Here is a 227337-nt window from a genome sequence, read left to right on the forward strand (position 1 = left end):
GACGACCACGTCGGCAAGGTCTCGCTGATCGGCGCGGGCATGCGCTCGCACCCCGGGGTGGCGGCCGGCTTCTTCGCCGCCCTCGGCGCGGCCGGGGTCAACATCGAGATGATCTCCACCTCCGAGATCCGGGTCTCCGTGGTCTGCCGGGACACCGACCTCGACGCCGCCGTCCGCGCCATCCACGACGCGTTCGAGCTGGGCGGCGACACCGAAGCCGTGGTCTACGCGGGGACGGGTAGGTAGCGCCGATGACGGCGCTGCCCACCCTCGCCGTGGTCGGAGCGACAGGTGCCGTCGGCACGGTGATGTGTGAGCTGCTTACCGGCCGACGCAACGTCTGGGGCGAGATCCGGCTGCTCGCCTCCGAGCGCTCCGTCGGCCGCCGGGTGCGCTGCCGGGGCGAGGAACTCGTCGTCCAGGCGCTGACCCCCGAGGCGTTCGACGGGGTCCAGGTGGCCATGTTCGACGTGCCCGACGAGGTCTCCGCCGAGTGGGCGCCGATCGCCGTCGCCCGCGGCGCGATCGCTGTCGACAACTCCGGCGCGTTCCGGATGGACCGCGACGTCCCGCTGGTCGTTCCGGAGATCAACCCCGAGCAGGTCCGCAACCGGCCCCGGGGCATCATCGCCAACGCCAACTGCACCACCCTCGCGATGATCGTCGCCGTCGCGCCGCTGCACCGCGAGTACGGCCTCCGAGAGCTGGTGCTCGCCTCCTACCAGGCGGTCTCCGGAGCCGGTCAGTCCGGCGTCGACATCCTGCACGACCAACTCACCAAGGTCGCCGGCGACCGGGCGCTCGGCTCGCGCACCGGCGACGTACGCCAGGCGGTCGGCGACGACCTGGGCCCGTTCCCGGCACCCATGGCGCTCAACGTGGTCCCGTGGGCCGGCTCCCCGGCGGACAGCGGCTGGTCTTCGGAAGAGATGAAGATCCGCAACGAGTCGCGGAAGATCCTCGGCCTCCCCGACCTCAAGGTCTCCGCCACCTGCGTCCGGGTGCCGGTGGTCACCGCCCACTCGGTAGCGGTGCACGCGGTCTTCGCCACCGAGGTCGACGCCGAGGGTGCTCGCGAGGCACTGCGCAACGCACCGGGGGTGATCCTGGTCGACGACCCCGCGGCCGGCGAGTTCCCGATGCCGATCGACGCCGTCGGCACCGACCCGTCCTGGGTCGGCCGGATCCGCCGTGCCCTGGACGACCCCCGCGCCCTCGACTTCTTCGTCACCGGCGACAACCTCCGCAAGGGTGCTGCCCTCAACACGGCCCAGATCGCCGAACTCCTGGCCAAAGAACTCCGCACCCCCTAACCCCCGCTGCCTCCCCGCGCCGGTCCAGCGCGGCGTCTCCCTGCGCCGGTCCTGCGCCGCCCGCCCCTGCGCCGCCCCTGCGCGCGGCGCGGTTGCCCCCTACCGCGGCCCTGCCCCCTGACCCGCGTCGATCATGGACTTGTGGTGGGGGGCGTTCACCCCTTCCGGGGCTAAAGCGCCCACCCCAAGTCCATGATCGATCTGGCCTTGAGGCTCGGGGCGCCCTCCGCTGCGGCGATCTTGCAGTTTCTGTGGCGGCATAAAGGATTAGAGCGACAAAACGACAACCGGAAGTGCAAGATCGCCCGGGGCGTGGGGCGTGGGGCGTGGGGCGTGGGGCGTGGGGCGTGGGGCGTGGGGCGTGGGGTGTGGGGTGTGGGGTGTGGGGCGTGGGTTAGGCGGCGGAGAGGAGGACGCCGTCTCGGCCTTGGCGTTTGACCGCGTAGAGGGCCTGATCGGCTCGCTTCAAGGTGCGGTCGGGGGTTTCGCCGGGGCGGGGTAGTGCGACGCCCACGCTGATCGTGCGGCCGATGCGGCGGGCCGCCTCGGTGAGCCGTTCGGCGATCCGGACCGCCTCCTCCGGGCGGCTCACCTCGATCACCGCGACGAACTCGTCGCCGCCGATCCGGTACAACTCGTCGCCGTGCCGCAGCGCCCCCTCCAGCGCCCGGGCCAACCCGACCAGCACCCGGTCACCGGCCTGGTGGCCGTACGTGTCGTTCACGGTCTTGAAGCCGTCCACGTCGATCGCCAGCAGGGCCGTACGGCCGGGGGTGGCCGCAGCGATCCGCTGCCCGAACGGGCCGGTGTGCTGCAACCCGGTCAGCGGGTCGCTGCTTGCCTGCTCCCGCAGCCGGGACAGCGTGCGCAGCCGGTCCACGCTCGTCCAGGCCTGCCCGGCGAGCAACTCCATCAGGCTGACCGTGGTCGGGTCCGGGCGCAGTGCGCGTTCGTCGGCGACCAGCAGCACCCCACCGGCGTCCGTGGGCCCGACCGGCACGGCGACCAGTGTGCGTACCCCCGCCCGGGTCAGCGGGCGGTAGTCCTCGGTCGGCGGATGCCCGGCCTCGCCCAGCGTGTACCCGGCGCCGTACCGGTGCGCCCGCTCGACCATCCGGTCAAGGGCGGCAGGACCCGCCGCGGCCAGCTCGGCGCGGATCCGGGTCTCCAGGTCGCTCGGCGTCGCCGGGGACGGGCCGAGCTGGCCGCCGATCAGCAGCAGTGCGGTGGAGAGCGTGGAGACCTCCCGGGCGGCGCGGGCCGCCGCCCCCATCACCTCTCCCTCGGTCGGGGCGGAGGAGAGCGCGGACGCGTGCCGGAGCAGCTTCTCGCTGCGGCTCTCCACCGGTGGGCCACCGAGGGCGGCGATCCGCGCACCGAGCCCGTCGGCCAGCCGCTGCGCGGTCTCCCGCCACGGCTCCAGGTCCGTCGGCTCGCTCCACTGAAGGTCGAGTACGCCGATCGCCCGGCCCGTCGGGTCCAGCACCGGTACGCACAGTTCGGCGGTCACGTCCGGGCGTACCGGCAGGTAGTCCGGGTCGACCGTGACGTCCGGGACGACGGCAGGAGCGCCGGTCGCGTACACCCGGCCGACGATGCCGGTCCGTGCCGGGACCGTGGCGAAGACCTGCCAGGCCCCGGTCGCCGCGACGCAGCGCAGGCGGTCGTGGGCCGCGAGGAGTACGGAGATGGTCGCCGGGGTGTGGCGGGACAGTGCGGTGACCGTCCACCGACACGCCTCGGGTGTGCTCGACGCCATCGGCAGGCGGACGGTGACGTCACGGATGACTCGCTGATGATCCACTCGCACGTCGTTCCAGGTAGGGGAGGGGTCCGGCTGACGCCGAACCGCTCGATCAAGCGTACTCACGGTGGCGGGTCAGCGACCTTCGTACACACGTGCTATCCACAGGCTGTGGACGCGGCCTGTGGACGCCTGCCCCCGGGATGGCGCGCCCGGCGATAGCCTGAAGCACCCCGGCGTCGAGGAGGCGAGCCCGTGCTCATCGCCCAGCTCAGTGACCCGCACCTGACCACCGGCCTGCTCGCCGCGGAACCCGCCGCCGGGTTGCACCGGGCGCTCGGTCGGGTGCTGGCGTTGCGGCCCCGCCCGGACTGTGTGGTGATCACCGGCGACCTGGCCGACCACGGGAAGCCCGAGGAGTACGCGGCGCTGCGCGAGGTGATCGGCGCTTTCCCGCTGCCGGTGCACCTGGCCACCGGTAACCATGACGACCGGGAGTCGCTGCTCGACGCGTTCGGGGGCACGCCGTGGCTCGGCGGCGGCTTCTCGGCCTACTACCACGTCGACCACGAAGCGGTGTCGGTCGTGGTGCTCGACTCGCTCGTCCCCGGCAGTGACGGCGGCCAACTCGGCGAGGAGCAGCTCGGCTGGCTCGACGGGGTGCTGGCCGGGCGGCCCGAGGTGCCCGCCGTGCTCTTCCTGCACCACCCACCGGTCGCGGTCGGCATCCCGGCGGCGGACACCATCCGGCTCGCCGACGGTGATGGCCTCGCCGAGGTCATCGGCCGGCACCGGCACGTCGTCCGGGTCGCCGCCGGCCACCTGCACCGCCCGGTCACCACGGCGTACGCGGGCACGGTCCTCACCGTGGCCCCCAGCACCTGGAAGCAGAGCACGCTCACCATGAGCGCCGACGAGCAGATCGGTTGGGTCCACGAGCCCACCGCCTTCCTGCTGCACTCGGTCGAGTCTGGCGGCTGCGTGACCCACACCGTGCAGGTCAGCCACTCCACCGGGCAGACCTGCGGCTTCTGAAGGGCTACGTCGTGCTGGCCTGGTACGTCTCGTACGGCTCGAACATGCACGCCGCCCGGCTGGCCTGGTACATCGGTGGCGGCTGCCCGCCCGGCGGAAAGCGGACGTACCCGGGCTGCCGCGACCGGCGCCCACCCAGCCGGTCGACGCCCGTGTCGCTGCCCGGCGGCATCTACTTCGCCGGCGAGTCCGGTGCCTGGACCGGCGGCATGGCCTTCTACGACCCGCACCTGCCGGGCGAGGCCGCGGCCCGCGCCTACCTGGTCACCCTGGAGCAGTTCACCGACATCGCGGCCCAGGAGATGTACCGCCCGCTGGGCGACACGACCGAGCTGATCCCCGCGACCGGCGCGGCCATCGACGCCGCCGTCGCCAACGGACGGGCCACGCTCGGCCCGGGGCGGTACGAGACGCTGATCTGCCCGGGTAGCCGCGACGGTGTTCCGATGCTCACCTTCACCGCCCCCGAGGGGGCGTCAGCCGTGCCGTGCCGACCTCCGGCGCCGATCTACCTCGGCATGATCGCCCGAGGGCTGCGCGAGTCGCACGGCTGGCCGGCCGAGCGGATCGCCACCTACCTGGCGGCCCGGCCGGGCGTGGCGGGCACCTGGCCAGCGGACGCCGTCACCGCAGTGGTCGACAAGGCGCTGGCCGAGGGCTGACCCGCCGGCTCGCGCCTCCGCGGCCGCTGGTCAACCGAGCAGGAACTCGCGCAGCGCGGGGGCCAGCGTCGTCGGGGGCACGTCGTGGTAACCGCCGTCGAGGCTCACGGACCGGCCGCCCGGCACGGCCTCGGCCGCCGCCCGACTGGCGTCCCGCAACCACTGTGGACTGCCGGTGCTGTCCACTGCGAGGGTCGGCGCGGTGATGGTCGCCAGCCGGTCGGCGGGGAGTCGCCCGCCGGCCGTGACGATCGCGTCGTACACCAGGGTGTGCGCGATCGCCGTCAGCCCACCCCACATCGGTTGCGACCGCATCCCGCTGATCTGCTCGGCCGGCAGCCCCACCGAGGCGCTGAGGAAGATCTCCACCGCGCCGTCCCGGTCGTCGTTGGCGATCAGCTCGATGAGCTGCGGTGTGATGTCCTTGCCGACGCCCACGTGCGGACCGACCCGGAACGGTGGCTCGAACATGACCAACCTGGTCACCGGTAGACCCTGTGCGGTGGCGAGGGCGGCCAGGACGGCCCCGGAGGAGATGCCGTAGACGGCGGCGGAACCACCCGCCGCCGCGAGCAGGGCGGCCAGGTCGTCGATCTCGCGGCCGACCTCGTACGGCGCGGTGTCACCGCTGTAGCCCCGACCGCGACGGTCATAGTTGAAGACGGTGAAATCCGGTGCCAGCGCGGCACCCAGGTCGCGGGTCGCGCCGCGATCGCTGAACGCGCCCCCGACGAGGACGACCGCCGGCCCGGCACCGGACCGCTCGAACGCGATGGGCGTGCCGTCGACCGATCGCACCTGCTCCGCCACGGGTGTCGTTCCGCTCACGATGCCGTCCCCATTCCTCGTAGGCTGCCCTGTCCTTTCTAGACCCTGGGTCCGACGTTGTCCGGCAGACCGCGTTGAACGATGATCGATAACGGCCTCGGCGTACGCGCTGCTCCGATGCGCTGCCCGGGTCGACCGGTGGGCGTCCGGATGAGAGGCTGTCGGGGCGGGGGCCATGCTCAACCACCGTCATCCGCGACCCTTTCGACGGCGTCCGTCGGCGGCCCCGGTCGACCCAGAGGCCAGGCACCGTACGCGCCGATTCTCACGAGGAGATCCATGTTCATACCCGGGATGCGTCGGGCCGCTGTCGGCCTGACCGCGCTCGCGGTGGCCGCTTTCGGCGCGGTCGCCACCAGCCCTGAGCAAGCCGACGCGCGGCCGAAGCCGGTCGACGTCACCCTGCTCGCCCTCAACGACTTCCACGGCAACCTCGAACCGCCGAGCGGATCCAGCGGCACCATCGCCGGGCAGACCGCCGGTGGCGTCGAGTTCCTGGCCACCCACCTTGCCGAGCTGCGCGCCGCAGCCAAGAAGAAGAACACCATCACCGTCGCCGCCGGCGACCTGATCGGCGCGTCCCCGCTGCTCTCGGCCGCGTTCCACGACGAGCCGACCATCGAGGCGCTGAGCATGGCCGGGCTGGACTACGCCAGCGTCGGCAACCACGAGTTCGACGAGGGAGCCGCCGAGCTCCTGCGGATCCAGAACGGCGGCTGCCACCCGGTGGACGGCTGCATCGACGGCACCCCCTACCGGGGAGCCGGCTTCCAGTACCTGTCCGCGAACGCCTTCAAGACCGCCACCGGCAAGCCGCTGATGGCGCCGTACGCGATCCACAAGGTGCAGGGCGTCAAGGTCGGCTTCATCGGCATGACCCTGGAAGGCACCCCGCAGATCGTCAGCCAGCAGGGCGTCGCCGGCCTCAGCTTCGCCGACGAGGCGGACACCGCCAACCGGTACGCGCGCGAGCTGCGCCGCAAGGGCGTACAGGCGATCGTCGTCCTGCTGCACGAGGGTGGCACCCAGGCCGCGACCGGCGGGATCAACGACTGCGTCGGCATGACCGGCCCCATCGTGGACATCACCAACCGGATGGACCCGTCGATCGACGTGGTGGTCAGCGGGCACACCCACCAGGCGTACAACTGCGACATCAACGGCAAGCTGGTCACCAGTGCCAGCTCGTTCGGTCGCCTGGTCACCGACATCGACCTGAAGATCGATCGCCGGAGCGGAGACGTGATCTCCGCCGCCGCGAACAACGTCGTGGTCACCCGCGACGTCGCCAAGGACCCGAGGCAGACCGCGCTGATCAACCGGTACAAGACAGTGCTCGGCCCGGTCGCCGGACGCCAGGTCGGCGTGACCAGCCAGGCGATCACCCGGAGCCAGGAAACCCTCTTCGGTACGAGCCTGGGCGAATCGCCACTGGGCAACCTGATCGCCGACGCGCAGCTCGCCGCCACCGACGACGAACAGAACGCCGTCGCCGCCTTCATGAACCCGGGTGGGGTCCGAGCCGACCTCGACGCCGGCCCGGTCACCTACGAGGAGGCGTTCACGGTGCAGCCGTTCGCCAACAACCTGGTGACACTGGACCTCACCGGCACGCAGCTCTACTGCGTACTGGAGCAGCAGTTCGTCACCGGTCGGACCCTGTACCCGTCGGCCACAGTGGGCTACGTGGTCGACCCGAACGGCACCACCGGTACGGTCGCCGACCCGTGCGCCGGCACCCGCGTGGTCCGGGGCAGCCTCACCCTCGGCGGCACCACCGTCGACACCGCCGCCACCTACCGGGTGACGGTGAACAACTTCCTGGCCGGCGGAGGCGACGGCTTCAGCGCCCTCACCGGCGGCACGAACCTGGTCACCGGCCAGATCGACCTGGACGCCTTCGTCGACTACCTGACCGCCCAGTCGCCGGTCTCCGCACCGACGCTGGACCGGATCCGCACCACCGCCGAGGTCCCCGCCGCCTGACGGCCGACTTTCGCGACATCGGGCCCCGGAGCACCAGCTCCGGGGCCCGACCCGTCCCAGCCCTCGCGGGGTCGCGCTTGTGCCTGTCCTTGGTCGTGCTTGCCCGCGCCGCGCTGCCCGCCCTGGCTGCCCGCGCACGCCCCCTTAGGCAAGATCGCGCTCGAACATGGATGTAGTGGCATCGGTGCGGCGGGATACCACTACATCCAGGATTGAGCGCGATCTTGGTCTGCGACAAGGTCATTGGCGGGTTCAATCAGGCGGATCCGCGCAACTTCTCCGATGTTGCTGTCTCCCGCGCGCCCGAGGCACCAACTTCCGGGAAGTTGTGCGGATCTTGGTGCAAGGTGCGGTGCACGGCGGGGCGGGGCGGAGGGTGCGTTGAGGGTCAGGCGGAGGCGGGCGTGGGGGTGGGGGATGCCGGGGTGGTCGTCGCGAGACCGTCCTGCTCCGCGGTGAGCAGCCGGCGCAGGGAGAGCGCGACCAGCGAGGCGACCAGGCAGCCGCCGACCACCGTCGCCACCCAGACCATGCCGTTGGCGGCGCCGATGAGTGGGCCGGCGGTCACTGGGCCGATCACACCGCTGATTCCGAAGATCATCGAACTCATGGCGTTATACCGGCCGCGCAGCTCGTCGGTGGCCAGCGCGTTGGTCAGTGCGGGCATCACCGGGGACAGCATCGTCTCGCCGAAGCCGAAGATCGCCGAGCAGAGCACCACGCACAGGGCGGCCAGCACAGCGTTCTCGGCACTGACCAGGCCGGCCACGCCGAGGACCAACCAGGCGGCGGCGAACACCGCACCCACCACTGCCAACGCCCGGGTGCGGCTGCGCCCCTCGATCCGGCGGATGACCACCAGCTGCGCGAGCACGATCATCACCGTGTTGGCCGCGAGTGCCCAGGCCACGACCCGGGGGTTCACCTCCGCCACGCGCACCGCGTACGCGGCGAAGCCCACCTCCACCTGCGCGTAGCCGCAGGTGGTGAGGATCAGCCCGAAGATCACCAGCCGTCGGAACGGGCGGTCGCGGAGCACCGTCAGGTAGCCGCCGGGCGACGGTTCGTCGACGCCTCGACGTTTGCCGAGTCGGTGGCCCACCCCGGGCAGGGTGAGCAGGATCAGCGCCGGCATCAGGTACGTCACCGCGTCCAGCAGGTAGATCGCCTGGAAGGTGCCGGGCCGGGCGGTGTCGACGATCGCGCCGGAGGTCATGCCCCCGATGCCGATGCCGAGGTTGAGCAGGGCGAAGTTCAACCCGAAGACGCGTTGCCGTTCATCGTCGTCGGTCAGCGACGCGAGGATGGTGTTCTGCCCGGACCAGATCGCCGAGCTGCCGATGGCGACCACCGTCATCACCAGCAGGGCCGAGCCGGTCGAGTGGACCAGGGCCAACGAGCCGGTGCCAACCGCCTCGATCAGCAGGCAGGGCACCACCACCCGGCGGGCGCCGATCCGGTCGATCAGCGTCCCGCCCAACGGCGACAGCGCCAGGGTGACCACGCCGTACCAGCCGATGACGAGCCCGGCGCGGGTGTCGGTGAGCCCGCGTACGTCGGTCAGGTAGATGAACAGGAACGGCAGGGTCAGACCCCGCCCGATCGCCGACAGCAGTGTGCCGAGAAGGATCCGGCGAGCTTCCGAACGGCGGGGCAGGGCACGACGCAGCATGCCGGCATTCTGTTCGGTGGGTCTGACGCCGCGCGAACCGTTTTGGCCACGACTCGCGGTCACCGGGACCATTCGGTGACCAATCCCACGTTGATCCACTCGCTGTGATCGCGGTCGGTCGGTGTCCGTCGGGTCTGCGATGCTGGCGCGATGACCGGCACCTGGCGACATCTGCCCGCTACCGCCCGCGCCATCGCGTTGACCGCGACGACGGCCGTCGCCGCCGCCCAGGCACGCGACGGTCAGGCGTACGACGAAGCGGTCGGCGGTCTCGCCGCGGACGAGCGTTCCGGCCTGGTGCTCGGCGCCGTGGTCCGGTTGCTGCTGGAGGAGAGCCATCCGGACGGGTTGACCGGCGACGACATCCGCCAGGTGTTGACCCGCTGCGTGCAGGAGTCGACGCGGTGGCGAACGGATGTCGACCCGCACGTGGTGCTCGTCCTGCTGGCCGGCGCGTTGGGCGTCTACGATCCCGACGGCGACGAGTCACCGCCGGACGCGTCGGCGCTGGCCCGACACGCCCCGCTGCTGGTGGCCGACCTGTTGACGGCGACCAGCGTGCCGTTGGACGACTACCTGGCCGCCGCGTTCGCAGAGATCGAGCGCACCGAACGGCAGGACTAGGCGCACCGCACGGCAGGACTGAGCGCACCGATGGAGGCTGTTGGCGAGGTGTCCGGTAGGCGTCACTGTGCCGGCGGTCGACTCGGACGCGGTCACTCCTGGTTCCAGGTGTCGGTCTCGATTATCCGCCGGGCGCCCTGCTTGGACACCGGACCGCTGGCAATCGTCCCGCCGGACGCGTCGAGCGCCTCCACGACAAGACCCGCGGTGGGGCGGGGCACCTGCATGGCCGTCCCGGAGCCGCTGACGGCGCTCCTCGCCACCTCCTGCCCGTCGCGCAGGACGCGCACCGTGGTGGCGGCTGCCGGCGTCACCACGAGCAGGAACTGCTGACCCTCGCCACCGCCGTCGTCATCGTCGATGGACACGGCCAGCACGCTGTCGGGATCGGTCGGGTCGGCCCTAGCGGTGAAGGAGGTGCCAGTGCTGAGCACGCCGTCGGCCCGTGGCTGATCGCTGGCGATCGACACCTCGCCGACCCAGTCGCCGCCCACATCGGGCGCAGCCAGGACCGTCACCTGGCCGTCCTGCACCGACGGCTCTCCGGCGGCCGGCGACGTGTCGGCTGGACCGGTAGGGAGGCCAGCAACGTGCCCGCCCCACACCACGCTCGGAAGGGCGGTCAGTCGGTAACCCTCTGACTGGGCCCACTGGTACGTCAACTCCCGGGCGCGTTGCTGCTCGACACTGCCGCGTACGCGGGACATCGCCGTTGCGAGCTGAGCGTCGGTGATCGGCTTGGAGGCCAACGAACCCGGTCCGGGCGTCATCCGACGGGTCACCGCGCCGCAGTCGACCCGCCACCACTCGGGCCGGTGGGTCTTCGCCGTACGGACCAGGTAGGACCCGGTCGGCTCCAGGGCCCATCGGAAGGTGTCGCCGTCGGGCAACGGTGAGCTGAGGAAGACACATCCGGCCGGGGCGATCGCCACGTGTGCCGCCTCCGGACCGTCCACGGCCAGGCTCTCGTAGGGTTCCAGGGCGTCGCTGACCGACCGGATGGCGGCGGTGCCGGCCAGTTCCCGGGCGCTGGCACCTTTGTCGGCGACCAGCCACACAGCGGCGCTCGGCCAGCCGGTGACCGGATCGGGTTGGTTGCGGACGAAGGCGGCGAGCGCGATCCGGTGGTCGTCCACGTCGTCGGCGAACAGGACCTTCACCCCGCTCACCGGCACCTTCAAGCGGGAGAATTCGCCCCGGCGTTGGGCGGCCAACAACTGTTCAGAGAGCTGACGGACGTAGCTGTCGTCCCCGGCGACGGCACCGCGGGGCGGCGAATGGAGGAGTCGGTCCGACCAGGCCAGGACGGGTGCGATGGACTCGGACGGGTCCGCCGGTGGTGGCTGCGTGGTCCGGCCCGGGCTGGCGATGGCGAAGGCCGTGCTCCCCAGGGAGACCACGAGGGCCAGAACCAGCCCGCCGAGGCGTCGCTGCCGGCTCCGTCGGAATCGCGCTCTCGCTCGGCCGTACGGGTCCGGCTGCGGGGTCAGCGTCGTGCTCAACTCGGCCAGGGCCTGGCTCAGCTCATCGTCGACAGTCATGGTGCCACCCCCGTCATCTTCGTCGTCCCGGTCGGTGCTGGATCCGCTGCCAGCGTCAGACGCAGGCGAGCCAAGCCTCGTGATGCGCGACTCTTGACCGACCCGACGGAGCAGCCGAGAGTGGCCGCGACCTCCGCCTCCGGCAGGTCGACCACGTACCGAAGCACGATCACCGCACGGGTACGAGGTGTCAGCTCCCGCATCGCCTCGTAGAGAGCGCGCCGTTCGGCAACCGTCTCGGTCATGTCCCGGGTGGGCCGCTCGGGGAAGAAGGCCGTCACCACCTCGTGCATCCGGTGGCGGCGCCAGACGCTGATGTGCTGGTTGATCATGACTCGCCGCAGGTAGGCCATTGGATCGTCGACCCGCCGCCACCGACGCATCACCTTCACCAGCGCAGCCTGCACCAGGTCCTCGGCGTCCTGGGCCGAGCCGGTGAGGTGGTACGCCACGCGCAAGAGATCCACGTAGCGCGTCTCGACGAACTCTCGAAAATGCTCGTCGTCAACTGCCATGAGCCCCCGCCTTGATTGGTTACCTCTCACGACCCCGGCGAGGGTCGAAAGGTTGAAGGCGAGAGCCCGGTTACCGGTCGCTACGGGTTGGTGCTCCCGGTCGTCGAAACCCAGACCAGGAGGGGTGCCCCTGCCGTGCCGTCAGGCTGGATCCACGGCGCAGGCGTCTGAGGGGTGGGTCATACGCGGACGCTAGCCAAGCGGCCGGAGCGCGGGAATCGGTCGAGAGGGCCTGCCGGGGCAGATGAAAAGGCCAGGTGAGAGAAGATCTCACCTGGCCTTTTGCCTCTGGTCGGGGTGGCCGGATTCGAACCGACGACCTCTTCGTCCCGAACGAAGCGCGCTACCAAGCTGCGCCACACCCCGAGGCGTGCCGACAAATAGTAGCCCACCCGCCCCGATGGTCAAACTCGGTACCCCCGCCGTCCCCACCCTGCCCGGAGAGGCCAAGATCCGCACAACTTCAGGGATGTTGCTGCCTTACGACGCGCCGAGGCAGCAACATCCCTGATGGTGCACGAATCATGAAGCGGGAAAGCGGCGAAGCGGGCAACCGGCGAAGCAGCCGGCAGCGCGTCGCAGCGGTCAGCGGGGGATGAGGGTCAGGATGCTGGCCTCCGGGGGGCAGGCGAAGCGGATCGGGGCGGTCGGGTGGGTGCCGAGGCCGGCGGAGACGTGCAGCCAGGAGTCCGAGCCCGGCCACCGGTGCAGGCCGCGCGCCATCGAGCGGGGCAGGCCGCAGTTGGTCACGAGCGCCCCGTAGCCCGGTACGCAGACCTGACCACCGTGGGTGTGCCCGGCCAGCAGGAGCCCGAAGCCGTCCGCCGCCATCTGGTCGAGCACCCGTGGCTCGGGTGAGTGCGTCACCGCGATGGAGAGGTCCGCCGAGGACGACACCGCGCCGGCAACGGAGGGGTAGTCGTCCCGGTCGATGTGTGGGTCGTCGACGCCGACCAGGTCGAGCTGTCGACCGCCGGCCTTCAGCATGGTCCGGGCGTTGTTGAGGTCCGCCCAGCCGGTGCCGGTGAAGACCTGACGCAACTCCTCGTAGGGCAGCTCGACGCCCTCGGTGTACTCCCGGTCGGGCAGGAAGTAGGTGAAGGGGTTCTTCAGCACCGGCCCGGTGTAGTCGTTGGAGCCGAACACGAACGCGCCCGGGTAGTCCAGCAGTGGTTGCAGCGCCCGCAGCACCCCGGGCACCGCGCCAGGGTGCGCCATGTTGTCGCCGGTGACCACCACCAGGTCGGGGTCGAGGGCGGCCAGCGATGCCACCCAGCGCTGCTTGCGCGCCTGGTCGGGCATCATGTGCAGGTCCGACAGGTGCAGCACGCGCAGCGGCTCCGCGTCGGCCGGGAGCACCGGCACGTCGTACCGCCGCAGGGTGAACATGTTGCGCTCGACGAGCGACGCGTACGCGAGGGTGGCCGCGCCGATCGTGGCGGTTCCGGCGGCGAGCCGGAATAGTGTGCGCTTTCGCATGGCGTTCAGGGTAGTTTGACCGTCCATGAGCACGCTGAAGGACCGCCTCACTGCCGACATGCGTACCGCGCTCAAGGCGCGCGACGAGCTGACCACCTCCACGCTGCGGATGGCCCTGGCCGCCGTCGGCACCGCCGAGGTCGCCGGCAAGGCCAAGCGCGAGCTCACCGATGACGAGGTGCTCGCAGTGCTGACCAAGGAAGCCAAGAAGCGTCGGGAGGCGGCCACCGCCTTCGCCGACGCCGGGCGCGCCGAGCAGGCCGCGAAGGAGAGCGCCGAGGGTGAGGTGCTGGACCGCTACCTGCCCAGGCAGCTCTCGGACGCCGAGCTGACCGAGCTGGTGTCGGGGGCGCTCGCCGCGGGCGGCTTCACCGGCAAGTCCCAGATGGGCCCGGCGATGAAGGCGGCCCAGGCCGCGGTGGCCGGCCAGGCCGAGGGTGGTCGGGTGGCCGCCGAGGTACGCCGACAGCTCGGTCTCTGACTTCCGGCAGGGTCAGCGGGGCGGCACGACGTTTCGCAGCCGCCCGCCGAGCCGGACAGACGAAACGGGCGGGCACCCCTGAGGGTGCCCGCCCGTTGTGTCCTACCCGTCGGTTCAGCCGCCGGGGCGACCACCGGGTCGGCCCCCGGGCGGGCCGCCTGGCTGACCGCCCGGATTGCCGTCGGTGTTGCCCGGCGTGCCGCCACCGCTGCTGACCTCGATGGTGACCACGCCACCCTTGATCGTGCGTCCGTCGGGGCTGGTGCCGGCCGCTTCGCCCGCCTTGCAGGAGGACGGCACCTTGGCGCTGGAGACGACCGGTTCGAAGCCGGCGCCCTTGAGCCGGGACTTCGCGGTGTCCACTGACACGCACTTGACGTCGGGGATGCTGCGCTGGTCACCCTGGGAGATCTTCTGACCCGGCGCGTCGAAGTCAACCTTCGGCTTGCCCTTCATCGCGTCCCGCAGCGTCTCCCAGACCGGCGGGTTGATGCCGTCCTTCTCCGCGTGCTTCATCTGCACGTTGGTCTGCGGCCAGTCCGGGTCGGCCATGATGCCGGCGACCGCGTACTGCTTGGTCATCGCGACCAGCGCGGCGGTCTTCTCCGAGTCGGTGGTGCCGGACTTGCCGGCCACCGGGTAACCGACGTCGCCGCGCACGTTTCCGGCGGTCGCCCCCGCGCACCGGGAGGACGACGACTTGTCACCGACCGGGCACCGGGCCGCGTCCACGGCGGCGCGGGCCACCTCGGTGCTGAACCGCTTCTCGCAGCGCGGGTTGGCGATGTCCAGCTTGTTGCCCTCCGGGTCGCGGATCTCCTGCACCGGGATCGGTTCGCAGTACTTGCCGTCCGCGGCCAGGGTGGCGTAGGCGTTGGCCAGGTCCAGCGGGGTGGTCTGCGAGACGCCCAGGGTGAACGCGCCCCACTGGTGCGCGCCCTTCTCCAGAGTCAGATCTTCCTCGGACCGGAAGTTGATGCCCAGCCGCTTGGCGGCCTTGACCACGTTCTCGGCGCCAACCTGCTGTTGGAGCGGCACGAAGTAGGTGTTCACCGACCGGCCGAACGCGGTCCACATGTTGTGTGGGCCGGCCATGCTCTCGGTCGAGTTGGTGGGGCAGTAGAAACTGGTCCCCGGGCAGGCTGCCGGACCGGGGCGGATGATGTATTCCGACTTGAACTGCTTCGGCGCGTTCATCGAGTAGCTGAGTGGGATGCCCTTTTCCAGCGCCGCGACGATGGTGAACATCTTGAACGTCGACCCGGCCTGGTAGCCGGTGATGCCGTCACCACCGGTGAGCAGCGGGTTGACAGTCGCCGGGTAGTTGCCCCGAATCTTCTTCTTGCTCTTCGCGGGATCGCTGGAGATCTTGTTCTTCGGGTTCTTCGGGTCGTCGAGTTTGAACTGCCGGTTGACCGCGAGCGCCCGCACCCGGCCGGTGCCCGGCTCGACGACCGCGACCATCGCGGCTTCCTTGCTGTTCTCGCTCTTGGCCTTACGGACCGCCTTGTCCGCGGCGCGCTGCGCCTGGACGTCGATCGAGGTCACGACGGTGTAGCCGCCGCTCTTGAGCCGGCGCTCCCGGTCGTACCTGGTCGAGCCGAACGTCTCCTGATCCATCCACCAGCGGTAGAAGTAGTCGCAGAAGAAGCCCCAGCTGTTGACGTTGGCGGCGACGCAGCCGTTCGGGGTGCGCTTGTCCTTCACCACCAGCTTGGTCGCCTTGGCGACGTCCGCCTCCTGCTGGGTGATGGCCTTGATGTCGACCATGTTCTGGATGACGTAGTCGCGGCGATCCAGCGCGAGCGGGTAGCCGAGTTCGGTGGTCGGGTCGTTCGTCGTGGGCGCCTTGACCATGCCGGCCAGCAACGCCGCTTCCTCGATCTTCAGCTTGCTCGGCGGCTTACCGAAGTAGACCTGGCTGGCGGCGTAGATGCCGTACGCGCCGTTGCCGAACGAGGCGAGGTTGAGATAGCGGGTGAGGATCTCGTCCTTGGAGAATTCCTTGTCGACCTGGAGGGCCAACCGCATCTCGCGCAGCTTGCGGGCGCTGGTGTCCTCGGTCGCCGCGACGACGTCCGCCGGGTGGGTGGCCGAGTACGCGATGGCCAGCCGGACGTACTGCATGGTCAGCGTCGATGCGCCCTGTCGGCCGGAGCCTTCGCTCTGGTTGTTGACGAACGCACGGGCGACACCGTTGATGTCGACGCCGTTGTGCTTGTAGAAGTCATGGTCCTCGGCCGCGATGATGGCCTTCTGCATGAACGGTGAGATGTCGGCGAGCTTGACGTCCCGTCGGTTCTCGTCGTACATCGTCGCGAGCGGTGTCTTGCCGTCCGCTGCCATCAGGTAGCTGATCTGTGGCGCGCGGGCCACCGTCAGCTCCGTGGGTAGGGCACCGAACGTCTCGGCGCCGGCCTTCGCGGCCAGGCCGGACATCGCTACCGCGGGGAAGGCCGCCGCAGCGACCACCACGCCGGCCAGCAGGCCACACACGAGTAGCGATGCGGCGTTGGTCAGCACATTGTGGTCACGTTTCCGCATCCAGGTCACCTCGACAGGGTACGCGAGTAGGGAACGAGGGGCGCTGGGGCGTTCTTTCCCCATTTCCTGCGCGCGCTGCCCTCGTTGTGCTAAACGCACGACCCCCGCTACTTGGTTGCGTGTGACCTGGCGTGAGTCTCCTCCGATTCACTGGGGCGGCGCAGCGTTATCGCTGACCTCGGCGGGGTAACCGGCGGTCGAAGGCCCGGGAAGCCGGGACTGTCCGAAATGATGGATTTCGTCGACAACGTTGCGTAATCAGTCGACTACGGAGCATGATGGGGGCGGCGACAGCGCCAGATGTCGTCCGCGCCGCCTTGGGGAAGGCAGGCCGGGCGATCGGGGGGAATTGCCGGCTGACGTGCATCGACGAGGTCGGTAGGTACTGCAAGGGGGGACGTGTACACATGGGCATGATCACTGACTGGCCGTCACTGGCGGCATGTCAGAACGGGGACCCGGACGCGTTGTTCGTACAGGGCGCCGAACAGAACGTGGCGAAGCGGATCTGCCGGAGCTGCCCTGTTCGGTACGAGTGCCTGGCCGACGCGCTGGACAACCGGATCGAGTTCGGTGTGTGGGGCGGCATGACCGAACGCGAACGGCGGGCGCTGCTGCGTCGTCACCCCCAGGTGACGAGCTGGCGCAAGATGTTCGAGGCCGCGATGAAGAAGAACAGCAAGGACAAGGCCGGCAAGGACAAGATTCTCGTCAGCGCGACCAACTGACGCCGGTCACGACCGGCTGATCGCCGCGCCGATCGTCCGTAGCCCGTCGACGTCGTGCACGTCGGCGGGCTGCGCCGTGACCGAAACCGCCGGCACGGCCGGGAAGGCCTCCGTGAAGCGCGCGGCGACCTGCTGCTCGCGTACCGCCTGGCGAGCCAACGCCGCGTGCGCCCGCAACACGTCGGCGGTGGCCTCATGCCCACCCATCTGCGTCAGCCGCTCGGCGGCGACCTGGCTCTGCTCGGCGTCCAGCGCCGGGACCGCCGGGCGGTGCACCCGGTTGAGCACCAGGCCGGCCAGCGGCATCCGCTCGTCGCGCAGCCGGCCCGCGAAGTAGGCAGCCTCCCGGACCGCGTCCGGCTCCGGCGTCGCGACCAGCAGAAAGGCCGTCTCCCCAGCCTGGAGGATGCGGTACGTCTGCTCGGCGCGCTGCCGGAAACCACCGAACATCGAATCGAGTGCCGCCACGAAGCCGGACAGGTCGGTGAGCAGCTGCGCGCCGAGCACCTTCTGCACCACCTTCGAGAACATCCCGAACGAGGCCGTGACCAGGCTGAACATGCTCCGCCCGCCGCTGCGCGCCGGAGCCAGCAGCAGTCGCAGCATCCGGCCGTCGAGGAAACGGGAGAGCCGAGCCGGCGCATCCAGGAAGTCCAGTGCCGAGCGGGACGGTGGAGTGTCCACCACGATCAGGTCCCACTCGCCCCGGGCGTGCAACTGACCCAGCTTCTCCATCGCCATGTATTCCTGCGTGCCGGCGAAGGTCGAGCTCATCGCCTGGTAGAACGGGTTCGCGAAGATCTCCGCGGCCTTCGTCGGGTCGGTGTGCTGCAACACCACGTCGTCGAAGGTGCGCTTCATGTCCAGCATCATGGCGTGCAACTCGCCGCCGGTGCTCTCGACGTCGATCCCCTTGACCTGGCGAGGGGTGTTGTCCAGCTCGGTCAGGCCCAGCGACTGGGCCAGCCGGCGGGCCGGGTCGATGGTGAGCACCACAGTGCGTCGGCCGTGGTGCTCGGCGGCCCGCAGCGCCAGCGCCGCGGCCGTGGTCGTCTTTCCCACTCCGCCGGCACCACAGCACACGACGATCCGCACGCCTGGGTCGGCGAGGATCTGGTCGACGTCCAGCTGCGGCGCCGCGTCTTCGGAAGGCACCAATCGAGCGTATCGGGCCGGTGGGTCCGCGCGCCCGTGCTGCGCTCAGGTGTGAGTCATTCGGCGCGGACGAGGGCCTGGGCCAGCGTCGCGAGCCCAGCCCGATCCACCCCGTCGGGCAGCAACGGCAGCTCGATCATCGGCAGCCCCAACTCCACCAGGTCGGCGCGGAGCGAATCTTCCAGTTCGCGCCGGATGAGCTGGTCGCGCGCCTCATCGTGCAACCCGGCCACGGTGTCCCGATCGGCCGGCAGCCCGGCGGCGACCAGCCCGCGCTTCAACTCGGCGGCGGTGACCGCCGCTCCGGCGGGCAGCGGCGGTCGGACTCCGTTGACGAGCACCTTCCCGACGCCGAAGCCGAGGGCGGTCAGGTCGGCGATCGCGTCGACCGTCTCCTGGATCGGCATCTCCTCCAGCAGCGTGACCACGTGCACCGCTGTCATCGGGGACCGCAGCAACGCGGCGACCCCCTCGCTCTGGGTCTTGATCGGGCCCACCTTGGCCAGCCGGGCCGTCTCCGCCGTCACGTTGAGGAACCGGCCGATCCGCCCGGTCGGCGGGGCGTCCAGCACCACCGCGTCGTACGCGCGCCGCTGCCCGTTCGTGCGGGTGGTGGCCTCCTTCACCTTGCCGGTGAGGAGGACGTCCCGCAGGCCGGGCGCGATGGTGGTGGCGAAGTCGATGGCGCCGAGCTTGCGCAGTGCCCGGCCCGCCGCGCCCAGTTTGTAGAACATGTCCAGGTACTCGAGCAACGCCTCCTCGGCGTCCACGGCGAGCGCGCGCACCTCACCGCCGTCCGGCGCGTCGGCGAGGTGGCGTTCCTCGTAGGGCAGCGGCTCGATGCCGAACAGTTGGGCGATGCCCTGCCGCCCCTCGACCTCGACCAGCAGGGTGCGCCGGCCGCCGGCGGCGAGCGCCATGGCCAGCGCCGCCGCCACGCTGGTCTTACCGGTGCCGCCCTTGCCGGTCACCACGTGGAGACGGGCGGGCCACCCGGTACCGGCCGGGTCGATCGGACGCTCAGCTGCACACACCCGTCGAGCCTATCCAGGCTGGGCGGTCAGGCGACCTCGCAGACCCACCAACCCGTCTTCTGCACCACAGTGAAGCGCAACTCCTGGTCGGCCACCTTCTCGTCGGCGGTGGTCATGGTGAGCCGGGTGGAGACGGTGGCCCGTTCCCCGGTCTGGTTGTCCACCTTCGGAGTGGTCCACCGGAAGCGCGGGTTCTGGTAGGTGGAGGCGTACTTCTCCACCTCGGCCACCTTCGCGGCGATCTTGTCGTCGTCGCGGGAAGCGGCGCAGACGTGACCGGCCGCCTTGGTCGCGTCGCGATCCTTGTAGACCGCGGTGAGGAACTCGTCGACGGCGACCGCCGGCTCCTTGGCGCCCTCGCCGGTCTCGGCGTCGCGCAGGGTCAGGAAGGCCACCACGCCACCCCCGACGCAGAGCACCATGATCACGACCAGGGCAATCGCCGCGATCAGCAGACCGCGCTTCTTCTTCGGCGCGGGCGTGCCCTGGTAGGGCGGATAGGCCGGCGGGGCCGGGGGGATCGACGAGGAGTTCGGGGCACCCGGCTGCGTCGGTGCGGCCGCCGAGGAGGGGCCGACAGGCCCTTCCGGCTGCCCGGCGCCGCCCAGTTGCCCGGGGAAGGCCGGCTGGCTGGGGCCGCTGGGCTGCCCGGGGAAGGCCGGTGAGGTGGGGGCGGCGGGGAGTGCCGGCTGGGCGGGGGAGGCGGGGAGAGCGAGCTGCCCGGGCGGCGGAGCGGGGGTCGGCTGGCTGGGGATGGTCGGCGCGCCGGGCTGACCGGCGGGATCCGGGTGGGCCGGCGGGTGAGCGGGTGTGCCGGCCTGGTCGCCGCTGGGCGGGTGGGTCATGTCGTTCCCCCAGGGGTGCGGCGCCCGCCGCCACCCCTGGCGCCGAGCGTGATCGAGCGGGCGGCCGGGCGCTGCGCGACCGTCCGACCGGAAGGGTAGCGGTCGATGACCGGATCGGTGTCGCCGCTGCCTGTCGAAGCGGGCCGGCGATCCGGTGAGCGGTACCCGCGCCGGTTTCGGTGTCGGGCCTCCGACCTGCGGTGTGTCGCATATGTGACTGTTGATGACCTCTTGTGCGCGTCCTGTTGGCGGGACCGCGGCCACAGACCTACCTTCGTCCCCGTGCGGGGGGCCGGAACGGACGAATGGGTCCGGGCCGGAAGCATGGTCCGAGAGGTACGACCGGAGGCAGTGCATGCGCGACGCGGACAACATCCCTCGCACCCAGTTCCCGACGAACGAGCGGCCTCGCCGGCTCGGGTCCGTGGTCGAGGCCGGCGGGCAGGTCACCAACCAGCCGATCAACGAACGGTCGTACCGCCGGATGCCGGAGCAGGCGGAGACGGCCCGGGTGCCGAGCCAGCCCGCCGAGCGGACCCGCGAGGACGACGAGCCGGGCTTCGTCATCCACCTGCCGATCCGGGTGCCGAATTTGGCGGCGGCGACAGTGCTGGCCGGCCGGGTCGCGGTGTCCCTTGGCTTCCTGCCCGAGTTGGACGCCGGCGAGACCACCGTCTCCAACGCCGACGATCAGAACAACCGGCACCGGGTCTTCTGTGACCTGCTGCTGCCCGACCGGTCCCGCTGCCCCCAGGGGTACGAGCACGAAGGGTGCTGCGGGGAGCTGCCGGCCGCGCCGGAGCAGCGTCCCGTACCTCGTCCGGCCAGCGGACCGTAGGCTGTCCCTCGAACAATTCCGCACCGAGAGGGAGCCCTTCAGCGATGCAGAAGTGGGAATACTCCACGGTCCCGCTGCTGGTCCACGCGACCAAGCAGATCCTCGACAACTGGGGCGAGGACGGGTGGGAGCTCGTCGCCGTGGTCCCCGGCCCGAATCCGGACCAGCTGGTCGCCTACCTGAAGCGGCCCAAGGCGTGAGCAACGGTCCGCACGCGAAGCTCGCCGAGCTGGGTCTCGAACTGCCCGAGGTCGTGCCGCCGGTAGCCAGTTACGTCCCGGCCGTGCAGTCCGGGCAGCACGTGTACGTTTCCGGCCAGTTGCCGATGGCCGAGGGCAAGTTGCTGGCGACCGGCAAGGTCGGCGCCGGGATCTCCGCCGAGCAGGCGAAGGATCTGGCCCAGCGGTGCGGGCTCAACGCGCTGGCCGCTGTCGACTCGCTGGTCGGCCTGGAGAACGTGGTCAAGGTGGTCAAGGTGACCGGGTTCGTGGCCTCCGCGCCCGGCTTCACCGGTCAGCCCGCCGTGATCAACGGTGCCTCGGATCTGTTCGGCACCGTCTTCGGGGAGGCCGGCCGGCACGCGCGCAGCGCGGTGGGCGTGGCCGAGTTGCCCCTGGACGCCCCGGTGGAGATCGAGCTGATCGTCGAGGTCGCCTGACGCGTCCCCATCGCCCCCCGATCTTGCACTTTCTGCCCGGACGAAAGCCCTGAACGGGGATGAATCAGGGGCCGCAAGTGCAAGATCGTGGGGTGTGGCGAGCGGGGTCGTACGATCGCAGCCATGAGCGGGCACGTGACGGGGGCGGTGGCGGCGCTTGCCGACGAGTTGCCCCGCTGGGTTTCACTGCTGCGTGCGCCGAACCCGGGGCCGATGACCCTCGACGGCACCAACACCTGGGTGCTGCGCGCCCCGGCGGCCGAGTCCGGCATCGTGGTCGACCCGGGGCCGGCGGACGAGGGGCACCTGAGCCGGATCGCCGAGCACGGCCCGGTCGGGCTGATCCTGATCACCCACGGCCACCCCGACCACACCGAGGGCGCGGCCCGGCTGAGTGAGCTGCTCGGCGGCGTGCACGTGCTCGCCGCCGACCCGGCGCACACCATCGGTGGTGAGCCGCTGACCGAGCCGGGCGAGCACTTCGGTGGCTTCGGTCTGCACGTCAGGCTGCTGCAGACGCCAGGGCACACCGCCGACTCGGTCTGCTTCCTGGTCGAGCACGGCGACGAGCGGGTGGTGCTCACCGGTGACACCATCCTCGGCCGGGGCACCACCGTGGTCGCCCATCCCGACGGTCACCTCGGTGACTATCTGAGCAGTCTGGAGCTGCTGTCCGCGTACCGGGGAATCCCGGCGCTGCCGGGACACGGCCCGGCGCTGGCCGACTGCGCCGCCGCCGCCGACTTCTACCTCGCGCACCGCCGGGCCCGGCTCGACCAGGTCCGGGCGGCGGTCGCCGCCGGCGCCCGCACCCCCGCCGACGTGGTGGCGACGGTCTACGCGGACGTGGACCGCTCACTCTGGTGGGCGGCCGAATGGTCGGTCCGGGCCCAGTTGGAGTATCTGGGCGTCGACACCGGGGAATCCGCGCCCGGGGTCAGTGGGTTGGAGCACATGTGACCTGCCCCGTGTGTGGAACCGTTGCCGTTCCCGGCGCACGGTTCTGCCACAACTGTGGCGCCGCGTTGCCGGCCGCCGCCACGTTGCCGGCGGCCGAGCGCCGGGTGGTGACAGTGCTCTTCGGCGACCTCTCCGAGTTCACCTCCTGGTCGGAGGATCTCGACCCGGAACGCGTCGGCGCCGTCACCGACCGGGTGCTCGCCGCCCTCGCCGGTGCCGTGAAGACGTTCGGCGGGCACGTCGACAAGCTGACCGGTGACGGCATCATGGCGGTCTTCGGTGCCCCGGTGGCGCACGAGGACGACGCCGAACGCGCCGTCCGGGCCGCTCTGAGCATGCAACGGGCCGTCCGCCGGGTGCTCGACGACGAGCGGGGCGGCGGCGCTCCGCTCGGGCTGCGGGTCGGGTTGAACACCGGCGACGTCATCGCGGGCATCCAGGCCGCCATCGAGTACACGGTCATCGGCGACACTGTGAACACAGCGGCCCGGCTCGCCGACGCCGCCGCCGTCGGGGCCGTCTACGCCGGTGGACGGACCGCTGCGGCCACCCGGCACGTGTCGTCCTGGCGGGCGCTGCGTCCGCTGCGGCTCAAGGGCAAGCGTGAGCCGGTCGAGGCGTACGAGCTGCTGGGTCTGCTGGACGCGCCGGGCACCCGCTCGGGGCTCGGAGACGAGGCGCCGTACGTCGGCCGGGAGACGGAGATCGGCCGGGTCGCCGGCCGGCTCGCCGAGGTGATCGACCAGGGCGACCCGCGGGTGCTGTTGATGACCGCCGAGGCAGGCATCGGCAAGTCCCGGTTCGCCGCCGAGGTGGAACGCCTCGCCGCCGGTTACGACGTCGGTGCCGGTCGGTACGCGGCGCACACCGGGGCCCGGGTGCTCTCGGTGCGCTGTGCCGCGTTCGGGGAGCGGCGACGGCTCGCGCCCCTGGCCGATCTGGTGCGGGCCGCCGTCGGTCTGCCCAGCGACGCGTCCACCGCGTTGACCCGCCCGGCGGTCGAGGAGCGGCTACGCCGGCTCGGGCAGCGGCTCGCCCGCTCCGGCGCGGAGACACCACCGATCGCCACGGAGCAGCTGCTGGCCCTGCTCGGCTACGCCGAACTCCCGGCGCACACCGGCGGCGACAGCGGCGAGTGGGGCGGCTCGGGCACTCCGGCCGCAGACGCCGAGGTGGTGCCGAACGCGGTCGCCGACCTGCTCAGTGGGCTCGCCTCGGAGGCGCCGCTGGTGATCGTGGTGGACGACCTGCACGATGCCACCGCCGAGACGATCAGTGCCCTTGGGTTGACCCTGTCCAAGCTCACCGGCCCGGTGCTGGTGCTGCTGCTCGGCCGCCCCGAGTTGGTGCGTACCGCTGGGGCGCTGACCCGGGTCGCGGACGCCGAGGTGCACTCGCTGCCGCCGCTGCGCGGTGCCGACGCGGCCCGGCTGCTCACGACTTACCTCGGCGGCGGCAAGCTGCCGCAGGCCGACACCGACCGGTTGCTCGCCACCGCGCAGGGCAATCCGTTCTACCTGGCTGAGCTGGTCACCCTGCTTATCGAACGGGGCGCGCTGACCACGGAATCTGTCCGGGCCGCCGCTGACCGGCCAGGCTCCGGCGATCGGGACCAGAGCGGGGCGAACGGCTGGCGGTTGGTGCCGGGGTCGCTGGGCAGCCGGCTGCTCTCCCGGGACCTCGCCGCCGTGCTCGCGGCCCGGATCGACGCGTTGCCGCCGGACGCCCGGTCGGTGCTGCGCGACGCGGCGGTCACCGGTGACACGGTGCCGACCGGCGCGCTGGAGGCGATGCGGGAGCTGCGCGGTGGCCGCGACGGCAGACCGTCGGCCGTGGTCGCCGTCGAGCTCGACCGGGCGGTCGAGGAGTTGCTGCAACGCCGCATGCTGCACCGTTCTCGTACCGGCTACTCGTTCGCGACGCCCCTCATGCGGGAGGCCGCGTACGCCGGGGTGAGCAAGGCCGAGTTGGCCGAGCGGCACGCCGCGCTGGCCCGGTGGGCGGCACCGGCGGACGAGGCCACCGTCAGCACTGTCGGCGGGTTCACCGACGAGGCCCGGGACGACTTCGTGGCGATGCACGTCGAGCGGGCCGCCACGCTCGCCGACGCGGTGAAGCTGCGCCCGGACGCGCCGGCCCGTGCGGTGGTTCCGCTCGGCGTGGCCGCGCTCGGACGCGCCGCCCGCCGGTCGATCTCCGCCGGTGAGCCGGCCATGGCCGTCGAGTACGCCGAGCGCGCCACCGAACTGGCCCGCGACGGGGTGCCGGCAGCCGACCGGGTGGTGCACGCGCGGGCGTTGCTCCAGGTCGGCCGGGTCTCCGACGCGTTGGCGTACGCCGAGAAGATCGCCGCGAACGCGGGGGACGAGGTCACCCGGGTCAGTGCTCTCCTGCTGGCGGGGCAGGCCCAGGAGACCCTCGGCGATCAGGGCCGGGCGGTGACCGCCTGGCAGGAGGCGTTGCAGGTGGCCACCGAGGGTCGACTGCCCACGCAGCGTGCCACGGCGATGCGCCGGCTCGGCATGGCCGACTTCGTGGCGGGGCGGCTGAGTCAGGCGAGCAGCCGGTTGGCGGCCGCGTACCAGGTCAGCCTCGGTGCGCAGGACCGACGCGGGCAGGCGTGGTCCCTGCAGAACCTGGCCTGGGTGACCACCACCCGGGGTGACTTCGCCGGGACCGACGCGGTGCTCGGCCGGGCCGCCCGACTCTTCGCCGAGCTGAAGGACCCGTACGGGCGGGCCTGGCTGCGCGGCACCACGGCGTTCGCCCGGCTGCTCGCCGGCCGGCTGCGCGAGGCGTGTCGGATGGCGCAGGTGTTCCTGCCGTTCGGCGAGCGGGTCGGTGAGGCGTGGGCCGTGGGCACGTTGCGGGCGGTGGCGGCGTTCGCCACTGCCGAGCTGGGGGACCTGGCCGAGGCGGACCGGGAGGCCCGGCGGGCGTACCGGGAGTTCGCCGCCGCGTCCGACGACTGGGGGCGCGGGTTCGCCCTGGTGGTCCGGGCGGTGGTGGCGCGCGGCCTGGGCGAGCCGGAGCACGCTGCGGACCTGCTCACCGACGCCCTGGCGTACGCGGAGCGCACCTCGCATCCGCTGCTCACCGGAATGGCCGGCACGCTGCGCGGCTTCGTCGCGTTGGACATGGGCGACTGCGAGACGGCCGAGCGGGTGGCCCGCGCGGTGCTGATCGCCGTGGAGCCGCACAACCCGCAGGCCCCGGCGCAGGTGGCACCCCGGGTGTTGCTGGCAGCGGCCCGTCTCGCCGCCGGCGACCCGGCGACAGCGGTCGGGCTGCTCGCCCCGGTGGCCACTGCCGCCGCGAACGCACCCTCGCTGCTGTTCTCCCGCCGTCAGACGATGGCTCAGTACGCTGCGGCGCTGCTCGCTCACGGTCAGCGGGAGCAGGCGTTGGACTGGGCTCGTCGGGCGGTCACCGCGCCGGCCGAGGACGTGCGTAGCCAGGTGATCGCGGCGAGTGTGCTGGCCGAGGCGTTGGCTGCCTGCGGTCATCCGGCGGAGGCGCTGTCCTGCGCGCAGGAGGCCGTTCGCCTGGCGTACGCCACCGAGCAGCGCAGCGAACGAGCCGCAGCCGACGCCCTGCAAGCCCGCCTGTCCGCCCTGGTCTGACCCCCCGCCCACCGCTGTTGATCAAGAGGTTTCGGTCAGATTCCGGCCCGCCGGTGACCGAAAGCTCTTGATCAACGCGACCCCGGGGGGTGCCGGGTTCTGCCGGTTCTGGGGATGTGGTGGTCGGGGGGAGCGGCTAGCGTGTCACCACCGCGTACGGGTCCACAGTGGTGACCCTCGCCGTGCCTGGGGAGGCCCTTCATGAAGCTGCCGCGATCCATCGCGGGCTGGACCATCGCGGTCTTCGGCGTGTTGGCGCTGGTGATGGGCGCGGTCGGGCTGCTCTGGCCGGAGGCGCAACTGCGCATGCTCGGGTTCGAGGTGCCGGCGACGCGGGCCGTCGGTGATCACACCGGGACGTTCCTGCTGGCGTCCTCGATGGCGGCCTTCAACATGGGCGTCTACTACCTGCTCGCCACGGTGACCGAGTGGCGGGCGTTCTACCGGTTCACTGTGGTCTTCCGGCTGGTCACGTTCACCGTGTTCACCATCGCGGTGCTGGCCGACATAGCTCCCGACCGGTTCTTCGGGGTGGCGGCATGGGAAGGGCTGGGCGCCGTGGCCACCGCCGTCGGTCTGCGTCTGGACGCCCGGCGGGGAACCCCGGCCGGCGGTGTCGGATCGTCCGAGGGTGCCGGGACGACTGCGGTCGCCGAGGAGGGTACCGGTCCCGCCGGTGCGGCTCCGGCGGACGCGGTGCGCTGAGCCATCGGTCGGGTTGGGTATTTTCGAGCGGTGACCGACACCCCGACCGGCGGCGTGCCAGTGCCGATCGTGCCCGGCCTGACTGATTTGCGGGTCTTTGCCCGGGGCGGGTACGCGACCGTCTACCGGGCCACCCAGATCTCCGTGGGTCGCGAGGTCGCCGTCAAAGTGGAGAACCGGACGCTGGACAGCGAGCGCGATCAGGCCCGCTTCCTGCGCGAGGCGCGGGCGGCCGGTCGGATGTCGTCCCACCCGCACGTGGTGGACCTCTTCGACGTGGGGGTCACAGTCGATCAGCACCCCTACCTGATCATGGAGCTCTGCGACGGCTCGTACGCCGAACGGATGCGCACCTCACCGCTCGGCCCGGTGGAGGCCCGCGACCTCGGCATCAAGATCGCGGACGCGTTGGCCCACTCGCACGCCGCCGGGGTGCTGCACCGGGACGTGAAACCGGCGAACATCCTCCACTCGCACTTCAACTCGGCGGTGCTCGCCGACTTCGGGCTCGCCGTCCTCGCCGAGCACCGCGACGCCTCGGTCACCCTGGAGGTGCTCACCCCGGCGTACGCGCCGCCGGAGATGTTCAGCCACAGCCCGCCGTCTCCGGCCGTCGACGTGTACGCGCTCTGCGCCACCCTCTACGCGGTGATGCACGGCCGGCCGCCGCGCTGGCAGTCCGAGCGCAACCCGAGCCTGGTCACCGTGCTGGAGATGTTCAACCAGCCGCTCCCCTCGCTGCCCGGGGTGCCGGACGAGCTGATCGACGTGCTGCGCGTCGGCATGGCCAACGATCCGGGCGAGCGTCCCTCCGCCCTGGAGTTGCACGACCTCCTCAACAACCTCCCACTCGGCTCGCCTGCGGCACCCGTCAGCGGCGCTCCGGTCAGCGGTGCCGCGACGCTCTCCGGCCCGTACGCGGCCAGCCAGCCGGTGCCCCGATCGTCGATCGAGGACACTCAGCGAGCGGACCCCACCGGTCGGCGTTGGCGGCGCTGGCTCTTCGGTGGTGCCGGGGTGCTCGCGCTCGCCGCCTCCGCGACCGCCGGTGCCTGGATCGCCGACCGGGCACCGCCACCCACCCCGTACCCGTCGGCCACCCAGATCGCCGCACCGGCGACCGGGCCGCTGCCAGGCTGCTCCACCGGCACCGGTGCACCCACCGCCCTGCCCGAGGGTGCCCGGTGTCTGCCCGAGCTGGAGTGCTTCGGCCCGATGCGGATCCGCGGCAGCCGCGCCGAGGCGGCTCGGCTGTCCTGCGCCGGCCGACACACCTGGGAGACGTACGCCGAGGGCATCCTGCCGGTGTCGCTGGTTGGCGCCGACTACGACGAGGTGACCGCCGCCGAGCCGGTGCGGCAGGTGTGCAGCGCCAAGACGTTCCGGTTGACCACCGGGATCGGCGAGGCGACCGGCTGGCACCTGGAGGTGCTACCGCCGATCGACGGCAGCATCGACCGGACCTACCGGTGTCTGGCGGGGCGCGGCGTGGACGCGCTCACCGCGCCCACGCTCACCGGCCGCTGAACCCGTCCGACCCGCGTCGGCGGTCACGCACCGCACGCAACGCGTCCCTGGGGTCGAGGGCATCGAGGGTGTCCGCGTCGATCCCGTACGGCATCAGCTCGGGAGGCCCGATGGCTGCCGACCGGTCCGCCGGCTCCGGGTCGTCGACCTGACGGGCGGCCGAGACCGCGACCCCGGCGACCATGGTCATTAGCACGCAGAGCAGCGCGAGAACCACGCCGAGGAGGTCCTGTCGGCGCCACACGACCAGCATGACCAGCGGCGCAAGGGCTCCCAGCGCCGCGAGCACCGCCACCGTGCGCGCATCGGGTCTGGACAATCGGCTCACGTGTCCAGCATGTCGCGACCTGGCCGGCTGTCAACCGCAGAGCCGACCGCCGCGCAGATCGACGTCGATCCGCGCCGTCCACTAGACAGCGTCCACCGCGCGCACACGGATTGGACAAGAACCGCTACTCTCGGTGTTCCGCAGGCCCTTCCGGTAGCGAGGTCGCCCATGAACTCAGGCAGTTCGCAGTCCCGGCTCCGCTCGATCGCGTCGACGCTGGCGGTCGCTCTCACTCTCGTGCTCGCCGCCGCGGCCGGTTGCGACAGCCGGAAGGAGCCGGACCTGCCCTCCGTACAGGAAAAGATGCGCGAGACGCACATCTACGGTCAGTCGAAACTGCGGATCGGTGTCGCCACCAACGAGCCGCTGATGGGTGAGTTGCGAAACGGCCAGCACGTCGGGTTCGACGTCGAGATCGCCCGGTACATCGCGGCCTCCCTCGGCTACGAGGGGGACCAGCGGCTGGAGTTCGTCTCGGTCGCGACCGAGGACCGCATCCCGTCGCTGCAAGGTGGCACCGTCGACCTGGTGGTGTCCAGCTTCTCCATGACGGAGGACCGTAAGCAGCTGGTCAGCTTCGCCGGGCCGTACTTCGTCACCACGCAGGAGGTGATGGTGCCGATTCGACTCAAGGACAGGATCCGCACCATCGAGGATCTGCGCGACCCGGCGTACAAGGTCTGCACCAGCGGCGGCTCCACCACGGAGGCCGAGTTGGAGAAGCACCAGGTCAAGACATTCGTGGTCAAGGACGTCGGCGACTGCGTCGACGGTATCCGGAAGGGGCGGTACGACGCAGTCAGCTCCGACGAGTCGATCCTCGCCGGTTTCCTGGCCAGCTTCCCGAAGGAGTTCGAGCTCGTGGACATGCCGTTCGGCACCAGCGAGTTGCTGGGCATCGGCGTGCCGATCGGTGATCCCGCACTGCGCGACCTGGTCGCGTTCTTCCTGCAGAAGAGCTACGTACAGGGCCGCGATGGAGATGCCAGCCCCTGGCAGACCGCGTACAACCGGACCCTGGGCCCCTGGCTGAAGGCCGAGAAGCGCCAGCCGCAGCCGCTGGAGGTGCCGAAGCTGGTCGACTTCGACGACAAGGCCCCCGCGAAGTGAGCGCGGCGCCGACCGCCACCGGCGGCGACGGACCGGTCCCGCCGCCCCGCACGTCAGTGCCCGGCGGCGACGCGTCAGCGATCGACGGTACGGCCGCAGCGCCGCCGGCCGTCGATCGTCCGGTCGGCGCGGAAGGTGACGTTGCCTGGCCGGCCGCGGTGCCGGTCGCCGAACCGGCCGAGCCGGTCGTCGCCGCGGTTGAGCCGGGGCGGGTCCGCTGGGATCCGGCGGAGCGGCGTGCCCGCGCCAGCCAGTCGTTCTGGACGGCGGTGGTGGGCGTGCCGGCGATCTTCTCGGTGCTCCGCCTCGGCGTGGAGGCCGGCGGGGAGCTCCAGACCACGCTGCTGCTGGTGGCCAACGTCGGGCCGGTGAACCTGCTCGCCGGTTTCCTGACCACGGCGGCGCGACTGCTCTCCACCGGGCTGGTCGCCGTCTTCGCGCTCGGCGCGGTACTGGCCGTCAGCGCGGACCGGCTTCCGCCGGGCACCCGTCGCCGCCCGCTCTTCGCCCGCTGGGCCGACATCACTCCGGCCTGGGTGGTGCTGGCCAGCTTCCTGCTCGCGCTGATCACCTGGCCGTTGCTCTATCTGCCGTTGCTGCTGCCGGCGTTCGTGGCCGCGTTCCAACTGAGCCCGGCGCGGCTGCACGAGCGGGTCGCGCCTCGGTTGCTGCTGATCGGCGCGCTGCTCGCCGGGTACGGCTGGCTGATGCTGCCCACGATGCGCGACGCGATGCGGCAGGGCGACGAGTGGCTGGTGCTGGCGCTCATCGTGGTGCCCCCGCTGCTCGCGCTCTTCGTCGCGGGGCCGCTGCCGGGCCTGGTGATCCGGCCGCTGGCGTCGGTGACCGAGGTGGCGGTGCTCGCCACCCTGGTCTGGGCTGCGGTGCCGGTGATCACCACGCCGGTGTTGCCGCTGACCGTCACCACGGTGGGCGCGGAGAGTGGGCCCACCGAGGACGTTCGCGGGCACGTGGTCACCACCGACGACGTCAACATGGTGATCCTTCAGGAACGGGGCGGTGTCCGGTACGTTCCGGTCGGTCTGGTCCGCGCCCAGGTGCTCTGCCCGAGCGAGGAGGAGCTGCCCCGCCACCAACTGCGCATTCACGACTTCCACGTCGAGGATTCGCTGTTGGAGGGCATGGGTCGTCGGGTCCGCCCAGTCCACCGCATAGACGCCGCCTGCCGCACCCCAGCCTGACCCCAGCCCCGCCCTGCCCCTCCCCGGCGCAGCGATCTTGCACTTACTGTCCCGACATAGCGGGCATTCCGCGCGTAGCGGCAACCGAAAGTGCAAGATCGGCGCGAGCGGGGCGCAGCCACGGCAGCTCAGCGCCGTCAGTACGACTTGTCCTGGCCCAGGACGTGTTGGGCCACGAAGTTGAGGATCATCTCGCGGCTGACCGGGGCGATCCGGCCGGCCCGGACCGCGCCGAGCAGAGTCGCCACCCCGTACTCGGTGGTCATTCCGGCCCCGCCGAGCACCTGTACGGCGGTGTCCACGGCGAGCGCGGCGGCCTCCCCGGCCGCGTACTTGGCCATGTTGCCGGCCACCCCGGCCTCCAGGTCGCGGCCGGCGTCGTACAGGGTGGCCGCCTTCTGGATCATGAGGCGGGCCAGCTCCACCTGCACAGCCGCGTGGGCCAGCGGATGCGACACCCCCTGGTGGGAGCCGATGCTCCGGCCACCCCAGACCTTGCGGGTGGCGGTGTACTCACTGGCCCGCTCGATGGCGTACCGACCGGTGCCGGCACCCATCGCGGCCACCGTGATCCGCTCCGGGTTGAGCCCGGCGAAGAGCGCCGGCAGCCCGGCGTCCAACGACTCACCGAGCAGCGCGTCGGCGGGCACCCGCACGTCGTCCAGGTAGAGCAGGAACTGGTTCTCCGGAGACACGATCTCCATGTCCAACGTGGACCGCGTCAGCCCGGCCGCGTCGGTCGGCACCAGGAACAGCGCCGGCTTCAACTTGCCGGTGGAGGAATCCTCGGTGCGGGCCACCACCAGCACGTGACCGGCCTCGTCGACTCCGGAGATGTAGCACTTGCGGCCGTTGAGCAGCCAACCGTCGCCGTCACGGCGAGCCACAGTGCCGAGCCGGTGGAAATTGGAACCGGCCTCCGGCTCGGTGATCGCGAAAACGATCTTCTGGGAGCCGTCGGCGAGGCCCGGCAGGTGCCGCTTGCGCTGCTCCTCGGTGCCGTGCCGAGTGAGCACCGTCGCCGCGATGGCGGGGGAGACCACCAGCAGCAGCAGCGGGCAACCCGCAGCCGCCAACTCCTCGCAGACGATGGCCAGCTCGGTGATGCCGCCGCCTCCGCCGCCGTACTCGGTGGGGATGTTGACCCCCAGGTAGCCGAGCCGTCCGGCCTCCGCCCAGAGTTCGGTGGTGTGTTCGCCGGCCCTCGCCTTCTCGACGAAGTAGGAGTGGCCGTACCGGCGGCCGAGCGCCCGCACGGCGTCGCGCAACTGGTCCTGCTCGGGGGTGAGGTCGAAGGTCATCGGGGGTCCTTTTCGTCGACAACGGCCAACACGGCGCCCGTCTGCACCTGACCGCCGGTTGGCACCGGCAACTCGGCGACAACGCCGTCGATCGGGGCGAGCACGGGATGTTCCAGCTTCATCGCTTCCAGCGTGAGCAGCGGATCGCCGGCCGAGACCCGCTGGCCGACCTCGACGTGCACCCGGGTCACCACGCCGGGCAGCGGCGCGAGCAGCGACCCGGCGGCCACCGCCGTGGTGGGCAGCGGGAGACGCGGCAACTCGGCCAGGCTCGCCGCCCCGTCCGGGCCGTCCACGAAGACAGCCGCCCCCACCCGGTGTACGCGGTACGCGCGGCGGACCCCGTCGACGTCGAGCACCGCCCGGTCCGCTGTGGCCTCGACCAGCGCCACCGTCGGTCGCTCGGCCGACTCCTGCGCCGCCGACGTGCTGGACCAGTCGGCGAGCCGGCCGACCCGGTCCAGCCGGTAGCGGATCTCGATCTCGTCGCCGTCCGGCCCGACGAAGCGGGTGGTCTGGGGAACGGCGGGCACGTTGCGCCAGCCGGAGGGGAGCCCGGAGAGCACCGGTGCGGTCGCCCGGCGCTGGGCGGCCGTGGCCAGCGCCGCGGCGAGGGCGGTGACCGGCAGCCGGTCGGCGGGCAGCAGCGGAGTGAAGACCTCCGGGTGCCGGTCCAGGAAACCCGTGTCGATCTCCACGGCGGCGAACGCGGGGCTGCGCAGCACCCGGACCAGCAGATCCCGGTTGGTGGTCACCCCGTGCAGCTCGGCCCGGGCCAACGCGCTGGCGAGCAGCCGGGTCGCCTCCGCGCGGGTACGACCCCAGGCGACCAACTTCGCGAGCATCGAGTCGTAGTGCACCCCGACCGCCGAGCCGGCCAGCACACCCGAGTCGAGCCGCAGGCCTGGCCCGGCCAGCCCACCGAACTCGGTCGCCACATCGCCGACGCTGAACCGGTGCAGGGTCCCGGTGGCCGGTCGCCAACCCGCCGCCGCGTCCTCGGCGCAGAGGCGCACCTCGATCGCGTGCCCGGTGCTCGCCGGCAGGGCCGCCGGCAACGGCTCACCCTCGGCGACGAGGAGTTGCAGACCCACCAGGTCCAGCCCGGTGCACAACTCGGTGACCGGGTGCTCGACCTGAAGGCGGGTGTTCATCTCCAGGAAGAAGAACTCACCGCCCGGGGCGAGCAGGAACTCCACAGTGCCCGCGCCCAGGTAGTCGACAGCGCGCCCGGCGGCCACCGCCGCCTCGTGCACCGCCGTCCGCACCCGGTCCGGCACAACCGCCGGCGCCTCCTCGACGATCTTCTGGTGCCGCCGCTGGATCGAGCACTCCCGGTCGCCGAGGGCCACCACCCGCCCGTGGGCGTCACCGAAGATCTGCACCTCGACGTGCCGGCCGCGCTCGACGTACCGCTCGATGAAGACAGTGCCGTCGCCGAACGCGGCAGCCGCCTCGCGGCGCGCGGAGGCCACGGCCTCGGCCAGTTCGTCAGCGGTCCGGACGATCCGCATGCCCCGGCCACCACCGCCGGCGGACGCCTTCACCAACACCGGGAAGTCGGTGATCCCGTCGGTATCGGTCCAGCTCGGCAGCATCGGCACGCCCGCCTCGGCGAGCAGCGCCTTCGCGGCCAGTTTGTCGCCCATCGCGGCGATCACCTTGGCCGGTGGGCCGACCCAGGTCAGACCGGCGTCGGTCACCGCCCCCGCGAACTCGGCGTTCTCGGCGAGGAACCCGTAGCCGGGGTGGACGGCGTCCGCGCCGCTGCGCCGGGCCGCGTCCAGGATCAGATCGACCCGCAGGTACGTCTCGGCCGGCGAATTCCCCGGCAGGCGTACGGCCTGGTCGGCCTCGGCCACGAACGGCGCGTCGGCGTCCGCGTCCGAGTGCACGGCAACGGTCTGCACGCCCACTGCGCGGCAGGTGGCGAAGACCCGACGGGCGATCTCGCCCCGGTTGGCCACGAGCAGTCTGTTGATCATAAGTGGCCCCTCTACATCCGGAAGACGCCGAAACCGTCGGCGCCCTTCACCGGTCCGTTGTGGATCGCCGAGAGGCAGAGCCCGAGGACGGTCCGGGTGTCCCGGGGGTCGATCACCCCGTCGTCGTAGAGCCGGCCGGAGAGGAAGAGCGCGCCGGACTGCGACTCGATCTGCTGCTCGACCATCAAACGCATCGCCGCGTCGGAATCCTCGTCGTAGTCGCGCCCCCGGGCGGCAGCCGCCTGCCGGGCCACGATCGACAGCACCCCCGCGAGCTGCGCCGGGCCCATCACCGCCGACTTCGCGTTCGGCCAGGTGAACAGGAACCTCGGCTCGTACGCGCGGCCGCACATGCCGTAGTTGCCGGCGCCGTAGGAGGCGCCCATGTTCACCGTCAGGTGCGGCACCGTCGAGTTCGACACCGCGTTGACCATCAACGCGCCGTGCTTGATGATGCCGCGCTGCTCGTACTCGGTGCCGACCATGTAGCCGGTGGTGTTCTGCAAGAAGATCAACGGGGTGTCCGAGGCGTTCGCGAGCTGGATGAACTGGGCCGCCTTCTGAGCCTCCGCGCTGAACAGCACCCCCCGGGCGTTCGCCAGCACCCCCACCGGATATCCGTGCAGCTCGCCCCAACCGGTGACCAGCGCGTCCCCGTACGCCGGCTTGAACTCGTCGAAGTCGCTGCCGTCAAGTACCCGGGCCAGCACCTCGCGGGGGTCGAACGGCACCTTCAGGTCGGCGCTGGTGATGCCGAGCAGCTCCTCCGGGTCGTACTTCGGCGGCTGTGGCACCGCCGTCCGCGGCGACGGGCCCCGCTTGCGCCAGTTCAACCGGCGGACGCACTGCCGGGCCAGCCGGATGCCGTCCCGCTCGTCGACGGCCAGGTAGTCGGCGAGCCCGGACATGCTGGCGTGCATCGCCGCGCCACCCAGCGACTCGTCGTCGGTGACCTCGCCGGTCGCCATCTTCACCAGCGGCGGACCGGCCAGGTAGACCTGTGACCGGTCCCGAATCATGATCACGTGGTCGGACATCCCCGGCACGTACGCGCCACCGGCCGTGGCGTTGCCGAAAACCACGCTGACAGTGGGGATGCCGGCCGCCGAGAGCCGGGTGAGGTCACGGAACACCCGACCGCCGGGAATGAAGATCTCCGCCTGGGTGGGTAGGTCCGCCCCGGCCGACTCCACCAGATTGACCATGGGCAGCCGGTTGGCCAGGGCGATCTCGCCGGCCCGCCGGGTCTTCGCCAGTGACCACGGGTTGACAGCGCCGCCGCGTACCGTCGGGTCGTTGGCGACGATCAGGCACTCCACGCCCTCGACCACACCGATGCCGGTGACCACGCTGGCCCCGACCGGGAAGTCCGAGCCGTACGCGGCTACCGGCGACAACTCCAGGAACGGGCTGTCGGCGTCCACCAGCAGCTCGATCCGCTCCCGGGGGAGCAGTTTGCCGCGGGCGTGGTGCCGGCTCACGTACTTCTCGCCACCACCCGCCCGCGCCTGGTCCAGCGCGGTGTCCAACTCGGTCAACCGCTCCAGCAACGCGGCCCGGTTCGCCAGGTACGAGGGCGCGGACGGGTCGACCGTGCTGTCCAGTGTGGTCATAGGTCCATGCCTTTCGCGATGATCTCGTTCATGATCTCGGTGCTGCCGCCGCCGATGCCGAGGATCCGCGCGTCGCGGTAGTGCCGCTCCACCTCGGCGTCGCGCAGGTAGCCGAACCCGCCGTGCAGCTGCAACGCCTGGTCGACGACGTGGTCGCAGGCGGCCACCGCCACGTTCTTCGCCATCGCCACCTCGGTCACCACCGGCTCGCCGGCCGCTACCCGACCCGCGACCCAGTGCACGTACGACCGGGCGGCCTCGGCCCGGGTGTGCATCTCGGCCAACCGGTGCCGGATCAGCTGCCGGCTGGCCAGCGGACGCCCGAAGGTCTCCCGGTCCCGGCACCAGCGCACCGCCAACTCGACGCAGCGCTGCGCTGTCGCGTACGCCTGGGTCGCCAGCGACAGCCGTTCCGCGGCGAAATGCTGCATGATCGCCAGGAAGCCGGTGTTCTCCGCGCCGATCCGGTTGGCGACCGGCACCCGCACGTCGGCGAAGGACAGCTCGGCGGTGTCCGAGCAGTGCCAGCCCAGCTTCTCCAACCGGCGTCCCACTGTGAACCCGGGCGACCCCTTGTCGATGACCAGCAGGGTGAGTTCACCGCTGCCGGGGAAGTCGGTACACACCGCGGTGGTCACGAAGTCGGCCCGGTGCCCGCTGGTGATGTACGTCTTCGACCCGTTCACCACGTAGTGGTCGCCGTCGCGGCGGGCGGTGGTGCGGATCCCGGCCACGTCCGAACCGCCGTCCGGCTCGGTGATGGCCAGCGCGCCGATCATCGTGCCGGACAGAGTGGGCCGCACGTACCGCTCGATCAGGCTGTCATCGGCCGGTGACGCGGTCCCGCCGAGCCGGCCGCCCAGCGAGCCACCGGTGCGGGCACCGGCCGCCGCGACCATGTGCGGCAACGCGATCCCGTGCGTGAACAGGGCCGCCACCAGCCCCGACGAGCCGCCGGAGCGGATCAGCTCCTCGGTCACGATGATCGAGTCGAGCAGGTCCCCGCCGCTGCCACCCACCGACTCCGGAAAGCCGATGCCGAGCAGGCCGAGCTTCGCCGCGGTCGCGTGCAGCGCCCGAGGCACCTCACCGGCCCGCTCCCAGTCGTCCAGGTGCGGCAACACCTCCCGGGTCACGAACGCCCGGGTCAGCTCGCGCAGTTGCCGGCGCTCCGGGGTGTCCACGATGCTCATCGGGATGCCCCCGTCGGAAGGTCGGCCGGCAGGTCGACGACCCGGGCGCGCAGCAGCTCGCCGAGCGCCTTGGCCTGCGGGTCGAACCGGGTGGACGCGGCCACCCCGGCACCGAGCAGGCCCTCGATCACGAAGTTGACAGCCCGCAGGTTCGACAGCTCGTAGCGCCGCACCGACAACGGGGCGGTCTCCGGCACCAGCTCGGCCAGCCGGTCGACCGTCAACCAGGTCCGCAGCCACGTGTACCCGGCGTCAGTACGTGCCCAGACACCGAGGTTGGCGTCCCCGGCCTTGTCCCCGGAGCGTGCGCCGACCACATCGCCGAGCGCCCCGCGTCGGGTCGGGCCGTCGATGGCCGCCTCGCCACCCGGGGCCGATTCGTCCGGCGAGGTGGGGGAAGTGCGGGTTGGTGGGGCGATCGGCACCCGCTCGCCACCGGGCAGCACAGCGACGTGCGCCACCGCGTCCTGCGGCACCGCGTCGGCGGTGAAGACGCCGTACGGTGCCGCGTCACCGGGCAGTGTGGTCAGCGTGCAGCCCGGGTACGAGGCCAGGGCCAACTCCACAGCGGCGGCCGAGAACGCCCGCCCGGCCCGCGCCTTGTCACCGTCGCGCAGGTGTACGTGCAGCAGGGCGCTGGCCGCCTCGGTGTCGACGGCGTCCGGGTGGTCGGTCCGAGCGAGGGTGAACTCCAGCCCGTCCTTGCCCACCGCCTCCTCGACCTGCCCCCGGACCAGTGCGGCCTTCTCCTCGATCCGCAGACCGCACAGGACGAACGTCATCGAGTTGCGGAAGCCGCCGAGGTTGTTGACGCCCACCTTCAGCGTGGGCGGGGGCGGGGTGCCCCGCACCCCGGAGACCCGGACCCGGTCCGCCCCGTCGGGGTGCAGCGTCACTGTGTCCAGTCGGGTGACCACGTCCGGCCCGAGGTACGACGGCCCGCCGATCTCGTAGAGCAGTTGGGCGGTGACAGTTTCCACAGTGACCGCGCCGCCGGTGCCCGGATGCTTGGTGAGCACCGACGAGCCGTCGGGGTGCACCTCGGCGATCGGGAACCCGGGCCGGTGGCCGCCGTCGGGCAGCTCGGTGAAGAAGCTGAAGTTGCCGCCGGTGACCTGCGCGCCGCACTCGACGAGGTGCCCGGCGACGGTGGCCCCGGCCAGCTCGTCGAGGTCGTCGCGGCCCCACCCGTACCGGGCGATGGCCGGGCCGACCACCAGCGACGCGTCGGTGACCCGGCCGGTGACCACCACGTCCGCGCCCGCGTCGAGACAGGCGGCGATCCCGAACGCGCCGAGGTAGGCGTTCGCGCTCAACGCGTCCGGTCGCTGGATCGTGTCGCCCTCGACGTACCCGACCTGGGTCGGTAGCCCGAGCCGGTCGGCGAGCTTCCCGATGGCGGCGGCCAGGCCGGCCGGGTTCAGCCCGCCGGCGTTCGTCACGATCCGCACCCCTCGGTCGAGGGCGGTGCCGAGGCAGGTCTCCAGTTGCCGCAGGAACGTCTTCGCGTAGCCCAGGTCGGGGTCGCGCATCCGGTCCCGGGCCAGGATCAGCATGGTCAACTCGGCGAGGTAGTCGCCGGTCAGCACGTCCAGCTCACCGCCGTCGAGCATCTCCCGCCAGGCGGTGAACCGGTCGCCGTAGAAGCCGGAGGCGTTGCCGATGCGGATCATGCCCGTACCCCGATCCCGCCGACCGGCTGCCGGCCGTCACCCGGCGGCCCGGCGAAGGCCTGCGCCACGTCGAGCCACTCGTCGGCGACCGGCCCGGTGGCGACCAGAGCAAGGTCCGCGCGGTGCCGGCGTTGGGTGACCAGCAGGCAGAAGTCCCGAGCCGGTCCGGTGACCCGGTCGGCGGCGTCCGCCGGACCCCAGCTCCAGGTGTCGCCGCCGGGCCCGACCAGCTCGACCCGGACCGGCGCCGCGGGTGCCTCCCGGCCGTGCGCGGCGAAACCGTGCCCGAGGGTACGCACGCCCAGGTGCGCCACGTGCCGGAGTCGGTCGCTGTCGGGGCGGACCACGCCGAGGGCGTCGGCCACGTCCGCGCCGTGCGCCCAGGTCTCCATGATCCGGGCGGTGGCCATCGAGGTGGCCGACATCCGGGTGCCGTACCAGGGCAGTTTGCCGCCGGCCGGAACGGCGGCCAGTGCGTCGACGAGCGCGGTCCGCCCGGCCCGCCAACGGGCCAGCAACTCGGCCGGCGGGGCGAGGAATTCCTCGGCGCCGAGGTCGACGAGTCGGGTCACGTCCGGCGCGGTGGTGACCGTCGCGTAGAACGCCTCGGGATCGGTCGCGGCCAACAGCGCGACGTGGTCGGTCCAGGCGAGGTGGGCGATCTGATGCCCGATGCTCCAGCCCGGCGCGGGGGTCGGCCTCGCCCAGTCGACCACGGGCAGTGGCGCCACCAGGGCGTCCAGCTGGGCGGACTCGTCGGCCAGGTCGGTGAGCAGGTCGCTGAGGTCGACCATGGTGCCTCCGGTCGGTGGTGGCCGGTGCGGCCGGCGGTCAGGGCGTGAGCAGGGTGGCGAGCTGGCGCTTCCAGGTGGTCAGCAGGGCGGCCCGGCGGGCGGAGTCGTCGCTGAGCAGGTTGGCCACCCCGAGCCCACGGAGCAGGTCGAGCGTGGCCTGCACCGCTTCGCGGACACCGGGTCGACGCTCGTCGACACCGAGGAGGGCGACGGTGAGCCGGTGCATCTCCCGCCCGACCGTCGCCTCCAGCGGCACCAGGGCGTCCCGCAGCTCCCGATCGGTGCGGGCGGCGACCCAGAGCTCAAGCGCGGCCACGAACAGCGGCCCGGTGAACGCCACGGCGAGCAGGTCGACGACCCGGTCCAACCGCTGCGGGCCGGCCGGCAGCGCCTCGGCCTCGGTGCGCAACTCGTCGGCCCGGCGCTCGGCCAGATGGGCCACGGCGGCCGTCACCAGCGCCGCCTTCGTCGGGTAGTGGTGCAGCTGTGCCCCACGCGAGACACCGGCCCGCGCCGCGACGACTGTGGTCGTGGTGCCGGACCAGCCGTGCTCGATGAGGCAGTCGACGGTCGCCTCCAGCAGTCGGGCCTGGGTGGCGCGGCTGCGTTCCTGCTGGGGGACACGCGTCGATGCGGTGGGCACGGGAACAGCCTGCTGCCTACGAAACAAACAGTCAAGACTGACTTTTTTGTGACCCTGCCGGGGTGGATGCGCGCCCTCGCCTGAACCCGCTGCATTCGCGGCACCGTGGCACGCGCTGAAGGCTCGCTATGGAGCTGATGCCGTTAACGAATCACCCGTCGACCTGATCAGTCGATCGGGTCCTGCTGATGTCGCAAACGATTCAGCTCCAAAGGGACCCTGACCCACGGTCCCCGGCTGCCACCCCCCGGCTGCCACCCTCGGCTGCCATCCGGGGTTGCCGGCTCAGCGGCCGTCGCGGGGGCCGAAGACGGTCAGCGCGTCCGCGTCGCTGTGCTGGGAGCGCAGATACTCGTCGGCCCAGGCGGCAGCGTCGGGGAAAGCCGACTCGGCCACCACCCGCGCGCAGGCCGCGTCCACGTCGAAGACGGTGCGGCGTAGCTGGACGCCCGGCCCGAGCAGCGCCCACCACGCGCCCGCGCCCCCGTACGGCATGCCGATGCTGCCCGGATTGACCACCAGGCGCCGATCGACCAGCCGGGTGAAGGGCATGTGCGTGTGGCCGCAGACCACCGTGGCAACCTCGGCGGGAAGACCGTCGAACACCTCCGCCCAGCGCGCCATGCGGGAGTCGACGAGCACGACCTCCTCGTCGTCGCGCGGCGTCGCGTGGCAGAACAGCGTCCGCCCAAGGCCGTCGATGTCCAGCGTCGCCGTCGTCGGCAGTTCGGCGAGCCGGGCCACCTGGTCGTCGCGAAGCTGCCCGGCGGCCCAGTTCGACACCTCGATCGACGCCGGGCGACCGGCCCGGGCCTCGACCAGTTCGCGCTCGCAGTTGCCGCCGACCCAGCACACCCGGTCACCCAGGCCGGCGAGCACGTCCAGCACCTCGACCGGTTGCGGGCCGGCGGCGATGTCACCGGTGAGCACGATCAGATCGGCGGCGGCCACGTCCGGCTCGGCCAGGACGGCCTCCAGCGCCGGCAGGACGCCGTGGATGTCGGAGAGCACCGCAACACGATTCACCATGGCCCCACCCTCACCGCTGACATCCATCGAGGCCAGCGATTCTGCGCCAGGCAGACGCAGACGTCCCCGCCTGCGGCCGGTGACGGCAGGCGGGGACGCGTTGTACTGCTCAGACGCGGGCGCGGCGGGCCAGGCGCTCCGGGTCCAGGATGATGATGCTCTTGCCGTCCAACCGCAGCCAGCCGCGCGAGGCGAAGTCGGCCAGCGCCTTGTTGACGGTCTCCCGGGAGGCGCCGACGAGCTGGGCGATTTCCTCCTGGGTGAGGTCGTGGGTCACCCGCAGAACGCCGCCGTCGCGGGTGCCGAAGCGGCCCGCCATCTGGAGCAGGTTCTTGGCGACCCGACCCGGCACGTCCGTGAAGATCAGGTCGGCGAGCGAGTCGTTGGTCCGACGCAGCCGCCGGGCGAGCACCCGCAGCAGCTGCTCGGCGATCTCTGGGCGGTTGTTGAGCCACGGCCGCAGCGCCTGCTTACGCAGCCGCACCAGCCGGGTGTCGGTCACCGCGGTGGCGGTCGCCGTACGCGGACCCGGGTCGAAGAGCGACAGCTCACCGACCATGTCCGACGGCCCCATCACCGCGATGAGGTTCTGCCGGCCGTCCGCTGCGCGGCGACCAACCTTGATCTTCCCGGACAGCAGGATGTAGAGGCTGTCACCGGGCTCGCCCTCATTGAAGACGATCTCGCCCTTGCGGACCTCGATCGTCTCCATCTCCTTGGCAAGCGCCTCGGCAGCTTCCGGGTCAACACCCTGGAAGATCCCGCTGCGGGCCAGTACCTCGTCCATTGCGCACCTCCGGTTGCGCGTGCCGTCCGTCGGCCGGGGCCGCCGTCCGCTGATCCCCTCGCGCGCCGCCAAGTCTAGGCGCACGTGAGCACGAATCAGAGGTCGCCCCTGGAATCTTGATCGGTGGGCGTAACCTGCCCGACGTGCTGAGCGAGCCGACTCTGACCAGCCGCGCCGAGGACGGGCGGCACGTACCGCTGCTCGTCTGGCGTGCGGACGTGCCCCTGCGGGCGGCCAGCAGTGCCCCGCTGGGCGGTGGCATCGGGGTCCGGCGGTGGGTGTTGAACGCGACGGTCCCGATGTCGTACGACCGGGAGGACCCCGCGGCGCACCTGGCCTCGCTTGCCGCCGAGCTGGCCCTCGACGGGCCCGGGATCGGCCTGCTGACCGGCGTCGATGTGGCCGAGGTGGTGGCGCGTAGCGACGCCGGGGTGCGGGCCTGGGCGACGGTCGGGCTCGGCACACCGGTGCCCGCTGCCGCGCCGACGCCGGCCGCGCTCGGCCCACGCGTCGGCACTGTCAACATCGTGGTGTACGTGCCGGCGCGACTCGCCGACTCCGCGCTGGTCAACGCGGTGTCCACCGCGACCGAGGCGAAGACCCAGGCGATCGCCGAGCTGGGGTTGCCGGGGACCGGCACGCCCACCGACGCGGTCACGGTGCTCTGCCCGGTGGACGGGCCGGAGTCCGCGTACGGCGGGCCGCGCTCCACCTGGGGCGCCCCGCTCGCCCGAGCGGTGCACGCGGCGGTGCTCGCCGGTGGTTCCCGGCCGGTCGTGCCGTGGTCCGACCAGCTCAGGGGCGCAAAGTCCAACCGATCGGCTGTCGTTGGCGCGTTTAACGACCGGTAGGGTCGCGGGCGATGTATGCTCCCGCCCCCCTCGCGTCCCGCCCGCGCCGCCGCGTCGCCCTCGGCCTCGCCGCGCTGCTGGCCGCCCTCCTCGTGGCCGGCTGTGCCGACCCCGGTGGTGAGGCACCCGTCTGGCAGCCCGGCGCTGGAGGTGGTGGCACCGGCGCGCCGGTCTCCACGACCGGCCCGAAGGCCACCGGGCCCGCGTCGTCCGGTCAGGGTGGCGCGATCTCGCTCTCCGCCACCGGCGACATCATCATGGGCAACGCGCCCAGTCGGCTGCCCGCCGCCGGCGGCAAGGGCTTCTTCAACTCGGTCACCGACGCGCTGAAGGCCGACCTGGTGATGGGCAACCTGGAGGAGCCGCTGACTGTCGACACGGGCACCGGCAAGTGCGGGGCGAACTCCACCCGCTGCTTCCAGTTCCGCGCTCCGCCGGAGTACGCCGCCCACCTGCGTGACGCCGGCTTCGACGTGCTCAACCAGGCCAACAACCATGGCTACGACTACGGGCCCAAGGGCTACGAGAACACCCAGAAGGCGCTGAAGAAGTACGACCTGGAGCACACCGGCGCGCCGAACGAGATCACCGTGGTGGAGGTCAAGGGCGTCAAGGTCGCCGTCGCCGGCTTCTCGTCGTACGTCTGGTCCAACAGCCTCGTTGACATCGACAAGGCCAAGGCGGTGGTCGCCAAGGCCGCCACCATGGCCGACCTGGTCGTGGTGCAGGTGCACATGGGTGGTGAGGGTGTCGACAAGACCCGGGTGAAGCCGGGCACCGAGATGTTCCTGGGCGAGAACCGGGGCGACCCGGTGAAGTTCTCGCACGCGATGATCGACGCTGGTGCCGACCTGATCGTCGGGCACGGCCCGCACGTGTTGCGCGGGATGGAGTTCTACAAGGGGCGCCTGATCGCGTACAGCCTGGGCAACTTCGCCGGCGGCGGCAACTCGCTGAGCAACGACGGTCGCCTCGGCTGGGGCGGGGTGCTGAAGGTGTCGCTCAAGCCGGACGGCAGCTGGGCCGGCGGCTCGTTCACCTCCACGTACATGAACTCCGCCGGCAAGCCGACCATGGACCCGGACGACCGGGGCCTGGGCCTGGTCACCGAGTTGAGTCGCGCCGACTTCCCGAAGGGCGGCGCTCGCCTCGACGGGCAGGGGAAGATCACGGCGCCGACCGCCGGCTGACCCGACGGGGAACGTCCGGGGTGCGACGTAGGCTGACCGTCGTGACCAGTAGCCCTCCCGGTGCCAGCGAGACCGATCTCGGGCGCAAACGCCGTGCTCGCAAGATCGGCCGGGCGCTGGCCGAGACGCATCCCGACGCGCATTGTGAGCTGGACCACTCCAATGCCCTGGAGTTGGCCGTCGCCACGATCCTGTCCGCCCAGTGCACGGACAAGAAGGTCAACGAGGTCACCCCGAAGCTCTTCGCCCGCTACCCGAGCGCTGCCGCGTACGCCGGCGCCGACCGGGGCGAGATGGAGGAGTTGATCCGGCCCACCGGCTTCTACCGCAACAAGACCGACTCACTGCTCAAGCTCGGTCAGGCCCTTCTCGACCGGTACGACGGCAGGGTCCCGGGGCGGCTCGTCGACCTGGTGACGCTCCCGGGCATCGGCCGCAAGACCGCCAACGTGATCCTGGGCAACGCCTTCGACGTCCCGGGCATCACCGTCGACACGCACTTCCAGCGGCTGGTCCACCGGTGGCGGCTGACCACCGAGACCGACCCGGTCAAGATCGAGCACGCGATCGGCGCGCTGTACGACAAGCGCGACTGGACCATGCTCTCGCACCGGATCATCTTCCACGGAAGACGGGTCTGCCACGCCCGCAAGCCGGCCTGCGGCGCCTGCACGCTCGCGAAGCTCTGCCCTTCGTACGGCACCGGCCCGACCGAACCGGCCGCTGCCGCCAAACTGCTCAAGGGCCCTCGGGCGCGCGACCTCGCCGTGGCTGCCGGGGTCGACCCGGACCTGGTGCCCGCGCAGGCGGTCGCTGCGGAGGTGCCGTGAACCGCCGCCTCGCCCTCGCCGTCCTGCCGCTGCTGCTGGCGATCACCGGTTGCACCAGCGGCACTGCCGACGAGCCAGCCCCCCGCCCGGCCGCCGCTGAGCGACCATCGCCGTTCCGGGACTGTTCGACGCTGAGCACTGCGCCCACGGCACCGTCGCCCGGCTCCGGCACCGCGGCCCCGGTAACGGCGATTCCGCCGTCGCCCGGCTCGGGTGCGACGGCCTCCGGTACGCCTGGCACGACGGCCCCCGCCGTTGGCGGGTCGGCGCTGCCGGAGCTGACGCTCTCCTGCTTCACCGGCGGTGCCCCCGTCGTGCTGCGGGAGGTGGCCGGGCCGGCGGTGATCAACGTGTGGGCCTCCTGGTGCCCGCCGTGCCGCAAGGAGCTGCCCGCCTTCCAACGCCTCAGCGAGCGCGCCACCGGTCAGCTCCAGGTAATCGGGGTCAACAGTCGGGACAGCCGGGGCGGCGCCCAGTCCATCGGTGAGGACTTCGGCGTCCGGTTCCCGATCCTGGTGGATCAGGGCGAGGCGCTACAGCGCGAGCTGAAGCGCAACGCCATTCCACTGACCCTCTTCGTCGACGGCGACGGTCAGGTCCGGCACATCGACGCCAGCGGCGCTCTCGACGACACCAAGCTCGCCGAGCTGGTCCGCCAGCACCTCGGCCTGGCGGTGCCGGCGTGACCCGTCGGCCACCCGGATGGATCGATCCGTTGCTGACCCGGCTGGGCACCGCCCGCGCCGAGGACTTCACCCGGCTGACCACGCCGACCGAGGGCGGTCGGGAGAGCGCCGTGCTGGTGCTGCTCGGCGAGCAGCCCGGCGCGGGTCCCGACGTGCTGGTCCTGCAACGCGCCGCCACCCTGCGCAACCACGCCGGCCAGCCCGCCTTTCCCGGGGGTGCGGCCGACCCGGAGGACGCCGACGTCCGCGCCACCGCCCTGCGCGAGGCGAACGAGGAGGTCGGCCTCGACCCGACCAGCGTGACAGTGCTGGCCGAGCTGCCGAAACTGTGGATCCCGGTCAGCGAGTTCGTGGTCACGCCGGTGCTGGCCTGGTGGCACGACCCGCACCCGGTGCACCCACGGGAGCCGGCCGAGGTGGCACACGTCGCCCGCCTGCCCGTCAGCGAGCTGGTCGACCCGGCCAACCGACTGCGGGTCCGGCACCCGAGCGGCTGGATCGGGCCGGCGTTCTCGGCGCGCGGGATGCTCGTCTGGGGCTTCACCGCCGGGGTGCTCGCCACCCTGCTCGAGATGGGCGGCTGGGCCCGCCCGTGGTCGCTCGACCGGGTGGTGGAGCTTCCGCCGACCCGGGCGACACCGGCCCCGTCCGCCGGCACCGACGAGGCTGACGAGAACGCCCTGCGCTGACCGCGCGGTCACCATCCGCAAGCGATGGTCATCCGGCGGGCACACTGCCCGTACGCTTGACCCGTGTCCGTCGTGGATCTCGTCCTGCTGCTGCTCATGCTCGTGTTCGCGATCAGCGGATACCGCCAGGGTTTCGTCATCGGCGTCACGTCGTTGTCCGGCTTCTTCCTGGGTCTGCTGCTGGGTCTCCAGCTCGGGCCGCTGTTCGCCAGACAGTTCGTGGACGCCGGCACCCGTGTGCTGATCTCGCTGGTGGCCATCTTCGGGCTGGCAGTGGTCGGGCAGGCACTCGCCGGTTGGCTCGGCTCGCACCTGCGCAAGACGATCACCAGCGACGTGGGCAAACGGGCCGACGACGTCGGTGGGGCGCTCGTCTCGCTGTTCGCGGTGCTCCTGCTCGCCTGGCTGGTCGCCGTGCCGCTCGGCTCGTCCTCGGTGCCCTGGCTCGCCGCCTCGGTCCGCAACAGCGCGTTGATCACGGTGGTCAACCAGGTCCTACCGGAGCAGGCCCACCAGCTGTCCACGGCGCTGGAGGACACCGTCGACACCGACGGGTTCCCGGACGTCTTCGGTGACCTCGCGCCCACCCGGGCCCGGCAGGTCGACCCACCGGACCCGGCACTGGCCGGCTCGCAGGTGGTGGTCAGCGGTCGGCAGTCGGTCGTAAAGGTGCTCGGCTCCGCGCCCAGCTGCTCACGCCGGATCGAGGGTTCCGGCTTCGTGTACGCGGACGACCGGGTGATGACCAACGCGCACGTGGTGGCCGGCACCCGTTCGGTCGCCGTGGAGCTGGGCGGCGAGCGGTACGACGGCAAGGTTGTGGTCTACGACCCGAGCCGGGATCTGGCGGTGCTGCTCGTGCCTGGGCTGCCCGGGCCGTCCCTGCGGTTCGCCGCCGGCAACGCGGGCAGTGGCTCCGATGCGATAGTGCTCGGCTTCCCGCTCGACGGCCCGTACAACGCGCAGTCGGCGCGGGTCCGGGACGTCGACCGGATCAAGGGCCCGGACATCTACTCGTCCAACGAGGTGACCCGGGAGATCTACACGATCCGGGCGCTGGTCCGCAGCGGCAACTCGGGGGGCCCGCTGCTCTCCGCCAACGGCCTGGTGCTCGGTGTGATCTTCGCGGCGGCGTCCGACGACCCGAACACCGGCTTCGCCGTGACGGCGGCCGAGGCCCGCCCGGTGGCGTTGGCCGGTGCCGAACGCAACAGGCAGGTCGGCACCGGCGAGTGCACCTGAGCGTCGCCGCGAGGTCGGCTCAGCCTTGAGCCGGGGCGGGACGCCTGACGGCCGGTAGCTTCGCCCGGCCCCACCGCAGCCCCCGGTCCAGCACGGCACGGGCCATGATCGCGACGCACGTGCCGCCGTTGACGAAGGACGCCACCACGTCGCTCGGGTGGTGCATGCCCCGGTACATCCGGGTCAGCGCCACGCCCAGCGGCACCATCAGCAGCAGCGTCCACCAGGCGACCTTCGCGCCGGTGCTCCGTGCCCGCAGCGCCAGCAGCACGGCGATGCCGACGTAGAGCGCCACCGCCGCCGAGGTGTGCCCGGACGGGAAGCTCGACGTGGGTGGCGAGACGTCCATGTGCTCCACCGCCGGCCGCCGTCGGTCGATCGCCAGCGTGGTCAGAAGGAACACCAGTGCCTGGGCGGTCACCGCCGCGCACAGGAACAGCGGCTCGCGCCAGCGCTTCAGCCAGAGCCGTAGCGCCAACGCCACCAGCACTGTGACCACGACGATCATCTGGGTGCTGGCCAGCGTGCTGAACACCAGCGAGACGTTGTTCCAGCCGCCGGTGCGGTCGGCGGCCAACTCTCGGTTCACCGCGTCCTCGACGGTGAACGGCCAGGTACGGGCGAACACCCGGGTGACCAGCACCCCGAGCAGCACCATGAGCCCCAGCAGGAGGGACACCGGCAGCAGCACCCGCCGGAGGATCTGGACCACGGTCTCGGACATGGGTCGCCCAGTACCCGGCCGAGCTCGTCGTCACTCCTCAGGCCGCTCCCGGGTGCCGCTCGACCTCGGGAGCAACGCCATCGCGGGTCGGCCGGACCGGCCGAAGACCGGTGTGTGCCCGCCAACTGGTGAACGCGGCGGTGGTGGCAGCGACCACCGCCACACCGAGCAACCATCCACCCACCACGTCGCTGGTGAAGTGCACGCCCAGCGTCACCCTGCTCAGCCCGGTCACCACTGTGAGCAGGACCGCCGCCACCCAGAGCGCGGCCCGCTCCACCCCGCGCCGGGCGTAGGGCAGGAGCACCAGCAGCAGCACCCCGGCGACCAGGGTGGCGTTCAGCGCGTGCCCGGAGGGGAACGAGTAGCCGGCGGCCCGGGCCACCGGGTCCAGCAACTCCGGCCGGTCCCGGCCGACCAGCAACTTGAGCAGCGGACCGACCAACCCGCCGACGACCATCGTGGTGGCCGCCCAGAGGGCCAGCCGGCGGGCTCCCCGGCGCAGCAACCAGACCACCAGGAGCAGGACCACGGCGCGCAGTGGCATCGGTGCGAACACCTCGGTCCAGCCTCGCATCAGCGCGACCCAGGCCGGATGATCCTGGGCGTAGCCGTGCAGCGCGTCGGTGACCGCCGCGTCCAGCCGGTGCAGCGGCGCCCAGGTACCGAGCACCAGCAGGGTGAGCAGCGCGAACGGCACCAGCACCAGGAACGCCGCTGTCGCGGCGAGAGTGAGCCGCAGACCCAGCGCATGGTCCGGGTCGAATCGGCGGCGCCGCCAGGACGGCTGGCCGGTGGGAGCGAGGGTGGGCGGCCGGTGCGTACTCATGGGTCCGTTCTACCCGGCCGGGCAGCCGCTCAGGCCTGCCGGCCGGTCGCGATCAACGGGGCCGCTGACGCAACCGGCGCACCATCAGGGCCGCACCGCCGACCAGAGCGACGAGGAGCACGACAACGACCCACATCTGCTCCGGCGCTGACGTGTCCTGACCGCCCGCCGCCCGAGCCGTCCACCGGCTCTGCTGACCGGATGCGGCGAGACCGAGTGGATCGGCGCCCGCGCCGGCCACCGGATCGTCATCGACCGAGCCGGGCGCCGGACCGAAACCGGTCACGCCCGGCGACGTCTGGTCGTCCAACGGGTTGGCGGTCACCGGCGGCACCTGAGCGGTCAACGCGGCGACCGGGTCGACCACCCCGTACCCGAAGCGGTCGTCCCGCCCGGTCGGGCCCAGGTCCCGGGCGGTGGCCAACAACCGGTTGACCACCTCACCGGCGGGCATCTGCGGATAGCGGGACCGGACCAGCGCGGCGGTCGCCGCCACCAGTGGCGCGGCGAAGCTGGTGCCCTGCACCCGCCAGTACCCGCCTGGAGGCTTGGCGCCGACCAGGCCGCTGGCGGGAGCGGTGAGCACGGTCGCCCGGCCGGTGATCGAGCCGGACCACAGGTTGTCGCTGCTGCGTTCGAGACCGGACACCGCGATCACACCCGGCTCCCGAGCCGGGTACCAGACCTTGGTGCTGGTGGAGGTGGCCAGGTTGCCGGTGCAGGCGACCACGACCACGTCCCGGACGAACGCGTAGTCCAGAGCGGCGGCCAGGGCCGGGCTGTCACCGCTGCCGCCCAGCGACAGGTTGATCACACGCGCGCCGTTGTCGACCGCCCAGCGGACCCCCTGGGCGACGATCAGCGCGTCGTCGTAACGGTTCTCCTCGTCCAGCACGCGGACCGGCAGGATCCGGGCGTCCGGTGCGAGGCCGACCACGCCCCGCTTGTCGTCGTTGCGCCCGGCGATCAGGCCGGCGACGGTGGTGCCGTGACCCACCGGATCCGGGCCCGGGGCACCACCGGGGCCGACCAGGTCCTTGCCAGGAAGCACCTGACCAACCAGGTCGGGGTGGTTGCCGTCCACTCCGGAGTCGACCACCGCCACTGTCACGCCCCGGCCGGTCGAGCTGCGCCACGCCGTTTCGGCCTGCAACTCGTCGAGCTGCCACTGCTCGTCGCGGACCTGGTCGGTGCGGGCGACGGCGTCACCGGGGGCGAACGCCATCGGCGCGCCGGCGAGCTGTCCACCGTTCGTGGGCGCGGCGACCGGCACGACTGCCGCGGTCGGAGCCACGACGGCAAGCGCCGCGGCCACGCCGAGCAGCGCCCTGCTGGTCGCTCGTCGGGCCGCCGACGGACCGCTGTGCCGCACCCCAGTCACATACCCAGCCATTCATCCCGACGGAACCATGACGATCGGAGATTACCGGTTTCCCCACCCGTCACGGGAAGAACCGGCGAGTCAGGTCATTGCGGCGGCAGTTGTGCCAGCTGAACAAGGCGTACGCCCTCCCGTCGGGTGACCAGCCGACCACGCCCCGGCGGCAGCGGTCCGGGTCGCACCGACCCGACGAGTGCGCCCTCCTCGGGGCTGCCCGCCATCACCAGGCCGGCCGTGGACAGCTCCCGCAGGCGCTGCACGATCGGCTCGTACTGGGCCCGGCTCGCCCCACCGGACCGGCGGGCCAGCACCAGGTGCAGCCCGATGTCCCGGGCGTGCGGCAGATGCTCCTCCAGTGCGCGTAACGGGTTCGCCGGCCCCGCCGCCACCAGGTCGTAGTCGTCCACCAGCACGAACAGCTCCGGCCCGGACCACCAGGACCGGTCCCGCAACTGCTGCGGGGTGACCTCCGGCCCGGGAGCCCGCCGCTCCAGGTACCCGGCGGCCGACTCGACCAGGTCGGCGGTGTGAGCCGCCGCGGTGCCGTACCCGATCAGGTGTGGCGTCTCGATGGCACCGAGCAGGCTGCGCCGGTAGTCGACGAGGATCACCCGGGCCTGCTCGGGAGTGAACCGGGTGATGATCGACGTGGCCAGCGCGCGCAGGAACGACGACTTGCCGCACTCCGAATCCCCGAAGACCACGAAGTGCGGCTCGGTGGCGAAGTCGATCGACACCGGGCGCAGGTCCGCCTCCGCGATCCCGATCGGCAACCGCAGCCCGGTCGTCGAGGTGAGGTCCAGATCGGCGTACGGCAGCACCGGCGGGAGCAGCCGCACCCGGGGCGCCCGAGCACCCGCCCACCCGTCGGCGGCCCTCTTGACCAGGTCGGCGGTGTCTCCGCCGGCGGTACCGAGCTGCGGCAGCGCGGTGAGGAAGTGCAGGCCCTCAGCGGTCACCCCTCGGCCGGAGCGCTCCGGCACGTTGGCGGCCGCACGCCGGGCCACCAACGAGTCGGCCGGGTCACCGAGGCGCAGCTCCAGCCGGGAGCCGAACAGGTCCCGGATCGCCGGGCGGAAATCCAGCCAGCGCAGCCCGGTGGCGACCACGTGCAGCCCGTACGACAGGCCCCGGGTGGCCAGGTCGGTGACGAGTGGCTCCAGGTCGTCGTACTCGCCGCGGATGGTGGTCCACCCGTCGATCACCAGGAACACGTCGCCGTACGGGTCGGTGCCCGGCTGGCCCACCGTCCCCGCTGCCGCTCGACGCTGCCGGTACGCGGCCATCGACTCCACGCCCAGCTCGGCGAAGCGGCGTTCCCGGTCGACCAGCAGGGTGGTCATCTCGCCGACGGTGCGTCGTACGGCGGTCGGGTCGGCGCGGCCGGTCACCCCGCCGACGTGCGGAAGGTCGCGCAGCGCGGCCAACCCGCCGCCGCCGAAGTCGAGACAGTAGACCTGCACCTCGGCCGGTGTGTGGGTGAGCGCCAGCGCGCAGATCAGCGTGCGCAGGGCGGTGGACTTGCCGCTCTGCGGCGCGCCGACCACCGCGACGTGGCCGGCAGCGCCGTCCAGCGCCAGCCAGAGCAGGTCCCGGCGCTGCTCCAATGGTTTGTCCACCACCGCCATCGGCACACCGAGTGCCCCGTGCAGCTCAGGGTTGCCCACTGTCAGCCCGCGTTTCGGGTGCACCTCCACCGGACCGAGCAGCTCATCCAGGGCGGGCGGCTGGCCGAGCGGCGGAAGCCAGACCTGGTGCGCCGGCGGGCCCTGCCCGACGAGCCGGTCCACCAGCAGGTCGAGCAGCGTCCTGGTGCCCTCCTCCTCCGCCACGACGGGCAGGGCCGGGGTCGCCGGCTCGGGTACCGGTACGACGTGGGTGGTGAAGGTGAGCAGCCGCGCGCCTCCCTCGGTGGCGACGCCGCCCGGCGCGGCCCGACGGCGGACGGCACCGGAGACGTACGCGGCCTTGAAGCGGGCCAGCGGGTCGGTGCCGGCACGCAGGTAGCCGTGGCCCGGTGAGCGGGGCAGCTCGTGCGCGTCCGCCACGCCGAGCACCGTCCGGGACTCCAGCGCCGAGAAGGTGCGCAACCCGATCCGGTAGGAGAGGTGGGTGTCCAACCCACGGAGCCGGCCCTCCTCCAGGCGCTGGCTGGCGAGCAGCAGGTGCACGCCGAGCGACCGACCCAGCCGGCCGATCTGCACGAAGAGGTCGATGAAGTCGGGCTTGGCGGAGAGCAGCTCCGAGAATTCGTCGCAGATCAGCAGCAACGACGGCAGCGGGGCGAGGGGACTGCCGGCCGCCCGGGCCCGCTCGTAGTCGCGCACGCTGGCGAAGTTGCCGGCCCTCCGCAGCAGCTCCTGGCGGCGGACCAACTCCCCGTTGATCGCGTCCACCATGCGATCGACAAGGGGCAACGCGTCGGCCAGGTTGGTGATCACGGCCGCGGTGTGCGGCAGCCGGTCGAACGAGGTGAAGGTGGCGCCACCCTTGAAGTCGACGAGCACGAAGTTGAGCTGCTCGGAGCTGTGCGTGGCGGCGAGCCCCAGCACCAGCGTGCGGAGCAGCTCGGACTTGCCGGAGCCGGTCGCCCCGATGAGCAGGCCGTGCGGGCCCATGCCGTCCTGGGCGGACTCCTTGAGGTCCAGCTCGATGGCGCCGCCGTCCGCGCCCACACCGATCGGCACCCGCAACCGGTCCCGTGCCGAGCGCGGCAACCAGCCCTGTTCCGCGCTGAAGCTCTCCGGGTCACCGAGGCCGAGCAGCTCGGGGAGGCCCAGGTCGGCCTGGAGTGGGGAGTCCGGCCCGCGGGCCGCGCCGGCGAGCCGTAGCGGTGCCAACCGTCGGGCGACCGCCTCGGCGTCGGCCAGGTCCAACTGGTCGGCGGTGCCCACCTCGGCGTGCCCGTCGGACGACCGCGAGTGCAGCCGCCGGCCGTGCAACTCCAGCAGCAGCGCGTACCGGTCCAGCAGTCGGGGCGGCGGGGTGTCCAGGTCCAGCACTGTGACCGCGTCGATGCCGCCGTCGCCGGTCAGGTCACTGGCACCGGTCAGGTCGCCGCCGTCGAGGACCACCACCACGTGCTGGCCGTCGGTGGCCGGGCCGGCCGGGCTGAACCGGGACCGGGTGGCCAGCACGTCGGCCAGCAGCGACTCCAATTCGGCGGCCGAGCTGGTGACCAGGCGTACCGGGCCGAGCGCGTCGGCGCGGCCGGGATGGTGGGCGTGCGGAAGCCACTTCACCCACTCCCAGCAGGCGCGGCGCTCCGGCCCGGCACAGACCGCGACGAGCAGCTCGTCGGGGGCGTGGAAGACGGCCAACTGGGTCAGCACGGCCCGGACCAGCGCCTGCGCCGCCGGGTCGCCGGTGGGTGGCCCGCCGGTGGTCGGGGTGGTCGCGGCCCGGCCACGGGCGGCGGAACGCACGTGCACCCGGGCGAAGCTGCGCAGCGACAGCGCCACCGGCAGGTCCGGCACCACTGAGTACGCGTCCAGGAAGCGGCGCAGCGCGCCGGCGGTCATCGGCTCGAGCTCCTCCAGCGGTCGGGTGACCGGTGGGACCAGTGGGGTGGCCAGGGTCTGCGGCCCGACGGCGACCCGCACCACGGCGAAATCGGGGTCGGCGGGGCGTCGTTCCCAGACCCGGTGGCTGTCCACCGTCGACCAGAGCCGGCCCGGATCCGGGTGCCGGTAGTAGAGCCCGGCCCGTTGCTGGCCCGCGGTGCGCCGTACCCGCCGCCGCAGTGTGGCCAGGTGGCGCAGGTACTCCCTGCGGGCGGCCATCATCTCGGACTTCTTCGGGGTGCCGGAGGCGCTGCCCCAGGACGTCACCAGCATCGCCAACGAGGAGAGCCCGAACATGCCGCCCACCACGTACGAGTAGGCGCCGCCGCCCCGGCCGAACATCATCGCCATCGCCACAGTGCCGCCGAGCATGGGCAGCAGCATGAGCAGTTGCTGCCACCGCCCGCCGGTCACCACGGGGATCTCCGGTGGCGCGTCGACCGACAGCTCACCGGCGGGGATCTCCGGCGCTGGTCGGCGCGGTGGGCGCTTGATGACGACGGTGGACACTCGGCCTCCTGACAGCGCTGGGTAACCCGAGCCTGGCTCATGGTAGGTAAAGTCCTGTCGTCCGCGCAGCCTCCGATCCCAGTCGATATGGAGACCAGTCGATGACTACCGGGCTGGCACGCGTCACCATCAGCGCGCCGCAACGACGGGTGGACGTCGCCCTGCCGGAGCAGGTGCCCCTGGCTGAGCTGCTGCCCGACGTGCTCCGGCACGCCGGTGTCGGGCTCGCCGACGACGGCGAGCAGCACGGCGGTTGGGTCCTCCGCCGCACCGACGGGGCGCTGCTGGTGACCGCACAGGCGCTGCTGCCGCAGGGGGTCCGCGACGGTGAGGTGCTGCACCTCGTGCCGGCCCGCGCGCACTGGCCCGAGTTGGAGTACGACGACGTCATCGAGGCCATCGCCGACGGTGCTCGCCGCCGCGGCGGCGCCTGGTCGCCGACCGCCACCCGGGCAGCCGGTCTGGCGGGTGCCGCCGTACCGCTCGCGGTCGGACTGCTCGCGCTGGTCGCCGGCGGTCCGACGCACCGGGCCGGCTGGCTGGCGGCCGCCGCGGTGGCGCTGGTGCTCACTGTGGCCGGCACGGTGGCCTCCCGCGCCAACGGCGACGGCACCGCCGGGGCGACGCTCGGCGGCTACGCGCTGCCCTACGCGTTCACGGCCGGTGCCCTGGCCGTCGGCTCCGGTGATCCGGTCGGGCCGATCGGGCCGGCCCGCTGGGTGGGCGCTCCCGAACTGTTGGCCGGCTCGGTCGCGCTGCTGCTGGTGGCGTTGATCGGTCTCCTCGGAGTGGCCAGTCGGCTGCGGGTCTTCGTGGCCGGCGTCACTGTCGGCCTGATCGGCGCGGGGGCCGCGCTCGGTGGGCTGCTGACGACCACTGCCGGTACGGCGGCGGTGCTGCTCAGCGCACTGGTCTTCGCCGTCGGCGTCATCCCGCTGCTGGCCATCCGGCTGGGCAAGCTGCCGCTGCCGCCGATCACCCTGCCGGCCGCCGCCCCCGCTGAGGAGCCGGAGCGGGTCCGGGATCTGCCGGACCGGGGCCGGGTGCTCGCGGCGGTGATCCGCACCGAGGAGATGCTCACCGGGATGCTGATCGGCCACGCGTTGCTGGTGGTGGCCACAGCGGTCGTCCTCGTGGTCGCCGGTGGCACGGCGGGCCGGGTGCTGGTGGCGGTCACCTCGGCTGTGCTGCTGCTGCGGTCGCGGCTGTTCGTGGCGCTGCGACACCGGGTGCCGACGGTGCTCGCCGGGCTGGCCGGCTACGCGGCGCTCGGTGCCGTGCTGGTCGGTCGGGCCGACGAGACAGGGCGACTGGTGCTGGTTCTGGGCGGGGCGGCGCTGGCCCTGGTGGCGGTCGCCAGCGGCACCGGGTACGCCCGCCGGCCGGTCTCGCCGTACCTCGGGAGGGTCGCGGACCTCACCGACACGGCCCTGGTGGTCGCCGTGGTGCCGATCGCCTGCGCGGTGCTCGACCTGTACGACAGGGCCCGAGGGTTGCTCGGTTGAGCGACCCTCGGGCCCTGTGCGTCAGCGGTCGTCAGTGCATGGATTCGCCGCGCGCCTCGGCGTCGCGGGCCCGCTTGTAGGAGGCGTGGATCTCGGCCTCGGCCTCGGTGCGGCCGACCCAGGTCGCGCCCTCCACCGACTTGCCGGGCTCCAGGTCCTTGTAAACCTCGAAGAAGTGCTGGATCTCCAGGCGGTCGAACTCGCCCAGGTGGTGGATGTCGCGCAGGTGCTCCTGGCGAGGGTCCTCGTAGGGCACGCAGAGGACCTTGTCGTCCCCGCCCTTCTCGTCGGTCATCCGGAACATGCCGATGGTGCGGCAGCGGATCAGACAGCCCGGGAAGGTCGGCTCGGGGACCAGCACGAGGGCGTCCAGCGGGTCGCCGTCCTCGCCCAGGGTGCCCTCGATGAACCCGTAGTCGGCCGGGTACTGGGTGGAGGTGAAGAGGGTGCGGTCCAACCGGATCCGGCCGGTCTTGTGGTCCACCTCGTACTTGTTCCGGTGACCTTTGGGGATCTCAACCGTCACGTCGAAATCCATCTGCACGCTCCCTCGTCTGCCCACGCTGGCTAACGGAACCACTGGCGGCCCTCCGGACAGGTGAATGCCCACCCGCCGACTCCGGCCGCCGCATAGTCTTCGGACCGAAGTAGTGTCACCCAAGCCGATTTTCGCTGGGGGAGGAGGGGGTCGTGGGGAGGGAAGATTCACACTACCGCCCGGATGGGGGCTCCGCGCACGGTACCGGACGATCCGGCTCCGGCAGTGCCAAGGGGCGGGTCCCGGTGCCGGAGGCGCACCTCCCACGGGCTCCCGAAGTAACGACCCCGGCACCGGAGACGGTGCCCGAGCGGCCCCCGCCGCTGCCCTGGCGCCCACCGGTGGGGCCGGCATCGCCCGCCCCGAACGCGGGTCGGTTCCCGGTAGCCGGTGGTGACCAACCGGTGAGCGGCCCGCCACGCGGCAGTGCCACGGTCCCGGTGAGCCCTGCGCCGGTCAGCCCGTCGTTCGGTCCCGGGCCGACCGCCCCCGACCCGGGTGAGGTCCCCCCGGTGGGGCCGCCGATCTCCGCGTTGCCGGCACCCGCCGACGCCGCGCCAGCGTCGGCGCCCGGACCCGCCGCGCCGCGCCGCCGGAGGCGGCTGCCGGTGGTGCTGGCCGCCGTGCTCCTGCTGGTGCTCGCCAGCGTCGGAGTCGTGATCACCCGTCCCGGCCCGGTCGCCGGGTGGCTGGGCGACGACGCCGGGTCCGGGCCGAACGCGGTCGGAGTGACTCCGGAACCCGCCCCGTCGGACGTGCTGGGCGGCCCGGATTCGAACGCCCCGGTGCCCACCCCGGACGGGGTTCGGGCAGTGCTCGATCCACTGGTCGGCGTCGCCGCCCTGGGTGACCGGGTGAACGTCTCGGTCGCCGACGTGATCACCGGTCAGACGTTGTTCGCCAAGGGGGCGGACGACGGCACAGTGCCCGCCTCGGTGACGAAGCTGGCGACCGCGGTGACGGTGCTGGCGGCCCGGGGGCCGGGCTATCGGATTCCCACCCGTGCCGTGGCCGGCGCGAAGGCCGGCGAGGTGGTGATCATCGGGGGTGGTGACCCGACCCTCGCGATCAACAAGAAGGGCTACTACCCGGGAGCGGCGCGCCTCGACGATCTGGCTGCCCAGGTGCGTACCGCGCTCGGCGGCACGCCCCCGACCAGTGTCACGGTCGACGGTTCGGTCTACTCCGGTCCGGTCTACGGCCCCGGCTGGGACGACGACATCCCCACCGGCGGTTCGGGGGGCGCGGTGACCGCGCTGATGACCGACGGTGCGCGTACCGATCCGGGCGTCGAGCACGGGTCCGCCCCGCGGTTCGCCGAGCCGGACCTGGCCGCCGGCAAGGCGTTCGCCCGGTTGCTCGGGGTGCCGACCGACTCCGTGAAGCGGGGCGCGGCCCCGCCCCAGGCGGCGGCCGGTGCCAGCCCGGCACCGGGCACCGAACTGGGCGTGGTGCAGTCCCCGCCGCTGATCAGGCTGGTCGACGTCATGATCAGCGAGAGTGACAACCTGGTGGCCGAGGCGCTCGCCCGGCAGGTCGCGTTGGCCCGCGGTCAACCCGCCTCGTTCGACGGCGGCGCCGCCGCCATGGACGCCGAGGTGGCGGAGCTGGGCCTGCCTGCCGATGAGATCAGCGTCTCCGACGGCAGCGGCCTGTCCCGGCTCAACCGGATCAGCCCGTCGCTGCTGACCGATCTGATCCGCCTGGCCGCCAGTCCGGACCATCCGGACCTGGCCGGCGTCTTCGGTGGTCTGCCGGTGGGCGGTTGGTCCGGGACCCTGAACGAGCGCTACCGCACCGCCGCCGGCACCGCCGCGGGCGCGGGCAGCGTCCGGGCCAAGACCGGCACCCTGACCGGCGTGCACTCCGTCGCGGGCCTGGTCACCACCGCCGACGGTCGGCTGTTGACCTTCGCGGTGCTCACCGACAAGGTGCCGGGGGACCGGGACACCGCCCAGCCGGCACTGGACCGGATCGCCGCCGCGCTGGCGGGCTGCGGCTGCGGCTGACCGTCGCCGGTTCAAGGGCAACGCGGTCGCCATCGGCGTCGATCGAGGGCGCGAGCCCGGGCCGGGGTGTCGCGGCGCGGGTACGGTGGGTTCATGGCGCAGTTCGTGGACTGGGATCTGGCCGCCGCCACCGCGGGGGCGTTGAGCAAGTCTGGCCCCCGCGTGTCGTACGCGGAAGCCACCGACGTGGTCGGCGACCTGCGTCGGCTGACCGACGAGGCGGCCGGGCACGTGGCCGACTACACGGGGTTGCGGGCGCAGGTGTCGCATCCGCCGGTCCGGGTGGTCGACCGCCGCGACTGGGCCGCGACCAACATCGCCGGGCTCCGCGAGGTGATCACACCGCTGGTGAGTCGGCTCTCCGGCGACAAGCAACCGGGCGCGTTGACCGAGGCGATCGGTTCCCGGCTCACCGGGGTGCAGGCCGGGACGGTGCTGGCCTACCTCTCCGGCCGGGTGCTCGGCCAGTACGAGGTCTTCTCGGCCGACCCGGGCCAGCTGCTGCTGGTCGCGCCGAACATCGTCGAGGTGGAGCGCAAGCTCGGCGCCGACCCTCGGGACTTCCGGCTCTGGGTGTGTCTGCACGAGGTCACCCACCGCACCCAGTTCACGGCCGTGCCGTGGATGCGGGCCTACTTCCTCAGCGAGGTGCAGGCGTTCGTCGACGCCTCGTCCAGCGGAAGCGAGCACCTGGTCGAGCGGCTGCGGCGCGGGGTGGCCACACTGTCCGACGCGGTCCGTGATCCGGAGAGCCGCACCAGCGTGCTGGACATCGTGCAGACCCCGGCGCAGCGGGCCGTACTGGACCGGCTCACCGCGTTGATGACCCTGCTGGAGGGGCACGCCGAGTTCGTGATGGACGGCGTCGGCCCGCAGGTGATCCCGAGCGTGGAGCGGATCCGGGCGTCGTTCAACCGACGCCGGGAGGCGGGCAACCCGCTGGAGAAGGCGATCCGCCGGCTGCTCGGCGTGGACGTCAAGATGCGCCAGTACGCCGAGGGGCGCAAGTTCGTGCACGGGGTGGTGGAACGCGTCGGCATGGACGGCTTCAACTCGATCTTCAACTCGCCGCTGACCCTGCCTCGGCTGTCGGAGTTGGGTGACCCGGACGCCTGGGTCGCCCGGGTGCACGGCCCGGCCGGCACCATCCCGGCCGCTGGCTGACCACCCGCCGGTGGCCGCGCTCGCTCCGCCGGTGGCCGCGATCCGGGTGGCGGTCCGCCGCGCCCTCACCGGTCTGCCGTCCGGCGGGCCGGTGCTGGTCGCCTGCTCCGGTGGTGCCGACTCGCTCGCGCTCGCGGCGGCCACCGCCTTCGTGGCGCCACGGCTGGGCCGCGCCGCGGGGCTCGTCACCGTCGACCACGGTTTGCAGGATGGCTCCGCGGAGCGCGCCGAGGCGGTCGCCACCTGGGGGCGAGGGGTCGGGTTCGTGTCGACGACTGTGGTCCGGGTGGAGGTGGCCGGGCGTCCCGGCGGGCCGGAGGCGGCCGCCCGCGAGGCCCGCTACCAGGCGCTGACCGAGGCGGCCCGGCAACAGAACGCCGTCGCGGTGCTCACCGGGCACACCCGCGACGACCAGGCGGAGACGGTGCTGCTCGCGCTCGCCCGGGGCGCCGGCCCACGCGGGCTGGCCGGAATGCCCGCCCGCCGCGACCTGGGCGGGGTGCCACTGCTGCGTCCGCTGCTGGAGATCGGTCGGGACCAGACCCGCGCCGCCTGCGCCGTCCTCGGGCTGAGCCCGTGGCAGGACCCGCACAACAGCGACCCGTCGTACGCCCGGTCGAGGGTGCGGGGCGACCTGCTGCCGGCGCTGGTGCGGGCGCTCGGGCCAGGTGTGGTGGACAACCTGGCGCGTACCGCCCGGCTGGTGGCCGCCGACAACGCCGCGCTCGACGAGCTGGCGGGGACGGCTCTGGCGGCGGCCCGGTGCCCCGACGGAGGGCTGTCCGTACCGGCGCTGCTCGGCCTGGTTCCCGCCGTACGCGGCCGGGTGCTGCACTCCTGGGCCCGCGAGTTGGGCGCGCTGCCCGGTGCCCTGTCGCACCGGCACGTGGCCGCTCTGGACGCCCTGGTGACCGATTGGCGCGGTCAGGGCCCGACCGACCTGCCCGGCGGTGTACGCGTGCTCCGCCGCGACGGCCGGCTGGCATCGGTGCGCCCCGCCTGACCTGACCGGCCGGTCTCAGCCGCTGTGTGCCCGGTCCCGGAAGGTGGTCCGGTAACTGTGTGGGGTGGCACCGACCCGGCGACTGAAGTGGTGGCGCAACGCGGCCGCGTCGCCGAAGCCGGACTGGTCGGCGACCGCCTCCACGCTCAACGGGGTCTCCTCCAGCAGCCGCCGGGCGAGCAGCACCCGCTGGTTGGTGAGCCAGTCGTGCGGGGTGGTGCCGGTCTCGGCGCGGAACCGGCGGGCGAACGTGCGGGGCGCCATGCCGGCGCGGGCGGCCAACTCCTCCACGGTGATCGTCCGGTCCAGGTGGCCCATCAGCCACTCCAGCACCGGTTCGAGGGTGGGTGCCTCGGGTGCCTTCGGGATGGGCGCCTCGACGTACTGGGATTGACCGCCGTCGCGGTGCGGCGGGACCACCATCCGCCGGGCCAGCCGGGTCGCGGTGGCCGAGCCGTGCTCCTGGCGGATCAGGTGCAGGCACGCGTCGATGCCGGCCGCCGTGCCTGCGCTGGTGAGCAACCGACCGTCCTGGACGTAGAGCGAGTTGCACCGCACCCGGGCGCGCGGGTGCCGGCGTTGCAGCTCGTCCACGTACCGCCAGTGGGTAGTGCACTCGCGGTCGTCGAGCAGCCCGGCCTCGCCGAGCAGGAAGGCTCCGGAGCAGACGCTGAACAGGTGCGCTCCGCGGGCGTCGGCCCGGCGGAGCGCGTCGAGCACCGGGCCGGGGACCGTGGTGCCCTGGCTGTGCGCGGGGATGGCCACCAGGTCGGCCTCGTCGACCGGGCCGAGGTCGGCGTGCGGGGTGAGGTGGAAGCCGGACGAGGTACGCACTGGAGCGCCGTCCGGGCTGCACACCTGAAAGCGGTAGGCGGGGAAACCGTCGGCTGTCCGGTCGGTGCCGAACACCTCGGCGAGCACGCCGAGCTCGAAGGGAGCGACCTGGTCGAGGGCGAGGACGGCAACGGACCGCAGCATGTGACGAGGGTAACCCGACAGGTGGCAGTAAATCGATGACCACTGGCATTCCTGCCACTGTCCGATCGCTTCGCGAGGTCGCAGACTTGTCTCAGTCCGGTGCGCACCGGCGGCGAAACCGACAGCAATCATGCGAAAGCGAGCGCCGCCATGGAGTTCCTGTTCATCCTCCTGTTCCTCGTCCTCCTCGCCGCCGCCTCGGCGGCCGGCCTCACCGTCGACAGCCACGATTCGGCCGACTGGAAGCCGAGCGACGATGGCCGCCGCTGGCGGTCACGCACCAACTGATGTGATTAGCGTTGTTTGCGCAGAAAATCCTCGGCGGGACCGCGCCAAAAGGTGCGGCCCCGCCGACGGAGGCCATCCGACGTACGGCAGGCTAGGAGTCATGGCTGACGGCTCCTGGTACGACGCCGACATCGACCACGTGATCATCTCCGAGGCGCAGATCCGCGAGAAGACGGCGGAGCTGGCCAAGCAGGTCTCCGCCGACTACTCCCACGTGGGCGACGGGCTGCTGCTGGTGTGCGTACTCAAGGGCGCGGTGATGTTCATGGCGGACTTCGCCCGGGCGCTGGGCCGCAACGGCCCGCCGGCGGAGCTCGACTTCATGGCCATCTCGTCCTACGGCCAGGGCACCACCTCCTCCGGGGTGGTCCGCATCCTCAAGGATCTGGACCGGGACATCGCCGGTCGGCACGTGATCGTCGTCGAGGACATCGTCGACTCCGGGCTCACGCTCTCCTGGCTGCTGCGCTACCTCGAGTCGCGCTCGGCGGCGAGCGTCGAGGTGGTCGCCCTGTTCCGCAAGCCGGACGCGGTGAAGGTGCCGGTTCCGGTGAAGTACGTCGGCTTCGACATCCCCACCGAGTTCGTGGTCGGGTACGGCCTCGACTTCGCTGAGCGCTACCGGGAGCTGCCGTACGTCGGGGTGCTCAAGCCCGAGGTCTACGCCCGCTCCTGACGCCGGGCCGTCCCGTCGCGACGGCCCGCCGGTCGACATGAGCCCGACTTCTATCGGCATCCATCAAGCCGACGTTCAGCGCGCTCTCAGCTGATGCGGTTACCGTGTAGCACGGTGGCCCGGAGGTTCCTCCGCGCTCGACCCACTCGATCGCGTGACCGGGCGCTCGGGTGGCCGAGCCGGACTCCCCGCCACGCCGGCTTCCACCCGGACTCGCCGTACGTTGGCTGCGGGGCTGGTGGGCCTGCCCACGGTGCGTGTCGTCGATGTCGAAGGCGCGTGAAGTGCGGAGGCTCGCAGGTTCGCTACTGGCGTACACGGTCTTTTGATGGTGCACGACTGCGGGGCTCGCAAGCTCACTCCTCGCGTACACGGTGTACCGTCGAATGACCGCGGCGCGGTAGTTTTCGCGCCTCGGGGTCGAGTCGGCCCGCACGGCGGCTCCGGCCGCCGCTCAACGCGGCGACACCATCAGACGGTCAGGACGTCGATCAGGAGGATGCGGGCGCCCCGGCGCTCGACAACAGTATGGAACGTACGCGTTTCTTCCGCCGACCGGTGGTCTGGATCATCCTGGTCATCCTCGGCGCCGTTGTGCTCAGTCAGCTGTTCACCAGTGGTCCCAGCTACCACCGCGTGGACACTTCCGTTGCGCTCGATCAACTGCACACCGCCAAGATCAACAAGGTGGTCTTCCAGGACAAGGAGCAGACGCTCCAGCTGGACCTGGCCCAGAAGACCAAGTTCGGCAAGACCGAGACCAACAAGATCGAGGCCCAGTTCCCGTACCAGGCTGGCGACCAGATCTGGAACGAGGTGCTGGACGCCAAGGCGAACAACCGGGTCACCGGCCCGGCCGACGCCAAGGTCTCCTCGGACAGCATCTGGGTGAGCCTGCTGGTCAACCTGCTGCCGATCGCGCTGCTCGTGCTCCTGCTGCTGTTCTTCATGTCGCAGATGCAGGGCGGCGGTTCCCGGGTGCTCAACTTCGGCAAGTCCAAGGCGAAGATGATCACCAAGGACACTCCGAAGACGACCTTCGCGGACGTCGCGGGTTCCGAGGAAGCCGTCGAAGAGCTGTACGAGATCAAGGACTTCCTGCAGAACCCGGCCAAGTACCAGGCCCTGGGCGCCAAGATCCCGAAGGGCGTGCTGCTGTTCGGCCCGCCCGGCACCGGCAAGACGCTGCTGGCCCGCGCGGTCGCCGGCGAGGCCGGGGTGCCCTTCTACTCCATCTCCGGCTCCGACTTCGTGGAGATGTTCGTCGGCGTCGGCGCCAGCCGGGTCCGTGACCTCTTCGAGCAGGCCAAGACGAACGCCCCGGCGATCGTCTTCGTGGACGAGATCGACGCCGTCGGCCGGCACCGTGGCGCCGGCATGGGCGGCGGCCACGACGAGCGGGAGCAGACGCTCAACCAGCTACTCGTCGAGATGGACGGCTTCGACACCAAGGGCGGCGTCATCCTGATCGCGGCCACCAACCGGCCGGACATCCTCGACCCGGCGCTGCTGCGCCCGGGCCGGTTCGACCGGCAGATCCCGGTGGACGCCCCCGACATGGAGGGCCGCAAGGCCATCCTGCGGGTGCACGCCAAGGGCAAGCCGTTCGCGCCCGACGTCGACCTCGACGCGGTGGCCCGTCGCACGCCGGGCTTCAGCGGCGCCGACCTGGCCAACGTGATCAACGAGTCGGCCCTGCTCACCGCCCGTAAGGAGCAGCGGGCGATCTCCAACGACTCGCTCGAAGAGTCGATCGACCGGGTGGTCGCCGGTCCGCAGCGGCGGACCCGGGTGATGAGCGACAACGAAAAGAAGATCACCGCGTACCACGAGGGTGGCCACGCGTTGGTCGCCTGGGCGCTGCCGCACGCCGCGCCGGTGCACAAGGTGACGATCCTGTCCCGTGGCCGCTCGCTGGGCCACACCCTGGTGCTCCCCACCGAAGACAAGTACACGCAGACCCGCGCCGAAATGATCGACACCCTGGCGTACGCGCTGGGCGGTCGCGCTGCCGAGGAACTGGTCTTCCACGAGCCGACCACCGGTGCCGGCAACGACATCGAGAAGGCCACCCAACTGGCCCGCGCGATGATCACGCAGTACGGCATGAGCTCCAAGCTCGGCGCGATCAAGTACGGCACCAGCGGGGACGAGCCGTTCCTCGGCCGCAACATGGGCCACGAGCGGGACTACTCGGACTCGGTGGCCGCCGAGATCGACGGCGAGATGCGGGCACTGGTCGAGCTGGCGCACGACGAAGCCTGGGAGATCCTGGTGGAATACCGGGACGTCCTGGACAACATCGTGCTCGAGCTGATGGAGAAGGAAACCCTCTCCACGGCCGACATGGCGCGGATCTGCTCCCGGGTGGTCAAGCGCCCGCCGCTGGCGCCGTACAACGGCTTCGGCAAGCGTCAGCCCTCCACCGAGCCGCCCGTGCTCACCCCTGCGGAGAAGGACAAGCTCAAGGCGCAGGCCCAGGCCGACGGCGCGCAGGCGTCGGTCGGGGGCGTGGCGCCGTCCAACAACTCGGACGGCACGCACTGAGCAACGACCCGACGGCCAGCTCCCCACACCGGGAGCTGGCCGTCTCCGCGACCGAACCCGACGGCGACGACGAGCTCGACTACGTGGCCGCGCGGCTGATCAGCGGCAAACTGACCGGCCGGCCCGTCGAGGACGCTGTCGACCTCGGCCGGATCGAGAAGGCCGTCCGCGAGATCCTGATCGCCGTCGGTGAGGACCCGGACCGCGACGGGCTCCAGCAGACCCCGGCCCGGGTCGCCCGTGCGTACGCCGAACTCTTCGCCGGCCTGCGGGTCGACCCGGCCCAGGTGCTCAGCACCACCTTCGAGGCCAACCACGAAGAGCTGGTCATCGTCCGGGACATCGACGTGATGAGCCTCTGTGAGCACCACCTGCTGCCCTTCCGGGGCAGCGCGCACATCGGCTACATCCCGGGCCCCGACGGGCGGATCACCGGCCTGTCCAAGTTGGCCCGACTCGTCGAGGTCTTCGCCCGTCGTCCGCAGGTGCAGGAACGGCTCACCTCACAGGTCGCCGACCTGCTGATGAGCAAACTCGCGCCCCGCGGCGTCGTCGTCGTGCTCGAATGCGAGCACATGTGCATGGCGATGCGCGGCATCCAGAAGTCCGGTGCCAAGACCATCACGTCGGCCGTACGCGGCATCCTGCAGTCGGACTCCAAGTCGCGGGCCGAGGCGATGGCGTTGATCATCCCCCGCTGAGATCCCGTCGCACCACGGCCGGCCGACACCCCAACCGGGACGGCCGGCCGTCGCGTCTCCGCACCAGCCCGGTCGTGCCCCGGCCGAGTGGGTCCCGTCCGTCAGCCAGCGAGCAGGGCCAGCAGCAGGCCGGCCGTGGCCAGCACCGCCGGCACCAGGCACACCATTGCACCGAAACGCACCGTACGGTCCAGCCGCTCGGTGGGGCTGACCCGGAACAACCTGCCAATGCCGATCCAACCGGCGACGAACGCGACCGCCGGCATCGGCAGCCCGCAGATCAACGCCGCCACGCTGGCCGGTCCCACCCCCGTCGCCGCCAGAACCACGACCTGGATCAGCGGCACCAACAGCGCGAACGGCCCGTACACCAGGAGGTTGCGCGCCCTCGCGGGCCAGGACCCCGGCCGGAACCGGCGGCGCGCGGCCAGCGCCCCGTCCGCCGCCTCGGCCCAGCCACGCGCGGTCCGCAGCGCCGCCAACACGGCCGCCGGGCCGCCCGCCATCGACCGGGCCGCCTCGGTCAGCTCCGGCGGTGACGGCACCAGGGAGATCGCCGGTACGCCCAACTCGCGCAACCGTTCCTGCTGACTCGCCAGCCCGGTACGGAGCACCGTCAACTCCTCCCGGGCGGCCTCCGCCGACCGGGCCTGCTCACCGGCGGCGGCAGCCGCACCCCGGCGTACCCCGTCCAGCTGGCGAGCGGCCGCAAGATACTCCGTCCAGGCATTCCCGGGCTCGACCGCCCGCGGCGCGGCGTCCCCGGTCGCCGCAGCTGCCCGCTGCCGCCCCGGCCCGGTCACCGTCGCGATCGAATCCACCTCGACACCCTCCACGTGCGCCACCAGATCAGCCGGCCACGTCGGCGAACGGCACCAGGACCGTGCCCCGCTCGTCCGGGCCATCCCAGAGCACCGCCCGGTCGGGGCGCACCTGCCACTCGACCGGACGCCCGAAGACCGCCGTGAGCTGCGCGACCGGCACGTCCAGCACGGCCACCGCCGCCAGCTTGTCGACCTCACCCGCCGGCTCGAACAACGCGGCGAACGGCGGCACCGCACGCCACCAGCCCAGCAGATGCCGCCCCGCCGGCGGCCCGTCCCGTAGGAGCGACCGCAGCCGGTCCAGCGGCAGCTCCCGGGGACCCGGCCGGTCCAGCCCGAAGACCACCAGATACGTCGGCAGGTCGTGGGCCGCGTCCGCGAGCAGCGTCGGCAGATCCACCAACTCGGCCGCATGTCGGGCCGCCAGATCGGCCGTCAACGCCTCCGCCAGGACCCGGGCCCCGGGATCCGGTGCCGCCACCAGGAAGCGGGCACTGCCCGGCGCGTGGTGAGCCGACGTGCTCCGCGCCGCCGTCGCCAACATCCCGCCCGCTGCGGTGCCCGACCCCAACACCGCGAGGTTGCGCCCAGCCGCCGGCCCCAACGGCACGGCGACCGTCGAGCGCGCCACGTCCACCGCCCGGCCCAACAGGGCGGCCGGCCCGTGAGCCTGTCCCGCCAGGGCCGCCCGGTGGCGCGGATCATTGCCCAGCAGCGGGCGGGCGTAACCCGCGAAAACCACCGGCGGCACCGACCCCGCCGGACGGGCCTCCCACAACTCGTGCCGCAGCTTCTCCACGACCTCCGGATGATCCTGCGGGTCCGGGTGACGGATCAACCGCTCGTGACCCCGGATCGCGCCCCGTGGGCCGCCGAGCCCGCCGGCCGTGTTCACCACCGCGCTGCCCACCGGCAGACCGGCCGCCGAGTCGTTTGTCGGCTCCAACACCGGACTGCCACCCGGCAGCGCCACCCGCACCGGGAACTGCCCGAGCACCGAATCCCGATGACCAGCATCCGCGCGCGCACTCAGCCCCAACTCGCCAGCACCCGCCAGGACCAGATGCACGCCGTACGCCCGACCCGCCCGGGCCAGCCCGTCCAACTGGGCGGCCACCTCGGCGGCCAGCCGGTCCCGCTCGGCGAAGAGCAGCGGCACATTGTCCACCACACAGACGATCCGGGGCAGCGACTGGTGCTGACGCAGCTCCGCGAAGCGTTGCCCCCCGGCCCGCGCACCCGCCTCCGTGCGGCGCTGGACCTCGGCCGTCAACTCGTCCAGCAGATCCCGGACGTACTCCCGGTCGGCGGCCATCGCCGCCGCGCGCACCTGCGGAACCCACGACCGGTCCCGCTCGGTCTGCAGGAATTCCACGAAGGACTCGCCGTCGCCGAGATCCGCCAGGTAGAACGCCACGTCGTCCGGGCCGTACCGGGCGGCCAGGCCGAGCAACGCGGTGGTCAGGAACGCCGCCCGGCCCGCCGCAGACCGGCCGCTCACCAGCCAGTGCGGGGTCAACTCGGTGAAGCCCAACGGCACCGACCGGCCCCCGGCATCGCCGACGGTCGTGGTCAGCCCGTCGGCCGAGTCCGATTCCCACAGTCGCTCGCCCGTCGGCGGCAGCAGAGCACCCAACGCCAAGCGGGAACCCGCCTCCACCTGCTCGGCGAGTCGCCGACAAACCGCGTCGACAAGCTCGGCCGGCGGGTCCGACTCGACGAAGACCGGCGAGTTCACACCGCCCGGCGGATCAGCGCCCGGCCCGGCGAACGACGCCCCCGGCGGATCGCCGAGCAGCGCGTACGCATTCCGCAACGCCAGCGCAGTGGTGTGCGGCAGCGGTGCCCGGGCCGAGTACGGGCCGGCGGGCGGCCAACCCGCCACCACCAGGTGCAACCCAGCGGCCGGCCCCTGCTCGGCCAACGTCTCGATGCGCGCCAGCTCGGCCGGGCCTGTCGACTCCGGAAGCGCGGCCACCACCAGCAACAGCGTCCGATCGTGGCGGCGGCGCCCACTCGCCCCCGGCGTCACCCACTGCTCGGCCTCGGTCAGCACCGCGCGCAGACCCACCACGTCCACCGCCGGTGGCGGCAACAGGCCAGCATCAGCGAGTGCCCCGAACGGCGTCAGCACAGCCCCGGTTGCATCCACAGCGCGAATCAGCAGGGCACCCGCCGGGGCCGCACCCAACAACCGCAGAAGTACGGCCCGGAGCAACCCCGCAACCCGCGGCTCCCGTGCGTCAGCGTCCACGCTGAGGTGACCGGTGCCGACAAGTGGCACCAACGCGGGGAAGCGAGCGTCGTCCAACGGCGCCGCAGTACCGACCCGAACGAACGGCGGCGGACCATCACCGGCCGGCGAGTCCACGGTGAGTGAGTCCAGTGCAGCGCCCGACCAGCCCGGTGCCAGCACGGCCGCAGCCGTCCGCAACCGCTCGGCCACCTCGTACTGGCGGCGCTGATCGGCAGGAGCCGGCCGCGTCTCGTCCAGGATCCCGGCAGCTGCGGTCGCGACGGCCGACGCCCGACGGTGCAGGGCTGCGGCGCGGTTCGTGCGAGCCTTCGGACCGGCCACCGCGTCCACCCCCTCTACCCGAGGTTGGCAACCCCTCCCCGAGCAGAGACGGTATCCCAGCCGACGGCCCTCCTCCGGGAGGTGCCTCGGCGCTGCGCCGGTGTTGTCGTGGATCTCACCGGTGGGGAGGGGTCCGTCACGATCCGCTGGATCTGAGGCATTGGCTCCGGAGCGTCCAGCCGATAACTTCAGGAGGTGGAATCAGTGCAGCCCCCCGCCGGTTCCCAGGTCTCCCGCGTACCGGCCCAGCGGACACCGTCCGAGCAGCTGCCGCCCGCCCCGGCAACGCCGGCGCCGCAGCCGCCACGCCGCCGAACGCGGACGGTGCTCACGGTTGTCGCTGGCGTGCTCGCCCTGCTCTGCCTCGGAGGCATCGCCACCGCCGTGGTCTGGTACAACCGCGCCTCGACACCCGACCGCAGCACCCCCGACGTGGTCGTGGACAACTATCTGCGCGCGTTCCTCGTCGATCGCAATGACGTCAGAGCAGACCTCTTCACCTGCGAAAGCGAGTCACAGCTGGAGGCGTTACGCGCTCTGCGGACCGATCTAGTCGAGCGGGAGCAACGTTTCGGCACCACGATAACGGTCAGTTGGGGGCCCTTGACTGTGCAGACACAGGGCGAGGCAGCTGCTGTCGAGGTTACGTTGATCATCTCGGCTCGAATGGACGGAATAAGCCAGAGCGATCGTCAGTCCTGGCGGTTCGATACTCGGTCAAGCGATGGTTGGCACGTGTGTGGCGGCACGCGGGCTAGCTGACGTCACTCAATCCATAAAAGATGAACCGGCACCTCCAGGGTGATGGGTGACTGGCCTCGCCAGGCCCAGCGGTACCACTCCACCTCGGGTGTGACTCGCACGCAGATGTCCCCTTCGGCGCCGGAGTAGGTCTCGGTGACCGCTCGAAGGTCACGGTGCTCCCGGCCGCCCTCGACGTGCACCACCCGCCGACCGGTGACCGCGTCCGCTTCGAAGACCGGTGTGGGGGTCCGGTGTGCCGGGCCGTCCAGCGAGACCAGCCGGATGCCTGTGTCCCGGGCGTCGTCCACTGCCGGACGGCTGCCGACCGTCTCCACCCAGACCCGCTCCACCGGCACCAGAGGCGCGAACACCTCGACCTGGTCGGCTTCGGCCCGGTACCACTCGTGCTCGGGGATCACCGGCACGTAGGTCCGGGCGCTCTGCACGACCCGGTCGTCCGCGCGCAGATCCCCGCGCCAACCCATCCCGGGCAGCCCGACCAGCACCCGTCGGCCGCGTAGCTCGACCCGCTCAGTCGCGGGGACGATGGTCAGCGGTCTCGGCGGCTGCGGTGCCCAGTCCGGATGGTCGGCGAAGGGATCAGGTAACGGCCCGGTCATGCAGGTGCTGGCCTCACTCAGCGGCGCGCAGCGGGGCACCCCGCTCGCGCATGAACGGGACCGGATTCACCGCGCCAGACGCGTTACGGTCGTTGCGCAGGTGCACCTCGAAGTGCAGGTGCGGGCCGGAGGAGTTGCCACTGCTGCCGACCTTGCCGATCACCTGACCGGCCGTCACTATCTGGTCCTTCTTGACGAAGGGCTGAACCACCATGTGGCAGTACCGGGTGATGTAGCCGCCGGCGTGCAGCAGGTCGACGAACCAGCCGCAGCCCCCCTTGCCGGGAAATCCGTCCACGTTGCAGTCTTCTCGGCCGCGGTCGTCCTCGTCGCAGGTGGAGACCAGCACCCGACCAGTCGCTGCGGCGCGGATCTCGGTGCCCTTGGCCGCGCCGATGTCGACTCCGTTGTGGCGGGGTCGGCTGGCGGTGCGGAAACCGGAGCCGACTCCGCCGGGGATCGGCGCGGTCCAGCCGGAGGCGGCGATCTGACCGCGTTCGGCCGCGTTGCACACCGCCTTGCCGTTGATCTCGACGGTGCGGGCCGCCCCGCCGGCCAGTGCGTCCACGATCCGGCTGGCTACCTCTTCGTGCTTGGCGTACGCGTCCGGGTAAGCGCTGACCTGGACCCGCTGCGCGACCACGGTCAGCGGTCGTTGTTGCCAGCTCCCCACCTTCACGAGCTTCTCGTAGAACTTGCGCGCCGCGTAGGCGGGGTTCAACCGCTCGGCGACACTGCCCCACCCCGGCCGTTGCTGGAACAGGCCCAGCGAGTCGTGGTCCGCGCCAACGCCCTCGTGTGACAGGGCCAGTGATTCGGGTACGCCGCTGTTGGCGAGGTTGCGCAGGGCGGACTCCTGCATCGCGGTGGCGAGAGCGACCACCCAGCCTCGCGAGGGCACGCCCATGTCCTGGCCGACCTTGATGATGATCGCGGCATTGCGGACCTGTGTGTCGCCGTACTGGGCGAATCGCGGCAGCTTGCCCGCGATGTTCACCGCTCGGACCGGCCCGCACTCCATGCCTGCCATGGTGTCGCCGTTCTCGGCGTCGTCGCCTCCGAGCCCGGTGAGGAAGAACGCCGCGGTGCCGCCGGTGCAGCAGAGCAGAAGCAGCATCCCGGTGAGCACCGCGGCGACCACACCGAGCCGGAGGGGGCCGCGGCGGGTTTTGGCGCTACCAACGTCGCTCATGGCCGCTCCCAGTCCAGAACGTCGACCAGCCAACCATCATCGGAGGTGACCAACTCCAACCGGAGCCCGCCGGCATCAAGGGGTAACAGCAACTCGACGAACGTCTCGGTCCGCTCTCGCATGGTCGGAGGACCGGTGACCTTCTCGGCCGGCACGCTCTCGGGCTCGGCGCCGGCCAACTTCTCCCTCAGCGCCGGCGTGGAAAGTGGCCGCAGACCAGCCTGCCACTCTTCGGTGGTCATCCCGGGACTGCCCAGCCATGCCTTGGCGAAGCGGTCGGCGGTCTGTTCGGGCGTGCGGGCGCCGGGCGACGTCACGGGTCGCGGCGGAGCCGCGCTGTTGAGCAGGCCGTCGTCGCCGGCCGTCGGGTCCACCGTGATGATCGGCCCATCCGGACGGCTACTCAACCCATCGGTTGAAGCACCCGGGCTGGAGATCAGCCTGGCCGCCCCGAGTACACCGACGACCACCACCCCGATCACGAGCGCTACGCCCAGCCGGGACCGCAGCGCCCGGGTGAAGAGGAATTCCAGCGCCCGTCGCATCGCCGTCACCTCGCCTCTGAGCGCACCCGAGGTCCGGTGCGATCCGGTACACGCTCGGTGGAGCCTGGGCGGTAGACCACGAACGACGGGTTCTCAGCCGGAACATCCGGCTCGGTCCAGGTCGCCGGCTGTCGGCGTCGGGGCTGCGGGGCGGTTGGGCGGCTCCGACCTCTGCCCTCCTCCGCCGGCGCCTCGTCGGGCCGCTCTCGGCCGTCGGGGCGCGCCGTGTCTGCGCGCCGGCCCTCGGCCGCGGCTGTCGGCACCGGAGCCGGGTCCTCTCGCCGCGCCTCCGGGCGTAGCCGGGTCTGTTCCGCGTTGGGTGACCGTCGACGTCCGCCCACCGGCTCGGCGGTGCCGCCCGGCTCGGCCACGTCCAGCCGAGCGGCGGTCCGCATGTCGCGGAAGAACCGGCGGTGCCAGGATCCGGCCGAACTGACCGCTTCGCTGCTGTCCTTGCCGCCGAGTTGCGTGATCCGCCGGTACGGTCGCAGCAGCAGCCACCCGACCACCCCGCAGAGCCAGACCAGCACCACCTGGAGCCAACCCGCCAGAGCAGGGGTACTCATGATCAAATCGACCGCGAAAAGGTAGATCGCGGCGCCAGTGCCGAAAATGGCGATGTTGAACACGGCGGCAACGACGGCATTGGCCAATCGGCGTAGCCCAGCGCTGGCGGGTCGCAGCAGACCGATCGTGCCGAGAATCGGGGCAGCGATCACCGCCCAGCGGAAGATCAGAAAGCCCAGCAGGACCAGCACTGACGCGGTCAGGTCGAACATCGCGAACAGCACGGCGGCGAGCACGGCGATGAAACCAGAGCCGATCCGGTCCATGTCGCGGGTGCCCGTCAGAAACTCGTACGCCTCCGGGTCCTCGGTCTTGATCTGCTCCGCGACCGTCATCCACTGCTGCTGCTTGGCCTCGATCGTCGCTGGCCGGGTGGCCGGGTTGGCCCGTAGCTTCTCGGCCTCCTCCCAGGAGAATGCCTTGGCGTCGTAGAGGGCAGGACCATACTTGCGGGCGGTCTCGCTATCCGCCGAGCCGAGCACTCCGCGCAGCCAATTGCGATAGAGCATTGCCTCGGTTGCAGTGTCGCTGGCACGAACAGCAGGCGGTCTTTTGTCCACACAAGCGTCTGGGTTGGGAACGACGCAACGATCCGCAGGGGTGTCCCGAGCTGCGGGGCCCACGGCATCGTGAACGACGCCGAGCGAGGTGATCAGGGTGCCGTCGGCGATGTTCGCCGACTTGACCGGCCAGGCCGCCAGCGCGGTGACCGCCACCATTACCAGTAGCGCCCACCCTGCCGTCGTCATTGCATTGCTCATGTCCGACTGGCGGGAGCGCCAGAGCAGGTAGAGACCCACCACGCAGAGAGTGATGATCCCGAAGACGCTGAAGACCTTCTGGTAGACCGCCTTGGTGGCCTTCTCTACCAGCGGGTCGGCCCAGTTCCACATCGAGCGGGGATCCCAGGCCCGTTCACGCAGGGCGTTTGAGGCACCCACGACGGCCGTGGCGATCATGAGCTCGCCGTTGGCGACCGTGGTGGTGAACTTGTAGTCCGGATGCAGGATGGTGGAGGCGCACCCACCGTCGACGTCGTACGTGTTGTAGCTGTAACCCCCGTAGCCGTAGTCGCTGTAGATGCCCTTCGGCCCGGGCAGCTTGGACGAATCCGGGCGAGACGCGAACCAGCCAGCCAGCCCCGAATCCGGAGCGGAAGGCACGGGTGGCTTCCGGCAATCGATTTCGGCCTTGCTGACCTGCTTCAGCTTTGCCACGCAGGTGCGGAAGTCGGCTTGCCATTCGGCGGTCGTGCAGAGGTCGGCGCGGGCCTGGGCGGTGGGCGGTGCGGCGGCTGCGGCCTCCGCACCGATCAGCGGCCAGGTGAGGGTGGCCCCGGCCAGTACGCCAAGGGCGAGCAGGAACGACGCGGTCCTTGCCCAGGCCCTAGCCATGTCACGCCTCCAGATCCGGCAGGGGGATGCTCGGCAGGACTCCGGCCGCCGCGGCGATCGCGGCTGGCGTCGTGTCGAGGTGGTCCAACAGCCCTTCGACGTATGAGACGTCGACTCGGACCTTCTGCACTCGTCCGTCGACGTCGCGCATCACGAACTCGCGGAAGCCGAGCCGGCTGGACGAGCTGGTGTCGGCGGCGGAGAGCGAGGCGAGGGTGGCCTCGTACCCGTCGTTGACCGGCACCCGCAGCAGTCGTAGCGCTTCGGAGGCGATCTCGGCGTCCTCGGCGATGCGGCCGACGAAGACGGTGGAGACGAGGTTCTGCACGTCGAGGCCGAGGATGTCGCGGGGGTTCTGGGAGGCGACCAGTGCGGCCAGGTTCCACTTGCGGGAGTCGCGGGCGAGTCGGACCAGGAAGGAGCGCCCGGACCGCCAGCCTTCCATGAAGTGCGCCTCGTCGAGGCCGACGAGTTTGCGGGACGACATTGAGCCGCCGTAGCAGCGCCGGACGGCGAGCCGGTGCGCGGTGTGCAGCATCGGCAGGGCCAGTGCTTCCTCGGCTGACCAGTACTCGCGTTCGATCTTGAGGTCGGGCAACCGTAGCCCGGCCATGGTGATCACGGTGAGTGCCGCATCGGCACCGAGCAGCCCTTCCGGCGGTCGGCCGAAGAAGAGCATGGCCAGTGGCATCTCGGCGGTGTCCAGCAGGAGGTTGGCCAGTTCCTTGCCAGCGTCGTCGTCGAGCCGTCCGAGGCAGCTCACCACGTCGTCCAGGGTGGAGGTCTCCTCGGCGGGGACCTGGCGGACCGCGTGCCGGAAGAGGGTGGCGGTCGACGCCTCCCTGGCCACCTGCGGCGGAACGAGCATCATGCAGATGTCCTGCACCAGCATCCGCCGCTCGGCCCGGGCGTTGGAGACGGCGATCTCGAACTCGCGGTCGCCGGCGGCCCCGCTGCCGAACTCGGAGCGCAGCGGCGTCGGGATCAGCGAGTAGGGCGCCAGGGTGCCGTGTTCCGAGCCGGTCAGGTTCAACACCCGGGAGTACGGCCGCAGCTCGGGCATCGCGCAGAGGCGGGCCAGCGGGCCGGACGGGTCGAGCAGGGTCACCTGGACACCTCGGCGGGCGGCCAGGTAGCCCAGGGCGCCGAGCAGGGTGGACTTGCCACCGCCCGGTTCGGCGACGAAGACCGCGAGCCCGGAGCGTTCCCGGACCTCCATGGGGAAGTGCAGGTCGAGGAAGACCGGGCGGCGGCAGGTGCCGGCGGTACGGCCGATCAGGTCGCCTCGCCGGTCGCCCACGTTGGACGCGGCCTGGGGGAGCGCGGCGGCGAGCAACGGCACCGGCATGCGCCGCACGTAGCCGGTGTTGGCGATCGGCTCGCCGGGGATGAACTCGCGGGCCAGCCAGTCCTGGTTCTTCGGGTGCTGCAGTGAGATGCGCAGCTCCCGGGAGTAGAGCTGGATGAGCCGGCGGGCCCGCTCCAGGCATTCCTCCCTGGTCCGGCCGCCGACCGCGATCCGGTGCCAGCCGTGCGCACGGGCCGAGTCGACCGGGAGACCGGTGGTCATCTCGTCGCCGATCACCAGGGCGCGCTTGGCCAGTCGTTCCAGCTCCGGGGGCGCGTCGATGCCGTGTTCGGCATAGTCCAGCTGTTGCGAGCGGATCATCCGCAGCCGGTGTTCCAGGTTACGGAAGGAGTCGCCGGAGCCGAGGATGTCGACACGGGTGGAGATCTCCATCGGCCAGGGCAGCCGCTCGTGGAAGTGCAGCCAGGGCTCGTGTCGTTCGGGGATCTCCAGCGGCTCCATCCGGCCGACGGCGAGTACGGCCACGTGCCGCTCCTCGCCGGTCATCCGGTTGACCAGCTTGACCGTCGAGCCGTACGGGGTGCGGTAGCGCTCGACCTGCTCGGTCATGGCGAGCAGGTCGCCGCGCTCCCAGCGCCCGTCGGTCACGGGGGAGAGGGTGCTCGGCGGCGACATGCACAGCGCCACCGAGCGGTAGAGCAGCCATTCCAGCTCCTGGGCGGTGACCCGTCGGCCGCGCATGCCGAATGCCCCGAGCACCTCGTCGAACTGTTCGACGGTGCGGCCGAGCTTGCGGCGCTCGCCATCGGCGGTGCCTCGCCCGAAGGTGCGCAGCAGCCGCTCGGTGAGCGAGTCGCCGAGGGAACGCCGGGCGAAGGTGACACCGAGGTAGGTCTGGCCCTCGGCGTGGTTGACCGCCATCAGGTGGCGTTGGGCGGCGACCAGGTGGTCGGCCCAGCCGGTGGTGCCGGGAACGTCGGGCAGGGGTGCCGCCGTGTGCGTGTCGATGGTGCGAGCCCACTCGTCGGCGGGGAACGGCCGGGTGGTGCGGCGCAGGTGCAGTCGGAAGCCGGCCAGGCCGGCGTACTGCTCGGAGATCGCCGACAGCAGCGCCTCGCGTTCGGCGTCCGGCCGGAACGCCCAGCGGACCTCGGGCAGCCAGTACCAGGCGGTGACGGTGTTAGGTGTGAAGGTGAGGTGGCCGGCGATCTCGGTGATGGCCAGTTCGACCGACGGATCCCGATCCCCGAATTTGATCTTCGGAGCGCGAACCCGGGTCGGCTTGATCGGTCGGTCCGGTCGGCTCGCCGTGCGCTGTCGGGGTGCGGCGACCTCCTTACCGGGGGCCGCGGTGCCGGTGCTCCTGGGTCGGTCCGGGTCGGTGGCCCGACGCGGCGTGCGCTCGAGAGCTGGCCGATTCGCAGATGTGATCATCCCCGGCTGCTCCGGCGGAGCCGTGGACCGGCTGGCGGCCGTCGGCTGGGGCTGCGCCTGAGCCGCCGGCGCCGCTGGGGGGCGGCCACTCGGCGCGGTGCTGGCGGGTCGGCGGGCGGGGCCGGCGGTCGCGGACGGACCGCCGGCGGACGGACCGGGCTCATCAGACGGACGCCCCATCGGCCGTCGATCCCCGGCCTGATGCGGCACCCGCGACTCGCTGGCCGGGTGGCCGCCCCCGTGTCGTGGGTCGACGGGTAGGCCACCGTTGTCGGCGGGGGTCCACGGTGGCTCGAGCTCGGGAACCGCGCGCGCGGGTGCCGGGCCGGCGGTTGGTGGCGGCTGATGCGGGATCGCCGGCTGCTCGCGGGTGCTCGGGCCGGCCGTGACGGCTCGCGCCGCGCCGGGTCGCCCTCCGCCGCCGAAGAGGTCCAGGAAGGGGGAGTCGATGTCGGCGTTCTCGCCGGCCGACACGGCGGTGGGCTCGGCCGGTGGCGTCCGGCGGGGGACCGGGCGGGGTGCCTGGAACACGCCGACGGCACCGTGGCCGGGTGACGTCACCAGTGCGGGGTCGAGGGCAACCTCGTCCTCGTCCTCGATGTAGTCGAACGAGTGCGCACGGTGACCGACCGGTGCGCCAGGGCGGCCGGCCGGGGAGCCCGGCGTGGAGGAGCGGCTCATGCGATCGCCTCGGCGGCTGTCGGCAGACCCATGCCCGCGTCCTGCGACGGGCCGTTCGACATACGTCCGGTCATGCCAGTTCCTCCCGAATCCTGATCCGGCTGCCGACCAGGCGCGGATCGCGCTGCTCGACCGCCGGCTCCCGGGTGCGTCGCCAGTCGGTCAGCGCGGTGCGGATGACCACCCGCGCCGGCCGATCGGGGTCGACGTGCCGGAAGATGAACGACGTGGTCACGATGGCGAGCGCGATCTCCCAGGCGGGGAAGAGCTCGACCGTCAACGTGAACAGCCAGTGGATGAACATGTAGAGGGGGACCAGCAACATGAAGAGCCCGTACTGGGCGTAGGGCAGGTGGACCGGAAGGGTGTAACCGGGCGGCCCGAGGTAGACCAGGCGGGCCCGGTAGATGTCGTCGTCGGTGCGCAGCCGCATGTGGTGAACGCGCCTATTCGAAGATCAGGTCGATCAGGTAATCGCCGACGAAGAAGAGTGTTGCCGCGCCCGCGATGAAGGCGAGCCCGACGATGGCGATCGCGGAGCTGGTCAGCACCTTGGAGATCTCGCCTCGGCTGGCACGGCCGATGAAGATGACGCCCAGGACGGCGAGCAGGATCGGCGCGATCTTGCTGGCGAAGAAGGTGACGACACCGTTGGTGTCGATCCCCTTCGGTGCCGGCTCCGCGAGTGGAGTCGACGCCAGGGTGGAGAGCGCGTGGGCGACGCCGGACGACGCCGTCTCCATGAGCTCGTAGGCGATCACTGGAACCTCCCCATAGCGCGGCCGGCGATGCCGCGGCGGTGCAATAGGCAAGCCTGGCGGGAAAAGTGCTCCACAGGGCATGGCGTTCTTGACCCTGTGTTCGTTACTCACCACGGAGGGTGGCGAGGTTTGGGCGGATTTTCCCCGCTTCGGCCCTCCCTCCAAGCTTCGCCATCTCGATGCTGGCCAATTCCAAAGCGTACGGGCCGCCCCGGATTGCGACAAGCCGCGAAGGGCCTGCCCGATACTGCCCGGATGGCCGATCGTACACCTGTTCTAATCGGCACGTCAGGGGTAGTGGTGTGGGGCCCACCCGGGTCGCTGGGCGCCGCCGCCGCGACCGGTACCGTCTAGTCGTGACCGATCTGGTGCGGGCTTCGGGCCCGGTGGTGATGGGCGTCCTCAACGTCACACCGGACTCCTTCTCCGACGGCGGACGGTACGCCGACCTGGACGCCGCCGTCGGACACGGCGTCCGTCTACGGGACGCCGGAGCGCACCTGGTCGACATCGGTGGCGAGTCGACCCGTCCGGGTGCCGCGCGGATCGACGCCGAGACCGAGGTCGAGCGGGTGTTGCCGGTCATTCGCGAGCTGACCGCCGCCGGTGTGGCGGTCAGCGTCGACACCAGCCGCGCGCGGGTCGCGGAGGCCGCCCTGGCCGCCGGCGCGGCGGTGGTCAACGACGTCTCCGGTGGCCTGGCCGACCCGGACATGGCCCGGGTGGTCCGCGACGCGCACTGCCCCTGGGTGCTGATGCACTGGCGAGGGCACTCCCGTGCCATGCGCGACCTGGCCACCTACACGGACGTGGTGGCCGACGTCCGGGCCGAGCTGTCCCAACGGATCGACACGGCGCTGGCCGCCGGGGTGGCCGCCGACCGGCTCATCGTCGACCCCGGGCTCGGCTTCGCCAAGACGGCCGCGCACAACTGGGAGCTCAGCGCCCGCCTGCCGGAGTTGCTGGATCTCGGCTACCCGCTGCTCTTCGGGGCGAGCCGCAAGTCGTACCTCGGTGGGTTGCTCGCCGCCGCGGACGGCACGCCGCGACCGACCGCCCAGCGGGAGGCGGCCACCGTGGCCACCAGTGTCCTGGCGGTCGCCGCGGGCGCCTGGGGCGTACGCGTGCACGACGTGCGGGCCACCGCCGACGCGCTCGCCGTCTGGGCGGCGACCGGCAGCCCTCGCCTGGCCGTGCCGTCGCACGACAGGAAGTTGACCCAACACGATCACGAGCATGGGGTACGGCGATGACGACGGACCGGATCCAGCTGACCGGCCTGCGGGCGCGCGGCCGGCACGGGGTGTACGACTTCGAACGCGTTCAGGGGCAGGACTTCGTGGTCGACGCCGTCCTGGAGCTGGACCTAGGCCCAGCCGCAGCCAGTGACGACGTTGCCGCCACGGTGCACTACGGCGAGCTGGCCGAACGCCTGGTCGCGGTGGTGACCGGCGAGCCGGTCAGCCTGATCGAGACCCTGGCGGACCGGCTCCTCGCGGTCTGCCTGGCCGACGTTCGGGTCGACGCCGCGACGATCACAGTGCACAAGCCCGAGGCACCGGTGCCGCACACCTTCACCGACGTGGCCGTCACCATGACCCGGGCGCGTAACCGGTGACCCGGGCGGTTCTCTCGCTCGGCAGCAACCTGGGCGACCGCCTGGAGCACCTGCGCACGGCCGTCGCCACCCTCGGCGACGCGGTGCTCGTGCTCTCCGGGGTGTACGAGACTCCACCGTGGGGCGACACCGATCAGCCCGCGTACCTCAACGCGGTGGTGCTCGTGCAGGACGAGAGCGCAACCCCGCGCGACTGGCTGGAACGGGCCCGCGACGCGGAGCGCGCGGCCGGCCGGGTCCGTGACCCGCAGCGGCGGTTCGGGCCGCGCACCCTCGACGTGGACGTGATCGCGGTCTGGGGTGACGACGACGAGCCGGTGCGCAGCGACGACCCGGAGTTGACCCTGCCGCACCCCCGGGCGCACCTGCGCGCCTTCGTGCTGCGTCCGTGGATCGACATCCAGCCGTACGGACGGCTGCCCGGTCACGGCTGGCTGACCGACCTGCTGACCACCGGCCCTGCGGCGGACGGGGCGTTGGAACTGCGTCCCCGGCCGGAGTTGGCGTTAGAGTCGACGGCATGACCGAGCGGAACCGGCCGGCATGACGCAGGCGAAGCCCCCACCCCGCGGGTCGGGCCCGGACGGGTCGCGGATGGGCCCCACCCGGATCTCGACCCTGGTCGTGGCCGGTCTGGCTGCGGCGGCGGTGGCCTGGCTGCTGATCAGCACCCTCTACTACAGCGGGATTCCCCGGCTGCCCTGGTTGCCGGTGGTGACGCTGGCCGGGCTCGCCGTGCTGGAGGCGTACGCCGCGATCAACACCCGGGGCCGGATCGAGCGCAAACCGGGTCGGGAGCCGGTCAATCCGCTGTTGGTCGCCCGCTTCGTGGTGCTGGCCAAGGCGTCGGCGCTGGCCGCCGCGATCTTCGCGGGCTTCTACGCGGGGCTCACCGGCTGGCTCTTCGTGGAGACCACCCGCGCCGCCCTGGACGATCGACCGGCCGCCGGCGGAGGCATGCTCGCCTCGCTGGCACTGGTCGGCGCCGCGCTCTGGTTGGAGCGCTCCTGCCGGGTGCCGGAACGCCCGGACGACGAGCACGAGCAGGACCCGCGGGAGAGCCGCCCCGGCCAGCGCTGAGCAGGGGGTTACGCCCGGCTGCGGTCGCGGGTACGGTGCCTGCGATCGGGGAGCAAGGGCCGCCCAGGGTCCGTCCGTGCGCCGGACTGGGGGCGGTCGGCCACTGGGGAGGCGGCGTCATGGGTTACGAAGAAGCGGGCCGGGACCGGTCGGCCGAACCCTCTTCCGGGGTGCCGGCCGCCGTTCTGGACAACGTCTTCGACGATCCCACCCACGGTGAGCCTGGCCGGGATCGGATCGGCGTACACCTGGGGTGGGAGCTGCTGCTGCTGGCCGGGCTGGCCGCCGTGAGCTGGCTGCTCTGGCGGGAGGATCCGGCCGCTGTGCGCGACGAGAACCTGCGCACGCTCCTGATCAACGCGGTCGGGCTGGGGTTGCTCGCACTGGCCGCAGGGTTGAGCCTGCGGACTGCCGCGCCGAACCTGGCCGTCGGCCCGATCGCGGTAGCCGCCGCCCTGCACTACGCCGAGCAGGGTGACAGGGGTCTGCCGGCTTCGCTCGGCCCGGCCGTGGCGGTCGCCGCGGTGGGCGGGCTGGCGCTGGCGCTGGCCGTGGTGGTGCTGCACGTGCCCGGCTGGGCGGCCAGCCTGGCCGGCGCCGCCGCCGTGGTGGTGTACATCGAACGCCGATCGGCGCCCGTGCTGGTGCAGGGCGACTACGACCCCAGCGGCAGCGCCGGTTACCTGTTCGCCGGGTTCGCGGCGGTGGCCGTCCTGGGTGGGCTGTTCGGCGCGATCCGGGCGATCCGTCGGCTCGTCGGCCGATACCGACCGATCGCCGATCCGGCCCGTCGGCGGGGCGCGGTGGCCGCCGTGGTGACCGCCGCCGCGCTTGTCGTCTCCACCGTGCTGGCCGCTCTGGCCGGCATGCTGCTCGCCGCCAACGACCCCGGGCCGGTGGCGCCCACCTCGGGGCTGGACTGGACGGTGCTGGCCGTCGGCGTGGCCCTGCTCGCCGGCACCAGCGCGTACGGCCGCCGGGGCGGTGTGTTCGGCACGCTGTTGGCGGTCGGCCTGGTCACCGTCTTCCAGGTGTACGCGTCGGAGCGCGGCTGGACGCTGAGCAACTGGGTGGTCGGTGGGGCCGCGCTCGGCGTCGGGTTGCTGGCGACTCGGCTGGTCGAGACGCTCGGGCGGCCCCGACCGGGCAGGCCCGAGCGGCCCGAGCCGGTCAGCGACGGCACGATCAGCTCGGGCTGGACCACGCCGCAGCCGCAGTCCGTCGACAACTGGCCGCCCACGCTGCCGACCCAGGCCGCGCCGCAGCCGATCGACCCGTGGCGGGATCCGCGGTGGGAGGACGGCCCGCGACGGTGGGACACCGACGAGCGGTGAGCCGCGTCGCGTCCGCCGAGCCGGAGCTGATCTCGACCGTTAGGCTCGGCGACATGACCGACTCACCTGCCGCCACCCCGGGCGGAACCTCGTTCGAGGAGCTTGACGCGCTGTCCACCGAGGAGTTGCGGGAGCGGGCGTTCGCCCGGGCCCGGGACCATCGGGACGTGGGCTTCTTCTGGTCGGTGCTGCGCCACCTGCCGAACGCGGACGAGGCAACGGTGCTGGATGGCGCCCCGAACTCGATCGGCCCGACGATCGACGAGGCCAACGCGCTGTGGCGGGAGCTTACCGGTCACGGCTACGAGGAGTCGGCGCCGCTGCTGCGGGCCGCCTTCATCGACTACCTGATGAAGCACTGAGCCGCTCGGGGCAGCCCAGGTCCGCCCGAGCCACCGGTTCGGGGCCTGGGCGGATCGCGTCGCTGGTCCACCGTTCCGGCCCGGTCAGCCGCTACGGCACGGCCGCCGGCACCGGCGCGCTCGCCGTGTTGCTGCTGGTCGGCATCTGCGGCAGTCCGGCGTACACCGGTTGGGCCGTCACCCTGACCGACCCGGATTCGGCCGGGGCCTTCTACGCGCGCCTGCTCGCCTGGCCGGCCTGGCGGCTCGACGCGGACGGGCAGGCCGGCGGGTTGTTCGCCGCCGACCTGCGAGCCGTGCTGCTGGTGGTCCTCGCCGTGGCGCTGCTCTACCTGTTGCCCGCCGCCCAGGTCGCCCGGGTGCCCGGCCCGGTCAGCCAGTTCTTCTCCGGCTGGGCCGCGTACGTGCTGGCTGGCGGGTTGGCCGCGGTGCTGGCGGCGCTGCTCGGCCCGGAACCGTCACTGCTCGGCGCGCTGCAGGACGCCAGCACCGGTGCCGGTTACGGCTTCCTCACCGGGTGGATCATCGGCATCGCCAGCCTCGGCGGTCGCGCCTGACCAGGCCGAGGCGAGGTCGGGCACGGCTGTCGTCCGGACCCGGCCGGGGCGGGTCAGCTGGTCGGGCGGCCGAGGTCGAGGAGGCGCTGCCGGCTGAGCGCGCCCACCGGCCGGCCGGCGTCGGTCACGAGGAGCCGGTCCCGGCCCGAGGTGAGCAGGACCGCCAACGCGTCGTACGCCGAGCCGTCCACGGCGACGGTGGGCAGGTCCGGTGCGGCGTCCTCGGGCACCGGCTCCAGCGTCTCCCGGTCGAGCGGGGTGACCGCCAACCGGCGGATGCCCCGGTCGGCGCCGACGAACTCGCGTACGAACGCGGTGGCGGGTGCGCCGAGCAGCGCGGCAGGGGTGTCGTACTGCTCCAGGTGCCCGCCCTCGGAGAGGACGGCGATCCGGTCACCGAGTCGGACGGCCTCGTCGAGGTCGTGGGTGACCAGCACGATCGTCTTGCGCACCTCGGCCTGGAGGCGCAGGAACTCCTCCTGGAGGCGGGCCCGGACGATCGGGTCGACGGCCGAGAACGGTTCATCCATCAACAGCACCACCGGGTCGGCGGCGAGCGCCCGGGCCACCCCGACCCGCTGCCGCTGGCCACCCGACAGCTCGTGCGGGTAGCGACCGCCGAACTCGGCCGGGTCCAGCCCGACGAGGTCGAGCAGCTCGTCGACCCGGGCCCGGGTCTGGCCCTTGGGCCAGCGGAGCAGGCCCGGCACGGTGGCCACGTTGGCCCGCACGGTCTGGTGTGGAAAGAGACCGACGTTCTGGATCACGTATCCGATTCGACGGCGCAGTCGCACCGGGTCGACGTTCGTGACGTCCTCGTCGCCGAGCGTGATGCGACCGGCGGTCGGTTCGATCAGGCGATTGATCATCCGCAGCACCGTCGACTTGCCGCAGCCGGACGGGCCGATCAGCACCACCAGCTCGCCGGCCCGGACCTCCAGGCTGAGGTCCCGGACCGCTTCGGTGCCGTTCGGGTAGCGCTTCTGGATGCCCTCCAGGGAGATCGACGCCGCGCGAGGGGATTGGGCCACGTCGGCAGCCTCCGGGGTAACGTCCACGTATGTCCTTCCGCCTGAGCTACCGGGCCGACCCGGGTAACCCCTGGTTCTCCTGGCAGTACGTGCGGGACAACTCTGACACGATCCTCGCCGCGGTGCGCGAACACGCCTCCCTCACCGGGCGAGCGGTGTTGATCGCGGTGTTGATCGCCCTGCCGTTGTCCGTGTTGGCGTACTGGGTCCGTCCGCTCGCCGGTCCGATCCTCGCTGTCAGCGGGGTGGTCTACACCATCCCGTCGTTGGCGCTCTTCGCGTTCATCGCCCCCTACCTGGGCACCGGTGCGACCACGGTGCTGGTCGGGCTGGTCCTCTACGCGCTGCTGCTGATCGTGCGCAACGTGGTGGCCGGTCTCAACCAGGTGCCCCCGGAGGTTCGCGAGGCCGCCGAGGGCATGGGTTACGGCCGCTGGAGGAGGCTGTTCCGGATCGACCTCCCGCTGGCGTTGCCGGGCATCGTGACCGGCGTACGGCTGGCGACCGTCTCGACGGTGGCGTTGGTCACAGTCGGGGTGCTGGTCGGGCACGGCGGCCTCGGGCAGCTCATCTTCGCGGGCTTCCAGAACAACCTCTACAAGGCCGAGATCATGACGGCCGCGCTGCTCTGCGTGGCGCTCGCGGTCGTGCTCGACCTGTTGCTCATCCTGGTCGCCCGACTGGTGACCCCCTGGTCCACCCGGAGGGCACGGTGACCGTCGCGGAGAACCCGATCGGGCAGGCCGTCACCTGGATCAACGACCCACTGAACTGGACCAACCCCGGCGGCATGCTGGACCGGCTCGGCGAGCACCTGACGATCTCCGCCCTGGCCGTGGCGCTCGGCTGCCTGGTGGCCTGGCCGCTCGGGCTCTGGTTGGGGCACCTCGGGCGAGGTGGCGGCCTCGTGGTGCTGATCTCCAACGCCACCCTGGCCATCCCCACCCTGGCGCTGCTGACCATCCTCCCGGTGGTCTTCGCCAGCGGCTTCGGGAAGACACCGGTCGTGGTGGCGCTCGCCGTCTTCGCCGTGCCCCCGCTGCTGGCCAACGCGTACACCGGGGTGCGGCAGGTGGACCCGGAGGCCCGCGACGCGGCCCGGGGAATGGGCCTGTCCAGCACGCAGCTGTTGCGCCGGGTGGAGTTGCCGCTCGCGGTGCCCTATCTGGCGGCCGGCTTCCGCACCGCGGCGGTCCAGGTGATCGCGACCGCCGCGCTGGCCTCCTTCGTCAACGGCGGCGGCCTGGGCCAGATCATCCGGACCGGCTTCGGCATCGGAATCGCGGCCGGCGGCGGGCAGATCGTCGCCGGTGGTGTGCTGGTGGCCGGGCTCGCGCTGCTGGCCGAGGTGGTCCTCGGCGGCGTCGAACGGCTTGTCACCCCCAAGCCGCTGCGGCGTGGGCGGCAGCGCCTCGGGCGGCCCCGGGCCGCCGACGCGACCGGGAGCGCCTGACCCGTCCGGGTGAGCCCGCGTCGAGCTGGCGACCCGCAGCCGTCAAATCGGTGACGATGGGGTGACGAAGTCCATCCCAAGTTGTCGGTCGGTTCCGGAGCATGTTGGGTGGACATTCGCGGGCGGCCGACAGTCAGGATCGCCCGTCGGACACGCGGCCGGCCCGGGACGGGCCGCGCCGGGACACGGAAGGCGGGCTCATGCGCGCACGTACACGCCTGGCGATCGGGGCGGTCAGCGCCGTCGCCGGGGCAGCACTGCTCACCGGCTGCGGTGACGCCGGCTCGTCCGGCACCGACGCACCCCAGACGAGCGCCTCCGGCGCCGGGTGCGCCCCGGTCGCCGGCCAGCAGCTCATCGCTCTGCAGGACGACAAGAAGCTCCAGAACTCCGACAACGTCATCCCGGCGGTCAACAGCAAGGCGGCCAACCCGCAGCTGATCGCCGCACTGGACAAGGTCTCCGCAGCACTCGACACCCCGAAGCTGATCCAGCTCAACAAGGCCGTCAACGAGGACCGCAAGACCCCCAAGGTGGCGGCCGAGGAGTTCGCCAGCGCGAACAACCTCACCGCGGGCATCGCCAAGGGCCCGGGTGGCGACATCACTGTGGGCGCCGGCAACTTCGCCGAGAGTCAGATTCTGGGTGAGCTGTACCGGATCGCGCTCAACGCCGCCGGCTACCAGGTCAAGGTGCAGCAGATCGGCAACCGGGAGCTCTACGCGCCGGCTCTGGAGAAGGGCGAGATCCAGGTCGTCCCGGAGTACGCGGCGACGATGGCCGAGTTCCTCAACACCAAGGCCAACGGCCAGAACGCCCAGCCGATCTCCTCGCCGGACATCAACACGACGGTGACCGCGCTGAAGACCGAGGGCGACAAGGCCGGCCTCACCTTCGGCACCCCGGCCGCCGCACAGGACCAGAATGCCTTCGCGGTGACCCAGGCCTTCGCCGACAAGTACGGCGTGCGGACCCTCTCCGAGTTGGCGGCGAAGTGCTCCGGCAGCGCGACAGTGCTGGGTGGCCCGCCGGAGTGCGAGCAGCGTCCGTTCTGCAAGCCGGGCCTGGAGAAGACCTACGGGCTGTCGGTCGGCAAGTTCTCCTCCCTGGACCAGGGCGGGCCGCTGACCAAGAGCGGGCTCCGCGACGGTTCGATCAGCGTGGGTCTGATCTTCTCGTCGGATGGCGCCTTCGCCACCAGCTGAGCCCTTTTCGCACGTGCTGAGGACGCCCCCGCCCCGACCGGGCGGGGGCGTCCGCGCGTCCGGGGACCCCGTTCCCTCCGCTGGATATCGTGGGTAGGCTGCACATCCATGCCAGCCCCGGCCACCTCTGACGCCCGGCGTCAACCAACGCTGCTGACCATGCTCTTCTGGGCGGGCGTCGCTCTCGCGCCGGTGGCGGCGCTGATCCTGCTGGTGGCCGACGGCAATGGCCCGTTGCGTTTCGCTGCGGTGCTCGCCATCCTCGCGGTGGTGCTGATCGGCCTCTCCATCGCCTTGCGGCCCGACAACGAGGGCGCCTCGGCGCGGACCGACGAGTTGCTGGACGAGATCGAGGAGCTGCGTCGGGAGTTGCGCGGCGAGATCGTGGCCGCCGCCCAGCGTGGTAACCAGGCACTCGACCAGGCGCAACGGGCCCATGAGGGGATCGCTGCGGTGCGCCGCCGTCTCGACGCCAGTGGTGCCGCCCCCGCCGGTGCCGCCCCCGCCGTCGAGCCCGCGGGCGTCGCACGGGCCCGGGTGGCTGCCGTCGAGCCGCCGGTGGACGACACGCCGGTGGCCCGTAACCGGGCCGACGCGCCGGCCGGCCGCGCCCGGGTTTCCGGCCCCGACGACGCGCCCCGGTGGGGGCGCCCCGGGCACCCGGACGACGACGAGCCGGCGTACGCCCGGGAGGCCCCCGAGCAGCCCGCCGCCGGCATGTACGGCGGGGAACGACCGGCCGCCACCGCGTACGGCTCAGCTCGCCCCCGGGAGCACGACCGCCCCGAGGCGGCACACCGGCCGGGTGGAGTGGTCCGGCACACCGAGACCGTGCACGTCACCACCCGACACACTGTGGTGGACGGCGGCCCGGCCGAGCCGGCCGGGCGCTACGGCGGCGGGTACGCCGGTCAGTGGACCCCACCCGCTCAGGAGTGGACCCGGGGCCGCGACGCCGATCAGCCCTCACGCCCTGCCGGCCGGGCGAGGAGCGAGCCGGAGCAGCACCCCCGAGCCGGGTACGGCGACGAGGCGGGCTGGACGGGCCGCCGCGACGAACCGGAGTGGACGGATCGGCGCGACGCGTACGCCCATTCCGACGAGCCAGCCCCGCCGGCCCGGTCACACCGCAGCCCGGAGAGGCCGGCGGCGGAATCCTGGGACAGCCCGGACGATCGGGGCTGGTCGGAGCAGCGCGACCGGGCGGGCGCCCCGGCGCCGCAGGCCGGGCCGCCGTTGCGGGCCGACGACACCGGCGAGTACTGGTCTCAGCTGCGGGCCGGTGACCGGTGGGCTGCCGTCCGCGACGACGAGAACGGTCGGGAGCTGCGCGTCGGCGAACGTCGGGCCGAGGTGCACGCCGACGCCACCGGCACCGAATACCGGGTGGCCGACCGCTGGGCCGCCGTCCGTCACGAGGAGCCGCGCCGTCACGAGGACGCCGGCCGCTACGAGGACGCCGGCCGCTACGAGGACGCCGGCCGCTACGAGGACGCCGGCCGCTACGAGGACGCCGGCCGCTACGAAGACGCCGGCCGGTATGAGGAACCGCGCCGCCACGACGGTGGTCGGCGGGCCGAGCCGGAAAGGCCCGCGCTGCCGGTGGGCGGTGTGCCGATGCCGGACGAGTGGCGCCCACCGCGCCAACGCGGCCACCAGGGGGAACCCGCGCCCGAACGGACCGGCCGGCGGCGGGTCGACGAGCGTTACGGCTACCCACCGCAGGACGACGTGCCGCGTGCCGGGGGCGCGCCACCAACCGACCGCTGGCGGTGACCGGTCAGGCGGCTCCGGTCACTTGTCGATGTCGCCGACCACGAAGAACATCGAGCCGAGGATCGCGATCAGGTCGGGGACCAGGCAGCCGGGGAGCAGGGTGGCCAACGCCTGCACGTTCGCGTACGAGGCGGTGCGCAGCTTCAACCGCCACGGCGTCTTCTCACCCCGCGACACCAGGTAGTAGCCGTTGATGCCGAGCGGGTTCTCCGTCCAGGCGTACGTGTGCCCCTCCGGCGCCTTGAGCACCTTCGGCAGCCGGGTGTTGATCGGCCCGGTCAGCCGGTCCACCCGGTCGAGGCACTGCTCGGCGAGGTCCAGTGACGCGTACACCTGGTCGAGCAGTACCTCGAAGCGGGCGTGGCAGTCCCCGGCGGTCTTGGTGACCACCGGCACGTCCAGCTCGTCGTAGGCCAGGTAGGGGTCGTCGCGGCGCAGGTCCAGGTCCAGCCCGGACGCGCGGGCCACCGGCCCGGACGCGCCGAACGCGGCGGCGTCCGCGGCGGACAGCACGCCCACGCCGACGGTGCGGGCCAGGAAGATCTCGTTACGCCGGATCAGGTGGTCCAGGTCGGGCAACCGGCGGCGTACCTCGCCGATCGCCGCGCGGGCCCGCCCGGTCCACCCGTACGGGACCTCTTCCTTGAGGCCACCCACCCGGTTGAACATGTAGTGGATCCGGCCACCGGAGACCTCCTCCATCACCGCCTGGATGGTCTCGCGTTCCCGGAAGGCGTAGAAGATCGGCGTGATCGCCCCGATCTCCAACGGGTACGAGCCGAGGAACATCAGGTGGTTCAGCACCCGGTTCAGCTCCGCCAGGGCCATCCGCAGCCAGGTGGCCCGCTCCGGCACCTCCATGCCCATCAGGCGTTCCACAGCGAGCACCACGCCCAGCTCGTTGGAGAACGCCGAGAGCCAGTCGTGCCGGTTGGCCAGCACGATGATCTGCCGGTAGTCACGCACCTCGAAGAGCTTCTCCGCGCCCCGGTGCATGTAACCGACGATCGGTTCACAGGCGACCACCCGCTCGCCGTCGAGCACCAGCTTCAACCGCAGCACACCGTGGGTGGAGGGGTGCTGCGGACCGATGTTCAGCACCATGTCGGTGCCGAGTTGCTGATCACCGGTGCCGGGGATCAGCCCGGCCCCGGTGCCGACGGTCAGTTCACGGAGGTCCCCGGCGTCGGTGGTCATGCCCGTCATCGTGCCACGGCCGACCCGAGCGGGATGCCGACCGGCTGGCGCAACCACCAGTGCCCACCGAGCCCGGCCGGGTCGGTCAGCTCGGCCACCGTCGACGCGGCGGCCAGCGCCCGCACGTAGCCGACCGGGTCGGTGCCGGCCAGGCTGAGCGGTGGTCGCCCGCCGTCGGCCCCGAGCGCCAGCAGCGCCTCCCGCTGCAGGGCCAGGGAGTACGCGCACCGGGCGACCGCCGCACCAGCGGAGGCGACCGAGTCCATGGCCACGTGCGCTGTGACGTCACTCGACCCGTCAGGCACCGGAGGCACCTGCCGCCCACCCCGGTACCCGGTCAACGTCCCGTCGACCGGCCTCTCGTCGCGTAGGTGCCCGTAGTCAACGGCAACCGCCAGCCCTCGGCTGATCTGTCGCACCGCGTTGGCCCAGGCTTCGTCCCGTGGTCTGCCGATCTCTGCGCGGTGGTCGCTGTGGGGGGTTTCGGGGCAGCTCGGCCGGCTCCGGGCGGTCAGGCTTGATCCCTGCGCCGGCCGGGCTGCCCCGAAACCCAACTCGCTGTCGCTTGTCGCGCCCGTCCAGGTCACCCCCGGATTCGGGGCGCCGTCCGTACTCGGCGAGGTCGCGGAGCTGGGCCACCAGGTGGTCAACCAGTCGAGATCAGCCGGGCTGACCAGCTCACCAATCGATTCGGCACCACTCTCCGGGTCGACCAGCACGTATCGCCAGCCATCTTCGGAATGCACTGCCACGTCGAGGGGGACGTTGTCCAGCCACTCGGTGGCGAGCAGCACCCCCGTGATCCCGGCGGGGATCTCAGACACCCAGTTGATTTCTTCGGGCAGGTTTTCGGGGCGGTTCGCGTACTCGACGGCTGTGAAGCGGACGCGTTCGGCGAGCGACGGAGGGACGGCGGCCAACGACGGCCCGCCGGGTGCCGGACGGGCGGAGGCCATGGAGGTCAGGGTTTCCGGGGAGCCCGACCACGCAGGGATCAAGCCTGACCGCCCGGAGTGGGCGGGCTCCCCGGAAACCCCCACCGCGAGCCCGGTGGGACTGTGAGCGAGCCCGGTGGGACTGTGAGCGAGCCCGGTGGGATCGTGAGCAAGCCCGGCGAGCGCCCGTAGCAGCTCGCCCCGACCCGCCCCCACGTCGACCACGTCGAGCCGCGCCGGGTGCCCGAGGGCCGCGTCGACCTGGGTGAGCAGGCGCAGCAGCGCGGTGGCGAAGGCCGGGGAGGCATGCACGCTGGTGCGGAAGTGATCGGCCGGGCCGGTGCCGGCGACGAAGAAGCCGCCCGGCCCGTAGAGGGCTCGGCTCATCGCGTCTCGCCAGGCGATCGACATCAGTTCACTCCGAATGCAGCGGGCGCGGCGCACGGTGATCAGGTGATGAAAAGTAGGTCAGAATAGCTCCGGTTACCTACTTTTCAGCACTTGATCATGGGTGCAGGGGGAACGCGCTGGTCTGGGGCGGTCGGGGACGGTGGCGAAGGGCACTTGCGGGGGTGGTGAAGGTTTTCACACATGCTTGTCCGGGTTCGGTGGGCCGGGCGCATACTTGCGATCGACCGGTACCCCTTCTCGAGGACTGGATCATCGACATGAGCGCACCGATGCGCCCGCGTTCGGCCGCCCCGCAGGGGCCCGCCGTTCTCGGTGCCTCCGCCACTCCCCCCACTTCCCGTCTGCTCACCGTCGGTGTCATTGGCGCCGGTCGGGTCGGCGCCGTGCTGGGCGCCGCGCTCGCCGCCGCCGGTCACCGGGTGGTCGCCGTCTCCGGCAGTTCCGGAGCCAGTCGCGCCCGCCTCGCCCTGCTGTTGCCCGAGGTGCCCCGTCGCCCGGTCACCGCCGTGGCCCACGCCGCCGCCGACCTGCTGCTGATCGCGGTGCCGGACGACAGGCTGGCCGGTGTGGTGACCGACCTCGCGGAGCGGGGCGCGCTGCACCCGGGCCAGATCGTCGCGCACACCTCGGGGGCTCACGGCCTGGCCGTGCTCGGGCCGGCCGTCGCGGCCGGCGCCCGGCCACTCGCCCTGCACCCCGCGATGACCTTCACCGGTACGCCGGACGACCTGACCCGGCTGGACGGCATCTCGTACGGGGTGACCGCCCCGGCGGAGCTGCGCCCGCTGGCTGCCCGACTGGTCACCGACCTCGGTGGCGTGCCCGAGTGGGTGGCCGAGTCGGACCGGCCGCTCTACCACGCCGCGCTGGCGCACGGCGCGAACCACCTGGTGACCCTTGTCAACGAGGCGGCCGACCGGTTGCGGGACGCCGGGGTGTCCCGGCCGGAGAAGGTGCTGGCCCCGCTGCTGCGGGCCGCCCTGGAGAACGCGCTGCGGCTCGGTGACGACGCGTTGACCGGTCCGGTCTCCCGTGGCGACGCGGGCACCGTGCAGCGGCACCTGGCCCGGTTGGCGGCCACCGCACCGGAATCCGTCCCCGCGTACCTGGCGTTGGCCCGTCGTACCGCCGACCGGGCTATCGCCGCCGGCCGGTTGCGGCCGGTGGACGCGCAGTCGCTGCTCGGCGTGCTGGCCGACAGCGGTCGGGAGGTGGCCGCGTGAGCGCGAGGAGTGAGCCGATCCTGCGAGCCCCGCAGTCGCGAACCGAGGTGTCGCTGTGACCCGGGTGGCGCACACGCGCGCCGAGTTGGCCGACGCCCGGGCCGGGCTGAAGGGCACTGTCGGGGTGGTGATGACCATGGGTGCGCTGCACTCCGGCCACGAGACGTTGCTGCGCGCGGCCCGGGAACAGGCTGACCACGTGCTGGTTACGGTCTTCGTGAACCCGTTGCAGTTCGGGCCGAACGAGGACTTCGACCGTTACCCGCGCACCCTTGAGGCCGATCTGGAGGTGTGCCGGCGGGCGGGCGCGGATCTGGTCTTCGCCCCGTCGGTGGCGGACATGTACCCGGACGGTCAGCCCCGCGTACGCCTCGATCCGGGCCAGCTCGGCGGCGAGCTGGAGGGGGCGAGCCGCCCCGGCTTCTTTCACGGGGTACTCACGGTGGTGCTGAAGCTGCTCCAGCTCACCCGGCCGGACCTGGCGTTCTTCGGCGAGAAGGACTACCAGCAGCTCACTCTGGTCCGGCGGATGGCCCGCGACCTGGACGTGCCGGTCGAGGTGGTCGGCGTACCGACCGTTCGGGAGCCGGATGGGTTGGCCCTTTCCAGCCGCAACCGTTACCTGAGTGAGCCGGAGCGGGCCGCCGCGCTGAGTCTGTCCGCCGCGCTTCGGGCCGGCGCGCAGGCCGCCGACGACGGCCTGGACGCGGCTGCGGTGCTGACCGCCGCGCACGCCGCGTTCGGCGCCGGTACGCCCGGTGCCCGCCTCGACTACCTGGTGCTCACCGATCCCGAGTTGGAACCGGGGCCGGTGGCTGGGCCGGCTCGGCTGGTGATCGCCGCCTGGGTCGGCGCCACCCGGTTGATCGACAACGCGGCGATCCATCTCGCCCCGCGCCCCTGACCCGGCCGTACCACCCGCCACCGAATACCCGCGAAAGGCCACTCCGATGTTGCGGACCATGCTCAAGTCGAAGATCCACCGAGCCACGGTGACCCAGGCCGACCTGCACTACGTCGGTTCGGTGACCGTGGACGAGGATCTGCTCGACGCCGCCGACCTGCTCCCCGGCGAGCAGGTGGCGATCGTAGACATCACCAACGGCGCCCGGCTGGAGACGTACGTGATCCCGGGTGAGCGGGGCAGCGGCGTGATCGGCATCAACGGCGCCGCCGCGCACCTGGTGCACCCCGGCGACCTGGTGATCCTGATCTCGTACGGGCAGATGGACGACGCCGAGGCCCGGATGTACCGGCCACGGGTCGTGCACGTCGACGCCGACAACCGGGTGATCGAGTTGGGTACCGATCCGGCTGCGGCGGCGCCTGGCACGGCCGGTGCCCCGGTGCCCAGCCCGTTGGCCGTGTCCGGAGTCTGATCCCCCGTACCGTGATTCCGGTCTGTTACCGGAAGGTCATTTCCGGTTACCCTGGGCACGCTGGCGGAAGCCGGTCGGTGGCTGGGGGAGGCCGCGATGAGCCGTGCCATGACGACCCTGTTCGCCGCTGCCGTGACGGCAGTGCTGCTGGTGGGCTGCGCCGGGTCCGGCGGCCTGGACGGTGATCTGACCGACGACTGGGCGGCGTTGCCGGTGCCGTCGGCGTTCACTCCGGCCGCCGGTGTGTGTCACACCGCCGACTTCACCGATCTGGTCAGCCTGGCCAGTTATGAGCCGGTGGACTGCGCCGGGCCGCACCGTTTGGAGACGGTGCACGTCGGGGCTTTCCCGGCCGAGCGGGCGGCCGCTCCGGCGGGTGGTTCGGCCGAGCTGCGGGGTGCGTTCGCCGAGTGTGACACCCGGGCGACCCGCTACGTGGGTGACGAATGGCGGTCCGGCCGGCTGCGGCTGTCAGTGGCGCTGCCCAACGGGCCGGGGTGGGCGGCGGGTTCCCGGTGGTTCCGCTGCGACCTCACCGAGCTGACCACCGTCGAGGCGGCGGCGACCGTGGTGGTCCGGTCGGGCAGTCTGCGGGACGCGTTGAAGGGGCCCACCGGGCTGCGCCTCGGTTGTCAGCAGACCCGCGGTGGGGCCGGCCGGGGTGTGCAGACGCTGACCCCGGTGGAGTGCGGTAAACAGCACGACGCCGAGTTCGTCGGGGTGTGGCGCGCACCGGACCTGGCGTACCCGACCCGGGACGCCGACTGGCTGCCGCTCTACACGGGTTGTCGTAGTGTCCTGGCCCGGTACGCGGGCGTACCTGACGACGCCACGTTGCGCTTCCGCAGCGGTGTGGTGGTCCGTCCGCCGGGGGTGGGGCGTTGGAAGGTCGGTGATCGGGGCGTCCGCTGCTATCTGTGGCTCAGCGACCGTACGGTGACCGCCTCGCTGAAGGGCGCGGGCCCGGCTGGTCTGCCGGTCCGGACGAAGTGACCACGGCCTGACGGTCGGCGCGGCGCGGCGCGGGACGGACGGGGTCGCCCAAAACACTCGTCCCGCCCCCGCCGCCCCGGGCGAGGATGGTTCGGGTTGACTGGGGGGATGGACCTTCCGACCGTCGACCTGCCTGCCCTGCCCGCGCTGCTGGCCGCGCCCGCGCCCGGGTGGGTGGAGACCACCGACGTGATCGTGGTGGGTTCCGGCGTCGCCGGGTTGACCGCGGCGCTGCACCTGCGGGAGGCCGGCCTGCACGTCACGGTGGTCACCAAGGTCAACATTGACGACGGCTCGACCCGGTGGGCGCAGGGTGGCATCGCCGCCGTGCTCGACCCGGCCGACACCCCGGCGGCGCATGCCCGGGACACCGAGGTCGCCGGGGTCGGGCTGTGCGACCCGGCGGCGGTCCGGGTGCTGGTCGAGGAGGGCCCGACCCGCCTGCGTGAGTTGATCCGGATCGGCGCCGAGTTCGATCGGCACCCGGACGGCTCGCTGATGCTGACCCGCGAGGGCGGGCACCGGGCGGACCGGATCGTGCACGCCGGCGGCGACGCCACCGGCGCGGAGGTGCAGCGGGCCCTGCACGCCGCGGTGCAGCGCGACCCGTGGATCCGGCTGTTCGAGCACGCCCTCGTGCTGGATCTCCTGCGCGCGCCGGGCGACGGTCCGGACGGGCTCGGCCCGGCCTGCGGGATCACCCTGCACGTGCTGGGTGAGGGCAGCGAGGACGGCGTCGGCGCGCTGTTGGCCCGTGCCGTCGTGCTCGCCACCGGTGGCATGGGGCAGATCTTCTCGGCCACCACCAACCCGGCGGTCTCCACCGGGGACGGGGTGGCGCTGGCGCTGCGGGCCGGCGCGGCCGTGACCGACGTGGAGTTCGTCCAGTTCCACCCGACTGCCCTGATCACCCCGTCCGGCGCGGGGGTGCCCGGGGCGGGGCACGCGCAGCAGCCGCTGGTCTCGGAGGCGTTGCGCGGCGAGGGCGCGTACCTGGTGGACGCGGACGGCAAGAGGTTCATGGTGGGCCAGCACGAGTTGGCCGAGCTGGCACCCCGGGACGTGGTGGCCAAGGGCATCCACCGGGTGCTGCTGGCCACCGGCGCGGACCACGTCTTCCTCGACGCACGGCACCTGGGCGGCGATTTCCTGGCCGGTCGGTTCCCCACCATCGTGGCGTCCTGCCTGGCGATCGGCGTGGACCCGGCGACCGATCTGATCCCGGTGGCGCCGGCCGCCCACTACGCCTCCGGCGGGGTTCGGACCGACCTGCGCGGCCGTACCTCCATCCCGGGCCTGTACGCCTGCGGCGAGGTGGCCTGCACGGGTGTGCACGGCGCGAACCGGCTGGCCAGCAACTCGTTGCTGGAGGGTCTGGTCTTCTCCCGGCGGATCGCCGAGGACATCGCGGCCGGCCTGCCCGAGCAGGCCCAGCCGGCGGAGACCGGCGCGTGGCGTGGCGGGACGGGTTGGGTGCTGCCCGCGGAGGTGACGCCGACCCTGCAACGGGCGATGACCCGGGGGGCGGGGGTGCTCCGATCCGCGGCGACGTTGGCCGGGACGGCCGGCACGTTGACCGACCTGGGCGTGGCCCGGGGCCGGCCGCGTACCGCCGACTGGGAGGCGACGAACCTGCTCACCGTGGCGTCGACGCTGGTCGCCGCCGCGTACGCCCGTGGTGAGACCCGGGGCTGCCACTGGCGGGAGGACTTCCCGACGGCCGACGAACGGTGGCTGGGCCATCTGGTCGGTGCGGTCGGGGCGCAGGGCCGGGTGACGCAACAGTGGGAGGGAAACTCGTGATCGGGTCGACGGAGACGGCGTTGCGGGCGGCCGGGTTGGATCCGGCGCACGTACGGCAGGTGATCGAGGGCGCGCTGGTGGAGGATCTGGGCCCGGATTTCCTGGACGTCACAAGCGTGGCCACCATTCCGGCGGATCAGACCGACACCGCCGACCTGGTGGCTCGCGCGGACGGGGTGTTGGCCGGGATGGCGGTGGCCGCTGCCGTGTTCGAGCTGGTGGGCGAGGTGACTGGCTTCGGTCGTACCGTTGAGGTGTCGGTGCTGGCCCGCGACGGCGAGCGGGTGGCCCGCGGCGACGTGCTGGCGACGGTGACCGGCCCGACCCGGCTGCTGCTGACGGCCGAGCGGACGGCGCTCAACCTGCTCTGCCGGATGTCCGGGGTGGCCACCCACACCCGCGCCTGGGCGGACGCGCTGGCCGGCTCGAAGGCGATGGTGCTGGACACCCGCAAGACGACGCCGGGCCTGCGGGCGCTGGAGAAGTACGCGGTGCGGGCCGGCGGCGGCACCAACAAACGGATGGGCCTCTACGACGTGGCCATGATCAAGGACAACCACAAGCTGGCGGCCGGGGGCATCACCGCTGCCTTCCGGCGGGTCCGGGAGGCTTTCCCGGAGGTGCCGGTGCAGGTCGAGGTGACCACAGTCGACGAGGCGGTGGAGGCGGTGGAGGCCGGCGCGGACTTCCTGCTCTGCGACAACATGACGCCGGAGGTGCTGGCCGGGGCGGTGGCCGCGGTGGGTGACCGGGCGGAGTTGGAGGCGACCGGCGGGCTGACCCTGGAGGTGGCCGGCCGGTACGCGGCCACCGGCGTGGACTTCCTCTCGGTGGGCGCGCTGACGCACTCGTCGCCGATCCTGGACATCGCGCTGGACCTGCGCAGCGAGTAGTTGTCTAGGCTGCGTTCGTGCTGCTCTGCATCGACATCGGAAACACCAACACCGTGCTGGCGACCTTCGACGGCGACAAGCTGGTGCACTCCTGGCGGATCAAGACCGATGCCCGCTCGACGGCGGATGAGCTGGGCCTGATGTTCCGGGGTCTGCTCGCCGGGGACAACGTCGAGATCACCGGTGTGGCCGCCTGCTCGACCGTGCCGGCGGCGCTGCGGTCGTTGCGCACCATGCTCAGCCGTTACTACGCGGAGGTGCCGAGCGTCGTCGTCGAGCCGGGCGTGCGGACCGGCGTGCAGTTGGCGATCGACAACCCCAAGGAGGTGGGCTCCGACCGGGTGGTGAACACCCTGGCGGCGTACACCCTCTACGGCGGTCCGTCGATCGTTGTGGACTTCGGCACCACCACCAACTTCGACGTGATCAGCGAGCGTGGTGAGTTCCTCGGCGGCGCGTTCGCCCCGGGCATCGAGATCTCCTTCGACGCGCTGGCCGCCCGGGCCGCGCAACTGCGCAAGGTCGAGGCCACCAAGCCCCGCTCGGTGATCGGCAAGAACACCGTGGAGTGCCTCCAGGCCGGCCTGTACTTCGGCTTCGCCGGGCAGGTGGACCGGATCGTCGAGCGGATGACCGAGGAGTTGGGCGAGGTGCGGGCGGTGATCGCCACCGGCGGCCTCGCCTCTCTGGTGATCAACGAGTGTCGCAGCATCACTCACCACGAGCCGATGATCACCCTGATCGGTCTGCGGATGGTCTACGACCGCAACACCTGACCCCGGCCGCCGTCGGGCCGGCCTCCGTGCGGGCGTCAGCGCCGCCGGGCGCGCAGCACCAGCGTCCGGTACGGCAGTTCGATGGTGTCCCGCCCAGCCAGGGCGGGGTGCGTGTTCAGGAGGTCGGTCAGCTCCCGCTCGACCCGCCGCTGATCGTCGGTGGAGGCGGTGAGCCAGTACGAGCGGGTGCGGACCATGCCGAGCAGCTCGTCCGGGGTGAGCGTGGTGCGGTGCGTGAACTCGCGCTTCTCGACGGCGTCGAACGCGGGGCCGAAGTCGGGGCGCTCGCCGAAGACCCGGCTGGTCGACTTGTCCCCGAAGTGGGCGATGCGACCCAGCTCGGCCACCCAGTCGACGCTGCCGTCCCGGATGTTCCAGATGGGGGCGAAGGTGCCGCCGGGGCGGAGCACCCGGGCGATCTCGGCGTGCGCGGGCCCCCGGTCGAACCAGTGGTACGCCGTCCCCACCAGCACCGCGTCCGCCGTCGCGTCGGGCAGCGGCATGGCCTCGGCGCTGCCCGCCAGCGCCGTCGTGCCCGGGGTGCTGGCGGCGAGCTGCGCCCGCATCCCCGGATCGGGCTCGACCGGTACGACCTCGTGACCCATTGCCAGCACAGCGCGGGTCAGGATGCCGGTGCCCGCCGCGAGATCGACCACCCGGGCTTCGCTCAGCCCGTCGAGTGCCCAGCTGACCGCAGCCCCGGGATAGCGTGGCCGAAACCGGTCGTAATCACTCGCAGCGACACCGAACGACAGGGCGTGAGTGTGATCGACCATGACGGGCAGGTTATCCCGTAACGGCCTCAGGCACGCTTGAGTACGCTCGGCCCTGACCCCCTGTATCTCCGTGACGAGGAAGCGTGCCGTGACCGAGCAGAACCCCGTGCCAGTGGACCCCGCCGACGACCTTCCCGAGCAGATGAAGGTCCGCCGGGAGAAGCGGGACCGGATGCTCGCCGAGGGCGTCGAGCCGTACCCGGTCGGCTTCCCCCGCACGACGACCCTGGCGAAGGTCCGGGCGGCCTACGCCGACCTGCCCACCGACACCGCGACTGGCGACCAGGTCGCTGTCACCGGCCGGGTGATCTTCGTACGCAACACGGGCAAGCTGTGCTTCGCCACCCTCCGGGACGGCGACGGCACCGAGTTGCAGGCGATGCTCTCACTGGACCGGGTCGGGCCGGAGCGGCTGGAGGCGTGGAAGCGCCTCGTCGACCTCGGCGACCACGTCGGCGTCACCGGCGAGGTGATCACCAGCCGTCGGGGTGAGCTGTCGGTGTTGGCCCAGCAATGGGAAATGACCGCCAAGGCGTTGCGACCGTTGCCGGTTGCCCACAAGCCCCTCTCCGAGGAGGCACGCGTCCGGCAGCGTTATGTCGACCTGATTGTCCGGCCGCAGGCACGGGAGATGGTACGCACCCGGGCAGCCGCGGTGCGCAGTCTGCGCGATTCACTGCACGGGCAGGGCTTCATCGAGGTGGAAACGCCGATGTTGCAACTGCTGCATGGCGGCGCGACGGCCCGACCGTTCGTGACCCACAGCAATGCGTTGAACACCGATCTGTATCTGCGAATCGCTCCCGAACTGTTTCTCAAGCGCGCTGTGGTCGGCGGCGTCGACCGCGTCTTCGAGATCAACCGCAACTTCCGTAATGAGGGTGTCGACTCTTCGCACTCGCCGGAGTTCGCGATGCTGGAGACGTACCAGGCGTACGGGGACTACGACACGATCGGCGAGCTGACCCGTAATCTCGTGCAACAGGCGGCCATCGCGGTGAGCGGTTCGACGGTGGTGACCCACGCCGACGGGCGGGAGTTCGACCTGGGTGGTGAGTGGCGGTCGGTGACACTCTTCGGCGTGCTTTCCGAAGCGCTCGGCGAGGAGGTCACGGTCCGCACCGACCGGACCCGTCTGGTGGAGTACGCGGACAAGGTGGGATTGGCGGTCGACCCGAAGTGGGGGCCGGGCAAGCTGGCCGAGGAACTGTTCGAGGAACTGGTCGTTCCCAGCCTTGAGGCACCCACCTTCGTGCGGGACTACCCGGAGGAGACCAGCCCGCTCACCCGAGGCCACCGCAGCGAGCCGGGTCTGGCCGAGAAGTGGGACCTCTACGTGCTCGGTTTCGAGCTGGGCACCGGGTACTCCGAGCTGGTCGACCCGATCGTGCAGCGGGAGCGGCTGGTGGCCCAGGCGCAGCTCGCGGCTCGCGGCGACGACGAGGCGATGCGTCTCGACGAGGACTTTCTTCGGGCGATGGAGTACGGAATGCCGCCGGCCGGCGGTATGGGAATGGGAATCGACCGCCTCTTGATGGCCCTGACCGGCCTCGGAATTCGGGAAACGATCCTCTTCCCGTTGGTCCGCCAGGAGTAGTCCCGTCCGCTCGTACGCCGAGCCGTAACCGGAGCCTATTGACGCGACGAGCAGCGCGGGGGTTATTGTGCTCTCGTTAGCAGGAGCACCCTGCTCGAAAGGAATGTGGGACGTGGCCAAGCAGATCATTCACAAGCTGGTCGATGACCTGGACGGCGGGGACGCGGACGAGACCGTCAAGTTCGCCCTCGACGGCGTTCAGTACGAGATCGACCTGTCGAGCGCCAACGCCGCGAAATTGCGCGATGCATTTGCGTCGTACGTGGGTGCCGGCACCAAGGTCGGCCGCGGCGGTGTCGTGATCGGTGGGCGGGCTGCCCGCGGTCGGGGTGGCGCGACCGCCGATCGGGAACAGAACAAGGCGATCCGGGAGTGGGCCAAGAAGGCCGGCAAGGACATCTCGGACCGGGGTCGTATCCCGCAGGAGATCGTGGACGAGTTCCACGCGAAGCGCTGATCAGTCAGCAGCTTGGTGGCGAGCCGCCACCGCAGGCGACACCGACGCCGGGCCGGAGGAGTCCTCCGGGCCGGCGTCGCCGTATCCGGGCGGCGTCATCGTGCCCGTTCGGGGGCGGGAAGCATTCCGGGCCGACTGGCGTTGTCCACAACCAGTGGAACAGCTGTCCACAGCCTGTGGATAACCTTCCCCAAGGGTCGGCGCGGCGCTCGTCGCGACCGCCGGTCCGCCCTCCGGGGCCTCCCGGAGCGCTTCGGGACCCCGGATCGGGCTTCCGTCGAGTCAGTCGGATTTCGCTCTGCGCGTAGCGACAGGGCTACCGGAACACCTCCTGAGCGCGGACGGTTGTTCAAAACGACGTGGAACCGACCCAGAGCAGAGACACACGACCTCAGCGGAGTCGGTCAGCGACGATAGAGTAAGGAGGCACGGACGCCCGTCCTGGACGTTCGTGCACCGGCCCCGCCAAGATCTTGACCATCAAGGCGCACGGCACGTGAGGAGCACGAGGGCATGTTCGAGCGGTTCACCGACCGAGCGCGACGGGTTGTCGTCCTGGCCCAAGAAGAGGCCCGGATGCTCAACCACAACTACATCGGTACGGAACACATCCTGCTGGGCCTGATCCACGAAGGTGAAGGCGTCGCGGCAAAGGCCCTGGAGAGCCTCGGCATCTCCCTGGAGGGCGTCCGCCAGCAGGTCGAGGAGATCATCGGCCAGGGCCAGCAGGCGCCGAGCGGGCACATCCCGTTCACGCCGCGGGCCAAGAAGGTGCTTGAGCTGTCGCTGCGCGAGGCGCTGCAGCTCGGCCACAACTACATCGGCACCGAGCACATCCTGCTCGGGCTGATCCGTGAGGGCGAGGGCGTCGCCGCCCAGGTGCTGGTCAAGCTCGGCGCCGACCTCAACCGGGTCCGCCAGCAGGTGATCCAGCTGCTCTCCGGCTACCAGGGCAAGGAGCCTGCCGCGGCGGGCGCCGCGCCGGGTGAGGCCGCGCCGTCGACCAGCCTGGTGCTGGACCAGTTCGGCCGTAACCTGACCCAGGCCGCCCGCGAGGGCAAGCTCGACCCGGTCATCGGGCGCGAGAAGGAAATCGAGCGGGTCATGCAGGTGCTCTCCCGCCGTACCAAGAACAACCCGGTCCTGATCGGTGAGCCCGGCGTCGGTAAGACCGCCGTGGTGGAGGGCCTGTCCCAGAAGATCATCAAGGGCGAGGTGCCCGAGACCCTCAAGGACAAGCAGCTCTACACGCTCGACCTGGGCGCGCTCGTCGCCGGTTCCCGCTACCGCGGTGACTTCGAGGAGCGCCTCAAGAAGGTGCTCAAGGAGATCCGCACCCGCGGCGACATCATCCTGTTCATCGACGAGATCCACACCCTGGTGGGTGCGGGTGCCGCCGAGGGCGCGATCGACGCCGCGAGCATCCTCAAGCCGATGCTGGCCCGTGGTGAGCTGCAGACCATCGGTGCCACCACGCTCGACGAGTACCGCAAGCACCTGGAGAAGGACGCCGCTCTCGAGCGCCGCTTCCAGCCGATCCAGGTGGGTGAGCCGTCGCTGGCCCACACCATCGAGATCCTCAAGGGCCTGCGGGACCGCTACGAGGCTCACCACCGTGTCTCGATCACGGACGCCGCCCTCGTGGCTGCCGCGACTCTGGCCGACAGGTACATCTCCGACCGTTTCCTCCCGGACAAGGCGATCGACCTGATCGACGAGGCCGGTGCCCGGATGCGGATCCGTCGGATGACCGCGCCGCCAGACCTGCGTGACTTCGACGAGCGCATCGCCCAGGTGCGCCGCGACAAGGAGTCCGCGATCGACGCGCAGGACTTCGAGCGCGCCGCCCAGCTGCGCGACAAGGAGAAGCAGCTCCTCGGCCAGAAGGCTCAGCGGGAGAAGGAGTGGAAGGCCGGTGACCTGGACGTCGTCAGCGAGGTCGACGACGAGCAGATCGCCGAGGTTCTCGGCAACTGGACCGGCATCCCGGTCTACAAGCTGACCGAGGAGGAGACCTCGCGCCTGCTGCGCATGGAGGACGAGCTGCACAAGCGCGTCATCGGCCAGGAGGACGCGGTCAAGGCGGTCTCGAAGGCGATCCGGCGTACCCGGGCCGGCCTGAAGGACCCGAAGCGCCCGTCGGGCTCGTTCATCTTCGCCGGCCCGTCCGGTGTCGGTAAGACCGAGCTGTCCAAGGCGCTCGCCGAGTTCCTCTTCGGCAGCGAGGACGCCCTCATCCAGCTGGACATGTCCGAGTTCCACGACCGTTACACGGTCTCCCGGCTCGTGGGTGCCCCTCCCGGCTACGTCGGCTACGACGAGGGCGGGCAGCTGACCGAGAAGGTGCGGCGTCGGCCGTTCTCGGTGGTCCTCTTCGACGAGATCGAGAAGGCCCACCCGGACGTGTTCAACACGCTCCTGCAGATCCTCGAAGACGGTCGGCTCACCGACGGTCAGGGTCGGATCGTGGACTTCAAGAACACGGTCATCATCCTGACCACCAACCTGGGCACCCGTGACGTAGCCAAGGCGGTGTCGCTGGGCTTCCAGCAGTCGGAGGACTCCGAGTCCACCTACGACCGGATGAAGCAGAAGGTCAACGACGAGCTCAAGCAGCACTTCCGGCCTGAGTTCCTCAACCGGATCGACGACACCATCGTCTTCCACCAGCTGCGCCAGAGCGAGATCCTCTCGATCGTGGACATCATGATCCAACGGATCGAGGGCCAGCTGCGGAACAAGGACATGGGTCTGGAGCTGACCGACAACGCCAAGAAGTACCTGGCCGCGAAGGGCTTCGACCCGGTGCTCGGTGCCCGTCCGCTTCGTCGCACGATCCAGCGCGACATCGAGGACAACCTCTCCGAGCGGATCCTGTTCAACGAGCTGATCCCGGGTCAGATCATCGTGGTGGACTGCGAGGGCGACCCGGACGACATCGACAAGTCCAAGCTCGTTTTCCGGGGCTCGGAGAAGCCGATCGAAGTTCCGGACGCCGTCCCGGCCGACCTCGGTGGCACTGCCGCTGGCACCGCCGCCGCGGGCGTGGACGAGTAACACAACCGGCAAGGGGCGGGGCCCCGGTGGCGCAAGCCACCGGGGCCCCGCCTTTTCGCGCTCCCTCACCCCGCCCCGCCGCCGTCCCGCTCCCCGTGAAGGGCTCGGCTCCCAAGGTCGCGCAGCAACCTGGATGTAGTGGCATCCGGCGCGCCCAGCACCGAGTGCGGGCGGCCGTGTGGCCCGTCAGTTGGCGCGCAGGATGCGCCCGTGGACGGTCAGGTGGTGAGGTCTGCTGTTGGCAGGGACGGGCCGTCACCGGCCAGGCGGAAGGAGTCGGTGCCGGCGGGTTCGACCAGCCCATCCTGCACCAGCCCGGCTAGGGCGCGGGCGCGTTGCACGTCGTCGGTCCAGACCTGGTCCAACCGCTGGTGTGGGACCGGTCCGGTGCTGTCCCGGAGCACTCCGAGCAACAGACCGCGAACCTGTCGGTCGGTGCCCGCGTACCGCTGGGGTCGACGGGTCGGCCCGGCCGGCGCCTCCTGGCCGGACGCCCGCCAGGCGCAGACCGACTCGACGGGGCAGGCGGTGCAGCGCGGTGACCGGGCAGTGCAGATCACCGCGCCCAGCTCCATGAACGCGGCGCTGGCCAGTGCCGCTGCGGCCGGTTCGGTCGGAAGCAACTCTTCGGTGGCGACCAGGTCCGCTGGCCGGGTGACGGGCCCGGCGTCCGGTTCGCCGGCCACCGCCCGGCACACCACCCGTCGTACGTTGGTGTCGACGACCGGGTGCCGCTGCCCGTACGCGAAGGCCGCCACCGCCCGAGCGGTGTACGTGCCGACGCCGGGCAGAGCGAGCAGTTGCTCCAGCCGGTCCGGCACCTGGCCGCCGTGCCGGTCGACGATCGCGACAGCGCATTCGCGTAGCCGGACCGCCCGGCGGGGGTAGCCGAGGCGTCCCCACATCCGGATCGCCTCGGCCGGGGTGTCCGCCGCCAACGCGGCCGGGTCGGGCCAGCGGGCCAGCCAGGCCTGCCAGGCCGGCACCACCCGGACCACCGGTGTCTGCTGGAGCATGACCTCGCTGACCAGGATGGCCCACGGGGTGACGCCGGGCTCGCGCCACGGCAGGTCACGGGCGTGCTGCTGGAACCATCGGCTGACCAGTGTGGCGAAGTCGGGTTGAGTCATGGCGTCGTCGATGATGTCACGCCCGGCGTTCCCGTTGGGTGGGCGGTTCGGGCGGGGTGCCACGTCCTCGTTCGGCGGGCGGGGGAGAATGCGCGGATGAACGAGCTCGCGATCACCGTCATCGGTCGGGACCGGCCGGGCATCGTGGCCGACGTCGCGGAGGTGCTGGCCCGACTGGGCGCGAACCTCACCGACAGCACGATGACGCGGCTGCGGGGGCATTTCGCGATGACCCTCATCTGCACCGGCCCGGCCGCCGCCGAGGTCGAGGCCGCACTGGCGTCGCTGACCGCCGAGGGCCAGCTGCTGGCGACGGTACGCGCGGTCACCCCGGACGGCGATGTTCCTCCGGTGGGTGAGCCGTACGTGATGGCGGTGCACGGTTCGGACCGGATGGGGATCGTCGCGGCGATGACGAGGGTGCTGGTGGACGCCGGGGGGAATGTCACCGACCTGAGTACCCGGCTGACCGGTGCGCTCTACGTGGTCCTGGCGGAGGTCGAGTTGCCGGCCGGTGTGGCGGAGACTCTGCTCGACCGGCTGCACCGGACGGCTGCCGAGCTGGGCGTGGAGGTCACCCTCCGCCCGGCGGACCCGGACCTGTTGTGACCGGCGAGGAGCGTGGGCCGGCGGTCGGCCTGGGGGACTGGACTCCGGAGTCACTGGACGTGCCGGGTGAGGTGCGGGCGGTGGTGTCCGCCCCGCATCCGGTGCTGAGTCGGGCCGCGGACGAGGTCGACCCCACGGCAAAGGAGACGGTCCAACTCGCGGCCGACCTGATAGCCACGATGAAGGTTTCGCCGGGCTGCGTGGGGCTGGCCGCGCCGCAGGTCGGGGTGGGCGCTCGGGTCTTTGCCGTCGACGTGACCGGGCACCCCAAGGCGGTGACGGTGCACGGCACCTTCGTGTTGTGCAACGCGCGTGTGGTCGAGGCGACGCGGTGGAAGCCGGGCCGGGAGGGCTGCATGTCGGTGCCGGACCTGACGGGCGATGTGAAGCGGGCCAGCCGGCTGGTGGTGGAGGGTGATCTGCCGGGCAGCGGCGAGCCGGTCCGGCTGGTGACCGACGGCTTCGAGGCTCGGGCGTTGCAGCACGAGATCGACCACTGTGCGGGGCTGCTCTTCCTGGACCGGGTGGCCGGTGCGCACGCGGTCTATCAGCGCAAGGTCTACCTGTGACCGGGTGGCAGACCGTCCTCAGTGGAGGGTTGCCCGGGCGCCTCGGAGTGGCTCCGGCGCGTCGCGCCGCACTGCCGGGTACGGCGCGGCTACGGTGGAGGGCATCATGCGTCTGACGGTCGGCCCCCTGGCACCCGCCGTGTACTGGCGGCGTCGCGCCGTCGTACTCGGAGCGGGGTTCCTGTTCCTGATTGTCCTGCTCTACTCCTGTACCGGTTCGGGTCGTTCCGGCGACAAGGATCCGAAGGCGGGAGGGGCGCCGTCGGCGACGTCCGCCGCGACGTCAGGCCCCGCCGGGCCGGTGCTGACACCGCAGACCGGCGCTCCGTCGTCGGCCGCGTCCGCTGATTCGGGTGCGACGAGTCCGAGCCCGGCGATCACCAGCAACACACCTCCGCTGGGCGCGGCAGCCGGTTCGGAGGACGACGGCACCTGCACCGACGGCGAGATCAGCGTGGTCTCGTCGGCGAGCCCGACCTCGGTGCAGCGGGGCGCGGTGGTCGAGCTGCAACTGAGGATCAAGAACACGTCGGACCGGACGTGCAGTCGCAACGTCGGCGCCGACCTCCAGGAGATCTTCATCAAGTCCGGGGCCGAGAAGGTCTGGTCGTCGGACACCTGCGGCAAGGTCGAGGGCTCGGACGTGCAGTCCTTCACGCCGAATTTCGAGCGCTCCTACCAGGTGCCCTGGAACGGGCGGGACACCAGCCGTTGTGACGGCGCGCTGGCCGGAGGACCGTTCCCGCCGGTCGGGTCGTATCAGGTGTTCGCCCGGGTCGGCACGAAGCTCAGCGACCCGGTGAAGCTCACCGTCACCGGCTGAGCCGGGTCAGACGTAACGTTCCAGGATGGATGCCTCGGCGAGCCGGGACAGCCCTTCACGGACGCCGCGGGCCCGGGCGTCGCCGACCCCCTCGACGGCTTGCAGGTCTTCCACTGTCGCGCCGAGCAGACGCTGGAGGCTGCCGAAGTGCAGCACCAGGCGATCGACCACTGCCACCGGCAGTCGGGGCACCTTGGCCAGCAGCCGGAAGCCGCGCGGGCTGACCGCGGCGTCGAGCGCGTCGGACGCGGCCGGGTAGCCGATGGCCTTGGCCACCGACACCAGGTCGATCAGCTCGGTGGCACCGAGCAGGTCCAGCTCGACGAGAGCCTCGTCCAGGGTGCGCGACTTGCGGCCGACGGGGAGGTAGTCCCGGATGACCAGCGTCCGGTCGGCGTCAACGCCGGCCATCAGCTCGTCGAGTTGGAGGGCGAGCAGGCGGCCGTCGGTGCCCAGCTCCACCACGTAGCCGGCGATCTCGTCGGCGATCCGGCGAACCATCTCCAGCCGCTGCACCACTGCCACCGCGTCGCGCACGGTGACCAGATCCTCGATCTCCAGGGCGGAGAGCGTGCCGGAGACCTCGTCCAGCCGGAGCTTGTAGCGCTCCAGGGTGGCGAGCGCCTGGTTGGCGCGGGAGAGGATGGCCGCCGAGTCGTCGAGCACGTGCCGTTGGCCGTTGACGTAGAGGCTGATGATCCGCATGGACTGGCTGACCGAGATGACCGGGTAGCCGGTCTGGCGGGCCACCCGCTCGGCGGTGCGGTGCCGGGTGCCGGACTCTTCGGTCGGGATGGACGGGTCGGGCATCAGGTGCACCGCCGCCCGGACGATCCTCGTGCCGTCGCTGGAGAGCACGACAGCGCCGTCCATCTTGCACAGCTCGCGCACGCGGGTCGCGGAGAACTCCACGTCCAGCGGGAAGCCGCCGGTGCAGAGGCCCTCGACCACCTTGTCGTAGCCCAGCACGATGAGCGCGCCCGTGCGACCCCGCAGGATGCGCTCCAAACCGTCGCGCAGCGCGGTGCCCGGGGCCATCAGGGCGAGATTGGCCCGTAGCGGATCTCCGGCGCTCCCGGCGGCCCCCGCAGTCACGCTCACGCTGATCGGGCGGGCGGGCGAGCCCACGGCGCCGGTGCGGGCCTGGGGCGGCGCGCCGGCTGGCTTGGTGGTATCGCGGTCGATCGGCACGGGCACAGTCTACGGACTGCCGTGCGGTGGGTGCTGTCGTGGTTACTGTGATGTGTCACGATGCCGCCCTTTCCAACGTTTCCCGCTTGCGACGTGCTGTCCGGTTTCGCCGCCCTCGTCGGCACGGTGGGTCACTCGGCGGACGCGCGAGCCGCATGGTGCAGCGCCGAACGGACGTCGGTGACCTCGGTCACCCGCATCTGCTCGGGGCCGGCACCGGTGCTGGTCGGGCCGCAGCCGGGCGGCACCAGGGCCACCTTGAACCCCAGCCGGGCGGCCTCGGCCAGCCGGCGCGGCACCGCCCCGACCCGGCGCACCTCGCCGGTCAGCCCCACCTCACCGATCGCCACCAGGTGCGGCGCGATCGCCAGGTTGAGCCCGCCGGAGGCGACCGCCAGAGCCACCGCCAGGTCGGCGGCCGGCTCCACCACCCGGATCCCGCCCACAGTGGCGGCGAAGACCTCCCGGTCGTGCAGGGTCAGCCGTTCGGTGCGCCGTTGCAGCACCGCGAGCACCATCGCCAGTCGCGCCGAGTCGAGACCGGAGACGGTGCGCCGGGGAGAGCCCGCCACGGTCGCGCCGATCAACGCCTGCACCTCGGTGACCAGGGCGCGCCGCCCCTCCATGGCCACCGTCACGCAGGTGCCCGGGACCGGTTCGGCGTAGCGGGTCAGGAACAGCCCGGACGGGTCGGCCAGGCTGCTGATGCCGCCCTCGTGCATCTCGAAGCAGCCGACCTCGTCGGCCGCGCCGAACCTGTTCTTCACGCCGCGCACCAGGCGCAGCGACGAGTGCTTGTCGCCCTCGAAGTGCAGCACCACATCGACCAGGTGCTCCAGCACCCGAGGCCCGGCCACCTGGCCGTCCTTGGTGACGTGCCCGACCAGCACGGTGGCGATGCCCCGCTCCTTGGCGACCGAGACCAGCGCGGCGGTGACCGCGCGGACCTGGGTCACCCCACCGGGCACACCCTCGGTGCCGGTGGTCGAGATGGTCTGCACCGAGTCGAGCACCAACAGGCCCGGCTTGACCGCGTCGAGGTGACCGAGCACCGAGCCGAGGTCGCTCTCGGCGGCGAGGTAGAGCCGCTCGTGCAGGGTGCCCATCCGCTCGGCGCGCAGGCGCACCTGACTGACCGACTCTTCGCCGCTGACCACCAGCGAGGGGCTGCCGGCGCCGACCGCCCACTGCTGTGCCACATCGAGAAGGAGGGTCGACTTGCCCACCCCGGGCTCGCCGGCGAGCAGCACCACGGCACCCGGGACCAGGCCGCCGCCGAGCACCCGGTCGAGCTCGCTCACCCCGGTGGGCACCGCGCGGGCCGGAGCGGCGCTGATGGTGGCGATCGGTCGGGCCGGCTCGGACGGCATCCGGGAGCTGACCACCCGACCGGAGACCGTCGGGCCGGTCACCGTGTGCTCGACCACGGCCCCCCACTCGCCGCACTCCGGGCAGCGTCCCACCCACTTGGGCGGCTGGTGCCCGCAGGCGTCGCACTGGTAGGCCGGGCGCGGCTCGCGGGCGGCGGACCGACCACGGGCGGCACCGGCCGTGCCGCCACGCGGAGCTGTCGATCGGGAGGTGGTCACATCAGGACGCTAGCCCTCGCGTACGACGAAAACACCCCGGCGTGGTGGTCACCACGCCGGGGCGTTCGTCGATGTGCGGGTCGGGTCACTCGTGGGTCGTGCCGCCCTCGTTGCCCTCGTAGCCGCCCTCGCGCTCGATGATCGGCGACGGAGGGGCCGCCGGGGTGAGCGGCACCGCGACCGGCGCCTGCCCGGTGACCGTGTTGCCGTTGCCGAAGTCGAAGGTCACGACGACGTTCTGGCCGGAGCGCAGCGCCTCGGTGAGGCCGATCAGCCGCAGCTGCGTGGTGGCCTCGGAGTTGAACTGGATGTAGCTCAACGGCGCCAGCTCGATCCGGGCCGGCTGACCCGGGGCGGCGGGGCTGGCCGAACCGGACGCCCGCGCCGACTCCGGGGCGGACGGGGTGGCCGAGGACGATCCGGTCTCGGAGGGCGTCGCCGACGGGCTCGGCGAACCGGACGTCGAGTTCGACGGGCTGGCCGAACCGGACGGCGACGGGCTCATGGAGGCGGACTCCGAGACGGACGGCGACGGGCTCGCCGAGCCGCCGCTGATCACCACCTCGCGGGCGCTCTCCGTGGTGACGGTGACCGTCACGGTTTCCTTGGAGTCGTTGTAGATCACGGCGCCGAGCCCCGCGTCCTGCCCGGCCTTGTAACCCTCAGTGCCCGGGTAGTCCACGAGCAGGCCCCGCACGGAGAAGGAACCGTTGTTGGTCGTGAGGTTGACGCCCTGGACCGACGCCTCCTTCAACGCGGTCTCGGCGATCTGACCGGTGCCGCATCCCGAAGCCAGCAGGCTGGCCGCCGCAATCCCGGACAGCAACAGGGCCGCCCGCCGGGATCCCCTGATCGAGCGCGTCACGTCGGTCCTCCTCGTCACAATCCCCACCCGGGCCGTACGCCGGGCACGGTGGCCATACCCGCGCAGACCGCGCTCCAGGGTAGTTGGGACTGATCGAGGCCCGCACGCGGACCCGGCAATGCCACCTGCCCGGGTGGCGTTCACACCACCCGACCGCTCGCCACCAGCAGAACCACGTCGATGAGGGCCACCAGCATCACCGCCCGGAAGGCCGCCACCGGCCGCCGGCCGGCCCGGATCGCCGAGCGTCCGGCGTACCAGCTCAGTGGCGGCACCACGGCGGCCGTGCCGACCGCCGCCCAGCCGATCGCCGACGGCGGCCCGGGTGGCCCGAGGACCAGTGTCGCGGTCGCCGCGAGGAGGAGACCCGCCGCGGCCACCCGGCTGCCGGCGGCACCGAGCCGGTGGGGCAGGCCGCGCACGCCGGTGCGGGCGTCGTCGGCCAGGTCGGGCAGCACGTTGGCGAAGTGGGCGCCGGCGCCCAGGCAGGCCGCCGCCGTCACCAGCCAGACCGGCGGGGACGGCTGGCCGGGCAGCGCCAGCACCACGAAGGCGGGCAGCGCGCCGAACGACACGGCGTAGGGCAGCACCGAGAACGCGGTCGCTTTGAGCGGCCAGTCGTAGAGCAGGGCGGAGACCAGGGCGAGCGTCAGCCAGAAGGCCGCCACCGGGTTCGTGGTCAGCGCCAGCAGCGGGCAGGCCACCGCGGCCACCGCGGCGGCCCAGGCCGTGACGCGCCGACCGACCGCACCACTGGCGACCGGTTTGTCGGTACGCCCCACAGTGGCGTCCCGCTCGGCGTCCAGCGCGTCGTTGGTCCAGCCGACGGCGAGCTGGCTGGCCAGCACGGCGAGCACCACCGAGACGATTCCGGTCGGCCGGTGGCCCACTCCCCAGGCCAGCAGACCGGCCACCGTGGTCACCGCTGCGGCCGGTTCCGGATGGCTCGCTCTGACCAGCCCTAACACCCTCGACGACATAAGGGAAGTCTGGTCGTTACCGAGCAGTCGTGCCACGCTCGGTTCCATGCGAGACGTGGCTGCGGCCGGGGCGTCCACCGGTCCGAGGGTGCTGCCGCGAAACGATCCGCGTCAGTACGACGATCTGGCCGGTGAGTGGTGGCGGCCGGACGGTGCGTTCGCGATGCTGCACTGGCTGGCTGAGGCCCGTGCCGCGCTGGTGCCGCCGGCCACCCGTCCGGACGCGTTGCTCGTCGACCTGGGTTGCGGCGCCGGCCTGCTCGCGCCGCACCTGGCGGGCAAGGGCTACCGCCACGTCGGGGTGGATCTGACCCGCTCGGCGCTCGTCCAGGCGGCCGAGCACGGGGTGCGGGTGGTCCAGGGTGACGCCACGGCGGTGCCGCTGCCTGACGGCTGCGCCGACGTGGTCTCGGCCGGTGAGTTGCTGGAGCACGTGCCGGCCTGGCCGCGCGCGGTGGCCGAGGCGTGTCGGCTGCTGCGCCCTGGCGGCGTGCTGGTGCTGGACACCCTCAACGACACGGCGCTGGCCCGGCTCGTCGCGGTCCGGATCGCCGAGCGCCTGCCGACGGTGCCCCGCGGCATCCACGATCCACAGTTGTTCGTGGATGCCCAGGCGCTGGTGGCCGAGTGCGCCCGACACGGTGTCGACCTGAGTCTGCGGGGCATCCGTCCGCAGGTCGGCGGCATGCTCGCCTGGCTGCTGCGCCGCGCTCGCGCGAGCCGAACGGCCGGTGCCGTGCCCGTCGGCCGCGCGCCGCGCATCGTGCCGACCCGCTCCACCGCCGTGCTCTACCAGGGCCGGGGGGTCCGCAAAGGATAGTCAGGCCGTGGCGGGGTATGGAACGCCGAGGAGGAACGAGATGACGGTGCACGCGCTTGAGGCAGCACGCCGGTTGGCGCCGCGGTTCGCCGCGCGGGCGGCCGAGCACGACCGGGACGGTTCCTTCCCCGTGGACGACTTCGCCGACCTGCGCGAGGCCGGCCTGTTCGGGCTGATGGTGCCCCGGGCGCTCGGCGGTCTGGGCGCCACTTTCGCCGAGTACGCAGCGGTGGCCACTGAGCTTGCCCGGGGCAACGGTGCGACTGCCCTGGTGTTCAACATGCACGCTTCGGTGACCGGCGCGCTGGGCGCTGTCACCGAGGAGTTGGCCGAGGCGTTGGGCGTACCCGACGAGGCGCTGGCCGCCCGCGACCGGCTGCTCAGCGCGGCGGCGCAGGGCTCCTGGTACGCGGTCGCGATGAGCGAGCGGGGCGCGGGTGCCCGGCTGTCCCAGCTCACCACCGCGTACGAGCCGACCGACGGGGGCTGGCACCTCAAGGGCAGCAAGACCTTCTGCTCCGGGGCCGGGCACGCGGACGGCTACCTGGTGGCGGCGCGCAGTGCGGCCGACCAGTCGGTGGTGTCGCAGTTCCTGGTGCCGGCCGGCGACGGGCTGACCGTGGAGCCGACCTGGGACTCGCTCGGCATGCGCGCCACCTCCTCCCACGACCTGCACCTGGACGTCTCGGTGCCCGCCGACCGGCTGCTCGGCGGGGTGGAGGGGCTTGCGCTGGTGGTCGCGCAGCTGATGCCGCACTGGTTGGTGGCCAGCTACGCGGCCGTCTACGTGGGGGTCGCCCGCGCGGCGATCGACGCGGCTGCCGAGCACCTGAACGCCCGCAACCTGGCCGGTCTGCCGGCGGTGCGGGCCAGGCTGGGTCGGGCGGACGCGGCGACGGCCGCCGCGCAACTGCTGGTTGCCGAGGCGGCCCGCCGGGTGGACGAGGCGCCCGGTGACGAGGAGACCAACCGTTGGGTGTGGCGGGCGAAGCTGCTCGCTGGCACCACGGCCGCCGAGGTGGCGGCGTCGGTGTTGGAGGCGGCGGGCACCTCGGCCACCCGCCGTGGTCATCCGCTGGAGCGGCTCTACCGCGACGCCCGTTGCGGCTCGCTGCACCCGGCCACGTCTGATGTCTGCGCCGACTGGCTCGGCATCGCGGCGCTGGGCGGCGACCCGGATCGTGACGGATCGGCACCACGTTGGTGAGCCCGCGCCACCGGGCTCGCACGAAGAAACGACCAGCCGACGTGGCTGGTGGGACGGCCAGGGGGAGGACAGCATCTGACGAGAGGTGGGGATCGTGTCCGTACCAGTGATCGCGGGGCTCGGGACAGCGCAGCCGCCGTCCGCTTCGCAGGACGAGTTGTGGGAGGGCTTCTTCTCCCGGCACTTCACCGGCACCACCAGGTCGTTGGCCCAGCGGATCTTCGCCAACTCGGGGGTGACCCGGCGGCAGGCCGCGGTCAACCCGCTGTTGGAGGACGTTTCCGACTGGCCGACCGAGCGCCGGATGCGCCGCTACCAGGTGGAGGCGCTGCCGTTGGGCAAGGAGGCGGTGGGTCGCGCGTTGACCGCAGCCGGGCTGAGCGCCAGCGACATCGGGCTGTTCATCGTCTGCTCCTGCACGGGCTATGCCACCCCCGGGCTGGACATCCTGCTCGCCCGGGACCTGGGCATGGCTGCGGAAACCCAGCGGATGGTCATCGGCCACATGGGCTGTTACGCGGCGTTGCCGGGGCTGGGCGCGGCGAGTGACTTCGTCACCGCCCGGGGGCGCCCGGCGCTGCTGCTGTGCGCGGAGCTGACGAGCCTGCACATCCAGCCGTCCAGCGCCAGGGTGGACACCCAGCAGATCGTCTCCCACGCGCTCTTCTCGGATGCGGCGGTCGCCGCCGTGGTCACGCCGGGCGGCCCGGGGTACGCGTTGCGTGAGGTTACCGCCGTCACCGACACCTCGACGGCTGACCACATGACGTGGGACGTCACCGACGCCGGCTTCCGGATGGGGTTGTCGCCGAAGGTGCCGCAGGTGCTGTCGAGGCACGTCCGGGGGCTGGTCGACGATCTGCTGGCCCGGCACGGCCTCACCAGCTCCGAGGTGGACGGTTGGGCCGTGCACCCGGGCGGGCCGAGGATCCTCAACGTCGTCGAACGGGAGTTGGCGCTGCCACCGCAGGGGTTGGCGGCGTCCCGCGCGACGCTCGACGAGCACGGCAACTGCTCGTCGCCGACCGTCCTGCTGATCCTGGACCGGTTGGGTCGGGCGACACCGGCGGCTCGGCGCGTCGTCATGTTGGCCTTCGGCCCCGGCCTCACCCTGTACGCCGCCCTGCTCGATCGACAGGGCTGAACCTCGTCGGGCCGGCCGGTACGCTCAATGGGTGGATGTGACGGCGGACGACCGGCTGCGCTCCGTGGTGCTGTTCGGTGCTGCGGCGGCCGTTCTGGTCGTCGGCGGCTGGTGGTGGCGTGCCGCCGCGCCCGCGTCGACGGCAGGGACGGCTGTCCCGTCGGCGGCGGCGGTGCCATCGGTCGGGCCGAGCGTCAGCACCCCGATGGAACGTCTCCTCGTGGCTGAGGAGCCCGACGAGCGGGTGACGGTGAGGTTGGACCCGAACACCGGCGAGGTCCTCCGGGTGCGCAACGGCTCGCACGTGGTGCTCGACCCGGCGACGGGCTCGATCACCGACATCGAGGGCGATCCCGCGGTGCTCTTTCCCGCGGGTGAGCTGCCCTCGTTCCAAATGACGATCTGGCGGGAGGAGCGGGAGCTCGCTCCTGGCCAGGAAGTGACCCGGCAGGCCAGCGACGACGGCTCCCGCTATCTGCTCCAGTACCGGTGCACCCGGCCGGGCGCGCTGGCGGTTACTACCGACGGAGCCAAGATCAACGGTCCGGTGCGCATCGACTGCGACGGCACTGTCGCCAATGCCGAGGTGCTGCCCGGCGCCGGGCCGTTCCGGCTGTCGCTGTCGGCAGTCGACCGGCCCATCGACATCCAGGCGCAGCTAGTCGCCCTGCCCCCTCGCTAGCACTGCCGCTCAGGCGGCGAGGGCGCTCAGGTCGCTCCGGTAGGAGTCGCTGGTGCCCACCTCGGGCAGCACTCGGGTCACGATGCCGGCCCGGTCGACGAGCAGGGCGGTCGCGGCGCCGGAGCGGGCCGGCTGGCCCAGGAACGAGCGCAGGCCCCCGGCGGGGTCGGCCAGGGCGCGAGCCTGCCGCTCAATGGTGGGCCGGGCTGGCACCGCCCGCCCTCCGGTGACGGTGATTACGGAGACGCCGGCGGGCGCTGCCGCCAGGGCGTCGGTGACCCGGTCCGGGCAGGGGCAGGCGTCCAGCAGGATGATCATGGCGGGTAGCAGGCCGCGCAGTGGCACGGGCTTGTCGTCCGCGCCAACCAGGTCCAGTGCGGGCAGCGCCCGGCCGGCGAGGGTCGCGGGTGGCGAGTAGGGGGCCGGCGTCGGCCGGTCGGCGTCGCGGTTGGCGCGTGGCCAGGTGACCGCCAGTAGGCCGGCCAGCGTGGTGAGGACCGCCACCAACAGGACCGCCAGCGGTAGGCCCAGGGCCCGGTGACCGCCCGGGAGGCCGTCGGCCCGGCGCAGCTCACGGCGGATCTGAGCGGCCTCGGCGGCCAGCGCGGAGGCGTCGTCGGGAACCACCACGCGGCCCCATTCGGGCGGTAGGCCGGGCAGGCCGTCGGCTGGCCCGTGACCCTCTGCGTCCGGCTTGCCCATCGGACCCCCTGGAAGCGTCTCGAGAGCTGAGTGCGGCTCGGTCTCCAGGGTCGCGCACCAGGGGCTCCTCGCGCTACATCTGGGCGCGGTCCTGCTGGCCGGGCTACCATGGGAGGAGCGCATAGCCCTTGATCTCGACGTTCTGTTCACCCGTACCGGGCAGTCATTTGCTCGTTACGGAGCGTGTTCGAACCATCGGTTTGACTGCCTGTCAAGCTGAAGCAAGACCTCTCACAGGGCCCCTGAGCTGCGCCAATGGTCAGGACATCGGAGAGACATCAGTGCCTGACCGTGTTACCCTAGACACAGCGAAAGGGGTTTCGAACCTATGGTTTTCAGTGTCGGCGAGACCGTTGTTTACCCCCACCACGGGGCCGCACTCATCGAGGCAATCGAGACTCGGGTCATCAAGGGCGAGCCTAAGAAATACCTCGTCCTGAGGGTCGCGCAGGGTGACCTGACGGTCCGGGTGCCGGCCGAGAACGCCGAGATCGTGGGTGTGCGCGAGGTGGTCGGCGAAGAAGGCCTCGGTAAGGTCTTCGACGTTCTGCGGGCTCCGCACACCGAGGAGCCGACCAACTGGTCGCGGCGTTACAAGGCCAATCTGGAAAAGCTGGCTTCCGGCAACCCGCTGAAGGTCGCCGAGGTCGTGCGTGACCTGTGGCGCCGGGAGCGGGAGCGGGGCCTGTCTGCGGGCGAGAAGCGGATGCTCGCCAAGGCCCGTGACATTCTCGTCGGCGAGGTCGCGCTGGCCGAGAAGAGCACCAAGGACGAGGCGGAGACGCTGCTCGACAAGGTCCTCACCGAGGCCTAGTCCGCACAGCATCGTCGTACCCACTTCGTAGTGAAGAAACCACCGAGGACCGCGACGTGACCGCGCAGCTCAATCCGCGCGGTGACGTCGCGGTCCTCGTGCCTGCGGCGGGTGCCGGCGTACGGCTCGGCCCCGGCCGACCCAAGGCGCTGCGCCTGCTCGCCGGTGAACCGCTGTTGGTGCACGCCGTGCGTCGACTGGCCGCCGCGCCGTCGGTGCACACCATCGTGGTGGCCGCGCCGGCCGCCGAGATGCAGGCCGTCCGCGAGCTGTTGGTCCGGGTCGCCCCGGTGACAGTGGTGCCCGGTGGTGCCGAACGGCAGGCGTCGGTGGCCGCCGCGCTGGCCGCGGTGCCCCCCGGTCCGACGATCGTCCTGGTGCACGATGCCGCCCGGGCGCTCACGCCGCCTGAGCTGGTCGAATCCGTCGCGGCGGCGGTACGAGGCGGGTGCGACGCGGTGATCCCGGTCCTGCCGGTCGTCGACACGATCAAGGAAGTCGGTGCCGACGGGGTGGTGCTCGGCACCGTCGACCGTTCCGCACTGCGCGCGGTGCAGACCCCGCAGGGTTTCCGTCGGGTCGTGCTCAGCGCCGCCCACGCCGCCGCCGGTGACTCCCTCACGGACGACGCCGGGCTGGTCGAGAAGCAGGGCGTCGCGGTGAGCTGCGTGCCCGGCTCGGAGTACGCGCTGAAAATCACCCGGCCGTTCGACCTGGCTCTGGCCGAGCATCTGCTTGCCGCGGCCGGTTGACGCGTACCCTCTGATCATGATCGTTCCCCGGGTGGCCATCGGCACTGACGTGCACGCGTTCGAGCCGGGCCGGCCGTGCTGGGTGGCCGGGCTGTTCTGGCCCGATCAGGACGGCCTCGCCGGGCACTCCGACGCCGACGTGGCAGCGCACGCCGCCTGCAACGCCCTGCTCTCCGCCGCCGGTCTCGGTGATCTCGGTTCCGCCTTCGGGGTGGGCCAGCCGGAGTGGGCCGGCGCGTCCGGGGTGGCTCTGCTGACCGAGACGGCCCGTCGGGTGCGCGCCGCCGGCCTGGAGATCGGCAACGTGTCCGTGCAGGTCATCGGCAACCGTCCCAAGATCGGCCGGCGCCGCGAGGAGGCGCAGGAGGTGCTCTCCGCCGCGGTCGGCGCCCCGGTCACCGTCTCGGCGGCGACCACCGACGGGCTTGGCTTCGCCGGCCGTGAGGAAGGGTTGACCGGGGTCGCGGTGGCCCTGGTGTACGACGCGTCGGCCGCCTAAGCTCGCCGCGATGTCCAGCGACCCTGCCCCCGACCAGTCCGCCGCCGACGGCTACGTCCAGCGGGCGCAACTCCTCGCCGAACTCGGCCGCTACGACGAGGCGGCCGGGGAACTGGCCTACGGGTTGGCCCTCCAGCCGGATGACGTCGACGCGCTCACCATGCTGGCCCGGGTGCACCTGGCCGCCGGCCGTCCGACCGAGGCGCTCACCGCCGCCGACACGGCCGTGGCTGCCGCACCGGAGGCCCTGCCCCCGCTGGTGGCCAGGGGGATGGCCCTGGCCGACCTGGAGCGCTACAGCGAGTCGGCGGCCACCGCCGACCGGATCCTCACCCTCGGCCCGGCCGACGCGTACGCCCAGCGGAGCGCGGCGGCGATCCTGGCCGGCGCCCGCAACGGTCAGCCGGCGCTGAACGCGGCCTGGCGCGGTGTCGAGTTGGCTCCGCAGGAGCCGCAGGCACACCTGGTGCTCAGCCTGGTCGCCGCCCGCCTGGACCTGTTCGACCTGGCTGAGCGGGCCTACCGGGAGGCGCTGCGGCTCGACCCGCGGATCGGCGAGGCCGGCCACGACGTGGGTGTCATGCGGCTGGAGCAGCGCCGCTGGTCGGAGGCGTTGGAGCACGTCGCCGAGGCGGTGACGGTCAGCCCGAGGCGGATCGACTCGCCACGAACCCTCGCGTACGGGCTGCACCGCCTGGTGCTCTACGGCGCGGGCTGGTCGCTGGTGGCGGCGGTGCTGGTCGCGTTCGCGGCGTCGGCGAACGACGGCTTCTCCCGCGTCCTGGCGGTGCTCGCCGCGCTCACCGGCGGGATCATCGTGTGGCAGCTTGCGGCCCGGCTGCCCGGGCTGACCCGGAGCGTCCTGCCCGCCCTGCTGCACTCGGACCGGGCGATGGCCCTGGCCGTCTACGCCGTGGCCGCCGCGCCGCTGCTGCTGCTGGTGTACGCCATGGTCGGCTCCCCGTGGCCCCTGGTGCTGGCCATCGCCACCACAGCGGTAGCCGAGTTCGCCGTCTTCACCCGAACCGCCATCCGCTAGACGGACCGCGCCCAGGTCCAGGCGTACCCCTCGTCTTCGCAGGAGCTGGCGGCGTCGCAGAGATCCAGCGGGCGGAAGGTGTCGACCATGACGGCCAGCTCGTCGAAGTAGTCCGCGCCGATGGATCGCTCGGCGGCACCCGGCTGGGGGCCGTGGGTGAAACCGGACGGGTGCAACGAGATCGAGCCCTGCTCGATGCCGGAGCCGCGCCGCGCCTCGTAGTTGCCACCGGTGTAGAAGAGCATCTCGTCGGAGTCGACGTTGTGGTGGTTGTACGGCACCGGGATCGACTGCGGGTGATAGTCGACCTTGCGGGGCACGAACGAGCAGATGACGAAGTTGGGCCCCTGGAAGGTCTGGTGCACCGGCGGTGGCTGGTGGATGCGGCCGGTGATCGGCTCGAAGTCGTGGATGGAGAACGCCCACGGGTAGAGATGCCCGTCCCAGCCGACCACGTCGAACGGGTGGTTGGCGTAGACGTAACGGGTCCAGCCGCGCCGGTGCCGGACCAGCACCTCGACCTCCTCGCCGTCGACGAGCAGCGGGGCGTCGGGGCCGCGGACGTCCCGCTCGCAGTACGGCGAGTGCTCCAGGAACTGGCCGCGTACGGAGAGGTAGCGCTTGGGCGGGCCGATGTGCCCGGACGCCTCGACGGCGAGCAGCCGGACGGGTTGGTCGCCGGTGGGCACCAGCCGGTGGATGGTCGAGGTGGGGATGACGACGTAGTCGCCGGCGACCGCGTCCAGCACGCCGAACGGGGACTCGACCCGCAGGGTGCCCGACTCGACGTAGAGGCAGTGGTCGCCGGTGGCGTCGCGGAACAGCGGTGAGGGTCGGTCGGCGAGGACGTAACCGATTCGTACGTCGTCGTTGGCGAGCAGGTACTGCCGGCCGAGGATGGGGTCGGAACCGCCGGTGTCCAGTTTGTGGGTTCGCAGGTGGCGGGGCTTGAGCGGCAGGTTCGGCGCCCGGGTGAAGGCGGGCGGGGTGAACTCGTCGGCGGCCAGGATCGCGGTTGGCGCGTGCCGGTGGTAGAGCAGGGACGAGTCGGAGGAGAACCCCTCCTGGCCCATCAGCTCCTCGGCGTAGAGGCTGCCGTCGGGCTGCCGGAACTGGGTGTGGCGCTTGCGCGGCACCTCGCCGATGCTGCGGTAGTACGGCATCTCGCCTCCCGATATTTCCCGTTCACCGGCCGAAGGCGTCCGACAATCGGACGCTGTTGTCCGTTCCTCGTAGCGTCCCGTACATTCTTGTTCCGTGTCAACGCAGGTGCCAGCACTCCTCCACGGCCTGGTGGACGACGCCGCCGTCTTCCCACCGGGCAGCGCCGCGCTGCACGACGCCCTGGTCGCCCACCGCCAACACCGCGCCGCCTGGTACGCCGCCCTGGTCGGCCCACTGCTGATCCCCGCCTCGGACGTGGCCGCCGGTGAGCTGACCGGTCTCGTCGACCCGGGCGAGGGCCTGGTGGTCGGCGTGATCGGCGACACCGGGATCGGGAACCTGCCGTTCGCGCTGTCGTTCCTCGCCCCCGACGGCGTCGCGGCGCGCCAGGTCGAGGTGGCGGTTGCCAAGCGCGGCGAGGACCCGCTGCCCGGCATCGCCGAGTTGCTGCGGCTGACCGACGCGCTACCGGGCGTGGAAACCGTCTACGCCGAACTGCCGCTGACCTTCGGACTGATGGGCGCACTGGACGTGCTCGTCGCCGCGCGGGCCGACGGGGTGCCGATCGCGGCCAAGTTCCGCACCGGCGGCCTGGCCGCCGAACTCTTCCCCACCCCGACCGAGCTGGCCACCGTGATCTGCGCCTGCCGGGACCGGGGCCTGCCGTTCAAGCTCACCGCCGGGCTGCACCAGGCGATCCGACACCTCGACCCGGAGACCGGGTTCACCCACCACGGCTACGCCAACGTGCTGGCCGCGACCCTGGCCGCCGCCGAGGGTGACGGTGTGCGCACGGTCGCCGAGCTGCTCACAGTTGTCGACCCGCGCCCCTTGGTGGAGCGCACGACGGCACGGCTGGACGGGCCTCGCCCCCTGTGGGTGGGCTTCGGCTCGTGCAGCATCCTGGAACCACTGACCGATCTGATCCGGCTTGGGCTGGTGAACGGGGGCTACGACGCATGACCTGGGTGACCGGCGCCGACGGTTCGCCGTACGGGGTGACGAACCTGCCGTACGGGGTGTTCCGGCAGGACGGGGGTCCTTCGCGGATCGGCGTACGGATCGGATCCTGGGTCCTCGACCTCGCGGCGGCGGAGGCCGCCGAGCTGGTGCTGGCCGCCGGCACGCTGTGCCGGCCCGTGCTCAACGACTTCATGGCCCTGGGTCGACCGCAGTGGACGGCGGTACGACAGCGGATCACCGAGCTGCTGACCGACCAGGCGCACCGGGGCGCGGTGGAGCCGCTGCTGGTGTCCCTCGACGACGTGGAGCTGCTGCTCCCCATCGAGGTGGCCGACTACGTCGACTTCTACTCCTCGGAGCACCACGCGTCGAACGTCGGGCAGATCTTCCGCCCCGGCCAGCCGCCGCTGCTGCCCAACTGGAAGCACCTGCCGATCGGCTACCACGGGCGGGCCGGCACGGTGGTCGTCTCCGGCACGCCGGTGACCCGGCCGACCGGGCAGCGGGCCTCCGCCGAGGGCCCGGTCACCGGCCCATCGGTACGCCTCGACATCGAGGCCGAGGTGGGATTCGTGGTGGGCGTACCGAGCGCGTTGGGCGATCGGGTTTCCGTTGACGACTTCGCCGAACACGTCTTCGGTGTGGTGCTGGTCAACGACTGGTCGGCCCGGGACATCCAGGCCTGGGAGTACCAGCCGCTCGGCCCGTTCCTCGGCAAGTCGTTCGCCACCTCGGTCTCGGCCTGGGTGACGCCGCTGGACGCCCTCGGCAACGCCAACGTGGCGGCCCCCGACCAGGACCCGCCGGTGGTGGACTACCTGCGGGACGTGCCGCACCTGGGCCTGGACCTGCGGCTGTCGGTCGAGTGGAACGGCGACCAGGTCAGCGAGCCTCCGTTCGCCACCATGTACTGGACCCCCGCCCAGCAGTTGGCGCACCTCACCGTCAACGGGGCTTCGCTGCGCACCGGTGACCTGTACGCCTCCGGGACCGTCTCCGGCCCGCAACGGGGACAGGTCGGGTCCTTCCTGGAACTGACCTGGGGCGGGGCCGAACCGGTCACCGTGGGCGGCGAGAGCCGTACCTTCCTCGACGACGGCGACACGGTGACCATCACCGCCACGGCGCCCGGCCCGGACGGCACCACAATCGCCCTCGGCGAGGTGTCCGGCACGGTTCGTCCGGCCCGTTGAAGCCGCCGCCGCGGCACAGCCCAGCAGCGGCTTTCCTCTGCTGAGTCGGATTACTGCGACCCCTCCGGAGTGCTCTGACCATCTGGTCTTCGAGTCGTCTCGTTCACGGGACTCTTGATCGCACAGCGGGTGCGATCAAGAGCCCTCGTTGCGCCGTTGGTCACGCGGATCAAGTGGTCCCACACGGGCCGGGCCCAATGCCCGTCCACAGCGGTGGGGCAATCCCGACGCACACGGAGGTAACGACGATGCACGATCTTGCGGGCGCGGTCTGGCGTACCAGTAGCCGTTCAAACGACCAGGGGCTCTGCGTGGAAGTGGCGGACAACCTGGTCGACGTCCATGGTCTGGTCGGGGTCCGCGACTCCAAGGACCAGACCGGTCCCACACTCGCGGTCAGCCCGCCGGGGTGGACAGCGTTCATCGGCGCGATTCGGGCCGGTCGCTTCGAGCGCTGACCGGCGCTTCGGCGCCGGTCGACGACGACCGGTGCCGAAGCGACCGCCCAATCGGACAACGTGGCCCCCGGGGGGTGGAAATTCCGCTCCGGGGGCCCCGTCCGGCCCTCACTCCGCGTACCGTCGGGGACACGGGAGGGTGGCATGTCGACGGTGGCGATTACCGGGATCATCGAGGCGCACGCTGTCGACGTCTGGCGTCTGCTGACCGACCTGCCTGGCCGCGCGGCCCGGCTGACCGCAGCCGGCCCGATCGAGGTGCTCACCCCGGGTTCGTTCGGGCCGGGCACCTCCTGGCGCGAGGAACGGGTCCAGCCGGGCGGCGCCACGCTGACCGAGGAGTTCCTGGTGGTCGAGGCGCTCGCACCGCAGCGACTGGTGCTCTGCTCCTCCGGCACCGGCGCCGACTACCGCATCACCTGGAGCCTGCGGCCGGTCCGCCGCCGCCGTCGGGGTTGCACAGCGGTCACAGTGACCCACGAGGCGGTGCCGACCGCTCCGTACGGTCGGGTGGTCGCGCTGCTGCTCGGCGGGCTGGCCGCGCGGGCGGTCGAGGCGGCGCTCTGGCGTGATCTCGCCGACCTCGCCGTCGCGGCCGGTGCCGCCGGCTCCGTCGAAGCCGCCTGAGCGCCAGGCGGTCAGCCGTCGCCGTGACCTGAACGGGGTCCGGCCCTCTCCGCTGGGTAGGGTGCCGGGCGGAGGTGCGGCATGAGGTTCCCGAGAGGCCGGCGACGGCTCGCGATCGCGGTCGCGGCGCTGCTCGCGACGGCAGCCGTCGCGGTCATCGTCCACCGGGTCCTCGCACCGGCAGAGGTGAGCACTGTGGCGCGGGCCGACTATCCGGCCCCGGCCCGACCGGCCGCCGGAGTGATCGGTCGGTTGCCGGTCGCCCCGTTGATCGTCGACGGAAGACTGCGGGTGTACGCCGCACACCGCCAGGTCTACGCCGACCGGCCGGTCGACGGCCGCTACCGGACCAGCCCGTACTGGTCGTACCGGCGCTGGCCGGCGGAGCTGACCGGGGTGGTGGCGAGCGGCAGTACCGTGGTCAGCCGTTGGTCCGACGGGCAGCTCGTCGCACTCGACGCCCGGACCGGCGGGGTGCTCTGGCGAGCCGACGGCCCGGAGCCTGTCGAGAGCACGGCGCCGGTACGTCGTACCTGGGCGGCGACCGTCTGGGATGCGCCCGGGCTCCAGCTCACCGACCTTCCCGACGGGCGGATCGTGCTGGTGGTGACCGGGGATGCCCAGGCGCGTGGGGTCGAGCTGAGCGGCGGTCGGGAGTTGTGGCGGGTCGCGCTGCCCGGCAGGTGCCGCAGCGATGTCGGCACCAGCGCCACCGGGCTGCTGATCGGTCTGGACACCTGCGCCGGGGCGGCCACTGTCGAGTTCCGGGACGTGGCCACGGGCGAGGTGCGGGAGCGTTGGCGACCGCCGGGCGGCCCGGACGGGTTTGTGGTGACGCCACTCGGATGTCGTACCGGCGGCTCGGACTGTCTGGGGTTGCGGACCGCCGGACCGGGTGACGAGGGCGGCCGGGGCTGGTTGTTGACTGCCGGGTCGCCGGTCGCCGCTCCCGCGCTGGATCCGGCCGGCGTCGCGCTGGTCGGTGAGCAGTCCGTCGCCGTGCTCGACGGGGTCGTTGTGGGTCGATCGGCGCGTACGGGCACCGAGCTGTGGCGCTCCGCGGGCCTGGACGGGGCGCGGGTGCTGGCGGGGCAGCCTGGCCGGGTGCACCTGTTGACCGAGGCGAACGATCTGGTGACGCTGGATCCGGTGACCGGTAGGCAGTTGTCCCGATTCGCGCTCAATGTTGGGTCGGACGGGACCGGCTGGGCGCCCGGGGCGGTGACTGCCGAGGACGGCTTCGTCGCGATCGAGCGGCTCCGAAGGCCGGTCGACCCCACCGGCGATGACCGGCGCTACTTCTACACCGGCGAGACGGTGATCCTGGCCGCCACCTGATCGTGGCGTCTTCCGGCTCGGAACACCGAACCATTCCATTCCCTTTGTCGTGAAAGGGTACGTTTTTCACGGTTCAGGTTTCCGGTGGAAGGGGTCGGCGCATGGCCAGGACAGCAGCCAACTACCTCGTGGGCGGGGCGCTCGCCGCCACCGCGAGCCTGGCGTTGGCGGTGTCGCCGGTGCTGGCCGCCGGCCCCGCCTCGGCGCAGGGGTTCGGCGTCGTCCGGGCCGAGCCGTCGGCGGACACGGGCGTCACCTTCGAGATCCTGCCGGCGTCGCCGACACCGCCTCCGACTCAGCCGCCGCCCACGTCCACACCGACGGCGCCGCCCCAGCCCACACCGAGTCACGGCGGTGAGTTGCCGGTCACCGGGTCGGGCGGGTCGGCGCTGCTCCTCGCCGTCCTGGGCGCGGCCCTGATCGTCGCCGGTTGGTTCGCCGCCCGCCGCAACAGGCTGAGCTGACGGGCCGGCCGGAGACGGTGGTCGGGCTGGCCCGCCCGCTATCAACGGCCGGCCGGGGTGCGGTCCCTCGGGCGGCTGGTGGGAGGCCGAGGCCGGCGGGACCGGCGGGACCGGCGGGCCAGCATGGCGAGGCCGACGACCAGCAGCAGCCCCACTGCTGTCGCCACCACGGTCCACCCGGAGAACATCCGGGAGACGACATTGCCCCGTTTCCCGACCTGACCAGCGTCGGGGAACGTGACCTGCGCGGCGATGCTCCGCTTCACCAGGCCGCTTTCCAGGTTCACCTCCGCCTTCCAGGGACCGTTGGGCAACGTGTTCGGGAGTCGGGCGATGACGTGCCCGGAGGCGCCCGGCGCCAGCGTGACGCCCTGCCCGACCGGAAACGGGCCGGCCCGACTGCCGGCCGGACCATCGCTCAGGATGACCGCGCCGGTCAGGTCGATGGCACGGCCTCCGGTGTTGCTGACCTGGACGGTCACCGACGGTTCGCCCTCGGGGCTGCGGGCCGGGCGTACCTCGCCGATCGAGAAGTCGGAGGCGGGTTCGCCACCGGGCCCGATGTCGAGGTACATCCGGACTCCGACCCGGTGGACCTGCGTGATCTCGCCGCCGGCCCGGGGGGTTGAGGCGGTGGATGCCCAGACCACCCCGTACCGCTCGCCCTGGGAGGCGGTCGGTGGCACCGTGATTGTCGCTCGGACCCGGGTCTCTCCCCATGGTTCCAGCTCGACTGAGCGCTCGTCGAGGGTGACCCAGGAGGTCAGCTCGTTCTCGGCGCGACCCTCGCCGAAGCGGAACGCCGCATCCTCCAGGGTCGCGGCCGCCGGATACACGTCGACCCGACGGGTCTGGTCGGTGCGATTGACGATCAGCAGTTGCCGCTTGATTGTGGTGCCCGGCGGTAGGTGGTCGACGATGTAGCGCAGCGCCCGGGGGTCGCTGCGGCGTTCGGTCGGGGCTTCCAACAACCGGATCCCGATGGTGCCGTCGTCGGATCCCGCTTCCGGTTCGACCGCGCCGGCCCGGGTCGACAGACCCGGACCGGCGAGGCAGAACAGGGCGAGGGCGACAGCGATGGTCGACCGCCCCCGGCGGCTATGCCACCGAATGTGTCACCGTGCCGGTGTAGACGCCCGCGATGCTGTCCAGCGGGACGTTGACGTCCAGGGTGGGGTTCCAGCTGGCGGTGTTGCCCCCGGTGCCGCCACTGTGGGTGAACGCCGTGAGCGGGGTGACGCTGGACAGCGGCTGGGCGTCGCCGGCGGTGGCCTGCCCCGGCGTGAAGGTGCCCGTGCCGGTCGTGGCCGTTGCCGGGCCGGACCAGTAGTCGATCTCCTCGGGGAGGACCGTCTCGGGCGGTGAGCCGCCGCCGGTCTGGAAGACGCTCGCGGTCACCGAGGCGACCCAGGAGGCGTCGGCGGCACCTCGCGAGTCGGTGACCGTCACGACGCCGAGCTGGCCGGTGATGACGCCACCGGGGGCACCGTCGCCGAGGTCGGCGGTGGCCGGCGCGACGATGTCGAGGGTGCCGGCGAGCACCTCGAAGGTGGTGTCGGTGGTGTCGGTGGGCGCGGCGGCAGCCGGCGCGGCGAGGAAGCCCACCATCGCCGCTGCGGCCGCCCCGGCCAGACAGATCTTGGCAGTACGCACTGTTCGTTACCCCGTTTTCTCGAAGTGAGCCGGCGTGAGTCCTCGGCACGGCCGGCTACTTCGGAAGATAGGGCAGAAACAACGCAAAATTGGACAAACAACGCTTACTTCTCGCAGCTTGACGACCGAGGTGAGGTTCAGCATGCTCGTCCGGCCTGGATTGGAGACGCGAGATGCGCGCTGGTCGTTCCGCCGTATGCCTGGCCATCGGCACGGTCGTCCCTCTGCTGATGGTCAGCGGCTGCACCGGTGACACGGCGAGACGATCGGCGGTGCCGACCAACCCGCCCGCACCCACCGGGCCGAGTCGGCCTGCGCCCACCACGGAGGCGCCGACGGGATGGTTTCCGCCCGGCCGGGTGCTGCTGGCCGGCCCGCTGGCGGAGCAGAAGGAAGCAACCATCGCAGATGTCGTTCCCAGTGGGGCCAGTTTCACCGTGTATTTCGTCTGCACGGGAGGAGGCCGGATCGCACTGAACGTGAAGACCGCGGCTCCGCTGCGATATCCCTGCGACGGGGTGCCCAACCTGTCGCAGGTCTACGTCGACAAGGGCGTCTCGACCGACCTTGCCGTCGGAGTCGAGGGTGAGGCGCAGTGGCGACTGGCGGTGGTCGACGGAGCGCCCTAGGGGCGCTGGTGGGCGGAGCAGCTGCGTGCTGCCCCGCCCGCCGTCGTTCCCTGCCTGTGGGTGGGTGCGCTACCGCCGGCGACGGTCAGGCCAGCGCGGCCTCGGCCGCAGCCAGGAACGCGTCGTTCTCGGCCGGGGTGCCGATGGTCACCCGGACCCCGTCCCCGGCGAACGGCCGCACGATCACCCCGCGCGCCTCGCACGCCTTGCCGAACGCCACGGCCCGCTCGCCCAGCGGCAGCCAGACGAAGTTGGCCTGGCTCGTCGGCACCTCGGGCACGAACTTGCGCAGCGCCTCGGTGACCCGGTCCCGATCGGCGACGACCAGGGCGCAGCGGCGCTCCATCTCCGCCACCTGGGTCAGCGCGGCGAGCGCCCCGGCCTGGGCTGCCGTGCTGCTGGAGAACGGGGTCGCCACCTTGCGGATGGCGGCGGCCACCACCGGCTGGGCGACGAGCCACCCCATCCGCAGCCCGGCGAGCCCCCACGCCTTCGACAGCGTGCGCAGCACCGCCACGTTCGGCCGGTCCAGGTAGTCGAGACCGTCCGGCACCTCCGCGTCGGTGACGAACTCCCGGTACGCCTCGTCGATGACCACCAGCACGTCGTCCGGCACCGCGTCGAGGAACCGGTCCAGTTCGGCGCGGCGCACCGCCGTACCGGTGGGGTTGTTCGGGTTGCAGACGAAGATCACCCGGGTCCGGTCGGTCACCGCCGCCGCCATCGCCGCCAGGTCGTGCCCGTGCCCGGCGTCGTTGGGCACCCGCACGCTGGTCGCGCCGCTGGTCGCCACGATGATCGGGTACGCCTCGAAGGACCGCCACGAGTAGAGCACCTCGTCGCCGGGCAGGCAGGTGGCACGCACCAGGTGCTCGGCCAGCGCCACCGAACCGCAGCCGGTGGCGATCCGGTCGGCGTCCACCCCGTACCGCTGGGCCAGCGCGTCGCGCAGCGCGACCACGCCCATGTCCGGGTAGCGGTGCGAGGTGGTGATGGCCTCGGTGACCGCCTCCACGACGCCGGGCAGCGGGCCGTACGGCACCTCGTTGCTGGCCAGCTTGATGGCCTCCGGCAGGCCCAACTCGCGGGCCAGGTCGGCGGGGCTGCGCCCCGGCACGTAGCTGGGCAGCGCGTCCAGGTCGACGCGGGTCAGCCGCAGCGCCGGCTGGTGACGTCCGGAGTCGGTCATGGGGTGTCTCCCGGGGGCTGGTTATGGTCGTTCGAGGGGGCGGTGTCGGTGTGTTGAGGGACTTCGACGACCACCGTCTGTGCGCGCTTGTCGTGCAGCGCCTGGCGCAGGGGGTGGTCGAAGAGGGGGGAGAGGGCGTCGACCAGTTGCAGCACCAGGCCGAGCCCGGCGCAGTACCAGAGCAGGGTCGGCAGGCCCATCGTGCTCCAGCGGCTCAGCGCCCGGCGGACGCCCAGCGGCTGGTCGGCGGCCATCGGCACCGCCCGGATCCGCATGACCCGCTTGCCGACCGTCTGCCCGCCGGAGGCCATCGTCGGCACCTCGTACGCCAGCCAGAGCGCGGTGGCGATCAGCAGGATCGCCACCAGCAGAGAATTCGCCTGCTCACTGGGGAGTGGCAGGCCGTCGGCGGAGGTGTCGCCGCGCGACGCGCGCCGGAAGACCTCCTGCCAGTACGGCGCCCACTCCTGCGCCCAGCGCCAGACGAACCAGCCGTTGACAACCACGTTCAGTGCGAGGACGAGACCGAAGTCGATCAGCCGGGCGACCAACCTACGGCCGTAGCCGGCCAACCTGAAGCCGTGCGGTCGCGGCTCCGGCGGACGGCCGGGCCAGCCGGGGTGACCGGCCGGGGGCGCCCAGCCGGGAGGGGCACCCGGTGGTGCCCAGCCCGACGGACCGCCCTGCGGGCCCCAGCCGGGAGGGCCGGCCTGCGGTCCCCATCCCGGGCCGTGCCCCGGTTGCGGGCCGTACCCAGGGGGTGGGCCCTGCTGGGGCGACCAGCCCGGCGCGCCGGTCGCCGACTCGGGGGTCGTCGACGCCGCCGGCGCGGCCGGGGTGACCGGCGCGGGCGGCGGCTCGGCCGGCGGCGGACCGTCCGGCGGAGTCGCGTCGACGGGAATGGGCGCACCGAGCCAACCCTCGCCATCCCAGTAACGCCGGGTCTCGGTGTCGGCGGGGTCGACGTACCAACCAGGCTGCACGCTCACGCCGTCGCTCCGCTTCGCTTCGCGACGGCGCGAGGCGCCACGCTACTGAGCCTGCTGGTTCGCTCGCTGCGCTCGCTCACGCCGTCACCGCTCCGCTTCGCTCGCTCACTGGGACACCTTAACGACGGCTGTTCCCTCGAACTCGGCATGGCGGTACTGCGGGGCGTACCCCTGGGGGTTGGGTCCGGGCGGCGGCGCGAAGCCGCCGGCGGTGGGTCGGGGCCCACCGGCCGGCGGCGTCGGGTACGACGGAGGTTGCGTCACGCTCGCAAGTGTTACAGGTTGCCGCGGGCTTCCTGCTCTCGCTCGATCGCCTGGAAGAGCGCCTTGAAGTTGCCCTTGCCGAAGCCCAGCGAGCCGTGCCGCTCGATCAGCTCGAAGAAGACAGTGGGACGGTCCTGCACCGGCTTGGTGAAGATCTGGAGCAGGTAGCCGTCCTCGTCCCGGTCGACCAGGATCTTGCGGGCCTTCAGCTCCTCGATCGGCACCCGCACCTTGCCGATCCGCTCACGCAGCTCGGGGTCGTCGTAGTACGAGTCCGGGGTGTCCAGGAACTCCAGGCCGGCAGCGCGCATCGCGTCGACGCTGGCAAGGATGTCGTTGGTGGCGACGGCGATGTGCTGCGCGCCCGGGCCCTGGTAGAACTCCAGGTACTCGTCGATCTGGGACTTCTTGCGGGCGATCGCCGGCTCGTTCAGCGGGAACTTCACCTTGCGGGTGCCGTTCGCCACGACCTTGCTCATCAGCGCCGAGTAGTCGGTGGCGATGTCGTCGCCGACGAACTCCGCCATGTTGGAGAAGCCCATCACCCGCTTGTAGAACTCGACCCACTCGTCCATCCGGCCCAGCTCCACGTTGCCGACGACGTGGTCGACGGCCTGGAAGAAGCGCTTCGGCTGGATGCCGGCGTCGATCATCGGCTGCCGGTCCACGATCGGACCCCGGGCCACGAAGCCGGGCAGGAACGGGCCGGTGTAGCGGGACCGGTCGACCAGCGTGTGCCGGGTGTCGCCGTACGCGGCGATGGCGGCCATCCGGACGGTGCCGTGCTCGTCGGTCACGTCGTGCGGCTCGACGACGCTGGCGGCGCCCTGCGCGATGGCGTGCGCGTACGCGGCGTCCACGTTCGGGACCTCCAGCGCGATGTCGCTGATCCCGTCGCTGTGCCGGGCCACGTGCTCGGCGCCCTCGGCGTCCGGGCGCACCGCGCCGGTCAGCACGAACCGGGCCGAGCCGCTGGTCAGCACGTACTGGGCGTGGTCCCGGTAGCCCTGCTCGGGGCCGCGGTACGCCACGCAGGTCATGCCGAAGGCGGTGGAGTAGTAGTGGGCGGCCTGCTTGGCGTTGCCGACCAGGAAGTGCACGTGGTCGAGGCCCCGGACCGGGAACGGGTCGTGGCTGATGTCGTGGTCGACAGCGCCGACGAGCCGGTCGACGTCGACGTCCTCGGTCGACTTGGGTCGGTCGATCGCCTGGGTCATGGTGGGCTCCCTCGCGTACCGGCCGGCCTTGTGGGCCGCCGTGGTCGGTTCTTGAGGCGAGGATCGCTGCCCCGGCATCGAGTGGGCAACTGTTGGCAGAAATGCTGGTCAGGTTGCGCATTCGGTATGGTCTTCACTCATGAATGGTGAGCAGAATGTACAGCTCGACGCTCTCGACGTGCGCTTGATCGAACTGCTCGCCGAGGAGCCGCGGATCGGGGTGCTGGAGTGCTCGCGGCGACTCGGGGTGGCCCGGGGCACCGTGCAGGCGAGGCTGGACAAGCTCGTCGAGCGGCAGGTCATCAAGGGCTTCGGCCCCGAGATCGCGCCGGCCGCGATCGGGTTCGGGGTGACCAGCTTCGTCACCCTGGAGATCACTCAGCGGCACGGTCACGACCCGGTCACCGCTCACCTGGCCGCCATCCCCGAGGTGCTGGAGGCGCACACCATCACCGGCTCCAGCGACCTGCTCTGCCGGATCGTGGCCCGGTCGAACACCGACCTGCAACGGGTCATCGACCAGATCGTCTCGTCCGCCGGCATCACCCGCGCCTCGACGATCATCGCGCTGGCCGAGCAGATCCCCTACCGCACGCTTCCGCTGGTGCGCAGCGCTGTTCGGCTGGACGGAAGGGCGCTGTAACACCTCCGGGCGCAGAAAGCGCGGCGACACGGCGGCGCGGGCGTACGGAAGATCCGTGATCGTGGCTACGGTGTGCGGGTGGCGAAGGGGAGCGTGCGCGGCGGGCTGCTGCTTGGCCTCGCCGTGGTCGTCGCGCTCGCCGCGACCGGCGTGTGGAACCCGTTCCCCGGCCTGTGGGACTGGGTGGACCGCAGCGAACCCATCTCCGAGCCCGACGTGGTCTGGCAGCAGCGGGTCGGCGGCACTCCGCGCAGCGTGACCATCGCCGGCGACGCCGTGGTGGTCGAGCAGCGCACCCGGGTCGAGGCTCGCAGCCTGGCCACCGGTGCCCAGCTCTGGGAGCGCAAGGCGGACTGGGCGGCGGTCGCGGGCGGTGACCGGGATCCGGTCGTGGCCGTGGGCAAGCTCCTGGTCAAGGGGTACGAGCTGCTCGACCCGACGACCGGGGTGACCCGGCGGCGTGACGATGACGCGGTGGCCGTCTGGACGTACCGCAACCTGCTCCTCGACGCCAGCTGCACGGACGCCACCGACTGCACCCTGAGCGCCTGGGACCCGCGTGGCACGACGCCGCTCTGGACGGCCTTCCTGCCCGGGGTGCACAGCGGCCTGCTCGCCGACAATCCAGGTCTGCGCGGCACCCGCCGGCTCACCGCCACCCGGATCGACGACGGCGTGGCCGGGGCGGAAGCCGCGCCTCCGCTGCTGGGCTTCCCGGTCGACGGTCGGGTCCACGTGGTCGACACCGCCACCGGCCGGGTGCTGCAGAACGTCGAGCCCGGCCGGGAGGAGCGGCTCTCCGTGGTGGGCGGCCGGCTGTTGCGCATCTCCGCCCGATCCCAGGACGGCACCTGCTACTTCGCCATCTCCGCCCGGGACTCGGCGACCGGGCAGGAGGCCTGGCAGCGGGCCGGCATCAACCTGCGCACCGCCGACTCCGCCGGCTGCGTGCAACGCGAGGACCCGCAGGGTGCGCGGAACGTGCTGATCGGCGTCGCCCCGGACGGCCGCGAAACCGTCATCGACGGGTACGACGGCCGGCTGCTCTGGGTCGGTGAGCCGGGCACCAAGCTGATCGCGGTGGACGACCGTTCGGCGGTGTTCAGGGCCGCCGACAAACGTTCCGTCATCGCCCGTGAGCTGGGCACCGAGAAGGTGCTCTGGAGGCGGCAGGCCAGCGGCAAGGCCGGGGCCGCGCTCACCCCGTACGCGGCGGTGGTGGCCGACGAGAAGCCGTCCCGGCTGGCGGCACTGGACCCGCGCACCGGCCGGGAGCTGGCCGTTCTGCGCACCTCGGCGAACGCCCTCGCCGTCGGGTCACAGGGCATGATCATCGGTGAGGGGCGGGAGATCGGGTACGTCCGCTTCGGCGCGCCCGGAAACTCGCCCGCCCGACCTCCCGACGACGGTGGGAATCCCGGGCCGGGCGGCCCCGGCCCCGGCGGGCCGGACAACGACGACGACTGCGGGCCGAAGCGGGAACTCTGCCCCGACCCGGGTGGCGGCAAGGACGGCTGAGCGGGCCGTCCGCCTCATGATCCGGATGGCGGCCGGGCCCGGCGCGCCCGGTGGATGAGAGCGGCGTCCCAGGACCCGCCCGGCGGGTGGGAGTGATCGACCGGTCTGCCCTAGGCTTGCCGCTCATGAGCAGTGCCGCCGCATTCTCGTACGCCCCTCTGCTGCCGACCGGTCCCGACCAGACGGACTATCGCCTGGTCACCGACGAGGGCGTGGACGTCGTACACGGCCCGGGAGGCCGTCGGTTCCTCACTGTGGAACCGGCAGCGCTCACCGCGCTGACCGCCGAGGCGATGCACGACATCGCGCACTTCCTGCGCCCCGCGCACCTGGCGCAGCTCCGGGCGATCATCGACGACCCGGCCGCTTCGCCGAACGACAGGTTCGTCGCGCTGGACCTGCTGCGCAACGCCAACATCGCCGCCGGCGGTGTGCTGCCCATGTGTCAGGACACCGGCACCGCCATCGTGATGGGCAAACGCGGTCGGCACGTGCTGACCGACGGTGCCGACGCGGAGGCCATCTCCCGGGGCGTCTACCAGGCGTACACCAAGCTCAATCTGCGCTACTCCCAGCTCGCCCCGCTGACCATGTGGGACGAGCGGAACACCGGCAGCAACCTGCCCGCTCAGGTGGACCTGTACGCCGAGGACCCGGACGGGCACCCCGACGCGTACAAGTTCCTGTTCATGGCCAAGGGCGGTGGCTCGGCCAACAAGTCGTACCTCTACCAGGAGACCAAGGCGCTGCTCAATCCGACGCGGATGATGCAGTTCCTGGAGGAGAAGCTGCGGCTGATCGGCACCGCGGCCTGCCCGCCGTACCACCTGGCCATCGTCATCGGCGGCACCTCCGCCGAGTACGCGCTGAAGACCGCGAAGTACGCCAGCGCCAAGTATCTCGACGCGCTGCCGACCGCCGGCTCGATGAGCGCGCACGGCTTCCGCGACCTGGAGCTGGAGGCGGAGGTGCTGGAGCTGACCCGCAACTTCGGCATCGGCGCGCAGTTCGGTGGGCGGTACTTCTGCCACGACGTACGGGTGGTCCGGTTGCCCCGGCACGGTGCGTCCTGCCCGGTGGCGATCGCCGTCTCCTGCTCGGCAGACCGCCAGGCAGTCGCCAAGATCACCCCGTCGGGTGTCTGGCTGGAGCGGCTCGAAACCGACCCGGCGCGGTTCCTGCCCGACGTGACCGACGATGCGCTCGACGCCGAGCTGGTCGTCCGGGTCGACCTGAACCGGCCGATGGACGAGATCCGCGCGGAGCTGTCGAAGTACCCGGTGAAGACGCGCCTCTCGCTCTCCGGGCCACTCGTGGTCGCCCGGGACATCGCCCACGCCAAGATCGCCGAGCGGTTGGACGCCGGGGAGCCGATGCCGCAGTACCTGCGTGACCACGCGGTCTACTACGCCGGCCCGGCGAAGACCCCCGAGGGGTACGCGTCCGGCTCGTTCGGCCCGACCACCGCCGGCCGGATGGACGCCTACGTGGAGAAGTTCCAAGCCGCCGGCGGCTCCCAGGTGATGCTGGCCAAGGGCAACCGGTCGGGTCAGGTGACCCGCTCCTGCCAGCAGCACGGTGGCTTCTACCTCGGCTCGATCGGCGGCCCCGCAGCCCGCCTCGCCCAGGACTGCATCAAGCACGTCGAGGTCCTCGAATACGCGGAGCTGGGCATGGAAGCGGTCTGGAAGATCGAGGTGGAGGACTTCCCCGCCTTCATCGTGGTCGACGACAAGGGCAACGACTTCTTCGCCGAGGTCACCAAGCCGGTGCTCACCGTCGGCCGCCGCTGACCCGACAGGTACGCGAACGGGCGCCGGGCGAACTCGCCCGGCGCCCGTTCTGTCGTCCGTGCTCTGCCGACATCGGTACGCCCGCCCCCTGGGGGTGGGACGGGCGCACCGCCCCCGTCGGATGCCGTCACCGACAACCCACTGTGAGTGTGCTGAGCACCGCTGTTGATCCGCTATCAGATCGCTATCGCCTGACCGTGGCGAACTGTCACACCCGGACTACGCTGCTGGAAGTTGCACAGTGATGCGGGGGAGTAGATGCGGTTCGGGATCCTGGGGCCCCTGCGGGTGGGCGGTGGCGAGTCCACTGTCACCGCGGGACGCGACCGGATCGTGCTCGCCACACTGCTGTTGCGGGCCGGCCGCCTCGTGCCGGTCGACGAGTTGGTGGACGCCGTGTGGGAGGACAATCCCCCAGCCACCGCCCGGGCCCAGTTGCAGACCTGCGTGTCGCGGTTGCGCCGCCGGTTCACCGAGCTGGGGCTGCCCCCGGAAACCATCATCACCGATCCGGTCGGGTACGGCGTCCGGACCGCCCCGGGTGTCCTGGACGCCGAGGTTTTCGGGCGTACGGTCGAGGCGGCCCGCACCGCCGTCGCGGCCGGCCGGCTGGTCAACGCCCGTGCCGAATTCCGTGCCGCCCTGGCGTTGTGGCGGGGGCCGGCGCTCGGCGGAATCCCGAGCCGGAGCGTCCGCCGTCGTGCGCAGGCACTCGACGAGCAGCGCCTCACCGCGCTGGAGGAGTGCGTCGATGTCGAGCTGCGCCTCGGTCAGGCAGCCGAGCTGATCGAGGAACTGGCGGAGAGCGTCGACAGGCATCCGTTGCGGGAGCGCCTGCGCGGTCAACTGATGCTGGCGCTGTCCTCGGTCGGGCGGCAGGCCGACGCGCTCGCGGTCTACCGGGAGGGCCGGCGGTTCTACGCCGACGAGCTGGGCATCGAACCGGGTGCCGGGTTGCAGGAACTGCACCAGCGGGTACTCGCCGGTGACCTGGCCCTGGCCGGTCGGGAAGCGCGACCGGTCGCAGCGGTCCGGTCGCTGCCCCGGGCCATCGGCGACTTCACCGGCCGGCAGCAGACGCTGGCCCGCCTGGCCAAGGAGGTCGAGGCCGGCGCCCGGATCCAGCTCATCGACGGCATGGCGGGCAGCGGCAAGACCACCCTCGCAGTGCATCTGGCCACCGCGCTCGCGGACGAGTATCCGGACGCCCAGCTCTACATAGACCTGCACGGGCACAGCGAGCGCAATCCGTTGACGCCGGCCGCGGCTGTGGCCACGCTGCTGCGGCAACTCGGTGTGCCCGACGAGCGCGTACCGGGGAACCAGGACGACCGGTTGGCGCTCTGGCGCACCGAGCTGGCCGGCCGGCGGGCCCTGCTGGTGTTGGACAACGCGGCAACCGCCGACCAGGTGACACCACTGCTCCCCAACGGCTCGCAGTGCCTGATCCTGATCACCAGCCGTCGCCGGCTGGTCGGGGTGGACGAGGGACGGCCGTCGTCGCTTCCCGTGCTCGACACCGACGAGGGGGTGGAGCTGCTGGGGCGGGTGGTCGGCATGAATCGGGTCGCGGCCGAACCGGACGCCGCCGTCGAGGTGGTCCGCCGTTGTGGTCACCTGCCTCTGGCCATCCGGCTGGCCGGTGCCCGGTTGGCGCACCGGCCCCACTGGAAGATCGCCGATCTGGCCGAGCGGCTGAGCACCCGACCGGATCCGTTGGCCGAGTTCGAGGCGGGTGAACGATCCGTCGGTCGCGCCTTCGCCCTGTCGTACGCCCAGGTGTCGCCGGTGGCGCAGCGCGCGTTCCGGCTGCTGGGTCTGCACCCGGGGGTGCGGTTCGACCACCTGGTCGCCGCCGTACTGGCCGAGCTGCCACTGCCCGAGACCCAGGACCTGCTGGACGAGTTGGTGGACGCGCACCTCCTGGAGGAGACGGAGCCGGGCCGGTACCGGTTGCACGACCTGGTCCGGGAGTACGCGCGGACGCTTGTCGCCGAGCCGGAACGGGCCGGCGAGCGGCGCGCCGCCATCGAGCGTCTGCTCGACCATCACCTGCAGGTCGCCGTGGCGATCGCCCGCAAGAGGGAACTCTCCTCGTCCCACTCGCTGATCATGGTGACGGCGCCGATCCGGGCCGACCTCGTCACGATCGTCGCCGAGCAGAGCCGAGAGTGGCTCGACGAGAACCTCGCCTCGTGGACCGCAGTGGTCCGGTTGGCGGAGACCGAGGGGTTTCTCCGGCACTGCTGGCAACTGGCGAGGGCCTGCTGGCACGCCCAGTTCGAGAGCGGCCGGCTGGACGAGTTGATCGAAACGCACTCGGCGGGGCTGCGCGCCGCCGAGGAGTTGGGCGACGACCGTGCGGTGGCGACCATCCTCAACTATCTCGCCTCGGCCCACTACCGGTTGGGGGACTTCCCCGAGTCGGTTCGGTTGATGGAGAAGTCGCTGGAACTCTTCGGCCGGCTCGGTCTGCGCCTCGAGTACCGCAACAACCTCGGCAACCTGGGCACCTCGTACGCCGCCAACTTCCAGTTCCAACGGGCCCGGGAGTGCTACGACTCCGCCCGGGCACTGGCGACGCGGATGCGCGACATGCCGGGGCTGTCGAACGAACTCAACAACCTGACGATGACCCTGCTGCTCTGGGGGCGGCACGACGAGGCGCTGCGTATTGCCCGACTACACCTGGGAATCGCCCGCGAGGTCGGCGACCTGCGCCGGATCGGCAACGCTCTCGGGCACCTCGGAATGACCCGGCATCGGATGGGTGACGTGGTGCCGGCCGAGCGGTTGCTGCGGGTGGCGCTGCGCGTCAAGCGTGAGGTGGGCGCCCGGTTCGGCGAGGGTGAGGTGTTGAACGAAATCGGGATGATGGAACGGGAGGCTGGCCGACCGGAACGGGCCGCCGACCTGCACCGCGCCGCACTTGTCGCGATGACCGAGGCGGGCGACCGCGTCGCCCAGTGCGCCTCGCGGAACCTGCTGGCCCGAGCCATCCTGGATCAAGGGGACGTGACCAGCGCGCTCGATCTGCATCGTCGGGTGCTCGTCGACGCCACCGGGTTGGGTGCCCGACACGAGCAGGGCCGGGCGTTGGAGGGTATCGCCCGCTGTCTGCTGGCGACCGACCCGACGGTGGCGCGGGCGCACCTGACCCGGGCGCTGGCACTGTTCCGGCAGATCGAGTCGCCGGACCGGCACGAGGTGGAACGGCTGCTGGCCGAATTGGGCTGACGGATCATCTGCGAGTCGGCCACGGGCGCGGCAGGATGGTACGCGTGACGACTCCAGAGGCGACCGGTTACCGCATCGAACGCGACTCGATGGGCGAGGTGGAGGTGCCCGCCGAGGCGCTGTGGCGGGCGCAGACCCAACGTGCGGTGCAGAATTTCCCGATCTCCGGCCGGGGCCTCGAACCGGCCCAGATCAAGGCCCTCGCCCAGATCAAGGGCGCAGCGGCCGAGGTCAACGGTGAGCTGGGCGTGATCGACGCCAACGTGGCCGCCGCGATCGCCGCCGCCGCCGCGCACGTGGCCGACGGTGGTTACGACGACCAGTTCCCGGTGGACGTGTTCCAGACCGGCTCGGGGACCTCGTCGAACATGAACACCAACGAGGTGATCGCGACCCTGGCCACCCGGGAGCTGGGCTCACCGGTGCACCCGAACGACCACGTCAACGCCTCCCAGTCGAGCAACGACGTCTTCCCGTCCTCGATCCACCTGGCGGCCACCCAGTTCATCGTCGAGGATCTGCTGCCGTCGCTGGCCCACCTCGCGTCGGCGTTGGAGGCGAAGGCCGCCGAGTTCGAGACGGTGGTCAAGGCCGGGCGTACCCACCTGATGGACGCCACCCCGGTCACCCTCGGCCAGGAGTTCGGCGGGTACGCCGCCCAGGTCCGCTACGGCATCGAGCGGTTGGAGGGCGCGCTGCCCCGGCTGGCCGAGCTGCCGTTGGGCGGCACCGCCGTCGGAACCGGGATCAACACCCCGCTCGGCTTCGCCGCCGCCGTGATCGACAAGCTGCGCGAGTCGACCGGGTTGCCGCTGAGCGAGGCGCGCAACCACTTCGAGGCGCAGGGCGCGCGAGACGCGCTTGTGGAAACCTCGGGGCAGCTGCGGACCGTGGCGATCGGCCTCTACAAGATCGCCAACGACATCCGCTGGATGGGCTCCGGTCCCCGCGCCGGTCTGCGCGAGCTGCGCATCCCGGACCTCCAGCCCGGCTCGTCGATCATGCCGGGCAAGGTCAACCCGGTGGTCGCCGAGGCGATGCGGCAGGTCTGCGCCCAGGTCGTCGGCAACGACGCGACGGTCGGCTTCGCTGGCTCACAGGGCGACTTCGAGCTGAACGTGATGCTCCCGGTGATGGGCCGCAACCTGCTGGAGTCGATCCGGCTGCTCTCCGCGGTGAGCCGGCTCTTCGCCGACCGGCTGGTGGTCGGCCTGGTCGCGGACGCCGAGGTCTGCCTGGCGTACGCCGAGGGCTCACCGTCGATCGTCACCCCACTCAACCGCTACCTGGGGTACGACGAGGCCGCGTCGATCGCCAAGGAGGCGTTGGCCAAGCAGGCATCGATCCGCGAGGTGGTCATCTCCCGGGGCCACGTCGACTCCGGCAAGCTCACCGAGACCCAACTGGACGAGACGTTGGACCTGCTCCGGATGACCCACCCCTGACCCGTCCTGGCCTGCTCAGTACAGCTGTCGCGGTCTTGCCCAGCCGAGGAAGCGGGTGAAGAGCGCCGCAGGGTCGGGGCCGTCGTGCGGGTTGAGTAGGTACAGGTCGTGAGCCGCCTCGTGCAGCACTGTGCACAGGTAGATGCTCACCCCGATCCGGTCGTGCGCGTACTCCTGCCGCAGAGCAAGTCGAGCGACGGGGCACGGCCAGGGCGCGGCGCAGACCCGGCAGAGCCAGAGTGGGCGCAGCGGCAGGTGCGGCCGGCAGGAGCGTGTGGTGAGCCCGCCCAGGGCGCTCCGGGGCATGGTGGGGTCCTCCTTTGGAGCTGAATCGTTCGTGGCATCACCCCCCGCTCGCGCTGACCGTGTCGCGCTGACCGCGCCGACGGTGCCGCGCTGCGCCGACCGCGCCGACGGTGCCGCGCTGCGCCGACTGCGCTGACCGCTCTGCGCTGCGTTGCTCGTGTCAAGATCGCGCTCGATCCTGGATGTAGTGGCCTTCGCGCGCCAGGAGGCCACTGTTTCCAGGATCGAGCGCGATCTTGGTGGATCGGTCGGCTTCGGTGGGGTCGGGACCGCCCGGCACGGGGGAGCGGGCGGTCCCGCGCGGCGCCGGCAGATCCCGGGGGACGGGGAGCGGTGCCGCACTTCACAGTCTGGTGATCGGGCGACTACGGTCGGAAGGGTTTGGCCGCGTCGTCATAGTCGCCCTGTTCTGGGTGGCACCGCCGCTGGCGGCCGGCTGGAGATGATCGTCGGCGGGGTGGAGGGCGGGCACGGCATGGCCGATGGACAGATGACGGCGGCGGCGTTCCTGATCGCGGAGCTGCGCCGGGCGCGGACTCGGCTCGGCTGGAGTCAGGATGAGCTGGCCAAGGCGGTCAACTACTCGGCGTCGATGGTCAGCGCTGTCGAGCTGGGCCAGCAGGTGCCCACCACCAAGTACCTGGAACTCGTTGACCGGGCCCTCGACACCGGCGGCCTCTTCGGCCGGATGTCCACCGAACTGGTCAGCCTGGACAAGGCTCAGGCCTGGCTGCGCGGTTGGCGTGCGATCCTCGCGGAGGCGCGGGCGCTGCGATGGTTCGACCCGCTGCACGTCCCTGGACTGCTGCAAACCGAAGACTATGCTCGCGCGATCTTCGAATCGGACCGACTGCTCGATGCCGATGAGGTCGAGCGTCGGCTGACGGACCGAATGGACAGCCAGCGGGTCCTCTACGGGGATCGCCCGCCGCATGTGGTCGCGGTGCTTGACGAGTCGGTGCTGAGGCGACGCGTCGGCGGTCGGAAGGTCATGTGCGAGCAGTCTCTGCACCTGGCGCGCTTGGCGACCGAGCATCCGCGGGTTCAGCTCCATGTGGTGCCTCGCTCGGCCGAGGAGTATCCCGGCCTGAACGGGCCATTCATCCTTGCCACCGTGGACGACCATAGCGATCTTGCCTACCTTGGTGGCCAGATCGGCGGCCAGGAACTCGATCGACCTGCGGATCTGTTGCGTCTACAACGGACCTGGGAAGCTACCCTCGGGCAGGCGTTGCCACCGCAGGAGTCGATCGAGTTGCTGAGGGAAGTGGCAGAGTCGTGGAGTTGACCCGAGCCCGGTGGCGTAAGAGCAGCCGGAGTGGTTCCAACGACCAGTGTGTCGAGGTGGCTACGAATCTTGGGGAGGTGGTCGGGGTGCGAGACAGCAAGGACTCGGACGGGCCCGTGCTCGTTGTCGACGCGTACTCCTGGCGGCTCTTCGTGGTCGCGCCCCCGCGCTGACCCGACCGCCTCGCCCGCGACGGCGGTCGGGTTCTCCGCACTACTGGCCCTGGTAAACGGGTCGACGGGGTCGTGAGCGGGACGGATGATCCGGGCCATGGGTGACGATGGCGTGGGTGTGCCGGCGGGGACCGAGCGGCTGCGGTTGCGGCGGCTGACGATTGCCGACGTGGACGTGCTGGTCGAGTTGGACAGCGACCCCGAGGTGATGCGTTTTCTGACCGGCGGCGTCGCGACCCGGCTGGCCACCGTGCGCGACGAGCAGTTGCCGAGGCTGCTGGCCCAGTACGAGAGGTATCCCGGGCTGGGTCGGTGGGCGGCGCATGATCGGCAGTCCGGAGAGTTCCTGGGTTGGTTCGCGTTGGACCCGTCGGCGGACGGCACCGAGGCCGAGTTGGGCTATCGGCTGCGCCGCTCGACGTGGGGGCGGGGGCTGGCCACCGAGGGGTCGCGGGCGCTGGTCCGGTACGCCTTCGACACCGTCGGGGTGCGTCGGGTCTGGGCCGAGACGATGACTGTCAACGAACGCTCCCGGCGGGTGATGGTGAAGGCCGGGTTGCACTACGTGCGGACCTTCCACCTCCAGTGGGATCACCCGATTCCGGGCACCGAGCAGGGCGAGGTGGAGTACGAGGTGCGGGCCGAGGAGTGGGCGACCGTCGGTCAGGAGCGGCCGGCGGCCCGGCGGGCGCGGTAGGCGGTCACTGCGGCGCGGTTGCCGCAGCCGGCCTCGCAGAACCGCCGGGAGCGGTTGCGGGACAGGTCGACGACGACGTTGTCGCAGTCCGGGTATTCGCAGATCCGCAATCGGCTCAGCTCGCCGCTACGGACCAGGTCGGCCATCGCCATGGCGGCCTCGACCGCGATCCGGGTGGCCAGCGGCGCGTCGCGGGGAACGGCGTGCAGGTGGTACGGCTCGTCGTCGTGCTCGATGAGCTGGGGCAGCGCCTTGTGTTCCAGCAGCAGGCCGTTGACCACAGCGACGATCTCGGGTGGTTCGGCGTGCCAGATGCGGCGCAGTTGGGGCCGCAGTTCCCGTACGGCGCGCAGCTCGGCCTCGGTGTGCTCGTGCCGGCCACTGTAGGAGTGGCGGACGAAGAACGCGTCCAGCGCCGCGATGTCGGGCAGCAACTCACCGTCCCGACCTGCGGTGTTGACCAGCGCCGCGGCGGCGATCAGCGAACATTCGGTGTCATGAGCGAATAGCAACTTGACTCCTGTCACGGCTCCCGCCTAGCGTCATCAGCACAAGGATAGTTTGCTCATGACACGGTGCCCATTGCGAGGAGCGCGACATGCACTCTCGACCTGCTGCCGGCGTCGGACTGGCGCTGCTCGCCGCAGTCACCTTCGCCACCTCCGGAACCTTCGCCCGTTCGCTCATCGAGGCCGGCTGGTCAGCCGAGTCCGCGGTGATCGCCCGCGTCGGCGTGGCCGCCCTGGTGCTGGCGATCCCCGCCCTGCTGTCGCTGCGGGGCAAATGGGACGCGCTGCGGAGCAACGCCACCGCCATCGGGCTGTTCGGGCTCCTCGGTGTGGGCCTGGCCCAGGTGTGCTTCTTCAACGCCGTGCGCTACCTGCCGGTCGGTGTCGCGCTGCTGCTGGAATACCTGGGCATCATCCTCGTCGTGGCCTGGATGTGGCTGCGGCACGGGCAGCCGCCACGCCGACTCACCATCGCCGGGTCGGTGGCCGCGCTGGCCGGGCTGGCGTTCGTGCTCGACCTCGCCGGCACCGCCGACTTCCACCCGGTGGGCGTGCTCTGGGGGCTGGGCGCGGCGTTCGGCCTGGCCGGATACTTCGTGCTCGCCGGCAGGGTCGACCCCCGGCTGCCCTCGGTCGCCATGGCCAGCGGCGGAATGGCCGTCGGCGCCGCCATGCTGCTCCTCATCGGGCTGACCGGCCTGCTGCCGCTGCATGCCACCTTCGGCGAGGTCACCTTCGCCGGGCAGCCCACCAGCTGGTTGGTGCCCATCGCCGGGCTGTCGCTGGTTGCCGCCGTCATCGCGTACCTCGCCGGCATCGCCGGCACCCGGATCCTCGGGCCCCGCCTGTCGTCGTTCCTCGGGCTGACCGAGGTGCTCTTCGCGGTGCTGATCGCCTGGCTGTTCCTGAACGAGCTGCCCACCGGCTGGCAGTTGTTCGGCGGTGCGCTGATCGTCGCCGGCGTCGCCTTGGTACGCCTCGACGAACTGCGGGAGTCGCCCTCGACGCCCGCCCCGGTCACGCCCGAGCCCGAGCTGGCGCTTGACGGTCGGTGACCTCGGCGGGCCGCTGGCTGCCGCTGCCGCTGGCTTGCGCTGCCGGTGGCTTGCGCTGCCGCTGGCTTGCGCTGACGGTGAGAGGGTGGGTGTCGTGCTGACCACTGTGGTGTTCGACGCTGACGAAACGCTTCTGGACCTGCGTCCGGCGGTCACGGGCGGGCTGGTGGCGGTCCTCGACGAGATGAGACGACGGACATCGGCGGCGGCCGGGGTGACGCTTGCCGAACTGGAGTCGGACTGGGGCGCGGTCTTCGGCGAGCTGAAGGCCGCCCCGGTGGCGGAGATCCGGCGCGCCGCACTGGCCCGGTCGCTGGCCCGCGCTGCGCTCGTCCACCACCTGGACGAGATAACAGACCTCTTCTTCGCCCAGCGCTTCGCCCTCACCCGCCCGTTTCCGGACGTACCACCGGCGCTGGCCACGCTGCGGGGCCGGTACACGCTGGGCTTCGCCACCAACGGCAACAGCCGAGCCGAACGGTGCGGACTCAGCGGCGAGTTCGCCTTCGAGCTGTACGCGCACGAGAACGGCCTGCCCAAGAAGCCGGCCCCGGAGTTCTACGCCGCGGTGGTCGCGGCGGCCGGGGTGCCAGCCGGACAGATCGTGTACGTCGGCGACTCATGGGAGCACGACGTGGTGGCGCCTCGCCGGGCCGGCCTGCGGTCGGTGTGGCTGAACCGACTCGGCCTGCCTCGCCCGCCCGGCTGCCCACCCGACGCCGAAGTATCCGGCATGGCCGAGCTGCCGGCCGCGCTCGCGAACCTGGGTGTCGACGCGGTAGGCGTGTAGGTCGAGCCGGCGGGCGCAAGTATGTGCGGCCTGTGTCTGTGCGGCCTGTGTCTGTGCGGCCTGCGTCTGTACGGCCTGCCTGTGTGGCCGGGGTGCGGCCCGAACTGGCGTGATTCACGGCCATAACGGGCGTTCATCTGGCGCGATGCGGATCGGTGTTGTGTGATGGCTGGCACGTCCCTCAACGAGAGGATCCGATGTGGTGAGCAAGCGCTTCACCGCCCGTACGGTCGCGACCGCGGCTGTGCTGGCACTTACGGCTACGGGGTTGGGTGTGCCGGCCAACGCCGCGCCGAGCGATTCCCGGACCTTCACCGTCGTCGCCGAGGATGGTGTCGCCACCGACACGGCCGTCGCCGCGATCCGGGCGGCTGGCGGCACTGTGGTGTCCCGGTCCGATGAGGTCGGCATGTTCCAGGTCAGCAGCGACCGGGCCGACTTCGCGGCCAGGGCGACCGCCGCGCCGACGTTGATCGGTGCCGCCGAGCAGAAGGCCATCGGCCGCAAGCCGAAGCTGGACCGGGTCGAGCAGGAGCACCTGCTGGCCGCTGCCGGTGCTCGTGCCGGTGCTGCCGGTGCTGCCAAGAAGGGCGCCAAGCTCGATCCGCTCGACGACAAGCTCTGGGGCCTGGAGATGATCCGGGCCGACAAGGCCCGCAAGATCGAGCCGGGCGACCGTCGGGTGACCGTCGGCGTACTGGACACCGGCGTCGACGCCAGCAACCCGGACATCGCGCCGAACTTCAACTGGTCGCTGTCGCGCAACTTCGCGCCTGACCTGACCGACGTGGACGGCCCCTGCGAGGTGCCGAGCTGCCTCGACCCGGTCGGCACCGACGACGGCGGGCACGGCACCCACGTGGCCGGCACCATCGGCGCCGCGGCCAATGGCTTCGGACTCTCCGGCGTCGCCCCGAACGTCTCGCTGGTCGAGCTCAAGGGGGGCCAGGACTCCGGCTACTTCTTCCTCGACCCGGTCGTCAACGCTCTGGTCTACGCCGGCCGCTCCGGGATCGACGTGGTCAACATGTCGTTCTATGTCGACCCGTGGCTCTACAACTGCACCGCCAACCCGGCCGACTCCCCCGAGGACCAGGCCGAGCAGCGGGCCATCATCAAGGCGATGAAGCGGGCGCTGGTCTTCGCGCACAACAAGGGCGTGACCCTCGTCGGTGCGCTCGGCAACAACAACGAGGACCTGGGTGCACCGCGCACCGATGTCTCGAGCCCCGACTACGGCGCCGACCCGTACCCCCGACCGATCGACAACGAGAGCTGCTGGGACCTCCCCACCGAGGGCCCGCACGTGATCGGCGTGTCGTCGGTCGGCCCGTCCGGCAAGAAGTCGGACTTCTCCAACTACGGCACCGAGCAGATCTCGGTCGCCGCGCCGGGAGGCTGGTTCCGGGACGGCTTCGGCACCGACACCTTCCGTACCGACGCCAACATGATCCTCTCCTCGTACCCGAAGCACGTGCTTCAGGAGGAAGAATCGGTCGACGCCGACGGCAACATCGTCCCCGGCTTCGAGAATTCGGTCTTCAAGCAGTGCAAGGCCAACGGTGAGTGCGGCTACTACACGTACCTCCAGGGCACTTCGATGGCGTCCCCGCACGCTGCCGGTGTCGCCGCGCTGATCGTCAGCCGGTACGGCAAGGCGCAGGGTCGGAATGACTTCGGGATGTCGCCGGACCAGGTCGAGCAGCACCTCTACCGCACGGCCGCCGAGCACGCGTGCCCGGAGCCGCGCCTCCAGCAGTACCGCAACGAGGGCCGGGACGAGACCTACGATGCGTACTGCGCCGGTGGGGTCAACTTCAACGGCTTCTACGGCTACGGGATCGTCGACGCCTACGCGGCGGTGAAGACCCCGCTCAAGCCGAACGCCCGCCCGTAGCGCACATCGCACTGCGGTGGCCCAACCGCCACCGCGCCCCGGGGCCCGGTCGACACGTCGTCGACCGGGCCTCGGGTCGTCCATGCCTGCGATCACGGGCCGTCGCCCGACGAGCGGCGATGATCGACTCGGTTTCCTGGAAGGTGCGGTGTTGGTGCCTGAAGGATGGCGCGGTTTCCAGGAACCCGAGTTGATCCTGGTCATTTGGACGATCCCTGTCGCCAGCCTCGGCTGACCAGCGCGTCGCGTACCTCTCGAAGCACCGCTGGGAACTCACCGTGCAGCCGCCGACTGGTCACGTGCAGAACCAGCCAACCCGCGGTGACAAGCTGATTGAGCCGACGGCGATCGCGGTGCAGTTGCTCCACGCCGGAGTGCCACTTTCCGTCGTACTCCACCGCCACCCGATATTGCGGCCAGGCCAGATCGGGATGCAGAACAAGTCCGGTGGGCAGGCGCACCGGATGTTGAACCGCCGGGCGCGGCAGCCCACCCAACACCAACCGGACGCGCAGCTGGGATTCCGGCGGAGACTCGGCTCCACCGTCGGCCAGGTCAAACACCCAGCGCGCTCGTCGGCCACCGGGGCGGTCAGCGTTGCGGGCAGCCATGGTGTTGAGCGTGTCGCGGTCGGCAAGCCCCTGACCGAGCAGCGAGTCGACGATGGCGACCGCCCGGATCGGGTCGAGCCAGACAGCCGTCTCCCAGGCGGCCCGCCCGGGATCGGACCGGGGGATCGGGAGGTCCCGCTCCCTGGTCATGGGCGGACTGGCCGCCGCCCATTCATTGCCCGGGCCGGCCACGACCAAGCCCCCTGCTCCGACGGACACGGCGGCCGGGCGGGACAGCTGCCGTGCTGGGCGTGGTGACCTTCCGCCGGCAGGTGAGCGGCCCACTCCCGTAGGTCGCGCTGCATCACGTGGACTTCCCGCGCTCGGCGGTCGTCCTGCGTCTGGCCGGTTCCCTGGGGTCGACGGACAGCTCGCTTCTGGCGGTCGTCCTGCGTCTGGTGGTCGTCTTGTGCCTGCCGGTCGTCGCGTGGTTGACGCCGTCGGCTCAGCGGTCTCGTTCGCCGTCAGTGGAGTGACGGCGTTGACGTGCACGCGGAGGCCGCGCTGTGAGCCGACCCGTAACGATCGGGGTACGAGGACGTGGACGTCGTCGGTGAAGCTCGCGGCGTGTTGGACGCCGTGCAGGTAGGCGGCCGACGGACCGCCGACCACCACGCCGGGCGGTAGTCGGAGGAGGGCGGCGCGACACGCGAGGGCGTGGTCCCGATCCAACCGCGCATCGGCGTAGATGTCGTGGCGCACCCGCACCCAGGCAGAGTTGCGCAACTGATGTTCGGTGAGCAGGCCGCCTCGGACAGCGTCGGAGCCGCGGAAGACCTGCCAGGTCAGGGCATCGGGGCGATGCGGACGTGGGGGCATGCCACGCAGCCTGCCGACCACCGACTGGCCACCGAAACCCCTGTGGACAACCGGGCCCGGGGGTGCCGCCGGCCCTGTGGACAACCACGAATCCGCCAGCCAATCGTGCTATGGCTGCGGCCAGTGCGGCCGACCAATCAGGCATTCGAGCCGCCGACGGGAGGTGATCCACTCGCGTTCCTGAAATTCGGGCGGTCGCTGGCTCTGGGACACCGCGACTTCCGTGAACCCGAGTTGATCAAGCCGCGGGGACGGGGCAGGCGGCGGTGCGGCGGGCGCGCCGCGGGGCGGTGAGGGCGCGCGGCGGGGCGGTGAGGGCGCGCGGCGGGGCGGTGAGGGCGCGCGGCGGGGCGGTGAGGGCGCGCGGCGGGGCGGTGAGGGCGCGCGGCGGTGCGGTAAGGGCGCGCGGTGGGGGCGCGCGGCGGTCAGGCGTCAGCTGAGGGCGGTGGCGATCGCGCGGGCGGCGGCCAGCACCTCAGGGCCGATGGAGTCGACGTCCAGCGGGGCGAGCGCGACCACGCCGACGCTGGCCTCCAGGCCGGGTACGCCGAGCACCGGTGCGGCCACCCCGTACGCCCCGGCCTGCAACTCTCCGCTGCTGCTGAGCGGCTCGGCCACGCCGGCGCGACCGGCGAGGATCGCCCGTCCGGCCGCCCCCCGATCCAGTGGGTGTCGTGCCCCGGCCCGGTACGCGACGTGGAACGACGTCCAGCTCGGCTCGACCACGGCCAGGGCGACGCCCTCGCCACCTTCGACGACGGTCAGGTGTGCGGTCGCGCCGGCCTGCTCGGCGAGGCGGCGTAGCGCGGGCAGCGCACCCTCGGCGAGCAGCGGCTGGGCCCGCCGGGCCAGATGCAGCAACCCGGCACCGAGGCGCAGCCGACCGTCTCCGTCGCGACGCAGCATGCCGTGCCCGGTCAGCGCAGTGACCAGTCGGTAGACGGCAGCCCGGCCGATGCCGAGCCGATTCGCTGCCTCGGTGACGGTCAGACCGCCGGAGACCTCGGCGACCAGGTGCAGCAGCCGCAACCCCCGGTCCAGCGTCTGCGACGTCTCCCCGCCCCGCCCCGCAACCACATCGGCCGGCCGCACGCCAGCCTCAGCGCGCCCGTGGGCCGGGTCGGCCGGCCGCACGCCAGCCTCGGGCCGCCCGTGGGCCGCGTCAGCCCGCCCCACGCCAGCCTCGGGCCGCCCGTGGGCCGCGTCGGGCGAGCCGGAGGCCCGCCCGGGGGCGGCGCCGGACCGCCCTCCACCTGCGCCGGCCGATCCGAAGGTCGCGTCGGTCGGCCCGGAAGCCCGGTGGAGGGCCGGGTCGGCGGGGGTGGTGGGGTTGGCTGGCGGGTCACCGGAGCCACCGGAGCGTGCGGTCGCATCCACGCCTGGCAGCGTACGACCCGGCACCGGCGGACCCGGACAGGCACGGACAGCTACCCTTGTACGGTGACGCTACGCCTGTATGACACCGCCACCCGATCGGTGCGGGACTTCGTCCCGCGGGAAGCCGGCAAGGTGGGGGTCTACCTGTGTGGTCTCACCCTTCAGGCTCCACCGCATATCGGTCACCTTCGCTCCGGCGTCAACTATGACGTCCTGCGCCGTTGGCTGTTGGCCGCCGGCTACGAGGTCACCTTCATTCGCAACCTGACCGACATCGACGACAAGATCCTGGTCAAGGCCGGCGAGCAGGGTCGTCCGTTCTGGTCGATCGCGTACGCCAACGAGTTGCTGCTCGCCGAGTCGTACCGGTCGTTGAACGTGCTGGCGCCCACCTACGAGCCGCGCGCCACCGGGCACATTCCCGAGATGCACGAGCTGATCACGAAGTTGATCGCCGACGGGCACGCGTACCCGGCGAGTGACGGCTCCGGCGACGTCTACTTCGACGTGGCGTCCTGGCCGGCGTACGGGTCGCTGTCGGGCCAGTCCCCGGACGCCATGCAGTCCGCTGGGGACGCCCCGGATCGGGGCAAGCGGGATCCGCGCGACTTCGCGCTGTGGAAGGGTGCCAAACCGGACGAGCCGGCGGACGCGTACTGGCCTTCACCGTGGGGTCTGGGCCGTCCGGGCTGGCACATCGAGTGCTCGGCGATGTGCTGGCGCTACCTCGGCCCGGAGTTCGACATTCACGGCGGTGGCCTGGATCTGACGTTCCCGCACCACGAGAACGAGATCGCCCAGTCCCAGGCGGCCGGGTTGCCGTTCGCCCGCTACTGGGTGCACCACGGGCTGCTGAGCATCGGCGGGGCCAAGATGGGCAAGTCCGCCGGCAACGCGCTGGGCCTGGCGTACGTGGACTCGCTCGGGGTGCGGCCGGTGGAGCTGCGCTACTACTACGCCGCCGCGCACTACCGCTCGCTGATCGACTACTCGGAGGATTCGCTGCGCGACGCGGCCACCGCGTACCGGCGGATCGAGGGTTTCGTGCAGCGGGCCGCCGAGCGGGTCGGCGCCGGGCAGGTCGGTGAGCTGCCCGCCGGCTTCGTCGCGGCGATGGACGACGACCTCAACACGTCCGCCGCCTTGGCCGTGCTGCAACAGCACATTCGGGACGGCAACACCGCGCTGGGCGTCGGCGACGATGTGACCGTCCGCACCACGCTGGCCGTGGTGCGGGCAATGCTGGATATTCTCGGGATCGACCCCCTCGACCCGGCCTGGACCGGCGGCGGCCGATCGGACGATCTTCGTGCCGTGGTGGACTCCCTGATCGCGCTGGCCCTGGAGCAGCGTGCGCAGGCGCGGGGCCGCAAGGACTGGGCTGCCGCGGACGCCGTGCGTGACCAGCTCAAGCTGGCGGGCGTGGTGGTCGAGGACACCCCCCAGGGCCCCCGTTGGACTATTGGAGAGCAGGACTGATGGCCGGCAACTCGCAGCGCCGTGGCCGGCGACTGACGTCGAAGGCAGGCGCCCCCAAGGGCACCGGCGGCAAGAACAAGGACTCGTTGGCCGGGCGGGGTCGCACCCTGCCCGCGGACGAGCGGCCGTGGCACAAGGGCTACTCGGGCACCGAGAAGCTGCCCCAGCGCACCGCCTGGAAGCAGGACAAGGAGCGCCGGGCAGCGGCCGAGGAGGGGCGCGCCCCGAAGATCGGTCAGCCCGGCTCCAAGGACACCACCTGGGGCAGGGGCGGCGGTCGGGGCGTACCGGTGGGCCGGGGTGCTGCCACCGGCGGACGGGGCGGCAAGCCCACTGGGCGGTCCGGCCCCCGGGTCGCGCCGGGGCGCAAGTCCAACCCGTCCAAGGACACCCCGGAGCTGTTGGTCGGGCGTAACCCGGTGCTGGAGGCGCTGCGCGCCAACGTGCCGGCGACGGCGCTCTACACGGCCCAGGGCATCGACATGGACGACCGGGTCAACGAGATCATCCGGACCGCGGCCGACCGGGGCATCGCCAACCTGGAGATCAGCCGCGCCGAGTTGGACCGGATGACCGGCGGGGTGCTGCACCAGGGCGTCGGTCTGCAGGTGCCGCCCTTCGCGTACCAGCCGTTCGAGGACATGGTCGCCGCTGCCCTGGAGCAGCAGGCCCCGCTGCTGGTCGCGCTGGACGGTGTCACCGACCCGCGCAACCTGGGCGCCGTGATCCGTTCGGCTGCCGCGTTCGGCGCGCAGGGTGTCTTCGTACCCGAGCGTCGTGCCGCTGGGATCACCGCGACCGCCTGGCGGACCAGCGCCGGCGCGGCCGCGCGGGTGCCGGTGGCGCAGGTGACCAACCTGACCCGGTCGCTGAAGGCGTGCCGGGACGCCGGCTTCATGGTCGTCGGCCTGGACGCCGACGGCGACACCGACCTCTACAACCTGGAGGCCGCCGTCGGTCCGCTGGTGGTGGTGGTCGGTTCCGAGGGGCGCGGTCTTTCCCGCCTGGTCGGGGAGACCTGCGACCTGACCGTCAGCATCCCGATGATCTCCGAGGTCGAGTCGCTCAACGCCAGTGTGGCGGCGGCGGTCGCCCTGGCCGAGGTCGCCCGTCGGCGCTCCGTCGAGCTGTAGCGCACGTCGAACGAAGGCCCCCTCCCGCCGGTAGCGGGAGGGGGCCTTCGTTGTCAGGCGCTCAGGCGGGCTGAAGAACCGTTGTCGGTACGACGAAGGGGCGGCCCGCCGAAGCGGACCGCCCCTGTCGGTACGGCGTTACGTCAGATCCGGCCACCGGTGGCGGCGTGGAAGACGTGGCTGCGACCGGCAACCGGCTTGACGAACACGGTGTCACCCATGTTCGGCATGTTGCGCCGGTCGGTGCGGACGACGAAGCGCTCCGAGTTGCCACCCAGAGCGGCGTGACCGTAGACGTTGGCGTCCGAGCCGAGGTCCTCGACCAGCTCGACAACCACCGGCATGCCGCCCTCGGTCGGGCTGACCAGCTCGCAGTCCTCCGGACGGAAGCCCACGGTGACCTTGCCGTCGCCACCCTCGGCGCGGGCCGCCTCGACCTGCTCGCGGGTCAGCGGGATCTGCAGCTCGGCGAACTCGGCGCCCCGCTCGTTCAGCGGAACGGTCTTGATGTTCATGGCGGGCGAGCCCATGAAGCCGGCGACGAACACGTTGGCCGGGGTGTCGTAGAGCGCCCGCGGGGTGTCCACCTGCTGGAGAACACCGTCGAGCAGCACCGCGACCCGGTGACCCATGGTCATGGCCTCGACCTGGTCGTGCGTGACGTAGACAGTGGTGACGCCCAGCTTGGCCTGCAGGGACGCGATCTGGGTACGGGTCTGCACGCGGAGCTTGGCGTCGAGGTTCGACAGCGGCTCGTCCATGAGGAAGACCTGCGGCTCGCGGACGATCGCCCGGCCCATCGCGACACGCTGACGCTGACCACCGGAGAGCGCCTTCGGCTTACGGCTGAGGTACTCCTCAAGCTGGAGCAGCCCGGCCGCCTCCTTGACCCGCCGGTCGATCTCCGACTTGGAGGTCTTGCGGAGCTTGAGGGCGAACGCCATGTTCTCGTACACCGTCATGTGCGGGTAGAGGGCGTAGTTCTGGAAGACCATCGCGATGTCGCGGGCCTTCGGGGGGAGGTGAGTGACGTCACGCTGGTCGATGTAGATCGAACCGGCGTCCACGTCCTCCAGGCCGGCGAGCATCCGCAGGCTGGTGGACTTACCGCAACCGGAGGGGCCGACCAGGACGAGGAACTCCCCGTCGCCGATCTCAAGGTCCAGCTCGTTGACGGCGGGACGCTCTTGGCCCGGGTAGACCCGGGATGCCTTGGAATAGGTGACCGTAGCCATGGTGAAGCGCTTCCTTTCACCGGCAGGAACGTGCCGGACGATCCGAGTGAAGGAGCAACCGGCACGTGTCCGTGCCGGTCATCGGACGGCGCTCGGTCGCGGGGGCGCCCGGTCGTCGTCCGTGTGTGAACCGTAAACGCGTTTCCCCCTGCTGCCAAGGCGGGGGGCCGCCGAGCCCACCAGTCGGGCTACGCATTCCGGTCACTCGGGCACGGTCAGACATCAATCGACGCCGTGGCAAACGAGTCTGCGTCGGGTTGTTGACGATTCCCGTGCTCGGGAGGCCTCGCGATCGGGATTACCGGAGATCAGTCGCTATGCTGACCTCGACGCGCGCGCCCCTGTAGCTCAGCTGGCCAGAGCACTCGCCTTGTAAGCGAGATGTCGCCGGTTCGATCCCGGCCGGGGGCTCCAATTACATCAGACCTTTCCGATTGGCGCTGCTGTGCCTCTGCCGGTTGCCCGAGGGGCAACCGGACCTCGACCAAGTTCGCTATCGTGCCTCCGTCCCGCCATCAGGCGGCGGTCAACGGGGGAATTACAATGAGACAGAGCACCACTGTGCTCATGCTGGCTCTGACGAGCGGTCTGTTCTTTGCTGCCGGCTGCACTCCGGCGACTGAGCCCACGTCCACCGACGAACCGGTTCAGGCCACCGCCACCGCCGCGCCGTCCCCGACGCCCGACGTCCGCGCTGAACTGGTCGCGGCATTGCAGCGGTCGCATGGGGCTGCCCACCGGTACGCAGTGCGCGGCAACCTGCCCGAAGGGCAGAAGGTCAACGGCACGGGTGCCTTCGACCCGAAGAAGCGCCGTTTCCAGACCACGATCTCGGTCACCGGCGGGAAGTACCCGTCGGCGGGGAGCCGGATCGTGATTGGCAACGACAGTTACGTGCGGCCGTCCGACGACAAGGACTGGGTGCACGTCGATCTGAAGCGAGTGAAGCGCGACGACCCCTTCCTCCGCTTCGACTGGGTCGACCCGACCGGCCTGAAGGCGTTCACCTCGTCGATCGCCTCGGTGGACCGCGTCGACCCGCATACCTACACGGGCCGTTTCGACCCCACCGGCAAGGACGCCACATCGTTCCTCCCCGTGGGTGCACCGAGCATCGTCTCGATCGGCATACGTCTGTCGCCGTTCACGATCACCACCAACGACCAGGGTTGGGTCACCTCGATCAAGGTGGAGCTGAGCCCCAGCGAAGGCCCGAAACTGACGCTGACCACCACCATGAAAGATCACGGAAAGTCCTTGAAGATCAACGCGCCGGCACGCGCTGGTGAGGCCGCCGACTTCTACTACCGCAAGTGACAGCTCGGCCGTTCCGGCCCGACCGGACGGCGCGGTGCCCGACGGTAACCTGGGGCCGGAGCAGCGCGGAGCGGGGCGGGGACAGATGAGTCGGGCGGTGGAGGAGTCAAACCGGGCGATGCTGCGCGCCCGGGACGCGATGGACAGGGCGTACGCCGAGCCTCTGGACATCCCCGCGTTGGCCCGGATCGCGCACGTCTCGCAGGCGCACTTCATCCGTACCTTCCGGGCCACCTTCGGTGAGACCCCGCACCGCTACCTGCAACGCCGCCGGGTGGAGCGGGCGATGTCGTTGCTGCTGGACACCGACCGGGACGTGACGGACATCTGTTACGCCGTCGGCTTTGGCAGCCTGGGCACGTTCAGCCGGACGTTCCGGCAGATCGTCGGGGAGTCGCCCTCGGATTTCCGGCGTCAGCGCGTCGCGCCGGCCAACGTGCCGTCGTGCTTCACCAAAGCCTGGACCCGACCAAGCAGTTTTGGATAAGCAGCAGGTCAGGGGCTACGTCTAGCGTCATGGGCATGACGATGAACGCGATCAGCCGCTCCCAGATCTACGTCCTCGACCAGGACGCCGCGCTTGACTTCTACGTCAACAAGCTCGGCATGGAGGTCAACACCGACCAGGACCTCGGCTTCATGCGGTGGCTCACTGTCAACCTGCCCGGCGACCCGGAGCGCGAGATCCTGTTGGAGAAGCCCGGCCCGCCCGCGCTGGACCCGGCCACCGCCGAGCAGGTCCGGGAGCTGCTCACCAAGGGTGCCCTCGGCGGGTACCTCTTCATGACCACTGACGACGCCCGCAAGACGCACGAGGATCTTGTGGCGAAGGGCGTCGAGATCACGGACGAGCCGACCGAGCGCCCGTACGGGATCGACTTCGGCATCCGGGACCCGTTCGGCAACCGGATCCGCATCGGCCAGATGTTCCCCCGGGCGTAGAGGGCGTGCGATCAGCCGGGCTGCGGCGTTAGGACCGGGAGGTACGGGGTCGAACTCGTACCTCCCGTTGTGTTGAGGTGGGGTCATGGTGACCCGACTGCTGTACCTGACCCGACATGCCGAGCAGGATCTCTCCGAGCCGAGTGGGCCGGACGCCGGCGAACCGGATACCGGCCTGTCGGAGCGCGGCCGGCGGCAGGCCACCCTGCTGGGCGAACGCCTGGGGGCCCGGCGGTTCGCCGCCGTCCACCACGGGCCGCTGCGCCGGGCCGCGCAGACCGCCGAGCTGGTCGCCAAGTCGCTGCCCGATGTTCCGGTGTACGAGACGGAGCTGGCCGGCGACCACCTCCCACACGACACGGACCCGGCTGGGCTGCCGCCCGCGTACGCCGAGTTCCTGACGCAGTTCTCGGCGGCCGAGCGGGCCGACGGGCCGCGAGTGACGGCGGACGCGGTGCGACGGTTCGCCGGCCCGGTCGCCGAGGGACCCGCCGGCGGCGAACCGGTCCGCGAACCGGTCCGCGAGCTGGTCGTGACGCACAGTTTCCTGATCGCCTGGCTGGTGCGGCACGCCCTCGACGCGCCGAAGTGGCGCTGGCTGGGCTTGAACGCGCACAACGCGGGGCTGACCGTCATCCGGTACAGCGCGGCCGGCCCGCCGAATCTGATCGCCGTCAACGACGTGGCCCACCTACCGCCGGAGCTGCGGGGCACCGGCCTGCCCCCGGACTATCTGATTTAGGCCGCGGTGGTCCGCAGGAGCAGCTTGACCACCGCCTGGGTGGCAGGCGGTGGCGGCTCGTCGGTCGGGCAGTCGACGTACGCGGTGTCGTTGCCGGCCACGGTGAGGCGGTAGTTCATCACGTCCGCGCAGTTGGTCGCGGTGGTGGGTCGCTGCGCCTCGCTGGCGAGCCGGGGGTCGGCGGTCAGGCCCGCGAGGGTGGCCTGATCGGCAGGTGAGAGCCGGCCGTTGCGCCGACTGCCGGCCCGGTCCGTCACGGTCCACCTACCGTCCGGCTCGACCGCGATGGAGTCACCGCGCCCGGCGAAGCCACCGGAGATTCGCAACGTCACTCGGGGGGCCGCAGCGCTGGCCCCGGCGCTTGCCGTGGGGGCGGCGGTCGGGGGCGGAGCGCCGGTGGTCGGAGCGGACAGGTTCGTGCCGGGGCTGTTCGGCGGCTGGTCAGGGGTGCTACCGGCCCGGTCAGCGCTGGTGCAGCCAGCCAGGAGCGCGAGCAGTAGGGCGAACGTGACGCCGGCTGTCGAGGCGGGTCTCATGTCCGTCGGACGTGCTGGGGCAGGTACTGGTTCCCTCGTCAAGCCACTCATCCGAACGGTCAATGTAGATGTCTGACATCGGTTCGGGCCTTCTCTTTTCTTCAACACATAGCTATATGTACATGCGTGACTACCTCCGTCACATCCTTCTCCTCCCAGGAGCGCACGTGAAAAGAGCTCTTGCCGCCGTCAGCGCAGTGCTGCTCACCAGCGGCCTGCTGACCTGCGTCATCACCCCGGCGCACGCGGCCCCGCCCACCTCTCCCGCGCCGGACGCCTCCGCCGCGGCCCGAGCGGCAACCGTCCTACGAGCGAACCCCGGCGCCGTCCAGGGCTCGAGCGCCGAGTCCTACCAGGTGCGCAGCACCAAGATCGACCCCAGCGGCGCGGCCCACACCCGCTACACCAGGACCTACCAGGGCCTGCGGGTGTACGGCGGTGACTTCGTCATCCACACCGCGCCGAACGGCACGTACGCCGGCAGTTCGGTCGGGTTGGCCGCGCCGCTGACCCTCGCCACCTCGGCCAGGACCACCGCGGCGGCCGCGAAGAAGGCCGCCAGCGCCCGGTTCGCCGGTAAGGCCGAGGCGGTGGGCACGCCGGAACTGTTCGTGGACGCCAGTTCCGGGCAGGGTCGACTGGCCTGGGAGACAGTGGTCAGCGGGTGGCAGCCCGACGGGCAGACCCCGTCCCGGCTGCACGTGATCACCGACGCCACCACCGGCGCGACCGTCGGGTCGTACGACGAGATCGAATCGGTGGTCGGCAGCGGCCAGGGCATCTACACCGGCGCGGTCAGCATCGACACGACGCTCTCCGGCAGCACGTACCAGATGATCGACCCGTTGCGCGGCAACGGCCGCACCTGTGACATGAACAACGGCACGTCGAGCTGCACCACCTTCACCGACGCCGACAACGCCTGGGGCACCGGAGCCACCTCCAGTCGGCAGTCCGCCGCGGTGGACGCGCACTTCGGCGCCGCCAAGACGTTCGACTACTTCAAGAACACGCACGGCCGTAACGGCATCTTCGGCAACGGCAGCGGCGTGCCGAGCCGGGTGCACTACGGCAACAACTACGTCAACGCCTTCTGGGACGGCGCCCAGATGACCTACGGTGACGGCTCGGGCAACTCCCGCCCCCTGGTCTCGCTGGACGTGGCTGGGCACGAGATGAGCCACGGTGTCACCGAGGCGCTGGCCGGCCTGGTCTACTCCGGCGAATCCGGCGGCCTCAACGAGGCCACCAGCGACATCTTCGGCAACATGGTGGAGTTCTACGCCGCCGCGCCGAGCGACCCGGGCGACTACCAGGTCGGTGAGAAGATCAACATCAACAACAACGGCACGCCGCTGCGCTACATGTACAACCCGTCGTTGGACGGCTCGTCCGACAGTTGCTGGTCCACCAGCACCAAGAACAAGGACGTGCACTACTCCTCCGGCGTGGCAAACCACTTCTTCTTCAACCTGGCCGAGGGCACCGGCGCCACCTCGTACGGCACCTCCCCGGTCTGCGGTTCCGCCCCCGCGGTGACCGGCATCGGCCGGGCCAAGGCCGAGAAGATCTGGTACCGGGCGCTTGACGTCTACTTCACCTCCAACACGTCGTACGTCAGCACCAGCAACCCGGCGAACACCGCCCGCGCCTACAGCCTGCGGGCGGCCACCGACCTGTACGGCAGCTGCTCCACCGAGTACAAGGCCGTGCAGGCAGCCTGGACCGCGGTGAACGTGGCCGGCAGCGACTCCGCCTGCTCGACCGGCAACGACTTCTCGGTGTCGCTCTCGCCGACCGCCGGTTCGGTCAACCCGGGCAGCTCCGCCGCCACCACCGTGTCGACCGCCACCACCAGTGGCTCGGCGCAGACGGTGACGTTCTCCGCGTCCGGCCTGCCCAGCGGGGCGAGCGCCGCGTTCAGCCCCGCCTCGGTGACCTCGGGCGGCTCTTCCACCCTCACCATCAGCACGTCGGCGAGCACGCCGCCGGGCACCTACTCGGTCACAGTGAACGGAGCGGGCGCGGTCACCCGCAGCGCCACCTACTCGTTGACCGTGAACGGCACCGGTGGCGGTTGCACCGCGCCGGGGCAGAAGCTGGCCAACCCGGGCTTCGAATCCGGCGCGACCGGCTGGACGGCAAGCTCCGGCGTCATCACCAACTCCAGCAGCCAGGCAGCCCGCACCGGGTCGTACAAGGCGTGGCTGAACGGGTACGGCAGCACCCGCACCGAGACGCTCGCCCAGTCGGTGAGCCTGCCGGCCGGCTGCTCGTCGTACGCCCTCAGCTTCTGGTTGCACATCGACTCCGCCGAGACCACCAGCAGCGTCGCCTACGACAAGCTCAACGTGCAGGTGCTCAACTCGAGCGGAACCGTTCTGGCCACCCTGGCGACCTACTCGAACCTGAACAAGGCCACCGGCTACAGCCAGAAGTCCTTCTCGCTGGCGTCGTACGCCGGTCAGACTGTCAGCCTGAAGTTCACGGGCGTGGAGGACTCCTCGCTCCAGACGTCGTTCGTGGTCGACGACACCGCGATCAACGTCTCCTGACCTGACGGCTCACGCGCGGGCCCGACGGCCACCCCTCACGGTGGTCGTCGGGCTCGCGTCGTTATGGTCGCGGCAGCGGGGGCGACGACGCTGGCGGGCAGATCGGCGGCGCCGCACAGGTGACGCCGGGAAGGGGCCGATGTGTCGGACGCGGAGTTGACAGTCGAGGTGACCGGGCCGGTCGCCACCGTCGTCATCAGCAACCCGGCCCGGCGCAACGCCATGACCGCGGCCATGTGGCGTCAGCTCCCCGAACTGCTCGACCGGCTGGAGCCTGACCCGGCCGTACGGTCGTTGGTGCTCACCGGTGCCGGTGACGCCTTCTGCGCGGGCGCGGACCTCGGTGACCTGGCCGAGTTGCTGGACGCCGGTGACGCCAGCATCGCGGTGGCCGCCGAGGAACGGCTGGCCCGGTTCGGCAAGCCGACGATCGCGACCATCCGGGGTGCCTGCGTCGGTGGTGGGGCACAGCTCGCGGTCGCCTGCGACCTGCGGATCGCCGCGGACGACGCCCGTTTCGGCGTACCGCCGGCCCGGCTCGGGCTTGTCTATCCGGCGCCGACGACACGCCGGCTGGCCCGGCTCGTCGGCCCGTCCGCCGCCAAGCACCTCCTGTTCACCGCCGAACTGGTCGACGCTGAGCGCGCCCTGCGGATCGGCCTGGTCGACGAGGTGCTGCCGGCCGACCGGCTCGCCGCACGGGTGGACGAGCTGACCGCGACGATCGCCATGCGGTCCCCGCTGAGCATCGCCGCCGCCAAGGAGATCATCGACGATCGCGCCGAGCCCGCGCGGATCGCCTGGTGGCACCGGAAGGTGACGACGACCGGCGAGGCCCGGGAAGGGGTCGCGGCGGTGACCGAGCGGCGTACGCCCCGCTTCGCCTGGCAGCCCCCGACCGACGCCTGAGTCGGCAGGGTTTCGGCCGCCGTCGTCGATGGGTAGATCCCCTCCACGCGGTGATCGGGGGACCACTATGGACGAGACGGCGACGAATCCGGACCGGAGCGGCCGGCGACTTCGTCTGATTCTTGGGTTCGTGCTGCTGCCCGCAGTGGTCGGCGCGCTCGCGGTCGGTGTCGCGATGGGTGGCCAGAACACCGGCATCTTCGACGGTGACCCGCCGGGGTGGGCCAGCAACCTGGGGCTCGTCCTGGTGATCCTCGGAGTCATCGTCGAGATAGCCGCGATCGTCTGGGCCGTACGGACCGGCCGCTACCGGGCTACCCGGCGGTCGCCACTGTTGGCGCTGAGTTGGTCGCACCGCCGACGGCTGGCGCGCCAGGTTCGACGCGGCACACCCGAGGCGGACGAAGACCCGGCCCTTCTCGTGGAGACGGCCCGAGAGTTCGCCGGCCAGCGCTGGTTCGTGCTGCTGGTCGCCGGGTTGGCGATGACGAGCGTCGGTCAGGCATTCCTGGCGTTCGCACCATTCTTCGCGGTTCTCGGTGGGTTGCTGCTGGTGCTCTGGGTGGTGCTGATCGTGTCGGTCGTCCGCAACGCCCGTCGGGGCGAGGCGTTCCTGCGCGCCCACCCGGATCTGCGCGGACGGTAGCCGTAACCCACTCCCACCCATCGCAACATCTCGATCCCGGGTATCCGGGACTCAGGCCGGTACGGCAGGCTGTCCGTCGTGCAGCGTGATCAGTTGCTTGCGGGCCGCTACCGGCTCCTCGAGCGCCTCGGCAGTGGCGGCATGTCGGCGGTGCATCGGGCGTACGACGAGGTGCTCGAGCGCGACGTGGCGGTGAAGGTGCTGGTCGCCTCGGACACCGACGCCCGGCAGCGGATCCGGGGCGAGGCCAAGGCCGCGGCTCGGCTGTCGCATCCGCACGTCACCAGCGTCTACGACTACGGCGAGTCGGTGGTGGACGGTGCCGAGGTCCCGTTCGTGGTGATGGAGTTGCTCGGCGGTCACACAGTGGAGCGCCGGTTGGTGGTCGGGCCGTTGCCCCCGCGCGCCGGTCTGCGGGTGTGTGCCGAGGTGGCTTCGGCGCTCGCCGCAGCGCACGACCAGGGGTTGGTGCACCGCGACATCAAGCCGGCCAACGTGATGCTCACGCCGACCGGTGCGAAGGTGCTCGACTTCGGGATCGCGGCAGCCGTCGGCGCGCCGGAGATCGACTTCGAGGGGCGGCTGATGGGCACACCGGCGTACCTGGCGCCGGAGCGGTTGCAGGCTGGCGAGGTGCGGCCGGCCAGCGACGTGTACGCCCTCGGCCTGCTGCTGTACCGGGTGCTCACCGGCCGGTTGCCGTGGCCGGCCGAGGCGCAGACCCGGATGCTCCGCGCGCACACGCCCGTCGAACCGGACCCACTGCCCGCGATCGACGGCGTGCCGCCCGAGGTGCACCGGCTCTACCGCTGGTGCCTGGCCGCCGACCCCGCCGATCGGCCACCGGCCACCGACGCGGCCCGCATACTGCTCGCCGCCGCCAGCGGGGCCGCCCCCGAGGCGGCTGCCGCCGCCCAACCAGCGGCCGACGTAACCAAGCAGACCGGCCCTACCAGCACCGAGCAGACGAGCCCCGAGCAGACGAGCCCCGAGCAGACCAGCCCCGAGCAGACCAGCCCCGAGCAGACCAGCCCCGAGCAGACCGCCACCGGGCCGACCAGAGCCAGGCCGGAGGGTGCCCGCACGACGGGTGATTCGGCGGTGCGGATGAGGCGCGGGCCGTGGCGTCGGGGGCGAGCCATTCTGACGGTCGCCGGGGCCGTGATCGCCGCCGTGGCGCTCGCCGGGCCGCTCGGTGACTTCAGCAATCGACAGGGACAGAGCGCCGCGCCGACCAGCAGCGGCCCCGGCACCACCACGGTGGGGATGCCCCGCACCGAGGACCCGACCGACGCGGCCGATGCCGGACCGGCCGTCGTGCCGACGACCAGGAGAAGCTCGCCCGCCACCCGGACCAGCTCTCCGGCCGGTCAGGGCGTGACAGCGGTCCCGGGCCCGACGACCACCACCGCCGGACCGCCCCCGACCCCGGCCGCGCCGACCCCGACACCTGGCGTCGGCGTACCGGTCGACGCGCTGGGCGGGACGGTCACCGCCCGCTGCGTGGGGAAGTCGGTCGAGGTGCTCACCGTGGTGCTCGCACCCGGTTTCCGGGCCGAGGGGTACGACCCGGGGCCGGCACAGCAGATCGTGGTCGAGCTGACCTCCCCGGAACACCGCAGCGAGATCAGGGTTCATTGCCCCAACGGCCAGTTGAGGTCGAAGGTCAAGGAACGCGCCGCCTGATCGGGGGCCGGCGGGTGCCGCGCCCGGGTCGTACCCGGGACGCGGCCCCCCGTTCCCGCCGGCCGGTCCGTCACCGCCCGGTCAGCGCCGCCCAGCCCGGGTTCACCGGTTCCCGGCGCAGCGGCATGCCCGCCTCCGCCGGCGTCCGGTCCCCCTTGCGCTGGTTGCAGGCGTAGCAGGCGGCGGTGGTGTTCCGCCAGGTGTTCCGGCCGCCGCGCGAGCGGGGCAGGATGTGGTCGATGGTGGAGGCCGGGCCGCCGCAGTAGGCGCAGCACCTGTCGTCGCGGCGCAGCACACCGGCCCGCGACCAGGCCGGCCCGGAGTTGAACCTCCACCGGGTGACGACGAAGCGGACCAGCCGCACCACCCGGGGCAGCGGGAAGACCCCGATCACCCGGTCGGGCTCGGCCTCGTGGATCTCGGCCACCCGACGGCAGAGCATGCGGACTGCGTGTTGGACGGTGACCCGGTGCAGCGGGCCGAGGTCGGCGTTGATGACGAGGACGGCATCCACCGGGACTCCTTTCCAGATGGTGACGGACAGCAAGAAGCCGCCCGGTCCGGCTGTCGGACGGGGCGGCTCAGCGCGTACGGACACGCGTCAGTCGGGCCGGCCCGCCCGGGGACCTTCCGCTCGGTAACCGGCACCGGGCAGCGTCGACACCACGATGCTGATGTGCCACATCGTCATGAGCTGCTCCCGCGGTGGTGGTTGACCTTGCGCGCTCACGGTAGGTCGACCCGGGAGACACGGGCAACGTATTTCGATCGGCCGGCCCCGTCGGGACGCCGCTGGCGGCGGGTGCGGGGAACTGCTTTGGCCGAGACCTGGGCGGTGGTCAGCGGTCGGTTCAGCCGCAGTGCCATCCGTGCGGTGAGTTCGCTGTCCAGCAGCGGCCGGTTGACCTCACCGGCGACGGACAGCGCGGGCCCGGAGACCGACCGCCAGATCGCGGCCAGCCCGGCGCCGAGGCCCACCAGGGCCACTGTGGCCCGGGTGGTCGGTGAGCCGGCGGCCGCGGCGGCACTCACCCCGACGACCGCGAAGAGCACGAGCAGCAGGGGTACGAGCACCGGCCAGAAGATGCCTCGGGCCGCCTGCGCCACCAGTCGCCGGTCTCGGATGATCAGGTTGCGGGCGATCACCGCGTAGTCCTCCTCGTCGAGCAGGTCGCGCGGGTGCAGGCCGCCGGTGAGCACGTCGCGCCAGAGGTCGCCCTGGCCGCGCAGCGCCCGGCTGAGGGTGGCGGGCGTCGGCTCGGTCGGGTCCCCGTGGCCGGCGCGGTCGACGGCGCTCGCCCAGGCGGCCAGCGAGCGGCGCACCACAGCGGCCGAGTACGGCGGCAGCACGCTGGCCAACTCGTCCAGCCACCGGCTGATCTGGACCTGCCGGCCGCCGAACTGCCGCAGCAACTGCGTGACGTCGCCGGCTCGGACGGTGTCGGCCACTGACCGGCCCAGTCGGTAGGCCAGCCCGACCCGGTGGTTGGCGGCCATCGCCCAGCGCAGCACCTCCACGTTGAGGTCGTCGAGGGCGAGCAGCAGCGGCACCGGGTCGGCGGGGTCCGGCTGGCCCAGGTCGGGGAGCAGGGCTCGGGCGGCCGACGTGTCGGGTGCCGGCCCGGTGTGCCGGGTGAGGTCGGCGATCTGGGCCAGGGCGACGTCCACCCCGTCGAGGTACATCCGCATCCGACGGTGGGCGGACATCTCGGTGAGGTTGGAGAGTTTGGCCGGCGGTACGGCCGGGCGGGCCTCGACGAAGGCGCTGGGCTCCGCGTGCTGCCCGTGGTGGTAGGCGTCCGCCATCCACCAGCCCAGCCGGAGCGCGGTGACGATGCAGGCGCGCTCGTCGCGGATCAGCGGGTACGCGTCGTCGCGGCCGATCTCGTCGGTCGACGAGTCGTTCTCCGCGCCGGCGCGGTGCAGTGGTGACATCTCCCGCTGCCCTCCCGCCCGGCCGATCGACGGTTGATCATTCGAGCGTACGACAATAGATAGTCGCATATGACGGCTTTGGCGGGTTTGGCGACCGTAGAGGGCGAAGGGCCACGCCGGGCGTGCCGGCGCGGCCCCTCGTGCGGGATGCCCAGGTCAGGAGGGATCTGGCAGGACGATCGTGATCTTCTTGTTGGCGCCGTCACGAAGAGCGACTCCACGCGCGGAGGCGAGGTCGGAACCCCCGTACCAGCCGCCGACCCATGGCGGATTCGGCACGTACCGGACCTTGACCGACTGGTCGGTCAAGCCCTCGATGACCCGCTGGCCGTTGAACGAGTACTCCTTGACCAGATCCCCGGTCCGGGCGTTGTAGACCTCACCCGCGAACCAGCCGTTGTACGGCTGGCCGTCCGCCGATGTCACGGCGAAGCTCAACCGGGGGCCGGTCTTGCCGAGCGAGATGTCGGCGACGCCCGGCAGGTCGGTTCCGGCCCTGGTCGTCGCGGCGGTCTTACGGTCCGAAGCGTTGCCCGTCCACACCGCCGCATACGATTCGATGTAGTCGTAGTAGTGCGAGAACTCCAGCGGCCAGTCGTACGGGCCGAGGTTCGGCACCGTGTAGGTGCCGTCGGAATCGGCGCAGAACGGGCCAACCCCGGGCGCGCCGGACCCCTGACGTGTCGGCAGGACCGCCGCGCATCCGTTGGTGAGGGGCTGGCCGGTTTCGGTGTCCCGAATCGTGCCGGTGATTCGGGCCGCCGGGTCCAGCTTGACGGTTGGCACGGTGCTGAGCAGACCGGCCTGGCCGTCGACCCGCAGCGCGTCGTACTGCCGGCCGACGCCCCCACGGCGTCCCACCCACTGCATGCCGTGCACCTCGTCGGCGGGTAGCGCCAGCAGGGTGTACTCACCCGGCTTCAACTCCCCGATGCTGACCCGGCCCTGCTCGTCGGTGTAGTTGAGGCCCCATTCGCACGTGTCGCTGTCCACCGAGCCGAAGGTGAGCGACAGTGCCGCGACACAGACGTTCGGGACCGGAGCTCCACTGGCCCGGTCGACGACGGTGGTGGTGATCGCGGTGGTCGGACGGAGGGCGACCTCGACCGTGGTGATCTGACCGAGGGTCACCTTGACGTTCTTGACCTCCTGCGCGGCATGGAGGCCGTCCGAGGACCGCAGTTCCAGGGTAAACGTCCCCGACTCCAGGTTTGCCAGGCGGATCCGGCCGTCGGTGGCGCCGCACTGCTGGTCGTACGGGCGGACCCCCGCGCAGTAGGCGTTGACCGGCCCGCCGCTGACCGCGTCGGTCGCGAGCACCTCGACGACGCCGGGCAGGAGCATCTGCTCCTCCGGCGTCGTCGTGGTGACACCGGAGGCAACGGTGACCACGTCGGCCGTGGAGTAGCCGAGCTTCTGGTGCGACCACTGGAACCGGCCGAGAAAGCCATACTGGATCTTGTAGGTGCCGACCGGGACGGAGGCGAACCGGAAGTTGCCGTCCGCGTCAGACACGACCTGTCCGCCGCTGGCACCTTCGGTGGTGAAGAGGTTGACCGTGACGTTGCCGGGCTTCTCGGTCACCACGTGGCCGGTGATGGCGCCAGTGCCGGGCTCCACGGCCTGCGCCGGAGTCGCGGCCAGAGTGGCGACGAGAGTGAGCGTGGTCGCCGAGGCGAGCATGAAGACTCTGCGGGCGGGTGTGATCATCGTTCCCCGTTCAGGCGGAGGGTGTGGCGCAGCCGTCGGATTCTGGCCGATGCTGCGCTTCGCTCGAAACGGGGCCGCCGCCGTCAGTGCAAGTCACTACGATCCGAGCGGTCGCCGCCGTTCTGCTGGCGACCGTACAGGAGGAACTCCACTTGAGATCTGTAAGCCGCGGCCTCCGGCTGGGCGGGCGTATGCCGGTGTTGGCTGCTGTCGCCACACTGGCGCTGGGAGCCGTCGTCCTCTCGGCCGGTCCGGCTAACGCCGCCGAGCCCCATCACGTGTTCACACCCTCGTTCCTCGCCTACACCGACTCCACCACCCCGGACAGCGCGGTCTTCTACCCCAGCGGGGGCGACATCCCGGTCGGGTCGTGGCGGGACGACGCCGGCACCACGCACTCCTCCCGCATCTATGTCACGTTCGACATCGGCGGGATCTACGTTGGTCGGCTGAGCCAGGCGACCCTCGTCGGGCGGGAGAGCCGCGCCAACGACTGTGCGCGCCCACGCGCCACCGTCGCCCAGGCAACCGCCGCCTTCACCGGTGAGAACAGTTGGTCGCATCCGCCGGCCACGGTCGGCAAGGCGGTCGCCGCTACCGCCGAGGGCGGTGAGTGTGCCTCCTGGCGGACCACGTGGGACTTGACCGCCGCGTTGACCAAGGCTCTGAGCCGGGGTGAGCGCCAACTCACCACCGAGCTGCGGATCCCCAAGCGGAACGAGGGGGATGTCTCCTACGGCCGCTGGCTGGAGAGCAACGAGTTCCGGTTCGAGGTTGAGCTGACCAACACCGCTCCGCTCAAGCCGACCAGGCTCTTCAACGCCAACACCGACACCCCCTGCGGTCCGGAGTACTTCGCCGGATCGGAATTCAGCGCGTACGCCAACATGACGGACCGGGACCGGGACCCGTACGACGAGCTGACCGCCGAGATCGAGTTTTGGCCGCTCGCCGACCCGTCTGCGGTCACGCCTGTCAGCCCCGGCGTTTCCAGCGGCCCCGACGGTCTCGACGCTGTTGCTCAGATGCCGGTGGCCTCGCTCGCCGACGGGGAGTATGCCTGGCACGCCCGGACCTATGACCAGCGCGCCTGGTCACCCTGGAGCGATCCGTGCCGCTTCACAGTGGATCGCACCAAGCCCGCTGTTCCGCCGACAGTCGCCTCCCCGGAGTATCCGGAGAATCCGGCGAACCCGACCGGCAGCCGTGGAACCGAGGGCACCTTCCTGTTCACGTCGCACGGCGTCCCGGACGTGGTGAGCTTCCGGTACGGCGACAGCCAGTGGGGTCTCTACAACCAGGTGCCAGCCGACCAGCTCGGCGGCGCGGCCACCATCCGGTGGCGGCCTCGCGACGCGGGCGAACAGACGCTGTACGTGGCAAGCGTGGATCGCGCCGGCAACAGCTCTCCGGTGCGGGCCTACACGTTCAACGTGCGCGACCTCAACGTCAACGCGTGGTCGACAGTCCAGCATCCCGACCCTTCCGGCGACGGAATGGCGGTCACGATGCGCTTCAGCACCCAGCCCGGCAACGGCATCACCACCATCGCCTACCGGGTCGACGGCGGGTCGGAGCAGTTGGCGACAGTGGGAGCCGACGGGGTCGCCGAGCCGGTCCTGGCACCCCTCAAGGGCGGTGAGCACCAGCTCAGCTACGTCGGCCGGAGCGCATCCGGCGAGCCGGGGTACCAGCAGGAGACGACCTTCTTCGTCGACGATGGGCCCACCATCACCTCGGACGGCGTCTATCCGATCGAAGGCTCCGGCGGTGGCGTCGGTGCCCCCGGCGTCTTTACGGTCTCTCCGGCGGTGACCAAGGGCGCCACCTCGGTGCGGTGGTTCGACAGTGTCGACAACAACCCCAGAGTGGTTCCGCTGGCCGCCGACGGCAAGGCCAGGATCACCTGGACGCCCACCACGGCCGGCTGGACGTATTTCTGGTTCACCGTCGAGTACGCCGACGGCAGCGTGTCCAGTTACCGGTCGTTCTCGGTCACTGTCAACTGATCCGACGCGGGGGTGCGGGAACGCACCCGCACCCCCGGGTGAGGTTCTCCACCAGGGTCAGGGCTTCCGGGCCAGCAGGCCACGCGGTCGGATCGAGAGCACCGGCTCGGCCGCACCACCCTCGGCGCGCAGGATGTGGTTCGCGGCGATGATCCCGGTCGCGGCCGAGCGTTCCATCAACGCGCTCGGGAAGTCCGTGGCGATGCCGTCGCCGGCCAGGTAGAGGCCGGTCGCGTCGGTGCGTACCCCCGGTCGCCAGGCGTGGCTGCCCGGCGTGAAAGCCGGCGCCTGCGCCTCCACCCGGGCCCGCAGCTCGCGGACCCGCAGCTCGCCGGCCTCCGGCCAGAGCGCGACCAGCTCGCGGCGCATCCGCTCGGCCAGTTCCTCGGCCGGCACGCCGGGCTCGCAGGCGTACGCGTGCAGCTCGACGACGGAGCCGCCGGTCTGCTGCGCCCAGCGCCGCGACTCGTTCTCCAGCCGGTGGTAGAGCGTCACCGAGTCCAGAGTGGGCTGACGGGACACGCCGCTGAACACCGCCCGCTCGGCGGCCACGTCCCCGTCACACCAGTACCGCGCCACCGCGTACGGCGGGCCGGGGGTGCCGAAGGCCGGCATCCGTGCCGCCAGCTCGGGGGCCTGCTCGGCCAGGTCCGGGGAGGCCGCCACCAGCGCGGCGAGCGCCGGCGGGTCGACGGCGAGCACGACGTGACCCGCCGGATGGCTGCCGCCGTCGGTGGTCGTCACCCGCCACCCCTCGGCGTCGCGGTGCACCCCGGTCGCGGCGCAGCCGGTCAGGACCCGGCCACCGCGCTTCTCCACGTGCCGGGTCAGCGGCTCCCAGATCGCCGTGGCGTAGTCCTCGTCGGGGCAGTCGAAGGCCAGCCCCTCCGGGTTCCCGAGCAGATAGAAGTGGAACTGGGCGACCATCTCGGCGGCCGACATCTCCGCCTCATGGTTGAAGAACGAGTGCGAGAAGACCTCGAACAGCATCGCCCGAGCCCGGTCCGGTAGTCGCAGCGACGCCAGCAACTCGTCGGCTGTGGTGTCGTCCAGGTCCGCGTAGGTGCGCACCGGGTCGTAGGTGAGCAGCGGCAGCGCCGCGTCCCGGTCCATCAGTCGCAGGTCGGCCAGGCGCAGGCTGGGGCTGCGCAGCAGCAGCGCCAGCAGGTTCGCCGGTGGCGCGGGCGGCAACCTGCCGAACTCCTCGGTCGGCCACTGCTCGCTGAGAATCGGGTAGCCCGGAATCGGCTTGAGGAAACCCAGGTCACTGTCGATCCGGCGGAGGATGGACCGCCAGTTGTAGTACTGCCGGAAGAACGCGTGGAAGCCGTGCTCGTTCTGCTGACTGCCGTCGGCGAGCGCCTCCGGCCAGGCGCCCAGCCGACCACCGAGGGTGGGTGCCGCCTCCATCACCGTGACCGCCACACCCCGCTCGGCCAGCACCACCGCCGCCGACATCCCGGCGATGCCGCCACCCACCACCAGCGCCGTGGTCGGTCGCGGCACCCGGTTGGCGCCACCGCCGCCCGGGTCCACCTGGTGCTGCCGTACGCCGATCAGCCGACCTACCACTTGCGACAGCGCCATGGGCCCAGTCTGCCCCACCTCGGCTCAGTCGGCTGGCAAGCAACGGCGGGGACGGTCGGAGGCCGGCCAGACGTACTCCAGGTCCTCCGGCACGTCGTCGCCGAACAGCGGGCGGTAGTGCGCCGGGTCCTTGCGCAGCAGCGACGAGCGGTGACTCAGGTGCAGGTCGTCGCGGCCCAGCCACGGTGGCAGCTCACCCGCTCGGGCCAGCTCGTCCTGGGTGCGTACGACGCCGGCCCCGCAGGCGTCGGCGAGGTCGACGGTCATCGTGGTGGCGCAGGTGTCGGCCCGCCCCGGTTCGGTCCAGACCGCGCACATGTCGAGGCCGTAGCGGACGAGCGCCTCCTCATACCCGGCCCACATCTTCACGGCCGGGTGGTTGCGCCAGCCGTACCCGGGTCGGGTGAGCCCGCGCAGCACCTGGATGGCCTCCACCCGCTGCTTGCCGAGCCGCTTCTGGTCCAGCGTGCGGGCGCTGGCCAGGAAGCCCGGGTACGGGAGGAACGTCTGCATGCCGCTGCTCTACCCGTCGCCGGGGCGGACATACCTGGCCCCGGGATGATCCGGACGGGGTCGCCCAGGGTGGCCGTGCTGATTACGATCCGGGCATGGCGGAGCCGTGGCGGGACCGGGCGCGACGGGCGGTCGAGTGGAACTGGCGACTGAGGTCCGTCGGTGATCCGCGCCCGCACTACGTGATCTGTGGCAAGGACGCGCTCGCCTACTACGTGGCCCGGGCGATGCTCGAATCCGAGCTGCCGGTCGGTGGGGCCCGGGTGACAGTCGTGGTGCCGGAGCGTTACCGCAGCAACGGGCCGGACGTGGCCGGGCTGCGCGGGGTCCGGGTGGTCCGCTCGGACCGGCTTGACGTGGCCACCTTCGAGGCCGCCGGCCTGGCCGGCGCGACCGGGCTGGCCCTGTTGCACCAGGACGACGTGGGCAACCTGCACGCCGCGCTCTGCGCGCAGGCCGTCGACCAGCGGGTCCGCCAGGTGCTGCGGATGTTCAACGGCACCCTCGCCGACGGCGTGCGCAAGCTGCTCAAGGCGCCGGTCGAGGTGCTCTCCGACGCCGAGATGGCCGCGCCGGCCTTCGTGGCCGCCGCGCTCAACGAGGTCGACCCGAGTTCCTTCCAACACCGGGACAAGACGCTGCGGGTGGCGCGTCGGGCCGACGTCCGACCGCAGGACGTGGTCTGCGCGTTGGCGCACCTGAGCGAGGCGCGGGGGGTGGAGCTGCTGCCGGCCCAGCAGGCTGGCGCCGACCTGGTGCTGGCCGAGGCGACCGGTCAGCCGCCGGGCACCGAGGTCGCCGCCCGCCGGTTGGTCCGGGCGCGTCGGCGGCGTCGTCCGATCTCGGTGGTGGTGGGGGCGGTACGCGGCTTCGCCACCCGCAAGATCGGCATTGCGGTGATGGTGGTGCTCGCGCTGATCGCGGTGCTGGGAGCACTGATCTCCCGGGCCGAGGACGTCTCTCCGCTGGAGGCGCTGTACCTGACGCTGGTCACCACGCTCAGCGGCGCCGACCCGGACACCACCAAGGCGGCGGATGCCCAGATCATGCAGGTGGTGCTCAACCTGGCCGGGTTGGCGCTGATCCCACTGATCACCGCCGTCGTGGTGGACGGCATCGTCAACGCCCGACTGGCCCTGCACACCGGCCGCCTGCAACCCGCGCGGGTCGGGCACGTGGTGGTGATCGGTCTGGGCAACGTCGGCACCCGGGTGATGGCGCAGCTACGCGAGTACGACGTCGAGGTGGTGGCGATCGACAAGGATCCGGAGCCGCGTGGCGCCGCCCTGGCGCGCCAACTGGAGGTGCCGCTGATCGTCGGCGACGCCGCGTTGCCGGAGACACTCGCCTCCGCCTCGGTGGCCGACTGCCAGGCGCTGGTGGTGGCGTCCACCGACGACGTGGCCAACCTGGAGGCGGCCCTCGCCGCCCGCGACCTCCGCGCCGACCTGCGCGTGGTGCTGCGGCTCTTCGACGGTGACTTCGCCGAACGGGTGGAGGAGACCTTCGCGCTCGGGGTGTCCCGCTCGGTCTCCTACCTGGCCGCCCCGGCCTTCATCGGGGCGCTCACCGAACGCGCCGTGATCAGCACCATCCCGGTCGACCGGCACGCGCTCCCGGTCGCCGAGGTGCCGGTCGCCGCCGGCTCCGAGCTGGACGGTCGACCGCTGGACGCGGTCAACCGGGACGGGCAGGTCCGGTTGATCGCCCGCACCCCGGCCGGCGGCGCCAGGACGATCTGGTGGAAGGACCTCGACCCCCGCCAGGTGATTTTCGCCGGCGACCGGCTGACCGTCGTCGCCCGGCGGCGCGGGCTGGACTGGCTGACGCGCCAGTGCGCCCCTCCGGCCCACCCGGAGCCGGTCACCCGACCGGCCGGGTCGGTCCACGGCGGAGCGCACACCCCGGCGGTGGCGTCTCCCTCCGTGCCGGGGCAGACGGGCCCGGGGGCCGGCGCGGCACATCCCGTCCCTCCGGGTGGAGACACGCCCTCGACGACCAACGGTGTTCAACCTGACGAACGTGAGCTGACCCGCCGGCATGACGGGCCCGGCGAGGTGAGCTGACAGCACCCGACGCAGCAGGAACCGGCCGGCACTGAGCGACAATCCATGGCATGCGTTTCCGCATCCTGGGTCCGACCCAGGTCGTGCTGGCCGACGGGCGAGAGGTCCCCGTGGGCGGGCCTCGGCTGCGTGCCCTGCTGGCGCTGCTTTTGCTCGACGCGGGTCGGGTCGTCTCCGCCGACCGACTGATCGACGGCCTGTACGGCGAGCACCCGCCCCGAGGTGCGGCCAACGCGCTCCAGTCCCAGGTGTCGCGACTGCGCCAGGCCCTGCCCGCCGGGCACGACCCGGTCGAGTTCCACCCGGCCGGTTACCGCCTGGCGGTGGATCCCGACGACGTCGACGCGTACCGCTTTGAACGGCTCGCCGAGGCGGGACGCCGCGCGCTCGTCGACGGCGACTGGCCCCGCGCGGCGGCGGCGTTGCGCGAGGCGCTGGAGCTGTGGCGTGGTCCCGCCCTGGCCGATGCCATCGGCGCAGCCGGCGTGCCCGCCCAGGCGGCCCGGCTGGACGAGCTGCGGTTGGCCGCCATCGAGGATCGGGTCGAGGCGGACCTGGCGCTGGGCGCACAGAGCGCCCTGATCGCGGAGTTGCGGGAGGTGGTCGTCGCGCATCCCCTGCGGGAGCGCTCGCGGGGCCAGCTCATGCGTGCCCTGGCGGCACTGGGTCGGCCGGCGGAGGCGCTGGCCGAGTTCGAGGACGCCCGGCACACGCTGGCCGAGCAGCTCGGCGTCGACCCGTCGGCGGAGCTGGCCGCCGTCCATCTGGCGGTGCTGCGTGGGGCGGAACGCGGGTCGGCCGAACCGGTGCTGCCGAGTCAACTCACCACCTTCGTCGGGCGCGAGGAGGAGCTCAAGCGCGTCGGCGACCTGCTCGGAGAGCGGCGGCTGGTCACCGTCACCGGTCCCGGGGGCGCGGGCAAGACGCGCCTGGCGATCGAGGCCGCTGGCCGGGTCGACGGGGAGGTCCGTTTCGTCGAGTTGGCCGGGCTGGCCGACGGTTCGGACGTTCCGCAGGCGGTGCTGAGCGCGCTCGGCCTGCGCGACGCGGGCCTGCGCGCCCCGGCCGAGCTGGGCTGGCAGACCACAGACCGGTTGGTCGAGGCGCTGGCCGAGCGGCGACTGCTGCTGGTGCTCGACAACTGCGAGCACGTCCTCGTCGACGCGGCCCGGCTGGCGGCCCGGTTGCTGAGCGCGTGCCCGGCGTTGCGCGTCCTGGCCACCAGTCGGGAGCCGCTGGGGTTGGCCGGTGAGGCGCTGTGCCCGCTGTCCGGGCTCAGCCTGCCACCGCTCGGCGCGTCCGCGCCGGACGCCGACGACTACGCGGCGGTTGGCCTCTTCGCCCAACGGGCCGCCGACGTCGCGCCCGACTTCACCGTCACGCCGACCAACGTAGAGGTGGTGCTGCGGATCTGCCGCAGCCTGGACGGCCTGCCGCTGGCGATCGAGTTGGCCGCCGCGCGGCTGCGGGCGTTGCCCGTCGCCGAGGTGGCCGCCCGTCTCGACGACCGGTTCCGGCTGTTGTCGACGGGCAACCGGGCCGCGTCGCCGCGACACCGCACCCTGCGGGCCGTGGTCGAGTGGAGTTGGGATCTGCTCGACGACGCCGAACGGCAGGTGGCCCGACGGCTGACAGTCTTCGCCGGTGGGGCCACGCTGGAGGCGGCCGAGCGGGTCTGTGGCCTGCCCACCGCCGAGTTCGTCGACGCGCTCACCGGTCTGGTCGACAAGTCCTTCGTGGAGATGTCGGGCGGCCGGTACCGGATGCTCGAAACGGTGCGGGCCTTCTGCGCCGAGCGTCTCGCCGAGGCCGGCGAGGCCGACGAACTGCGTCGCGCGCACACCGCGTACTTCCTGGAGTTCGCCTGGACCGCCAGCGACCACCTCCGGTGCGCGGAGCAACTGCACTGGCTGCGACTGCTGGACGCCGAGCGGGACAACCTGCACGCGGCGTTGCGTCGGGCCACAGCGGCCGGCGACGCGTCCGGCGCGGCCGGGATGGTCGCGGCCCTGTCGTTCTACTGGTGGCTGCGCGGCATGCGCGGGGAAGGGGCGCGGCTCGCCGCGGACGTCCTCGAACTGCTCGGCACCGAGGCGCCGCCGGGGCTGGGCGAGGAGTTCGCCCTCTGCGTCTACAACGCCTCGCTCGCTGGCTCCGGCTCTCTGCCGTCGCTCGGGACGCAGCGGTCCGTGATCCGCAGCCTCGACCGGCCGCCGCGACAGCCCTTCCTGCTGTACCTGTCGGGGATCTCGACGGGACCGCCCTCCGGCGGTGCCGAGGATGTCGACGAGCTGATGGGGGAGCTGCGACGGCTGGTCGGCCCGGACCCGTGGATCAACGCGCTCGGCGCGATGGGCAGCGGCTCGGCGCTGATGTGGAGCGATCAACGTGACCGCGCCCGGGCCGCGCTGGCCACAGCGCTCGACGGCTTCCGCGGCACCGGGGACCGGTGGGGCACCATGATCACGCTCGGTGCGCTCGGCGAACTGGCCGCCTTGCAGGGCGATCCGGAGACCGCTGGCGCCCACATGGATGAGGCCATGGGACTGGTCGAGGCGCTCGGGTCGGCCGTCGACCAGGCCGACATGCTGCGTACCCGGGGCGAGATCAGGCTGCGCGCCGGTGACCTCGCGGCGGCGCAGGACGACTTCGCCGGTTCGCTGCTTCTCGCGCAGGGCAGCGGCGCGCCCGAGTTCGTGGCCAGCGCACGGCTCGGCCTCGCCCAGGTGGCCCGGGTACGAGGGGACCTGGCCGCCGCGAGGCGGTTCTGCGAGGAGGCGTTGGCCGGTGGGCTCACCGGCTGGTACGTCGGCGAGGCCGCCCGCGCGGAGATCGTTCTCGTCCTGAAGGAGATCACCGAGGCGGAGAAGACCGGTGCGCCGCCGTCAGCGGGCGGTGCGTGACCGGTCAGCGTCGGGCCGCACCGTGGGGGCATGACGACATTCGAGGTGGTCGCCGAGGGTCTGGGCAAGCGGTACGGCCCGACCAGGGCGCTCGACACGTTCGACCTGACCGTGCCGCCCGGCACGGTCCACGGACTGCTGGGACCGAACGGCGCGGGCAAGACGACTGCCGTACGGATCCTCACCACCCTGCTGCGCTTCGACACGGGAAGGGCCACGGTGGCCGGGTACGACGTGCTGCGCCAGCCGGACGAGGTGCGCGCCCGGATCGGGCTGACCGGGCAGTACGCCGCGGTCGACGAGATCCTCAGCGGCCGGCAGAACCTGGAGCTGTTCGGCCGGCTGTTCCGGCTCGGCCGACGGGAGGCCCGCCGACGCGCCGATGAGCTGCTGGAACGGTTCGGGCTGGACGAGGCGGCGAGCCGGTCCGCCGGTGAGTACTCGGGTGGGATGCGTCGCCGGTTGGACCTCGCCGCCAGTCTGATCCGTACGCCGCGGGTGTTGTTCCTGGACGAGCCGACGACCGGCCTGGACCCGCGCAGCCGCAACCAGGTGTGGGACCTGGTCCGAGGTCTCGTGGCGGACGGGACCACGCTCCTGCTCACCACGCAGTACCTGGAGGAGGCCGATCAGCTCGCCGACCGGATCTCGGTGATCGACGCCGGCCGGGTGGTGGCCGAGGGATCACCGGACCAACTGAAGGCGATGACCGGCGGCGACCGGATCGAGGTGGTGGTCCGCGACGCGGCCGAGCTGAGCCAGGCGGCCCGCCTCGTCGCGCGGATCTGCGGCGCGGAGCCCGAACTCGACCCGGAGGTTCGACGGCTCAGCGTGCCGGTGGTCGATCGCGTCGCCGGCCTGGTCGACGTGGTTCGCGCGCTGGACGACGCCGGGATCGCTGTCGAGGACATCGGCCTGCGGCGCGCGACGTTGGACGAGGCATTCCTGCACCTGACCGGGCACCGGCCGGATGAGGCCCGCGAGCCGGTCGGGGCCGGACGAACTGTGGAGATGGCATGACCACGGCGATCGTCGACGGTTGGACGATGACCAGGCGGAACATGACCCACGTGGTTCGCGCGCCGGAGGAGCTGATCCTCTACTTCTCGCTGCCGATCATGTTCGTGCTGGTCTTCGGGTACGTGTTCGGCAGCGGCATGCAGGTGCCGGGTGGCGGCGACTACCGCGAGTTCCTGCTGCCCGGGGTCTTCGTGATGACGATGCTCTACGGGTTGGGGGCCACAGCGACCGGCGTGGCGCTGGACCTCAGCCGGGGTGTGGTCGACCGGTTCCGGTCGATGCCGATGGCACGGTCCGCCCTGATGACCGGTCGCAGCGCGGCCGACCTGCTGCGCGCCCTGCTGGAGATGTCCACCCTCCTGGTGTGTGGCCTGCTCGTCGGATGGCAGTGGCGCGAGGGTGTGGGCAGGGCGTTGCTCGCCGTCGGGCTCCTCCTGCTGCTGCGAGTCGCCATCACCTGGATGGGGATCTACCTGGCGCTTCTGGTCCGCAACCCGGACACCGTCGGCGTCATCGTTTTTCCGGCGGCGTTTCCGCTGACCGCGATCTCCAACGTCTTCGTGTCGCCCGAGCTGATGCCCCCGGTCATCGGGGCGATCTCGGAATGGAACCCGTTGTCGGCCACCGTCGCGGCGATCCGCGAACTGTTCGGCAACCCGGGCCTGGGTGGTGACTCCTGGCCGGCGGAGCACGCGATGCTGTTGGCGGTGCTGTGGCCGGTGCTGCTGATCGCGACGTTCGCCCCGCTGGCCGTGCGCCGCTACCAACGGTTGAGCCGCTGACTCCGACCGTCTCCCAGGGTCAGCGGCGGGCCCGCAGGGCGTGGAAGGCGGCACCGACGCCGAGCACACCGAAGCCGGCGATCACGCTGCTCAGCGGCAGGTTGACAGCGAGCAGCAGGCACCCGACCAGCCCGAGAACGGCGAGCACCCGGACCGGCAACCGCCGGTCCGGGTCCCGCCCCAGGGTGAGCGCAGACGCGTTGGTGATCGCGTAATAGACCAGCACCGTGCAGCTGGAGAAGCCGATCGCGTCGCGTACGTCACCGAGCAGCACCACCACTGTCACCACGGCGGCCACCGCCAGTTCGGCGCGGTGCGGCACCTGGTGCACCGGGTGCACCGCGGCCAGCGCACCGGGCAGATCACGGCGGCGGGCCATGGCGAGGGTGGTCCGACCGACCCCGGCGACCAGGGACAGCAGCACCCCGACGACCGCGATGGTGGCCCCGGCGCGGACCAGCCACGCCAGGCCGGGCAGCCCGGCGGCGGTCACCACGTCGACCAGGGGCGCGGCGGATCCGGCCAGCCGGTCGGCGCCGAGCACGCCGAGGGTGACCGCCGCCAGCACCAGGTAGATCACGAGCACCACCCCGAGCGCCAGCGGCACCGCGCGCGGAATGGTCCGCTGCGGGTCGCGGACCTCCTCGCCCAGCGTGGCGATCCGGGCGTACCCGGCGAAGGCGAAGAACAGCAACCCGGCGGCGGTGAGCACGCCCCGCGCCGAGCCGCCGGGCTCGCCGAGCCGGCCCAGATGCACCGGCCCACCGACCAGGCCGACGACGGTGACCACTGCCAGCACCGCCAGCACCAGCGCGACCAACGCCCTGGTCACGGTGGCGGTCTTGCCGATGCCGCGAAGGTTCACAGCGGTCACCGCGAGCACCGCGCCGACGGCTACTGGCCGGGCCTGGCCCGGCCAGAGGTACGCCCCGACGGTCAACGCCATCGCCGCGCAGCTCGCCGTCTTGCCGACCACGAAGCCCCAACCGGCCAGGAAACCGGCGAACGGCCCGAGGCGCTCCCGACCGTAGACGTAGGTGCCGCCGGACTCCGGGTACCGGGCCGCCAGCCGCGCCGAACTGGTCGCGTTGCAGAAGGCCACGAAGCCGGCCAGCGCCAGCGCGGGCAGCAGGCCGGCACCGCCGGCCGCCGCCACCGCCGGGCCGAAGACCACGAAGACGCCCGCGCCCAGCATCGAGCCCAACCCGATGACAACCGCATCGGGTACGCCCAGCCGCCGCGCCAGTTGATCCACGAATCAGAACCTAGGGGTACGAGGTGAACGGCCGGTCCCACGCACGTAACCGGCCGGGGAGCGGCAGATCGTCCCAGGGCACCCGGTGCAGCAGCCGGTCCAGGAGCAGGCCCAGCAGCAGCCCGGCGACCGAGTCGGTCAGCCAGTGCCAGCCGAGGTAGGTGGTGGTGGTGAGGACGACCAGCGGCGGTACGACGCGGATCACGGTGACGAGCCGGCTCGGGAGTTGCCGGCCGAAAGTGCGGGCCAGTGGGGCGAGCAGCAGCGCGATGACCCCGTACCAGACGATGGCGTTGGCGACGTGGCCCGACGGGTAGGACTGGGCGAACCGCACCGGCAGGTCGTCGTGGAACAGCGGCAGGGTCTGCTCGGGTGCCAGGAACGGCTCCTTGACGCTGGCGCTCGGTGCCGCCCGCGCGGTCCAGACCTTCAGCGGACCGATCGTGAAGGTGGTGATCACGAACCCGACCACCGGCAGCAGGATCGGCCGCACCGACCGCAGCCGGACGGCCAGCAGCACGCCCAGACCGACGCCGATCAGGGTCAGCGGGGTGCCCTGGCCGAGGAAGTTCAGCACCCGGGCGACCCAGTACGCGGCGGCCGGCCGGTGCCCGTCGGCCCAGTCGGCGACCGCCCGGTCCAATCCGAAGAGCTGGTCGGCGGCGAGCGCCACAGTCAACCCGACCAGACCGACCAGCAGGAGCGCGTCGAACCACCAGCCGGCCGGGCGAACGGGCCGTAGCCGCAGGTCACGTCGTACCGCTGTGGGTTTGAGCACGCGACCACGCTACCGGCCCGGCGCGAGGCCGGGGTGCGCGGCGCTGTGGGCCCAACCACGATCAGAGGCGGATGAGGGGGACGACCAGTCATGCTTGTGCCCGTGCGGATCACGTCTGCCCTCGTGGACCCGGCGCTGCTCGACCTGCCCTGGTCGACACCGCTGGAGGAGTGGCCTGCCCAGCACCTGGTGGCGCTGCCGCAGGGCATCTCCCGGCACATCGTCCGTTTCGTCCGGTTGGGCGACTACGTGTACGCGTTCAAGGAGACCCGCGAGCGGATCGCCGAGCGGGAGTACGACCTGCTCCGGGCCCTGGAGCGGATCGACTTCCCCTCCGTCGAGGCGGTCGCGGTCGTCGCCGACCGGCAGACCGAGGACGGGGAGCCGCTCGAATCGGTGCTGATCACCCGGCACCTGCAGTTCTCGCTGCCGTACCGGGCGCTCTTCTCGCACACCCTCCGCCCGGAGACGATGAGCCGACTGCTCGACGCGCTCGCCGCCCTGATCGTGCGGATGCACCTGACCGGCTTCTTCTGGGGCGACTGCTCGCTGTCGAACACGCTGTTCCGGCGGGACGCGGGGGCCTTCGCCGCCTACCTGGTGGACGCGGAGACAGGCGCCCTGCACAACTCGCTCTCCAACGGTCAGCGCGGTGAGGACCTGGAGATCGCCCGGGTGAACATCTTCGGTGAGGCGCTGGACCTGCAGGCCGCTGGCCTGCTGCACGAGTCCATCGACCCGGAGGTGGTGTGCGAGGAGGTCGTGCAGCGCTACGAGCGGCTCTGGCACGAGATCACCTATGAGCAGGCGATCGAGCGGGAGGCCCGGCGCGACATCGAGGGCCGGATCCGCCGCCTCAACGAGCTGGGCTTCGACGTCGCCGAGGTGGCCATGTCGACCATCGACGGTGGGCGTTTCCTGGTTCGGCCGAAGGTCGTCGATGCCGGCTACCACACCCGGCGGCTGCTTCGGCTGACCGGGCTGGACGCCGAGGAGAACCAGGCTCGCAAGCTGCTCAACGACCTGGACGCCTACCGTGCCGAGAGCGACCTGATCGACGAGCAGCAGGCGGCCCACCGCTGGCTCACCGAGGTCTTCGAGCCGGTGGTCCGGGCCGTTCCCGCGCACCTGCGTCGGAAGCTGGAGCCGCAGGAACTGTTCGCCCAGATCATCGAGCACAAGTGGCTGCTCTCCGAGCAGGCCGGCCGGGACGTCGGGATGCGCCACGCGGTCCAGTCGTACCTGTCCGACGTGCTGGTGCACCGCCCCGACGAGCAGGCCGTCCTCGGCGTGGAAGTCCCCAGCCTCAGCTAGGGCCCAGCCCGGTTGTCCGCGGTCTGTCACTCCACCCAGGAGCCTGCGCGCAGCACCCGCACCACGTTGAGGTCGTCGTCGAGCACCACCAGGTCGGCGCGGAGGCCCACCTGGAGGGACCCGACCCGGTCGCCCAGGCCGATGGCCCGCGCCGGGGTGGTGGCCACCATCCGTGCGGCGTCGGCGATCGGGATTCCTGCGTTCACGGCGTGCCGCAGCGCGGCGTCCATGGTCAGCGTGCTGCCGGCGATCGCGCCGTCGCGGGCGAGCCGGGCCACTCCGTCAGCGACGGTGACGGCCTGTCCGCCCAGTTCGTACTCGCCGTCGGGCATGCCGGCGGCGGCCATCGCGTCGGTGATCAGCGCGGCGCGGTCCGGGCCGGCGGTCGCGGTGACGAAGGTCAGCATGCCGTCGTGCAGGTGGATCCCGTCGGCGACCAGTTCGCAGATCACTGTGGGCGCGTCGAGCAGGGCCACCACCGGCCCCGGCTCACGGTGGTGCACGGGCCGCATGCCGTTGAACAGGTGGGTGCCGACGCTGGCGCCGGCGGCGACCGCGGCGCGGGTCTGCTCGTACGTGGCGTCGGTGTGACCCACCGCCGCCACCACCCGCCGCGCGGTGAGCAGCTTGATCGCCTCCAGCGCGCCGTCGCGCTCCGGGGCGAGGGTGACCATCCGGATCGCGCCCCGGCCCAGCTCGATCAGCTCGGTCAGCTCGTCGGTCGACGGGTCGCGCAGGTACTCCGGGTTCTGTGCGCCGCAGCGGGTGGCCGACAGGTACGGCCCCTCGAAGTGGACTCCCGCCAACACGCCCTCCTCGACCAACGGGGCGAACGCCTCGGTGGCCGTACGCATCAGCGGAAAGGGCGAGCTGACCAGGCTGGCCAGCAGCGTGGTGGTGCCGTGGGCGAGGTGGAAGTCGGCCGCCGCGCGGGCCTCGTCGGCGTCCCCGGTGGTGAAGGTGTGCCCGCCACCGCCGTGCGTGTGCATGTCGACGAAGCCGGGCACGATCCAGTGTCCGTCGCGCACCGACGGATACTCGGCCACCGCTGTGATCCGATCACCGTCCCACTCGACGCAGCCCTGTCGGACGACTCCGGTCGGGGTCACCACTCGGCCGTTCACCCGTACGGTCATCGCTTCTCCTGATGGTCACGGACACCCACGGCGTCCAGGGCGAGCAGGGCGGCACCGAGGCAACCGGCCTCGTCGCCGAGGGCTGCCGCGACCAGTTGCGGCTCCCGGTGGAAGGTCATCCGTTCGTGCAGCGCCGCCCGCAGCGGAGTCAGCAGCCGGTCCCCGGCCTGGGCCAGGCCGCCGCCGAGCACTACCGTCGCCACGTCGAACAGCGCCTGCCCGCTGGCGAGGCCATCGGCGAGCGCCTCGACCGCCTCCTGCCAGACCTGGCCGGCGAGCGGTTCGCCGGCCGCCGCCCGTTCGGCCACCTCGGCCGCGGTCACCGGGGCGTCGGCGGTGTCGCCGGCGAGTTCGGCGTAGCGGCGGCCGATCGCGGCGGCCGACGCGATCGCCTCCAGGCAGCCGGGGCGGCCGCAGCCGCAGCGCGGACCGTCGGGCCGGACCAGGATGTGGCCGATCTCCCCGGCGGCGCCGTGGGCCCCCACCGCGGCCGTGCCGTCGACGACGTGCGCGGCGGCGATGCCGGTACCGATGGCCACGAACAGCACGTGCCCGGTGCCGCGTCCGGCGCCGAGCCGGGCCTCGGCGAGACCACCGGCACGCACGTCGTGGCCGAGCGCCGTCGGCAGGCCGAGCCGCTGCACGGTCAGGTCCCGCAGGGGTACGTCCCGGAAGCCCACGTTCGCCGACCAGACCGCGACGCCGCGTGCCTCGTCCACCACCCCGGGCACGGCGATGCCCACCGCGATCGGGGTGAGCCCGTCGGCGCGGGCCTTGTCGGCAAGCCCACCGGCCACGTCCAGGATGGTGCCGACCACGGCGGCCGGGCCGCGTGCGGCGTCGGTGGGGTGCCGTTCGGTGCTCACCACGACGCCGTCCGGTCGGACCAGGGCGCATTTCATGCCGGTGCCGCCGACGTCGAGCGCAACGACCACGCGGTCGTCGCTCACGATGCCACCTCGGTTCGCGGCTGCGGGGCTCGCAACCCCGGCTCACTCCTCGCGCTCACGCCAACACCACGGACCGGGTCAGGTGGCGGGGCGCGTCCGGGTCGAGGCCCCGGCTGGTGGCCAGCGCGACAGCGAAGCGTTGGGCCAGGATCAGGTCGGCCATCGGGTCGACCGGGGTACGGCCGGCAGACCAACTGCCCAGCACCGTGCGCCAGCCGTGCGTGCGGCTGTGCACGAAGGCCGCGCCGGTGGCCGCCACATCCTCGGGCAGCCCGTCGGGCAGCTCACCGAACGCCCAGACCAGCCGGCCCGGCGCGGCGACCGAGATGGGACCGTGCCGGTAGTCCATCGCCGGGTACGCCTCGGCCCAGAAGGTGGCCGCCTCGCGGCACTTCAGCGCCGCCTCCTGGGCCAGCCCGACCGTCCATCCCCGACCGAGGAAGGTGACCTGCTCGATGGTGGCCGGGTCGATCGGCAGCGGTGATCGCACCGCCACCTCGGCGTCGGCGGCGAGCGCTGTCACCGGGTCGCCGAGCTGGGCCCGGAGCAGGGCCAGCGCGGTGGTCGCGAAGCGGGTCTGCACGACCGACCGTTCGTCGGCGAAGGGCAGGGCGACGGTGGCGGTGGCCAGCTCGACCGCTGGGGACGCGGGGTCGCCGACGATCACTGTGGTGGGTGTCTGTCCGCGCAGCGCGGCGAGCAGCTCCAGCACCTCGGTGGTGGTGCCGGAACGGGTGATCGCGATCAGCCGGTCGTAGCGGCGGCCGGCGGGGAACTCGGACGCCTGGAACGCGTCGGTCTCACCCTGGCCGGCCTGCTCGCGGCGGGCCGCGTACGCCATCGCCATGAACCACGACGTGCCGCAACCGACGACGGCGACCCGCTCCCCGGGGCGCGGCAGGTCACCGCGCACGACCTCGGCCAGCCGGGCCGCCTCCCGCCAGCAGTCGGGTTGGCTCGCGATCTCCGCGTCCACGTACGCCATGGGAAACTCCTCGCAGGGCCGATCGGTGCGCAATACGGCTCGTTAGACCCGCATTTCGCGCGTTATTCTGCGCGAACGCGGGTGACCATGGCAACCGGCCGGCCGATCGCGCAGGTCAGTCTTTTGCGCAAGCCTAGTTTCGCGCACTAGTGTGCACGCAATCAATCACCGTCCGTGCAGTTGCTGGGAGGGCCCCCGCGGTGGACCGGTACGCCAGATGGAACGCCCTGCTCGAAATGCTGACCGACAACGGCCGGGTCAGCGTCGAGGCGGCAGCCGAGCGGCTGGACGTCTCCCAGGCCACCATCCGGCGTGACTTCGACCAGCTCGCGCAGCAACAAATGATCACGAGGACCCGGGGCGGCGCGGTCGCCAACGGCGTGTCGTACGACCTGCCGCTGCGCTACAAGACGGCCAAGCACTCGGCCGAGAAGCAGCGGATCGGGGCCGCCGCCGCCGCGCTCGTCACGCCGGGCACCGTGGTCGGCCTGAACGGCGGCACCACCAGCACCGAGGTGGCGAGGGCGCTCGCCGTCCGACCGGATCTGAACACCAGCGCCGAGGGTGCCCAGCTCACCGTGGTGACGAACGCCCTGAACATCGCCAACGAGCTGCTGGTCCGGTCCCGGATGAAGGTAGTGGTGGCCGGCGGCGTGGTGCGGCCGAAGTCGTTCGAACTGGTCGGCCCGCTGGGCGGGGCGCTGCTGCGCGAGGTCACCCTGGACGTCGCCCTGCTCGGCGTGGACGCGATCGACCCGCAGCTCGGCGCCGCCGCCCACCACGAGGGGGAGGCGGCGATGAACAACCTGATGGTGGCCCGCGCCAAGCGCGTGGTGATCATCGCGGACTCGTCCAAGCTGGGCGGTCACGCCTTCGCCCGGATCTGCCCGGTCGAGCGGGTGGAGACGCTGGTGACCGACTCCGGTGCCGCGCCGGAGGTGGTGGACGCGTTCCGCGCTGCCGGCGTACAGGTCATCTGCGCCTGAGGGGTCACGCTCCGTCGATGAATTAGCCCGATCGGCGCGTCGATGCATACCGCGTATTGCGCGCTCCTGCATACCGCGTATGGTGTCGGCTGTCACGCCCACCCATCGGGGGAGGTGCAGCTTGCCAGCTGTCCTGGAGATCGAAGGTCTACGTAAGACGTACAAGAGTCGTCGACGCGGCACCCGCAACGCGCTCGACGGCTTCGACATGCGGGTCGACGCGGGGCAGGTGCACGGCTTCCTGGGTCCCAACGGGTCCGGCAAGACCACCACGCTGCGTACCCTGCTCGGCCTGATCCGACCCGACGGCGGCCGGATGGCGCTGCTCGGGCACGAGGTTCCCGACGCGCTGCCCGCGGTCGCCGGCCAGGTCGGCGCGATAGTGGAGAGCCCGCAGTTCTTCCCGCACTTCACGGCCCGGGACACGCTGTCCCTGCTCGCCGGTGCGGGCGAGGTGCCGGCCGTCCGCGTCGACGAGGTCCTGGAACTCGTCGGGCTGCGCGACCGGGCCGGCGAGCGGGTCAAGACGTACTCGTTGGGCATGAAGCAGCGGCTCGCCGTGGCCTCGGCCCTGCTGAAGAACCCGAAGCTGCTCATCCTCGACGAGCCGGCCAACGGCCTAGACCCGGGCGGCATCCGGGAGATGCGCACGCTGATGCGCACCCTCGCCGAGTCCGGAATGACAGTGGTGCTGTCCAGCCACATCCTCGGTGAGATCCAGCTGATCTGCGACTCGGTCACCATCATCTCGCTGGGCCGGCGGGTCGCGTTCGGTCCCGTCGACGAGGTGCTCGCGCAGCACTCGTCCGGCGCGGTCCGGATCCGGCTGGAGGCGGTCAGCGACCTGCCGGTCGCCACCGAGGCGCTCACCCAGGCGGGAATCCGGGTCACCGGTCACCCGGACCACCTGATGCTGACCGGCGTCGACAAGCCGGCTTCGGTGACGCGGCTGCTCGCCGAGAAGAACCTCTACGTCAGCGAGATGGCGCCGATCGCCGTCGATCTGGAGAGCGTCTTCCTCGAACTGACCGCCACCGCGCCGGTACCCGGTCAGCACCGGCAGGTCGACGAGTCCACGAAGGTTGGCGGGACGGGTCAGCCCGGTCCCGCCGGGGGAGGGTGGGGCGCGTGAGCCTCTTTCGTACGGAGCTGCGCCGGCTCACCAAGCGGCGCTTCACCCGCTACTCGACGCTGCTCGGCCTGCTGGTGCTGGTCGCGGTGGTGGTCGGGGTGTTCTTCACCAACCAGAAGATCGACGCCGCTCAGCTCGCCAAGGCCGAACGTCAGGCCGACCAGCAGTACCAGGAGCAGGTGCGCTGGAGCGAGCAGGAGCGCGCGGAGTGCGAGAAGGCCAAGACGGCCGGTACGGCGACTGACGGCCGCTACCCGGACGACTGCTCGGTGATCACCGCCCCGTCCCGGGACCAGATCCAGGCCGACTGGTTCCTGCCGTCGACGTTCGACTTCAAGAAGACGTTCGACGAGACGTTGATCCCGTTCGCGGCGATCCTCGCCCTGGTCGGGTTCGTCATCGGCGCGTCCTTCGTCGGGGCCGAGTGGAGCACCGGCGGCATGATGAACCTGCTGCTCTGGCGGCCGAAGCGGCTCACCGTACTGCTCACCAAGCTGGCTGCGCTGCTCACCGGCATCCTCGCGGTGACGCTCCCGGCCGCGGTGCTGTGGTTCGCCGGGTTCTGGGCGGTCGCCACGTTCCGGGGCAGCACCGAGAAGATGACCTCCGGGGTCTGGCAGTCGTTCCTGCTCACCAGTCTGCGCGGAGTGGCGCTGGTGCTGGTGCTCACCACCATCGGTTTCGCCCTCGCCTCGTTGGGACGGCACACCGCGATGGCCCTCGGTGGCGTGGTGGCGGTGATGGTCGTCGGCCAGTTCGGTCTGGGCATCCTGCTGGGAATGGCGGGCGTGCGGTTCGCCGAGGCCTGGCTGCTGCCCACGTACATCCTGGCCTGGATGACGAAGACGGTCACGCTGCAGGACTGGAACTCCTGCAACGCGACCTACTACGGGGAGTGCAATCCGGCCACCATGGACATCACCTGGCAGCAGTCCTCGGTTCTGCTCTCGGTCTCGGTGGTGGTGATCCTCGGGGCGGCGCTCTGGACGATGCGCCGCCGCGACATCACCTGACCGGACCGAAGTGACGCGGCGCGGCCGGCCCGGCCGTCGGGGTTCCCGGCGGTACGGACCGGCCGCGCCGCCTGCTGCGTCCCTGGTCGCCGCTGACTAGGCTGAACGACATGTCCGCCGACACCTCCCCGGCCGCCCCCGAGCCGTCCACTGACGCTCGTCCGGGTGAGCCTGCGGGTGCTGCCGGGCCGACAGTCCCGAACCCGCGATCGGCGCCGTCCATCGAGACCGCCGACGCGCCCCCCGCCGCCGATGCGCCCCCCGCCGCCGATGCGCCCCCCGCCGCCGATGCGCCCCCCGCCGCCGACGCGGCGCCGCCCGCTGATCCGGCGGTGGGGCTGACCGAGCGGGAGCGGGCCATCCTCGCCTTCGAGCAGCAGTGGTGGCGGCACGCCGGTGCCAAGGAGCAGGCAGTCCGGGACACCTTCGGAATCTCGTCGACCCGGTACTACCAGCTGCTCAACGGCCTGCTCGACAATCCGGCAGCCCTAGCTGCCGACCCGGTGCTGATCAGCCGCCTCCGCCGCCTGCGCTCCTCCCGAGCCCGCAACCGCCGCCGCTAACCCCCCCCGCCCGACCCCACCCCAACCCGCCCTCACCCCTGGCCCCGGCCCCGGCGATCTTGCACTTGTTGTTGTCGATTCGCGCTCTTTGGGGCCTTTGTCGGGACAGGAAGTGCAAGATCGCGGCGGTGGTCGGCGGGCCGGGGCGGGCCTGTTGCGGTCGCATGGCGGGTGGCCCGGCGGGTACGCGGGAGGAGTTCCGGGGTCGCACGCGACCTCGGGCCCAGGAAGGAGCGGGGTATGACGGCAACGAACCAGAGCGGCACAGGACAGCAGGCCCGCCAGGAAGCGTCGCGCGTCGGCCAGCAGGCCGCCCAGGCCGGGGGGCAGGTCGCCCATACCGCAGCTGAGCAGGGCGGGCAGGTGGCCGCAGAGGCGCGGCGACAGGCCCAGCAGTTGACAGGTGAGGCCACCGGGCAGCTTCGTGATCAGGCGCAGACGCAGCAGCGGCGGGCCGCCGCGGGCCTGCGTGACCTGGGTCAGAACCTCAGTTCCATGGCCGAACGGGACGGCGATTCCGGGTTGGCCGGTCAGGTGGTCCGCAAGGCGGCCGACGCCGCCCAGCAGGCTGCCGGTTGGCTCGACGAGCGCGAACCCGGCGAGGTGCTCGACGAGGTGCGCACGTACGCGCGGCAGCATCCGACGACGTTCCTCGCGGGCGCGGCGGTGGCCGGGCTGCTGGTCGGGCGGCTCACCCGTGGCCTGACCGCGCCGGCCTCGGGCAACGGTCAGTCCGCAGGCGCGTCAGGTGCTCCGTCACCCGGGCGGGGTGCACCGCCGGACGCCGGTCAGCAGCCGTACGTGGGTACGGCGCGGGCGCAGAACGTCTCGCCTCCCGGTGCGCAGGCGCGGGATCTGCCCGGCGGGGTGGCACCGTGAGCGCCCCGGAGAAGGAGCGGACCCAGGCCTCGGTCGGCGAGCTGATCGGCGACGTGACCCGGGACATGTCCACTCTGGTGCGCAAGGAGGTCGAACTGGCCAAGGCCGAGCTCCGCGAGGAAGCCAGCCAGGTGGGCAAGTCGGGCGGAATGTTCGGCGCCGCCGGGCTGGCCGGATTCCTGGCTGTGCTCTTCGTGTCGTACGCCGTCTGGTGGGGGCTGTCCAACACGATGGACCAGGGGTGGGCGGCGCTGATCGTCGCGGTCCTCTGGGCCGCTGTTGCCGGTGGCCTCTTCATCAACGCCCGGACCCAGCTGAAGCGGGCTCGTACGGTTCTGCCCCGGACGAAGCAGACTGCCCGGGAGCTGCCGGACGCCCTGCGGGGTCGGTGAACGAGTCGGGAGGGAACAGGTCATGTCCAGTGATCCGGATCGGATCCGGCGGGAGATCGAGACCACCCGCAACGAGTTGAGCAGTGACGTCGACGCGCTGACCGACAGGGTCAACCCGCGTCGGATCGCCGGTGACCGCGTCGGGCAGGCCCGCGGGGCTTTCACCCGAGCGAAGGAGAAGATGATGGGCAGCTCGAACCACCTGGGCCAGGAGGCTGGCCAACGGATGTCGCACGCGGCCGGTTCGGTACGCGACGAAACCCGTTCGCTCGGGCAGCACTCCCGCGAGCAGGCTCAGGGCAACCCGATGGCCGCCGGCCTGGTCGCCTTCGGAGTCGGTCTGCTGGCGGCCTCCCTGATCCCGCCGAGCGGACGTGAGCGGCAACTCGCCGGGCGTGCGCGCAGCATGGTGAGTGAGCACTCCGGTGAGCTGCGCGAGCAGGCGAGCCAGGTTGGCCACCAGATGCAGGACAACCTGCGGGAGCCCGCCCAGCAGGCGGCGCAGTCGGTCCGGTCCAGCGCCCAGCAGGGCGCGTCCGTGGTACGCGACCAGGGCCGTTCGGCTGCCGGTCAGGTGCAGGGAGAGACGCATGCGGCCGTCGACGACCTTCGACAGCGTTGACCCGACCGGTGTGCCGGGGCCGGCGCCGGTGATGCGGGTACGTTCCGCGTCCGCGCCGGCCCCGGGCCGCCCGGTCAACGAGGACCTGGTCTTCCGGTTCGGCCCGCTGGTCGGTGTCCTGGACGGCGCGACGGTGCCGGACGGCTTCGAGACCGGCTGCGTGCACGGGCCCGAGTGGTACGTCCGGCACCTGGCGGCCCGGATCGGCGTCGCCGAGGCGGTGCGCCCGGCGGCCCGGCTGACGAGCAACCTGGCGGCGGCCATCCTCGCCGTACGCGCCGACCACGGCGGGCAGTGCGACCTCGACCACCCGGGCACCCCGTCCAGCACGGTCTGCCTCCTGCGGGACTGTGGCGACCAGGTGGACTACCTGGTGCTCTGCGACAGCCCGCTGGTCCTCGACGTCGGCGGGCAGGTCAGCGTGGTCACCGACGACAGGTTGGACGCGGCGATGGCGGAGCTGCGGGAGACAGTGGCCGTGGTGCCGGGCGGTGCGGCGGACCCGGTCACCCGGTTCCGGCACGCCGTGAGCGTGCAGCGGGAGCGGATGAACCGCACCCACGGCTACTGGGTGGCGGCCTCCGACCCGGACGCTGCCTTCCACGCTGTCACCGGGACCGCGCCCCGGCGCGGTCCCGGGGCGCTACGGCGGGCGGCGCTGCTCAGTGACGGTGCGTCCAGTGCGGTGGAGCAGTTCGCGCTGACCGACTGGGCCGGTCTGCTCGACCTGTTGAGCGCCGACGGTCCGGGGGCGTTGATCGACCGGGTGCGCAACGCCGAGCGCGACCACCCCGACCGGCTGCGCCGACACAAGTCCAGCGACGACGCCTCGGCGGTGTTCTGCGAGTTCGGGTAGGCGTTTTGGGCGTGTGACACCCGGTCGGGTGACAACAGAGCGTGATGTGGAACACCGGGACCGCCCGACCGGCCGGTACCGCTGTCCGGACCGCCAGTGGATGGCCAATGGGGTGGACTTCGGCCGATGAGGGCGGCAGACTGCGGCACGTGGCGGGTGCGGTCCGGCTGGAGCCGGTGGACGAGAGCAACCTGGAGCCGTTGCTCTCCGTAGCGGCTGCGGAGGCGGAGCCGGGTGACGTGATGCCCCCGGTCGAGGCACCCGCGGGCTGGTCGCTCGCCCGTCGCGAGGCGTTCCGCGAGTTCCACCGGGCGAGCTTCGGCGGGCTGGACGGCCCGACCGGTTCGCAGATGTACGCCATCCTCGTCGGTGGCGAAGTGATGGGCATGGTCCGGATGACGCGCTGTGACGAGCCGCGCACGGTGGAGACCGGGATGTGGCTCGGCCGGTCCGCTCGCGGGCAGGGAATCGGCGCGGCTGCCCTACGGGAGCTGCTGAACGCCGCCGCTCGGGCGGGCATGCGGGCCGTGGTCGCCGAGACGACCCCGGACAACATCGGCGCGGTCACCGTGTTGCAGAAGTGTGGCGCGAAACTGCGCGAGGACGGCGGCAAGGTGCGCGCCGAAATCTGCCTCGATTCGACGCCGCCCGCCTTCTGAGCCGGCCGTCGGGCCGGCGACGACCACAACGGGTCGCCGCCGACCGCCTGGGTCAGGCCGGCAGCCGAACGATGTCGTAGTCGGTGCTGGGCGTGGACTCCACGTCGAACCGGCCGTTCACCACGTACAACGCCGAGCCGAGCAGGTCGCCGGTGGCCGGCGAACGCAGCTGCGGGCCGGTGATCTCCCGCTGCACCACTCCGGCGGTGTAGCCGGCGTTGAGCCGGACCACCGCGATGACGTTGGTCAGGTTCCGGATCACGTAGAGGGTGCGTCCGCGCAGGACCAGCCCGTCGGCCCGTTCCACCGAGTAGCCCCCGAGGTCGACGAGGCGGCTGCCGCCGGTACGCGGGTCGACGCGTACGAGCTGGCCGGTCAGCATCTGCGCGACCAGCAGATCACCGTCCGGCAGTGCCACGATCCCGTTGTGGTAGACGTCCGGAGTGGCCGCCGGACCGCTGAGCTGCAGCACCCGGAAGGCGGTGGGGGCTGGAAGGCGACCACCCGGGCCCAGGGGCACCACGTACAGCACCTGCCGCGCGGAGTCGGTGAAGTAGACCGCTCGCTGGGTGATCACGAGGTCGTTGACGTAGCTTCCCGGAACATCGGTGAACTGGTAGTGGGCCAGCCTGGTGCCGGTGTCCGCGTCGTACACGCTCGCGCCCCCGCCGGAAAAGTCGGCGGTCCAGAGCCGGCCCTGCGGGTCGAGCTTGAGGCCCGCCTTGTCGGTGCCGGGTGTGCCGGGGATCAGCACCGAGCCGCGTCCGGTGCGTAAGTCACCCCGCCACACGGCACCGTCAAGAATGGACCCCACGAAGACGGTGGTGCCCCGGCCGATCGTCAGTCCTTCCGGGGTGAACCCGTTCGGCAGCGCGATCCGGGCGGGGAACGGCTTCGCCGGATGAGCCGCCGCCGGTGCACCGACCGAGACCAGGGTCGCCGCCGCCACGAGGGGGACGATGAGAAGAGAGAGCAGCTTGCGCAAGGAACACCACCTGACGTCGCAGTGGATAACTCCACTGAGGAATGTGACACCTTAGGAACGTCCTGGGCGCGACGAAAGGTTGTGCTGGTCTGATCACTCCCGGCCGGCGGCGTACGCGGCCAGGCTGGCGACCTGGGCCGGGTCCAGCGACGGTCGTACCCGGGCCCGTGCGGTCGACACGTGCTCTGCGGTGACCGTGGCGGCGGCGAGCGACTCCCGCATCGCGGCGAGCGCCGCCTCGCGGATCAGCGCCGCGCAGTCCGCGGCGGAGAAGCCGGTCAGCTCGTCGCCGAGAGCCGGCAGGTCGACGTCCGATGCCAGCGGCACCTGCCGGGACGCGGCCCGCAGGATCTCCGCGCGGGCGGGCCCGTCCGGCGGCGGCACGTAGACCAGCCGCTCCAACCGGCCCGGCCGAAGCAGCGCCGGGTCGACCAGGTCCGGCCGGTTCGTCGCACCGACCACCACCACGTTGCGCAGCGTCTCCACCCCGTCCAGCTCGGTGAGCAGGGCGGCGACCACCCGGTCCGTGGTGCCCCCGTCGGTGGCCTGGCCGCGTACCGGGGCCAGCGCGTCCACCTCGTCCAGGAAGATCAGCGTGGGGGCCGCCTCCCGGGCCCGACGGAACAGCTCGCGGACCGCGCGCTCGCTCTCACCGACCCACTTGGAGAGCAGTTCGGCCCCCTTGACCGACAGCACGTTGGCCCGCCCCGACCCGGCCAGCGCGGTGACCAGGTAGGTCTTGCCGCAGCCCGGTGGCCCGTAGAGCAGCACACCGCGCGGCGGCTGCACGCCGAGCCGGGCGAAGGTGTCCGGGTAGGTCAGCGGCCACAGCACCGATTCGGTCAGCGTCTGCTTGACCTCGTCCAGGCCACCCACGTCGTCCAGGGTCACCGAGGCCAGATCCAGCGTGGATGCCGCCATCGTGGTGGGCCGGACCACCTCCCGGGCGGCGGTGAAATCGGCCATCGACACCGTCGGCGTCTCGGCGGACTTCTGCCGCAGCGCCGCGCGTACCCCGGCCTCCCGGACCAGCGCGGCCAGGTCCGCCGCGACGAACCCGGGGGTACGCGCGGCCACCTCGTCCAGCCGGACGTCGTCGGCCAGCGGCACCTGCCGGGTCAGCACGGTGAGCTGTTCGCGGCGCAGTGCCTGGTCCGGGAGCGGGACGCTGATCCGCAGCGACAGCAGGTCAGGCGCGCGCAGCGCGGGGTCGACCGCCTCCGGTCGGCCGGTGGTGCAGACCACCGCGACGCCGGCGCGGATGCTCTCCGCGAGCACCTGCCGGAACACCGTCGCCACCGGACCCGGATCGTCGGCCGGCGCGAGCGCCTCGACGTCGGTGACCAGCAGTACCGCGGGTCCCTCGGCCCGGGCCGCCGATGCCGCGACGCGCAACCGCTCCGCGGCGGCCTGACTGGCCAAGGCGGCCACCTCCGGCGCCCAGAGCGGGTGGACGCGGGCACCGACCCGGGCGGCCACGGCCCGGACCAGCGCCGACTTTCCGGAGCCCGCCGGACCCACGAGCAACACCCCCAACGAGATGGTGGTGCCGAGCCGACCCAGCACCTCCCGATGGTGGAAGCCGAGGTCCAGCAGCTCGGTCAGCTCCTCGGCCTGGGCCCGCAGCCCGGGCAGCTCGTCCACGTCGGGCGCGTCGTCCGCCGCAACGGCGTCGGCGCTCGCAACCGGCCGGGTCGACGCGGCGCCGGCCGGGGGAGGCCCGCCGTGGGTCGTCGCACCGTGCTCCCAGGCGACCGCTGTGCCCATGGTGACCAGCGCGCCGGCCGCCGGCTCGACCTCGACCACGCTGAGCAGCGTGCTGGTCCAGGCGAAACCGACGGTGTTGGCGAGGCTGCGTCGCGCCGCCTCGACCAGGCTGCGGACCGAGGCGTCCGGCAGTACGTCCTGCGGCAGCAGCGACACGTCGTCCCCGGCGGTGAGCACCTTGCCCAGCAGGGCGAGCCGGAGCATCTCCGGGCTGACCGCCGCGACGACCCCCACCGGCCCGGCCAGGACGACCCGGCTCGCCGGGACCAACGGCACCGGGCCCACCCGCACCTGACCGCCGTCGCGCAGACCGAGGTTGCCCAACGTCAGGTCGTCGGCGTACAGCAGGGCGCTGCTCGCGCCCGGCCCGGCCGCCGCCGCGATCCCGGCGGTCTCCCGGCGGCCGACAAGGCGGACCGGGTCGCCGGGGCGCAGCCCCAGCGCTGTCAGTGCCTCCGGGTGCAGGCGCACGATGCCCCGTCGGGCGTCCAGCGCCGCCGGCCGCAGGCTCGCCGTCAAGGTCAGGTCGGGTTGCGCCACTGCCCGACCGTAGCCGCCGGCAGCCAGCCCCGCCGGTCAGCGCCGCGGATCCAGCTCGTCCAGCAGTGTCGGGTCGCTTCGGATCAGCTCGGCCAACCGGGCCGCCGGGTCCGGCGTCAACCCGTCCGGACCGGGCGCCCAGGCGGGCACCGTCCGGCCGGAGAGCGGCCAGACCGGCGGGGGTTCCACCGGAGTCGGCGGGGGAACCGGTCCGACAGTGACGGCAGGGCCGTCCCAGGAGACCCGCATCGGGTACGTCCGACCGGCGTGCTCCACCTGCACTGTCACCGCCACCCCGGGGTAGGCCCCGACGACCTGGCGGACCGCCTCGGCCACCTCCTCCACAGGCCCCCACCCGGCCACCTCACTCGGCGTCTCCACCCCCGCGTGCCGGCCCGACCGGGCGTTGCGGGTGTCGCCGCCGAGGCCGGGGGGGCCCGACGGTGCGGTGGTGTCGTCACGGTCGGCGGCCCGACGGCGCGACGCCTCCTCACGTCGGGCCAGCCGGGCCAGCGTCTCGTCCAGGTCGCCCCTCATCAGATCACCTCTTCCCGCCACGGCCGGAGCTGGTCGGCTCAGGCCCTCCTGTCCCGGGTGGCGCGGTCCAGCGCGCGGTCCAGGACGACCAGTAGTGCGTCCCGCACCGAGAGCCGGTCGCGGGCATCGAACTGCACCAGGGGCACATGGTCACCGATGGCCAGCGCCCAACGGATCTCGCCGAGTTCCAGGGCCAGTCGCCCGTCGAAGGCGTTGACCCCGACGACGAACGGCAGACCGGCCCGCTCGAAGAAGTCGATGGCCGGGAAGCAGTCGTCCAGCCGGGCGCTGTCCACCACCACCAGCGCGCCGAGCGCTCCCCGGGCCAGGTCGTCCCACATGAAGCCGAACCGGGTCTGCCCCGGCGTGCCGAACAGGTAGAGCTTCAGACTGCGGTCGATCGTCACGCAGCCGAAATCCATCGCCACAGTGGTGGTGGTCTTCGTGGACCGGGCACCCGGGTCGTCCACGCCGATCCCGGCGGTGGTCATCTCGGCCTCGGTGGTCAGGGGCGCGATCTCGGAGATGGCACCCACCGTGGTGGTCTTACCCACCCCGAACCCGCCGGCGACCAGGATCTTGACCGGGATCGGCGGTGCGGCCGGCTTACCTGTCGAAGGGCCGGACTCCGCACCGGACGGGGGCCGGTACGGAGGCGGTGCGGTCGGCGGTGGGCCGGCCCGCCCGACTATCGGCCCGGTGCCCGGGGACATGCCGTAACGGGCGGCGGCGCTGTTCGCGGCGACCCCGCCGAGCGGGGCGACCGGCCATTCAGGAGATCGCACGGAGTCCATCAATCACTCGCAGGATGAGATCGGGGTCGACAGCGTCGTCGGTGTCGGTCACGTGCACGTCCAGGTGCCCGGCGGCGCGTAGATCGCCGACCAGGACCCGCGTCACGCCGAAGTGCAGTCGGGCGCGGGCCGAGATCTCGGCCACCGAGATCGGCTCGGCGCAGAGCGCGATGATGGTCTGAAGTTCCGGTGCCAGCAGCGCGCCCGGTGGGCCGGCCCACCAGCCGCTGTCCATGCGGGCCGTCACCTGGGTCTCCAACCCGATCGCCGGGTCGGCACCAGCGACCCGCCCGGAGGTGAGCACGAACGGACGGGGACCGCTCGGCTGGTCCGCGTCCGGCTCCGGCTCGGGCAGCGCCGGTGTCGCCGCCGCGCCCACCCCGGTCGGGGGTGACGTGCGCAGGTACGGCCGGATCCGAACTCTCGGGTCCGGATCCGGATCCTCACCGGCGACGTCGGGGGTCACTGCTGAACGGCGTTCTTCAACTCGACGATCAGTCGCGGGGTCAGGGCGCCACCGGCCCGCCCGGCGAAGAGCGTCATCTCGTACGCGACGGTGCCCAGGTTCGCCGAACGGTCGGCGACCACCCCGAGCACGGAACCGCTGCTGATCGCGCTGATCAGCAGGTAGCCGTCGGCCATGTCGACGATCACCCGGTTCAGGCCGCCGAGGGCGTACCAACTGGCGGCCCCACCGGCGAGGCTGGTCATCCCGGACACGACGGCGGCCAACCGCTCCGCGTTGGACCGATCCTTGATCGCCGACATGGCCATCAGCAGGCCGTCCGAGGAGACCGCGATCGCCTCCAGGACCCCGGCGGTGCTGGAGGTGAAGGAGTCCAGCAACCAGTTGAACGTACGGGCCTCCGGGCTGAGGTCCCCATTGGCGCTGGGCTGACTCTGTTCGACGTTGTCGTGCAGGAAGGGGCTGGTCACCGTGATGATCCTTCTTCGTTCCGGTGGTCGGGGCTGACTTCGCGGAGAGCGCGGGCGACGCCCGCCTCGAACTCGCTGATGAGGTCGCGGACCTCGGCCGGGTCACCGAGGTCGGTGCTGGGCGGCTGGCAGACCGGGATGGCCGTGAGGTTCGCTCCCGGCACCCGTCGGCTCAACCGGGGCCGCTCCGGTGCGGCGTCGGTCGAGCCACCACCACGCGGCACCGTGGGGCCGGCGCCTCCCGGGGTGCTGGGCAGGTCGACGGTCGGGCCCAAGTCCACCACGGCCGCCCCGGCGCCGGCCGACGGGTCGCCGGCCGTCCGCGCCGACGCGCGGTCGAGGCCCGGTGCCACGTGCAGCTCCGCGCGGCGTACGCCGGCTTGGAAGGCCTCGACCAGCGCGCGGGCGGCGGCGGGGTCCGCGCTGGTGGCGTCCACCGGCCGGGTCGCCGGAGCGGTGGCGTGCAGCGTGGCGCCGGGCACCCGCTGCCGCACCCGTGGCCCGCCCGGCTTGCTCACCGGCTCCGGCTCCGGGTCCGGGGGTTCCGGGGCGGCCTGCTCCGGTTGGCCCCGACCGAACGCGTTCCAGGACGGGCCGGCGTCCAGGCTGAGGGTGGCCCGGCTCAGCAGGTCCGAGTCGAAGTGCGCCGGCGCGGCGATGGCCACCGCGCTGGGCCGCGCTTCGTGCTCGGGGTTGGGCGCAGTCGTCGTACGCCGGTCCCGGTTCGGCACCACGGCGCGGGCCACAGTGGCTCCGGCGCGGTCGGCGCGGCGCAGCACCAGCGACGTCGAGGGGATCTCCAGCTGTGCGGTCACGCCTCCGCCACCCGTGGCGGCCAGGGCGACCTGCCAGCCGTGCCGACGGGCCAACCGGCCCACCACGAAGAGGCCGAGCACCTCGGTCGGGGCCAGGTCGAGACGTTCCCGGCGGGTCAACCGGGCGTTCTCCTCAGCCAGGCGTTGCTCGCTCATGCCGATGCCGTGGTCCACCACTGTGAGACGTACGCCGAGGCCGGACGTCTCGGCGGCCACCAGCACCCGGGTGTGCGGCGGGGAGAAGACTGTGGCGTTCTCCATCAGCTCGGCCAGCGTCAGGACGAGGTCACCGACCACCGCCGGCGCGGCCGAGACGCCCGCCGGAACCTGCACCTCCACCCGGGTGTAGTCCTCGATCTCACCGAGCGCCAACCGGACCACGTCGGCCAGCGGCACCGGCGCGGTGTGCACGTCGGCCCCGGCCGAGCCGGAGAGCACCACGAGGCTGCCGGCGTTTCGCCGCAACCGGCTGGAGATGTGGTCGAGTCGGTACAGGTGTTCCAGGCGGCCCGGGTCGGCCTCCTGCTGCTCCAGCCGGTCGATCAGCGCGATCTGCCGACCCACCAGGTTCTGGGTACGCCGTCCGACGTGGCCGAACATCTGCGCCACGTTGCGTCGGCCGGCGACCTGCCGCTCGACCAGCTGCGCCGCGGTGTTCTGCACCCGGTCGAAGGCCCGCGCCAGGTCGCCGATCTCGTCGTTGGCGCGGATGTCCACCGGCTCCAGCCGGACCGCCTGGTGTCTCTCCACCTCGTCGTCGGTGACCCGGACCAGTTCCGCCTCGGCGACCCGGGCGACCCGGTCGGCCGAGCGGGTGAGTCGGGTCAGTGGTCGGGCCACCGTCCGCGCCACCGCCACGCTGAGCAGCACCACCAGCGTCAGGATCAACGCCGCAGCGGCACCGACCAGGTACGCGGCGGTCAGCGCGCGCCGCTGCTCGGCCGTCACCTCGGCGAGCACGTCGGCGATCAGCTTCTTCTCGACGAACTGACCGAGCCGGATCATCGTGCGGACGGCCGGGAAGAGCGCCTCCATCGGCACGGGACGGACAGCGGCGGCCGGATCCCGGGCGCTCCTGACCAGGAAGTCGGGGCTGGTACGCGCGGCCACGGCGGCGTCGTTGAGCTGGGCCACCTTGAGCTGCTCGGGCGTGATCAGGCTGCGGAAGCGCGAGTTGTCGACCATGAGCGCGGCGATGCACGCCACGTACCCGGCAGTGGTGTCCGGGGTGCCGATCGCCTTGACCAACAGGCTCAGGGTGGCGCAGCTGCCCAGGCCCTCGTCGGAGCGGAGCAGCCCGTCGAGGGCGAGCACCTGACGGCCCGGCAACGTGTCGGTGTCCACCCCGACCACGAGCCGCAGCGACTCGATGATCCCCTTGTTGACCGGGCCGAACGCGTCCATCACCTGAATCGGCTTGGCGGCCCCGGCCAGGACGGCGGTGCGCAGCTCGACGAGGCGGGACACGCCGTCGAGGGCGCGGTCGACCTGCTCGGTCAGCGCGTCGCTCCGCGCCGCCCGCAGGTCGGCCACCCGGTCGTCCACGTCCGCGGACTTACGGACCAGCTCACCGCGCTCGACCCGGCCGAGCAGGAAGCCGACGGAGAGGATGCGCTCCTGCTGGAGGTCCTGGACCAGGCTGCCGACCCGGCTGGCGAGCCGGACCCGTTCGGCGGTGTCGCCGGCCCGCTGTGCCGCGGCGACCCGGTCGAGCATCACCGGCACGGCCAGGCCGACCATGCTGAGCAGCGGAATCACCACGAGCAGCGCGAGCTTGCCGCGGATCCGGAGCCTACCGAGCAGCATCGAACGCCCCCCACTGTGCGGTCTCCGGGTCACGGGTCGCGCCGACCGGTTGCAGCGCACGCGCCTCGTCGGCGGGCGGTTGCCACAGGTCGCGCTGCGGCGGGGTGTCGGGACTCTCCGCGTGGGTCGCGGCCAGGGCGGCCCGCCGTTGTGCCCGGCGACCGGCGGCGATCAGCAACGCGGCGAGCCAGCCCAGCAGCAGGACGGCGACGACACCCGCCCCGGCGGTCAGCCAGCGGTCCCGGTCGAGCCGATCGATGCGCTCGGCCAGCAGGGAGTCCAGTTCGCTGAGGATGACCGGCTGAAGCTGGCGGGCGGAGCGGTGCGAGCTGAGCGCGGCGGCACTCAACTGGCCCGGGTCGACCACGCCGGTTTCCTTGGCCGGCAGGCTGTACCCGGCGAGCGCCTCCACCGAGCGCTGGTAGGTGTCCAGTGGGGTCAGCACGTTGGCACCGAGGTCGGTGCTCTCCGAACCGTCCACTGCCGAGCGCAGGTTGTCGACGAGGTCCGCGGCGGGGGTCAGGGCGGACACCCGCAGGCCGGTCAGCTCCAGCAGGCCGCGTGGTTGCTCGGCGGCGGGCCGGCGGGCGACAAGCGTGGACAGGTCGGCCAGCCGACCGGCGCCGATCACCGCCTCGGGAAGCTCCTGGCCGGCGCTGTCCTGGAGGAAGAACGAGTCGGCCTCGGGGTCACGGACCAGCCCGGAACTCTCCCGGACCTTCCGGTGCAGGGCCAGCAGCAGGTCGGAGACCTCGCCGTACGCGGTGTAGGCGGCCTCGGGGTCGGTGGCGCTGCGGCCGCGCAGCGCCTCCAGCTTGGCCCGTACGCCGGCCCAGCGTTCCTGGCTGAGCAGCTCCTTGCCGATGCGGGCGTCCACCGCGGCGACCTTCTCGACGGACTCGTTCAACGCCTCCCGGGCGACGGGGCGGCCGTTCACCGCGTTGGACTGTGCCTCCACGAGGGCGTCGGTGACCGCCGCCAGCGCGGTGAGGTACTGCACGCCGAGCCGTTCCCGGGCGGCGAGGTCCCGGTCGTCGGTGATCTGCCGCCAGTTCGACGTGACGAGCAGGCCCAACGGTGCCAGCAGTGCTCCGATGAGCAGCAGGGGCAGCAGCCGGCCCAGCGTGGACGGCCGTCGACGGGCCCGCGGCGCGGGGACTGTCATGTGTGTCTCCTCCGGCGTGGGGCGCTGATCGGCGCGGCGTCGGGCTGGCCGACAAGTCCCGTGCACCGGACCGGAAAACTAATCGAACCGCCGCCGGGTCAGACCTCACTCGGGGAGTCAGGTTCGCGTCACTTCGAGTCATGTCACCATTTGTCCGCGTTACCGCCACGCTCCGTATCCGCCGTGGGTGTGACATGGAGGGATCGAGGTGGATATCTGCGTAAGATCGGAATTCACGGGATCCGAACTCAACTCACTGTGCCGCGTCGGACGGTGCGCGCTCGCACCCCGTCGGGCACCGATCGGGGCAACCGGACGGACGTACGGCGGATCTCAGCCAACGCTCAGGCTGTGGGCCGTACCGTGTGCCGCATGACATCGCCGTCGCCGGCCGCGTGGTTCCGGCGTGCCCTTCCCACCCGCCGCCGGGCGATCGCCGCCGCGGTGGTCGTCGTGCTGTTGGCCGCCGCCGTGACCTGGGCGGTGTGGCCGCAGGGACCGGGCGTACGCACCGAGAGCGCGATGCTCACCGTCCGCTCGGGACCGTCCGGTGACGAACCGGTGAACCTGGACACCACCCTCTATCTGCCGGACGACGCCTCGTCCGGTCGGAAGGTGCCGGCGGTGCTGCTGGCGCACGGGTTCGGCGGCACGAAGGAGTCGGTGCGCTCCGACGCGGAGGAGTTCGCCGGGCGCGGCTACGCGGTGCTCACCTGGACGGCGCGGGGTTTCGGCCGCAGCGGCGGTGAGATCCACCTGGACAACCCGGACTACGAGGTACGCGACGCCGAGCGACTGCTGGACTGGCTGGCCGCCCGGCCGGAGGTGCGCACCGATGCGGCCGGCGACCCGAAGGTCGGTGTGGTCGGCGGCTCGTACGGCGGTGGGTTGGCGTTGTTGTTGGCTGCCCAGGACCGTCGGGTCGACGCGATCGTGCCCATGATCACTTGGAACGACCTGTCCCGCGCGTTCCTGCCGGAGAGCACCGGCGGAGCGCCGACCGAGGGCGTGTTCAAGAAGGGCTGGGCCGGCCTCTTCTTCGGCGGGGGCGGCAACGTGGGCTCCGGCCCGGCCGGGCTCTCCGGAGCGATCGCCGCCCAGCCACAGGGCGCACCGGAGTCGGCCGGTCCGCCCAGCCCTGGACCGGGGGCCGGCCCCGGCACCGGTCCCGGTGGCGCCCCGGCGGGTGCCGCCGACCCGTCCTGCGGTCGGTTCGCCGCCGACGTCTGCGCCGCGTACCTCCGGATCGCCACCACCGGCCGCGCCGACCAGGCCGCCGTGGACCTGCTGCGCCGCTCCAGCCCGGCCGGTGTGCTGGACCAGATCAAGGCCCCCACCCTGCTGGTGCAGGGCGAGGCGGACACCCTGTTCCCGCTCGGTGAGGCGGACGCGAACGCGCGGGGCATCGCCGCCGCCGGCACCCCGGTACGGGTCGCCTGGTTCACCGGCGGGCACGACGGCGGCAGCGGACCCCGGTCGGACTCCGACCGGGTGAAGTTCCTGACCGTCCAGTGGCTGGACCACTACGTCAAGGGCGAGGGGGACGCGCCCGGCGACGACTTCACCTGGTCGCGGATCGCCGGCTTCGACGCGCTCGACAGGGGTCTCGTCGCCACCGGTTTCCGCCGCGCCGACTACCCGGGCCTCGCCGGCAACGCCCGCCGGGAGGTGACGGTCGCCGGCCCGGCGCAGCCGATCGCGAACCCGCCGAACGGCAACCCGGCCGCCATCTCCTCGATTCCGTTCGCGGGCGGGCTCGCCTCGCTGCTGGACGGCGTGGCCGGTGACGTGCCCGGCCAGCACGCCCAGTTCGAGTCCACCCCGCTGACCGAGGCCGTGGACGTGGCCGGTGCGCCCACCGTCACCCTGCGGGCCGCGTCGCCGACCGGCGAGGCGGTGCTCTTCGTCAAGCTCTACGACGTCGACAAGGACGGGGCGGCCACCCTGCCGAACGGCCTGGTCGCCCCGATCCGGCTCACCGGCCTGCCGCAGCAGGTGCAGGACGCCCGCCCGGTCACCGTGACGCTGCCCGGGATCGTCCGCCGGGTGGAGGCCGGGCACCGGCTGCGCCTGGTGGTGGCCACCTCCGACCAGGCGTACACGACGCCGGCCGCGCCGACCGTCTACACGGTTGCCGCGGACGGTGTGGTCAGCCTGCCGACGGTCAGCGGTGAGCCGATCCCCACCGCGGCGACGATCTGGCGCTGGGTGCTCGCCGGTCTGCTCGCCGCCATCGTGATCGGGCTCGTCGTGGTCGTCGCCCTGGTCCGCCGCCGGCACCGCCGCCAGGACCGCTCGGTGCACCCGGAGTACGCGGACACCCCGCTGGCCGTGCGCGCGTTGCGCAAGGAGTACGCGGACGGCTTCGTCGCCGTGTCGAACGTGGACTTCGAGGTGCACCCGGGTCAGGTCGTTGGTCTGCTCGGGCCGAACGGTGCCGGTAAGACCACCACCCTGCGGGTGCTGATGGGGCTGACCCAGCCGACCGCCGGGGAGATCTACGTCTTCGGTCGTCGGCTGGTGCCCGGCTCACCGGTGCTGTCCCGGATCGGGGCGCTGGTGGAGGGGCCGGGCTTCCTGCCGCACCTGTCGGGCCTGGACAACCTGAAGGCGTACTGGCGAGCCACCGGGCGGCCGTGGGAGGACGCGCAGTTCGACGCGGCGCTGGAGATCGCCGGGCTGGGTGACTCGGTGCACCGGAGGATCAAGAACTACAGCCACGGGATGCGCCAGCGGCTCGCCATCGCCCAGGCCATGCTCGGTCTCCCCGAACTGCTGGTGTTGGACGAGCCGACCGACGGGCTCGACCCGCCGCAGATCGCCGAGATGCGCCGGGTGCTCCAGCGGTACGCCACGGACGGCCGTGCGGTGCTGGTCTCCAGTCACCTGCTGGCCGAGGTGGAGCAGACGTGCACGCACGCGGTAGTGGTGAACAAGGGTCGGATCGTGGCGTCCGGGCCGGTGGAGGAGATCGTCGGCGAGTCGCCGAGCGTGCTCTTCGACGTCACCGACCCGGTGGCGGCGCGGGCGGTGCTGGACCGGCTGCACGGGGTCACCGTGTTGCCGGAGAGCGACGGCCAACTGGTTGTCGACACCAACGGCACGGCCCGCAGCGAGGTGGTGGCGGAGCTGGTGCGCGCCGGCATCGGGGTGGACCGGGTGGTGCCCCGGCGGCGCCTGGAGGACGCGTTCCTCGCCCTGGTGGGCGACAACTCTCGGGGAAGCGGTGACCGGTGATGGTTGTTACTGACGCGGGTGAGGCCCGTGGCTACCGGCCGTCGGCCACCATGCCGTTCGGGGCTGAGTTCCGCCGGCAGGCGTCCCGGCGGCGAACCCAGTTGGCGCTCGGGTTCATGGTGTTGCTGCCGCTGATCATCCTGATCGCGTTCCAGTTCGACTCGGGCGGCGACGACGACAATGGCCGCAACGAGTTCGCCAGCCTGGTCGAGCTGGCCACCTCGGGCGGGCTCAACTTCACCCTGTTCTCGATCTTCGTTTCGGCGTCGTTCCTGCTGGTGGTGGTCGTCGCGCTGTTCTGCGGCGACACGGTGGCCAGCGAGGCGAGCTGGGGCAGCCTGCGGTATCTGTTGGCGATCCCGGTGCCCCGGGCGCGGTTGTTGACTGTGAAGCTGGTGGTCGCGCTCGCGTACTCGGGGCTGGCCCTGCTGCTGTTGGCCGGCACCGCGTTGCTGGCCGGCACCCTGCGCTACGGCTGGTCGCCGCTGCGCAGCACTGTCGCCGCCGAGCTGGAACCCACCGAGGGGTTGCTCCGGTTGCTGGCCGTGCTGGGCTACCTGGCGGTCGTACTGCTCGTGGTGGCCGGTCTGGCGTTCCTGCTGTCGGTGATCACGGACGCCGCGCTGGGCGCGGTGGGTGGTGCGGTTTTGCTCTGGATCCTGTCCAGCATCCTGGACCAGATCACCGCCCTGGGCGCGCTGCGTGACTTCCTGCCGACCCACTTCAGCACCGCCTGGCTGGGTCTGCTGTCGACTCCGGTGCAGACCGACGATGTGGTGCGCGGCTGCATATCGGCGGTCAGCTACGCGACGCTGTTCTGGGGGCTGGCGTTCTGGCGCTTCACCCGCAAGGACATCACGTCGTAGCCTTCTTCCAGGCGCTGACGCCGATCCGGCCGGTGTTGCCGAGGTCGATCGGCCCGTCCGGGTCGACCTCCTCGGCCGGCTGCCCGGCGGCGGGCGCCACCGTCAGGAACTCGCCGTTGGTGGCGACCACCGTCGAGTCGGTGACCAGGTTGCGCCAGAGCACCACGGCGGTGGCCCGCTCCCCGGCGGCGAGGGTGACCTGCCGGGGTGGTTGGTCGAAGCCTGAGGTGATCTCCTTGGCGCCGTTGACCACCCGCAGCATGACCGGCTCGCGCGCCTCGTCGAACACGTGCAGCACCGGGTACCCGTTGAGCTGGTAGGGGCGCTCGCCGCAGTTGACCAGTTCCAGACCGAGGGCGCGCAGGCCCATCGCGGCGTCCCCGCCGGTCGACCGGATCCGGACACCGCTCGCCGGGCACCCGGCCGGCGGCTCGGTGCTGGCGGTCGGGCCGGCTTCCGACCTCGACGCGGCGGGCGGCGGTCCGCTCGGGTCCCCACCCTGGCCTTCATGGTCACGAGTGCAGCCGCCGAGCACGAGAGTCGTCGCGACAGTCGCGACAGTCGCGGCGATGCGTCGCAGTGCTGCCGTGTCGCGGAAGATCATCCGTTGATCCTCGCCCATGGAGGTGTCTCGCTGGCGTCCGGCGTCGACCCGACCCGTGAGCGACCCGCCGGACCCCGCGTCACGAGGCCAGGCAGGGTCCGTCGTGGTCGGCCGGGTGCCCGCAGCGGCCGGTCCCGTCGAGCCTGGTGTCGCACCAGACCCGGGTACGCACCAACTGCCGGTCCTCCTCGCTGAGCGTCGTCTCACCGAAGTTGAGCCGCCCCTTGTTTTGCCGACGAGGGCCGCCTCGGTCCCAACATGTGATGCCTAGTATCACTAGTGCAACCCTTGGAACACCTAGAACTTGATGTCATAAGCAAAGAGTGGTCAGATGGTGGTGCCGACGAGGGAGCACCACCATGCCAGTCACGCCGTTCTACGAACGCATCGCCACCGAGATTCGCGATCGAATCAAGTCCGGTGACCTGAAGCCTGGCGACAAGCTGCCGTCGATCTCCGAACTCTGCGCCCATTACGGGGTCTCGACCCAGGTCATCCGCTCGGCCATGTTGACACTGCGCGCTGAGGGTCTGGTCGAGGGGCATCAGGGTCGCGGCGTCTTCGTACGGGATCGAGCCGGCGACCAGCGGTAGGCGTGCCTAGCTGGCTGGGAGTACCTCGCATGCCCTCACCACGAAATTCGAGCCGCACGTAGCCGGGCTAGCGTCTGCTCGGTCGCCTTGATGGCCGCCCGGATCTGCTGCTGGGCGTTGGTCGCTGCCCCGCAAATTGCCACAGTCCGCGAGGCGGCACCACGTCAGAGTTACCGCCCGCGTACGCCGGATGGGCCGATGCGTAGGCGCTGACCTGGATCGCCTCCGCGCGAGAATGCGCTTCTTCGGCGATCTTGCACTTTCCGCTGTCGGTATGAAGCGATGCGTCCCTTGTGTCGGGACAGAAAGCGCAAGATCGCGGAGAAGGGGTGGGTCGGGGCGATGAAACGTCATACCATTTTCGGAGGGGATTTTCCCACCAGCAAGGAAGTTATGACGTTCGATGCCTGCGTGCCTCAGGATCATTGAGACCCATTCAATATCCTCGATGGAGGTGTCATGAACGTCTCTCGGCTCGGCGGGCCGACCCTGTCCCTGTTCCGCATCGTGATCGGTCTGCTGTTCACGTTGCACGGCCTGTCCTCGGTGTTCGGGTTGTTCGGCGGCAACCCGATGACTGGCAAGGCGGTACCGTTCGGCACCTGGCCGGGCTGGTGGGCCGCCTTGATCCAGCTGGTCTGCGGCGTACTGGTGCTGGTCGGGCTCTTCGCCCGACCCGCCGCGCTGCTCGCCTCCGGCTCGATGGCGTACGCCTACTTCGTTGTGCACCAGCCGGATGCCCTGCTGCCGCTGCACAACGGAGGCGAGCTGGCGGCGCTCTTCTGCTGGGCGTTCCTGCTGGTCGCGGCTCTCGGCCCGGGTGCCTGGGCCCTCGACACGCTGCTCGCCCGGCGTCGTACCGACAGCCCTTCGGTCTCGGCTTCGGCGGCCGAGCCCGGCACGGTGTCCGTCTGATCTGACCCGAACCACGCGTCGCCGAAGTCTCAACGAGGCGGCTTCGGCGGCGCGTCCGGTCAAGGGGCCGGCCGATGTGCTCCGGCCCGGGGCCGCCCGACACTCCCGGTCGCGGCGCCACCTCTTCGCTGATGTCGTAGACGATTCAGCTCCACAGTGAGCGTCGGAGGCATGTCCCAGCCGCCGAGGTCGCGTGCCGCCACCAACCGGCTGGTGCGGCCACGCGGACCGCAACCGCCGCCGGCGAGCGAAGGCGGGGCCGGGGTCAGGCCGGCGGACGCTGGGTGAGGACCGCGTCCAGCAGGCCGGGGTAGAGCTTGTCCAGCTCGTCCCGGCGGAGCCGGACCAGTCGGCTGGTGCCGGCCGCCCGGGTCCGGGTCAGTCCCGCCTCGCGCAGCACCTTGAGGTGGTGGCTGCGGGTCGCCTTGGAGACGCCGAAGTCGAAACTGCCGCAGGCTGACTCGCCGCCCTCGGCGAGCGCCCGGACGATCTGTAGCCGCACGTCGTCGGCGAGTGCGGCCAACACGTTGGTGACCGGTACGGCGGTCAGGTCGGGCTCGTGCGGCTCCATGTGACCAGTGTAACCCTTGTTCGACAACCATCGAACGACGCCCTATGGTCAGTCTCGTTGGTTCGACGATACTCGAACATTGGAGTTGCCGATGCGATCCCGCGCCACCGCGTACCCACTGGTCGCCGTGCTCGGCTGGGGCGTGATGTTCCCGATCCTGGCGAGCGCGCTTCACCGGGTCGACCCGCTCAACCTGACCACCGCGCGCTACCTGCTGGCCGCCGTCGTCCTGGTCGCCATCCTGCTGCTCCGCGAGGGTGCCGGCGCGCTCCGCCACGGCGGCCGGGCGCTGGAGGTGGTGGTGCTCGGAGTGGTCGGCTTCGCGGGCTTCAACCTGCTCACCAACCTGGCGCTCGAACACGCGGCCCCGCAGCAGATCTCCCTCTTCGTGGCCACCACCCCGGTGATCACCCAGCTGGTCCGCTGGGCTCGCGACGGCGTACGCCCGAAGCCGCTCCTGCTGGCCCTCTCCCTGGTGGCGCTCCTCGGCGTCGGCCTGGTGATCACGCGCGGGAGCCTGGCCGGGCTCGGCCAGTTCGGCCTCGGTGGGCTCATGATGATCGGCGCGGTGCTGGGTTGGGGCATCTACACCCACGGTGCCAGCCGGTTCGGCGAGTGGTCCCCGCTGCGCTTCACCACACTGACCGCGCTCGCCGGCACGGCCGCCATGCTCGTCCTGAGCATCGGCGCCGACGCCGTCGGCTGGCAGCACGCGCCGGCCGCCGCCGACCTCGTGGCGGTCGCCCCGCAACTGGCGTACGCCGTGCTGGTGGGTGCCGTGATCGCGGTCCTGGCCTGGAACACCGGCGTGCAGCGACTCGGCGCCGCCAACGCCGCGCTGTTCATGAACCTGGTCCCGGTGACCACCTTCGCGGTGCAGATCGCCCGCGGCTACCGCCCGGAGCCCGTTGAACTGGTCGGGGCCGCCATCACGATCGCCGCCCTGATCGCCGCGAACCTCGCCGCCCGGCCCCGGGCCGCAGCGCTGCCCCGGACGGACGCGGTGACGGACCCGGTCGCGGTGACCGACCCGGTCGCGGTGAGTTTCCGCTGACCCAATACCTGGGATCAGTGGTAGCAGGGGCCGACAGCGTTGTCCTAGACTCGACGGCACAACTGAATACCTCATCCAGAGGGGCTGAGGGATACGGCCCGACGACGCCCCGGCAACCACCCCGCGCGCTCACCGCTGAGCGACCCGCGGGGCAGGTGCCAATTCCGTCCCCGCCGCACCGTGCGATGCGGGGAAAGATGAGAGGACTCTCGACATGACGTCGACGCTCGTCGCCTCCGGCATCGACACCGCTGCCAGCCCCGCCCGCGCCCTGGTCTGCCGTGCCTGTTCGGCCCGCTACCCGCTCGCCGCCCAGCACGCCTGTTACGAGTGTTTCGGCCCGCTGGAAGTCGACTACGACACCGCAGCGCTGGCCACCGTCACCCGCGAGCAGATCGAGGCCGGCCCGAACAACATCTGGCGGTACGCCGCCCTGCTCCCCGCCGGTCAGGACCCGGCCACCCGGGTCACCCTCGACCCGGGCCTGACCCCACTGGTGGCGGCCCCGCACCTCGCCGCCGAGCTGGGCATCACCGCGCCGCTCTGGGTCAAGGACGACAGCGCCAACCCCACCCACTCGTTCAAGGACCGGGTCGTCTCGGTGGCGCTCACCGCCGCCAAGGCCCTCGGCTTCAGCCGGTTCGCCTGCGCGTCGACCGGTAACCTGGCCAACTCGGTGGCCGCCCACGCGGCCCGTGCCGGGGTGCCCTCGGTGGTCTTCATCCCCAGCGACCTGGAACAGGGCAAGGTCATCACCACCGCCGTCTACGGTGGCGAACTGGTCGCCATCGACGGCTCGTACGACGATGTCAACCGGCTCTGCGGTGAGCTGGTGGAGACCGACGAATTCGAGGACACCGCGTTCGTCAACGTGAACGTCCGGCCGTACTACGCGGAGGGCTCCAAGACTCTCGGCTACGAGGTGGCCGAGCAGCTCGGCTGGCGAATCCCGGCGCAGGTGGTCATCCCCATGGCCAGCGGCGAGCTGCTCACCAAGATTGACAAGGCGTTCTCCGAGCTGGTGGAGATCGGCCTGGTCGAGGCGCCCGCCGACGGCTGGAAGGTCTTCGGGGCGCAGTCCGCCGGCTGCAACCCGATCGCCGTCGCACTGCACGGCGAGACCGACACGATCGTCCCGGTCAAGCCCACCGGCATCGCCAAGTCACTCAACATCGGCGACCCGGCGGCCGGCCTCTACGCCCTGGAGGCGGTCCGCCGCACCGGCGGCTGGATGGAGTACGTCGACGACGACGAGATCCGCGCGGGCATCCGCGATCTGGCCCGTACCACCGGGGTCTTCGCGGAAACCGCCGGTGGGGTGACCGTGGCGGTGCTGCGCAAGCTGGTCGAGTCCGGTCGGCTCGACCCGACGGCCGAGACCGTCGTCTTCAACACCGGCGAGGGTCTCAAGACCATCGACGCGGTGGCCGGCCAGGTCGGGCCGACCCACCACATCAAGCCCTCGCTGCGCGCCGCCCGCGACGCCGGCCTCCTGGGCTGAACGGCCCACCCGGCACCGGGGCCGAGTGGATCAGTCGGTAACTGGGTTTTCGCTGTGAGTGTGGAAAACCCGCCGCTACGGACTTGACGGCAGGAACCGGACGGCGCAAGATGCTCCGTGCGGGAGGGCATTTCGCCGAAGACTTTTGAAGTTCTTGCGACCCAACGCCGGAGGCGTTGTGCGAGTGTCCCTCCCGACCAACGTTCGATCGGGCCAGCGAGTAATTCGCTGGCCCGATCGCTTTTGTGCGGTGCACGCTCACCGGCATGAGCATCACCATCGCGTCGTTCGACGGCGCCGACCGGACGTCGGTCGACGAGGCGTACCGGATCGGGTCGGCCGCCAACGACGCCGATCTGCCGGACTTCCCGCCCTCCTGCCGGCGCCGGTTCGACGCGCTGTTCCACACGCCGATGCCCGGTACCCGGTCGCTCTGGGCGCTGGCCCGTCTGGACGGCGTACCGGCCGGCTACCTCCAACTGGACCTGCCGCAGCTCGACAACACCGACAACGCCACCGCCGAGCTGCTGGTGCATCCGCAGCTGCGGCGCCGGGGCGTTGGCCGGGCCCTGCACGAGTACGGGCTGCGCCTGCTCCGCGAGCACGGCCGCAAGCGGATGGTGGCGATGACCGTCTCCGCGCTGCCCGGCGGGCCGGCCCGAAGCGTGGCCGGTGACGCGTTCGCCGCCGCGACCGGAGCCCAGCCCGCTCTCGCCGAGGTACGCCGACGGCTCGACGTCGGCGACATCGACCGGGTCGCTCTACGGGCGGCGCTCGCCGAGGCACAACCCCGAGCCGAGGGCTATCACTCGGTCTGCTGGCAGGGCTCCACCCCACAGGAGTACGTCGCCGACATCGCCTACCTGGACGGCCGGTTGTTGATGGACGCCCCCATGGGCGACGTGCAGTGGGAACCGGAGCAGGTGGACGCCGAGCGGATCCGCGGCAACGAACGGGCGCTGGACGCCCGGGGCCGGCGGCGCTACCACCTCGGGATGCGACACGAGGCGTCCGGCCGGCTGGTCGCCTGGACCCTGCTGGACGTGGGAGCTGCCGCCGACTGGCACGCGTTCCAGCAGATCACCATCGTCGACCCGGCCCACCGTGGGCACCGGCTCGGCCTCATCGCCAAGGTGGAGAACCTGCACCACCTGCTCACCCACGAGCCGGCGGTACAGGTGATCGACACTTTCAACGCGGCCAGCAACAGTTACATGGTGTCGATCAACGAGCAGCTCGGCTTCCGTCCGGTGGACCGGTGGACCGACTGGCAGCTCACCCTCTGAGGCGACCGTTCACTCGGCCACCCGTTCCAGGCGCTCCACCAGCTCGCCGATCGCGGCGTGGAAGTCGTCGTCCGGGGTGAACCCGTGGCCCTGCACCGGTGGGGGCACGGTGTCGGTCGGTGGGATGAGCAGCCCCTTGGGATCCCGTACCCGACGGTCGACCCGAGCGGCCGGGTCGTCGGGTCCATCAACGAACGGTACGAACACGGGTCCGCCGACCGGGTCGGTGTACCGCCACAGATTGATCCACCGCCAGGCCAACCGGCTGCCCACCTCGCGCAACATCTCGTCGCTGACGTACGCCGGGAAGATCCGCCGGTACCGGTTTCCGAGCGGGGCACCGTAGGTGAGCAGAGCCACCCGCCGACGGCAGTGGTCGGGCAGTTGGAGGACCGTCACCGCCGCGAGCACGCTGCCGTGACTCTGTCCGGACAGCACCACGGCGTTCCCATCGGCGGTGAGCTGCCCGATCCGACGGGTCAGCTCGGGGACCGCCCGCTCGACGTAGCACGGCGGGGCGAGCGGATGTGCGGCACGCGGCCAGAAGGTGGCCAGCTCCCAGAGCACCCCGACCAGCCGGATCGCGCCGGACCGGTAGGCGACCAGTCCCAGCACGGCGAGGCCCATGGCGAAGAGCCCGATCAGCAGGGCGCCCAGGTCGGTCACGAAGATCACCGGACGGGCCAGCGGCTCGCCGCCGAGTCGGAAAGCGAGCGCACCCGGCCCGGGACCGATCACCGAAAGCCCGGCCGCCGCGAGGGTGAGCAGCGCCAACGCCACATACGCGCTGGCCATCAGCGGCCCGAGTCGATCCGTCAGCCGGGCACGCACGATCGCGTCGCGGACGGCCCGGACCCGTTCGGGGGCCGCCCGGGAGGCTTCCGGATAGTCCCGCCGGACCAGTTCCTCGGCACCCCGGCGGCGACGATTCCGGCTGATCCGGGGTATGAGCAGGGCCGTCACGAGCACCAGGAGTGTTGCGAGAGTGAAGCCGAGGGTGACCCAGCGGTAGGCGATCGGCGGCGACAACGGTGGCGCACCAGGCGGCAGAGGTCGTGCCGGCGTCGGGCTGGAACCTCGGTCCAGATACTCGGCGAGCCCGTAGGTAAGGCCCGAGTCGTAGGCGACGCCCAACCCGATCGCGACGGTGATCAGCACCGGCGCGCCCAACCCGGCCAGCAGGAAGAAGGGGCGGGGCAGGGAACGGCGCTGCACCACGACCACCAGGCCCAGCATCGCGAGCAGCACCACCTGCCCGGCGAACAACCCGGCGACCGCCGTGCCGTACCCCGGCAACATCCCCTCGGCTGTCCACGGCGGCCGTGGCGCCGATGCGTATCCCAGGGTCAGTGCGGTGAGCGCGACAGCCGCCCAGCGGATCGTCCGCGCACTCCGCTGGTCCTGCTCTCCGCGCCGCTCGATCGCCGCCCCGCAGAGCAGCACCACCGCGCCGGCGAGCAGCGCCACGTCCGCCGTCAGCAGCAGCCAGCCGAGCAGGTTGGCGTCGTGCGGCGCCAGGGCCAGCAGCAGAGTGAGGTCGAGCGTGCCCAGCGCCACCGCGACGTGAACCGAGCGCAGGCGGCGCAGCAGTGAGCGGGTGTCCCAGAAGGCGGGCGCGTCGAGCCGGTCCGCGCCCACCCCGGGCCCGTGGTCGCTGTCCTCGGGGAGCTGCCAGGTCCGGGCACCGAGCCGCCAGATCAGGCCGATCGCGATGATGGGCGGTACGGCCAGCAGCGCGAGTCGCTGCCCGGGCGGCACGTCGCCCAGCCAGGAAAGCTCCCGCCGCCCCTCCAGACACCTCGGGTAGGCAGCGCACTGCCACGCGATCAGGTCGAGGGACACCCCGACGGTCGAGAGCACGTACATCGCGGTCATCGTCGCGGCCAACAGTCGGCACAGCGCCCGCGCGGCGTGGCCGCCGCGCCCCGTGACCGGCAGCATCCAGACCGCGATGTTGCTGAGCATGAACGGCAAGAGTAGGACCAGGGAAAACGTCCGGGTGGCGGTGCCACCGGTCAGCCTGCTCCATCGGTACGCCTCAAGCGTCACCCCGTTGTGATCCGTGGGAACGCCGTAGCCGGGTCGGGGCCGGTAGAAGCCGGCGTTGTCGTCTCCCGCGACCCGCGCGACGATCGGTCGGTCGAGGATCGCCTCGGGCCCCTTGTCGGCCACCCCGTGCACCCGGATCTCGGTGATCCTCACCCGCTGCCCTCCCCTGGCCGAAGGCCCGCGGTTACCCGCTGTCGCCGCAGGCAACCCCGTGCCGTCGGCCATTGGCGCTTCTGCTCGGGAACTCGACTGCGGAGTGAGCCGCTGCCGGGCATTCGCGCTACTGCTCGCGGACCGGACTCAGGCATGATGGCGGGCATGACGGAGACCCCGCATCCCCTGTACGACAGGCACGCCGACACCCTCAACCGTGCGCTGACCGCGATCACGGAGCGGGGCTACTGGTCCGCCTATCCCGAATCCCCCAGCCCCCGGGTGTACGGCGAGACCGCCGCCGCCGACGGTAAGGCCGCCTTCGAGGCGTACCTCGGTGGTGACTTCCCGCTCGACCAGCCCGGCACTGGCGTTCGGGTCGCCACCGAGACGAGCCCGTTCGGGGTGGAGTTGGCGGTGCGTTACCCACACGCCGGCCCCGGTGAGCTGATCAACGCCGCCTCCGCCGCGCTGCCGGCGTGGCGCGACGCCGGCCCGCAGGCCCGGGTGGGCGTCTGCCTGGAGATCCTCGACCGGCTGCACAAGCACATCTTCGAGCTGGCCAACGCTGTGCAGTTCACCAGCGGGCAGGCGTTCGTGATGGCCTTCCAGGCCGGTGGCGCGCACGCGCTGGACCGGGCGCTGGAGGCGCTGGCGTACGCGTACGCCGAGATGACCCGGCACCCGGGCACGGCGGGTTGGGAGAAGGCCGCCGGCAAGGGTGACCCGCTGCGGATGACCAAGACGTTCCACGTGGTGCCGCGTGGGGTGGCGCTGGTGATCGGCTGCAACACCTTCCCGACCTGGAACTCGTACCCAGGGCTGTTCGCCTCGCTGGTCACCGGCAACCCGGTGATCGTCAAGCCGCACCCGCGCGCGGTGCTGCCGCTGGCCATCACCGTGAAGTACGCCCGGGAGGTGCTCGCCGAGGCCGGGTTCGACCCGAACCTGATCATGCTGGCGGCCGAGGCTCCCGGTGAGAAGCTCGCGAGTGACCTGGCCCTGCACCGGGCCATCCGGATCGTCGACTTCACCGGCTCCACCGAGTACGGCGACTGGCTGGAGACGCACGCCCGGCAGGCATCGGTCTACACCGAGAAGGCCGGCCTCAACACCGTCGTCGTCGACTCCACCGACGACTTCGCCGGCATGTGCCGCAACCTCGGGTTCACGCTGACCCTCTACAGCGGGCAGATGTGCACCACCTCACAGAACATCCTCATCCCGGCCGGGGGCATCGAGACCGACCAGGGGCACAAGAGCTTCGACGAGGTGGCCGGCGGGATCGCCGCCGTCGTCGGCAAGCTCACCGCCGACCCGGCCCGGGGTGTGGAGCTGACCGGTGCCATCGTCAACGACGGGGTGCTGGAGCGGCTGGCCGAGGTGACCAAGGTCGGCGAGCCGGTGCTGGAGTCGCGGGCCGTGGCCCACCCGTCGTACGCCGACGCGGTGGTGCGTACCCCGACGATCGTGAAGCTGACCGCGGACGACTCGGAGACGTACGGCCGGGAATGGTTCGGGCCGATCTCGTTCGCCATCGCTACCGACTCGACCACGCACAGCCTGGAGCTGCTGCGCCGGACGGTCGGCGAGAAGGGCGCGCTCACCGCCGGTGTCTACTCGACCGACGAGGCGGTGCTGGACGCAACCGAGGCGGTGGCGGTCGAGGTCGGGGTGCACCTGTCCTGCAACCTCACCGGCGGTGTCTTCGTGAACCAGTCGGCGGCGTTCTCCGACTTCCACGGCAGTGGAGCCAACGCGGCGGCCAACTCGGCGCTGACCGACGGGGCGTACGTGGCGAACCGGTTCCGGATTGTTCAGTCGCGGCGTCACGTGTAGGTGGTCGCGGTTGGGGGTTTCCGGGGCAGCCCGACCCGCTTCGGGCGGTCAGGCTTGATCCCTGCGCGGGTCGGGCTGCCCCGGAAACCCGTTGTGGGCACGGCGGTGGCGTCGCTGCCGGCTTTTTTAGGGCATCTCAGTGGTTCTGCCTTGGGATGGTTCTCTGTTCTAGGCTGTTCGGCGCATCTGTAGCTCGGTCAGGGCTGGGATGTTCGGGTGGGGGACCCGTACCCCGGTGTCCTTGAAGCCCAGACGCTGGTAGGCGCGATAGGCGCGGTCGTTGCCGACCACCACCTCCAGCAGCAGTTCCGGCCGGCCGCAGGCCCGCGACCAGGCGGCCACCCCGTCGATCAGCTCGCCGAGCAGGCCACTGCCGCGCCAGGTCGGCGTGACGTACACGGCGTAGATCACGGTCAGTCCCGGTTCGTTCGGGTGGGTCGTACCACCGGCGTGCCCGACCAGCCGGCCGCCCGGGTCGGCGACGAACTGCGCGTTACCGGCACCGGCCGAGGTGTACGCGACCCGGGCGGCGAACTCGTTGTGCGGTCGGGCCGCCGCGTCCGCCAGGGTCTCCAGGAAGGCCAACGGCGCGTCGGCCAGCATCTCCAGGCGCAGCGCCCGCATCCGGGCGGCGTCCTCCGGCCGGACCCGGCGGATCTCCGCGAGCCGCACTGTCGGCGGGCCCATGTCGGTGGTCATGTCCGCATGCCTACCACAGGGCAGGGATGGCGTTTCGCGAGCTGGGCCCGATCGCCGTCATCTCGGGGCCGCCCGGCGAACGCCCCTCCATTCTGCAATGACGCGGGCGAATCCGGTGGCTCGGGAATCCGGCCGATCAGCGCGGCCGGTGCGCCTCGGAGTGTGTCTGTTTTGTGGCCGTGCGCGGCCGTCAGTCCTCGTGTAGCGTGCGATTTCGGTCACCTTCTTCAATGGCGGTCATCGATCGCTGAGTCGGTGGTCCGGGGCGTCCGGCCGTGCCGTGCGCCGAGTCAGGCAACGCCGGGCAGAGTGAGGGAAGTGCACAGTGGCACAGGGCTCCGTGAAGTGGTTCAACGCCGAAAAGGGCTACGGCTTCATCGCCGTCGACGGCGGGCAGGACGTTTTTGTCCACTTCTCCGCGATCGAGATGGACGGTTACAAGGCGCTGGACGACGGTCAGCGGGTCGAGTTCGAGATCACCCAGGGCCAGAAGGGCCCACAGGCAGAGCACGTACGCGTCATCGACTGAGCTTCCTGGCCGATCGGCCCCGTGAGTCGGGGCTGCGGCAGGGGCGTGCACCCGGGAAGATCGTGAACCGTTCCAGCCGATGCTGAGGAGCGTTCATGACCGACCAGCCACCCCCGCACACTCCGTCCTCCGGGTCGGGGGAGCCGGACCCGTCCTCGCCCGCCGGCAGCCCCGGCCCCGCCGGTCCGCCGCCCGGCTGGGGGCCGGGCACGCCCCCGGCCGGCCCGTCCTCCGGCCCCGCCGGTCCGCCGCCCGGCTGGGATCCCGCGCAGGGTGCCTGGGGTGCGGCCCCGCCGCCGCAGGGCTGGGCGTTCCCGCCCACCGGGGGCTACCCGCCCGGGTCGGGTCCCTACGGCGGGCAGCCGTGGTACCCGGGGCCGCCGGTCGGCTGGTACCCGCCCGGTTACGGGGTCGACCCGAACGACGCCCTGGTCACGCCACCTGGCGCGGGTATCGGCGGCTGGTTCAACCGCTGCGGAGGAGCGCTGCGCCGGGGCTGGCGGCAGTTGGTGCCGATCATGCTGCTCACCCAGGTGCTGCCCGCGGCGGTGCTCTCGGTGGTCTCCCTCGGGCTGGACCCGTCGGCGAAGTGGGCCGCGCAGGCCGGATCGACTTCGACCCCCGCGCTGCCGGACAATTTCGTCGCCGAACTGCTGAGCCTCCTGGTCCTGCTGCTCGGCGGCAGCCTGGTCGTCGGGTTGGTGCAGGCCGTCGGGTGGGCCGCCGGCACCTGGGTGATCACCCAGCAGGCGGCCGGTCAGCCGGCCAGCCTGGAGTCCGCGCTGCGCTACGGCCTGCGTCGGGCACTCGGGCTGTGGGCGTGGACCCTGCTGGTCAGTCTGCTCATCGGCGTCGGTGTCTGCTTCTGCGTGCTGCCGGGCATCTACCTGGCCTTCGCGCTGAGCATGGCCGGCCCCGTCTATCTCTTCGAACGGCACAACCCGATCGGTCGATCGTTCCGGATGTTCCACGACCGACTCGGCCTGCTGCTCGGACGGGTGGCCCTGGTGGCCGTGGCGGTGATCGTCGGCACGCTGATCCCCGGTGGCCTGGAAGGGATCGGCACCGGCGCGCTCGGAACGGACCCGTTCTCCTCGGCGGGTACCGCCGCCGGGGCGGTGGTGGTGATCGGGATCACCGCCGTGCTGGCCCTGCCGGCCCATCTCGCGCAGATGGTCGGTCTGCTGGTGACGTACGTCGAGCAGCGTGCCCATGAGGCGCCGGTGAACAGCGCTGGACTGGCTGCGGAACTCGGCTGAGCGGCGGCATCGTGCTTGCACTCGGCAGGGGAGAGTGCTAAACAAGTCATTGGCACTCGCATACCGTGAGTGCCAACGGTCGGGACGGTGGGGCCAGGTTGTGCCGGTGTGGAGACACCGGGGCAGCACATGGCCGGTCGTCGCGGGCTATCCGGCCCGGCCGAAGGACGTCGTCGTCGCCAGGTGGCGACGTCCCTAGGTGCGCACACCAGGCGGCCCATCCGGGGCACACATCTCGGGTGGCCCGTGAGTGTCCAGGAGGACAACGCCGTATGGCCAAGATGATCGCTTTCGACGAAGAGGCTCGCCGCGGCCTCGAGCGGGGCATGAACCAGCTCGCCGACGCCGTAAAGGTGACCCTCGGCCCCAAGGGCCGCAACGTCGTGCTCGAGAAGAAGTGGGGTGCCCCCACCATCACCAACGATGGTGTGAGCATCGCCAAGGAGATCGAGCTCGAGGACCCGTACGAGAAGATCGGCGCTGAGCTGGTCAAGGAGGTCGCCAAGAAGACCGACGACGTTGCCGGTGACGGCACGACGACGGCGACCGTCCTGGCCCAGGCCCTGGTTCGCGAGGGCCTGCGCAACGTGGCCGCCGGCGCCAACCCGATGGCCCTGAAGCGGGGCATCGAGGCCGCGGTCGCGAGCGTCTCGGAGGAGCTGTCCAAGCTCGCCAAGGACGTCGAGACCAAGGAGCAGATCGCCTCCACCGCCTCCATCTCCGCTGGCGACAGCACCGTCGGCGAGATCATCGCCGAGGCGATGGACAAGGTCGGCAAGGAAGGCGTCATCACCGTCGAGGAGAGCAACACCTTCGGGCTGGAGCTGGAGCTCACCGAGGGTATGCGCTTCGACAAGGGCTACATCTCGGCCTACTTCATGACCGACCCGGAGCGTATGGAGGCCGTCTTCGACGACCCGTACATCCTGATCGCCAACAGCAAGATCTCGTCGGTGAAGGACCTGCTCCCGATCCTGGAGAAGGTCATGCAGTCGGGCAAGCCGCTGCTGATCATCGCCGAGGACCTGGAGGGCGAGGCCCTCGCCACCCTGGTGGTCAACAAGGTCCGTGGCACCTTCAAGTCGGTCGCCGTCAAGGCGCCGGGCTTCGGTGACCGCCGCAAGGCCATGCTGACCGACATCGCCATCCTCGCCGGTGGCCAGGTCATCAGCGAGGAGGTCGGCCTCAAGCTCGACGCCGCCACCGTCGACATGCTGGGCCGCGCCCGCAAGGTCGTGGTGACCAAGGACGAGACCACCATCGTCGACGGTGCCGGTGACGCCGAGCAGATCCAGGGCCGGGTCAACCAGATCCGGGCCGAGATCGACAAGAGCGACTCCGACTACGACCGCGAGAAGCTGCAGGAGCGGCTGGCCAAGCTGGCCGGCGGCGTCGCGGTCATCAAGGTCGGCGCGGCCACCGAGGTCGAGCTCAAGGAGCGCAAGCACCGCATCGAGGACGCCGTTCGCAACGCGAAGGCGGCCGTCGAAGAGGGCATCGTCCCGGGTGGTGGCGTCGCGCTGGTGCAGGCCGGCAAGACCGCCTTCGACAAGCTCGACCTGGTCGGCGACGAGGCGACCGGTGCGAACATCGTCAAGGTCGCGCTGGACGCCCCGCTGCGGCAGATCGCCGTCAACGCCGGCCTTGAGGGCGGCGTCGTGGTGGAGAAGGTCCGTAACCTCGAAGCGGGTCACGGTCTTAACGCCGCCAACGGCGAGTACGTCGACCTGCTGGCGGCGGGCATCATCGACCCGGCCAAGGTGACGCGTTCGGCGCTGCAGAACGCCGCTTCCATCGCGGCGCTCTTCCTCACCACCGAGGCTGTTGTCGCGGACAAGCCGGAGAAGACCCCGGCTGCCCCGGCTGGCCCGGGTGGCGGGGACATGGACTTCTGAGTCCAGTTCCGACACCGAACGGGGCGGGCCGCTGACGCGGTCCGCCCCGTTCGTCGTCAGGTTGGCAGTGGGCGCTGGTTGCGCCGTTTCTGTGCCCGGCTGTACGGCGGGAGCAGCTGGATCGGCGCGTCCACCATCTCCTGCGACTCCTCGGCCACCGGCGGCTCGCCGTCGGTGGTCATCTCGGCCAGTTGCTCGGCGTCGCCGTAGTCGAGCCTGTCGAACGGCAGTTGGCCGGGGAGTTCACCCACCGGTTTCCAGGTGATCGGCGGGCCGTCCTCGGTCTGGTTGTCATCCGTGGTCATGGCTGCCTCCTCTACCGAAACGGTAGGGGGCGTCGTTGGCCGATGCGGGCGAATGGATCTATGTCCTGTTTGCCCCGGTTATCCCCCGGACAGGGTCCGCCGGTACAGGAAGAAGACCCGCTCGATCCGCGCACCCGCGCTGCCCGAGTAGAACGGCACCGGTCCTACCCAGCCGATCTGTGCCCGGTCCAGCCCCACCGCCCGCTGGTCGCGCAGGCAGCGCCGCAACAGCACCCCACCGATGCCCGACCCCTCCGCGGCCGGTGCGGTGCCCATCGGCCCGAACCAACTCGGCCGGGACGACCCGTACGCGGCGAAGCCGAGCACCTCGCCGTCCCGCTCCGCCAGGTGGCAACCGGCGTCGGCACGCCCCACCGAACCGGCCAGCTCACCGTCCCACGTTCCGCCGAAGGTGGACCGGGCGAACGCGGTCAGCGCCGGAAGGTCCGCCGGCTCCGCCCGGCGTACCGTGACGCCCTGGTCGGCCAGCCGCCGCTCCGTCGCCTCGGTGGACCGCAGTGCCGGCGACCCGTCGTACGACAGGTCCGCGGTCATGTTCCAGGCGGTCCGGTCCTGCTGGTAGCCGAGCGCGAGGGCGGCGCAGACCGCCGGCGTGTAGCGGACGTCGATCCCCGGCCACGCGTAGTACGGCGGGTTCCCGGCCAGCAGCACCTCGGTCGCCCCACGGTCGGCGAGCACCCGCTCGGCCCGCTGGAGCAGCGCCCGGCCGACGCCCCGACGCCGCTGATCCGCAAGGACCGCGACCAGGTCGACGTGCCCGATCCCCGGCTCGACCGACGACACCGAACAGATCAGCACCCCCACCAGGTCCGCACCTCGGTACGCGCCCAGCCCGACCACGGGCCGGTCGGCGGCGGCGGCCCGGGTCCAGAGCACGTCCACGATGGAAGCCGCCTCGGCGGAGTCCTCGGGCAGGTCGAGCGCCTGCTGGCAGAGCTGTACGACGCTGGTGACCAGGTCGGCGGTCAGCTCGGTGACGGTGATCTCGGCGTCCATGGTCGCCGACCCTAGATCACCGGATGTCGAGCCGCACCCCCGCCCGTGGGGCGACGATCAGCCCTGGGCGGCGCGAACGGCGGCGTAGGCGTCGACCTGGCCGGCGCCGGTGACGTTCGCCGGAGCGCCGCAGGCGTCGGAGGGACTGTCGGAGCGATAGGTGGGCGTCACCTCCGTGGCGGTGTCGCGCAGGATCTGCCGGGTCCGGGTCACGTCGCCGACCAGCGCCGGGTTCGCCGACCACATCAGCGCGACCACCCCGGCCACCTGCGGGGTCGCCATCGACGTGCCGTCCAGCTCGGCGTAGGTGCCGCCCGGCATGGCCGACACCACACCCACTCCCGGTGCCAGCACGTCCGGTTTACCCGAGCCGCCCGGCACCGGCCCGCGCGAGGAGAACTCGGCGACGCGCCGCTGGTCGTCCACCGCGCCCACTGTCAGCACGTCCGGGTAGGGGGCGGGCGGATCGTCGATCGACGCGCACCACGGGCCGGTGTTCCCGGCCGCGGCGACCACGAAGATCCCGGCGGCGTCGAGGGCGGCGGTGGCCGGCCGCAGAACGCGCTGGTCGCAACCCTCGATGGGCGGGCAGCCCCACGAGTTGGTCAGCACCTGCGGGGCGCGCTCCGGACGGCCGTCGGTGAACGGATCGCCGCCGGCCGGGAAGGGCGCCAACATGAACTGGAGACAGTCCAGGTAGTGCGCGGGGCTGCCGAGGTTGCGGTCCAGGTTCACGCAGCCCACCCACTGCGCGTCCGGGGCCACCCCGATGCCGTCCCGCCCGACCGCGCTGCCCACCGTGTGGGTGCCGTGCCCGCCCTTGTCGGTCGGGCTCCGGGTGTCGTCCCACGGGTCGAACCAGGAGTCGTCCCCACCACGGAACCCGGCCCGTAGCGCCGGATGGCCGCCGTCCACCCCCGAGTCGGAGCTGCCGACCACGATGCCCGCGCCGGTGACCCGGAGTTGGGACCACACCCGGTCGGCGCCGATCTGACGGATGTTCCACTCCGGGCCGGTGGGCTTGGGCAGGGTGCCGCGGCTCTGCCCGGCCGGGGCCGGCAACGGTCGCAGGCGCTGGCTGACCAGCACCCGCGCCACCTCCGGCCGGCGGGCGAGCCAGGCCCGCACCGCCGGGCCGCCGTCCACCTCAACCGCGTTGACCAGGTAGTACGACACCGGGTCGAGCCGCAGCCGGTTCAACCCCCGGAGCAGGTCGCCCTGGCTCCGCTCGGCGGTCGTCACCAGCCGCCGGTAGACCTCCGCCGCGCGGGCGTCCCGTCCGGCCCGGCCCGGCGCGGCGGCCGGGAGACCGCTCAGGTCGGCCTGCGTACGCAGCACCACGAACAGCCGCTCGCCGTACAGGCCCGGCTGGCCGGGGCCGAGGTCGACCGCCCCGAACGCCACCAGCAGCACCACGGCCGCCAGCGCTGCCATCCGCCTGCTCGGGGTGCGTGCCGTCGGTCGGGCGAGCAGCACCGCGTACCCGATGGCGACCAGGACCGCGACGGCGAGCCCGACGCCGGCGGCGGCCGCCACCCAGAACGGGATGTCCCGGGTGCCGACCAGCAGCAGGCTGATCTCTTCCGGGTCGGTGAAGGCCAGCGGGCCGAGCGCGGCCAGGCCCACGAGCCAGCCGGTCGCCGCTCGGCCGGCACGCACGGCCTCAGCCGGCTCGGCGGTGGGCCGCCGGGTCGCGGCCCAGAGCGCGGCCTCGGCCGGGTCGGGGGAGGGCCGCCAGGTCGCGGCCCAGAGCGCGGCCAGCGCGAAGCCCACCGGCGGCAGGGTCAGCAGCGCGGGCAACTGCGCGCCGGACTGCCCGGTCCCGGCCGCGAGCAGCAGCAGCGCCACCCCGGCGACCAGACCGCCGACCAGCACCAGCCGAGCCGGCCGGGGTGGTCGCCCAACAGCGAACTGGGCCCAGAAGGGGGCGTCCAGCAGTGTCGCGGCGAGCACCCCGAGCGCGGCGGCCGCCACCAGCGCGAGAGCGGTCTCCAGGAGGCCACCGAGCGCGCCAAGCCAGGCCCACGGCAGCAGCAGTGCCAACCCGGCGGCCACCGCGAGCAGCGGCACCGGGCCGACACGGCGCACGCGCCGTCCGACCGACTCCGCGCCTCCGGTGGCCTCGGGCGGCGTGGTGTTGCCGTCTCTGGTGGCCTCGGGCCGCGTGGCGTCGCCGCCTGCGGTGGCCTCGGGCCGCGTGGTGTCGCCGCCTCCGGTGAGTGCCGGGCCGCCGACCGAGCCGACCAGCCCGGGGTACGCCCACCGGCGCGCCGACCAGCGCACGGCGAGCGCGCTGAGCGACGCGGCACCGGCCAGCGCGGCGAGGTACGCCTCATGGTGCACCGGCGGCACGGCCCGCAGCACTGTGAGCACGCCGAGCGCGATCGCCCCGATCAACCAGGCCCGCCCGGTGGCCCGGACCGCACCCGACCGGGGCAGGACGGTCAGCAGGAGGGCGGGCGTGCCGGCCAGCACGACGGTGGCCAGGCCGAGCACCGGCCAGAGCCAGCCGAGCCGGTCCCGTCCGAAGCCCAGCAGCACCTGATCGGTGAGCCAGCCACCGGTCTGGGTGCCCACGGTGACCGCAACCGTCCAGCAGCCGACCAGCACGGCCGCGACCACCGGCCACGGGGAACTGCTGTCGCTGGGGCCCTGGTACGCAGGTTGACCTTGCATCCGAGAACCTTACGACTACGAGGAAGGGTTTCGACCCGACCGTCGGGTTCCGAGGCACGAGGAACGGTGCAGATCTTGGACAGTTTCCGTCATCGCGTGACGGAAACTGTCCAAGATCTGCGATGGGTCGGCCTGGATGGGGTCGCGGGACGTGTCGTGCGCTCCGGAGCAGGTAGGCGCGGTGCGGGGCGGGCGGCGAATGTCGACACGGTGGCTCGACGGTTACGGTGGACAGGTGCGCGACCCCAATGTCTCCCGATCCGTCGCCGGTCAGCTCTCACCGGTCCGCCGTGCGTCCGACCTGCGTCGACTGCGTGCCGAGCGCTTCGACGTGCTGGTCATCGGGGGCGGGGTGACCGGAGCCGGTGCCGCCCTGGACGCTGCGTCCCGTGGCTTGAAGGTGGCGCTGGTCGAGGCACGTGACCTTGCCGCCGGGACGTCCAGCCGGTCCAGCAAACTCATCCACGGTGGCCTGAGGTATCTGGAGCAGTTGGAGTTCCACCTGGTCCACGAGGCGCTCACCGAGCGCGGCCTGCTGGCCACCCGGCTCGCGCCGCACCTGGTACGCCCGGTGCCGATCATGGTGCCGCTGCCGGCCGGGCGGGGCCTACGGGACCTGCCGGCCCGGGTCTTCCGGCGCTCGTACTACGGCGCCGGGGTGGCCGCGTACGACGCCTTCGCCGGGATTCTCGGCGGGGGTCGGGGGATGCCCCTGCACCGTCACCTGACCCGGGAAGGCGCCCGGCGGATCTTCCCGAGTCTGCGGGCCGACGCGCTGGCCGGGGCGATCCGCTACTACGACGGGCAGGTCGACGACGCGCGGCTGGTTGTCACACTGGCCCGCACCGCGGCCAGCCTCGGCGCCACAGTGGTGAGCAGTGCCCGCGCCGTCGGGCTGATCCGGCAGGCCCGCGAGGTGACCGGCGTTCGCGTCCGGGACCTGGAGGCGCCACCGGGCTCGCCGGACGCGGAGTTCGAGGTGCAGGCCCGCACCGTCATCGCCGCCACCGGCGTGTGGAGCGACGACATGTCCCGGATGCTGAACGACGTCGGCCTGCGACCCGGCATCCGGGTGCGCGCCTCCAAGGGGGTGCACCTGGTGGTGCCCCGCTCGGCGATCACCGGCGAGACGGGGCTCATCCTGCGTACGGCGAGTTCGGTGCTCTTCGTCATCCCATGGGGCGGGCACTGGATCATCGGCACCACGGACACCGACTGGCGACTGGACCGTTCCCACCCGGCCGCCTCGGCCCGCGACATCGACTACCTCCTCCAGCAGGTCAACACCGTGTTGGAACGGCCGCTGACCACCGCCGACATCGAGGGGGTGTACGCCGGGCTGCGCCCGCTGCTGGCCGGCGAGGCCGACTCGACCTCGAAGCTCTCCCGGGAGCACGCGGTCTTCGAGCCGATGCTCGGGCTGCTGCTGGTCGCCGGCGGCAAGTACACGACGTACCGGGTGATGGCGTCCGACGTGGTCGACCGGGCCGCTCGCCGACTCGGTGGCGCTCGCTCGTCACGCACCGCCGACCTGCCGCTGCTCGGCGCCGACGGCTACCCGGCCATGTGGCGGGACCGGGCCGACCTGGCCCGCCGGCACGGCGTGCCGGTGGGCGTGGTGGAGCACCTGCTGGAGCGGTACGGCACCCTCACCCTGGACCTGCTGGCGCTGGTCGACGCCGATCCTCTGCTGGCGTCCCCGCTGGCTGGTGCTCCGGAGTATCTGGCGGCCGAGGTCGCGTACGCGGCGCGGGCCGAGGGCGCGTTGCACCTGGAGGACGTGCTGACCCGGCGGACCCGCATCTCGTTCGAGACCAGCCACCGGGGGCTGGAGTCGGCGGAGCACACCGCCGAGTTGATGGGGGCGGTGCTCGGTTGGGACGCGGCCACCCGGGCGCGGGAGGTCGAGCACTACCGGGTTCGGGTGGAGGCGGAGCGGCAGTCCCAGTTGATGCCGGACGACGCGACGGCGGACGCGGCCCGTCTCGGCGCTCCGGACGTCAGGGGTTACGCGGCCGACCGGGGCGACGACACCCAGGCGGAGCTGCGCTCGTCCGCTCGATGACGAATTGCGACGTTACCGATGGGTAACCATCGATACCGGCCCGGATGGTGGTTTCGGACGCTACCTACGGTGGGGTAGGTTTCCGCGCGTGCTAGCCCGCGCGCGCCCTCATCTGCTCCTACCCTTGCTCGCCGTCGCGCTCGCCGGTGCCCTGACCGGGTGCTCCCTCTTCGACGGAGACAAGCCGAGCACCCCGGTGGCGCAACCGACCCCCGGCACGGCGGGTGGCGGCTCGCAGCTGGAGATCCCCACCACCGTCGCCGCCGGTCAGGTCAGCCTGCTCCAGCGGCTCGGCGAGGACGGGCCGATGCGCACCCTGAGCGTCGAGCGGAACGGCGCGTGGCAGTGCGTCGACTGCGCCGGCGACGGCGTGACCTCCCGGGGCACCCTCGCACCGGAGCTGACCGAACGGCTCCAGGTGCTGCTCGCCAACCCGAAGCTGGCCGACGAGACCGATCAGGCCCGGCGGTACCGGACAACCTGCATCGACGCGCTGACGTCCAGCCTCATCACCTCGGCCGGGCTGATCACCTCGCAGGACTGCCCGGGCGAGGAGCTCACGCCGGTCGCCGGGGAGATCCTGCTGCTGCTCACCCAGGCGACCCCGGCCGAGGTCAAGGGCTGACCGCAGCCGCTCAGAGCACCTTGCCCGGGTTGAGCAGGCCGGCCGGGTCGAGCGCCGACTTGATCGCCTGATGCACCCGGACACCGACCGGCCCGATCTCCCGGGCCAGCCAGTCCCGCTTGAGCAGCCCCACCCCGTGCTCACCGGTGCACGTGCCGCCCAGGTCCAGGCCGAGCCGCATGATCTCGTCGAAGGCCCGCCGACCCCGCTCCACGCTCGCCGGGTCGGCCCGGTCGACAACGATGTTCGGGTGCATGTTGCCGTCCCCGGCGTGCCCCACCACGCCGATCGGCACCGCACACTCGGCCGCGATCCGGGCGACCCCGTCCAGGAGCGCGGCGAGCGCGCCGCGCGGCACCGCCACATCGTCGATCACCAGACCGCCGATGCCGCCCGGGTAGGCGTCCGCCGCGAACTTCTCCATGGCCGGGTGGGCCAGCCGGCGAGCCTGGAGCAGCGCCGCCGCCTCCACCGCGTCGGTGGCCGCGTAGACCTCGTCGGCGCCGACGGCCTCGCACACCTCCGCCAGCACGGCCAGGTCGTCCGCCGCCCGGGAGCCGGTGTCGGCGGCGGCCAGCAACAGGGCCTGCGCGTCGGTCCGCAACCCCATCGGTTGGTACGCCTCGATCGCCCGCAGGTGGGTCTGGTCCAGCAACTCCAGCAGGCTGGGGGTGAGCCCGCGAGCCG

204 protein-coding genes, 2 tRNA genes and 1 riboswitch (2 of these 207 running past the window's edge) are annotated in these 227337 nt (G+C 71.8%); of the genes, 121 read left to right on the top strand and 85 right to left on the bottom strand.

Going from position 1 to position 227337, the window contains the following annotated elements; translation table 11 throughout:
• Both ACGF3C_RS05770 and ACGF3C_RS05775 read left to right on the top strand, forming a co-directional pair.
• Positions 1–246, top strand: the 3' portion of a protein-coding gene (locus ACGF3C_RS05770) for an aspartate kinase (protein WP_030489892.1). The gene continues 1020 nt to the left of window position 1, outside the view; only the last 246 of its 1266 coding nucleotides appear in the window; its start codon lies off the left edge, out of view; it ends in the stop codon at positions 244–246.
• 5 nt (positions 247–251) lie between these two features.
• Positions 252–1313 carry an aspartate-semialdehyde dehydrogenase gene (locus tag ACGF3C_RS05775; protein ID WP_091403390.1) on the top strand — a complete coding sequence of 354 codons (1062 nt, stop codon included), beginning with the start codon at positions 252–254 and terminating at the stop codon, positions 1311–1313.
• A gap of 394 nt (positions 1314–1707) precedes the next feature.
• Here the strand turns inward: ACGF3C_RS05775 and ACGF3C_RS05780 are convergent, their stop codons facing one another.
• Positions 1708–3117: a diguanylate cyclase gene (locus ACGF3C_RS05780; RefSeq protein ID WP_393219200.1), complete on the bottom strand. Its 1410-nt coding sequence runs from the start codon at positions 3115–3117 to the stop codon at positions 1708–1710.
• Between the two features lie 195 nt (positions 3118–3312).
• On the opposite strand from ACGF3C_RS05780, the gene ACGF3C_RS05785 reads away from it, so the two are divergent.
• On the top strand, positions 3313–4092 hold the full coding sequence (locus ACGF3C_RS05785; RefSeq protein WP_393219203.1) for a phosphodiesterase: 780 nt from the start codon (positions 3313–3315) through the stop codon (positions 4090–4092).
• 11 nt (positions 4093–4103) lie between these two features.
• Positions 4104–4754 (top strand): histone deacetylase, encoded by a 651-nt coding sequence (locus tag ACGF3C_RS05790; protein WP_393219210.1) that lies wholly within the window; start codon positions 4104–4106, stop codon positions 4752–4754.
• 30 nt (positions 4755–4784) lie between these two features.
• On the opposite strand, the gene ACGF3C_RS05795 is transcribed toward ACGF3C_RS05790, so the two are convergent.
• Positions 4785–5582 (bottom strand): alpha/beta fold hydrolase, encoded by a 798-nt coding sequence (locus ACGF3C_RS05795; protein WP_393219213.1) that lies wholly within the window; start codon positions 5580–5582, stop codon positions 4785–4787.
• Positions 5583–5861: 279 nt separating this feature from the next.
• On the opposite strand from ACGF3C_RS05795, the gene ACGF3C_RS05800 reads away from it, so the two are divergent.
• Positions 5862–7568, top strand: coding sequence for a bifunctional metallophosphatase/5'-nucleotidase (locus ACGF3C_RS05800; protein WP_357226912.1), 1707 nt, complete (start codon positions 5862–5864; stop codon positions 7566–7568).
• Positions 7569–7956: 388 nt separating this feature from the next.
• Here ACGF3C_RS05800 and ACGF3C_RS05805 read toward each other — a convergent pair whose 3' ends face one another.
• Positions 7957–9240 carry an MFS transporter gene (locus ACGF3C_RS05805; protein ID WP_357226915.1) on the bottom strand — a complete coding sequence of 428 codons (1284 nt, stop codon included), beginning with the start codon at positions 9238–9240 and terminating at the stop codon, positions 7957–7959.
• 150 nt (positions 9241–9390) lie between these two features.
• Between ACGF3C_RS05805 and ACGF3C_RS05810 the strand changes: the two genes are divergently transcribed.
• Positions 9391–9864 carry a hypothetical protein gene (locus ACGF3C_RS05810; protein ID WP_393219218.1) on the top strand — a complete coding sequence of 158 codons (474 nt, stop codon included), beginning with the start codon at positions 9391–9393 and terminating at the stop codon, positions 9862–9864.
• Positions 9865–9956: 92 nt separating this feature from the next.
• On the opposite strand, the gene ACGF3C_RS05815 is transcribed toward ACGF3C_RS05810, so the two are convergent.
• From ACGF3C_RS05815 to ACGF3C_RS05830, 4 genes are all read right to left on the bottom strand, one after another.
• Positions 9957–11405: a hypothetical protein gene (locus ACGF3C_RS05815; protein ID WP_393219220.1), complete on the bottom strand. Its 1449-nt coding sequence runs from the start codon at positions 11403–11405 to the stop codon at positions 9957–9959.
• Positions 11402–11920: a SigE family RNA polymerase sigma factor gene (locus ACGF3C_RS05820; RefSeq protein WP_393219223.1), complete on the bottom strand. Its 519-nt coding sequence runs from the start codon at positions 11918–11920 to the stop codon at positions 11402–11404. Before ACGF3C_RS05820 ends, ACGF3C_RS05815 begins: the two co-directional genes overlap by 4 nt.
• Positions 11921–12209: 289 nt before the next feature.
• Positions 12210–12286: transfer RNA gene (locus ACGF3C_RS05825), tRNA-Pro, on the bottom strand.
• Positions 12287–12505: 219 nt separating this feature from the next.
• A complete protein-coding gene (locus ACGF3C_RS05830; protein WP_393219226.1) occupies positions 12506–13399 on the bottom strand; it encodes a metallophosphoesterase in 894 nt (297 codons plus the stop codon).
• Positions 13400–13424: 25 nt separating this feature from the next.
• Between ACGF3C_RS05830 and ACGF3C_RS05835 the strand changes: the two genes are divergently transcribed.
• Positions 13425–13880, top strand: a complete 456-nt coding sequence (locus tag ACGF3C_RS05835) for a GatB/YqeY domain-containing protein (RefSeq protein ID WP_357226925.1) — start codon at positions 13425–13427, stop codon at positions 13878–13880.
• Between the two features lie 114 nt (positions 13881–13994).
• On the opposite strand, the gene ACGF3C_RS05840 is transcribed toward ACGF3C_RS05835, so the two are convergent.
• Entirely contained in the window at positions 13995–16424 is a 2430-nt protein-coding gene (locus ACGF3C_RS05840; RefSeq protein WP_393219230.1) for a transglycosylase domain-containing protein, read from the bottom strand.
• A 407-nt stretch (positions 16425–16831) separates the two neighbouring features.
• Between ACGF3C_RS05840 and ACGF3C_RS05845 the strand changes: the two genes are divergently transcribed.
• A complete protein-coding gene (locus tag ACGF3C_RS05845; RefSeq protein WP_357183286.1) occupies positions 16832–17152 on the top strand; it encodes a WhiB family transcriptional regulator in 321 nt (106 codons plus the stop codon).
• Positions 17153–17158: 6 nt separating this feature from the next.
• On the opposite strand, the gene ACGF3C_RS05850 is transcribed toward ACGF3C_RS05845, so the two are convergent.
• Genes ACGF3C_RS05850 through ACGF3C_RS05860 form a run of 3 tightly spaced genes read right to left on the bottom strand, consistent with a single transcriptional unit; the run spans position 17159 to position 19949 of the window.
• Entirely contained in the window at positions 17159–18310 is a 1152-nt protein-coding gene (locus ACGF3C_RS05850; RefSeq protein WP_393219234.1) for an ArsA family ATPase, read from the bottom strand.
• A 53-nt stretch (positions 18311–18363) separates the two neighbouring features.
• On the bottom strand, positions 18364–19341 hold the full coding sequence (locus tag ACGF3C_RS05855; protein ID WP_357233642.1) for an ArsA-related P-loop ATPase: 978 nt from the start codon (positions 19339–19341) through the stop codon (positions 18364–18366).
• Between the two features lie 26 nt (positions 19342–19367).
• Positions 19368–19949: a hypothetical protein gene (locus ACGF3C_RS05860; RefSeq protein WP_357233646.1), complete on the bottom strand. Its 582-nt coding sequence runs from the start codon at positions 19947–19949 to the stop codon at positions 19368–19370.
• Positions 19950–20541: 592 nt separating this feature from the next.
• On the opposite strand from ACGF3C_RS05860, the gene ACGF3C_RS05865 reads away from it, so the two are divergent.
• The 7 genes from ACGF3C_RS05865 to ACGF3C_RS05895 all read left to right on the top strand — a co-directional run bounded on the left by ACGF3C_RS05865 (position 20542) and on the right by ACGF3C_RS05895 (position 28497).
• Positions 20542–21024, top strand: a complete 483-nt coding sequence (locus tag ACGF3C_RS05865) for a hypothetical protein (protein ID WP_355006001.1) — start codon at positions 20542–20544, stop codon at positions 21022–21024.
• Positions 21025–21068: 44 nt separating this feature from the next.
• Positions 21069–21224 (top strand): DUF4177 domain-containing protein, encoded by a 156-nt coding sequence (locus ACGF3C_RS05870; RefSeq protein WP_007466198.1) that lies wholly within the window; start codon positions 21069–21071, stop codon positions 21222–21224.
• Positions 21221–21682, top strand: a complete 462-nt coding sequence (locus ACGF3C_RS05875; protein ID WP_355006000.1) for a RidA family protein — start codon at positions 21221–21223, stop codon at positions 21680–21682. Before ACGF3C_RS05870 ends, ACGF3C_RS05875 begins: the two co-directional genes overlap by 4 nt.
• 123 nt (positions 21683–21805) lie before the next feature.
• Complete coding sequence (locus ACGF3C_RS05880) at positions 21806–22642, top strand: MBL fold metallo-hydrolase (protein WP_357228602.1); 837 nt, start codon at positions 21806–21808, stop codon at positions 22640–22642.
• On the top strand, positions 22639–26265 hold the full coding sequence (locus ACGF3C_RS05885; protein WP_393219240.1) for an adenylate/guanylate cyclase domain-containing protein: 3627 nt from the start codon (positions 22639–22641) through the stop codon (positions 26263–26265). The genes ACGF3C_RS05880 and ACGF3C_RS05885 overlap by 4 nt, the downstream gene beginning before the upstream one ends.
• A 201-nt stretch (positions 26266–26466) precedes the next feature.
• Positions 26467–26970 carry a hypothetical protein gene (locus ACGF3C_RS05890; RefSeq protein WP_357201220.1) on the top strand — a complete coding sequence of 168 codons (504 nt, stop codon included), beginning with the start codon at positions 26467–26469 and terminating at the stop codon, positions 26968–26970.
• A 30-nt stretch (positions 26971–27000) separates the two neighbouring features.
• Positions 27001–28497 carry a serine/threonine-protein kinase gene (locus ACGF3C_RS05895; RefSeq protein WP_357228610.1) on the top strand — a complete coding sequence of 499 codons (1497 nt, stop codon included), beginning with the start codon at positions 27001–27003 and terminating at the stop codon, positions 28495–28497.
• On the opposite strand, the gene ACGF3C_RS05900 is transcribed toward ACGF3C_RS05895, so the two are convergent.
• On the bottom strand, positions 28484–28825 hold the full coding sequence (locus ACGF3C_RS05900) for a hypothetical protein (protein ID WP_357228613.1): 342 nt from the start codon (positions 28823–28825) through the stop codon (positions 28484–28486). The genes ACGF3C_RS05895 and ACGF3C_RS05900 overlap by 14 nt on opposite strands.
• 168 nt (positions 28826–28993) lie before the next feature.
• Here ACGF3C_RS05900 and ACGF3C_RS05905 point away from each other — a divergent pair, with 168 nt between their 5' ends.
• The gene (locus tag ACGF3C_RS05905) at positions 28994–29935 is read left to right on the top strand and encodes a transporter substrate-binding domain-containing protein (protein ID WP_357228615.1); all 942 of its coding nucleotides are present in this window, start codon (positions 28994–28996) and stop codon (positions 29933–29935) included.
• A complete protein-coding gene (locus ACGF3C_RS05910) occupies positions 29932–31137 on the top strand; it encodes a hypothetical protein (RefSeq protein WP_357228618.1) in 1206 nt (401 codons plus the stop codon). Before ACGF3C_RS05905 ends, ACGF3C_RS05910 begins: the two co-directional genes overlap by 4 nt.
• A 137-nt stretch (positions 31138–31274) precedes the next feature.
• On the opposite strand, the gene ACGF3C_RS05915 is transcribed toward ACGF3C_RS05910, so the two are convergent.
• From ACGF3C_RS05915 to ACGF3C_RS05955, 9 genes are all read right to left on the bottom strand, one after another.
• Positions 31275–32438 carry an acyl-CoA dehydrogenase gene (locus tag ACGF3C_RS05915; RefSeq protein WP_357228620.1) on the bottom strand — a complete coding sequence of 388 codons (1164 nt, stop codon included), beginning with the start codon at positions 32436–32438 and terminating at the stop codon, positions 31275–31277.
• A complete protein-coding gene (locus tag ACGF3C_RS05920) occupies positions 32435–34423 on the bottom strand; it encodes an acetyl/propionyl/methylcrotonyl-CoA carboxylase subunit alpha (RefSeq protein ID WP_393219247.1) in 1989 nt (662 codons plus the stop codon). Before ACGF3C_RS05920 ends, ACGF3C_RS05915 begins: the two co-directional genes overlap by 4 nt.
• A gap of 11 nt (positions 34424–34434) precedes the next feature.
• On the bottom strand, positions 34435–36036 hold the full coding sequence (locus tag ACGF3C_RS05925; protein ID WP_393219250.1) for an acyl-CoA carboxylase subunit beta: 1602 nt from the start codon (positions 36034–36036) through the stop codon (positions 34435–34437).
• A complete protein-coding gene (locus ACGF3C_RS05930) occupies positions 36033–37229 on the bottom strand; it encodes an acyl-CoA dehydrogenase family protein (protein WP_393219253.1) in 1197 nt (398 codons plus the stop codon). The genes ACGF3C_RS05925 and ACGF3C_RS05930 overlap by 4 nt, the downstream gene beginning before the upstream one ends.
• On the bottom strand, positions 37226–38902 hold the full coding sequence (locus ACGF3C_RS05935) for an acyclic terpene utilization AtuA family protein (RefSeq protein ID WP_393219256.1): 1677 nt from the start codon (positions 38900–38902) through the stop codon (positions 37226–37228). The genes ACGF3C_RS05930 and ACGF3C_RS05935 overlap by 4 nt, the downstream gene beginning before the upstream one ends.
• Entirely contained in the window at positions 38899–39696 is a 798-nt protein-coding gene (locus tag ACGF3C_RS05940; protein WP_393219259.1) for a TIGR03084 family metal-binding protein, read from the bottom strand. The genes ACGF3C_RS05935 and ACGF3C_RS05940 overlap by 4 nt, the downstream gene beginning before the upstream one ends.
• Positions 39697–39733: 37 nt before the next feature.
• Positions 39734–40339, bottom strand: coding sequence for a TetR/AcrR family transcriptional regulator (locus ACGF3C_RS05945; protein WP_091403316.1), 606 nt, complete (start codon positions 40337–40339; stop codon positions 39734–39736).
• Positions 40340–40624: 285 nt separating this feature from the next.
• Positions 40625–41368, bottom strand: a complete 744-nt coding sequence (locus ACGF3C_RS05950; RefSeq protein WP_357228773.1) for a metallophosphoesterase family protein — start codon at positions 41366–41368, stop codon at positions 40625–40627.
• Between the two features lie 109 nt (positions 41369–41477).
• Entirely contained in the window at positions 41478–42155 is a 678-nt protein-coding gene (locus ACGF3C_RS05955; RefSeq protein WP_007466162.1) for a Crp/Fnr family transcriptional regulator, read from the bottom strand.
• A 143-nt stretch (positions 42156–42298) separates the two neighbouring features.
• Here ACGF3C_RS05955 and ACGF3C_RS05960 point away from each other — a divergent pair, with 143 nt between their 5' ends.
• The 6 genes from ACGF3C_RS05960 to ACGF3C_RS05985 all read left to right on the top strand — a co-directional run bounded on the left by ACGF3C_RS05960 (position 42299) and on the right by ACGF3C_RS05985 (position 47643).
• Complete coding sequence (locus ACGF3C_RS05960) at positions 42299–43006, top strand: adenosylcobinamide amidohydrolase (protein WP_357228775.1); 708 nt, start codon at positions 42299–42301, stop codon at positions 43004–43006.
• 11 nt (positions 43007–43017) lie between these two features.
• Positions 43018–44196, top strand: coding sequence for a CapA family protein (locus ACGF3C_RS05965; RefSeq protein ID WP_357228778.1), 1179 nt, complete (start codon positions 43018–43020; stop codon positions 44194–44196).
• A gap of 41 nt (positions 44197–44237) precedes the next feature.
• Positions 44238–45026 (top strand): endonuclease III, encoded by a 789-nt coding sequence (nth, locus tag ACGF3C_RS05970; RefSeq protein WP_393219265.1) that lies wholly within the window; start codon positions 44238–44240, stop codon positions 45024–45026.
• Positions 45023–45712, top strand: coding sequence for a redoxin family protein (locus tag ACGF3C_RS05975; RefSeq protein WP_357228779.1), 690 nt, complete (start codon positions 45023–45025; stop codon positions 45710–45712). Before nth ends, ACGF3C_RS05975 begins: the two co-directional genes overlap by 4 nt.
• A complete protein-coding gene (locus ACGF3C_RS05980) occupies positions 45709–46401 on the top strand; it encodes an NUDIX hydrolase (protein ID WP_393219269.1) in 693 nt (230 codons plus the stop codon). Before ACGF3C_RS05975 ends, ACGF3C_RS05980 begins: the two co-directional genes overlap by 4 nt.
• A gap of 63 nt (positions 46402–46464) precedes the next feature.
• Positions 46465–47643, top strand: a complete 1179-nt coding sequence (locus ACGF3C_RS05985; protein WP_355005978.1) for a MarP family serine protease — start codon at positions 46465–46467, stop codon at positions 47641–47643.
• Positions 47644–47662: 19 nt separating this feature from the next.
• Here the strand turns inward: ACGF3C_RS05985 and ACGF3C_RS05990 are convergent, their stop codons facing one another.
• The 4 genes from ACGF3C_RS05990 to eccCa form a co-directional block, all read right to left on the bottom strand.
• Positions 47663–48367 carry a phosphatase PAP2 family protein gene (locus ACGF3C_RS05990; RefSeq protein ID WP_393219273.1) on the bottom strand — a complete coding sequence of 235 codons (705 nt, stop codon included), beginning with the start codon at positions 48365–48367 and terminating at the stop codon, positions 47663–47665.
• A gap of 37 nt (positions 48368–48404) precedes the next feature.
• Positions 48405–49196 (bottom strand): phosphatase PAP2 family protein, encoded by a 792-nt coding sequence (locus tag ACGF3C_RS05995; protein WP_393219276.1) that lies wholly within the window; start codon positions 49194–49196, stop codon positions 48405–48407.
• A gap of 52 nt (positions 49197–49248) precedes the next feature.
• A complete protein-coding gene (gene mycP / locus ACGF3C_RS06000) occupies positions 49249–50589 on the bottom strand; it encodes a type VII secretion-associated serine protease mycosin (RefSeq protein WP_393219279.1) in 1341 nt (446 codons plus the stop codon).
• A 74-nt stretch (positions 50590–50663) separates the two neighbouring features.
• The gene (gene eccCa / locus ACGF3C_RS06005) at positions 50664–54650 is read right to left on the bottom strand and encodes a type VII secretion protein EccCa (protein ID WP_393219282.1); all 3987 of its coding nucleotides are present in this window, start codon (positions 54648–54650) and stop codon (positions 50664–50666) included.
• A gap of 101 nt (positions 54651–54751) precedes the next feature.
• Between eccCa and eccD the strand changes: the two genes are divergently transcribed.
• Positions 54752–56155, top strand: a complete 1404-nt coding sequence (eccD, locus tag ACGF3C_RS06010) for a type VII secretion integral membrane protein EccD (RefSeq protein ID WP_393219285.1) — start codon at positions 54752–54754, stop codon at positions 56153–56155.
• Between the two features lie 31 nt (positions 56156–56186).
• On the opposite strand, the gene ACGF3C_RS06015 is transcribed toward eccD, so the two are convergent.
• A complete protein-coding gene (locus tag ACGF3C_RS06015) occupies positions 56187–56693 on the bottom strand; it encodes an inorganic diphosphatase (protein ID WP_099849144.1) in 507 nt (168 codons plus the stop codon).
• Positions 56694–57205: 512 nt separating this feature from the next.
• Here ACGF3C_RS06015 and dacB point away from each other — a divergent pair.
• The 3 genes from dacB (at position 57206) to tilS (ending at position 60869) form a co-directional block, all read left to right on the top strand.
• Positions 57206–58702, top strand: a complete 1497-nt coding sequence (dacB, locus tag ACGF3C_RS06020) for a D-alanyl-D-alanine carboxypeptidase/D-alanyl-D-alanine-endopeptidase (protein WP_393220717.1) — start codon at positions 57206–57208, stop codon at positions 58700–58702.
• A 93-nt stretch (positions 58703–58795) separates the two neighbouring features.
• Positions 58796–59866 (top strand): zinc-dependent metalloprotease, encoded by a 1071-nt coding sequence (locus ACGF3C_RS06025; protein WP_091403614.1) that lies wholly within the window; start codon positions 58796–58798, stop codon positions 59864–59866.
• A 10-nt stretch (positions 59867–59876) separates the two neighbouring features.
• The gene (gene tilS, locus ACGF3C_RS06030; RefSeq protein WP_357229375.1) at positions 59877–60869 is read left to right on the top strand and encodes a tRNA lysidine(34) synthetase TilS; all 993 of its coding nucleotides are present in this window, start codon (positions 59877–59879) and stop codon (positions 60867–60869) included.
• Between the two features lie 15 nt (positions 60870–60884).
• On the opposite strand, the gene ACGF3C_RS06035 is transcribed toward tilS, so the two are convergent.
• On the bottom strand, positions 60885–61847 hold the full coding sequence (locus ACGF3C_RS06035) for a GlxA family transcriptional regulator (protein ID WP_203121473.1): 963 nt from the start codon (positions 61845–61847) through the stop codon (positions 60885–60887).
• A gap of 99 nt (positions 61848–61946) precedes the next feature.
• Here ACGF3C_RS06035 and ACGF3C_RS06040 point away from each other — a divergent pair, with 99 nt between their 5' ends.
• The 4 genes from ACGF3C_RS06040 (at position 61947) to folE (ending at position 66059) form a co-directional block, all read left to right on the top strand.
• Positions 61947–62135 (top strand): hypothetical protein, encoded by a 189-nt coding sequence (locus ACGF3C_RS06040; RefSeq protein WP_124860879.1) that lies wholly within the window; start codon positions 61947–61949, stop codon positions 62133–62135.
• Between the two features lie 100 nt (positions 62136–62235).
• Positions 62236–62811 carry a hypoxanthine phosphoribosyltransferase gene (gene hpt, locus ACGF3C_RS06045; RefSeq protein ID WP_091403272.1) on the top strand — a complete coding sequence of 192 codons (576 nt, stop codon included), beginning with the start codon at positions 62236–62238 and terminating at the stop codon, positions 62809–62811.
• A gap of 528 nt (positions 62812–63339) precedes the next feature.
• Positions 63340–65358, top strand: a complete 2019-nt coding sequence (gene ftsH / locus ACGF3C_RS06050; RefSeq protein WP_393219292.1) for an ATP-dependent zinc metalloprotease FtsH — start codon at positions 63340–63342, stop codon at positions 65356–65358.
• Positions 65359–65393: 35 nt separating this feature from the next.
• The gene (folE, locus tag ACGF3C_RS06055; RefSeq protein ID WP_091403265.1) at positions 65394–66059 is read left to right on the top strand and encodes a GTP cyclohydrolase I FolE; all 666 of its coding nucleotides are present in this window, start codon (positions 65394–65396) and stop codon (positions 66057–66059) included.
• A gap of 101 nt (positions 66060–66160) precedes the next feature.
• Here the strand turns inward: folE and ACGF3C_RS06060 are convergent, their stop codons facing one another.
• Complete coding sequence (locus ACGF3C_RS06060; protein ID WP_393219295.1) at positions 66161–66880, bottom strand: hypothetical protein; 720 nt, start codon at positions 66878–66880, stop codon at positions 66161–66163.
• Positions 66881–66908: 28 nt separating this feature from the next.
• Complete coding sequence (locus ACGF3C_RS06065; protein ID WP_393219298.1) at positions 66909–69470, bottom strand: FtsK/SpoIIIE domain-containing protein; 2562 nt, start codon at positions 69468–69470, stop codon at positions 66909–66911.
• A 195-nt stretch (positions 69471–69665) separates the two neighbouring features.
• Here ACGF3C_RS06065 and ACGF3C_RS06070 point away from each other — a divergent pair, with 195 nt between their 5' ends.
• Positions 69666–70223 carry a hypothetical protein gene (locus tag ACGF3C_RS06070; protein WP_393220722.1) on the top strand — a complete coding sequence of 186 codons (558 nt, stop codon included), beginning with the start codon at positions 69666–69668 and terminating at the stop codon, positions 70221–70223.
• 2 nt (positions 70224–70225) lie between these two features.
• On the opposite strand, the gene ACGF3C_RS06075 is transcribed toward ACGF3C_RS06070, so the two are convergent.
• The 7 genes from ACGF3C_RS06075 to ACGF3C_RS06105 all read right to left on the bottom strand — a co-directional run bounded on the left by ACGF3C_RS06075 (position 70226) and on the right by ACGF3C_RS06105 (position 78708).
• Positions 70226–70825 carry a hypothetical protein gene (locus ACGF3C_RS06075; protein ID WP_393219301.1) on the bottom strand — a complete coding sequence of 200 codons (600 nt, stop codon included), beginning with the start codon at positions 70823–70825 and terminating at the stop codon, positions 70226–70228.
• A 13-nt stretch (positions 70826–70838) separates the two neighbouring features.
• On the bottom strand, positions 70839–72017 hold the full coding sequence (locus ACGF3C_RS06080; RefSeq protein ID WP_393219303.1) for a M23 family metallopeptidase: 1179 nt from the start codon (positions 72015–72017) through the stop codon (positions 70839–70841).
• Positions 72014–72571, bottom strand: coding sequence for a hypothetical protein (locus ACGF3C_RS06085; RefSeq protein WP_357227718.1), 558 nt, complete (start codon positions 72569–72571; stop codon positions 72014–72016). The genes ACGF3C_RS06080 and ACGF3C_RS06085 overlap by 4 nt, the downstream gene beginning before the upstream one ends.
• Positions 72568–74523 (bottom strand): MFS transporter, encoded by a 1956-nt coding sequence (locus tag ACGF3C_RS06090; RefSeq protein WP_393219307.1) that lies wholly within the window; start codon positions 74521–74523, stop codon positions 72568–72570. Before ACGF3C_RS06090 ends, ACGF3C_RS06085 begins: the two co-directional genes overlap by 4 nt.
• Position 74524: 1 nt before the next feature.
• The gene (locus ACGF3C_RS06095) at positions 74525–77947 is read right to left on the bottom strand and encodes an ATP-binding protein (RefSeq protein WP_393219310.1); all 3423 of its coding nucleotides are present in this window, start codon (positions 77945–77947) and stop codon (positions 74525–74527) included.
• A 70-nt stretch (positions 77948–78017) separates the two neighbouring features.
• Entirely contained in the window at positions 78018–78380 is a 363-nt protein-coding gene (locus tag ACGF3C_RS06100; RefSeq protein ID WP_053654782.1) for a hypothetical protein, read from the bottom strand.
• Between the two features lie 13 nt (positions 78381–78393).
• Positions 78394–78708, bottom strand: coding sequence for a hypothetical protein (locus ACGF3C_RS06105; RefSeq protein ID WP_357202093.1), 315 nt, complete (start codon positions 78706–78708; stop codon positions 78394–78396).
• 356 nt (positions 78709–79064) lie between these two features.
• Here ACGF3C_RS06105 and folP point away from each other — a divergent pair, with 356 nt between their 5' ends.
• The 7 genes from folP (at position 79065) to ACGF3C_RS06140 (ending at position 83659) form a co-directional block, all read left to right on the top strand.
• The gene (gene folP, locus ACGF3C_RS06110) at positions 79065–79961 is read left to right on the top strand and encodes a dihydropteroate synthase (protein WP_357222742.1); all 897 of its coding nucleotides are present in this window, start codon (positions 79065–79067) and stop codon (positions 79959–79961) included.
• Complete coding sequence (gene folB / locus ACGF3C_RS06115; protein ID WP_393219315.1) at positions 79958–80326, top strand: dihydroneopterin aldolase; 369 nt, start codon at positions 79958–79960, stop codon at positions 80324–80326. Before folP ends, folB begins: the two co-directional genes overlap by 4 nt.
• The gene (folK, locus tag ACGF3C_RS06120; protein ID WP_393219318.1) at positions 80323–80850 is read left to right on the top strand and encodes a 2-amino-4-hydroxy-6-hydroxymethyldihydropteridine diphosphokinase; all 528 of its coding nucleotides are present in this window, start codon (positions 80323–80325) and stop codon (positions 80848–80850) included. The genes folB and folK overlap by 4 nt, the downstream gene beginning before the upstream one ends.
• A 19-nt stretch (positions 80851–80869) precedes the next feature.
• Positions 80870–81406, top strand: a complete 537-nt coding sequence (locus ACGF3C_RS06125; RefSeq protein ID WP_393219322.1) for a DUF3180 domain-containing protein — start codon at positions 80870–80872, stop codon at positions 81404–81406.
• A gap of 119 nt (positions 81407–81525) precedes the next feature.
• Positions 81526–82740: an ABC transporter permease gene (locus ACGF3C_RS06130; RefSeq protein WP_393219325.1), complete on the top strand. Its 1215-nt coding sequence runs from the start codon at positions 81526–81528 to the stop codon at positions 82738–82740.
• Positions 82741–82793: 53 nt separating this feature from the next.
• Positions 82794–83102, top strand: coding sequence for a hypothetical protein (locus ACGF3C_RS06135; protein ID WP_357222730.1), 309 nt, complete (start codon positions 82794–82796; stop codon positions 83100–83102).
• 125 nt (positions 83103–83227) lie between these two features.
• Positions 83228–83659: a hypothetical protein gene (locus ACGF3C_RS06140; protein ID WP_393219328.1), complete on the top strand. Its 432-nt coding sequence runs from the start codon at positions 83228–83230 to the stop codon at positions 83657–83659.
• Positions 83660–83712: 53 nt separating this feature from the next.
• On the opposite strand, the gene ACGF3C_RS06145 is transcribed toward ACGF3C_RS06140, so the two are convergent.
• Positions 83713–84717 carry an ABC transporter ATP-binding protein gene (locus tag ACGF3C_RS06145; protein WP_393219331.1) on the bottom strand — a complete coding sequence of 335 codons (1005 nt, stop codon included), beginning with the start codon at positions 84715–84717 and terminating at the stop codon, positions 83713–83715.
• 2 nt (positions 84718–84719) lie between these two features.
• On the opposite strand from ACGF3C_RS06145, the gene ACGF3C_RS06150 reads away from it, so the two are divergent.
• The 4 genes from ACGF3C_RS06150 to ACGF3C_RS06165 all read left to right on the top strand — a co-directional run bounded on the left by ACGF3C_RS06150 (position 84720) and on the right by ACGF3C_RS06165 (position 89124).
• Complete coding sequence (locus ACGF3C_RS06150; RefSeq protein ID WP_091403225.1) at positions 84720–85406, top strand: ABC transporter permease; 687 nt, start codon at positions 84720–84722, stop codon at positions 85404–85406.
• Positions 85403–86143 carry an ABC transporter permease gene (locus tag ACGF3C_RS06155; RefSeq protein ID WP_355005954.1) on the top strand — a complete coding sequence of 247 codons (741 nt, stop codon included), beginning with the start codon at positions 85403–85405 and terminating at the stop codon, positions 86141–86143. The genes ACGF3C_RS06150 and ACGF3C_RS06155 overlap by 4 nt, the downstream gene beginning before the upstream one ends.
• 200 nt (positions 86144–86343) lie before the next feature.
• Positions 86344–87348, top strand: a complete 1005-nt coding sequence (locus ACGF3C_RS06160; protein ID WP_357222726.1) for a glycine betaine ABC transporter substrate-binding protein — start codon at positions 86344–86346, stop codon at positions 87346–87348.
• A 108-nt stretch (positions 87349–87456) separates the two neighbouring features.
• Positions 87457–89124, top strand: coding sequence for a hypothetical protein (locus tag ACGF3C_RS06165; RefSeq protein ID WP_393219337.1), 1668 nt, complete (start codon positions 87457–87459; stop codon positions 89122–89124).
• Positions 89125–89142: 18 nt separating this feature from the next.
• Here the strand turns inward: ACGF3C_RS06165 and ACGF3C_RS06170 are convergent, their stop codons facing one another.
• Both ACGF3C_RS06170 and ACGF3C_RS06175 read right to left on the bottom strand, forming a co-directional pair.
• Positions 89143–90330, bottom strand: a complete 1188-nt coding sequence (locus ACGF3C_RS06170; RefSeq protein ID WP_355005951.1) for an NADH-quinone oxidoreductase subunit D — start codon at positions 90328–90330, stop codon at positions 89143–89145.
• Positions 90327–91277 carry an SAM-dependent methyltransferase gene (locus ACGF3C_RS06175; protein ID WP_393220725.1) on the bottom strand — a complete coding sequence of 317 codons (951 nt, stop codon included), beginning with the start codon at positions 91275–91277 and terminating at the stop codon, positions 90327–90329. Before ACGF3C_RS06175 ends, ACGF3C_RS06170 begins: the two co-directional genes overlap by 4 nt.
• Before the next feature lie 647 nt (positions 91278–91924).
• On the opposite strand from ACGF3C_RS06175, the gene ACGF3C_RS06180 reads away from it, so the two are divergent.
• The 7 genes from ACGF3C_RS06180 to ACGF3C_RS06210 all read left to right on the top strand — a co-directional run bounded on the left by ACGF3C_RS06180 (position 91925) and on the right by ACGF3C_RS06210 (position 98734).
• Complete coding sequence (locus tag ACGF3C_RS06180) at positions 91925–92890, top strand: Rossmann-like and DUF2520 domain-containing protein (RefSeq protein ID WP_393219340.1); 966 nt, start codon at positions 91925–91927, stop codon at positions 92888–92890.
• A 55-nt stretch (positions 92891–92945) separates the two neighbouring features.
• Positions 92946–93794 (top strand): pantoate--beta-alanine ligase, encoded by an 849-nt coding sequence (gene panC / locus ACGF3C_RS06185; RefSeq protein WP_393219343.1) that lies wholly within the window; start codon positions 92946–92948, stop codon positions 93792–93794.
• 46 nt (positions 93795–93840) lie between these two features.
• The gene (gene panD, locus ACGF3C_RS06190; RefSeq protein WP_357222720.1) at positions 93841–94269 is read left to right on the top strand and encodes an aspartate 1-decarboxylase; all 429 of its coding nucleotides are present in this window, start codon (positions 93841–93843) and stop codon (positions 94267–94269) included.
• 96 nt (positions 94270–94365) lie between these two features.
• Positions 94366–95262: a septum formation family protein gene (locus ACGF3C_RS06195; protein WP_357222718.1), complete on the top strand. Its 897-nt coding sequence runs from the start codon at positions 94366–94368 to the stop codon at positions 95260–95262.
• Between the two features lie 108 nt (positions 95263–95370).
• Positions 95371–97065: an L-aspartate oxidase gene (locus ACGF3C_RS06200; protein WP_357222716.1), complete on the top strand. Its 1695-nt coding sequence runs from the start codon at positions 95371–95373 to the stop codon at positions 97063–97065.
• Positions 97062–97958, top strand: coding sequence for a carboxylating nicotinate-nucleotide diphosphorylase (gene nadC / locus ACGF3C_RS06205; protein WP_393219348.1), 897 nt, complete (start codon positions 97062–97064; stop codon positions 97956–97958). Before ACGF3C_RS06200 ends, nadC begins: the two co-directional genes overlap by 4 nt.
• 17 nt (positions 97959–97975) lie before the next feature.
• Positions 97976–98734, top strand: a complete 759-nt coding sequence (locus ACGF3C_RS06210) for a type III pantothenate kinase (protein WP_355005943.1) — start codon at positions 97976–97978, stop codon at positions 98732–98734.
• A gap of 35 nt (positions 98735–98769) precedes the next feature.
• On the opposite strand, the gene ACGF3C_RS06215 is transcribed toward ACGF3C_RS06210, so the two are convergent.
• On the bottom strand, positions 98770–99510 hold the full coding sequence (locus tag ACGF3C_RS06215; RefSeq protein WP_393219352.1) for a class I SAM-dependent methyltransferase: 741 nt from the start codon (positions 99508–99510) through the stop codon (positions 98770–98772).
• A gap of 88 nt (positions 99511–99598) precedes the next feature.
• Here ACGF3C_RS06215 and lysS point away from each other — a divergent pair, with 88 nt between their 5' ends.
• The 3 genes from lysS (at position 99599) to ACGF3C_RS06230 (ending at position 104621) form a co-directional block, all read left to right on the top strand.
• Positions 99599–101107 (top strand): lysine--tRNA ligase, encoded by a 1509-nt coding sequence (lysS, locus tag ACGF3C_RS06220; RefSeq protein ID WP_393219355.1) that lies wholly within the window; start codon positions 99599–99601, stop codon positions 101105–101107.
• A 112-nt stretch (positions 101108–101219) separates the two neighbouring features.
• Positions 101220–101564, top strand: a complete 345-nt coding sequence (locus ACGF3C_RS06225) for an Lsr2 family protein (protein ID WP_036392792.1) — start codon at positions 101220–101222, stop codon at positions 101562–101564.
• Positions 101565–102077: 513 nt separating this feature from the next.
• Positions 102078–104621: an ATP-dependent Clp protease ATP-binding subunit gene (locus ACGF3C_RS06230; protein ID WP_355005940.1), complete on the top strand. Its 2544-nt coding sequence runs from the start codon at positions 102078–102080 to the stop codon at positions 104619–104621.
• 218 nt (positions 104622–104839) lie between these two features.
• Here the strand turns inward: ACGF3C_RS06230 and ACGF3C_RS06235 are convergent, their stop codons facing one another.
• Positions 104840–105751, bottom strand: coding sequence for an A/G-specific adenine glycosylase (locus ACGF3C_RS06235; RefSeq protein WP_393219359.1), 912 nt, complete (start codon positions 105749–105751; stop codon positions 104840–104842).
• A gap of 96 nt (positions 105752–105847) precedes the next feature.
• On the opposite strand from ACGF3C_RS06235, the gene ACGF3C_RS06240 reads away from it, so the two are divergent.
• From ACGF3C_RS06240 to ACGF3C_RS06250, 3 genes are all read left to right on the top strand, one after another.
• The gene (locus ACGF3C_RS06240) at positions 105848–106360 is read left to right on the top strand and encodes an ACT domain-containing protein (RefSeq protein WP_357231013.1); all 513 of its coding nucleotides are present in this window, start codon (positions 105848–105850) and stop codon (positions 106358–106360) included.
• Entirely contained in the window at positions 106357–106929 is a 573-nt protein-coding gene (locus ACGF3C_RS06245) for a peptide deformylase (protein WP_393219363.1), read from the top strand. Before ACGF3C_RS06240 ends, ACGF3C_RS06245 begins: the two co-directional genes overlap by 4 nt.
• Positions 106930–107035: 106 nt before the next feature.
• Complete coding sequence (locus tag ACGF3C_RS06250) at positions 107036–107752, top strand: hypothetical protein (protein ID WP_393219366.1); 717 nt, start codon at positions 107036–107038, stop codon at positions 107750–107752.
• Between the two features lie 6 nt (positions 107753–107758).
• Here the strand turns inward: ACGF3C_RS06250 and disA are convergent, their stop codons facing one another.
• The 4 genes from disA to ACGF3C_RS06270 form a co-directional block, all read right to left on the bottom strand.
• On the bottom strand, positions 107759–108943 hold the full coding sequence (disA, locus tag ACGF3C_RS06255) for a DNA integrity scanning diadenylate cyclase DisA (RefSeq protein WP_030327921.1): 1185 nt from the start codon (positions 108941–108943) through the stop codon (positions 107759–107761).
• Positions 108944–109074: 131 nt separating this feature from the next.
• Complete coding sequence (gene radA / locus ACGF3C_RS06260) at positions 109075–110532, bottom strand: DNA repair protein RadA (protein WP_393219370.1); 1458 nt, start codon at positions 110530–110532, stop codon at positions 109075–109077.
• Between the two features lie 85 nt (positions 110533–110617).
• The gene (locus ACGF3C_RS06265; protein WP_393219373.1) at positions 110618–111397 is read right to left on the bottom strand and encodes a hypothetical protein; all 780 of its coding nucleotides are present in this window, start codon (positions 111395–111397) and stop codon (positions 110618–110620) included.
• Positions 111398–111537: 140 nt separating this feature from the next.
• Positions 111538–112377: a UbiA family prenyltransferase gene (locus ACGF3C_RS06270; protein WP_357228268.1), complete on the bottom strand. Its 840-nt coding sequence runs from the start codon at positions 112375–112377 to the stop codon at positions 111538–111540.
• A 46-nt stretch (positions 112378–112423) separates the two neighbouring features.
• Here ACGF3C_RS06270 and ACGF3C_RS06275 point away from each other — a divergent pair, with 46 nt between their 5' ends.
• From ACGF3C_RS06275 to ACGF3C_RS06290, 4 genes are all read left to right on the top strand, one after another.
• A complete protein-coding gene (locus ACGF3C_RS06275; RefSeq protein WP_357228270.1) occupies positions 112424–113197 on the top strand; it encodes a methyltransferase domain-containing protein in 774 nt (257 codons plus the stop codon).
• Between the two features lie 40 nt (positions 113198–113237).
• Positions 113238–114404: an acyl-CoA dehydrogenase family protein gene (locus ACGF3C_RS06280; RefSeq protein ID WP_393219378.1), complete on the top strand. Its 1167-nt coding sequence runs from the start codon at positions 113238–113240 to the stop codon at positions 114402–114404.
• A gap of 85 nt (positions 114405–114489) precedes the next feature.
• Entirely contained in the window at positions 114490–115548 is a 1059-nt protein-coding gene (locus tag ACGF3C_RS06285) for a type III polyketide synthase (protein ID WP_393219381.1), read from the top strand.
• A gap of 31 nt (positions 115549–115579) precedes the next feature.
• On the top strand, positions 115580–116230 hold the full coding sequence (locus ACGF3C_RS06290) for a hypothetical protein (protein ID WP_393219384.1): 651 nt from the start codon (positions 115580–115582) through the stop codon (positions 116228–116230).
• Between the two features lie 9 nt (positions 116231–116239).
• Here ACGF3C_RS06290 and ACGF3C_RS06295 read toward each other — a convergent pair whose 3' ends face one another.
• Positions 116240–116932: a hypothetical protein gene (locus ACGF3C_RS06295; RefSeq protein WP_393219387.1), complete on the bottom strand. Its 693-nt coding sequence runs from the start codon at positions 116930–116932 to the stop codon at positions 116240–116242.
• A 328-nt stretch (positions 116933–117260) separates the two neighbouring features.
• Between ACGF3C_RS06295 and ACGF3C_RS06300 the strand changes: the two genes are divergently transcribed.
• From ACGF3C_RS06300 to ACGF3C_RS06315, 4 genes are read left to right on the top strand one after another with little or no spacing between them, the layout of a single operon-like run.
• On the top strand, positions 117261–117746 hold the full coding sequence (locus ACGF3C_RS06300; RefSeq protein ID WP_203148040.1) for a CarD family transcriptional regulator: 486 nt from the start codon (positions 117261–117263) through the stop codon (positions 117744–117746).
• 56 nt (positions 117747–117802) lie between these two features.
• A complete protein-coding gene (ispD, locus tag ACGF3C_RS06305) occupies positions 117803–118498 on the top strand; it encodes a 2-C-methyl-D-erythritol 4-phosphate cytidylyltransferase (protein WP_393219391.1) in 696 nt (231 codons plus the stop codon).
• 13 nt (positions 118499–118511) lie between these two features.
• Positions 118512–118997, top strand: a complete 486-nt coding sequence (gene ispF / locus ACGF3C_RS06310; protein WP_393220728.1) for a 2-C-methyl-D-erythritol 2,4-cyclodiphosphate synthase — start codon at positions 118512–118514, stop codon at positions 118995–118997.
• Between the two features lie 10 nt (positions 118998–119007).
• The gene (locus ACGF3C_RS06315) at positions 119008–120036 is read left to right on the top strand and encodes a tetratricopeptide repeat protein (protein WP_393219394.1); all 1029 of its coding nucleotides are present in this window, start codon (positions 119008–119010) and stop codon (positions 120034–120036) included.
• Here the strand turns inward: ACGF3C_RS06315 and ACGF3C_RS06320 are convergent.
• Positions 120033–121199 (bottom strand): cupin domain-containing protein, encoded by a 1167-nt coding sequence (locus tag ACGF3C_RS06320; RefSeq protein ID WP_357228289.1) that lies wholly within the window; start codon positions 121197–121199, stop codon positions 120033–120035. The two genes, ACGF3C_RS06315 and ACGF3C_RS06320, sit on opposite strands and share 4 nt — an antisense overlap.
• 94 nt (positions 121200–121293) lie before the next feature.
• Between ACGF3C_RS06320 and ACGF3C_RS06325 the strand changes: the two genes are divergently transcribed.
• The 6 genes from ACGF3C_RS06325 (at position 121294) to ACGF3C_RS06350 (ending at position 126243) form a co-directional block, all read left to right on the top strand.
• Entirely contained in the window at positions 121294–122163 is an 870-nt protein-coding gene (locus ACGF3C_RS06325; protein ID WP_357228291.1) for a hypothetical protein, read from the top strand.
• Positions 122160–123356, top strand: coding sequence for a fumarylacetoacetase (fahA, locus tag ACGF3C_RS06330; protein ID WP_393219398.1), 1197 nt, complete (start codon positions 122160–122162; stop codon positions 123354–123356). The genes ACGF3C_RS06325 and fahA overlap by 4 nt, the downstream gene beginning before the upstream one ends.
• 248 nt (positions 123357–123604) lie before the next feature.
• Positions 123605–123814 (top strand): DUF397 domain-containing protein, encoded by a 210-nt coding sequence (locus ACGF3C_RS06335; protein ID WP_130405275.1) that lies wholly within the window; start codon positions 123605–123607, stop codon positions 123812–123814.
• 144 nt (positions 123815–123958) lie between these two features.
• Positions 123959–124441 (top strand): SRPBCC family protein, encoded by a 483-nt coding sequence (locus ACGF3C_RS06340; RefSeq protein ID WP_355005922.1) that lies wholly within the window; start codon positions 123959–123961, stop codon positions 124439–124441.
• An 81-nt stretch (positions 124442–124522) separates the two neighbouring features.
• A complete protein-coding gene (locus tag ACGF3C_RS06345; protein ID WP_393219402.1) occupies positions 124523–125779 on the top strand; it encodes a PQQ-binding-like beta-propeller repeat protein in 1257 nt (418 codons plus the stop codon).
• A 101-nt stretch (positions 125780–125880) separates the two neighbouring features.
• On the top strand, positions 125881–126243 hold the full coding sequence (locus ACGF3C_RS06350; protein WP_357231898.1) for an LPXTG cell wall anchor domain-containing protein: 363 nt from the start codon (positions 125881–125883) through the stop codon (positions 126241–126243).
• Positions 126244–126284: 41 nt separating this feature from the next.
• Here ACGF3C_RS06350 and ACGF3C_RS06355 read toward each other — a convergent pair whose 3' ends face one another.
• Positions 126285–127211: a hypothetical protein gene (locus ACGF3C_RS06355; protein ID WP_393219406.1), complete on the bottom strand. Its 927-nt coding sequence runs from the start codon at positions 127209–127211 to the stop codon at positions 126285–126287.
• Between the two features lie 130 nt (positions 127212–127341).
• Positions 127342–127896, bottom strand: a complete 555-nt coding sequence (locus ACGF3C_RS06360; protein WP_393219409.1) for a hypothetical protein — start codon at positions 127894–127896, stop codon at positions 127342–127344.
• Positions 127897–128069: 173 nt separating this feature from the next.
• On the opposite strand from ACGF3C_RS06360, the gene ACGF3C_RS06365 reads away from it, so the two are divergent.
• Positions 128070–128525 (top strand): hypothetical protein, encoded by a 456-nt coding sequence (locus ACGF3C_RS06365; RefSeq protein WP_393219412.1) that lies wholly within the window; start codon positions 128070–128072, stop codon positions 128523–128525.
• 85 nt (positions 128526–128610) lie between these two features.
• On the opposite strand, the gene hisC is transcribed toward ACGF3C_RS06365, so the two are convergent.
• The 4 genes from hisC to hppD form a co-directional block, all read right to left on the bottom strand.
• Positions 128611–129714: a histidinol-phosphate transaminase gene (hisC, locus tag ACGF3C_RS06370; protein ID WP_355005917.1), complete on the bottom strand. Its 1104-nt coding sequence runs from the start codon at positions 129712–129714 to the stop codon at positions 128611–128613.
• Positions 129711–130703 carry an RDD family protein gene (locus ACGF3C_RS06375; protein WP_393219415.1) on the bottom strand — a complete coding sequence of 331 codons (993 nt, stop codon included), beginning with the start codon at positions 130701–130703 and terminating at the stop codon, positions 129711–129713. Before ACGF3C_RS06375 ends, hisC begins: the two co-directional genes overlap by 4 nt.
• Positions 130704–130808: 105 nt before the next feature.
• The gene (locus ACGF3C_RS06380) at positions 130809–130967 is read right to left on the bottom strand and encodes a hypothetical protein (protein WP_393219418.1); all 159 of its coding nucleotides are present in this window, start codon (positions 130965–130967) and stop codon (positions 130809–130811) included.
• A gap of 11 nt (positions 130968–130978) precedes the next feature.
• On the bottom strand, positions 130979–132184 hold the full coding sequence (gene hppD / locus ACGF3C_RS06385) for a 4-hydroxyphenylpyruvate dioxygenase (protein ID WP_357193834.1): 1206 nt from the start codon (positions 132182–132184) through the stop codon (positions 130979–130981).
• Between the two features lie 139 nt (positions 132185–132323).
• On the opposite strand from hppD, the gene ACGF3C_RS06390 reads away from it, so the two are divergent.
• From ACGF3C_RS06390 to ACGF3C_RS06410, 5 genes are all read left to right on the top strand, one after another.
• Entirely contained in the window at positions 132324–132827 is a 504-nt protein-coding gene (locus ACGF3C_RS06390; protein ID WP_355005914.1) for an Lrp/AsnC family transcriptional regulator, read from the top strand.
• Positions 132828–132899: 72 nt separating this feature from the next.
• Entirely contained in the window at positions 132900–134345 is a 1446-nt protein-coding gene (locus ACGF3C_RS06395) for a PQQ-binding-like beta-propeller repeat protein (RefSeq protein WP_393219423.1), read from the top strand.
• A gap of 125 nt (positions 134346–134470) precedes the next feature.
• The gene (locus ACGF3C_RS06400) at positions 134471–136138 is read left to right on the top strand and encodes a fumarate hydratase (RefSeq protein ID WP_030490011.1); all 1668 of its coding nucleotides are present in this window, start codon (positions 134471–134473) and stop codon (positions 136136–136138) included.
• Positions 136139–136396: 258 nt separating this feature from the next.
• A complete protein-coding gene (locus tag ACGF3C_RS06405) occupies positions 136397–139375 on the top strand; it encodes a BTAD domain-containing putative transcriptional regulator (RefSeq protein WP_393219426.1) in 2979 nt (992 codons plus the stop codon).
• Positions 139376–139410: 35 nt separating this feature from the next.
• Entirely contained in the window at positions 139411–140820 is a 1410-nt protein-coding gene (locus tag ACGF3C_RS06410; protein ID WP_357226466.1) for a class II fumarate hydratase, read from the top strand.
• Positions 140821–140835: 15 nt separating this feature from the next.
• Here ACGF3C_RS06410 and ACGF3C_RS06415 read toward each other — a convergent pair whose 3' ends face one another.
• A complete protein-coding gene (locus tag ACGF3C_RS06415; protein WP_393219429.1) occupies positions 140836–141126 on the bottom strand; it encodes a hypothetical protein in 291 nt (96 codons plus the stop codon).
• A 475-nt stretch (positions 141127–141601) separates the two neighbouring features.
• Between ACGF3C_RS06415 and ACGF3C_RS06420 the strand changes: the two genes are divergently transcribed.
• The 3 genes from ACGF3C_RS06420 to ACGF3C_RS06430 all read left to right on the top strand — a co-directional run bounded on the left by ACGF3C_RS06420 (position 141602) and on the right by ACGF3C_RS06430 (position 143284).
• Positions 141602–142414: a helix-turn-helix transcriptional regulator gene (locus ACGF3C_RS06420; RefSeq protein ID WP_357226493.1), complete on the top strand. Its 813-nt coding sequence runs from the start codon at positions 141602–141604 to the stop codon at positions 142412–142414.
• On the top strand, positions 142405–142587 hold the full coding sequence (locus ACGF3C_RS06425; RefSeq protein WP_354940258.1) for a DUF397 domain-containing protein: 183 nt from the start codon (positions 142405–142407) through the stop codon (positions 142585–142587). Before ACGF3C_RS06420 ends, ACGF3C_RS06425 begins: the two co-directional genes overlap by 10 nt.
• Before the next feature lie 97 nt (positions 142588–142684).
• Entirely contained in the window at positions 142685–143284 is a 600-nt protein-coding gene (locus ACGF3C_RS06430) for a GNAT family N-acetyltransferase (protein ID WP_357226473.1), read from the top strand.
• Here ACGF3C_RS06430 and ACGF3C_RS06435 read toward each other — a convergent pair.
• Positions 143251–143796, bottom strand: a complete 546-nt coding sequence (locus ACGF3C_RS06435; protein WP_355005906.1) for a CGNR zinc finger domain-containing protein — start codon at positions 143794–143796, stop codon at positions 143251–143253. The genes ACGF3C_RS06430 and ACGF3C_RS06435 overlap by 34 nt on opposite strands.
• A gap of 86 nt (positions 143797–143882) precedes the next feature.
• Between ACGF3C_RS06435 and ACGF3C_RS06440 the strand changes: the two genes are divergently transcribed.
• The 3 genes from ACGF3C_RS06440 (at position 143883) to ACGF3C_RS06450 (ending at position 147535) form a co-directional block, all read left to right on the top strand.
• Positions 143883–144848, top strand: coding sequence for a DMT family transporter (locus tag ACGF3C_RS06440; RefSeq protein WP_357226478.1), 966 nt, complete (start codon positions 143883–143885; stop codon positions 144846–144848).
• Positions 144849–144942: 94 nt separating this feature from the next.
• Positions 144943–145638, top strand: coding sequence for an HAD family hydrolase (locus ACGF3C_RS06445; RefSeq protein ID WP_357226496.1), 696 nt, complete (start codon positions 144943–144945; stop codon positions 145636–145638).
• A gap of 202 nt (positions 145639–145840) precedes the next feature.
• The gene (locus ACGF3C_RS06450) at positions 145841–147535 is read left to right on the top strand and encodes a S8 family serine peptidase (RefSeq protein ID WP_393219431.1); all 1695 of its coding nucleotides are present in this window, start codon (positions 145841–145843) and stop codon (positions 147533–147535) included.
• A 200-nt stretch (positions 147536–147735) separates the two neighbouring features.
• Here the strand turns inward: ACGF3C_RS06450 and ACGF3C_RS06455 are convergent, their stop codons facing one another.
• Both ACGF3C_RS06455 and ACGF3C_RS06460 read right to left on the bottom strand, forming a co-directional pair.
• Positions 147736–148296 carry a hypothetical protein gene (locus ACGF3C_RS06455; RefSeq protein ID WP_357226486.1) on the bottom strand — a complete coding sequence of 187 codons (561 nt, stop codon included), beginning with the start codon at positions 148294–148296 and terminating at the stop codon, positions 147736–147738.
• A 1101-nt stretch (positions 148297–149397) separates the two neighbouring features.
• Positions 149398–150057: a helix-turn-helix domain-containing protein gene (locus ACGF3C_RS06460; protein WP_357226499.1), complete on the bottom strand. Its 660-nt coding sequence runs from the start codon at positions 150055–150057 to the stop codon at positions 149398–149400.
• 348 nt (positions 150058–150405) lie between these two features.
• Between ACGF3C_RS06460 and cysS the strand changes: the two genes are divergently transcribed.
• Together cysS and rlmB are read left to right on the top strand one after the other, a co-directional pair.
• The gene (gene cysS / locus ACGF3C_RS06465) at positions 150406–151821 is read left to right on the top strand and encodes a cysteine--tRNA ligase (RefSeq protein WP_393219434.1); all 1416 of its coding nucleotides are present in this window, start codon (positions 150406–150408) and stop codon (positions 151819–151821) included.
• Positions 151821–152954 carry a 23S rRNA (guanosine(2251)-2'-O)-methyltransferase RlmB gene (gene rlmB, locus ACGF3C_RS06470; RefSeq protein WP_357193874.1) on the top strand — a complete coding sequence of 378 codons (1134 nt, stop codon included), beginning with the start codon at positions 151821–151823 and terminating at the stop codon, positions 152952–152954. The genes cysS and rlmB overlap by 1 nt, the downstream gene beginning before the upstream one ends.
• A 143-nt stretch (positions 152955–153097) precedes the next feature.
• On the opposite strand, the gene ACGF3C_RS06475 is transcribed toward rlmB, so the two are convergent.
• Positions 153098–154189, bottom strand: a complete 1092-nt coding sequence (locus tag ACGF3C_RS06475) for an ABC transporter ATP-binding protein (RefSeq protein ID WP_091403085.1) — start codon at positions 154187–154189, stop codon at positions 153098–153100.
• Positions 154190–154526: 337 nt separating this feature from the next.
• Between ACGF3C_RS06475 and ACGF3C_RS06480 the strand changes: the two genes are divergently transcribed.
• The 5 genes from ACGF3C_RS06480 (at position 154527) to ACGF3C_RS06500 (ending at position 157190) form a co-directional block, all read left to right on the top strand.
• Positions 154527–154603 (top strand) — tRNA-Thr (locus tag ACGF3C_RS06480).
• Between the two features lie 129 nt (positions 154604–154732).
• Complete coding sequence (locus tag ACGF3C_RS06485) at positions 154733–155506, top strand: hypothetical protein (RefSeq protein WP_393219439.1); 774 nt, start codon at positions 154733–154735, stop codon at positions 155504–155506.
• An 85-nt stretch (positions 155507–155591) separates the two neighbouring features.
• The gene (locus ACGF3C_RS06490) at positions 155592–155993 is read left to right on the top strand and encodes an AraC family transcriptional regulator (protein ID WP_357234989.1); all 402 of its coding nucleotides are present in this window, start codon (positions 155592–155594) and stop codon (positions 155991–155993) included.
• A gap of 35 nt (positions 155994–156028) precedes the next feature.
• Positions 156029–156448: a VOC family protein gene (locus ACGF3C_RS06495; protein ID WP_088952055.1), complete on the top strand. Its 420-nt coding sequence runs from the start codon at positions 156029–156031 to the stop codon at positions 156446–156448.
• A gap of 85 nt (positions 156449–156533) precedes the next feature.
• Positions 156534–157190 carry a histidine phosphatase family protein gene (locus ACGF3C_RS06500; protein ID WP_393219443.1) on the top strand — a complete coding sequence of 219 codons (657 nt, stop codon included), beginning with the start codon at positions 156534–156536 and terminating at the stop codon, positions 157188–157190.
• Here ACGF3C_RS06500 and ACGF3C_RS06505 read toward each other — a convergent pair.
• Positions 157187–157726, bottom strand: a complete 540-nt coding sequence (locus ACGF3C_RS06505) for a hypothetical protein (RefSeq protein ID WP_393219446.1) — start codon at positions 157724–157726, stop codon at positions 157187–157189. The genes ACGF3C_RS06500 and ACGF3C_RS06505 overlap by 4 nt on opposite strands.
• Before the next feature lie 167 nt (positions 157727–157893).
• Here ACGF3C_RS06505 and ACGF3C_RS06510 point away from each other — a divergent pair, with 167 nt between their 5' ends.
• The 4 genes from ACGF3C_RS06510 (at position 157894) to ACGF3C_RS06525 (ending at position 163522) form a co-directional block, all read left to right on the top strand.
• Positions 157894–160281, top strand: a complete 2388-nt coding sequence (locus tag ACGF3C_RS06510) for a M4 family metallopeptidase (protein ID WP_393219449.1) — start codon at positions 157894–157896, stop codon at positions 160279–160281.
• Between the two features lie 141 nt (positions 160282–160422).
• Complete coding sequence (locus tag ACGF3C_RS06515) at positions 160423–161190, top strand: enoyl-CoA hydratase/isomerase family protein (RefSeq protein WP_357231775.1); 768 nt, start codon at positions 160423–160425, stop codon at positions 161188–161190.
• 130 nt (positions 161191–161320) lie between these two features.
• Positions 161321–161836: a hypothetical protein gene (locus tag ACGF3C_RS06520; RefSeq protein WP_357231778.1), complete on the top strand. Its 516-nt coding sequence runs from the start codon at positions 161321–161323 to the stop codon at positions 161834–161836.
• 78 nt (positions 161837–161914) lie between these two features.
• The gene (locus ACGF3C_RS06525) at positions 161915–163522 is read left to right on the top strand and encodes a serine/threonine-protein kinase (RefSeq protein ID WP_393219453.1); all 1608 of its coding nucleotides are present in this window, start codon (positions 161915–161917) and stop codon (positions 163520–163522) included.
• Positions 163523–163592: 70 nt separating this feature from the next.
• Here the strand turns inward: ACGF3C_RS06525 and ACGF3C_RS06530 are convergent, their stop codons facing one another.
• The 3 genes from ACGF3C_RS06530 to ACGF3C_RS06540 form a co-directional block, all read right to left on the bottom strand.
• A complete protein-coding gene (locus ACGF3C_RS06530; RefSeq protein ID WP_393219456.1) occupies positions 163593–164036 on the bottom strand; it encodes an HNH endonuclease in 444 nt (147 codons plus the stop codon).
• Positions 164037–164248: 212 nt separating this feature from the next.
• On the bottom strand, positions 164249–165457 hold the full coding sequence (locus ACGF3C_RS06535; protein ID WP_393219459.1) for a hypothetical protein: 1209 nt from the start codon (positions 165455–165457) through the stop codon (positions 164249–164251).
• Positions 165458–165613: 156 nt separating this feature from the next.
• The gene (locus ACGF3C_RS06540) at positions 165614–167167 is read right to left on the bottom strand and encodes a collagen binding domain-containing protein (RefSeq protein WP_393219462.1); all 1554 of its coding nucleotides are present in this window, start codon (positions 167165–167167) and stop codon (positions 165614–165616) included.
• Positions 167168–167445: 278 nt separating this feature from the next.
• On the opposite strand from ACGF3C_RS06540, the gene ACGF3C_RS06545 reads away from it, so the two are divergent.
• On the top strand, positions 167446–169176 hold the full coding sequence (locus ACGF3C_RS06545; protein WP_357222448.1) for a hypothetical protein: 1731 nt from the start codon (positions 167446–167448) through the stop codon (positions 169174–169176).
• Positions 169177–169233: 57 nt separating this feature from the next.
• Here the strand turns inward: ACGF3C_RS06545 and ACGF3C_RS06550 are convergent, their stop codons facing one another.
• Both ACGF3C_RS06550 and ACGF3C_RS06555 read right to left on the bottom strand, forming a co-directional pair.
• Positions 169234–170763: an FAD-dependent oxidoreductase gene (locus tag ACGF3C_RS06550; RefSeq protein ID WP_393219466.1), complete on the bottom strand. Its 1530-nt coding sequence runs from the start codon at positions 170761–170763 to the stop codon at positions 169234–169236.
• Positions 170764–170787: 24 nt separating this feature from the next.
• Entirely contained in the window at positions 170788–171276 is a 489-nt protein-coding gene (locus ACGF3C_RS06555) for an MSMEG_6728 family protein (RefSeq protein ID WP_393219469.1), read from the bottom strand.
• A gap of 95 nt (positions 171277–171371) precedes the next feature.
• Between ACGF3C_RS06555 and ACGF3C_RS06560 the strand changes: the two genes are divergently transcribed.
• The 4 genes from ACGF3C_RS06560 to ACGF3C_RS06575 are packed head-to-tail and all read left to right on the top strand — an operon-like array spanning position 171372 to position 178047.
• Complete coding sequence (locus ACGF3C_RS06560; RefSeq protein ID WP_393219472.1) at positions 171372–173342, top strand: potassium channel family protein; 1971 nt, start codon at positions 171372–171374, stop codon at positions 173340–173342.
• 50 nt (positions 173343–173392) lie between these two features.
• A complete protein-coding gene (locus tag ACGF3C_RS06565; protein WP_393219475.1) occupies positions 173393–176245 on the top strand; it encodes a BTAD domain-containing putative transcriptional regulator in 2853 nt (950 codons plus the stop codon).
• Positions 176246–176275: 30 nt separating this feature from the next.
• Positions 176276–177265, top strand: coding sequence for an ATP-binding cassette domain-containing protein (locus tag ACGF3C_RS06570; protein ID WP_393219478.1), 990 nt, complete (start codon positions 176276–176278; stop codon positions 177263–177265).
• Positions 177262–178047, top strand: a complete 786-nt coding sequence (locus ACGF3C_RS06575; protein ID WP_393219481.1) for an ABC transporter permease — start codon at positions 177262–177264, stop codon at positions 178045–178047. Before ACGF3C_RS06570 ends, ACGF3C_RS06575 begins: the two co-directional genes overlap by 4 nt.
• 19 nt (positions 178048–178066) lie before the next feature.
• On the opposite strand, the gene ACGF3C_RS06580 is transcribed toward ACGF3C_RS06575, so the two are convergent.
• Both ACGF3C_RS06580 and ACGF3C_RS06585 read right to left on the bottom strand, forming a co-directional pair.
• Positions 178067–179302 (bottom strand): APC family permease, encoded by a 1236-nt coding sequence (locus ACGF3C_RS06580; protein WP_393219484.1) that lies wholly within the window; start codon positions 179300–179302, stop codon positions 178067–178069.
• A gap of 10 nt (positions 179303–179312) precedes the next feature.
• Positions 179313–180050, bottom strand: coding sequence for a phosphatase PAP2 family protein (locus tag ACGF3C_RS06585; RefSeq protein WP_355006084.1), 738 nt, complete (start codon positions 180048–180050; stop codon positions 179313–179315).
• 132 nt (positions 180051–180182) lie between these two features.
• Between ACGF3C_RS06585 and ACGF3C_RS06590 the strand changes: the two genes are divergently transcribed.
• Positions 180183–181394, top strand: coding sequence for a DUF4032 domain-containing protein (locus ACGF3C_RS06590; protein WP_393219487.1), 1212 nt, complete (start codon positions 180183–180185; stop codon positions 181392–181394).
• 26 nt (positions 181395–181420) lie between these two features.
• On the opposite strand, the gene nagA is transcribed toward ACGF3C_RS06590, so the two are convergent.
• The 3 genes from nagA to ACGF3C_RS06605 are packed head-to-tail and all read right to left on the bottom strand — an operon-like array spanning position 181421 to position 184465.
• The gene (gene nagA / locus ACGF3C_RS06595; protein ID WP_393219490.1) at positions 181421–182530 is read right to left on the bottom strand and encodes an N-acetylglucosamine-6-phosphate deacetylase; all 1110 of its coding nucleotides are present in this window, start codon (positions 182528–182530) and stop codon (positions 181421–181423) included.
• The gene (locus tag ACGF3C_RS06600) at positions 182527–183480 is read right to left on the bottom strand and encodes an ROK family protein (protein WP_393219493.1); all 954 of its coding nucleotides are present in this window, start codon (positions 183478–183480) and stop codon (positions 182527–182529) included. Before ACGF3C_RS06600 ends, nagA begins: the two co-directional genes overlap by 4 nt.
• Positions 183481–183535: 55 nt before the next feature.
• Positions 183536–184465 (bottom strand): sugar isomerase, encoded by a 930-nt coding sequence (locus ACGF3C_RS06605; protein ID WP_357193935.1) that lies wholly within the window; start codon positions 184463–184465, stop codon positions 183536–183538.
• 200 nt (positions 184466–184665) lie between these two features.
• Between ACGF3C_RS06605 and ACGF3C_RS06610 the strand changes: the two genes are divergently transcribed.
• The 9 genes from ACGF3C_RS06610 to ACGF3C_RS06650 all read left to right on the top strand — a co-directional run bounded on the left by ACGF3C_RS06610 (position 184666) and on the right by ACGF3C_RS06650 (position 191567).
• Complete coding sequence (locus ACGF3C_RS06610; RefSeq protein ID WP_091403015.1) at positions 184666–185451, top strand: DeoR/GlpR family DNA-binding transcription regulator; 786 nt, start codon at positions 184666–184668, stop codon at positions 185449–185451.
• Between the two features lie 121 nt (positions 185452–185572).
• On the top strand, positions 185573–186583 hold the full coding sequence (locus ACGF3C_RS06615; RefSeq protein WP_393219498.1) for an ABC transporter ATP-binding protein: 1011 nt from the start codon (positions 185573–185575) through the stop codon (positions 186581–186583).
• Positions 186580–187596, top strand: a complete 1017-nt coding sequence (locus ACGF3C_RS06620; RefSeq protein ID WP_393219501.1) for an ABC transporter permease subunit — start codon at positions 186580–186582, stop codon at positions 187594–187596. The genes ACGF3C_RS06615 and ACGF3C_RS06620 overlap by 4 nt, the downstream gene beginning before the upstream one ends.
• A gap of 110 nt (positions 187597–187706) precedes the next feature.
• The gene (locus tag ACGF3C_RS06625; protein ID WP_393219504.1) at positions 187707–188159 is read left to right on the top strand and encodes a DUF3263 domain-containing protein; all 453 of its coding nucleotides are present in this window, start codon (positions 187707–187709) and stop codon (positions 188157–188159) included.
• A 240-nt stretch (positions 188160–188399) separates the two neighbouring features.
• Positions 188400–189038, top strand: a complete 639-nt coding sequence (locus ACGF3C_RS06630; protein ID WP_393219507.1) for a hypothetical protein — start codon at positions 188400–188402, stop codon at positions 189036–189038.
• On the top strand, positions 189035–189430 hold the full coding sequence (locus ACGF3C_RS06635; protein WP_357193949.1) for a phage holin family protein: 396 nt from the start codon (positions 189035–189037) through the stop codon (positions 189428–189430). Before ACGF3C_RS06630 ends, ACGF3C_RS06635 begins: the two co-directional genes overlap by 4 nt.
• Positions 189431–189452: 22 nt before the next feature.
• Positions 189453–190052, top strand: coding sequence for a DUF3618 domain-containing protein (locus ACGF3C_RS06640; RefSeq protein WP_393219510.1), 600 nt, complete (start codon positions 189453–189455; stop codon positions 190050–190052).
• On the top strand, positions 190021–190908 hold the full coding sequence (locus ACGF3C_RS06645; protein ID WP_357222972.1) for a hypothetical protein: 888 nt from the start codon (positions 190021–190023) through the stop codon (positions 190906–190908). Before ACGF3C_RS06640 ends, ACGF3C_RS06645 begins: the two co-directional genes overlap by 32 nt.
• A gap of 149 nt (positions 190909–191057) precedes the next feature.
• The gene (locus ACGF3C_RS06650) at positions 191058–191567 is read left to right on the top strand and encodes a GNAT family N-acetyltransferase (RefSeq protein WP_393219514.1); all 510 of its coding nucleotides are present in this window, start codon (positions 191058–191060) and stop codon (positions 191565–191567) included.
• Positions 191568–191619: 52 nt separating this feature from the next.
• Here the strand turns inward: ACGF3C_RS06650 and ACGF3C_RS06655 are convergent, their stop codons facing one another.
• The 8 genes from ACGF3C_RS06655 to ACGF3C_RS06690 form a co-directional block, all read right to left on the bottom strand.
• The gene (locus tag ACGF3C_RS06655) at positions 191620–192552 is read right to left on the bottom strand and encodes an SMP-30/gluconolactonase/LRE family protein (protein ID WP_124860406.1); all 933 of its coding nucleotides are present in this window, start codon (positions 192550–192552) and stop codon (positions 191620–191622) included.
• A gap of 93 nt (positions 192553–192645) precedes the next feature.
• Positions 192646–194859 carry an AAA family ATPase gene (locus tag ACGF3C_RS06660; RefSeq protein ID WP_393219519.1) on the bottom strand — a complete coding sequence of 738 codons (2214 nt, stop codon included), beginning with the start codon at positions 194857–194859 and terminating at the stop codon, positions 192646–192648.
• 36 nt (positions 194860–194895) lie between these two features.
• Complete coding sequence (locus tag ACGF3C_RS06665) at positions 194896–195396, bottom strand: hypothetical protein (protein WP_357222966.1); 501 nt, start codon at positions 195394–195396, stop codon at positions 194896–194898.
• Between the two features lie 38 nt (positions 195397–195434).
• The gene (locus ACGF3C_RS06670) at positions 195435–196190 is read right to left on the bottom strand and encodes an ATP/GTP-binding protein (protein ID WP_357222963.1); all 756 of its coding nucleotides are present in this window, start codon (positions 196188–196190) and stop codon (positions 195435–195437) included.
• A complete protein-coding gene (locus tag ACGF3C_RS06675; RefSeq protein WP_355005865.1) occupies positions 196168–196656 on the bottom strand; it encodes a DUF742 domain-containing protein in 489 nt (162 codons plus the stop codon). Before ACGF3C_RS06675 ends, ACGF3C_RS06670 begins: the two co-directional genes overlap by 23 nt.
• Positions 196653–197126: a roadblock/LC7 domain-containing protein gene (locus ACGF3C_RS06680; protein WP_355005864.1), complete on the bottom strand. Its 474-nt coding sequence runs from the start codon at positions 197124–197126 to the stop codon at positions 196653–196655. Before ACGF3C_RS06680 ends, ACGF3C_RS06675 begins: the two co-directional genes overlap by 4 nt.
• Complete coding sequence (locus ACGF3C_RS06685; protein WP_393219524.1) at positions 197123–199747, bottom strand: nitrate- and nitrite sensing domain-containing protein; 2625 nt, start codon at positions 199745–199747, stop codon at positions 197123–197125. Before ACGF3C_RS06685 ends, ACGF3C_RS06680 begins: the two co-directional genes overlap by 4 nt.
• Entirely contained in the window at positions 199734–200912 is a 1179-nt protein-coding gene (locus tag ACGF3C_RS06690; RefSeq protein ID WP_393219527.1) for a hypothetical protein, read from the bottom strand. Before ACGF3C_RS06690 ends, ACGF3C_RS06685 begins: the two co-directional genes overlap by 14 nt.
• 372 nt (positions 200913–201284) lie before the next feature.
• Here ACGF3C_RS06690 and ACGF3C_RS06695 point away from each other — a divergent pair, with 372 nt between their 5' ends.
• Complete coding sequence (locus ACGF3C_RS06695) at positions 201285–204149, top strand: alpha/beta fold hydrolase (RefSeq protein ID WP_393219530.1); 2865 nt, start codon at positions 201285–201287, stop codon at positions 204147–204149.
• Positions 204149–205015, top strand: coding sequence for an ABC transporter permease (locus ACGF3C_RS06700; RefSeq protein ID WP_393219533.1), 867 nt, complete (start codon positions 204149–204151; stop codon positions 205013–205015). The genes ACGF3C_RS06695 and ACGF3C_RS06700 overlap by 1 nt, the downstream gene beginning before the upstream one ends.
• Here the strand turns inward: ACGF3C_RS06700 and ACGF3C_RS06705 are convergent.
• Positions 205005–205619: a DUF4232 domain-containing protein gene (locus ACGF3C_RS06705; protein WP_393219536.1), complete on the bottom strand. Its 615-nt coding sequence runs from the start codon at positions 205617–205619 to the stop codon at positions 205005–205007. The two genes, ACGF3C_RS06700 and ACGF3C_RS06705, sit on opposite strands and share 11 nt — an antisense overlap.
• 359 nt (positions 205620–205978) lie before the next feature.
• Between ACGF3C_RS06705 and ACGF3C_RS06710 the strand changes: the two genes are divergently transcribed.
• Both ACGF3C_RS06710 and ACGF3C_RS06715 read left to right on the top strand, forming a co-directional pair.
• A complete protein-coding gene (locus ACGF3C_RS06710) occupies positions 205979–206212 on the top strand; it encodes a winged helix-turn-helix domain-containing protein (protein WP_357222946.1) in 234 nt (77 codons plus the stop codon).
• Positions 206213–206671: 459 nt separating this feature from the next.
• Entirely contained in the window at positions 206672–207127 is a 456-nt protein-coding gene (locus tag ACGF3C_RS06715; protein ID WP_357193992.1) for a DoxX family protein, read from the top strand.
• Positions 207128–207392: 265 nt separating this feature from the next.
• Here ACGF3C_RS06715 and ACGF3C_RS06720 read toward each other — a convergent pair whose 3' ends face one another.
• Entirely contained in the window at positions 207393–207698 is a 306-nt protein-coding gene (locus tag ACGF3C_RS06720; RefSeq protein WP_355005850.1) for a metalloregulator ArsR/SmtB family transcription factor, read from the bottom strand.
• 91 nt (positions 207699–207789) lie between these two features.
• Between ACGF3C_RS06720 and ACGF3C_RS06725 the strand changes: the two genes are divergently transcribed.
• The 3 genes from ACGF3C_RS06725 to ACGF3C_RS06735 all read left to right on the top strand — a co-directional run bounded on the left by ACGF3C_RS06725 (position 207790) and on the right by ACGF3C_RS06735 (position 211539).
• Positions 207790–208752 (top strand): DMT family transporter, encoded by a 963-nt coding sequence (locus tag ACGF3C_RS06725; RefSeq protein ID WP_357222943.1) that lies wholly within the window; start codon positions 207790–207792, stop codon positions 208750–208752.
• Positions 208753–208820: 68 nt separating this feature from the next.
• Positions 208821–208956: riboswitch (SAM riboswitch) on the top strand.
• Positions 208957–208966: 10 nt separating this feature from the next.
• Positions 208967–210253, top strand: coding sequence for a threonine synthase (gene thrC, locus ACGF3C_RS06730; protein WP_357222940.1), 1287 nt, complete (start codon positions 208967–208969; stop codon positions 210251–210253).
• Positions 210254–210519: 266 nt separating this feature from the next.
• The gene (locus ACGF3C_RS06735; RefSeq protein WP_393219543.1) at positions 210520–211539 is read left to right on the top strand and encodes a GNAT family N-acetyltransferase; all 1020 of its coding nucleotides are present in this window, start codon (positions 210520–210522) and stop codon (positions 211537–211539) included.
• A gap of 9 nt (positions 211540–211548) precedes the next feature.
• Here the strand turns inward: ACGF3C_RS06735 and ACGF3C_RS06740 are convergent, their stop codons facing one another.
• On the bottom strand, positions 211549–213741 hold the full coding sequence (locus ACGF3C_RS06740; RefSeq protein ID WP_393219547.1) for a hypothetical protein: 2193 nt from the start codon (positions 213739–213741) through the stop codon (positions 211549–211551).
• A gap of 165 nt (positions 213742–213906) precedes the next feature.
• Between ACGF3C_RS06740 and paaN the strand changes: the two genes are divergently transcribed.
• Positions 213907–215580 (top strand): phenylacetic acid degradation protein PaaN, encoded by a 1674-nt coding sequence (gene paaN, locus ACGF3C_RS06745; RefSeq protein ID WP_393219551.1) that lies wholly within the window; start codon positions 213907–213909, stop codon positions 215578–215580.
• Positions 215581–215748: 168 nt separating this feature from the next.
• On the opposite strand, the gene ACGF3C_RS06750 is transcribed toward paaN, so the two are convergent.
• Positions 215749–216279 carry a GNAT family N-acetyltransferase gene (locus tag ACGF3C_RS06750; protein WP_357234668.1) on the bottom strand — a complete coding sequence of 177 codons (531 nt, stop codon included), beginning with the start codon at positions 216277–216279 and terminating at the stop codon, positions 215749–215751.
• A gap of 325 nt (positions 216280–216604) precedes the next feature.
• Between ACGF3C_RS06750 and ACGF3C_RS06755 the strand changes: the two genes are divergently transcribed.
• From ACGF3C_RS06755 to groL, 3 genes are all read left to right on the top strand, one after another.
• On the top strand, positions 216605–216808 hold the full coding sequence (locus ACGF3C_RS06755) for a cold-shock protein (protein ID WP_355005844.1): 204 nt from the start codon (positions 216605–216607) through the stop codon (positions 216806–216808).
• A 95-nt stretch (positions 216809–216903) separates the two neighbouring features.
• Positions 216904–218067, top strand: coding sequence for a hypothetical protein (locus ACGF3C_RS06760; RefSeq protein ID WP_393219556.1), 1164 nt, complete (start codon positions 216904–216906; stop codon positions 218065–218067).
• 272 nt (positions 218068–218339) lie between these two features.
• On the top strand, positions 218340–219962 hold the full coding sequence (gene groL / locus ACGF3C_RS06765; protein ID WP_355005842.1) for a chaperonin GroEL: 1623 nt from the start codon (positions 218340–218342) through the stop codon (positions 219960–219962).
• A gap of 56 nt (positions 219963–220018) precedes the next feature.
• On the opposite strand, the gene ACGF3C_RS06770 is transcribed toward groL, so the two are convergent.
• The 3 genes from ACGF3C_RS06770 to ACGF3C_RS06780 form a co-directional block, all read right to left on the bottom strand.
• A complete protein-coding gene (locus tag ACGF3C_RS06770; RefSeq protein ID WP_357233180.1) occupies positions 220019–220267 on the bottom strand; it encodes a hypothetical protein in 249 nt (82 codons plus the stop codon).
• A 78-nt stretch (positions 220268–220345) separates the two neighbouring features.
• A complete protein-coding gene (locus ACGF3C_RS06775) occupies positions 220346–221284 on the bottom strand; it encodes a GNAT family N-acetyltransferase (protein ID WP_357233177.1) in 939 nt (312 codons plus the stop codon).
• A gap of 57 nt (positions 221285–221341) precedes the next feature.
• Positions 221342–223960 carry a S8 family serine peptidase gene (locus tag ACGF3C_RS06780; RefSeq protein WP_393219560.1) on the bottom strand — a complete coding sequence of 873 codons (2619 nt, stop codon included), beginning with the start codon at positions 223958–223960 and terminating at the stop codon, positions 221342–221344.
• Between the two features lie 199 nt (positions 223961–224159).
• On the opposite strand from ACGF3C_RS06780, the gene ACGF3C_RS06785 reads away from it, so the two are divergent.
• Together ACGF3C_RS06785 and ACGF3C_RS06790 are read left to right on the top strand one after the other, a co-directional pair.
• Positions 224160–226025, top strand: coding sequence for a glycerol-3-phosphate dehydrogenase/oxidase (locus ACGF3C_RS06785; protein WP_357227842.1), 1866 nt, complete (start codon positions 224160–224162; stop codon positions 226023–226025).
• 88 nt (positions 226026–226113) lie between these two features.
• Positions 226114–226650 carry a hypothetical protein gene (locus tag ACGF3C_RS06790; RefSeq protein WP_393219563.1) on the top strand — a complete coding sequence of 179 codons (537 nt, stop codon included), beginning with the start codon at positions 226114–226116 and terminating at the stop codon, positions 226648–226650.
• Between the two features lie 10 nt (positions 226651–226660).
• Here ACGF3C_RS06790 and ACGF3C_RS06795 read toward each other — a convergent pair whose 3' ends face one another.
• Positions 226661–227337 carry the final stretch of an FAD-binding oxidoreductase gene (locus ACGF3C_RS06795; protein WP_393219565.1) on the bottom strand. The gene runs 724 nt beyond the window's last position, so the window shows 677 of its 1401 coding nt (coding positions 725–1401); the start codon falls outside the window, past its right edge; the stop codon is at positions 226661–226663.

The sequence above is a fragment of the Micromonospora sp. NPDC047762 genome, assembly GCF_043204655.1.
In the GTDB taxonomy this organism is placed as follows: Bacteria; Actinomycetota; Actinomycetes; order Mycobacteriales; family Micromonosporaceae; genus Micromonospora.

Bases quoted from the DNA above. Each gene is read 5' to 3' on its own strand.
- ACGF3C_RS05775 (WP_091403390.1), top strand. From the start codon at position 252: ATGACGGCGCTGCCCACCCTCGCCGTGGTCGGAGCGACAGGTGCCGTC.
- ACGF3C_RS05800 (WP_357226912.1), top strand. From the start codon at position 5,862: ATGTTCATACCCGGGATGCGTCGGGCCGCTGTCGGCCTGACCGCGCTC.
- ACGF3C_RS05805 (WP_357226915.1), bottom strand. From the start codon at position 9,240: ATGCTGCGTCGTGCCCTGCCCCGCCGTTCGGAAGCTCGCCGGATCCTT.
- ACGF3C_RS05810 (WP_393219218.1), top strand. From the start codon at position 9,391: ATGACCGGCACCTGGCGACATCTGCCCGCTACCGCCCGCGCCATCGCG.
- ACGF3C_RS05815 (WP_393219220.1), bottom strand. From the start codon at position 11,405: ATGACTGTCGACGATGAGCTGAGCCAGGCCCTGGCCGAGTTGAGCACG.
- ACGF3C_RS05820 (WP_393219223.1), bottom strand. From the start codon at position 11,920: ATGGCAGTTGACGACGAGCATTTTCGAGAGTTCGTCGAGACGCGCTAC.
- ACGF3C_RS05830 (WP_393219226.1), bottom strand. From the start codon at position 13,399: ATGCGAAAGCGCACACTATTCCGGCTCGCCGCCGGAACCGCCACGATC.
- ACGF3C_RS05835 (WP_357226925.1), top strand. From the start codon at position 13,425: ATGAGCACGCTGAAGGACCGCCTCACTGCCGACATGCGTACCGCGCTC.
- ACGF3C_RS05840 (WP_393219230.1), bottom strand. From the start codon at position 16,424: ATGCGGAAACGTGACCACAATGTGCTGACCAACGCCGCATCGCTACTC.
- ACGF3C_RS05845 (WP_357183286.1), top strand. From the start codon at position 16,832: ATGGGCATGATCACTGACTGGCCGTCACTGGCGGCATGTCAGAACGGG.
- ACGF3C_RS05865 (WP_355006001.1), top strand. From the start codon at position 20,542: ATGCGCGACGCGGACAACATCCCTCGCACCCAGTTCCCGACGAACGAG.
- ACGF3C_RS05870 (WP_007466198.1), top strand. From the start codon at position 21,069: ATGCAGAAGTGGGAATACTCCACGGTCCCGCTGCTGGTCCACGCGACC.
- ACGF3C_RS05880 (WP_357228602.1), top strand. From the start codon at position 21,806: ATGAGCGGGCACGTGACGGGGGCGGTGGCGGCGCTTGCCGACGAGTTG.
- ACGF3C_RS05890 (WP_357201220.1), top strand. From the start codon at position 26,467: ATGAAGCTGCCGCGATCCATCGCGGGCTGGACCATCGCGGTCTTCGGC.
- ACGF3C_RS05905 (WP_357228615.1), top strand. From the start codon at position 28,994: ATGAACTCAGGCAGTTCGCAGTCCCGGCTCCGCTCGATCGCGTCGACG.
- ACGF3C_RS05915 (WP_357228620.1), bottom strand. From the start codon at position 32,438: ATGACCTTCGACCTCACCCCCGAGCAGGACCAGTTGCGCGACGCCGTG.
- ACGF3C_RS05920 (WP_393219247.1), bottom strand. From the start codon at position 34,423: ATGATCAACAGACTGCTCGTGGCCAACCGGGGCGAGATCGCCCGTCGG.
- ACGF3C_RS05925 (WP_393219250.1), bottom strand. From the start codon at position 36,036: ATGACCACACTGGACAGCACGGTCGACCCGTCCGCGCCCTCGTACCTG.
- ACGF3C_RS05930 (WP_393219253.1), bottom strand. From the start codon at position 37,229: ATGAGCATCGTGGACACCCCGGAGCGCCGGCAACTGCGCGAGCTGACC.
- ACGF3C_RS05935 (WP_393219256.1), bottom strand. From the start codon at position 38,902: ATGATCCGCATCGGCAACGCCTCCGGCTTCTACGGCGACCGGTTCACC.
- ACGF3C_RS05940 (WP_393219259.1), bottom strand. From the start codon at position 39,696: ATGGTCGACCTCAGCGACCTGCTCACCGACCTGGCCGACGAGTCCGCC.
- ACGF3C_RS05950 (WP_357228773.1), bottom strand. From the start codon at position 41,368: ATGGTGAATCGTGTTGCGGTGCTCTCCGACATCCACGGCGTCCTGCCG.
- ACGF3C_RS05955 (WP_007466162.1), bottom strand. From the start codon at position 42,155: ATGGACGAGGTACTGGCCCGCAGCGGGATCTTCCAGGGTGTTGACCCG.
- ACGF3C_RS05965 (WP_357228778.1), top strand. From the start codon at position 43,018: ATGTATGCTCCCGCCCCCCTCGCGTCCCGCCCGCGCCGCCGCGTCGCC.
- ACGF3C_RS05990 (WP_393219273.1), bottom strand. From the start codon at position 48,367: ATGTCCGAGACCGTGGTCCAGATCCTCCGGCGGGTGCTGCTGCCGGTG.
- ACGF3C_RS05995 (WP_393219276.1), bottom strand. From the start codon at position 49,196: ATGAGTACGCACCGGCCGCCCACCCTCGCTCCCACCGGCCAGCCGTCC.
- mycP (WP_393219279.1), bottom strand. From the start codon at position 50,589: ATGGCTGGGTATGTGACTGGGGTGCGGCACAGCGGTCCGTCGGCGGCC.
- eccD (WP_393219285.1), top strand. From the start codon at position 54,752: ATGACTACCGGGCTGGCACGCGTCACCATCAGCGCGCCGCAACGACGG.
- ACGF3C_RS06015 (WP_099849144.1), bottom strand. From the start codon at position 56,693: ATGGATTTCGACGTGACGGTTGAGATCCCCAAAGGTCACCGGAACAAG.
- ACGF3C_RS06025 (WP_091403614.1), top strand. From the start codon at position 58,796: ATGGCGCAGTTCGTGGACTGGGATCTGGCCGCCGCCACCGCGGGGGCG.
- ACGF3C_RS06035 (WP_203121473.1), bottom strand. From the start codon at position 61,847: ATGCTGCGGTCCGTTGCCGTCCTCGCCCTCGACCAGGTCGCTCCCTTC.
- hpt (WP_091403272.1), top strand. From the start codon at position 62,236: ATGGCTGACGGCTCCTGGTACGACGCCGACATCGACCACGTGATCATC.
- ftsH (WP_393219292.1), top strand. From the start codon at position 63,340: ATGGAACGTACGCGTTTCTTCCGCCGACCGGTGGTCTGGATCATCCTG.
- ACGF3C_RS06075 (WP_393219301.1), bottom strand. From the start codon at position 70,825: ATGACCGGGCCGTTACCTGATCCCTTCGCCGACCATCCGGACTGGGCA.
- ACGF3C_RS06080 (WP_393219303.1), bottom strand. From the start codon at position 72,017: ATGAGCGACGTTGGTAGCGCCAAAACCCGCCGCGGCCCCCTCCGGCTC.
- ACGF3C_RS06090 (WP_393219307.1), bottom strand. From the start codon at position 74,523: ATGGCTAGGGCCTGGGCAAGGACCGCGTCGTTCCTGCTCGCCCTTGGC.
- ACGF3C_RS06095 (WP_393219310.1), bottom strand. From the start codon at position 77,947: ATGAGCCGCTCCTCCACGCCGGGCTCCCCGGCCGGCCGCCCTGGCGCA.
- ACGF3C_RS06100 (WP_053654782.1), bottom strand. From the start codon at position 78,380: ATGCGGCTGCGCACCGACGACGACATCTACCGGGCCCGCCTGGTCTAC.
- folB (WP_393219315.1), top strand. From the start codon at position 79,958: ATGACGACGGACCGGATCCAGCTGACCGGCCTGCGGGCGCGCGGCCGG.
- ACGF3C_RS06125 (WP_393219322.1), top strand. From the start codon at position 80,870: ATGACGCAGGCGAAGCCCCCACCCCGCGGGTCGGGCCCGGACGGGTCG.
- ACGF3C_RS06130 (WP_393219325.1), top strand. From the start codon at position 81,526: ATGGGTTACGAAGAAGCGGGCCGGGACCGGTCGGCCGAACCCTCTTCC.
- ACGF3C_RS06135 (WP_357222730.1), top strand. From the start codon at position 82,794: ATGACCGACTCACCTGCCGCCACCCCGGGCGGAACCTCGTTCGAGGAG.
- ACGF3C_RS06150 (WP_091403225.1), top strand. From the start codon at position 84,720: ATGTCCTTCCGCCTGAGCTACCGGGCCGACCCGGGTAACCCCTGGTTC.
- ACGF3C_RS06160 (WP_357222726.1), top strand. From the start codon at position 86,344: ATGCGCGCACGTACACGCCTGGCGATCGGGGCGGTCAGCGCCGTCGCC.
- ACGF3C_RS06165 (WP_393219337.1), top strand. From the start codon at position 87,457: ATGCCAGCCCCGGCCACCTCTGACGCCCGGCGTCAACCAACGCTGCTG.
- ACGF3C_RS06170 (WP_355005951.1), bottom strand. From the start codon at position 90,330: ATGACGGGCATGACCACCGACGCCGGGGACCTCCGTGAACTGACCGTC.
- ACGF3C_RS06175 (WP_393220725.1), bottom strand. From the start codon at position 91,277: ATGGCCTCCGCCCGTCCGGCACCCGGCGGGCCGTCGTTGGCCGCCGTC.
- ACGF3C_RS06180 (WP_393219340.1), top strand. From the start codon at position 91,925: ATGAGCGCACCGATGCGCCCGCGTTCGGCCGCCCCGCAGGGGCCCGCC.
- panD (WP_357222720.1), top strand. From the start codon at position 93,841: ATGTTGCGGACCATGCTCAAGTCGAAGATCCACCGAGCCACGGTGACC.
- ACGF3C_RS06195 (WP_357222718.1), top strand. From the start codon at position 94,366: ATGAGCCGTGCCATGACGACCCTGTTCGCCGCTGCCGTGACGGCAGTG.
- ACGF3C_RS06200 (WP_357222716.1), top strand. From the start codon at position 95,371: ATGGACCTTCCGACCGTCGACCTGCCTGCCCTGCCCGCGCTGCTGGCC.
- ACGF3C_RS06215 (WP_393219352.1), bottom strand. From the start codon at position 99,510: ATGGTCGATCACACTCACGCCCTGTCGTTCGGTGTCGCTGCGAGTGAT.
- ACGF3C_RS06230 (WP_355005940.1), top strand. From the start codon at position 102,078: ATGTTCGAGCGGTTCACCGACCGAGCGCGACGGGTTGTCGTCCTGGCC.
- ACGF3C_RS06235 (WP_393219359.1), bottom strand. From the start codon at position 105,751: ATGACTCAACCCGACTTCGCCACACTGGTCAGCCGATGGTTCCAGCAG.
- ACGF3C_RS06240 (WP_357231013.1), top strand. From the start codon at position 105,848: ATGAACGAGCTCGCGATCACCGTCATCGGTCGGGACCGGCCGGGCATC.
- ACGF3C_RS06250 (WP_393219366.1), top strand. From the start codon at position 107,036: ATGCGTCTGACGGTCGGCCCCCTGGCACCCGCCGTGTACTGGCGGCGT.
- ACGF3C_RS06270 (WP_357228268.1), bottom strand. From the start codon at position 112,377: ATGTCGTCGAGGGTGTTAGGGCTGGTCAGAGCGAGCCATCCGGAACCG.
- ACGF3C_RS06275 (WP_357228270.1), top strand. From the start codon at position 112,424: ATGCGAGACGTGGCTGCGGCCGGGGCGTCCACCGGTCCGAGGGTGCTG.
- ACGF3C_RS06280 (WP_393219378.1), top strand. From the start codon at position 113,238: ATGACGGTGCACGCGCTTGAGGCAGCACGCCGGTTGGCGCCGCGGTTC.
- ACGF3C_RS06295 (WP_393219387.1), bottom strand. From the start codon at position 116,932: ATGGGCAAGCCGGACGCAGAGGGTCACGGGCCAGCCGACGGCCTGCCC.
- ACGF3C_RS06300 (WP_203148040.1), top strand. From the start codon at position 117,261: ATGGTTTTCAGTGTCGGCGAGACCGTTGTTTACCCCCACCACGGGGCC.
- ACGF3C_RS06315 (WP_393219394.1), top strand. From the start codon at position 119,008: ATGTCCAGCGACCCTGCCCCCGACCAGTCCGCCGCCGACGGCTACGTC.
- ACGF3C_RS06320 (WP_357228289.1), bottom strand. From the start codon at position 121,199: ATGCCGTACTACCGCAGCATCGGCGAGGTGCCGCGCAAGCGCCACACC.
- fahA (WP_393219398.1), top strand. From the start codon at position 122,160: ATGACCTGGGTGACCGGCGCCGACGGTTCGCCGTACGGGGTGACGAAC.
- ACGF3C_RS06335 (WP_130405275.1), top strand. From the start codon at position 123,605: ATGCACGATCTTGCGGGCGCGGTCTGGCGTACCAGTAGCCGTTCAAAC.
- ACGF3C_RS06340 (WP_355005922.1), top strand. From the start codon at position 123,959: ATGTCGACGGTGGCGATTACCGGGATCATCGAGGCGCACGCTGTCGAC.
- ACGF3C_RS06345 (WP_393219402.1), top strand. From the start codon at position 124,523: ATGAGGTTCCCGAGAGGCCGGCGACGGCTCGCGATCGCGGTCGCGGCG.
- ACGF3C_RS06350 (WP_357231898.1), top strand. From the start codon at position 125,881: ATGGCCAGGACAGCAGCCAACTACCTCGTGGGCGGGGCGCTCGCCGCC.
- ACGF3C_RS06365 (WP_393219412.1), top strand. From the start codon at position 128,070: ATGCGCGCTGGTCGTTCCGCCGTATGCCTGGCCATCGGCACGGTCGTC.
- hisC (WP_355005917.1), bottom strand. From the start codon at position 129,714: ATGACCGACTCCGGACGTCACCAGCCGGCGCTGCGGCTGACCCGCGTC.
- hppD (WP_357193834.1), bottom strand. From the start codon at position 132,184: ATGACCCAGGCGATCGACCGACCCAAGTCGACCGAGGACGTCGACGTC.
- ACGF3C_RS06390 (WP_355005914.1), top strand. From the start codon at position 132,324: ATGAATGGTGAGCAGAATGTACAGCTCGACGCTCTCGACGTGCGCTTG.
- ACGF3C_RS06400 (WP_030490011.1), top strand. From the start codon at position 134,471: ATGAGCAGTGCCGCCGCATTCTCGTACGCCCCTCTGCTGCCGACCGGT.
- ACGF3C_RS06405 (WP_393219426.1), top strand. From the start codon at position 136,397: ATGCGGTTCGGGATCCTGGGGCCCCTGCGGGTGGGCGGTGGCGAGTCC.
- ACGF3C_RS06410 (WP_357226466.1), top strand. From the start codon at position 139,411: ATGGTACGCGTGACGACTCCAGAGGCGACCGGTTACCGCATCGAACGC.
- ACGF3C_RS06415 (WP_393219429.1), bottom strand. From the start codon at position 141,126: ATGCCCCGGAGCGCCCTGGGCGGGCTCACCACACGCTCCTGCCGGCCG.
- ACGF3C_RS06420 (WP_357226493.1), top strand. From the start codon at position 141,602: ATGGCCGATGGACAGATGACGGCGGCGGCGTTCCTGATCGCGGAGCTG.
- ACGF3C_RS06430 (WP_357226473.1), top strand. From the start codon at position 142,685: ATGGGTGACGATGGCGTGGGTGTGCCGGCGGGGACCGAGCGGCTGCGG.
- ACGF3C_RS06440 (WP_357226478.1), top strand. From the start codon at position 143,883: ATGCACTCTCGACCTGCTGCCGGCGTCGGACTGGCGCTGCTCGCCGCA.
- ACGF3C_RS06455 (WP_357226486.1), bottom strand. From the start codon at position 148,296: ATGACCAGGGAGCGGGACCTCCCGATCCCCCGGTCCGATCCCGGGCGG.
- rlmB (WP_357193874.1), top strand. From the start codon at position 151,821: ATGGCCGGCAACTCGCAGCGCCGTGGCCGGCGACTGACGTCGAAGGCA.
- ACGF3C_RS06475 (WP_091403085.1), bottom strand. From the start codon at position 154,189: ATGGCTACGGTCACCTATTCCAAGGCATCCCGGGTCTACCCGGGCCAA.
- ACGF3C_RS06485 (WP_393219439.1), top strand. From the start codon at position 154,733: ATGAGACAGAGCACCACTGTGCTCATGCTGGCTCTGACGAGCGGTCTG.
- ACGF3C_RS06490 (WP_357234989.1), top strand. From the start codon at position 155,592: ATGAGTCGGGCGGTGGAGGAGTCAAACCGGGCGATGCTGCGCGCCCGG.
- ACGF3C_RS06495 (WP_088952055.1), top strand. From the start codon at position 156,029: ATGACGATGAACGCGATCAGCCGCTCCCAGATCTACGTCCTCGACCAG.
- ACGF3C_RS06500 (WP_393219443.1), top strand. From the start codon at position 156,534: ATGGTGACCCGACTGCTGTACCTGACCCGACATGCCGAGCAGGATCTC.
- ACGF3C_RS06505 (WP_393219446.1), bottom strand. From the start codon at position 157,726: ATGAGACCCGCCTCGACAGCCGGCGTCACGTTCGCCCTACTGCTCGCG.
- ACGF3C_RS06535 (WP_393219459.1), bottom strand. From the start codon at position 165,457: ATGTCACCACTGCACCGCGCCGGCGCGGAGAACGACTCGTCGACCGAC.
- ACGF3C_RS06540 (WP_393219462.1), bottom strand. From the start codon at position 167,167: ATGATCACACCCGCCCGCAGAGTCTTCATGCTCGCCTCGGCGACCACG.
- ACGF3C_RS06550 (WP_393219466.1), bottom strand. From the start codon at position 170,763: ATGGCGCTGTCGCAAGTGGTAGGTCGGCTGATCGGCGTACGGCAGCAC.
- ACGF3C_RS06555 (WP_393219469.1), bottom strand. From the start codon at position 171,276: ATGCAGACGTTCCTCCCGTACCCGGGCTTCCTGGCCAGCGCCCGCACG.
- ACGF3C_RS06560 (WP_393219472.1), top strand. From the start codon at position 171,372: ATGGCGGAGCCGTGGCGGGACCGGGCGCGACGGGCGGTCGAGTGGAAC.
- ACGF3C_RS06565 (WP_393219475.1), top strand. From the start codon at position 173,393: ATGCGTTTCCGCATCCTGGGTCCGACCCAGGTCGTGCTGGCCGACGGG.
- ACGF3C_RS06570 (WP_393219478.1), top strand. From the start codon at position 176,276: ATGACGACATTCGAGGTGGTCGCCGAGGGTCTGGGCAAGCGGTACGGC.
- ACGF3C_RS06575 (WP_393219481.1), top strand. From the start codon at position 177,262: ATGACCACGGCGATCGTCGACGGTTGGACGATGACCAGGCGGAACATG.
- nagA (WP_393219490.1), bottom strand. From the start codon at position 182,530: ATGACCGTACGGGTGAACGGCCGAGTGGTGACCCCGACCGGAGTCGTC.
- ACGF3C_RS06605 (WP_357193935.1), bottom strand. From the start codon at position 184,465: ATGGCGTACGTGGACGCGGAGATCGCGAGCCAACCCGACTGCTGGCGG.
- ACGF3C_RS06625 (WP_393219504.1), top strand. From the start codon at position 187,707: ATGTCCGCCGACACCTCCCCGGCCGCCCCCGAGCCGTCCACTGACGCT.
- ACGF3C_RS06630 (WP_393219507.1), top strand. From the start codon at position 188,400: ATGACGGCAACGAACCAGAGCGGCACAGGACAGCAGGCCCGCCAGGAA.
- ACGF3C_RS06640 (WP_393219510.1), top strand. From the start codon at position 189,453: ATGTCCAGTGATCCGGATCGGATCCGGCGGGAGATCGAGACCACCCGC.
- ACGF3C_RS06645 (WP_357222972.1), top strand. From the start codon at position 190,021: ATGCGGCCGTCGACGACCTTCGACAGCGTTGACCCGACCGGTGTGCCG.
- ACGF3C_RS06665 (WP_357222966.1), bottom strand. From the start codon at position 195,396: ATGAGGGGCGACCTGGACGAGACGCTGGCCCGGCTGGCCCGACGTGAG.
- ACGF3C_RS06670 (WP_357222963.1), bottom strand. From the start codon at position 196,190: ATGGACTCCGTGCGATCTCCTGAATGGCCGGTCGCCCCGCTCGGCGGG.
- ACGF3C_RS06685 (WP_393219524.1), bottom strand. From the start codon at position 199,747: ATGCTGCTCGGTAGGCTCCGGATCCGCGGCAAGCTCGCGCTGCTCGTG.
- ACGF3C_RS06690 (WP_393219527.1), bottom strand. From the start codon at position 200,912: ATGACAGTCCCCGCGCCGCGGGCCCGTCGACGGCCGTCCACGCTGGGC.
- ACGF3C_RS06695 (WP_393219530.1), top strand. From the start codon at position 201,285: ATGACATCGCCGTCGCCGGCCGCGTGGTTCCGGCGTGCCCTTCCCACC.
- ACGF3C_RS06700 (WP_393219533.1), top strand. From the start codon at position 204,149: ATGGTTGTTACTGACGCGGGTGAGGCCCGTGGCTACCGGCCGTCGGCC.
- ACGF3C_RS06705 (WP_393219536.1), bottom strand. From the start codon at position 205,619: ATGATCTTCCGCGACACGGCAGCACTGCGACGCATCGCCGCGACTGTC.
- ACGF3C_RS06710 (WP_357222946.1), top strand. From the start codon at position 205,979: ATGCCAGTCACGCCGTTCTACGAACGCATCGCCACCGAGATTCGCGAT.
- ACGF3C_RS06715 (WP_357193992.1), top strand. From the start codon at position 206,672: ATGAACGTCTCTCGGCTCGGCGGGCCGACCCTGTCCCTGTTCCGCATC.
- ACGF3C_RS06720 (WP_355005850.1), bottom strand. From the start codon at position 207,698: ATGGAGCCGCACGAGCCCGACCTGACCGCCGTACCGGTCACCAACGTG.
- ACGF3C_RS06725 (WP_357222943.1), top strand. From the start codon at position 207,790: ATGCGATCCCGCGCCACCGCGTACCCACTGGTCGCCGTGCTCGGCTGG.
- thrC (WP_357222940.1), top strand. From the start codon at position 208,967: ATGACGTCGACGCTCGTCGCCTCCGGCATCGACACCGCTGCCAGCCCC.
- ACGF3C_RS06735 (WP_393219543.1), top strand. From the start codon at position 210,520: ATGAGCATCACCATCGCGTCGTTCGACGGCGCCGACCGGACGTCGGTC.
- paaN (WP_393219551.1), top strand. From the start codon at position 213,907: ATGACGGAGACCCCGCATCCCCTGTACGACAGGCACGCCGACACCCTC.
- ACGF3C_RS06750 (WP_357234668.1), bottom strand. From the start codon at position 216,279: ATGACCACCGACATGGGCCCGCCGACAGTGCGGCTCGCGGAGATCCGC.
- ACGF3C_RS06760 (WP_393219556.1), top strand. From the start codon at position 216,904: ATGACCGACCAGCCACCCCCGCACACTCCGTCCTCCGGGTCGGGGGAG.
- groL (WP_355005842.1), top strand. From the start codon at position 218,340: ATGGCCAAGATGATCGCTTTCGACGAAGAGGCTCGCCGCGGCCTCGAG.
- ACGF3C_RS06770 (WP_357233180.1), bottom strand. From the start codon at position 220,267: ATGACCACGGATGACAACCAGACCGAGGACGGCCCGCCGATCACCTGG.
- ACGF3C_RS06775 (WP_357233177.1), bottom strand. From the start codon at position 221,284: ATGGACGCCGAGATCACCGTCACCGAGCTGACCGCCGACCTGGTCACC.
- ACGF3C_RS06780 (WP_393219560.1), bottom strand. From the start codon at position 223,960: ATGCAAGGTCAACCTGCGTACCAGGGCCCCAGCGACAGCAGTTCCCCG.
- ACGF3C_RS06785 (WP_357227842.1), top strand. From the start codon at position 224,160: ATGTCGACACGGTGGCTCGACGGTTACGGTGGACAGGTGCGCGACCCC.